Here is a 230,686-nt window from a genome sequence, read left to right on the forward strand (position 1 = left end):
CGATGATATTGGTCGTCGTCAGACTTTCAATACCGCTATCGCGGCAGTAATGGAGTTAATGAATAAATTAACCCGTGCGCCATTAGACAGCGAACAAGATCGTGCGGTTATGGCAGAAGCATTAAGCGCAGTCGTGCGTATGCTTTACCCAATCACACCACATATCTGCTTTGAATTATGGAAAGCTTTAGGCAACGAAAACAACATCGACCATGCAGAATGGGTGAAAGCTGACGAAGCAGCGATGGTCGAAGATGAAAAACTTATCGTGGTACAAGTCAACGGTAAAGTACGTGGTAAAGTGACCGTTGCAGCTGATGCGGATGAAGAAACCGTGAAAATGGTTGCATTTGCAGATGAAAATGTGAAGAAATTTACTGACAATACACAAATCGTAAAAGTGATTTATGTACCAGGTAAATTGTTAAATGTGGTAGTTAAACCGCAATAATCCATAAAATAACCGCATTTTATTCTAAGTGTTGCATAAACAGCTCTTAAACAAAATAAAGTGCGGTGAATTTTACAGGTAATTTTTATGATGAAATCAATCAAAACGAGCTGCTTAGTTGGGGCAACTGCCTTTTTAACTGCTTGTGGTTGGCACTTCGATAATGGTGCGGCTGTTCCTGCAGAATTAAAAACAATGGCTCTTGAAAGTAGCGACCCATACAGTGAAATGTCTATGGCTATGCGTAAGCAACTGCTTAGCAACAACGTAAACCTTGTGCCTGCAAAACAAGGGGTGCCAGTGTTGCGTTTAAATAAACAGACTTCAAGCGATAAAGTGGCGTCTGTCTTTAAACAAGGTCGTGAAGCAGAAAAAGTACTGACCCTTGATGTTGAGGCTAGCGTGCGTTTAGCAAATGGGGAAACCTATACAATCTCCGCAAAAATCAACCGCACTTTCTTTGATAACTCACGTGCTGCATTAGCAAAATCAGCTGAGCGCGATGTGATTTGGAATGATATGCGCGAACAAGCGGCTCGCCAATTAATTAATAAAATGGCCGCCTTGCAACATCAAGTTCAAGGAAAATAATGAACCGCATTTTTCCTGAGCAACTGGCCTCTAACCTGAACAGCCATTTAGCGAAAGTCTATTTTTTGGTTGGGACAGATCCCCTGTTGCTCAGTGAAAGTGAAGACCTCATTCATCAAGCCGCCCTTCTTCAAGGTTTTGATGAAAAAAATCAAATCACTATAGATACTAATACTGACTGGCCTGCATTAATCGAGGCCAGCCAGTCTGTGGGACTCTTCTTTAATAAGCAAATTTTCATTCTCAATTTGCCCGAAAATTTGACCGCACTTTTACAGAAAAACCTTCAGCAATTTATCAGTGGATTAAATGAAGATAGCTTACTTGTCCTCACCTTGCCTAAATTGTCTAAAGCAGCCGAAAAACAAGAGTGGTTTATTCAGGTAAATCAACTTGAGCCACAAGCCGTTATTGTTAACTGCCAAACACCGAATTCAGAACAGCTTTCTCGTTGGGTGAAACATCGTACAAAAAACATGGGATTATTAGCTGATGAGGAAGCCATTCAACTACTTTGTTACAGCTATGAAAATAATCTGCTAGCATTGAAACAAGCGTTACAGCTTTTAGATTTGCTTTATCCTGATCACAAACTTACGTATAACCGCGTTAAATCCGTCGTAGAGCAATCTTCTGTCTTTACCCCTTTCCAATGGATTGATGCATTGTTATCAGGCAAAGCAAACCGCTCAAAGCGAATTTTGCGAGGTTTACAAGCTGAAGATGTGCAACCTGTCATTTTATTGCGTACTTTACAACGTGAACTGCTCACATTGTTAGAATTAACAAAACCACAGCTGCGTAATCCCTCTCTTAACACGAGTTTGCCAACACAGACACTCAAATCGGATTTTGACCGTCTCAAAATTTGGCAGAATCGTCGTCCTCTTTATACGGCAGCGATACAACGATTTACCTATCAAAAGCTCTTTGAAATATTGCAAGAATTAGCAGATATTGAGCGCATCACCAAACAAGAATATGGACAAGATGTGTGGGTAAAATTGGCCGACTTATCGGTTAAAATTTGTTTATAAAAAAATCTCGGCGTTAACCGAGATTTTTTATTATTGCGCAATTTTTAAATCTTGATACAGATAATTTCGATAGCTATTCACTAAATCCACATCCTCTACATCTTCGAGCTTACCTTGGCTTAGCTGACGCATAGCGATATTCGCTCGCATAAAGTCATCTTTCGGTGATAAACCTGCCACATCAAGTAATATGCCACCAACAAAGGCTAAATCTAAGAAATCTTGCTGTTGAACAAAGTCAGTCTTACGATTAGTTCTAACGACAAATTGAGTCACATAATCCGGGTTCGCAAAGTTACCTTTTTTCGGTGGAAGCTGATTATCAAAAGCGACTTGGTGATCACCAAAATAACCGAATACATAAGGCGTTTCACGTGATTTTAAATAATCATTTAAACCTTCGATTGCCTCATTGAGGCTAGCAATGCGATCAATATAATCATTTAGGCAGGAAATCGCTTTTCCCCCTAAACGCTTACTCGCCAAATTAAAATGGTTTGGCATATTTGTGTTGTAAGGGCCGTGCTCTTTCATCGTGAGCACATAGACAAACATAGGCTGTTTCACATTTTCCAATGATGGATGCTGTTTCTGCAGAATCAGTTTGGTGTAATACATCATCTCTTCACTGCTAATATGCCAAAGATTTTTGCTAATTGATGCCGGATAGCCTAAATCTTGTGGTTGTAACATCAAGTCAAAACCAAAGTGGTCATAGGCAGGTTTTGCGTTGTAGTTACCTTTCGTAAAAGGCGATAATGCCACACAAAAATAGCCTTGCTCACGAAGATTTTTAATAAAACCCGTCTGTAAGTGTGGCACAACCGAATAAAACACCCCACTTGCTAAAGCACCAAAATCCGTTGAAGGCACCCCTGCAAGGAAAGCAAATTCAGATTTCCACGTTGCGCCACCCAGCGTATGTACACGCAATGGACTTACAAATGCGGTATCTTCCTGCTTATTAAACATTGAAAATGGCGGAATGGTTTCTGCATCAAAATCAAATTGATGGGGATTCAAGGTTGATTCTTGTAGACACACCACTATGTCTGGTTTTTCTGCGTCTGGCTTTTCTGCACTTTCAGTTTTACTCTCAGCCTTTTCATTTAAAAGTGCGGTCATCTTTTCTTTAAATTTTTGACTATTACCTTCAAATTCTGGCACTTTAAAGAATACGCCACGACAAGACATAGGCAGGTTTAAGAAAACATCTCGACCATCATCTGGCAATGAATCCAGCCAGACTTTTGTCGCATCCGGATCTTTAGAATAATGCCACATTAAACCAAAGCTCGTTGCAGCGAGTATTGCTGCAAATACTCGGAATCCAGTAGAGGCAGTTTCAACATCTGACCAACCAAAGATAGCATAACCCAACAGACCTAATAGCCCCAACACGCCGAAAATAGCGCCTTTATAATGTAAAAGGGTTTCCCAATTTCGCCAGTCTGTCACAAGCCAAAAATCTGAAATGAGTAAAGGTTGTTTGTAGTAATGAATTTTCATTCGATGGAATAGCATCAATACAACAAAAAGTACGGACGCAAAATTCAATCCGCGTTGCCATTGACCAGTTATCGCAAACATCAAGCTAAACAATAAGACGAATAATGCAATCGCAAAAAAATATGTCCAACGATAGTGCGAATTGACGATAAAAATCACCGTCGCAATAAAAAATAAACTCAGAAAAATGCTTGGAATCATAATAAATAAATTTGATTAAATGTTATTTGACACTTTCAGCCTCTAAACGCTGAATCAGCTTTAAATTGGCTGGTGGGAATTGCCCTGCATCAAGCTCCCCTTGTTCAAGCCAGAAGCCTTCCTGGCCTTCGCGTCCAAAAGGCTCGCCGATCCATTCAGTGACCAAGTAAAAACTAAAATCTAAAATTTTGGTTGGATATTCAAATTGAAAACGTTCGTACAGTTCAGCATTTAAAATATGAATGCCAATCTCTTCTTCCAATTCTCTTTTTAAGGCTTCTTCAGGGGTTTCACCCGCATCAACTTTACCGCCTGGAAATTCTAATGCCTGTGCAAAATCTTGCCCTTCTAAACGCTGGGTCAAATATAGCTGCCCAAATTCATTACGAATAATCCCTGCCGCAACTTGAATAATAGGCTTACTCATCGTTTTTCCTTATCTCAAAAGTAGAAAGAGCGGTCATTTTTAGCGGTGTTTTAAAACACGCAAAAATTTAACCGCTCTTTACCTTAACTAAGCATATCGGGCTTTACTGCCGTGACAATGCTTGTATTTTTTACCTGACCCACAAGGACAAGGTTCATTACGTCCAATATGGCGATCTGAATAGTCCTCGCTTTGAGCTTGCTCTGTGTTTTCACCTACAGGATGATGCGTTTGAGCTTCACGCTCAGCCATTGCTTGACGTGCACGTTCTGCTTCTTCCATCTCTTCCTGCGTACGTACTTTCACACGAGTGAGTGTCGTAATCACATGATGTTTTAAAGAATCTAACATTTCAGTAAACATACGGAAAGATTCTTTTTTGTACTCTTGTTTTGGATCTTTTTGTGCATAACCGCGTAAATGGATACCTTGACGTAAATAATCCATTGCAGCCAAATGCTCTTTCCAAAGCTCATCAAGGGTTTGTAACATCACGCCTTTTTCGAAATGACGCATGGTTTCTTCACCTGCAAGCGCTTCTTTCGCTTTGTATTCATCTTCCGCTTCTTGAATAATGCGCTCACGCAAGTTTTCTTCGTGAAGATTATTATTTTCTTCTAACCAACGTTCAATTGGTAACTCAAGTCCAAACTCTTGGGCTAAACGTTCTTCTAAGCCTTTAATATCCCATTGCTCTTCCAACGATTGTGGTGGAATATATTGGTCAATCACATCATTAAATACATCGCTGCGAATTGCTTTGATAGTCTCTGAAATATCATCGTTATCGAGCAAGTAATTACGTTGTTCGTAAATTGCATGACGTTGGTCATTAGCCACATCATCATATTCAAGCAAGTTTTTACGACCATCAAAGTGGAAGGCCTCCACTTTCGCTTGCGCTGATGCAATCACTTTAGCGAGAAGTTTAGACTCCATCGCTTCACCTGGTTGGGTGAAGGCTTTACGCATCATATTTAATTTACCTTCATTCAGATAAATGCGCATTAAGCCGTCTTCCAAAGAAAGGTAGAAACGTGAAGAACCTGGGTCACCTTGACGACCTGAACGACCACGCAACTGGTTATCAATACGACGGGATTCATGACGCTCTGTCCCGATAATATGTAAACCACCGGCTTGCATCACGATCTCGTGATTTTTCTCCCATTCAGCTTTGATTGCCTCAATTTGCTCTGGTGTTGGATTATCCAATTTTGCTACTTGAGCTTTCCAGTTGCCACCTAGGATAATATCGGTACCACGACCTGCCATATTGGTTGCAATGGTTACTGCACCTGGTGCCCCCGCTTCAGCAACGATTTCCGCTTCTTGCGCGTGGAATTTTGCATTCAACACATTGTGTTTGATGCCCGCTTTATCTAACGCTTGAGAAAGCATTTCTGATTTTTCAACTGATACGGTACCCACAAGAACCGGTTGATTACGAGCGACGCAGTCTTTGATATCTTCAATAATCGCATTGAATTTGTATTCTTCATTCTCAAACATGACGTCCGTACGGTCATCACGAATCATTGGGCGGTTTGTTGGAATGACGACAGTTTCCAAACCATAAATTTGTTGGAATTCAAAGGCTTCGGTATCTGCTGTACCTGTCATACCCGCTAATTTGTCATAAAGACGGAAGTAGTTCTGGTAAGAAATAGAAGCAACAGTTTGGTTTTCGCTCTTAATTTCTACCCCTTCTTTCGCTTCGATCGCTTGGTGTAAACCATCAGACCAACGACGACCCGCCATGGTACGACCAGTGTGTTCATCCACAATCACGATCTCGCCATCTTTCACGATATAGTCTACATCGCGTTCAAACAAGGTGTTCGCACGTAATGCCGCCATGACGTGGTGTAACAATACAATACGCGCAGGTGAATAAAGTGAATCACCTTCTGGCATTAAACCTTGTGCGATTAACCACTCTTCTACTTTTTCTTGACCGCGTTCAGTTAAATACGCTTGTTTGGTTTTAAGATCTAAGGTGTAATCGCCTTCACCGGTATATTCTTCCGTATCTTCTTTTTCTTGCTTAATTAAATTCGGAATTAATTTATTTACCGCAATATAAAGCTCTGAACTGTCTTCCGCTTGACCTGAAATAATCAACGGCGTACGTGCTTCGTCGATTAAGATAGAGTCCACTTCATCCACTAAAGCATAGCCTAAATGACGTTGGAAACGCTCTTCTTTAGAATGCGCTAAGTTATCACGAAGGTAATCGAAACCTAATTCGCTGTTTGTCGCGTATGTAATATCAGCCGCATACGCTTCACGTTTTGCTTCAGGCGGTAAGCCAGGGATATTCACCCCAACAGTCATACCTAAGAATTCAAATAATGGACGATTGGTATCCGCGTCACGACGTGCCAAGTAATCATTCACTGTCACAACATGTACGCCTTTACCCTCCAACGCCATCAAATAGCAAGGTAAGGTTGCGGTTAAGGTTTTACCTTCACCCGTACGCATCTCAGCGATACAACGGTTTGTTAGCACCATACCACCAATTAATTGCACATCGAAATGACGCATACCGAGTACACGTTTACCCGCTTCACGCACGGTAGCAAACGCTTCAGGTAAAAGTTGTTGTAAGGTTTCACCGTTAGCTAAACGGCTACGGAATTCTTCTGTTTTTGCTCTTAATTCATCATCACTCAATGCTTCAAAAGCCGGCTCCATTTTGTTGATTTTCGCAACTTGTTTTCTTAATTTACGTAAAATACGATCGTTACGGCTGCCAAAAATTTTTGTTAAAAAACTCATAATTTCTCTTTCAAATAAAAAATAAAAAGGATCATCCGATTAAAAAATCGGTTCGTTCAAAGATAAAAGAAAATTAAATGATGGCTGGGCCGGCACGAATAGGGGCAAAAACAGGGAATTCTGCCGCAATAAAGTGCGGTTGAATTTTTTCGTGTTTTTGATTGGAATGGGTTTTATGATTTGTTGGCTGAGGTTGAACCTGCAATGCTTGACGAATTTCACGCACCGCAATCAACATATGTTGTTCAGATGATGTTTGGTAATTTTCGCCACTCATATTTGATGAAGGCTGAGCCTCCAATCCCTGAGCAACAGGCAAAGCAAAAATCGCAATCATGCTTAACAGCAACTGCGACCAGAAATTTGTTTTACCTTTGTTTGATTTCATCATCTTATTGTCTCTGACAAAATTTGTGTGTATTGTATCGGAAATTCAACGTAAAGTCATTATTGGGGTATTTTTGTGGAAAACAAGCATGAGCGTTATCAAAAAGCCATGAATATTATTGATGTGCTAGAAGAATCACAATTTGCCAAAATCATGCAGAAAGGGTTAATGTTGAATGAACTGAACCAAAACATCAGTCGCCTTTTCCCTCAAGAATTTAAAGGGCTCTTCCGTTTAGGCTCTATCAAGGATGGAAAACTCTTTGTTGAAGTCAAAAGTGCGGTCGTTCGCCAAGGAATTTTATTTCGACAAAGCGAATTACTCACTGCAATTCAACCGACTTATCCCGAAGTAAAAGGCTTTGAGATTAAAATCAACCCAGAATTAACCTGCTAAACTAACCTTTAAAGATAGCGATTAATTCTTTTACTTTAACTCGTTTTTCTGAAGATTGGCTAATCGAGCGCTGTACTTTAACACGCTTAAACTTTGCCCCTTTGTAAATCTCACGTGTAAATTTCGTATCGTGGTTAGAAATCACGACGGAAATTTGCTTTTCTTTTTGTGCTTTTTTTGCACATTCTGCTAAATTCTTTTGATGCTCAAGACCAAAAGCATTCCCCGCATATCCAGTAAAATTAGTATCTTGCGGAAGCGGTGCATAAGGCGGATCACAATAGATCACGCTGTGTTTATCCGCTAATTCAAATGTCTGTTGAAAATCAGCACATAAAAAGACCGCACTTTGTGCCTTATGAGCAAAATAGCGCAATTCATCTTCAGGGAAATAATGGGTTTTATAAGCGCCAAAGGGCACATTGAACTCATTTTTACTGTTATAACGGCACAAGCCATTAAACCCAAAGCGGTTCAAATAAAGGAATAACACCGAACGCACGAAAGGATCAGTGGATTGATTAAAAGCTTCACGTTGTGCGTAATAATAGTCGGCTGTATTGGCATTCTCTGCAAAGAAAATTGGCTTACAAGCCTCAATATAGGCATCCACATTTTCTTTGACGATATTAAACAAGTTAATCAAATCGGGATTAATATCTGCCAAAATATAACGTTCAAAATGAGAATTTAAAAAAACGGCACCCGCCCCCACAAAAGGTTCAATTAAACACTGTTTTCTTTTTGGAAAGACTCGGTTGAGATCATCCGTTAAACGAAATTTACCGCCCGCCCATTTCAAAAACGGGCGGTGTTTAATTCGAGGTTTCGTTTTGTTATTTTTCGGACGCAACATGAGAGCAATGACAGTTAGTCATGTTGTGTGCAACGCTCAATGGCGTTTAGCACAAGAGATTTGTCAGTATCAGTCGCCACGTAGGCTTGACCAAGGGCTTTTAGTAACACAAGACGCAACTTGCCTGCCAGCACTTTTTTATCTCGCATCATATGCGGTAAATAATCGTCTGATTGCATGGTATCAGGCGAAACGGTAGGCAAATTAGCTCGTGCTAAAAGCTTTTCTAAACGTGCAACATCTTCAAAAGAAAGATCGCCTAATTGTTCAGATAACACCGCAGCCATCATAGTTCCAGCTGCAACAGCTTCACCATGTAACCAGTTTCCGTAACCTAAATGTGTTTCGATCGCATGTCCAAAAGTATGGCCGAGATTTAATAATGCACGATCGCCTTTTTCGGTTTCATCGCGCGCAACAACATCAGCTTTGATTTGGCAACAACGCGCAATGCAATATTGAAGTGAATGTTGATTTAACCCAACTAATTCATCAATATGCGCTTCAAGCCATTCAAAAAAGGCATAATCTAAAATCGCCCCATATTTAATGACTTCCGCAAGCCCTGCATTTACTTCACGTTTTGGCAAGGTATTGAGTGTAAGGGTGTCAATGATCACCGTAGAAGGTTGATAAAACGCCCCGATCATATTTTTGCCTAATTCATGATTAACAGCTGTTTTGCCGCCAACAGAAGAATCCACTTGAGCTAATAATGTGGTAGGAATTTGAATAAAACGCACGCCACGCTGATAGCTTGCTGAGGCAAAACCTGCCACATCACCAATCACGCCACCACCTAATGCAATAATGGTGGTATCTCGCCCATGATTATGCTTTAAAAGTGCGGTAAAAATGAGGTTTAAAGAATCGAGCGTTTTGTATTTTTCGCCATCAGGCAATAATACCGATTCAACCTGACAGCCGATTTTTTCTAGCGTTTGTGTAACGGTTTCAAGATAATATTGTGCGACGGTTGGATTAGTCACGATCATCACTTTATCCCCTTTTTTCAGCGGATAGCAGGTTTCATCTTTTAATAAACCTTCGCCGATATAAATGGGATAACGACGTTCTTTTAATTCAACATTTACGCACAACATTTTTAATCCTTAGAGTGAACCGTTTAAGCCGTTTAGATTATCAATTAAATCAACAATTTGATTAACCATTACTTTGGCATTTTGCTCATCTGTTGGCAAAGTAATATCCGCAATTTCTTCATATAACGGATTACGCACTTTAGCTAAATCTTCAAGCACTTGGCGTGGGTCATCAGCCCCTTGTAATAATGGGCGCTTTTTATCACGTTGTGTACGTTGATATTGCTTATCTACCGTGGTTTCTAAATAAATGACAATGCCACGAGCAGAAAGATAATTGCGATTCTCTTTTGACATCACTGCTCCACCACCAGTGGAAAGCACGACGCCCTGTAATTGAGTTAATTCATTGATAATACGTTCTTCACGCTTACGAAAGCCTTCTTCGCCTTCTAAATCAAAAATCCAGCTAATGTCTGCTCCCGCTCGTTCCTCAATTACTGCATCTGAATCGACAAAATCCATATTCAATTGTTGCGCAAGCTGACGGCCAATGGTGCTTTTACCCGCGCCCATTGGACCTACTAAAAAAATATTACGTTTTTCAGCCATTGTTATTCTTCTAACTTAAATAATGTTCAAATTAATCTTTCCTAATAAAAACTGGCCACCTGAAAAAATGGCAGCCCGAAAGATCACCCAAAAAATAATGAAGATTATCGCAATAAATCCCCCTATGTTTCAACCTTTAGCGGGAATTTATTTTAAGAAGCGCAAAAGTGCGGTCAGTTTTTGAGGGATTTTTATGAATGATAAAGTCAAATAGAGCATCGAGATAAAACACTCTAAAATTTAACTGCACTTTACAAACAAAAAAGGCCATTCAAACGAATAGCCTTTTCTTTTATCAGTAAGTTAATTATAGATAACCAAACAAGCTTGTGAAAATGTAACCAAAGATACATGAAGTGATTACACCGATTAAGCCCGGTAAAATAAAGCTGTGGTTAATTACAAACTTACCAATGTGAGTTGTGCCTGAACGGTCGAATTGGATCGCTGCAAGGTCACTTGGGTAAGTTGGTAAAATGTAGTAACCGTAACAAGCTGAAGCAAAGGCTAAGATAACAGCTGGATCAACACCGATACCTAAAGCAAGTGGAACGAAGGCAACTAATGCTGCCGCTTGTGAGTTTACGAATTTAGAGATTAATAACAACATTACTGCGTAAGTCCAAGGATGTGCTTTTACCACATCACCAAGTGCTGCTTTCATCATCGGTGTGTGAACGGTAAACATGGTTTCCGCCATCCAAGAAATCCCGAATACAGCCACTAATGCAATCATACCTGAACGGAAAATTTCATTTTTACTGATTTTACCTGCATCAGTTTTGGTAAAGATAACAATTAATGCACCCGCTAATAACATGAAGATTTGAATAACGTGAACCATACTTAAATTCACTTTTTTCTTCGCCGTATCTTTTAATACGATTGCAGCATTATCGATAGTTTCGGTTTTATCTCCCGCTGTGATCACAACTCTGTTATCTTGAGCGGTAATTGTTTGAGCAACTTCACCTTTATCGTTATAAATCGCGACGTTGTTATAGGCTGTTTTTGCTTTTGCTTTACTGTCTTTAACATCAAGCACTAATGTACCGTCTTTTGCTAACGCAACGATTTTACCGTCTTTAACATTAAAGGTTTTCACAGCTTTATCAGCAGAAACGATTTCAACCACTTGAGCTGGTGCTGATTTTTCAAAGGCTGGGCGTAAATCTTTAAAGTAACCTAATAGCGCTACCACTAAAATCGCACCAAAGAAGATCCACATCGCATTCCAGCTAGATTGTGGCAATTTTTTGTCTAACAATGATGTGCTATCACCATAAACATATTTTTTGAATTCGGGATCTTTTAATTTCTCTTGGAATTCTGGGTCTTTATCTAAATCTTTACCACGGAACCAACTGAAAATACCGATAGCTAATACACCACAAAGGGTTGAAGGCACAGTAATTTTTAATAAATCTAAATAGCCATCAAAACCTGCTAATGGGGTTTTAGCATTCACTAAGAATGTGGTTAAAGTCACTACTGCTACAGAAACTGGTGACGCAATGATACCCATTTGAGAAGCTATTGAACTTGCCGCCATTGGACGTTCAGGACGAATATCATTTTTGATCGCGATATCATAGATGATTGGCAACATGGTATAAACCACGTGACCTGTACCACATAAAATGGTTAAGAAACAGGTTACAAACGGCGCCAAAATACTGACATATTTCGGGTTACGACGAAGCATTTTCTCCGCGATTTGTAACATGACATCTAAACCACCACTGGCTTGTAATGTTGCCGATGTCACCACCACCGCAAGGATGGTTAACATAACATCGATAGCTGGCTTACCTGGTTCAATACCAAAGCCGAAAACAAGAACAATTAAGCCTACTCCACCGAGCATACCCAGTGCGATACCACCTTTTTTTGCCCCGTAAAATAAACAGATAAGAACAATAGCAAGCTGAATCGCAAACTGGCTACCTTCACCTAGGTTCATTAGAAAATCCATAAGATACTCCGAATCATTTTATGGTTAATTAGAAAAAAATTTGGATCAAATATTAGCACCAAAATTAACTCATAATAAGTATTTTTAGGGTAAATTTTGTTTTAAATCAAAAAATAGGGGAACCAAACAATAAAAGCAAATCTGAGAAAGATTAAATAAAGGAAAGTGCGGTCAGAAATTTAAGAGATTTAGAAGTATCTTGTTTTATTTGAAGATAACGAATTTAGAAAAGAAATTTAAAGAAAAAAAATTAGGCGACCTAAAAGATCGCCCAACTTAAAAATTACTGATTGTTTTGAACGTAGTCAATCGCAGATTGAACAGTTGTGATTTTTTCAGCTTCTTCATCAGGAATTTCGATATCGAATTCTTCTTCTAAAGCCATTACTAATTCAACTGTATCTAAAGAATCCGCACCTAAATCTTCAACGAAAGAAGCTTCTGGTTTTACGTCTTCTTCTTTAACACCTAATTGTTCAACGATGATTTTTTTCACGCGTTCTTCAATACTCATTTGTTTTTCCTATTGTTGTTTTAGCTCATTTAAGAGCGGTTAGTGTATGCATTTTTGATAAAGTTGCAACTATTTCTTAGGTGGTCGCACCACAAAAAACAGGCAATGTAAAAACACATACAGAGAAAAAGTTACATTGCGATTGGGATTTTATCATTAACTAAACTGCTTTGCTATATTTTATAGACAAAATCCCAGATATATATCCCCTAAAGGGTTAGCTCATATATAAGCCGCCATTCACATGTAATGTGGTACCGGTAATATAAGCCGCATCGTCAGAAGCTAAAAACGCCACCGCTTTTGCGATATCTTTTGGCTCACCTAAACGACCAGCTGGGACATTACCAAGAATACCCGCTTTTTGTTCTTCAGTAAGCACTTCTGTCATATCTGTTGCGATAAAGCCGGGTGCTACAACGTTTACAGTAATGCCACGTGATGCCACTTCTTTCGCTAAGCCTTTAGAAAAACCAATTAAGCCGGCTTTTGCGGCACAGTAGTTAGATTGACCAGGGTTACCCATTGAGCCCACCACTGAACCGATAGTAATGATACGACCGAAACGTTTTTTCATCATGGAGCGCAACATTGCTTTAGAAAGATGGAATACAGAGGTTAAGTTGGTTTGCATAATATCGAACCATTCTTCATCTTTCATACGCATTAATAAGTTATCACGAGTGATACCTGCGTTATTCACGAGAATATCAATATCACCAAATTGTTCTTTAATTTGCTCTAATACGGCATCAATACTTTCTTTGTCTGCCACATTTAATACTAAACCTTTACCTTTATCGCCAAGGTAAGCAGAAATTGTATCTGCACCTTTTTCAGAGGTTGCGGTACCAATTACAAATGCACCTTTTGATGCTAATTCTTCTGCAATTGCACGGCCAATACCACGTGTTGCACCTGTCACTAATGCGATTTTATTTTGCATTTTTAATCCCCTTTTATGCTAATAATGCTTCAACAGCATTTAATGATGCCACATCGTTTACTGATGTTGCTTGTAATTCTGCCACGATACGTTTTGTTAAACCGTTTAATACTTTACCTGGGCCGATTTCAACTAAAACTTCTACGCCATCTTGCGCCATTTTCTCAACGGTTTCAGTCCAACGAACTGGGCTATATAACTGACGAATAAGTGCGGTACGAATTTCTGCACTTTCTGTTTCCGCTTTGACATCCACGTTGTTTAATACTGGTGTTGCTGGCGCATTAAGCGTAATGCCTTCAAGTGTTACGGCTAATTGTTCTGCTGCCGGTTTCATTAATGCGCAATGTGAAGGAACACTTACCGCTAATGGTAAAGCACGTTTTGCGCCCGCTTCTTTACATAAAGTAGCCGCACGTTCTACCGCTTCTTTAGCTCCAGCAATGACTACTTGACCTGGTGAGTTAAAGTTTACCGCAGATACCACTTCGCCTTGTTCGGCTTGTTTACATGCATTGATAATCGCTTCATTATCTAAGCCAATAATCGCATACATTGCACCAGTACCTTCTGGTACTGCTTGTTGCATTAATTTACCGCGTAATTCCACTAATTTAATCGCATCTTTAAAATCAATGACACCTGCACAAACTAATGCTGAATATTCACCTAAACTGTGACCAGCCATCACGCTTGGTTGTAATTGTGGGTATTTTTCTTGCCATACACGGAAGATCGCAACGGATGCCGCTAATAATGCCGGCTGAGTTTGCCAAGTTTTATTTAATTCTTCTGCTGGACCTTGTTGAACCAAGTTCCATAAATCATAGCCAAGCGCTTCAGATGCTTGTTTAAAAGTCTCTGTGACTACCGGATATTCGTTAGCAAGATCAGCTAACATGCCAACAGCTTGAGAACCTTGTCCTGGAAAAACCATTGCGAATTTTTTCATGTTTTCTTCCTATTTCTTCATCGTTTAAATGTTGAAAGTGCGGTCAAATTTAACCGCACTTTTAAAATTCTGTCGAGATTCTAACAAATTAATTAGAATCGCACCAATGCTGAACCCCAAGTCCAACCACCGCCAAAAGCTTCGAGTAAAAGCAATTGACCGCGTTGAATTCGACCATCTCGCACTGCTTCATCTAAAGCGGTTGGTACAGTCGCCGCACTGGTATTCGCTGTACGATCAAGCGTTACCACGACTTGCGACATATCCATCTCTAATTTTTTCGCTGTCGCCGTAATAATACGTAAATTCGCTTGATGTGGCACAAGCCAGTCGATATCTGTTTTTTGGAGATTATTGACTGAAAGGGTTTCTTCCACCACATTAGAAAGCTCACGTACCGCTAATTTAAAGGTTTCATTACCTTGCATTTCAATATAGCCAGATTTCTCCACGCCACGCTCAGCTTGTGGAAGTAGTAATGCCGCATTGTTATCTGGCGATGCATGTAAATGTGTTGAAATAATGCCTTCTTGCTCTGATGCTTCTAAGATCACCGCACCTGCACCATCACCAAATAACACGACAGTGCTACGATCGGTTTCATCTAATTTACGCGAGTTAAGATCTGCACCAATCACAAGGGCTTTTTTCACGCTGCCTGAACGAATAAATTTATCCGCTACGCCTAAAGCATAAACAAAACCGGTACAAGCCGCCGCTAAGTCAAAAGAAATTGCGTCTTCGATGCCTAATAAACCTTGAACTTGGCAAGCTGAACTTGGATAAGCGTGAGAACCACTGGTTGTCGCAACGATGATCAACTCAATTTCTTGAGGATCAAGATTGGCCATTTCAAGCGCTTTTTTGGCTGCTTCACATCCCATTGTTGCGACAGTTTCATCTGCTGCTGCAATACGACGTTCACGAATGCCAGAACGTGTCACGATCCATTCATCTGAAGTATCAACCATTTTTTCCAAATCCGCATTGGTGCGAATATGGCTCGGCAAATAGCTACCGGTGGATAAAATTCTACTATTCATCATATCAAAACTTATTAATTAATAACGTTGTAAACCCGCCAAGATTTTTTGTGGAATTTGCAAACGCGCTTGCAAAGCTGCATCCGCAATTGCACGAGCAAATGCATCCACATTTGCGCTGCCATGGCTTTTCACCACAACAGCTGTTAATCCGAGTAAAGATGCTCCATTATATTCATCTGGGTTAATGCGTTTCAAGCGATGATAAGCATCCTTAAAGAAAAAACGCAGAATAAATTTAGCAAATGATTTAAAAATAGGCTGTTTTTCTTTTCCTTTCAGAAGAGATAACAGATTCTTAGCGGCCCCTTCAAGGGTTTTTAATGCAATATTTCCCGAAAACCCATCACTCACGATCACATCAGCCACACCATTTAATAAAAAGTTACCTTCAATAAAGCCGGTATAATTAAGTGCGGTTGATTTTTCTAATAAATTCGCAGCTTCACGGATGGATTGATTCCCTTTAATTTCTTCCACACCGATATTGAGTAAGGCAATGCGTGGATAAACTAAGTTCAATCGGTTTTCGGCAAAAATCGAGCCCATGATAGCAAATTCATAAAGATTTTGAGCAGAACATTCTACGTTTGCGCCTAAATCTAACATCACGGTTTTATCTCCCGTCATCGACGGTAATAAGGATACCAACGCCGGGCGTTGAATTCCCTCTAAAGGCTGTAAGAGAACCTTTGACAATCCCATCAATGCCCCTGTATTTCCTGCGCTGACACAACCTTGCGCCTCACCTTTCTGAACCATTTCAATAGCTAAACGCATAGAGGTGCCTTTGCTATGACGCAATGCATGAGAAATACCTTGATTGTTATCAATAGTCTTCGTGCAATGATGAATTTGAATACGTTCTAAAAGGGAAGAAGGGGCATTTTCCAGTAAGGGGGAAATTTGTTGGCTATCGCCAAACAGCACTAAAGAGAGCATTGGATCTGCTTCCAACGCTGAAAGAGATGCGGGGATAGTAATACGGGGACCAATGTCCCCGCCCATCACATCTAACGCTAAGGTTAGACGGTTCAAGTGAATACCTTATAAGTAAAATTACTTATTGATCACTTTGCGACCACGATAGTAACCATCAGCAGTTACATGGTGGCGTAAGTGGGTTTCACCGCTTGCTTTATCCACTGATACTGCAGCAGTAGTTAATGCATCGTGTGAACGACGCATATCACGACGTGAACGAGATTTTTTGTTTTGTTGAACAGCCATTGGCTATACTCCTAAATTTAATTTACTTTTGCTTTAAATTAGCTAATACAGCGAACGGGTTCGGTTTTTTTGCCAATTCTTCAGGCAATTCGCCAAAAACCTGTTCGTGCGCGGACACTTCACAGTGTTCAGATGAATGCATTGGGACAAGCGGTAGAGCTAAAATAAGTTCGTCTTCCACTGCACCAAGTAAATCTATTTCGCCAAACTCATTAAATTCGATTGGCTCATAAATTTCCGGCAAGTCATCAGCCTGATCCCAATTAGCCACTGGACTATACATAAAATGACATTCCAATGTTTGTTTGAATGGCTCGCCACAACGTTGACAGTCTGACTCGACATCAACTTGTACTTGCCCTTTCATTACCACTAATTTTTGTGGATCAATATAAAACGATAATGTTACCTGTGCATCGCTGAGCACTTTCCCCGTAGATTCAGCTAAACGCACTAACTGACTAGCGGTATAATAACCATCATAATCAATTCTTTGTTGAGCGTCTTTAACCGGATCAACGGTTAGGGGTAGTTTTACCTTTTGCATAGGGTGCGAATATTACCTGTTGTCAATAAAATAGTCAAAGGAAATTCGCACTAATTATAAGAAAAGTTCAATCTCTATCTAAACTCTCTCAAGATTTACACCTTTGCAAAGTGCGGTCATTTTTTCCTGTGTTTTACTCGGCATGCTCACTCAAGAAGCCACCACTTTGGTGTTTCCAAAGGCGAGCATAAAGCCCATTTTGTTCAAGCAACTCTGCGTGAGTCCCTTGCTCAACAATTTGTCCTTTATCTAACACGATTAAACGATCCATTGCTGCAATAGTGGATAAACGGTGAGCAATGGCAATAACCGTTTTATTTTCCATCATTTTGTCGAGGCTTTCTTGGATCGCCACTTCCACTTCGGAGTCTAGCGCACTGGTCGCTTCATCCAAGAGTAAAATTGGCGCATCTTTTAACATGACACGCGCAATGGCAATACGTTGGCGTTGCCCTCCAGACAGTTTCACCCCGCGTTCACCAACATGAGCATCATAGCCTTTTCTGCCTTGCGCATCGCTGAGATAAGGGATGAAATCGGCTGCTTCCGCACGTCTAGCCGCATTGATCATTTCTTCGTCCGTTGCAGTTGGGCGACCATAAATGATGTTATCGCGGACAGAACGGTGTAAAAGTGAAGTATCTTGTGTCACTAAACCAATTTGACTACGAAGGCTTTCTTGGCTTACATCTAAAATATTTTGACCATCAATAGTAATTGAGCCTTCTTGTGCTTCGTAGAAACGTAGAAGTAAATTCACAATGGTTGATTTACCCGCACCAGAACGACCAATTAAGCCTACTTTTTCGCCTGGTTTGATGGTGAGATTAAAATGGTTAAGCAATGGTTTATTCGGATCATAAGCAAACGAAATATCATTAAATTTGATCTCGCCTTGTTTCACTTCTAGTGGAACACAATCAGGTTTATCAACAATAGTATGCGGTTTAGTCAACGTTGCCATACCATCATTCACTGTCCCAATATTTTCAAACAAGCGTGCCGATTCCCACATAATCCAACGGGAAAGTCCATTTACACGTAACGCCATCGCGGTTGCAGTCGCCACGGCTCCCACGCCCACTTGGCCGTTTTGCCATAACACCACACCTAAAATCGCAGTGCTTAACGTTAAGAAGATATTGGTTGCGTAAGTTAAAGTATCTAATGAACTCGCCAAACGCATCTGTGCATGCACAGTGACCATAAATTCTTCCATGGAACGTTTTGCATAATTCGCTTCTCTCGCATCATGTGAAAATAGTTTCACCGTTGCAATATTTGAGTAAGCATCCGTAATACGCCCCGTCATGAGAGATCGCGCATCTGCTTGTCGTTGTGCTGTTTTCGCTAAACGTGGAATAAGCAAACGTAAAATAGTCACAAATGCCACAATCCATAAGAAAAACGGCACTAAAAACCAGGTATCTAAAGCCGCAAGTACTAAGCCTGAAGTAATAAAATAGACGGCAACATACACCAACATATCCCCAATGGTCATGACGGTATCACGCACCGCAAGGGCAGTTTGCATTACTTTCGCCGATACACGACCTGCAAATTCATCTTGGTAGAAGCTTAAGCTTTGTCCTAGCATCAAACGGTGGAAATTCCAACGCAAACGCATTGGAAACACCCCTTGTAACGTTTGTAAGCGTACATTCACGCCCACGAATGACCATACAATACTGAAAATGAGCAAGGCAGCCATACCTGCGAGCAAATGCCCTTTTTCTTGCCAAAGCGTGCTTGGTGTATAAGCGCCTAGCCAGTCCACCAACAATCCCATAAATTGGAAAAGTAAGGCTTCCATCACCCCAGTACCGACTGTCAATACCGCGAGTAAAAAGATCCAGCCCTTCATGCCATCAATGCTTGACCAAATAAAACGGAACAGGCCTTTTTCAGGGGTCGTTGGATTGCTTTCCGGATAAGGATTTAAACGGTTTTCAAACCATGAAAATATTTTATTAAACATAACAATACCTTAAAAAATTAAAGGCGACAGAGCCGCCTAAAGTGCGGTCATTATAGCGTAAGTTTTGAACGATGGGCTAGGTTTTGCGAAATTGACTCGGTGAAAGCCCATAAATCGCTTTAAACGCCTTACTAAAATGCGCTTCTGATTGATACCCTATTTCAAGGGCAATAGCTAAAATGGTCTTTTGCGTATTTTTCAATAAAACAGCCGCCATTTCTAACCGCACTTGTGTGAGAAATTTTCCTGGAGGCATCCCAAGTTGTTGTTGAAAGATACGCATAAAGGTCGCACGAGACATGGAGGCCAACTCTGCTAATTGCTCAATATTCCAATCTAATTGAGGTGAAAACAGGATCTTTTCAAGGACTTGATTCAGTCTTTTATCCTGCAACGCGGCTAATAAGCCTTGATTGAGCAAACCTATTTGTTGAGCATGACGCAAAATATAAATAAACAACACGTTTGATAATGCATCAATCACCGATTTTGTACCTTGCTCCGGTTTCTCGGCTTCTTGTAAAAAAAGTGAAACCAAAGGCTGCACAGGTGTATTTTGCAGCGAAAGATGCAAATAATCTGGTAACGAATCAATTAATAATGACGGTTTTTGATAATAAAATGTCCCACAAAACATCTTCAGATCGGGCGTACCTGCTCCTATTTGATGAACATTAAAAAGTGCATTTGATTGCTCTCTCTGTAGGCTATTCTCTCTTTTTTGTTGAGAACTGCCCAAAAAGTGCGGTCGATTTTGAGGGAGAAAAAAGAGATCGCCTTTCTTCAAATGAAACTGTTTTCCCGCAAAGGTTACCCAACACTCACCTTGCTCGATTAAATGAAATAAACCTTGATATTCCGCCGCATCTGGCTGATGTTCAACTTGCCAATCCCCTTGAAACAAGCAGCGAATATTAATTTCCCCTCGCACTTGCGCCAGCTGTGTTAATTTATCTAAATAATCCATCGTGAGATTTTCCGTCTAAAAGTTAAGACAATTTGACAAGTATCATACGCTAATCTGCTTATAATTCCTCTTGAAATTTGTACTTAATTTAAGGAGAAGAAATATGTTTGCAGATTGGAAAAATGATGTAGCACACGTTAAAAAATCATTCGGTGCATTAGGTAAAAAATACCCTAAAATGTTACAAGCTTATGGCGCACTAGGTGCGGCGGCGGCAGAAGGTAACGTATTAGATGCCAAAACCCGTGAATTAATTGCATTAGCGGTTGCCGTAACAACACGTTGTGAAAGCTGCATTGGCGTGCACGCTGATGAAGCGGTGAAAGCAGGTGCAACTGAAGAAGAAGTGGCAGCAGCATTAGCGATGTCTATCGCATTAAATGCAGGTGCGGCTTACACTTACTCTCTTCGTGCATTAGAAGCTTACAACGCACAAAAAGGCGAATAATTCGCAAGGAACTTTATGATTCTTTTAGCCCTCATTTGAGGGCTTTTTTGTATTTAAAATTGACCGCACTTTAAAACAAATTCAAGGCTCTCATCTGAGCCACCACTTGTTCCACCTGAATTTCAGCCATTAAATTTTTACCTTTTAATTTGGTCGCCCAAGGCAATTCGCTTGAAGGTTTTCCTTGTTCTTTTTGCACATTTTCTTCATATACCGACACCACATTATCCAGATTATGATAAGGTGCAGTGCGCAATGGGTTGTGGTAAGCATATAATCCAATCACTGGCGTACCTTGCGTGGTCGCAATATGAGCCGGACCTGAATCGGGCGAAATCACCAAATTTGCTTGATGAATTAATGCAGCAAGTTGTTTTAAACTGGTTTTTCCAGAAGCATCAACTGGTTTAAAATCACAAAGTGCGGTAATTTTTTTCACCATGTCTAATTCGCGTTTTGCCGGCGAGCTACAAAAAATCACATTCACATGGTGTTGATGAGCAATATTTGCCACTTCCGCATAACGCTCCACCAACCAATCTTTCTCGGCTTTACTGGAGCAAGGAGAAATAATCAGATTTTTACGCATTGGATCAATAAACTGTTTGGCGTATTCCCGATCTGAATCAGAGATTGCCAATTGCCAAGAAAGTTTCTCTGCCGGTGGCACACCAAGATAATCCGAAAAAGCCATGAAACCGTCTAGCACATGGGGCGTTTCAGGATCTTGAACTCGACAGTTTACAAACAACCACTGCCCTTCTCGAGAACGTTTTTTGCCAAACCCAATTTTATATTTCGCTTGAATACCAAGAGAGATAATCGAAGCACGAAATGCCGTCTGCATATTCAAAAGCGCATCAAATTGATTGTTTTTCAAAAACATCCATAAATTCCACACGCCTTTCCAACCGCTCTTTTTATCGTAAGGAACAAGTTCCACACCTTCAATACCAGAAAGCAAGCCCATTTCTGTTTTACCCACAATCCACGTTAATTTGGTTTGCGGCCAATACCGTTGAATATGCTGCACCACAGCAAGTGCATGACAAACATCACCCACCGCAGACAAACGCAAAATACAAAGTGATTTAGGAGGTGAAGTAAAAAGTGGAGAATGGGACATTTGAATTCCTCGCGCATTTAATTTCCGTCTATTAACCCAAAATAATTTAATGAAAACAAAGGGCGAATTTATTTAATTCGCCCTTTTATTTATCTAGCTTGCTACTTTTTAGGACCTAATCCTTCCGCAACAATATGCCCTTTCACATAGTGCTTAGTAAAGATAACGTTACCATCTTTATCAAAATATTTCCACATTCCTTGCTCTACGCCATTTTTTAATTCGCCTTGCGAGATAAGTGTTCCTGATTCATCATAATATTTAGTCGTTTTGACGCCATTTATTTCAACCACCTCCGATTTTATATTACCGTTAGGATGAAAAGTCTGATTCTCTATTGTTGAACGAATATACGCCGTAGCAGAACCAATACAAAAAAGTGCTAAAACCGTAAATAGAGGTTTTTTCATAGCTAATTTCCTCATATTAAATAGAGAGTCATCAAAATAATTTCTGGAAAAAGTGTAACCTAACAAAATAAATATGTAAAATAGTGCTTTTCACTTCTATTCATTTTATAACATAAAATCACACTGCAAGCGGTAAAATTCTGCGAAAATTTTACGAATTAACAAAATACAGATATCTCACTACTTATGTGATCTGCTTCACAACTTTGACATAAAATAAGATGAAAAGCTTGTAATGCTAGAAAATCAGCGTATTTAAAGTAGAATGAGGGCATTTTCTATAATTCGGTTCAACTAAAATGCTTGAATTCCAACAAGATAATCAATTCTTTCTTTTCAATCTCACAGAAAAACCAACAGAGCCCGCTTCATTTTTTGAATCGGCTTTTTGGGAAAAACAACAACGTATTACCGGTTCAGCCAAAGGACGTGGCACAACCTACTTCCTGAATACAAAAGATCTGTTTGGGGTAAACACTGCCCTTCGTCACTATTATCGCGGCGGTTTATGGGGAAAATTCAACAAAGATCGCTATCGTTTTCAATCATTGAGTGAAACTCGCAGCATGGCTGAATTTCAGCTTTTAACTCAACTCCATCAAGCAGGCGTTGCCGTACCTAAACCGATTGCTGCTCGTGTTAAAAAAGGCAAATTAGGGATTTGTTACCAAGCGGATATCTTGATAGAAAAGATCGAAAATGCCCAAGATCTGACCGCACTTTTACAAATTCAACAACTACCGAATGACATCTGGCAAGCCATTGGTAAATTAATTCGTCAGTTGCATGATTTGCAAATTTGCCATACGGATCTCAATGCTCATAATATTCTCGTTCAACAACTCGAAAATGAACAAAAATGTTGGCTCATTGATTTCGATAAGTGCGGTCAAAAATCAGGAGATTCTTGGAAACAAGACAACTTGGAAAGATTACACCGCTCTTTTGTCAAAGAAGTCGGCAGAATGAATATTCAATTCAATGAAGAAAATTGGACTGAATTATTGAAAGGATATAACGCCTAAAACGCGTTAGAGAAAGGCAATAAAAAAGACCGCCTAATGCGATCTCTGAGAATGGTCCCCCTTGCCGGACTTGAACCAGCGACCAAGCGATTATGAGTCGCCTGCTCTAACCGACTGAGCTAAAGGGGGAAAGTGCGGTTGATTATAGAGAAATAATCATTTGAAGTCTATATACAAAAGGATAGTCGTTGGAAAATTGACCATCCTTTTTTAGATTCATTATTGCAATAGCGAAATATCCGCTACTTGTAGGAACAAGCCTTGCAACGTGTTTAAAATCGCTAAACGGTTTTGGCGTAATGCTGGATCTTCAGCATTTACCATTACGTTATCAAAGAAACTGTCTACCGGTGCGCGTAAGTTCGCTAATTTATCTAATACTGCGGTGTAATCGCCTTTTGCAATAAGCGGTTGTACTTCAGTGCGTAATGCAAGTACCGCTTCAGAAAGGGCTTTTTCTGCTGGCTCTACACAAGCGGTCAAATTAATCTCGCCAATTGCAGCATCCGCTTTCGCTAAAATATTGCTTACACGTTTATTTGCTGCTGCTAACGCTTCCGCTGAATCTAAAGTACGGAAGTGTGATACCGCACGCACACGCGCATCAAAGTCAGCTGGACGAGTTGGACGACGCGCCAATACCGCTTGAATCACATCCACCGCAATACCTTCATCTTGATACCATGCACGGAAACGACCGAGCATGAAGTCCACCACATCGGCAACCACATTTTGATTTGTGAGTTTATCACCGAAAAGTGCGGCTGATTTTTTCACTAAATCTTCTAAATCAAGTGGTAAGTTTTTCTCAACGATAATACGTAACGCACCTAATGCCGCACGACGTAATGCAAATGGGTCTGCGCTGCCTTTTGGTGCTTGGCCGATGCCGAAGATCCCCGTTAAGGTGTCAAATTTATCGGCTAAAGCGACCGCACTTGCAACGAGTGATTTAGGTAATTCATCCCCCGCAAAGCGTGGCATATATTGTTCGTTTAATGCGACTGCCACTTCTTCGTCTTCACCATCATGACGAGCATAGTGCATACCCATTACGCCTTGCGTATCGGTAAATTCAAACACCATGTTGGTCATTAAGTCACATTTTGACAGTAAGCCTGCACGTTTTGCTTTTGCTTCGTCTGCACCGATTTGTTTTGCAATTTCGCCTGCCAGTTGCTCAATGCGGTCAGTTTTGTCTTTTAATGTACCAAGTTGTTGTTGGAACAACACGGTTTCTAAACGTGGTAAACGATCAACCAGTTTTTGTTTTAAGTCAGTTTTAAAGAAGAATTCCGCATCGGTTAAACGTGGGCGAACCACTTTTTCGTTACCTTCTATAATCGCGGTTGGATCTTCAGGGTTGATGTTCGATACAAAAATAAAGTGTGGTAATAATTTGCCGTCTTTGTCATAAATCGGGAAATATTTTTGGTCGCCTTTCATGGTGTAAACCAAGGCTTCCGCAGGCACCGCTAAGAAACGTTCTTCAAATTTTGCTGCTAACACATTTGGATATTCCACCAATGAGGTCACTTCTTCAAGCAAGCTTTCTTCAATATCAGCAACGCCGCCAAGTGCGGTCGCTTTTGCTTGAGATTTTGCAAGAATTTCTGCTTTACGCTCGTTGAAGTCGGCTACCACAGAACCTTTTTCACGCAATAATTGTGGATATTGGTCAGCATGTTGAATTTCAAATTCTTTCTCACCTAAGAAACGGTGACCGCGAATGGTGCGAGCACTTGCCACACCTAAAATTTCGCCTTCGATTAACTCATCACCTAACAACATAGTCACAGTATGAACCGGACGAATAAATTGCACGGTTTTATCTGCCCAACGCATTGGTTTTGGAATTGGCAATTTCGCCAACGCATTTGCAACGATGCCGTTAAGTAAGTTTTTGGTCGGTTGACCTTCAATTTTCGCACGGTGAACTAACCATTCACCTTTATCAGTTGCAATGCGCTCTGCCTGATCAACGGTAATACCACAACCGCGTGCCCAGCCTTCTGCCGCTTTGGTCGGTTTGCCTTCCGCATCAAAAGCGGCTGACACTGCCGGCCCGCGTTTTTCAATTTCTTTGCTTGGTTGCTGTGTGGCTAAGTTCAACACTTTCACCGCCAAACGACGTGGTGCTGCAAACCATTCGATTTTGTCGAAAGTTAAACCTGCTTGGTTTAATTCCGCTTCAACGTTATCCGCAAAAGAGGTTGCTAATGTTTTGAGAGCTTTTGGTGGCAGCTCTTCTGTGCCGATTTCTACTAGGAAGTTTTGGGTTGTCATTTTGTTTTCTCTGGTAAGGTGCGATTTGGCACCATTTTATTTTAATTTAATCTTTTTCAATAATGGCTTCACATTTCACCGGAAAATTAAGTGAATTTGCGATAAAACATGCCTGATGCGCATTTTCATGTAATGCCAATGCCTTAACGGCATCCGACTCACTTGAAATTCTCACACGAGGATTTAATGTTGCCGAAATGAAGCGTCCTGCATGCTCAGAACTGCCTTCATCCATAATCGCTATTGCTTCATCACGGTATTCTTGCACAATAATGTTATTAACAGCACAAAAATGTAAATACCATAATTTATGGCAAGCAGAAATAGAGGCTAATAACATATCTTCTGGATTCCAACGTGTTTTATCACCACGAAAAGCTGGATCAGAAGAACCTAAAATATTAGGTTTATTCAATGCCGAAGCAATAAAATCCCGCTCATACGCAGTATAAGAAGAAGTGCCCCGCCCTAAATTTCCAACCCACTCTACGGTAGTTTGATAAATATGTTGCTTCATTATATTTTCCGTTATCTCTTATAGCGTATGTAAATTAAGAAATTCATGTCCTATTTGATTATTTTCTTCGTTTTCACTTCTGCCAAATCTCCCCTACCCCTCTTTGCTAAAGAGGGGATTGGATCTTTGCAGAGTTAAATATCTATGTTTTACTTTAACGTTTTTTGAAAGCAGATAATTTAATCTCTATTGAAATTAAAATGTAAATGAGCGAGTTACTATCAATTTACTCAAGAATTCCCCCTCTTTAGCAAAGAGGGGTAGGGGAGATTTGGCAGAGCGACTTAACGCTCATACTCAATCAGCCCTTACATTCTCTAAAAACAAATAAATCTGCTCTACTACACTTTCAATTTCTCGCATTACTTCATCATTGCTAAATCGCATCACCGTAAAACCAAGTGAATTTAATTCTACATCTCGCAATGCGTCTTTTTCCTGATAATCAGGTTCATAGTGCTGACTACCATCTAATTCGATAATCAGCTTTGCTTTCGCACAATAAAAATCAACGATATAACTTAAAAGTGGCTTTTGTCGATTAAATCGAAATCCTAATAATTGATCTCGATTGATACGTTGCCATAATTTTCTTTCTGCATCCGTCTGCTCCACTCGCAATTTCTGCGAATTCTCTTTTAAGTATTTTTCATAGGATTGCATGAAAGTTACTTCTTACCGTTTTCAATACTCTCCATCAACACCTGCTGAAAACGCTCGTAATCACAAAAGCCATTTTCATCTTTTTCACAGCCTTTGAGGGTTAATGCTGTTTGGTTTGGTGGTGTCGCTAAACTTAATGGCGTAATGTTAATCAGCTGTTCAGTGGTTTGATAAACATAATCCAACTTAAATTTGAGCTTACCACTTGGTTTGTGCTTCCACACTTCAAATAGCAACTTGCCACCGATTGGGATATTTTCTAATGAATCATCCAACTCATAAGGCTCAACACCTAATGCTGCAAGCAGAGCGACGATATTAGAATCGTGTCCAACCAACAAGCTAATTTTGTTTTCACTGTTTAGCTGTTGCTGAATAAATGCCAATAACGGATATGAGGCATTTTGTGCCAATGCTTCGTTATTTTTAAATAACGTGCGGTAATATTCGTTTTTAATTTCATTAATTGCACGCCATTTTTCTTGGCTATCCACGCGGCCGTTTGCGATTTCTGAATCAGGCTTGCCCACATAATGGGCGAGCAATAATGCGCTGACAATTTTCTTCCCTGTGCTAATAGCGCCGGTAATTTTAACCGATTTGCCGTCTTTAATACTGTACTCACCGACTTTTCCACCTAAATCACATTCGCCTTTTTGCAAGCAGTTTGGTGAGTTTTTGTAATCGATAATTTCACTCAATAGCGCATAATTTGGCGCTAATTTTTGCTGTAAAGCGGTTAAATCAACGTTATTTTTTGCAGATTCAATCAAGGCTTGGCTTGGATTGTGTGCTTGTGTATTAAAAATTGGATCTTTTTCTGAACCAATTTCACCACGATGTTGTAATTGCACATTACATCCGGCAAAAGCACCTGCCACAATGGCTTGCCCCGTTGCAACTGTGCGTTGCACACCATTTGCATAAGCAAAAATGCCTTCGCCCGATACACAAAGTTCTGTTGTTAGTAACCCTTTATCTGCAAGCCATTGACCTAAATATTGTCCGAAATAGGTTTCTAGCACCGTCCCTTTTGCCGTGAGATATCCTGATGGCACATTCCATTTTGCCCATTCATAAGGGGAATATTTCGCCATTTCTTGCGGATCTTTTTCCACTGGTGAACGCAATCCATGTCGGCTAAAAATCAATACTTTCTCTAATTCATAATCAGAACTTGAGGAAGTTTGACCATTTTCTGTTGCAAATACACTACTTGCTAAAGCTGAGCCGAGCAAAAGTGCGGTGAATTTTAGGGTTATTTTTTTCATATTCGAGACCTAATCATTTAATGTTGAAATTGAGCTATAAAAATTCAAGGCATATTTGGCGCCATAAACTAACACCATAAATACCGCCACAATATTGACTACCGCAAAAAAGATTAGTTGTTTACTGTTGCTCTCCACCCAGAGCATTTTAAATAATGCGAGCGTACCAATATTTTCATCAAGTTCGCTCTCTCCGCTTAGTGTTCTTAAGGTTTTCAGCATCTTGCGTACAAAAGCGACAGTATTTATTGCCATGACGCTGAGTGCAATAAATCCTGAAGCCAAACTTAAAAACAGCACTAGCACATTACTCCACGCCCAATGTGCCCAATTCAGCTCAGAATACATAAATAATGCGAGTGATAAAAACAACACAGCGGGTGTTAAATTTCGCAAAAACATTAAATAGTCATCACCAATTCTAAATAAAAATTGCAAAAAACTGACTTTCTTCATTACTTTAAAAAATCTCTTTTAATTTGGATTCATCTAAAATAACACGGTCGTCATCTAACAATAATGCTGGAAAGCCTGCATAGCCTTGCGCTTTGGCATCATCAAATGCGGCGTGACGATCACGCAAACGCAACCATTGTTTCAAGTTTGGAATGGAAGATAATACTTCCACAGCCTCATAATCCACGCCTAAGCGTTTTAACTCTGCAACAAATGGCTCTGTATCTGGGCAATCTGCCGCATAATAAAGAATAGGTTTCATTATTCATCCTCTTTTTCTGCTGCCGCAGTTGGATTCAATTTCGGTTCACCAATTTTAGTTAAGCGGTTACGATCGCGATGTTCAAATGGTGCATCATAATTCGGGATAATCATGGTTGTGATTTGATCGTATGACCAAGTGCCATCATCATGGAATTTCACCGTCATCTCAAAACTTTCTGTGGTAAATGAACGTTCTAAAAACGGATTCGAAATGATGCCGTTTGTCAATGAACCGCGTACTGCTTTTACGGTGAATTCTTTCGCATCAGCTGGTGCATTACCTACCGCAATAAACGTTTGGCCGCGTGGAATGCTACCTGTTAATAAAATATTACCTGTTTCAGGTTCCCATAACCAATAACCCACTTGGTCGTGGAAGGTTTCTACTTCGCCCGGTTGTACAATATGAGCGTGATAACGTAATCCATAATAGAGTTGCGGACCATTGGTTTGACCATCTGTCGGATGGGCTTCATAATGTTCGATATAAGGATCTTTTTCTGGCCCTTCAGCTTTCGGGTTGATATCCACACCACGCTTACCTTCCCAAACACCCGCTAATCTTGCCAATGGACCTAAATTTGCGAGCGTATTAGGATCGGTTTCAGCTTCAGTATAAATATCGTCTGGGTATTGAAAATCTTTCATCATTTTCTCCTTATATCGTTGTGTTAATGCTTAAAGTGCGGTTGTTTTTTGCCTATTTTTTACAGCCTGGGAAACCTAAGGCTTCACGGCTCGCATAGTACGCTTCAGCCACGCCTTTGGTTAATGCGCGAATGCGTAAAATATAGCGTTGACGTTCTGTGACCGAAATTGCTTTACGTGCATCTAACAAGTTGAAGCTGTGTGCGGCTTTTAAAATACGCTCGTAAGCAGGTAATGGTAATGGACGTTCTAATTCTAATAAGCTTTTCGCTTCTTTTTCGTATTGATCGAAACAGTAAAATAAGAAATCGGTATCCGCATATTCAAAGTTATAAGTTGATTGCTCCACTTCGTTTTGATGGAACACATCGCCGTAAGTAGTTTTGCCAAGTGGGCCATCAGACCAAACTAAGTCATACACAGAATCCACGCCTTGAATGTACATGGCTAAACGCTCTAAACCGTAGGTTACTTCACCTGTTACGGGTTTACATTCTAAGCCACCCACTTGTTGGAAATAGGTAAATTGGGTCACCTCCATACCGTTTAGCCACACTTCCCAGCCTAATCCCCACGCACCCAAGGTTGGGTTTTCCCAGTTATCTTCCACGAAACGGATGTCGTTTTGTGTTGGATCAAAACCAAGCATTTCAAGAGAACCTAAATAGAGTTCTTGAATATTATCTGGGGACGGTTTAATCACCACTTGGAATTGGTAGTAATGTTGTAAACGGTTTGGGTTTTCGCCATAACGACCATCGGTCGGACGACGTGAAGGTTGCACATAAGCAAATGCCATCGGCTCTGGGCCTAACGCGCGTAATGCAGTCATTGGGTGAGAAGTCCCTGCGCCCACTTCCATATCAAAAGGTTGCACAACAGTACAGCCTTGATTTGCCCAATATTCTTGCAAGGCTAAAATCATGCCTTGGAATGTTTTTACGTTGAATTTTGTACTCATAATTTTTTTAATAACAATGTGATGAAAAATACAGGCATTATACTTGAAACTATAAGGCGGATAAAGGCGAAAAAGTGCGGTCAGAAAAATCCTTAAATTTTTTATTTCTCTTAAATTTCATTCATTTTCATGATGAGTTATTTTCATCATGATAGGTTTGCTTGCCAAGCCTCAAATGTGTAAACTGCTGGCGCTTTTATACAGACTTTTATCCTAGGGATTTTAAAATGAAAAAAAATGTGATTACTTCAGCGATTTTATTAGCGATTCCGGCATTAGCGGTGGCTGAGGAAAAAGAAATTCAACTTGAACCAATTCATGTTTATTCAGCTTACGCCACCCCAGTAAACCAAGATCAAACCGCTTCATCTGTTACCGTTTTAACTGAGAAAGATTTTTCAGAACGTAATGCAACTTATGTAAGTGATGTATTGAAAACTGTTCCTGGTGTGGCTATGGGAGCAACTGGTGGTCGTGGTGCTGTAACCAGTTTATTCTTACGCGGAGCTGAGTCTAATCATACCGTTGTTGTGATTGATGGTGTAAAAATGAATCCTGTTAATGATGGTTTTGATTTTGGTGGATTAACATTAAGCAATATTGAGCGTATTGAAGTACTTCAAGGTGAACAATCTGCACTTTGGGGAAGTGATGCGATTGGTGGTGTAGTTTACATCACAACCAAAAGCGGTCTATATAAAGACAAACCTTTCAATATTGATTTTGATTTAGGATTGGGATCTCACCGCACACGTGATGCATCGGCTACTATTTCAGGATATCAAAGCGGCTTCTATTATGCTCTCCATGGAGATAGCCATCGTACAACTGGAATTTCTGTATTGAGCAAAGATAAATTCAATTATAGAGCACTGGACGGTACGTCAATTCAAACAGGTGGAGCAATTGAGCGTGATGGATTCCATCGCGACAATGGTTCATTACGCTTAGGCTATGATGATAATAATAAAGGCGTAGAGGTCTTAGCATCACACTCTTCACAAACGACCAAGAATGATACGTCATTATTTAGTGAAGCGACGGATAAAGACTTTTTCCGTACACGTGAAACCACCTTAAAATTAAGTGGTTATGTCGGTAATAATCAAGAGCTATTTAAGCATAAAGCTAGTGTTAGCCATATCAAAAATGATTATGATTATGTAAGTACATCCCCATACACTCGTGATTGGAAAAAACTTAATGCAAATTATCAACTTGATATTAACTTTGATCGTGAAGGTTATTTAAAACAAGGTGTAAGTGTATTAAGTGAATATCAAAAATCACATTATGAAGCCCAATCTTCTTATTCAATATTCAAAGAACAAAAATTAATTGAAAAAAGTATTGCCACAGAATACCGCTTATTTACAGAAGATGATCATAGTTTTTCTTTAAGTGGGCGTTTTACAGACAGTGATAATTTTAAAAACACTTTCACTAGCCGTATCGCAGGTGCTTACCGTTTATCTGAAAACGTAAAACTCCATGCAAGTTTTGGTACCGCTGTCCATAATCCAAATTTTGTGGAACTTTACGGTTACGGTACATCAACGTCTTCGTACACTCCTGCAATTACTTGGGTTGGAAATCCAGATTTAAAACCTGAAAAAAGCCGTGGTGGAGAAGTTGGTTTCTTATTAGAAACAACTAATAAAAATCATAGTTTAGATGTAACTTACTTCGCTCGTATTGTGAATAACTTTATCGGTAGCGAACCAGTGGCGACAAATGTAACCCGTGCGATTAACGTTAAAGGCAAAACGAAAGTAAGAGGCGTTGAAGTTGCTTATAAAGGTAAAATCACTGATGCGTTGACTGGTTATGTAAATTATACCTATACACAAATCAAAAATGGGGAATCTAGATTAGGTGCTGAAGGGGATGCTTTAATTCGACGCCCGAAAAATACAGCAAATGCAGGCTTAGCATATCAAATTACTGAAAAATTAGGTTCAGATATCAATGTCTCTTATGTTGGCAAACGTTTTGATACCTATTTCCAAAGCGTTTATCCATACGCACAAAAACGCGTAAAAATGCCATCTTACACCTTGGTAAACTTAGGCGTGAATTATAAAGTAGCGGATAGCTTGACGATTTATGCAAATCTTAACAACGTATTCAATAAAAAATATGAAAACGTACTTGGCTATGGTCAAGAAGGACGTAATGTTTACGTTGGGTTGAAAGGATCGTTCTAATTATTACCCACTAATAAGGGCGTGCTTAGCACGCCTTTTTACATTCTTAATGGCGTAGCGTATCATTATCTATATGCAAAAAACTCGCTTAATTTTAACCGCACTTTTCCTTCCGTTTACCGCTCAGGCTTCGGAACAATTTGTCTCGCTTACGCTTTGCAGTGACAGACTACTTATCGAACTGGCTGAGCCTTCACAGATTGCTGCACAGTCACCTTATTCAAAAAATCCGTTGATGATGTTAGACAAAATCAATACCGATAAACCTGTGCTGGAACCGCAATTAACGGAATTATTGCCCTATTTGGATAAAACGATTCTGATTAACGAAACCTTTTATCCCCAATTAGTTGCAGAGCTGAAAAAACTCGGTGTGAAGATTATCCCGATTAACGACAGCCCGCAAACGCCAGATGAATTATTTACGCTGATTCTAGAATTAGGCAAACAACTAGGTAATGAGCAAAAGGCGGCTGATTTAATAACAAAACTCAAATCGCAAAACTTTCACTTAAATCGACCGCTTACCGACACACTAATTTTGTCGGAAACAGGTGTGGTAGAGAGTTATTATCCGCAATATCCTGTACTGTTAAATTTGCTTGGATTAACACCGTTAAAAACACCACTTACCGTACAAAATTTCTCGTTAGAAAAAGTGATTTTAAGCCAACCAAATGTACTGATTTCTCTGACCGACAAACAAGGTTACAATGCACAAGCCGAATTGCTGCAACACCCTATGTTGCAAGATTTCTTCAAAAACCAACCGCTTGTCAGCATCCCGATGAAATATACCTATTGCTTCGATCACGGTGTGTGGCAAGGGGCGGAGAAGATTTATCAACAGTTAAAATAATGTAGCTGACAAATCTCTCCTAACCCCTCTTTGCTAAAGAGGGGAATTATTATGGGAGTAATTTATAATTTTGATATCTATTTTAATTATTCATACATAAAAATTGTAACTACGTCACCCTAGGTTAATTTAATAATGAAATCCCCCTCTTTAGCAAAGAGGGGTTAGGGGAGATTTAACAAACTCAAATTAACAAATGATATTTGGATTACATAGGAAATTGATCATTGACCAAAACACTCAAATTAAATACCGCACTTTTCTTCGCATTGCTGTTGATTAGCGGATTTGCAGTTTATCATCAACTTGGCGATTTCGCGTATCTTAAAAATGCTGATGGCGTGCTCACGGATATGCGCTCGATGGTGCTGTGGGATATTCGTTTTCCGCGCATTGGTTTAGCTTTATTGACGGGCGCTAGCCTAGCGATAGCGGGCAATGCGATGCAAGGTATTTTCCAAAATCCATTAGCGAGTCCAGGCTTACTCGGCAGTAGCGCTGGAGCAACAGCGGCTAGTGTATTTATCCTATATTATTTTGCCGTGCCATTTTCACTGCTCTTAGCCGGTGGTGTGATTGGTGCGCTTTTAAGTTTTTTAATCGTGTATTTGATCGCCAAAAACTACGGTACCACGATGATGATTCTAAGCGGCTTAGCGGTCAATATGTTGCTTGGGTCAGCAATTGCATTACTGCTCTCCAACGCTGAAAGCCCATGGGCATTAGCCGAACTTTATCGATGGCTACAAGGCTCATTGATGTGGGCGAAATTAGATACACTGCTCATTTCACTCCCGATTGTTCTGGCGGGAATTTTTTGTTTATACCACACTCGCCGATACTTAGATTTACTCACCTTTGGTGAAGAAACAGCGAGTACCATGGGCGTGGATCCGAAACGTAGCTTTTTCATCAGCACCTTTGGTGTGGCTTTATTAGTTGGGGCGACCATTCCTCAAACCGGTACCATTGGTTTTATCGGCTTAATCGCACCACACTTCGCCCGTATTTTATTAAAAGCTCGCCCATCACAGCTTTATCTCACCAGTGCATTAATTGGGGCATTATTGCTATTACTAGCCGATTTAGCGATTTTATATATCCCACTGTTCTCCCATATTTACATCGGCACCTTGACCGCACTTATCGGTGCCCCTTGCTTGATTTGGATGTTATTAACGCAACAGAGAAAAATCTATGATTAGAATTGAAAAACTCACCCAAACCTATTGCTTAAATAACATCAACTGTACGCTTCCATCAGGTAAATTGATTGGCATTATGGGCGCCAATGGTGCGGGAAAATCTACCTTATTAAAAACGATTGCGGGTATCTTGCCCCTAAAACAAGGTGAAATTTGGTTTGATGATCAACCATTAAGCAAAATGAATGCTCCCGAAAAAAGCCAATACATTGCTTATCTTGCACAAAATACGCAAATTCATTGGGATTTATCCGTTTATGATGTGATAGCCCTAGGCTTAGCTACGCCCTTACCAAAAGAAAAAGAGCGGTCAAAAATTCAAGCGTTTTCAGAAAAATTTGCGGTAACTCATTTGCTCAATAAGCCATTTCAACAACTTTCAGGTGGCGAAAAAGCGCGTGTACAGCTCGCTCGCTGCTGCATTAAGGAATCCCCTGTTTTATTGGTAGATGAGCCGATTGCGCCACTCGACCCTTATTATCAAATTGATATGATGGAACAGCTTCAATCACTCACACCGCAACACACATGTGTTGTTGCCATTCATCACCTGTCGTTGGCTTATCAATTTTGTGATGAAATTGTTCTATTAGATAAAGGAAAATTGCTGGCAGTCGGTGAAACGAAAGCTGTATTAAATGCGGAGAATTTGGCGAAAGCCTTTCATATTCGTGCTGAGATTGATCCACTGAAAAAGACTATCTCAAAAATTGAAAAGCAATAAAATAAAAGCACTTAGCGATTCACTAAGTGCTTTTTTATAGAAATGAATTATGGCTGGATTTCTGAATCTACGAAGAAATAAGCAATTTCTCGTTTTGCGCTTTCAACGCTATCGGAACCATGAACAGAATTTTCACGCTGACTTAACGCGAAGTCTTTACGGATAGTGCCTTCTGCCGCCTCAGCCGGATTCGTTGCACCAATCAAAGTGCGGTAATCTTTCACAGCATTTTCTTTTTCCAATACAGAAACCACTATCGGGCCAGAGAGCATATACTCCACCAACGGCTCAAAAAACGGTTTACCTTGGTGTTCTGCATAGAAACCTTCCGCTTGATCCTTGGTTAATTGCACCATTTTAAGGGCAACAACACGGAATCCTTGTGATTCAAAACGCCCTAAAATAGCACCAATTAAATTACGCTTTACTGCATCGGGTTTGATAATTGAAAAAGTACGTTCTGTCATAAAATCCTACTTAACTTGCTTTCGTTACTAATAAATTTGCTAAAGTTTTCACACCGATTCCGGTTGCACCAACCGCCCATAAATCACTACCTGATTTACGATAAGTGGCCGAACAATCAATATGCAACCAACGTTGTTGATAGTTCTTCACAAAATACGATAAAAATGCTGTTGCAGTACTTGCGCCCGCGACAACTGGCGCTGTGCCTGTATTTGCAATATCCGCAAAAGAAGACGTGATTTGGCTACGATGGAAATCCTCAAAAGGCAAACGCCAGAACGGTTCATTTTCTTCTTTCGCCACTTGGAATAAGCTATTTACCAACGCATCATCCATAGAAAGCACACTGTGGTAATCATTACCCACTGCTACTTTCGCCGCACCAGTTAAAGTTGCACAATCGACAATAAATTGTGGGTTTTGACTATCGGCTTCAATTAAACCGTCCGCCAATACTAAACGGCCTTCTGCATCAGTATTTAGAATTTCAGCGGTTACACCATTTTTATATGTGATGATATCACCCAATTTGAATGCATTACCGCTCACCAAGTTTTCTGCACAGCATAGATAGAGTTTTACACGTTGATTTAAACCGTGCGCAATCGCAAATCCTAATGCCCCCGTTAATAACGCAGCGCCGCCCATATCAGTACGCATGGTGCTCATGCCATCACTTGGTTTGATGCTATAACCACCACTGTCAAAAGTAATTCCTTTACCGACCAAGCATGCTAATACCGGCGCATTTGGATCATTAGTTGGGTTAAAATCTAATTGCAACATAGCTGCTGGATTAATAGAACCACGACCCACAGTAAAAATCCCGTGGTAACCTTGCTCTTTTAACGCTTCGCCAGAAATGATTTGAAAATTGACCGCACTTTTATCGGCATAATTTTCGGCTTGTTTAGAAATAAACTCAGCCGCGCGTTCGGCTAATTTAACCGGAGTCAGGGTTTGTGCCGGTTCATTAATAATGCCACGAACAAAATCACCACATTCAATACGAGCTAATAATTCATCTTGTGGCTCATCATCTAAATGAGGAAATTCAATCGAATAATCTTGCTTCGCCGAGTAAAAACCTTGATAAAATGCCCAGCAATTTTCTAATTCCCATGCATCCCCCACAAGCTCAACGTCTTTAATGCCTTGTCCACGTAACTTACGCGCCGCTTTTTGCACTAAAATAAGGTTCGATTTTTCATCATCTTTAAGGTGAATAACGGCTTGATCTTGATTAAAACTTAAAATGGCATTTTTTCCCCAACTCTCCGAAGCTGGAGTTGTTGATAATGTAATTTGCATATGGTTGCTCTCCTTTATTTATCTATTATTCTCTAGGTACCATTTTACCGTCTGACGAAGTCCTTGTTCAAAGGTTATTTGCGATTGCCAACCTAATTCTGCATGAATTTTAGAACAATCCAATGAATATCGCACATCGTGACCTGGTCGGTCTTTTACAAAGGTAATTAAATCTCCGTAATGCTTAATGTGATTAGGCTTATTTGGTGCAAGTTCTTCGAGTAATTGGCAAATTGTTTTAATCACTTCAAGGTTTGTTTTTTCACAATTTCCACCGATATTATAGTTTTCCCCGACTCGACCTTTTGTTAAAACTAAATATAAGGCTTGAACATGATCTTCCACAAATAACCAATCACGAATTTGCAGCCCATCACCATAAATTGGCAAAGGCTTTCCCATCACAGCATTTGAAATCATTAAAGGGATAAGCTTTTCAGCATGTTGATAAGCCCCATAGTTATTGGAACTGTTTGTGATAATCACCGGCAAACCATAAGTGCGATGCCAAGCCTGTACCAAATGATCACTCGCCGCTTTTGAGGCTGAATAAGGACTACTCGGATGATAAGGGGACTGTTCGGTAAAGGCAGGCTCAGAAAGGGATAAATCCCCATACACTTCATCTGTAGAAATATGGTGGAATCGAAAAGCAGATTTTTTAGCTTCGTCTAAGGTATGCCAATAATTCTTAGCAACCTCTAACAATGCATAAGTCCCCACAATATTAGTTTGAATAAAATCAGCCGCTCCTGTAATAGAACGGTCAACATGACTTTCTGCTGCCAAATGCATCACCGCATCCGGCTGATATTTTTCAAAAACGCTTTCTATCGCCTTAAGATCACAAATATCAACTTGCTCAAAAGTATAACGAGGATTATTTTCTACCTCTTCCAAAGCTGATTGATTTGCCGCATAGGTCAGTTTATCAATATTGATAACAGAATCTTGAGTCTGATTAATGATATATCGAATAAGGGCGGAACCGATGAAACCGAAACCGCCGGTGATGAGGATTCTTTTACTCATAAGTAAGAAGCTCTATTTATTCAGATGTAGTGGTACTTTCATTAACCATGAAAGCATAAAATAAAAATAGAACAAAGAAGTAAAAGATATTTCCTGAATTATGCGCAAGAAATGACTGACTCATACAATAAATAATCATTGATAGTACATGGACAATACCTAATATCGAAATAAATTTTATTCTTTTATTCAACTGTCCAACTGCGTTTCTGTAGAACAGGTATAGAGGAATAATAAAAACACTCAATATGGCAATGCCTCCTACTATCCCTTTCTTTACTAATTCATCTATAAATTGATTATGTAAATGTGAAAACGAAATTGACGCCTTAGTTACAACATCTTTATCAGCTAAATCTTTTTTATAATAATCTAATTCTTTTAAACTCCACCCAGAAACTGGGTGTTCTAAAAAAGCTTTTGAACCAATCTTCCACATATCTAAACGTTCACCGACAGAGCTTACTTTATTATAACCAGATAAATAGACATCTAATTGATATTTTGCATCAGAAATTCTCCCAGTAAATTGATTATTCATCATCAATAATGCTCCACCAAAACACAAAATCAGCGAAAGTCCTATTAATACCTTTCTTGATAATAAATATCTATATAAAAAAAGAAGGGTTATCACTATGAATGGAGCACTAATCCATCCTCCACGAGCAAATGAAAGGATGCTAGCCAAAACGCCGAATATACCACAACCAACTGAAAATAAAGCCAACTTACTTTTCTTTACGTCTAAAGAATAAAAAGCAATACTAAAACTAAATAAGCCTAATGACATCGACATATCCCCAGACTGGATCTTCATTTGGTTATAAAAAGCACTTTCTAAGTTTAAAATATAATACTGATAGAGCGCTACAACACCTGAAATAAAGGAACCTAAAGGAATACTATAGAGCAATATATCAAATTTAGCTGAACTATAAACTATAAAAATAATTACAGAAAGAAATAAAAATGCTCTTAATGGATTATCTATTAGATTAATTTTCTCCCCATGAAAGAAAATAAAGAAAAGTGAAACTAAAAAATAAAAAGTGATCACCGCAAAAATAGCTTTATTCTGCTTCACTATTGCTAAAAAACTTACTCTCTTATAGAGTAAATAACACAAAAATAATACACTTAAAACTAATAAGGCCGTCGAACCGTAGTTATATCCTTTAGGGAACATCAAAAGTAAAGTAAAAAATAAAAATATAGATGCATTAATAAATAACTTAGGGAAAATTCCTATATTATGCATAAATCTCAATCCTTATATAATACATCTACAATTTCTGTAGTCGGCTTAAAGCCTGTAGGAGCATTTAGCAATGTTTGACGAATAGCCATATAATTGGCATCTCTGCAAGAATTCTCTAATTCAGACAACACTTCAGATAATTGTTCAAATGGTAAATAAACCTCTTCAGCTGTCATAATACGGGGATGGGTTGTTTTACGAACGTTATCTCCGCCAATTAACAACTCTTCATACAACTTCTCTCCTGGTCGCAACCCAGTATAAGTAATTTCAATATCACCTTTCGGGTTGTTTTCATCCTTAACTGAGAGTCCTGATAATTGAATTAAGTTTTTAGCTAAATCCACTATTTTAACTGGCTCTCCCATATCTAAAATGAAAACATCACCACCCTTTGCCATTGCTCCAGCCTGAATAACAAGCTGAGCTGCTTCAGGAATAGTCATAAAATAGCGAATAATATCAGGATGTGTAATCGTAATAGGACCACCTTTTAGAATTTGCTTTCTAAACAATGGAATAACTGACCCTGATGACCCCAATACGTTACCAAAACGAACCATGCTGAAACAAGTTTGGTAGTCTTTTAATTGCTCTGATAATGCCTGCAAGCAGAGTTCAGCCATACGCTTGCTCGCCCCCATTACATTTGTTGGGCGAACAGCCTTATCTGTTGAAATGAGAACAAAAGACTTAACTCCATGTTCTGCTGCACATCTTGCAACATTATATGTACCAAACACATTATTTTGCACACCTTCAATCATATTATACTCAACCAAAGGAACATGCTTATATGCTGCCGCATGATAAATAGTATCGACACTAAAATGAGATAAAACACGATCTAATCGTTCAATATCTTGTACATTTCCTAAAACAGGATAAATCTTAGTATTTACAACATTATTTTTCTTGGCAATCTCTAATAACTCTTGATGAATGGAATAAAGAGAAAACTCTGAAACTTCAAATAAAATTAAAATATTTGGCTCATTTAAAATTATTTGACGACATAATTCAGAGCCAATTGAACCACCAGCTCCTGTTACCATTACTACTTTATGAAGAATATTCTTTTGCAACAAATCTTTATTTGGTAATACTGGTTCACGTCCTAATAAATCTTCAATATTAACCTCTCGCAATTCATCAATTTTTGCATTTCCTTGCAAAATTTCTTCCATATCCGGAATGGTCTGAACCTTAATTTTTAGAGGAATTAAACTATCAATTATTGTCTTACGCTCGCTACGTGATGCACTAGGAATCGCTAACAAAATAACTTTAATATTATATTTTTGAACAAGTTTTGGAATATCATTTGGCGAAAATATTTTATTCCCTAAAAGATAACTTCCATGTAGCTTAGCATTATCATCAATAAATCCGCGAATGCGATAGCGATAAGCATGTTTAAGTAACACTGCTAGTTGACGCCCTGTTGTACCAGCACCGTAAATCAAGACAGATTCATTATCTTTATCTAAAATTAAACTAACATAATAGCGAACCAACATTCTTGCACTACCACATAGCAAGAACACATAGGAAAAATAAATAATAGGTACAGTTCTAGGTATATCCGAACCGATAAAGAAAGAAAAGAAAATAAGGCTAACAGCTGAAACGAAAGCGCCTCCAGCTACCATTGCTAAAGCCTTAAAAGAAATGTAACGCAAGACTGCACGATAAAGCCCTAATTTAATAAACGTAAAAAGAGTTATCGCAATGGTGCATAATAAAGTTGTCCAAATTTCTGTATCATCAAATGCAACTATTCCACCTAATCGAGTCCAATAAGCTAGAAAAAACGCAGATATTAATAAGACAACATCAATAAAAAGACTAATTACTCTCTTTTTAGTTCTCGAAATTCCAAATACTAGAGAATAAATCATACAAATATCCTTAAGTTAGTAAAATTGGTTAAACAATCTACCTAACAATCTTCAACAATGTTAGAAAGATTATTTTAAAGTATTCTGATACATTTTTATTCTGAATATACTTCATATTATATTTAATCTTCTCAGGCATGATCTCTTCAATATAAGTCTTTTCAGGATCATTAGACTTCCCTAAAATTTCATTTTCATCCATATACTCAATAGAAGCATAATCAGTAATCCCTGGCTTTACAGAAAGTACTTTTTGTTGTTCATCAGTATAAAGTTCAACATATTTTCTTACTTCTGGACGAGGACCAACTAAACTCATATCACCAAGTAGTACATTAATCAGCTGCGGTAACTCGTCAAGTTTATATTTACGAATAAAATAACCTGAACGGGTAATTCTAGGGTCTCGACCACCTACCGTAATTAAGCCCTTTTTATCAGCATCAACCACCATCGAGCGAAACTTGAATAAACCAAAATCGATACCATTCTGTCCAACTCGAACTTGCTTATAAAAGACAGGACCTTTTGAATCAATCTTAATCCAAATGGCTAATACAATGAAAATAGGGGCTAGAACAACTAGCCCAACTAAACTTAGAATAAAATCAAAAAAACGAATCACTTTACTTAACCTTATTATAGGCATTAACAACAGTATCAATTACAAATTTCACCTGCTCATCTGTTAATTGAGGATAGATAGGAAGAGAAATCTCACACTTATAGTTATTATATGCTTGCGGGTAATCTTCAATTTTATACCCCAAGTTCTTAAATAAAGTCAGCATTGGCATTGGGATAAAGTGAACATTTACAGCCACTTCACTCTTAGCAATTTCATCAATCATTGCATCTCGCTGTGCTTCAGTAAAACCTTTAATACGTAAAGCATACAAATGATATGAAGTCTCTTTTTCACCTTGTTTTGATGGTGGTAAAATTGCCCAATCATATTGTTTAAATGCTTCGCCATAAGTATCAAAAACACGTTTACGTTCTTTCAATAAATCTTCGTAAATACGAATTTGTGCTAAGCCAATCGCTGCATTCACATCTGCCATATTAATTTTCATACCTAGGCCAGTAATATCGTATCGCCAACCACCGGCTTTACTCTTAGAGAAAGCATCTTTAGTTTGACAGTTTAATGCCATTTGGCGAAGCTCTCCGTAGAGTTTAGCGTTATCAAAAGGTGCTGGTAAGTTAATACAAATTGCACCACCTTCAGCTGTAGTCACATTTTTTACGGCATGCAATGAGAAAATAGCAATGTCGGTTTCACTTCCTGTTCTCATGCCCTTTTTGTACCAAGCACCTAAAGAGTGTGCTGCATCATTCAATACTAAAATACGGCCTAGTTTTTCTTGATTCTCGCTTTCAGCCTTAAAGAGCGGTCGAATTTCTGAAGATTTTACCAAATCCATAATTTCATCATAATCGCAAGGGAATCCAGCAATATCAACAGGCATAATAGCTTTCGTTCTTGGTGTAATTGCTTTTTTAATCGCATCCAAAGAAATATTAAAATCTTCTGAAGTATCTACCATTACTGGTTTAGCTCCCGCATGCAATACCGCTAAAGCTGTTGCGCTATAAGTATAAGCAGGCACAATTACCTCATCGCCTTCTTTTACGCCGAACCAGCGAAGCATCATAATCGCTGCAGAAGTCCAAGAGTTTACACAAAGCACTTCTTTGGCCCCTGAGAATTGTTTAATTTCCTCTTCTAAAGCTTTAACTTTAGGCCCTGTGGTAATCCAGCCTGAACGTAAAGAATCTACAACTTCATTGATTACATCTTCATTAACATATGGAGGAGAAAATGGAATTTTCATGTTTTTATCCTTTCTATCTAAATAATTTATATAATAATTTTTTCACAAAACTTGGAGAAATAGACATCAAAAAATAAGTAATTGCGTAGATATCAGCTTTAATACCATAATTTAAATCTCTATTTATATGAAATAGGCGGAATTTTAGTAGCCCAATTGTTTTTTTCCAATTTGCCCTGCGCTTATAAAAGTCGGAACTGCGTCTGAATTTCAATCCAATATAATCAACATTTGCCAATCTGCAGTTATTTAAGAATGCTTGATACCACAATAAAGTATCTTCCGCTAAAGCAACTTCTTTACTATACCTTCCTGCTTTATCAAAAAAAGCCTTCCTGAACATAGCTGTTGGATGAGCTATCGGATCTCGTTTTTCAAAAAATTGATATAACTCGTCATGAAGAAGAGGATATTCTACTTTATCATTGATAACACTATCATTTTCATCAATTTCACAAATCCAGCAACCAACCGCATCAACATCTACATGCTGTTGTAAGAACTCAAGCTGTACTTTAAAACGGTCTCTTTCAGCTATATCATCCGTATCCATTCTAGCAATAAAATTCCCCTTAGCAACCTTCAACCCTTCATTTAATGCTAAAGCAAGCCCCATATTTTTAGGTAATGGAACAGATACTAACTTAGTTCCTATTTTTTCTTTCCAGTAATTAATTGCTAAATACAAATGATCTGATAAGACACCATCTTCAACCAAAATAATTTCATCGGGTCTTAAAGTTTGGTTAGTCCATATACTTTCCATGGTTTTATGGAAATATTCTGCCTTCTCTTTATGATAAATAGACATCAAAACTGAAAGATTCATATTACACCCTATGTCGATTTATACAACTTAACTAAAATACTTAATAAAAGACTAGATAATCGAAACCCCATATATGTTAAACAAAAGTAAATAATTCTTTTCTTTATATTCCTCGTATTCTTAGAATACTTAGAAAGCCATTTATATTTACTTAACATACGTTTAATATTAGGATTTTTTAAAAATGGCATCACATAAGGAATAACTTCCAAATAATAATGCGATAAATACAAATAATCAGCATCCCTGATCTTCTTTGAACCTGAAAGCACATTTTCTATATTTAAAAATAGATCTTCCAAATTTTTCATTTTCAGCTTATAACTAATACTTCCTTCCCTATTTTGTCTATACATATAAACTCCTTTATTATAAATATAATAAGAGGCTATATGCTGTGAAAGCTCAAAACACCACTTCACATCTTCTGATGTCATATTTAAGGGAAATGAAATATTATTAATAGCTACAATATCCCTTCTTATACATTTATTACATGCAGATGGATACCATATCCCATTATCAATCAACAAATATAAGTCATCAGAAAATTTATTTGAACTGGAAGATACTTCAGATAAGTCAAACTCATACTCCTTAATTCTATCCTTGCCATAATAATAAGAGTAAGGGAAAATTATCGTATCTGGTGAATTAGTTTCAATTATACAATTAAGATTTTCCAAGAAATCATCATCTCTCCAAAAATCATCACCATCTAAAAATAATAAGTAATCACCTTCTGCTTTGTTTATACCTGCATTTCTTGCACTAGACAGTCCACCATTTTCCTTATTAACTAATTTTATACATCCATTTTTTTTACTCAGTTCTTCGCAATGCTCAAATGTTGCATCGGTAGAACCATCATTCACCAAGATAATCTCATAATCTCTAAAAGATTGCGTTAAAATACTATCTATACAACTAACGATATAATCCTGCACATTATAAGCAGGGACAATTACAGAAAATCTCATAAGTTATACTCAATTTAGAATACTAATATATGGTGAAATTCTTTTATTAGCATGATTTCCAAAACTATCATAAATATCTTTTGAAAATAAAATAAAAGAAAACAAAAAATAAACCAAAACAATTAACTTCCTAACTTTAATCTTAGAAAGGTATATAAGCTCAACAGATAATAAAAGAGAAATACTCAGAGCTGACAACACTCTATTAAAGATATAAAACTTCATAGAGACAGCGAATGCAATACAAACAAGAGCATTAGAAAAAAATACAAAATTATATTTATCACTATCAAAAAGCTTATTTCTAAAGAACAATATAGGAAATATTATAAAATATTGGAATATAACCCCTATTCCACTACCGAAATCTGCCTCTTTAGCATACTCATCTATAAAAAAATATGCTTCATATTTTGTACCAGAAAAATAATCAGGACTAATCAACAAACCTAACAAATCAAACCTTAACACGACAAGGAATGTTAAGATAAATAACAACATAAAAGTCTTGTTCAAATGAAAATTTCGCACAAAAAATAATGGAGCAAAAATTAATGAAACATTATGAAAAAAAGAGGCTAGCCCAATTAAAAAAAAGAATTTAATAGTTAATTTATCATATAGGAGCAGTATACAAGAATATAAAACTATAGACATAGCGACACTCTGCCTAACTATATTTAGACTATCTAAATAGAAAATAAGAATATAAAAAGTCAAAAATAAAGAAGGTTTTCTTACCTTTATAAGGGAAAGATATAAAAATAAACACTGAATAAATGCCATAGTCAAAAAAATAAACTGCACATGCAGATCTAAAGAACTATATAATTTATTCAAATAGTAAAAACCGATCTCCAAAGGCCACTGTGAATGGTAATAATCTAGGTTTTTATATATATATACATAATTCTCATAGTCTGCACCTGTATTTTCTCTTAATCCAGAAATTAAAAACAAAGGAATAAGAGAAAATAATACCAATATGTGTTTAGCAATTCTATTGCTGCAGTTCTCAGAGGCGAAAATAAATATAACACTACTGGCAAACATTAAATAGTATATAAAAAATGTTTCTAACATAGATTAGCCAAACCTATAATTTCTCAACTAGAATATCAAACTTTCTCATCAATTCCGATTCTTTTTCAAATCCTTCTACCTGAATAGATACTGGATGAATTCTATTTTCACCCAATATATTTATAATCGCTGAACTATATATAGTATATACATATATCTCTTTATAATTATTTAATTCATTACAGATGATATCTTCAAAAATTAAATCTGAATTATAATACTTCACTCCATCGACAACAAAGCTCTCTTTGGGGTGGGGGAGGTAATAATCAATATTATATTTATCTATTATTTTTTTAAACAAATCTACATTTTTAGTATCATCATCATACAATCTTTGCCCTAAACATATTTTTAATACACCGTTAAGAGCATTACCAACACTATTATTAAATTTAAATATAGAGATTCTTTTGGTATTTTTTATGATATTATCCATATCATATATAGTATAATGTAAAGACGATATATCTTTTAATGTATTAATATCATGATCGATCATAAAGATAAACTTAATAAACTTAAGCTTCCAGCTTTCATTATTTTGATAAAGCATACTGTTTTTCAAAATATTAGCAGTTCCATCATCAAATGTTATTAGCTCATTAAACTTGAGAGATGAAATAATTGATTGAATCAATATATTTTCTATATTTGCAACAAAGATCTTATCAAATTTTTTATTAAAGAATCTAATCTTGTAATACAAAATAAGGCATACTAACTTTATTGAACTTTTACAATAAATCTTATTTAAAATATTACATAAAACACCAAATAAATTAAAATATCTATCTACTTTCTCGGAAAAATGATTAGAAAATAATATTCCGTAAAATTTCTCATCTTCATAGTTTTTAACTATCTCTTTTGCTAAAAGAGTTTGTAAAGGGGTTGTGCATATAATTAAATTCATATTTTATTTAACTCTCGATGTCATGACATATAAAAAAGGAAGTATAATACCTGCTCCTAATATGCTAGCAAAGGGGACATATTCAACCCCAAATTGCATAAAGATCGACAACCCTCCTAAATACAGTATTGTAGAAAGGATTGAGCATAATGATATCCATTTATTCTTTCCGTAAAAGAAAAGGTAATTTACTAAAATTAGATAAGGTACCGAGAACATTGTGGCAATAAGGAACATAATAATATAGTACTTTGTTCCCCAGAACTGTTCCCCTAAAACAAAAATCACAAATTCCTCTGGAATTGCCCACATAATAATAGAAGGAATAGGAATTAAAAGTAATGAAAGCAATGTTAGTTGGTGTACTTTCTGTAAAGTAATCTTCTTTTGTTTTAATGCTTCATAAAAATAAGGTATTGCAGCCTTATTTATTGCTTGAATAATGACTGCAAGCACCAACGCAATTTGAGCCCCCATAGCATAAAGACCTAATTCAGATTCAGTAAATTTATTATAAATAAATACTCGATCTAATTGACCTTTTATAAACATGCTGATCTGATGAAAAGCTAACGGAATACCAAATCCTAGAAAATATAGAAAACCTTTTTGATACTCTGCTATATTAAAAGACTTTCTTCTATGCTCCCTAAAATAGGAAAAATAAACCAATATAAATATTATTAAGTTACCTAAGAATAGTGCAAGAAATCGCTTGCCAACAAGATCACTATGAGAGAACTCCAAAAATAATACCGTTAATAATGTTGTCAACAATGCACTTCCAATTTGAATTAAAGTATACGAGATTGCCTTTTTCTGACACTGTTTTATACATAATTGAACTGTTAAGAAAGTTTGGAAAATTGAGATCAAAATTAAGTATGCTAAAATTTCAGAATGAAAAAAATAGCAAAATAACAATCCTACGGAACCTATCAGTAAGGCGTAAGCATATCCTGAAAATAAGATCAAATTTATCGAGCGCTTTCCATAAAAATAAAAGTACCTTGTAACAGCACCTTCTTGACTGAAACTAATAATAATAATAAGTAAAGATAATATTGTTTGATAATAGGATAATTCCCCAAAGCCGTTTACACCTAATTTTCTAGACAAATAAGGTAACAGTAAAAATGGGAAAATTTTAGCAACTATCTCACCTATTAAGTAAATAACACTATCTTTTAAGATCATAAATTATCATTTATAAATGAAAGTATTAAAACCAACAACCGTTGTGCCATCAGGAACATCTTTTGTAACTACAGCATTAGCGCCTATTATGCAATTTTTACCAATAGTAATATCACCTAAAACCTTTGCCCCACATCCTATAATAGTATCTTGACCAACAATTTGCTGACATGGTATACCTCTTTTTTCTTTCTCATCAAACCTTAATGCACCGAAAGTAACATTCTGATGGATAATAACTCCATCAGCTAGCACTGCTCCACCACCAATGACAATTCCTGTAGGATGGCGAAAAACAACATTACCTAATTTACAACTAGGCGTAATATCACAAGCAAACTTACGAAATATCCTTTTATGCAATAAAAAGACCAATAGACTATTAATTTTACGAAGAAATTTACTGTCTTTATATCTTTCTATATTTTGATTAAAACGTTGCATCAATCTTATTAAAAAGATCAACTCCTCACTTAATGACCTTAAAAAAAATCTATACAATTTCATTACTTATTCTCTAAATCATAAAACCGCTTCGGTTTATTTTCATTCTCACCAGCTAAAAATGCTTTAATCAGCCCATAAGCCTTTTCCGATGAACTATCTTGATAATATGGATTTACCATTGTAGGCAAGCGTTTTTGGAAATCATCAGATAATAAATGTTGAATCCCTTGTTCAATAGATTGTCGATTACTTTCTACATCAATAACTGATTCGCCACGAACGCGTCCTTCTTGCCTTTTCCCAATATTTACTGTTCCTACTTGTAAAGAAGGCGCTTCTAACAAACCTGATGAACTATTACCTATTAACCCTTTTGAATACTTAATTAAAGCTAAATATTCCTCCGGTTTTACCGATGTGAAAAATGCAAATCGATTTTCATCTGCATAACTTTTTACTTTGGCAAATATGACATCGGAATGCGTGTCAGAATTAGATCCAATAAACACAAATTGATAATCTGACTTAAAGGAATCTAATGCTAAAAGAAGCTGATCAACTTGCTCTTCTACAGATTGCCCAGTAATAGTTTCAGGATGAAATGCAACCATAAAATACGGTTTATTTTGCAAATTTAACTTAAAAAACAACCGCTCTTTTGATGGCAATGCTAAACTTAGTCCATTTTCAGCCCCAAGAGAGCCAATGTTATGCACACTTTCAGGAAGTTCGCCAAGCTGAATCACTCGTTTACGATATACTTCTGTCGCTGTGAGATGCAGTTTTGCCATTTTTGTAATACAGTGGCGAATAAACTCATCATAATTGCCTAATGTTTGCTCGCCACCATGCAAATGAATTAATGGAATGTTATGTATTGCAGCAGCCGTTGCTACAGAAAGTATTTCATAACGATCACCTAATACCATTACTGCATCATAATGATTTTTCTGGAAATGTTTACCAAAGAGATCGAGGGTTTCAGCCATTGAAGTTAAAATTGTTTGGTTATTTTGGCTATCAAGTTTTACTGCTATTCTCTCAGCAATATTAAACCCATCTTGCTCAATCACATTTACGGTATTTCCATATTGAGGAGCAAGGTGCATAGCGGTTACAATCAATGAAAAATCCAACTCATTGTCTTCTTGTAATCGTCTTAGTAAGCGCTTAACAATACCGTATTCAGCACGTGAGCCTGTTACATAGGCAATTCTCTTTTTCATCATAGCTCTGATTTGATGATCTCTTCCAATAACTGATAGCCTTGTTCATTCAAATGTAAGCCATCATTAGTGTAATCTAAGTTTAATTTGCCATAGTGATCACTAAATCTGCTATCTAGAGCAATCCATCTTGCAGATTTAAGATTTTCTTTTAGAAATGCGTTAAGTTCTCTAATCACTGCATTATTACGATCAATCCTTAAGGCCACAGGGGTAATTTCTAAGAAATAAAGCTGAATGTTATTATTGATTGCTTTTAGTTTTTCAATAACTTTCTGAATGTCTGATAAAATTTGCTCTTTTGTCCAATCAGCATACACGATATCATTAGTTCCAAACATCAAAATAGCTTTATTACCTAAAGATTTAATCAATCCTTGATCTAGAATCAAATCAATATATTGTTTAGTAGTAATCCCCGCAATAGCTAAATTATTAACGGCTTGGTTGTTAACTTCTTCAATACTCCAATAATCTAAAATTGAGTGACCAATTAAGCTAATTTCTTTTGTTTGATTAAAATTATCTTTCTTAGCGGATATTGTTTTTTTGATTGTTTCTAATAGGATTTTATCTTTATTACGTTGCTGAAGAATAAAATAGAAATATTCGAAATCAAGACGATCATCAATATCAACTGAAACTTCTTTAGTCATAAAATACGCAACACACTTCTCTCCATAGAAGTGTTTTTGCTCTAAATAAGCCTGAGGTTTTGCAGAAAAAATTGCCCCATTTGGTGAATACTCTGGATGATATTGCTGGCGAGCATAATTAGAATAATCTAATTTAAAGTTTTTTAAACTCTCATCCTCATCAATTGGACGGGTTAATGTTGTTGGTTTATGCGCATCAGATACAGAAACTAAAAAATCAAATTTATCAAAATGTGCTTCAAATTTTTTATTCGCTTCTTGAATATGTTGAGCAGTTCTTAATGGTGAAGTCGGTTGCAGCAATACAAAATAATCATAATCAACATGACTATATCGATTCAATACATCTTCAATTACGACAAAAGAACTTGCTTTATCTGAGGATAGCTCGGCAGAACGTTTTATAAATTCAATCGGATAATGAGAAAGTAAATCAATATATTCTTGAGAATCTGTACTTACGATAATCTTTTCAAACTCTTCACTTTCTAATGCAGCCTCAATACTATAAGCCATTAGAGGTTTACCATTTGCAAATAAAACATTTTTATTAGGTAACCCCTTTGAGCCTGATCTCGCTGTAATAATTGCAATTTTCTTCATAATTTTAACCGCTCTTATTCTTGATTTGAGAAACGACTATCTTGAATTAATTGATCTTCTTCAAAATCCATTTCCGCATCTTTACCTAAAATATCATACCAACGCATCGGACTAATACCATTTCCTGGACGTTTAGTGGTCAAATTCTCAGTCGTATAGGTTTCGCCTTTTTTAATTGGGCGAGCTGCAATAATGGATTTGCGGGCCACAATTTTGTTTTTAGCTTCAGAAACAGTAACAATTTTCTCAGAAGAACCTAATGATTTTTCGACAGCTCGAATTCCTTCGCAAAGCAATTTCAATTCCTCTGGTGTCACAGATGCTTTATGATCTGGACCTTCAAAATTTTTGTCTAAAGTAAAATGTTTTTCAATGAAAGTAATACCATACGGGACAGCTGCAAGCCCTGCAAAATAACCTACCGAATGATCTGAAAAACCCAAATTATAATCAGAGAATAATGTTTTTAACTGATAAAACGCATTTAAATTTACATCTTCATAAGGGGTTGGGTATTCGGTATTGCAGTGAAGAATAGTAATCTCTTCTTTCTTCATACCATTTTTTTCTAATACAGATAAGGCATCTTTGATCTCTTCAATAGTCGCCATTCCTGTTGAAATTACCACGCTTTTTCCTTCAATCGGCAAACTAGCAATTTTCTCTAAGTAAGGTAAGTTAGTTAGTTCGCCAGATGGAATCTTCCATACTTTTTGCTTTTCACTAGCAAGAAAATCAATGGACTCCATATCAAATGGCGTAGAAAACACTTCTAATTCTAAAGAACGCGCATAAGCTTCTAATTTACGAAACTCATTATAAGAAAGCTCTAGTTTACGAGTCATTTCAAGCTGACTATCTGTAGTACCTGTAGTTACTTTTTGGTATTCCGCTTTCGGAGCATATTTTGAAATCAGTTTATCTGCTTTAAATGTTTGAAATTTAACTGCATCAACACCACATTCCTTTGCAACATCTATCATTTTCTTTGCTAACTCAGGATTTCCATTATGATTACAACCAATTTCTGCAACAATAAATACTTGACTCATTTTTATTCTACTTCCTTAATAAATTTTGCTGGAACACCAGCAACAATAGTACGAGGTTTTACGTTACGAATTACAACTGCACCTGCACCAACTACAGCACTTTCCCCAATTCTCAATTGACCAGTGATCACCGATGAGCTTCCAATAAAACAATAATCTTCAATTATAACATCACCATTTAATGTACTATTTGTAGAAATATTACTGTGATCACCAATACAACAACCATGCTCAATTAATGACTTAGTATTGATAATAACATTATCTCCAATAGTAACACCGCTATTCACTATGGCCATTTTCCCTACAAAAACCCCTCTACCTAGAGAAGAGTTGTTAGATACGACCGCTGTTTTATCAATGATGTTAATAACGTCACATTGATATTTCATAAGCTTTAAATATTTATCTAGGCGATAAGTGTTATTTCCGATACTTATAAAAAAACTGTAATGTTCCCTTTCTTGGAAATCATCAATCGTTTTAGCAAGAATTGGATAACCTAAATGACTCGTTCCTTCTGGTTTAAAATTATCAATGAACCCACAAAATTCATATCTTGATAAATCTAAAGAATCTAGTACAGATTTCGCATAGCCACCTGCGCCAATAAAAACTACTTTCTTTTTCATTATTAACGTTTTTTAGTACTTTGAATCAATGAACTCAACAAAATAATAAAACTAGAAATCATCAAACCAATAATAAACCCAATTACAATAATTAATCCTTTTTGGGGCTTATCTTTAATCACCGGATAGTCTGGCTCACTTAAATAATAATATCCTCTGACAGCCCCCTCTTTCTCTACTTTTTTCTCTAATACATTTAATAAGTTAGCTTGTTTTTCAATATTATAATAATTTAGCGGATAGACTAAAGGTGCATTTTTTAAGGTATCAACCTGAGCTTGCAAGTACTTTTCTCCCAACATAAATAAATATGAGCCATCACTGAGTTTTGAATCACTAAATGGTACCTTTGCATCACCTAACAATACTTCTGGTACGCTTACATTACCACTTAAAGATTTTGAATAATCTTTAATCCCAGCTGATTTTGCGATATCTAATGCCGTTGTAAGGTTTTCTAACTGAATTTGACGCACAGTTTCCGTATCTCGTTCAATCTTGTTTTTCTGAACTTCTAATCCACTAAGTACCGAATTAATATTCGCTAGAAAGTCTTTTTTATTTTCAGCAAGCACCCATTGGTTTACAAATTGGATATAGTCCAATAATACATTCTTTGCATCTTTTGGAATCTCAGCAGCAAAACTAACATTCACACCAATTGAATTTGGATCTTTTTTAGGATCTGGTATGGTAACAATCAGATTTTTATCGACCAAATTAGATAACAGCTTTTGTTTAGCTTCTTCGGAATTAGCATTTTTGGCTGCATAAGTGTTAAACCAGGCAGATTGAGAAAAGAATGCCTCTTTCAAGCTACGTGAAAATAAAGCCGTTTTAAAGTCATTAAATACCTTTTCTGAAACTTTATCTTGAGAAAAATCTTTGATATCTAGAATAGATGCATATTCGCTACGAAATGATAAATAATCGCCTAAGTTGGCCGCCTTAGGCGCAATTACTACTGATTTAGATGTCCATTGCTCTTTAGCTGTAAAAGCATAGCCTGCCGCAATGGCGGTACAAACGAAGGCTGATAAAATAATCCATAGTTTTTTCTTCCACAGATTTTTAACTAATTCAACCAAATCAATCTCATCCGACTCATTTAGTTTTTGATAACGGCTATCACTCATTATTAATCCTTTCAGGTCAATTGAATATACTATAAACTTACTGCATTCTACCTGAGTTCCCCCATGCTAACAAGGGAATTAAAATGATCTTAATGAAAAATAACTAATCGTAATAACAAAATAAGTTATTGATATAAATAAAAAAGGAATCACTTGGCAAGTAATTCCTTTTATACATTAAAATCAATTAATTATATATCAATTAAGCATAATACATCTCAAACTCAACTGGATGTGGTGTCATATTTAAACGTTCCACGTCTTTACGTTTAACGCTAATAAATGCTTCGATAAAGTCTTTAGCAAATACGCCACCTTGAGTTAAGAACTCATAGTCTTTTTCTAATGAATTCAATGCTTCTTCTAGTGAGCTTGCTACCGCTGGAATATCTTTTAATTCTTCTGGTGGAAGATCGTAAAGATTTTTATCCATTGCATCGCCTGGGTGGATTTTATTTACTACGCCATCAAGGCCTGCCATCAATAATGCAGCGAATGCAAGATATGGGTTTGCCAATGGATCTGGGAAACGCGCTTCAATACGGATTGCTTTCGGGTTAGTTACTGCCGGGATACGGATTGAAGCAGAACGGTTACTTGCAGAGTAAGCCAACAATACTGGCGCTTCAAAACCTGGCACTAAACGTTTATATGAGTTCGTACTTGGGTTAGTGAATGCATTTAATGCTTTAGCATGCTTAATGATACCGCCGATGTAATAAAGTGCGGTTTCAGAAAGACCTGCATATTTATCACCTTGGAAAATGTTTTTACCGTCTTTACTTAATGACATATTACAGTGCATGCCCGAACCATTATCACCTGTGATTGGTTTTGGCATAAAGCAAGCGGTTTTACCATGTTCTAACGCAACGTTTTGCACCACATATTTATAGATTTGTGTTTCATCTGCTTTTAAAGTTAAGCTGTTGAATTTCGTTGCAATTTCATTTTGGCCCGCAGTCGCCACTTCATGGTGGTGTGCTTCTACCACTAAGCCCATTTCTTCTAAAATCAAACACATTTCAGAGCGAATATCGTGTGCCGTATCAATTGGAGCAACCGCACAGTAACCGCCTTTTTTCAATGGACGATAAGCGTTGTTACCACCTTCGTATTTTTTGTTGGTGTTCCAAGCTGCTTCAATGTCATCAATAGCAAAAGAAGCGCGGTTCATTGATACATCAAAACGTACATCATCAAATAAGAAGAACTCTGGTTCTGGACCAAAGAATGCTTGATCAGCAATACCGATTGAACGCATATAGTTTTCGGCACGAATGGCAATTGAACGCGGGTCACGATCATAGCTTTGCATGGTTGTTGGTTCATAAATACTACAACGAATAGACAGGGTTGGGATCTGCGCAAATGGATCGACTACCGCAGTCTCAGCGATTGGCATTAAAAGCATATCGGCTTTGTTAATGGTTTTCCAACCTTCAACAGAAGAACCATCGAACATTTTGCCATCTTCAAACATATCTTCATCAACAAGGCTAACTGGGATAGAAACGCCGTGTTCTTTACCTTTAATGTCGGTGAAACGAAGTAGCGCGAACTTAATATCGTTCTCTTCGATCAGTTTGAATACGTTGGCAATTGCATTTGCATTTGGCATAAGGAGTCCTCTATTTTGCTATGTATATAATCTTTATAAAAATTAAAAGAGCATTATAACGCAACCGCTTACTTTTTTCATGGGATTTATTTTAAACACCAGCATAGCAGAGTAACGAAATATCGTGTATAATTTTTGCCCTTTCGAGATTCTCGTAGGGTGAGTTTAACTCACCAATTTAAACTACTTGGACTATTCGGTGGCATAAAAATTCCACCCTACAAAACTTAAACTTTAAGAACGTAATAAATGAAAAACGACATTGATATTAATAAATTGCGCAATATCGCAATTATCGCCCACGTTGACCATGGTAAAACCACCCTCGTTGACAAACTCCTTCAACAATCCGGTACATTTGAATCAACTCGTGGTGATGTTGATGAACGCGTGATGGACTCAAACGATCTTGAAAAAGAACGTGGCATTACCATTCTTGCAAAAAATACTGCAATTAACTGGAATGGCTATCGCATTAACATCGTAGATACTCCAGGGCATGCCGACTTCGGTGGTGAAGTTGAACGTGTGCTTTCTATGGTGGACTCTGTACTTTTAGTGGTAGATGCTTTTGATGGCCCAATGCCACAAACACGCTTCGTGACCCAAAAAGCCTTTGCTCATGGTTTAAAACCAATCGTAGTTATCAACAAAGTTGACCGTCCAGGCGCACGTCCTGATTGGGTTGTGGATCAAGTATTCGATTTATTCGTTAACCTTGGTGCAACCGATGAGCAATTAGACTTCCCAATTATCTATGCTTCAGCATTAAATGGTGTCGCAGGGCTTGAACACGAAGAATTAGCGGAAGACATGACCCCATTATTTGAAGCGATTGTTCAACACGTTGAACCACCAAAAGTAGAACTTGATGCGCCATTCCAAATGCAAATTTCCCAATTAGACTATAACAGCTATGTGGGTGTTATCGGTATCGGTCGTATCAAACGTGGCTCAATCAAACCAAATCAACCTGTAACGATCATTGATGGTGAAGGTAAAACTCGCCAAGGTCGTGTGGGTCAAGTATTAGGTCACCTTGGTTTACAACGTTATGAAGAAGATGTTGCTTACGCAGGTGACATCATCGCGATTACTGGTTTAGGTGAATTAAATATCTCGGATACCATTTGTGATATCAACGCGGTTGAAGCCTTACCTTCATTAACCGTTGATGAACCAACCGTAACCATGTTCTTCTGTGTAAATACTTCACCGTTTGCGGGTCAAGAAGGTAAATATGTGACTTCTCGTCAAATTCTTGAACGTTTAAACAAAGAGTTAGTTCACAACGTGGCATTACGCGTAGAAGAAACACCAAACCCAGATGAATTCCGTGTTTCTGGCCGTGGTGAATTACACCTTTCTGTATTAATTGAAAATATGCGTCGTGAAGGTTATGAGCTTGCGGTTTCTCGTCCTAAAGTAATCTACCGTGAAATCAACGGCAAAAAACAAGAGCCTTACGAGCAAGTGACTATCGACGTGGAAGAACAACACCAAGGTTCTGTCATGGAAGCCTTAGGTATTCGTAAAGGTGAAGTTCGCGATATGATGCCGGATGGTAAAGGTCGTGTGCGTTTAGAATACATCATCCCAAGCCGTGGCTTGATCGGTTTCCGTGGTGAATTCATGACTATGACGTCAGGTACCGGTTTACTTTACTCTAGTTTCGATCACTACGATGACATCAAACCAGGTGAAATCGGCCAACGTAAAAACGGTGTATTAATTTCTAACGCAACCGGTAAAGCACTCGCTTATGCGCTATTTGGTTTACAAGAGCGTGGTAAATTAATGATCGAAGCTAACGTAGAAGTTTACGAAGGTCAAATCATCGGTATTCACAGCCGTACAAACGACTTAACTGTTAACTGTTTACAAGGTAAAAAACTCACCAATATGCGTGCATCAGGTAAAGATGATGCTATCGTCTTAACTACGCCGGTGAAATTTACACTTGAACAAGCTATCGAGTTTATCGATGACGACGAGTTAGTCGAAGTCACACCTGAATCGATCCGTATCCGTAAAAAACTCTTAACGGAAAACGATCGTAAACGTGCAAACCGTACCACAACCAGTACGAGCACACACTAATTAAAAACGTGCGGAAATTTGACCGCACTTTTAAACAAAAAAAGGCGAACATAATGTTCGCCTTTTTATTTTATGATAAAACTAGCCTAATCTGACTTTCTCACCACCAAATTCATCGAGTAAATTTTCGGTCAGTTTAGATAAAATACCTGTCATTAATACAAAATCAGCATCAAAGCGTTGCGCATAATCTTCTTTTAAAATATCCGCATTTTTCTCACGCACCGCATCAGCAAATTTTAAACGTTTGAGCGTGCAATCTTCATTAAATACAAACGTCAGCGTATCTTCCCACTCCAATGCGAGCTTGCTCACCACTTTTTTGCCATCTTGTAAAAGTGCGAGAATCTCTTCATTTTCTAAAGGCTGTTTCTTACAACGGATCACGCTGTCTTCTTGGCTTCCTCGCAGTTCAGCCTCTTCTAATGCCACCAACCAATGCGGGATTTTTTCCTGCACAATCCAATCCGTTAAAATGGTCGAAGGTTCATTCGCAAAAGCCAACGGTACAACGGGTAACGAACCAAGTGATTTACGCAATAACGCCAAAGCATCTTCTGATCGTTTACTGGATGCCGCATCGACATGCACAAGATTGTTCTCCGTATCAATCCACACTGAAGTTTGCTGATTTTTAGTGAATGCGCGTGGCAATAAATTCATCACCACATCATCTTTTAACGTTTGTTTTTCCGTTTTCTTCAATTTACGGTTTTCTTTTTGCTCAAGGCTTTCAATGCGTTCATCTAATTCACGTTTCACTACATTCGCCGGCAACATTTTCTCTTCTTTTTTCGCAACTAACAAAATGTGTTTACCGACAGAAAAATGCAATAATTCACTGCCTTTCAAGGGATTAGTCCAACCAAATTTACTTTGATCTTGTGAGCCACAAGGATAAAATTCACAATCTGACAACTGGCGTTGCAATTCATTAAGATCCCAATCTAAGGGCTTAGTCAGCCTATATGACATTAAATTTTTAAACCACATCGTAACACTTCCTTCATAATAGGGTAAAATACGCGACATTGTAGCCCATAAACTCACGGGAAAAAATGATGCAACAGAAATTAATTGCCTTCATCGGCGGTGGTAATATGGCACAAGCGATTGTGTTAGGCCTATTAAAACAAGGGTACCCTGCCAATAAAATTATCGTTAATGATCCTAATGAAGAGAAACGTGCTTTTTTTGCACAATATGGCGTCGTAGTTTCTACGGATAACGAGCAATCCATCACACAATCTCAAGTTGTGTTATTTGCCATTAAGCCACAAGTGCTAGCCGATGTTTGCAAGCCATTAAGTGCGGTTGATTTATCTGATAAATTAATTATTTCTATTGCAGCAGGAATTTTGACTGCCCGATTAGCTGAACTCCTTCCAACAGCAAAATCCATTGTTCGCGTGATGCCAAACACACCTGCATTAGTGGGTGAAGGCATGGCAGGCTTATTTGCGGACAAAAACACACCTGAAATTGACCGCTCTTTTGCGGAAGATTTACTTTCAGCTGTAGGGAAAACCACTTGGGTGACAAATGAAGATCAAATGCATGCAGTCACTGCTGCGTCTGGCAGTAGCCCAGCTTACTTCTTCCAATTTTTAGAAGCCATGCAACAAGGCCTAATGGAAATGGGATTAGATGAAAACCAATCTCGTGAGTTGGTACAACAAGCTATGTTAGGTTCAGCGAAGTTGGTGATTGAAAATCCTCAAACAGCCCTTTCGACTTTACGAGAAAATGTCACCTCAAAAGGCGGCACCACCGCAGCCGCATTAAATGTGTTCAATCAACATCAATTTAACAACATCATTAAACAAGCGATGCAAGCCTGTGTAGCACGCTCACAAGAAATGGAAAAATTATTCTAATGCAAGTTCGTCCTTTTACTTGGCTCGCCTTGAGCTTTTTTGGCTACTACTGTGCCTACGGTGTGTTTCTTCCACTTTTCCCGGCATGGTTGAAAACGCAATCTTATAGCGAAGAAAGTATCGGCTTATTGCTTGCCTGTGCCTACATTTTCCGTTTCAGCGGCGGTATTTTATTTTCCGGCTTAATCAAACGCGTTTCCCTCTTAGTAAATGGCTTACGTTATTTAGGTGTGGCCAGTGCCATTACAATGGCCTTAATTGGACTGATGTCGCACAATTTCTGGCTATTGTTTATTGGACTTGCGTTGTATTCCATGGTGAATGCGGCCGGTATGCCGATTGGTGATAGCCTTGCCAGTACATGGCAACAACAAATTCATTTAGATTATGGCAAAGCGCGCTTAATTGGTTCCTTTGCGTTTGTTGTTGGTGTGATGGTATTCGGGTATTTTGTTGGACTCGTGGGTGAGCAATATATTACTTGGATGATCACAGGCATACTCGTTTTTTACTGTATTGTGCAATTACTTCATCCGAACCCAATGCCGCAGGACGAACCTCAAAGTGCGGTCGAAAATTCCGTTGGATTTTTAGACTTACTGAAAAATAAAACGACCCTTCGTTTGTTTATTGCGATTTCACTCATTCAAGGATCGCATGCAGCTTATTACTCATATAGCACTATTTTTTGGACAAATCATGGCCACTCCGTTTCCGATGCGGGTTTATTTTGGGGAATCAGTGTATTAGCTGAAATCGTGGTCTTTTTCTTCTCCACTCGATTATTCAAAAACTGGACCATTACAGCCCTTTTCTATCTCACCGGTATTGCGGCTATCGTGCGTTGGCTCGCTTTCGGTTATGCCGATACCTTTGTTGAGATTATCTTACTACAATGTTTTCACAGTCTTACTTATGTCGTCGGCCATTACGCGACCGTGCGTTATATCACCACTCAACCACAAACCCATATTGCGAAATTACAAGGCTTATACAATGCCTTGGCGGGATGTGCAGCCATTGCGATTTTCACTGCACTTTCTGGCGTACTTTATCCAATTTCGCCAGTTTATGCCTTTAGTTTAATGGCCGCCTTTGCTTTCATTGGATTATTTATCACTCCACGTGGCGTGAAAGCTTTTTTGATACATAGAGTATAAACATGAATAATCTCACGCTAGTCGATTTATTCTTGAATGAATATTGGATCGAAAAAGGATTGTCTGAAAACACCGTGCAGTCCTATCGTCTCGATTTGACCGCACTTTGTGATTGGCTGGATAAACAAAATTTATCTCTCGAAACCCTCGAACCCTTAGATCTGCAACAATTTTTAGGCAGCCGTTTAGAGCAAGGTTACAAAGCTACCAGTACTGCACGAATGCTAAGTGCGATGCGGAAATTATTCCAATATTTGTATCGTGAAAAGTATCGTACGGATGATCCGAGTGCCGTACTGAGCTCACCTAAATTGCCAAGCCGCTTACCTAAATATTTAACCGAGCAACAAGTCACGGATTTATTAAATACACCTGATGTCGAAATTCCGCTCGAGTTACGCGATAAAGCCATGTTGGAATTGTTGTATGCCACGGGATTACGTGTCACGGAATTGGTCACGCTCACTATTGAGAATATGAATCTGCAACAAGGTGTCGTGCGTGTGATTGGCAAAGGCAACAAGGAACGCATTGTACCAATGGGGGAAGAAGCCGCGTTTTGGGTGCGACAATTTGTGCTTTATGGTCGCCCAATTTTGCTCAATGGACAAAGCTCTGATGTGGTCTTTCCAAGTCAACGAGCTCAGCAAATGACTCGCCAAACCTTTTGGCATCGTATAAAGCATTATGCTATCTTAGCTGGAATCGATACGGATGCCCTTTCACCGCACGTTCTTCGTCATGCCTTTGCGACACATTTAGTGAATCACGGTGCGGATCTCCGCGTTGTACAAATGCTCCTCGGACACAGCGATCTCTCCACCACGCAAATTTATACTCACGTGGCTAAAGAACGCTTGAAACACCTTCATGAAAGATTTCATCCGAGGGGATAAATAAAACATAAATTATTCTTGCAAAAGGAATTTATATTAACTTTATATAAACTAAGGAAAAAATATGGAAATTAATAGCATTAAAGATCTTATTGATGCATTAGAAGGATTAGGAGAACCAGAAGAGGGACATACAAGATTCTTTAGGGGGCACTCTAATGCTAGAGAATATAAATTAGAACCAAGCATATATCGGGAAGATAACAAATATTATTATAATGAAGATAATATAATTAGAGATGCGATTGTTAACAATCCTAGTGAATTTTCAGATAAAGATACTCTGTTTAATACATTAGTTAAATTGCAACATTATGGCTATCCAACAAGATTATTAGATCTTACTACTAATGCCTTAGTTTCTATTTATTTTTCAGTAAAAAATAATGATAAATATGATGGAGAAATAATTATATTTGATATTCCAAATGAAGATATAAAATATTTTGACAGTGATACTGTTTCTGTATTATCAGCATTATCTTTAAGAAAACATAATTTTTCAACAAATACTCATATAATAACTTTAAAAGCAAAAGTTTTATGTGAAAAAGCTAATTTCCTATATAAAATAAATAAAAATTTCAATTTAACCAACGACTGTCTAGATTTAAAAAATGAAATTGAAAAACACTTTAAATCAGAGCTAGATTTACCATATGATGAAGAATTAATTGAAAAATTTGAACGTGAAATTCAAGATGCTGATCTTGGCACAAGTGATGATTTAGTAGAAGAAGTATACCAAAATAGATTAAAAGAAATAGAAGAAATTTCATATATACAAGCATTCAACAATACTCCTGAAATATCTAAACTATTACATGATATCCGTAAGGATAAGCCAAGTTTCAGATCCTTAATAAATCATAATGACCTAGAAAAAGTAATATGTGTAAAACCACAATTAAACAATAATAGAATTATTAGACAACAGGGTTGCTTCTTATTATTCGGCATTGATAAAATAAAAGAAAAAAAAGCTATATTAAACAATAATTGGATAAAAAAAGACAATAATGGGAGTAAGTTTATCATTCCCAAAAAAAGTAAGGAAAATATTTTATCTGAACTAAAAACTTTCGGAATTAGTCAAAAGACTTTATTCCCAGAATTAGAATCTCAAGCTAAAGAAATATTAGAAAAATACAAAAAATAGAATCAAAAGAGCGGTCATAATTCATTACGTTTTACGACCTCTCTTTAAAATTTATATACACTCCTCAAATCAATAAAACACACCGAAAATGAGCGTAGAAACGAGCGTCATAATCACACCAATCGCACTTTCATAAGGAATCAGTTTTAAGCGTTCTTTCATATTCATATTCACACTGCCACCAGTCGCATGGAAAAAAGAACCGTGCGGCATATTATCGAATACGATGGCTCCTGCGTGGATCATGGCAGCAGCCGCAAGGCTGCTTACACCAAGTTCTAATAATGTTGAACTAAATACATTGGATGCGACCGCTGTGCCTGCCGTTGTTGATGCCGTCGCAAGAGACATCAAAACACCAGAAATTGGCGCGAGAATATAGGGAGGCAAACCAGAATGTTTTAAGCCTTCAATGAGCACATCTTTCATGCCTGAGTTGCCAATAATGCCCGCTAAAGCACCCGTACCGAGCAACATAATCGCCACCGGTGCCATTTTGCCTAAGCCACTAATCGCATAGCTATTCGCATGGCGAAGTTTTCCCATGCATAACGCACCAATTAAACCACCTAGTGGCAACGCAATGAGAGGATCAACTTTAATGTCTGCCAATGGACGTAACGCAAGTAATAAGATAGCCACCAATGGCGCAGCAAGTGCGGTCAAAAATGAAGGTAAATGTTGAGAATCAACGGCGACACTCTCTTGTTCTGATACAAAAGAGCCTTTGTCTTTTAAGCGCTTTGCTAAAAAATAGGTTAAGACTAATCCAAAGATCCCGGGAATAATCCCCGCTACCATTACCGACGTTAAAGGCAGATGAAAGGTATCGGCTGCAGCAATGGCATTGGGATTAGGTGACATCAAGTTTCCTGCTTTACCTCCCCCAATCATCGCTAATAAAACGGCTGATTTTGATAAATTGGTGCGACGAGCTAACGCGAGTGCAATCGGCGAAACCGTAATAACGGCCACATCAATAAACACGCCCACTGCGGTTAAAATCAGTGTTGCTAAAGCTAAGGCCAATAACGCTCTTGCTTCGCCAAGTTTATGTGTAATAGTTTCGGCAATCGTGCTGGCCGCCCCTGATTCAATGAGTACCCCCGCCAGTACGCCCGCCGCTAAAATTCGCATGACCGCTGTTGTAATCCCTTGTGCCCCACCGATCATTAAGTTCACCGTTTCTGATAAATCAGCGCCTCCAACTAGCCCGCCTATCAAAGCCCCCGTCAACATGCCATAGACTGGCGAGACTTTTTTCAAAATGAGAAAAATGGCCACAATAAGCGCGACTAATGCACCGAAAGACGAAACTGTTGTCATAAATACCTACTTATATCCAATACCGCTGAGGTATATAAATGTTTGTGTACATTATACAAAAACGGCTTATGTAAAACACATAAGCCGAAATTTTTACTTAAAATTGACCGCACTTTAGAAAAATAAAATACTTCCCCAAACAACGGCAACGATGCAAAGCGCAATAAATACCGCTGCTGAGCCTTGGTCTTTAGCTCGCCCTGAAAGCTCGTGGCGTTCTGTACCAATACGATCCACTACCGCTTCAACTGCACTATTTAATAGCTCTACTGCCATCACGAGTAAAACTGATGAAATCATCAGTGCGATCTCAATTTTAGTGTCACCAAGCCAAAATGCGAGCGGAATCAGAATGCACGCAAGAAAGCATTCGTGGCGAAATGCAGTTTCATTTTTGAATGCACTCTTTAAACCTTGCAAGGAATATTTTGTGGAGTTAATTAAATGGGTTAATCCCGTGGTTTTATACATAAAAGTTCCTATGTTGTAATCTATAAACGTTTTGCTTCGATAACGTCGTCTAACTTCGCTAATCTGGCCAGTATTTTACTTAAACTTTCCACATTTTTCAGTTCAATTTCCATATCCATCGTTGCTACTTGTTTTTTGGTGTCCGCACGGCTTGAAACACCTAGTACACTGACTTTTTCATTCGCCAGCACAGTCGTAATATCGCGTAATAAACCATTACGATCACTCGCCACGATGCGAATATTAATATGGAAACCAGCCGCGTAATTATCCCCCCAAAGGGCTTCCACCACGCGTTCAGGATGGGCAGCTTGTAATTCAATAAACTGTTCACAATCGCAACGATGAATTGAAATACCTCGTCCCATAGTAATGTAGCCTGCAATGGCATCGCCTGGAATCGGTTGGCAACAACGCGCCATATGGTGCATTAAATTACCGACCCCTTCAACGATCACATAACCTTTATTCTGTTGTTGCTCGGCTTTCTGTTGCGCCTTTTGCTGTGCAGTATTCGCACTTTTACTCGCCACATGGCGGAGAATTTCTTGATCTGCTTCTTCAGCCGTCACTTTGATCAATCGGCTTTGCAAGAAATTCATCAACTGATTTAAGCGAATATCTCCGCTACCAATGCCCGCATATAAATCTTCGAGGTTTCTTAAGTTATAACGTGGCAAGGCAAGCTGCTCAACCTGTTTCAAACTGATATTCAAACGCGCAAGTTCATTATCTAACTGCTCTTTACCCGCTGGAACGTTTTTATCACGATCTTGTTTCTTAAACCACGCTTGGATTTTGGCTCGCGCTTTTGAGGTATGAGTAAACCCTAGGTTTGGATTGACCCAATCTCGGCTTGGATTTGGATTTTTCTGCGTGATAATATCCACTTGCTCACCCATTTGCAGGTGATAAGTGAATGGCACAATACGTCCCCCAACTTTCGCTCCGATACAACGGTGGCCAATTTCACTGTGGATCGCATAAGCAAAATCGAGAGGAGTTGATCCCGCGGGTAAATCAACCACTTCACCTTTCGGCGTAAACACATATACGCGGTCATCAAAGACTTGGCTACGTAATTCAGCCATCACTTCGCCAGAATCCGTAATATCATCTTGCCATGCAAGTAATTTACGCAACCAAGTGATTTTTTCTTCGTAAGCGGAAAGGCTACCTGTCGTGCCCTCTTTGTATTTCCAGTGGGCGGCTACACCAAGCTCCGCATCATCATGCATTTGCTGAGTACGAATTTGCACTTCAATTGGCTTGCCGCCTTTACCTAACACCACAGTATGAATGGATTGATAGCCATTCGGTTTCGGATTGGCGACATAATCATCAAATTCTTTTGGCAAGTGTTTGAAATGTGTGTGGACGATACCGAGCGCCGTATAACAATCTTGCAATTTCTGTACAATCACTCTAACCGCTCTGACATCATATAAGCCACTGAACTCCAAATGTTTCTTTTGCATTTTTCGCCAAATGCTATAAATATGTTTTGGACGTCCGTAAACCTCAACTTGGTCAATATTTTCTTTTAAATAACCGGTTAATTCTGTGACGAAATCCGCAATATACTGCTCACGATCTAAGCGGCGCTCATGTAATAATTTGGCAATATTTCGATATTGTTCTGGATGCAAATAGCGGAAGCAGTAATCTTCAAGCTCCCATTTTAATTGACCGATACCTAAACGGTTCGCCAATGGGGCATAAATATTGGAACATTCTTTGGCAGCCAATACTTTTTCTTCTTCACAAAAGTGATTTTCCGCATTACGAAGAAACGTAATACGTTCAGCAAGTTTGATGATCACACAACGGAAATCGTCCACCATTGCAAGGAGCATACGGCGTACATTATCCACTTGAGACGCATTGGCAGAATGGCTGGCGTTGAGCTGACGGATATTATCCATCTCCTCCACACCTTTAAGCAGTTTGGTGATTTTAGGACCAAAATGTTCCTGAATTTGCTCCCAATCAACAATTTTATTTGCTACTAAGGGGAATAGCATAGCGGTGAGTAAGCTTTCGCTGTCCATATTCATTTCATGCAGAATCTCCACCATTTCCACACCAGATTGCAATGTGAGGATTGCATTCTCCATTTGATCGGCATGTTCAGCTATTTTGGCTTGGGCATAATACCATGCATCAATCAGAGACTTTTCTGCGGGGGCAGCAAGTTTAAGGCTCGAACACCATTGTTCGATCTCAAAATCATGTGGATTTGATAAGTGAGAACCACGAACTGCAACCATAATACCCCCTTGTTGATGAATATGGCTCGGCAACATCCTGTCAGCCGAGTTGTCTTTTTAAGACAACAAAAAAGTCTGGCTATTCTATCAGAATTTACACCTTATTTGATAAATAATGTCACCGACTCCAAATGACTGGTATTCGGGAACATATCAATCATGGCGGTTTTGATAATGCGATACCCGAAAGAACGGAGAATTTCTGCATCTCGTACTAAGGTTGCAGGGTTACAAGATACATAAAGAATGCTTTCTGCACCCAGCTCACATAACGCATTCAGTGCAAAAGCCGCACCGCTACGAGGCGGGTCGAGAAGAATTTTATTGAAATGTTGTTTTGACCAAGGTTGTTCTGAAAAAGATTGGTCTAAATCAGCTTGATAAAATTCAACATTCTCAATGTGGTTAAACTGTGCATTCGCTTGGGCTTTTTTCACCATATCCAAAACACCTTCAATTCCAACCGCACTTTTCACACGTTTGGCTAAAGGCAGAGTAAAATTACCCATCCCACAGAATAAATCTAAAACATGATCGTCCTGATTCAAATCAAGCCAATCTAAAGCCGTCTCAACCATTTGCTGATTTAAGCGAGTATTCACTTGAATAAAATCGCGGATATCAAAAGATAAACGAATATCGTCTAATGCATAATAGGGCATTTCACCATGCACAAGTTGGATGTTTTGATCATCTTGCAGAAACAAATTCACGGCATTTACGCGTGCAAACTCGAGCAATAAAGTGCGGTCAGTTTCAGCTAAATTTCCCTTATAGCGTAACAACATGGCTACGCCATTCTCTGCTGAAACTAATTCAATATGCCCTAATTGTTTCGGGGCTGAATATTGCGCCAAAAGTGAGGTCAATTTGGGAATCAAATCATTGATTGCTTGCTCTGCCACTAAGCATTGCTGAATGCTGACTAACTGATTGGAGTTTTTCTGACGAAATCCCATTTCAACGGTTTTGCTTTTAGCATTCCACAGTAAACTTAATCGTACTCGACGACGATAAGCCCATTGTTCGCCACAAATCATTGGCATTAATTGAATAGGCTCTGCTTGCAGTTTACTTAAACGAGAAAAAAGGGCTTTCTCTTTCGCTTTACGCTGCATTTCTACAGGAATATGCTGGCCTTGGCAGCCACCACAACGCCCATAATAACGACATTGCGGCTCAACACGCTGACTACTCTCTTGTAGCCACTTTTGTGCAGTGGCTAATCCATATTGACGTTTTTCATCGGTCACCACCGCTTCCACTTTCTCCGTTGGCAAAGCATTTTCAATGAACCAAGTTTTACCTTGAATTTTGGCGACACCTAATCCTTGATAATCTAAATCCTGAATTTCAGCGACGATTTTTTGCGTGGTTTTCTGTTTTTTTTGTGGAGCGTAAAGTAAAGCCATGATGGTGTTTTAATCTATTTGTATCAAAGAAAGGGATTATTTTAAATAAAGTACGTTTTGCGTAAATAATTCTCGGCTTTTCAGCGGTTTATCACCTAAATAAGGTTTAAGCGCGATGCGAGTAAAGCGCTTTGCCGCTTGTAAGACCGCCTCATCGGTGAATTCTAAACGGTCAAAGGCGAGTAAATCTCGACCATAAAAGGTCAAGTTATCTTTTACTAACGAGGCGATAAAACCCTTTTCCGCTCGGTATTGGTAAGTCATTGATTCATCCACTGGCAAACCTGATCCAGCACAATGCAGAAAATCAATGCCATAACCTAAAATTTTAAGTAAATGAAATTCAAATAAACGTAATGTAGGCTCAACCTGCGGTTGAGTAGCTAAGCCTGTTAAGCATTGTAGATAATGCTGAAAAAGTTGTGGATTAGCCGTTTCGGGCTCGATCACTCGAGTAATCAGCTCATTTACATAAAACCCGCTGTATAAAGCCGTTTGCTGTAAAGGCAGCGTAATTGCCGCCGGCTCTGCTTTCGTGAGTGTTTTTAATGCGCCTTTTCCTGACCAACGAAGAAGTAATGGCGTAAAAGGCTGTAAGACAGATTTCCATGCCGAACGTTTTGCACGTGCACCTTTTGCAATAACCGTCAAACGTCCCGTTTCTTCAGTGAATAAATCCACCAAAAGGCTAGTTTCACTATAAGGACGACGATGTAACACAAAGCCGCGTTGGAGATCCATAAAAGAATTATTTGCCTGATTTTAATTCACTTAGTTGTTTCACACAGCGTTCTGCGAGCACTTCACCTACGCTAGTTTGTAATTGACTGAAGTCATCACGCTCCTGCCAATACCAACGAATATTCGCATAATTTCTCCCACGCTCAGAAATCACTCGTGTCAATTTTTCTGTTACATCATTAAAAGTAACGGTCACCTGACTGAGTGTTTTTTTACTTTTCTGTTTTTGCTTGGTATGAACCACACTCACTTCTTTATTGCCTTTACACAAATAAACCGTCGCTGACCCCTTTTGGGATTTTTTATCAACGGTTTGCACTTTCATTTTCTGTGGTGCTGGTTTGCTTAATTCAACATTTTGTGAACAAGCAGAAAGACAAAGTGCGGTCAAAATTACGCTTAATTTTTTTAACATGAATTCTATTTCCATCAAGGGTTGTTTATGATTGCTCACTTTTCGAAATGAGCAAGGATAAACAATCTTATCTAGAAAAATGGGCGATTACTCGCCCACTAAAAATTATTTTTTATACTGATATGAACCATCGGCTTGACGAATGAACTTACCGCCATTTGATAAACGAAGCTCACTCACTCGGCCTTGACTGTTCACTGAAACCTGTACTTTGTCACCAGGCTTGAAGCTACTTAATGCATTACCTGCACCGCTTGCTTTTGTCATGGCATTCACATCTGAAATATTCAATTTATTATCACGGAATACTTGCATCAGTGAAACACCTTGAGGCACAGTTAATGTTTTTGTTGCACCTGTTGAAGCTGTTTGTGCTGCTGGTTCAGCTGCTTTCATCGCATTGTGGGTTGCTGATTTCGCTTCCACAATTTGAACTTTAGTTTCTTTAGTCGCAACCGGTTTAGCTTCTTGAATTTTGCTTTGCTCTTTTTTCACGGTTTGAGTCGGCTGAGCTGTCGCTTTTTCAGTTGCTGGTTTAGGTTGTTTTTTCTCTTGAACCACTGGTGTATGTTCACGATGAGGTTCTGCTTTATGCTCAACCGTTGCAGTATGTTTTTCTACAGCTGGTTGTGCAGTTTTCACTGGATCTTTAGCTGCTGTCGGAGCAACAGTTGGTTGAGCTGGAGCTTGTGTTGCAGGTTGTTGAGCAACAGTTTGTTGTGCAGGCTCTGCAGGTTGTGATTTCGCCGCATCTGCTTTATCACCTACATACTCCATGGCTGGAGGTGCATCTGATTTAGCGCCATTTGCTGTTTGTTCTGTTGTTGCAGGAGCCGTAGTATTATTGTTATCTAATACGGTGGTTTCAACCGGTTGAGACTGATCTAATGATTGGAATTGAACCGGAATTTCATTGCTGTTTTGCTGTTCAAAAGACTCCACCGTATCTGAGTTTGGTTTTAGAGTGAAGAAAATAATCAGTAAGACCACTAAACCCAAAATCGCAATAAATAAACGACGATGTTTTTCTGGTAACATTTGTAGAACCTTCCATTTTTCAGGTGATTTCAAGCTTGCTGCCGCAGCGGCTGCCGGTGCAACTGTTTCGGCTTGAGTTGTCACTTCTTCTACAATCTCTTCTGCTGGAGAATTTTCAAAAATCACTTTTTCTTCCGCTACGCTTTCTACTTGAACATTTTCAACAGGCTCTTGATATCCGAAAGCACTTGATGATGCTGACTGTTCAGTATTTTCACTTTGGAATGCTTGAGAAGGCGAAAAAGGTTGGCTTGCTGCCGCACCAAAAGTTGGTTCGCGACGAACATGGAATTGCGTATCTGGCTGTTCTTTTTTACCAAATAAACCTTTGGCTTTATCAAAAATTGAGCCACTTTGTTGAACCGGTTTTCTTGGGGTCACAGAGTCTGAATGATTAAATCCTAAATCTAATTCATTTTGAGATGAATTGTCGTTAGGTTGATTTTTATTATCCACGGGATTACCTCGATTTGCTAAACTAAAGATCGCACAAAAAGTGCGGTGAAAAATTGGATCGTATTTTATCGGATCTTACGCTGTGTATAAAGTCTTATTTGGCTCTCCACCGATTTCTCGAGCTAATTTGGGTACTAAATAGCCAGAAGTGAGCGCCTGTAATTCTTTATAAATTTGTAACGCTTTCTCATCTGAAATATAGAAATGGCTCGCACCTTGCACTTTATCCAACAAATGTAAGTAATAAGGCAGAATGCCCGCTTGAAACAACTTATCGCTTAATACTTTTAATGTATGTGGGTTATCATTCACATCCTTTAAAAGGACTGATTGATTGAGTAACGTGACCTTAGCGCCTACCAGTTTTTGCATAGCCAAAGCGAGTTCTTCATCAATTTCATTTGGATGATTGATATGCGTCACAAACACTGTTTGTAATGGGCTTTTTAGCAATAAATCACAAAATTCATCCGTAATGCGCTCTGGAATCACGACCGGCAAACGAGAGTGAATACGTAAACGCTGTAAGTGCGGTATCTTTTCAAGGCGTTCTAATAGCCACGCCCATTCACTATCCTTCGCCATCATCGGATCGCCCCCCGAAAAAATCACTTCTTCGATTTCAGGATGTGCGGCAATATAGTCTATTGCTTGTTGCCAACTGGTTTTATTGCCTGGGTTTTGATCATAAGGAAAATGACGACGAAAGCAATAACGACAATTGACTGCACAGCCCCCTTTTGCCATAAATAACAAGCGATTTTGGTATTTATGTAGAATATTAGGCACCGCATTTTTTTGCTGCTCATCTAAAGGATCTTGGCTAAACCCTTCGGCCTCAATAAATTCTTGTTGAGCCGTCATCACTTGTAAAAAAAGTGGATCTTTAGGATTCCCTTTTTCCATTTTTTCAACAAAAGGTAAAGGCACTCGCATAGCAAAAAGTTTACGAGCGGCGATGTCCTCGGCAAAATCTTCAACTGGCAAATTTAGGGTTTTTAATAAGATTTTCGGATCAGAAATCGCATTTTTTAGGGTTTCTAACCAATTTTGTTCTTCTCTAATCGCAATATTTCGGGTTAAAATACGCACTTTCAAACAATCTCTATTTTTTAGGATATTTTTAATATGGCTACATATACTACCAGTGATTTCAAACCAGGTCTAAAATTTATGCAAGACGGTGAGCCTTGTGTGATCGTTGAAAACGAATTCGTTAAACCAGGTAAAGGCCAAGCTTTTACTCGTACTCGTATTCGTAAATTAATTTCAGGCAAAGTATTAGATGTAAACTTCAAATCTGGTACTTCGGTTGAAGCTGCTGATGTTATGGATCTTAACCTGACTTATTCATACAAAGATGATGCATTCTGGTACTTCATGCACCCAGAAACATTTGAACAATACTCTGCTGATGCAAAAGCAGTGGGTGATGCAGAAAAATGGTTATTAGACCAAGCAGATTGTATCGTGACTTTATGGAACGGTGCGCCAATTACTGTCACTCCACCAAACTTCGTAGAATTAGAAATCATCGATACTGACCCTGGTCTTAAAGGTGATACTGCGGGTACAGGCGGTAAACCAGCAACATTAAGTACTGGTGCTGTGGTGAAAGTACCTCTTTTCGTTCAAATCGGCGAAGTAATCAAAGTTGATACTCGTTCAGGCGAATACGTTTCTCGTGTGAAATAATCTTTCATGGTGAGATAAAAAGCGCGGTCAATATTTGATAATATTGACCGTTTTTTATTGCCTGCTCATTAGTTTGATAGAGATAAAAAATGCGGTTATTTCTAACCGCACTTTAATTGATTATTTCGCTTTTGAGCCTTCTAAATCTAAAGAAGGTTTTCTATCTGAGTTCACACAAATGATTTGCGCAGCCGCATAGAGCGTTGTATTAGGCTTCAAGCTGATTGTATATTTATCTTGTTTTTTCGGTGCCGCACGTAAACCTTCGCCCCAGAAATCATCATAAAAATCGGTACGAACTTGGGTTAAATGGTAGTTCTTACAGTTTAAGATTTTATATTGGCGAACAGAACGTGCATAACGTCTAGTTTCGTTTGGATACACATATAAGCCTTTATCCAAATTCACTACCGCATCAAAATGCACTTGGTTTAAATCTTGGTTATCGACCCAAATAGAATCAGCATCAATGTAGTAATTTTTATCTTTTACCAATCGAACATAACCCACTCTATCTTTAGAAGGTGGGCTTAGTTTCACCTCTTCTTGAGGAAGTGGCGGTTGAACAGCTGAACAGCCTGCTAAAAGGGCTACACCTAAAAACGTTAATGCTAATTTTTTCATTTTTCTCTCCTTAAAGCTTACTGAAGCTTGCTGTTTACCGTTTGACACTATCGCCTAGTATTTTACGGTATGTCCGTATCCCTCTAAGATATTTTTGATATGCTCAAGCGACTCTTTTGTCGGAGGCAATACATCTTCGAGTTCATAGTCAAACCCAAGGGTTTTCCATTTGTGGGCGCCTAATCGATGATAAGGAAGAAGTTCGACTTTTTCAATATTGGTCATGCCTTCAATAAATTGCCCTAATAAATGAATATCATGGTCGCTATCTGTGTAACCGGGTACCACGACATAACGAATCCATGTACGTTGATTTCGTTTTTGCAGATATTTTGCAAATTCCAGCGTACGTTTGTTTGGCACGCCAATCAGATTTTGGTGCACTTGATCGTTCAGCTCTTTTAAATCAAGCAACACAAGATCCGTTACATCGAGCAATTCATCAATAATATGATCGTAATGACGCACAAAACCATTGGTGTCTAAACAGGTATTAATGCCTTCTGCTTTACAAGCTCGGAACCAATCGCGCACAAATTCTGCTTGAAGAACCGCTTCACCACCAGATGCCGTCACACCACCACCGGTCGCATTCATAAAATGGCGATAACTCACCACTTCTTTCATAAGCTCTTCGACACTAATTTCGCGACCACCTTCAAGATCCCAAGTATCACGGTTGTGGCAATATTTGCAACGCATTAAACAGCCTTGCATAAATAAAATAAAGCGAATACCCGGGCCATCTACGGTGCCACAGGATTCAAAAGAATGAATTCTTCCTAAAACAGACATACATAAATTTCCAAAAATGAATATAGCTAAATTTTACCAAAAATATCGTCTATAAAAAATGAGCCTGACTTAAATCAGGCTCATAATTTTTATGTTCCCGCTAAAGTGCGGTTAAATTTTATCGTGTTTTAGAACGATTCTGTGAATGTACGAGTGACGACGTCTTGTTGTTGCTCTTTAGTTAAAGAGTTGAAACGTACTGCGTAACCAGATACACGAATGGTTAATTGCGGATATTTATCCGGATTTTCCATTGCATCTAATAACATTTCACGGTTTAACACGTTCACGTTTAAGTGTTGACCGCCCTCTACTGTTGCTTCATGGTGGAAGTAACCATCCATTAAGCCAGCAAGGTTGCGACGTTGTGCTTCTGCATCTTTACCTAACGCATTTGGTACGATTGAGAAGGTGTAAGAAATACCATCTTTCGCGTAAGCAAATGGAAGTTTAGCCACAGAAGTTAATGACGCTACCGCACCTTTTTGGTCACGACCGTGCATTGGGTTCGCACCTGGTCCGAATGGCGCACCTGAGCGACGACCATCTGGGGTGTTACCTGTTTTCTTACCATAAACTACGTTAGAAGTAATGGTTAATACAGATTGTGTAGGCACAGCGTTGCGGTAAGTTTTAAGTTTTTGAATTTTCTTCATGAAACGTTCAACTAAGTCACAAGCGATGTCATCAACACGGTTGTCGTTGTTACCATATTGTGGATATTCACCTTCGATTTCGAAGTCGATTGCTACGTTGCTTGCTACAACATTGCCATCTTTATCTTTGATGTCGCCACGAACAGGTTTAACTTTCGCATATTTAATTGCTGAAAGTGAGTCTGCTGCAACAGAAAGACCTGCGATACCACAAGCCATAGTACGGTATACATCACGATCATGTAACGCCATTAATGCAGCTTCGTATGAATATTTATCGTGCATATAGTGGATGATGTTTAAGGCAGTCACATATTGTTTTGCCAACCAATCCATAAAGCTGTCCATACGAGTCATGACTGTGTCGAAATCTAACACTTCATCAGTGATTGGTGCAGTTTTCGGACCAACTTGCATACCTAATTTTTCATCAATACCGCCGTTGATTGCGTATAACAATGTTTTCGCTAAGTTTGCACGCGCACCGAAGAATTGCATTTGTTTACCCACAACCATTGGTGATACACAACATGCGATTGCGTAGTCATCATTGTTGAAGTCTGGACGCATTAAATCATCATTTTCGTATTGAACTGATGATGTATCAATCGATACTTTCGCACAGAAACGTTTGAAGTTTTCAGGTAATTGTTCAGACCAAAGAATTGTTAAGTTTGGTTCTGGAGAAGTACCCATGTTGTAAAGGGTGTGTAAAATACGGAAGGTATTTTTGGTTACTAATGTACGGCCGTCTAACCCCATACCTGCGATGGTTTCAGTTGCCCACATTGGGTCACCAGAGAATAATTGATCGTATTCTGGTGTACGTAAGAAACGAACCATACGAAGTTTCATGACTAAGTGGTCAACTAATTCTTGCGCTTCAGTTTCAGTAATTTTACCCGCTTTTAAATCACGTTCGATATAGATATCGATGAAGGTTGCAGTACGACCGAATGACATCGCTGCACCGTTTTGTGATTTGATTGCAGCTAAGTAAGCAAAGTACATCCATTGAATGGCTTCTTTAGCATTGGTTGCTGGGTTAGAAATATCGTAACCGTAGCTTGCTGCCATTTGTTTCATTTGGCCTAATGCACGGTGTTGTTCTGCGATTTCTTCACGTAAACGGATAGTTGCTTCAAGATTTACGCCATCTTCTAAGTCTTTTTGTAAAGAAGAGAATTGTGCGTATTTATCTTTCATTAAGAAGTCTACACCGTAAAGTGCTACACGACGGTAGTCACCGATGATACGGCCACGACCGTAAGCATCAGGGAGACCAGTTAATACACCTGATTTACGGCAACGTAAAATGTCTGGCGTATAAACATCGAATACACCTTGGTTATGTGTTTTACGGTATTCAGTGAAGATTTTTTTCACTTCAGGATTTAATTCACGACCGTAAACTTTACATGAACCATCCACCATTTTAATACCACCAAATGGCATAATGGCACGTTTTAATGGAGCATCAGTTTGAAGACCTACGATTTTCTCCAAGTCTTTATTGATGTAGCCTGGAGCGTGAGAAATAATCGTTGAAGGCGTATGTTCGTCAAAGTCTAATGGCGCGTGAGTGCGGTTTTCAACTTTGATCCCTTCCATTACGGTTTCCCAAAGTTTTGTTGTCGCTTCGGTTGGACCTGCTAAGAAAGAATCATCACCTTCATACGGGGTGTAGTTCTTCTGAATAAAATCACGCACGTTGACATTTTCTTGCCAGTCACCGGCAACAAACCCTGTCCACGCAACTTTTTGTGCTTCATTAAGTTCTGACATAGTCATTTCCTTTTTTAATTGATAAAAAATAAGTCTGTTAGTTCGTTAGTACATTAGTGAGCTTTAGTTAAATAACGTTGGAATAAGCCGATACAAACTGCGCCGCCCACAATGTTGCCCAACGTTACGGGAATTAAATTCTTCACAATGAAATGATAAAGATCTAAGTCTGCATATTTCATTGGATCCACACCTATTTGTTGCCAAAATTCTGGTGTACTAAAATGTGCTGTAATAATGCCAAGCGGAATCATAAACATATTTGCCACACAGTGCTCAAAACCTGATGCCACAAATAAGCCAATCGGCATAATCATAATAAATGCTTTGTCTGTAACAGTTTTACCAGAATAAGACATCCATACTGCTACACACACCATAATGTTACATAAAATACCAAGGTTAAATGCTTCAAACCAAGTATGATGAATTTTATGTTGCGCGGTTGCCAAAATGGTTAAACCCCATTGACCACTCGCTGCCATGGTTTGTCCCCCAAACCAAATCACCGCAGCAATAAATAAACCGCCTACAAAGTTGCCTAAATATACCACAATCCAATTTCGAATCATTTGTGTTGTGGTTATTTTTCCGCCTACGCGGGCAACTAAGGTTAAAGTAGAAGAGGTGAATAATTCAGATCCTAAAATTACCACCATAATTACGCCTAAAGAGAAGACTAACCCACCGACTAACTTGGTTAATCCCCAAGGCGCTCCTGCGCTTGCTGTTTGTGTCGTCGTATAGAATACAAAGGCTAAAGCAATACAAGCCCCAGCACTAATACCAGACAGAAATGATAAAAATGGGCGTTTTTGCGCTTTATACGCAGCGACGCTTTCAGCATAATCCGTTGCTTCAACTGGTGTGAGAGCAACAGAAGATTGATTTAAATTTTCTGATGCCATATCTAACTCCAAATAGTTGGTTTATTATTTCTTATACTACAACATAGGTATTCCTATACCCATTTGGTATTCTACTCTCTTATGAAACCATTGCAAGAAATCCCCGACTTATTCCAAAAAAATTTGATATATTGCAAGTTTTGGTAAATTTTGTCTTCAAATACAAAAAAAGCGAGATATCACTATCCCGCTTTTTATGTATAAATAACCTAGATTAAAACGCAATACGATCGCGATTTTTCTCTAAGGTTGCTTTACCAATACCTTGTACTTCAAGCAATTGTTCTGCCATAGTGAAATTACCGTGCTTTTCACGATACTGCACAATGGCTTCCGCCTTTTTCGCACCAATACCAATTAGCGCTTTTTGAATTTCTGATGCACTGGCGGTATTGATATTTAATTTATCACTCACTGCTTGTTGTGTAGTTTGTGATGCGGTTTGTTGCTGAACTTGCACTTGAGGTTGAGCCTGTTCAGCCACCTTATCTTCTGCAAACACTTGCGAGCTCAACATTGTGGTTGCAACAAATAATGAACTAAATAAATGTTTCATCAATTTCATAAAAATGCCCTTTATTAACAAAAAGTACCGTTGATTCATATCAACAGCGACATTTTTAAGAAACACCAAAAACACGCAAGAAATTGACCGCACTTTTGCGATCCTGATCGCAAAAATTACATTTAAGCAAATGAAAAAACGACCTTAGCGCACCACCACTGCCGTGCCACTTGCTATCACCATAAACATGCTTTTCGTGCCTACCGTTGTGTAGTTAACTTCTACGCCAACAATAGCATTAGCACCCAAGGCATGTGCTTTATCTTCCAGCTCTTTCAACGCATCTTGACGCGCACGACTAATACGACGCTCATAAACACTAGAACGCCCACCAATCACATCTGTGATACCAGCAAAAAAATCACGCATGAAGTTTGCACCAGCAATCACTTCGCCAAAGACGACTTGTTTGTATTCTACGATTTGTTTTCCTTCAACATTAGGGGTTGTTGTCACAATCATTTTGTATCCTTAAATTCTCGTTAAAAATTAACCGCACTTTAGGCGCTTAATTTTGATTTTAATACGGCCAATGCCTTCGCACGATGAGAGATTTTCTTTTTCTCTACGGTTTCTAATTCGGCAAAAGTACAGCCTTTTTCTGGGCTAAAAAAGAGTGAATCGTAACCGAAGCCATTTTCACCTTTTTCTTCATAAATAATCTGCCCGTCACATTCACCTTGAGCAATGATAGGAGAAGGATCACTTGGGTGTTGTAATAACACAATCGTACTCACAAATTTTGCTTGGCGACATTCAGTCGGTACATCAGCTAATTCTGCCAATAATTTTTCTCGGTTTTTCGCATCAGCTTCGTCACCATCCACACCTGCATAACGAGCAGAATACAATCCAGGCGCACCATTTAACGCATCCACCACAAGACCGGAATCATCTGCAATGGCCGGTAAACCTGATTTTTCAGATGCATAACGCGCTTTCAAAATCGCATTTTCGACAAACGTTAAGCCTGTTTCCTCTGGGCTTTCGATGCCTAAATCGGTCTGAGCAATCACTTCAAAACCGAAATCGGCTAATACGTCTGCCATTTCTTTTACTTTGCCTTTATTGCCAGTGGCAAGCACAATTTTTTGCTTCATGATTCTGTCCCTCATATCAAATATTGTCTTATTTTAGCACCTCACCAAAAATTTTCGGAATAAATATTGACTTTAACCTTAGGTCAAGGTTTATGATTCGTGCTCATTCAGTTATCACATAGGAGAAAAACATGAAAAAACTTATGACTTTTATCACACTTAGCGTTGCTGCAGTTTCAATTTATGCCCAAGCTAATGAACAACCGCATCAAGCACACATGAATATGCCAATGTCGACAGATTCTGCAATGCAACAAGAATTAATGCAAGGTATGAGTCAAATGCATCAAGACATGATGGCAGCTGCGCAATATAAAGATCCTGATGTTGCTTTTGCAGCAGGTATGTTGCCACACCATATTGGCGCAGTAAAAATGGCGGAAGTTGAATTAAAATACGGAAAAGATCCTGAGATGCGTAAGCTTGCTGAGAATATTATTAACGCTCAACAGGCAGAAATTGAACAAATGCAGAAATGGCTTAAAGTGCACAATAAAAAATAAAATAACACAAAAAAAGTGCGGTAAATTAACCGCACTTTTTTAATAGAATTAGTTTACTTCTTTTATTCGTAGTTCTTTTGGCACTTCAAAGAACATATTTTCTTCTAAACCTTGAAGCTCTTCGATACTATCCGCACCAAATTCTTTTAATCGAGCAATCACGGATTGCACCAACTCTTCTGGTGCTGAAGCGCCTGCTGTTACGCCAATTGTTTCAACACCTTCAAACCAATCTGCCGCCACATCATTTGGATCATCAATCAATTTTGATTTCACGCCCATACGCGATGCCAACTCAGCTAAACGATTAGAATTCGATGAGTTTTTAGAGCCGACAACCACCACTAAATCACACTGTTTTGCCAATTCACGCACGGCTTCTTGGCGATTGGTTGTCGCATAGCAAATATCATTTTTATGAGGCCCTTGAATTGCAGGATATTTGCTTTTCAATGCACTGATAGTCTCTGCTGTATCATCAAGAGAAAGCGTGGTTTGTGTCATAAAGGTTAAATCATCATTTTCTTGAACCGGCAAACGAGCAATATCTTCTACGCTTTCAATTAAGAAAATACCACCTTCGGTATTATTATACTGCCCCATTGTGCCTTCCACTTCTGGATGCCCTTTGTGTCCGATCAAAATCGCTTTCGTTCCTTTACGGCTCGCACGTGCGACTTGCATATGCACTTTGGTTACCAACGGACAAGTTGCATCAAACACTTTTAACTGACGATCTTTTGCTTCTTGACGAACGGCTTGTGACACACCATGGGCGGAGAAAATCACAATGGCGCCATCTGGCACTTCACTTAGTTCTTCCACAAAAATCGCCCCACGCTCACGTAAACCATTCACCACAAAACGGTTATGCACCACTTCGTGACGGACATAGATCGGTGCACCATGAATTTCAAGCGCTAATTCAACAATGCTAATGGCTCGATCAACACCCGCGCAAAATCCGCGAGGATTAGCTAAAATTATCTTCATTTTTGACCGCTCTTTTTATCACCTTTAAAGGCATCTAATGCTAATAAACCCGCACCAATACAAATGGCAATATCTGCCACATTAAATACCGGATAATGATGAATATCCCAATAAAAATCTAAGAAATCCACTACAAAACCGTTATACGCTCGGTCCACCATATTGGCTAACGCGCCACCAATAATCAGCGCATAGGCTGAGTTTTGTAATTTTTGCTCTGCAGAATTCTTTTTCATAAAGTAAGTCAGCATCAAAGAAATCCCAATCGCAAGCACAATAAAGAAATATTTCTGCCAACCATCATGTTCAGCAAGGAAGCTAAACGCTGCGCCATAGTTACGCACATAGGTTAAATTAAAAACGGGCAATATGTTCACACTTTCATAGAGATCAAAGCGTTGCACTACGATATATTTGGTCAGTAAATCGAGGATAAATGCGACCGCACTTAACCAAAGGAATGAAAGTCCTGTTTTATTTTTTGTCATAGGAAATTATCTGTCTTTATAAATGGACGATGATTTTAGCAACTCGAACAACCTTTATAAAGTAAAAGGCATCAAATTATAAAAGGCGAACACATTGGTTCGCCTTTCAATGTTAATTACTTTTTCTTCACCGGTCTTTGCCAACCTTGAATATGACGTTGTGGCACACGAGTGATCACAAGCTCATCTTTTTCAACGTTTTTCGTAATGGTTGAACCCGCACCGATAGTTGCACCATCGGCCACAGTAACTGGTGCAACTAATTGTGTATCAGAACCTATGAATACATCGTTACCAATGATCGTTTTAAATTTATTCGCACCGTCATAGTTACAAGTAATGACACCTGCACCAATGTTACAGTTTTCACCGATTTCAGTATCACCCACATAAGTAAGGTGGTTGACTTTAGAACCTTTACCTACTGTGGATTTTTTAATTTCCACGAAGTTGCCCACATGGGTTTCTGCCGCTAATTCAGCACCTGGACGTAAACGAGAGAATGGACCAATCGCCGCTTTCTCACCAATTGTGGCATCTTCTAAAACAGAATAAGGCTTGATCTCAACATCATCACCAATGGTCACGTTTTTCAATACACAACCTGCACCGATTTTTACTCGATTACCTAAACGTACATTGCCTTCCACAATCACGTTCACATCAATTTCAACATCTTTACCGTGTTCTAATGTCCCACGTAAATCAAAACGCTCTGGGTCAATTAACATCACACCAGCAAGTAAAAGTTTTTCTGCTTGTTTGCGTTGATAATAGCGTTCCATTTTGGCTAATTGCAGGCGGTTATTCACCCCTTCAACTTCCATAAAATCAGTTGCTTGAACAGCTACAATCGGACAACCATCTTGATGAGCTAAGCCAATTACATCAGTAATATAAAACTCGCCTTGTGCATTATTATTATCTAAACGCGCTAACCATTTTTTGAAACTTGCACCATCTGAAACTAACACACCCGTATTAATCTCTTGAATTTTGAGTTGCTCAGGCGTTGCATCTTTTTGTTCAACAATCCCTACAACTTTGCCATTTTCACGTACGATTCGACCATAACCTGTTGGGTTATCTAATACAACGGTTAACACTGCGATACCATTTTCAGGTTTCGCATCGATTAATTTTTGCAATGTTTCCGGTGTAATCATTGGGCCATCGCCATACACCATTAAAACATTTTCATCATCACGGAAAAAAGGCATCGCTTGTTGCATAGCATGTCCAGTGCCCAATTGTTCCGCTTGGAATACCCAGTTCACGCTTTCATTTACCAAACGCTCACGCATTAATTCGCCACCGTGACCATAAATTAAATGCACGTTTTCTGCACCTAATTGATTCGCTGTATCGATCACATGTTTTACCATCGGTTTACCTGCTACTTTGTGCAAGACTTTTGGTAAATCAGAATACATACGAGTGCCTTTACCGGCCGCTAAAATTACCACGCTTAATGCTTTATTTGTCATAAATTCTTCTCTTCTTTGTAAAAAAATTTGGGCGTATTCTATCGTAGAATAGAGAATATGATAAGCCATTTAATTTTCATGCATTCCTGACAAGACAAGATTGTATAAAAATCTCAAATCCTGTAAACTATCCTCCCGTCTTGATAGCTAATCATCTTTTTCTTTTGTTTTTGACCGCACTTTTCAGCATTCTGCACAAATTTGCATAAAAGATGATTGGCTATAATCATTTTTATCCCAACATTTTTAGGTCTCTCACTATGGCTACAAATTATATTTTCGTCACAGGCGGTGTGGTTTCATCGTTAGGTAAAGGTATTGCTGCAGCATCATTGGCAGCAATTTTAGAAGCACGTGGCTTAAACGTGACTATTATGAAATTAGACCCTTACATCAACGTGGACCCAGGTACAATGAGCCCAACCCAACACGGCGAAGTGTTCGTGACACAAGACGGGGCGGAAACCGATTTAGACTTAGGTCACTACGAGCGTTTTATTCGTACCAAAATGACAAAACGCAATAACTTCACGACAGGTAAAATTTACTCAGAAGTATTACGCAAAGAGCGTCGTGGTGATTATTTAGGTGCGACAATTCAAGTTATCCCACACATCACCAATGAAATCAAAGATCGCGTGATTGCCGGTGCGCAAGGCCATGATGTGGTTATCGTGGAAGTAGGCGGAACAGTGGGTGATATTGAATCACTTCCATTCTTAGAAGCACTGCGCCAACTTGCCGTACAAGTGGGCCGTGAGCATACTATTTTTATGCACTTAACTTTAGTGCCATACATCCCAACGGCGGGCGAAGTAAAAACCAAGCCAACCCAACATTCTGTAAAAGAATTACTTTCGATTGGTATTCAACCGGATGTGCTTATCTGCCGTTCAGATCGCATGATTCCACCAAATGAGCGTGCAAAAATCGCCTTATTCTGTAACGTACCAGAACGTGCCGTCATCTCATTAAAAGATGTGAATTCGATCTACCAAATTCCGGCATTATTGAAATCACAAGGTTTAGATGAATTCATCTGCCAACGTTTCCACTTAGACTGTCCTGAAGCCGATCTTTCAGAATGGGAACAAGTGCTTTATCAAGAAGCCAACCCAGTGGGCGATGTGACCATCGGTATGGTAGGTAAATATACTGAATTACCAGATGCTTATAAATCAGTGAATGAAGCCTTAAAACACGCAGGTTTGAAAAACCGTTTAAGTGTGCATATCAAATACATTGATTCACAAGATGTCGAAACCAAAGGCACTGAAGTATTGAAAGGCGTCGATGGTATTTTAGTACCGGGCGGCTTTGGCTATCGTGGTGTAGAAGGCAAAATTTTGACCGCAAAATATGCACGTGAAAACAATGTGCCTTACCTCGGTATTTGTTTAGGGATGCAAATTGCGTTAATCGAATATGCGCGCAACGTGGCTGGCCTTGAAAAAGCGAACTCATCTGAATTTGATCGTCACTGTGAGCAACCTGTTGTGGGTTTGATTACAGAATGGCAAGATGCGGAAGGTCACATTGAAACCCGTGATGATAATTCTGATCTCGGTGGTACGATGCGTTTAGGTGCACAACAATGTCATTTAATTGAAGGCTCAAAAGCGCGTGCATTATATGGCAAAGAAACCATCGAAGAACGTCACCGTCACCGCTATGAAGTGAACAACAACCTGCTCCCACAAATTGAAAAAGCAGGTCTTAAAGTGACGGGCTTATCTGCGGATCGTAAATTAGTGGAAATCATTGAAGTACCAAACCACCCATGGTTTGTAGCATGTCAATTCCACCCAGAATTTACGTCAACGCCACGTGATGGTCACCCATTATTCGAAGGTTTTGTCAAAGCAGCCAGAGAAAATCAGTTAAAAACTGAAAAGTAATTTACTGATAATTCCATAAACAAGTGCGGTCAAAAATTCTTGTGTTTTTGACCGCACTTTGCATTTTTAAGCATTTTAATTTGATTGATTCGATTACCGTTTCACCAAACGATAAGGCAAGATCTGCATTTTACATTTATCAGAAATATCATCTGAATCGAAATTATTAATAAAATGCCAATGTGCGGTATCTTTTGTTAAATCAGTAAGATAAATTTGAGTGTTACCTACTTTATAACGACACTCACCAATAACAAAATTCCTTTCACTACTTGCTTCATCCATATAATCACCGTGAACAACTTGGATAAGCTTCGCATGATTGGTTAAATCAGTGTAATACCACCAAATATCAAATTTATCTTTATCATTAGCTAACTGAACTTGCAAACTTGGCTCTATAAAGTTCGCATTATAACTATGAGCTTGCATTATTTGTGAACTGATTAACTCATTATGTTTCCAAAGGTAATCATAATTGAGCTGGCGATTTTCATAAAATGCAACTTTACTCTTTAAACGAATCGTCGGTAGAATAACTTCACCTTCAGGTATTTCACAACTGGCTAAGGTAAAATCAGAATAAGGCATCGAAGGCCCCTTACCTTTTATTCGTACAAAAACAAAACTTCCTCTACTCAAACAAGACTGTCCATTAATAGAAATGGTTTCTGGCATGCCTAAGTCAGTATCAGGTTGTTCACCCAATCTAACCAAATCATTGATGCTAACTACATTACTATTTAATGAAAGTTTATTTAAACGAAAATCGCCCCACTTAAAATACGTATTATCGAGCGTAATAACATAATCTGGCGCATCTTCTCCAGTTGTTGCAAAAACAAATGCATTCGGAGATAAATCATCAATACCTGCTAAATACGGTTTATCTTGTAACTGAACGCCTCTAAGCCCCCAATCTTGTGGAGCTGAAGAGAACAAAACATAAAATACAAAATAACTCAAAATAAATAATAACGTGACAACTCCAAACAATATACCAATTGTCCACAAACATATTTCTAATGGTGTCTCTAAACGCTGCATATTTCCTAATATCTCTCTTAATCAATATATTTGTGTATTATGCTTTTCTTATCAATACAGAAAAATACTACTTTCCGGAATACTTTCATCATTTTCTTACCCTATAAAAAAGCAAATTTATTTAACTACACTTCAAAAAACATTTGAATTAGTATAACATTTTAGTCAACTATTTATATAACTTAAACAAGCGGTTATTTTTCAGCGTTTTTTTGCAAAACATTTATTAAATCCGACCGCTTGTGATAAAAGGAACGACTATGCATAAATTTTTACTGACTGCCCTTCTCGCCAGCCTTTCTACCTCTGCTTTCGCACTTTTCCCTGTGCAAACTGATTGGCAAGCAAATCACTTACAAGGCAAAGTGAAATCCGTTATTTCACATTCGGAAGATAATCCTGATGCAGTAGAAGGAGAAGTGGTCACGAACGATGTTCGTCAATTTTATAACGAACAAGGCTTTTTAATTAAGACTGAAGAAATTACCCAAGAATCTGAATTTTCCGATAAAACGACGGCGAATTATCGATATGATCAAAACAATCGATTAGAAGAAATTCGTTCCGATATCTATAAAGAGACTCATGGAAGACTCTACCACTATCAAGAAAACCGCGATGGTTCAGGCGTCATTTTAGAAATCACCTATGTAGGCAAAAAGCCGAAAAAACCGAATTTTCAAGAAGATTACATCAAAAGAGTTTACGACAAAGATGGCAAACTCATCTCTGAAGCCGTTTATTATGCAAAGATGATTGACGGCCATGCGAAAAAATTCCATTACAAGGACGATAAACTCATCAAAGCTTGTGACTTTGATGACAATGGAAAAGAAAGCAATTGCGAAACTTATCGTTATCTAGAAAATGGTAACTTTGTAAATAACACGTCTTTTAATAATGGACGAGCAGATTTTACTTATGACAAAAACCACAATGAATTAAAACGCGAAATTTTTGACCTACATGGGAAATTAGAAGAGACGCTCACAACACGTCATAAATTTGATCAACACGGTAATGTGATTGAAAGCATTATGTATGATGAAAAAGGTATATGGTTAAATAAAACCACAAAGAAATATGAATATTATCAATAAACCACTTTTAAACGACGTATTCTAACTAGGCTGCATATGATGTTTTTTAAATCTAAACCACGCGCTGAAAAATTAGACAAAACATTAACCACCAAACTGGACAAAATCTTTCAATATTTTAAGGCGAAAGAAGAACCATCTGAGTGGTTGTTTGCCAGAAATCACAAGGTTGCGCCAATGGCAATCGCAACCTATTGGCATTATGGTCAAGCCAATTTAGATGAATCGGAATTGCTAGAAAATACGGGGTTATCTGATTTGTACCAACCTCTAGAGTTGCTTCTGACAAAAACAATGAAACTGCCTTGCATTACTCGCAGAGAATTTGAAGAGGAAAATTGGGCTCAATTATTTCTTTCTATTGATTTTAAATTAAACCCAACAGATAGCTCACTTTTTAGAGTTTTTGTTTTTCCTGATCAGGATAGCTTCGTTTTCGCCGAAACAGATCAAGCGGATAATCTTTTTCAGAATATGATGCAGGCAAAGCCATTTAATCAACATAGTCCACATTATGAGCAATTTTTATCCTCAGTTGATGCGGTTTTAAACGCTATTGAAAAGCCTGAAGATTTCACATTATTAGACCAAAAACTCGCCAAAATTGAGCATTATCTTAAAAATCAACCTGATGGCGATTTACTTGTCAAAAACAATGTCTTTGAAACAGATATTTACGCCTATCAATTTTACTATTCTGATAATTGGGACGATTACTCAAAAGAAAAATTTAATGAATTAGATTTTGGCGGTGATATGTATGATTTACAAAGCCAATTTTGTAATCCAATGGGATTCGTACCTGCTTCTCGAGAAGAATTTTTTAATGGTTCTGGCTATTCTTTTTTAAATATTGGGTTCGGCATAAAACCGCATAAGGAATATGAACATATTATTAAAGAAACTGAATTTGAATTTCCGCAAAGAATTGAGCTATTTGCTGGACAACCTATTCGTGATGCTGCATATTCGTTACAACATACTGATAAGCTTTTTATTTTGGATTTAATGGCAGCGATTTATTATGCCAAACCGCTTGATGAACAACATTACAAGTTTGATTTGTTAAAACAAGCCGTTGATTTGATTTGCGATAGCATTGACAGACGTGAAACTGAAATCAATCAAGATGCCTTATTTGATGAGTTAATTACGTTGCTTGAAACGAAAAAATACATCAAAGCAAAATATATTAAGCAAGTTAAAAGCCTCTATAAATGGCTAAATAAAGACCTAGAAAAATGTCGAGAGAAAATGATCGCATTTGGTGATATCTATGAGGACGAAGATTTCGATGAAGAATACGCTAAATTGGAGCTTATCAGAAGTTATCTACATTGCTACCAAGATGACTGGAAAATTGATTATGACTCACTCAATCATTTTCTTTCAGAAGCGCTTGAACAACCTTTCGAAATCACTTTCGAAGAGGCAAAGCATGAGTTTGCACGTATTAAGGCTAAAGTAGAAGCGATAAGTGATTATACTTTACTTTATGTTGATACGGGTTCCGACAATTTCTATTGCTTAGTTTGCCCAAAATCAGCCGCGCCTCGCATAATAGAAATTGCAGACATCTTAAATTTACCTATCAACTATTAAATTTTAGATAAGAAAACTGCCTAGCGGTAATAAAGAGCGGTCAGTTTTTGTTGCATTTTTGCAAAATATCTCAGTAATTAAATAGCGGAATTTGTAATGTGAGTGAAAGGTAATAAAGCCCCCGCTCTATAAAAATATTTTAGATAACTAACAAAGTTAAACTTCTGACTATCGCCGCGATCGTAATTTAAATAGAATACGCTTTTATCTACACGGAAATGAAAAAATGAAACTTGCTGTTATTTTACCCGCATACAATGCAGAAAATTTTATTGCTGAATGTTTAGAGTCATTATTGAATCAGACATTTAGTGATTTTTGTATTCTTGCGGTTAATGATGCTTCTACCGATAACACAGGCAAGATTCTCGAAACTTATGCAGCAAAAGATGCTCGCTTACGTGTTTACCATTTACCACAAAACCAAGGTGAACCTGCTGTCATGCAATTTGCCATGGATATGCTTAACTATATGAATGTTGAATATGTTGCGCGTATGGATGCCGATGATATTTGTGTACCACACCGTTTTGAAAAACAAGTTCAATATTTAGACGAGCATCCCGAAATTGATATTTTAGGAAGTAATGCTCTGCTCTTTAATGATGGGCAAACTGATAAAACGACTAAAATAAGTACACTTCCTCTTTTAGATAAAGATATAAAAGCACATTTTTCTTTAGCTCGTGACCATATCATTAATCCCTCTTCAATGTGGCGACATTCTAGTATCAAAGCACTCAACATCAATTATGCACAAACAGCCACTGCGCCCGATTTTCATATGTGGATACAATGTGCATTGCACAAAAAGAAATTTGCTAATTTACCGGAGCCCTTGTTGCTTTATCGACTACATCCAGGGCAAGAAAGTAAAAAACATGACAAAATTAGTGAGTCTGTTCAATACTCTATGGAGCTCTGGATCAGTCATTTATTTCCAGAATTAACACCTAAAGAAGTCAGCCTATTAAGTCTTATACTGCACGGGAAAACCATTAAATTACGCACTGAAGAGTTTGAAATCGCTTTTTCTGCTTATGACAAGGTTCGTTCCAATAATGGGGATTCGAAATTCGGAGAAGATCGAGAAACCATGTTTAGTATTTTAGACAGACATACGCAAGCTTTAAAAAAGGCATTCTATAAACACATATCTTAATATTTAAAGCGGTCATTTTTAGCTAATTTTTACAAAAAACGCTGTGAAACATCACAGCGTTTTAAATTTATGATTACTTATCAAAAATAGCTTTTGTATATATTCGATTATAGTAATAACCGCTTTCTGGTCTAAATCTCACTTCAAGCTCACTTAAATAAATCGTAAAGCTTGGTCCATCAATTTTTAATAAATCTTGACTAAGTGATTCAAGCTCAGTTTTAGAAATCCTTTTCATCGGGTCTAGCTGATGTTCTTTGAATACTTTGTGAATATGTTCATCCATATTGGTACAATATCTATCGTGATCTTCAATAAAACAAACCTCTTGTTTCTCTTCTTGTTTATCCTCGCTTTCATCAGATTTCATATAAGCCCGAGGCTCTAGACGATAGAATGAATATGTCGGCACTCGAATCCATTTTTTATACGAAGTCACATCAATCGATTCCCATTCAAACGTGACTTTAGTAATAAAATTATTTTCAGGGGTGCTAATACTTTCATCATTGAGGCGAATCTCATCACCATAAATGTAGAATGTAAAAAGTTCTTCGGATTTTTTACCATATTTCTGCTTAAATGCCTCTTTTCTTTCTTCGAAAGGAGGTTCTCCATAAGATTTAATCTCCATTCGATAAAGCAAATAATCTGATACTTTATCTAGTTCATCCCAATCTTTAAGATCGCTTTTCGGCATATTTTCTAAACGTTCGATAAAATCTACATCATCACGAATTTTGCCTGAACTATCGGATAAATTTAGTTTTGTTAATAACTGTTCGAAACGTTCCGTTTGGCTTTGGTAAGCAATTTCTTTTGGCTTAACTACCCAAGTCATGGAGAAAATTGCCACCATGACAACCCCAGAAATCAGGCGGTATTGACGTGCTTTTGGCACAATCAGAATCGCATAAGCAATCGTAATCGCCGTAGCCAAGGCCACTAAATAAATACGTTGTTCCGTCCAAGCATAGGCACTAATACGGCGATCAATCGCCAACCATAGCAACACGATTGGCACAATAGCAAGATATGGATAGAACTTAAAGAAAGTTTCCCAGCGGGCTTTAGCGCAAATAGAACGTAGTGCATATACACCTAAACCGCCAAGCAGGTAAGGCAAAGTAATATTCGCCAGCATCCCTTTTGGTAATACGCCTTCAAAAATAATTTGCACAACATAAGCATAAAGCAACACAGTGAAAATCATCAATGCGGGCGCTAATACAAAATTAACTAAAATTTCAAAAATGCGATTTAACGTCATTTCCGATTTAGCTTGGCGCTGTTGGAATACTAAGAAAAACAGTGGCTGAGTAAAAATGCCTAAAGAAGTATAAAAATGACTGTAGAAACTATCAGAAAACTCGACATTAAAGAGCGTTGTAATCGTAAATAGAATAGCCGCGACTAATCCAAACACCAACAACCATACCGCCGTCGCTAAGCCAATATGGAATAGATTGGTAAAATTACGGTAGGTAAACCCTTGATTATTTTTTTCAAATGGGAAGCCTAATAACACCAGTAACGCAATAAAATTTGCGCCCCAGAATTTTGGACTCGTGAGATAAAACTCTGCACTATCATTAGTCATGCCAATAATGGCCAGCGCCACCAATGGCACAATCCATGAAAAACGATACCAAGAATATGGGCGAGAGAGATAAACAAAGATAAACAACATTGGCTCAAATACCCAATAAGCCAAATGATCATTTCCTTGACGAGGCTCTAATTCCATAAACCAAATTCCAATTGCAAATGCACTAATTAGAAAAATTGCAATCGGATGTGCAGACACTGCATTTTTTATCTGCGCTTTAGTCTTTTCGAAAAATGTTGAAACAGACATAATCATTCCTTTTTTATTCTATAAAGTCTTAATTAACACTTAATAATTCATACTAAAACAGTATGGAATTTACAGGCACTTTAACGAACTTTTATGAATAAATCCACTAAAATTAGATAGATATTAGATAAAAATAGACAAAATCTCACCGCACTTGATTGAAAAATAAGATACAGATCAAAGTGCGGTCATTTTTCCAAGACAAATTTCTAAATTTGCTTTATTATATTCCCGTTTTAGGTTCGCCTAACTAATTTTAATTAACTTTAAACAGAGGAAAACAAAATGGCAAAAATCGTTAAAGTCATTGGTCGTGAAATCATCGACTCTCGTGGTAACCCAACTGTAGAAGCTGAAGTTCATCTTGAAGGTGGTTTCGTTGGTTTAGCAGCTGCTCCATCAGGTGCATCTACTGGTTCTCGTGAAGCATTAGAATTACGTGACGGCGACAAATCTCGTTTCTTAGGTAAAGGTGTATTAAAAGCGGTTGCGGCTGTAAACGGTCCTATCGCAAATGCATTAGTGGGTAAAGAAGCGTCTAACCAAGCTGAAATCGACCAAATCATGATCGATTTAGACGGTACTGAAAACAAATCTAACTTCGGTGCAAACGCAATCTTAGCGGTATCTTTAGCAAACGCAAAAGCAGCAGCTGCGTCTAAAGGTTTACCTCTTTACGCTTACATCGCAGAACTTAACGGCACGCCAGGCGTTTACTCTATGCCATTACCAATGATGAACATCATCAACGGTGGTGAGCACGCAGATAACAACGTTGATATCCAAGAATTCATGATTCAACCAGTTGGTGCAAAAACATTACGCGAAGCACTTCGTATTGGTGCTGAAGTATTCCATAACCTTGCGAAAGTATTAAAATCTAAAGGCATGAGCACTGCTGTAGGTGATGAAGGTGGTTTCGCACCTAACTTAGCATCTAACGCTGACGCTTTAGCATGTATCAAAGAAGCAGTTGAAAAAGCAGGCTATGTATTAGGTAAAGACGTGACTTTAGCAATGGACTGTGCATCTTCTGAGTTCTACAACAAAGAAACCGGCAAATACGAAATGAAAGGCGAAGGCCGTTCATTTACTTCTCAAGAGTTCACTCACTATCTTGAAGAATTAACTAAACAATACCCAATCGTGTCTATCGAAGATGGTCAAGATGAATCTGACTGGGATGGTTTCGCATACCAAACTAAAGTGTTAGGCGACCGCGTTCAATTAGTGGGCGACGACTTATTCGTCACTAACACCAAAATCTTAAAAGAAGGTATCGAAAAAGGTATCGCAAACTCTATCTTAATCAAATTCAACCAAATCGGTTCTTTAACTGAAACTTTAGCAGCAATCAAAATGGCTAAAGATGCAGGTTACACTGCGGTTATCTCTCACCGTTCAGGTGAAACCGAAGATGCGACTATCGCTGATTTAGCGGTTGGTACAGCAGCAGGTCAAATCAAAACTGGTTCTATGAGCCGTTCTGACCGTATTGCGAAATACAACCAATTAATCCGTATCGAAGAAGCATTAGAACGTGCTGGCACACCAGCTCCGTTCTTAGGTTTAAAAGCGGTTAAAGGTCAAGCGTAATTCACGCTGAATTTACTATAAAATATCACCGCACTTTGCACAAAAGTGCGGTGTTTTTTTAAGGTGTTTTTATGAAGACACAATCTGATTCACTGCTTACTGAACCTTGGTTATCTTGGGCTATCGAAATTCAAAGCATTGCACAAAACGGGCTAACTTATTGCAAAAATATCTATGATATTGAACGCTATGAACGCTTGCGGGATTTGTCTGCTGAAATGCTCGCTTATAAAACAGCAATCCCAAAAGAAACCGTTAGATCACTTTTCTGCAATGAGGCTGGTTATCAAACCCCTAAAATCGACTCGCGGGCAGCTATTTTCAAAGATGATAAAATTTTATTAGTACAAGAAAATGATGGACGTTGGTCACTGCCTGGCGGCTGGATAGATGTGCTAGAAACCATTCATAGTAATACGATTAAAGAAGTACGCGAAGAAGCAGGGCTTAATGTAAAACCTACTTTCATTATTGCTATTCACGAACAACATAAACGCAATTTTCCGCCTTTTGTACATCCTGTACTCAAAACCTTCGTCATGTGCGAACCATTAAGTGGTGAATTTCAACCAAATAGTGAAACCGTCCAATCTGCCTATTTTGCGTTGAATGAACTGCCACCTATGAATGAAGAAAAAAATACGCCTGCACAGGTTGAACTTTGCTTTCAAGCACACCATAGTAGTCACTGGACTACACAATTTGATTAGGAAATACCATGTTACATTTAACCCTAGAAGACCAACTTTTTCTCGGTCAACCAAAACAAGTCGGTACACACTCGACTGTGCACGATCATCTGGCGGTGATGTTTGAAGATGATGGCGAAACGGGCTATTTTTATGCGTTAGATATGCGTCAAAATGCGCAGCCTGTTGTCGATTGCTTACATGTTTATAATGTGGATAACACACGCAATCACCATGAAGCACGTAAATTAGAAATCTGCTGGGATGAAAGCGGTTATTTAGCCTTATTGCTTATTAACGGCTATCCACATGCCGTATTTGATTTTGCCCATTTGATCGGCTATAACACCAACAAGCATCCTCAGCCTAACTTAATGAGCATGTGGACACACGAAGAAATCACCAATGAACGTGCAACAGCATGGCTTGGTGTCAATACCATTAAATAGGATTAACTATGCGATTTTACCGCGGTCTTCAGCCTTTCAAGGTCATGAGTTTTGATCTTGATGACACCCTTTACGATAACAATGACGTCATTCGTTTAGCCGAAGAACGCTTTCTTCAATGTGTGCAAGAACACGCACAACTGAGTGAGCTTACCTCAGAATATTGGCGAGGATGGAAATGGCAACTGGCGGAGAAAGATCCCTTGATTGCTGAAGATGTGATTGCCTGGCGTGTCGAAACGTTACGGCACTTACTGGCACATCATGGCAAGAGTGCGGTTGAAATTGACCGCACTTTAGTGCTTGCCATGGAAGAGTTTATTAAATGGCGACATAAAATTGATGTACCCGCAGAAAGTATTGAAGTGCTGAATCAACTGAAAGATCGATACCCGCTTAGCGTGATTACCAATGGTAATGTGATTGCAAAACGTATTGGGTTTGAACACTTTCAGCTGAGTTTACGTGGTGGAGAACAAGGCAGAGCGAAACCTCATCAAGATTTATTCCACCAAACCGCCCATTATTTTGGCGTAAAACCGAGTGAAATTTTACATATCGGTGACAACTTAACCACGGATGTTCAAGGCGCTATTCAAGCCGGCTGCCAAGCTGTATGGATTAATTTATCAGGCAAAAACCTCAATTCATTTACTGAAGCAAGTGTTTTGCCTACATTAGAAATCAATCATTTAACTGAATTATTAACACTTTAACCCTATGATGAAAAAGAAAAATCAAGTTCTCGTCAGCCTTTCTATTGTGGCTTTATTGGGCGGTTGCTCAGAAGAGCAAGTTCAACGAGATGTTTATAATAGCCTTGAGGATTGTTTAGCCGATTGGCAAAAAATTGAATTATGCGAAGCTGACCAATCTAATGAAAATAACAGCAGCACAACTGCACATGCTGGAGCTGGCTCCTCTCTCTCGGGCAATTTAAATACACGTCCAAGCAATAATAGTGAATGGTCAGAAGACAATCAGACCGTTAAACAAACCTTAAATCCTGATGGTGCAACTCACTCTAGCAATTCAAACGGTTCAGAAGGAGCAAGCCACACGAGTTCTGCAACAGGAGAAGGACACGGTAGTATGGGCAGTGCGATTGCAGGTGCCGCAATGGGCTATATGATCGCGCGTACGATGGGCTCATTTTTAGGCCCTAGTTACAATCCAAGTAACCGTGCCGTTTCAACACCAACGGGGCAAGTTATCCAACCGCAAACTAATCGTTCTGTCGGTAAGCCTGTATTAGTTAAAGGCAATGCAGGCAGCACTTACAGCAAACCGGTTTCACGCGGTGGCTTTAAAAGCTCAAATTCAAGCAGTAACCGTAGCTCAGGCGGTTAAATATGAAACGAATCACAGGCTTTCCTACTCGCCCTAATATGGTGCAACAATTATTAGATGTGGGCTTTGATTACTATAATCTGCCTTCCTCTGATGGATCGCATTATTGGTCGGACAATGTGGCGTATGAATTTACCCTAGCGGAAATCGATCATATTGAAGACGCCACCAACGAATTGCACGCGATGTGTATGGACTTTGTTGCCGATGAAGTGAAACAAGGTGATTATGCCCATTATCGCTTCACCGATTTACAGAAAAATCTGATTGAACAAACATGGGCTAAAGACGTACCGCACTTATATGGCCGTTTTGATTTTGGTTATGACGGTGAAAACCTCAAAATGTTTGAATACAATGCCGATACGCCTACTTCCCTGCTTGAAGCTGCCGTGGTGCAATGGCAATGGTTAGAGCAAATTGAAGGCTTAGCGCATCGTGACCAATTCAATTGGATTCACGAAGAATTGCTTAATCGCTTTCAGTTTATTCAACAGCAAACTGGATTAAAAGATTTCCATTTTAGTGCCATGCAAGAAGCAGGCCGTGAAGATTGGGGCAATATTGATTACTTAGCGGATGTGGCTTACAACGCAGGTTGGCATATTCATCAACTTGCCATTGAAGATGTGGGCTACGATAAAGACAGTCAGCAATTCCTCGATCTGAATAATCAACCTATTGATTGTTTATTTAAGCTCTATCCGCTCGAATGGATGACCACCACAGAATATGCGCCACACATGCTTAATTCATCCACCACTTTTATTGAACCAGCGTGGAAATTACTATTAAGCAATAAAGTGCTATTAGCGAAATTGTGGCAAAAACATCCAAACCACCCTTTATTACTACCCGCTTACTTTAGTAAACATGATATTACCGATCGTCAATCAATATGGGTGAAAAAACCGACGTTGGGCCGTGAGGGTGCCAATGTTTCTTACTATGAAAAACGTAATGGTCTAGAATTTGCTGCCAAAGGTAGCGAACATTCTACCTTTTACGATCAAGCAGGTTACATCTATCAACAAAAATTTGAACTGCCAAATTTTGATGGTATGTACCCTATGATTGGCTCTTGGGTAGTGGGTGATGTGGCTTGTGGCATTGGATTAAGAGAAGATTTTACCCCAGTTACCGGCAATGATAGCCACTTCATTCCGCACTATTTTGTGGAATAAAAACAACGCAAAAAATGACCGCACTTAACAGATAATAAGGAGATAAATATGTATCCATTTAGTTTTCAAAACCCTACTCGCATTGAATTTGGTCTCGATAAAGAAAAAGAGATGGGTAAATATATGCATGAATACGGTGCAAAAAAGGCCTTAATTATCTATGGTAGTGAACGTGTCAAACAATCCGGTTTATTTGAAGATGTGGCGAAAAGCTTACGTGAACATGGCATTGAATACATTGAATGTGGTGGCGTAAAAAGCAACCCGACAATCAGTAAAGTTCGTGAAGCCGTTGCAATGGCGAAAGCCTTTGGTGCAGATAGCGTGTTGAGTATCGGTGGCGGCTCTTGCCTTGATAGTGCGAAAGCGATCGCGGCAGGTGCGTGCTATGAGGGTGATACTTGGGACTTCTTTAAAGGCACACCGGTACAAAAAGCATTAATGATTTTCGATGTGATCACCCTTGCGGCAACAGGCAGCGAAATGAACTGGGGCTCAGTCATTACCAATGAAGAAACACAGCAAAAATATTCGATTCACAACAATCATTTATTCCCAAAAGTATCAGTCATTAATCCGAAATTACAAGCGACCGTCAGTCGTGATTACTTAGTGTATTCTGCTGCAGATATTATTGCTCATTCGATTGAAGCCTATTTCACGGCGGAATATCGCCCTGAAATTGTTGATTTCTTAGTAGAAAGCAATATTAAAACCGTTATTCGCACCACGGAAATCCTGCTCAATGATCCACAAGATCTCAATGCTCGTGGTGAATTTGCCTGGGCGGCTACACTGGCGTTAAATGGTTTAACGCATTTAGGTATCTCACCTTACGGTTTCCCAAATCATATGATTGAGCATTCCATGAGTGCGATTTCAGATGTGCCACATGGTGCTGGCCTTTCCGTGATTATGCCTGCGTGGATGCAATGGTATCAATTTCAAAGGCCTGCTCAATTCAAACGCTTTGCTAAAGAAATATTTGGCTTAGACAAGGCTGAAGACGGTATCCTAGCCTTAAAAGCTTGGTTTGATAAAATCGGCACACCAACGAGTCTTGAACAACTTGGTATTGATGATGAAACCTTAGCTGAAATTATTGAAAATGCGGCTCAAACTGCAATCAGAGCTAAAGTGGAAAAAACGTATACTAAAGAAGCTATTGAAGCCATTTTCGCTTTAGCGAAGTAATCTCTCATAAGAAAGAGCGGTCAAATTCAAAATATAATGAAATTTGAGCGCTCTTTTTATATTCTCAACATTTCACTTATTGAAAAGCATGTAAAAAATAACCGCACTTTAGTTACCCAAAGTGCGGTTAATTTGAATTAAGTTTTAACGCTTAATTATAGTGAAGCTTGATCAACAGCCACACCAGCCCCCATAGTTGTAGAGATGCTTACTTTCTTGATAAAGATACCTTTTGCAGTAGTTGGTTTTGCTTTGTTTAAAGCAGCCAATAATGCTTGAAGGTTTTCTTTTAATTGAACTTCAGAGAAGTTTGCTTTACCAATTGTTGTGTGGATGATACCGTTTTTATCGTTACGATAACGGATCTGACCAGATTTAGCATTTTTAACTGCTTCAGCAACGTTTGGTGTTACGGTACCAACTTTAGGGTTTGGCATTAAACCACGTGGGCCTAATACTTGACCTAATTGACCAACAACACGCATTGCATCAGGAGAAGCGATAACAACATCAAAGTTCATTTCGCCTTTTTTGATTTGCTCTGCTAAATCTTCCATACCGACTAAATCAGCGCCAGCTTCTTTAGCTGCATCTGCGTTAGCACCTTGGGTGAACACAGCTACACGTACTTCACGACCAGTACCGTGTGGTAATACAGTTGCACCACGAACGTTTTGGTCTGATTTACGAGGATCGATACCTAAGTTTACTGCAACGTCAACACTTTCAACGAATTTAGCCGTTGCGAATTGTTTTAATAACGCGATTGCTTCGTTGATTTCGTATGCTTTAGTAGAATCTACGCCAGCTTTGATTGCTTTCATTTTTTTAGTCAATTTAGCCATCGTATTATTCCTCCACCACTAAGCCCATTGAGCGAGCAGTACCAGCAATTGATTTCATTTTAGTTTCGATAGTCGCGCCAGTCATATCTGCTGCTTTAGTTTCAGCGATTTGACGAACTTGATCTAAAGTTACTTTACCCACTTTATCTTTGTTCGGTTTACCAGAACCAGATTTGATACCTGCAGCTTTTTTCAATAATACTGCTGCTGGTGGAGTTTTAGTAATGAAAGTGAATGAACGGTCTGCATATACAGTGATAACAACTGGAATTGGTAAACCTTTTTCTAAGCTCTCAGTACGAGCGTTGAATGCTTTACAGAATTCCATGATGTTCACACCTTGTTGACCTAATGCAGGACCAACTGGTGGTGATGGGTTTGCCATACCAGCTGCAACTTGCAACTTAACGTATGCTTGGACTTTTTTTGCCATTTTTTAGTTTCCTCTAAATGGGTGATAACGCCGAAATCGGCTCCCCTGTTAATGAAAGGCTGTATTTTAATTAATCAGCCTCAAAATTTCAAGCAGAAAAACTACTCGAAAAACAACCGCACTTTATTTTTTAAGTGCGGTCATTAAATTTCTTATTTTGGAAAAGGGAAATTAACGTGTTTTTTCCACTTGACCAAATTCAAGCTCAACTGGTGTTGCACGACCGAAGATAGAGACAGACACTTTTAAGCGCCCTTTTTCGTAATCCACTTCTTCAACCGTACCATTAAAGTCAGCAAATGGACCTTCTGTCACACGCACTTCTTCACCTGGTTGATATTCTTTACGATGACGTGGTTTTTCAGCACTTTGCTCTAAACGATTTAAAATTAAATCTGCTTCACGTTTAGAAATTGGTGCTGGTTTATCTGGTGTACCACCGATAAAGCCCATTACACGTGGTACGCTTTTTACTAAGTGCCATGTGTCATCATTCATTGCCATTTCAACTAATACATAGCCAGGGAAGAATTTACGTTCGCTTTTACGACGTTTACCTGCTACGTTTTCAACGACTTCTTCAGTCGGCACTAACACTTCACCAAACTGATCTTCCATTTGTTGTTGTTTGATATATTCACGCAATGTGATTGCTACACGACTCTCAAAGCCTGAGAATGCTTGCAATACATACCAACGTTTTTTGGATACGTTTTCAGTTTCGCTCATTTTAGAATCTCAAATCAGTTAAGAAGTTAATCAATGCAATGATAATTGAATCAATTGCCCAGAAGAATAAAGAGGTAAGCACGGTTACCCCAATAACGATTAAAGTGGTTTGACGTGTTTCTGCACGAGTTGGCCATACCACTTTACGACCTTCAACTTTTGCTTCGCTAAAGAATGTGCGAGCTTTTGTACCTTGGTTGGTAATTGCAGCTAAACCAAAAGCAATTAATAAAGCGACAACTACGCCAATTACACGCACAGGTAAAGAGAAGGCGTCTTTAAAATAAACGTTACCAATCGCTGCAGCAGTAAAAAATGCCACAGAAAGAATCCAAAGAAGCGTGTTTAAGCCTTTTGATTTTCCTTCTACGACTTGTTCTTGGTCATGTTTCTTTTTCTCAACAATTTCAGTTGCCATAAGTGAATCCGTATAAAATAAGGGATAAATAATTTTTAGATTAATTTCAGAGCGTGCGATTGTAGCATTTTCTTTCGGGATTGCCTATGAAAAATGTTAGAAAAAACAATCGCACTTTCTATTAGTTTTTATATTCGAGCTTTGGTGGTTTGTTATCAACGATGGTTTCTTCATCCACAATCACTTTTTGCAAGTTTTCGATTGAAGGTAAATCATACATCGTATCTAACAATACCGCCTCAACGATTGAGCGTAAACCACGTGCACCGGTTTTACGTTCAAGGGCTTTTTTCGCCATCGCTTTTAATGCTTCTGGCGTGAATTCAAGTTCCACATCTTCTAAGCCAAATAATGCTTGATATTGTTTGGTCAGTGCATTTTTCGGTTGAGTAAGGATCTGAATTAACGCTTCTTCATCTAATTCGCTTAATGGCGCAATCATTGGAAGACGACCAATAAATTCTGGAATCAAACCAAATTTCATTAAATCATCTGGCTCAACTTGACGGAATAATTCAGAAAGATTTTCTTTGTCTTCTTCTTTCTCTACTTTCGCATCAAAACCAATTCCAGTATCAGTTTGTGTACGCTTACCGATAATTTTATCTAAGCCGGCAAATGCCCCACCACAAATAAAGAGAATTTTCGAAGTATCCACTTTCAACATTTCTTGTTGTGGGTGTTTACGTCCACCTTGTGGAGGCACAGACGCAATAGTGCCTTCAATTAATTTTAATAAAGCTTGTTGCACACCTTCACCAGACACATCGCGAGTAATAGACGCCCCTTCTGATTTACGGCTGATTTTATCAATTTCATCAATATAGATAATGCCCTGCTCTGCTTTTTCCGTATCGTAATCGCAGTTTTGCAATAATTTCTGCAGAACATTTTCCACGTCTTCGCCCACATAACCAGCTTCAGTTAACGTCGTCGCATCGGCCATAGCAAAAGGCACATTTAAACGACGCGCCAAGGTTTGAGCTAATAAGGTTTTACCGCTACCTGTTGGACCAATTAACAAGATGTTACTTTTACCTAATTCCACATCATTGCTTTGGTGGTTCGTGCGTAAGCGTTTATAATGATTGTAAACGGCCACTGACAAGACTTTTTTCGCATAATCTTGCCCAATCACATAATCATCTAAGTGAGCACGAATTTCGTGCGGTGTTGGTAATTTTTCTTCAACTGCCAGTTCGCTAGGTGTTTCGATTTCTCCACTGTCTTCCAACATACTGTGGCAAAGCTCGATACACTCGTTACAAATATAACCATCTGTACCCGCAATTAATTTACCTACTTCACTTTTCTCTCTTCCGCAGAAAGAACAGTGAAGATCGTTATCATTTGTTGTCATGTTAAATCCTTAACGTTTAATCAACACATCGTCCACTAAGCCGTAAGCTTTTGCTTCTTCTGCCGACATAAAGTTGTCACGATCGGTGTCTTTTTCGATACGTTCGATGCTTTGACCAGTATGGAAAGCAAGACGCTCGTTTAAGGTTTGTTTAATTTTTAAAATTTCTTGTGCGTGGATCTGAATATCTGATGCTTGTCCACGGAAACCACCTAACGGTTGGTGAATCATCACGCGTGCATTTGGTAATGCAGCACGTTTTCCTGCAGTACCTCCTGCAAGTAAAAATGCGCCCATTGAGCAAGCTTGACCAATGCAAAGGGTACGCACATCCGGTTTAATAAATTGCATGGTATCGTAAATTGCCATACCCGCAGTCACTGAACCGCCCGGTGAGTTAATATAAATATTGATATCTTTTTTCGGATCTTCTGATTCTAAGAAAAGTAGCTGTGCCACGATCAAATTTGCCATACGATCTTCTACTTCACCACTCAAGAAGATCACGCGCTCTTTTAATAGGCGGGAATAAATGTCGTACGAACGTTCACCACGAGAGGTTTGTTCGACAACCATAGGAATTACACTCATTTTTGCCCCTAAATATGTGCTAAAAAATCGGGCAATATTCTACCCGAAAATCAGTAAAAACAAAAATGCGGTCGCTTTTCATTGAAAAAAACAACCGCACTTTCGATGATATACCTGTGAATTTAATTCACATTCTATCAATTATTATGCTTGTGGATTCATGATCTCATCAAATGAAGACGCTTTTTCAGTCACTTGAGCTTTAGCAAGAACGGCATCAACGGCTTGTTCTTCTAATACTACATTGCGAATGTTGTTCATTAATTCTTCATTTTTGCTGTAATATTCAACTACTTCAGCTGGTTGTTCGTAAGCAGAAGCGATATCCGCGATCATTGCTTTCGCACGTTCTTCATCTGGTTTCAATTCGTTTGATTTGATCACTTCAGAGAATAATAAACCGACTTGAACACGACGTTTTGCATCTGCTTCAAATAATTCACGTGGTAATTGTGCCGCTTGTTGTGCATTGCCACCGAAACGTTGTGCTGCTTGGTTACGTAACACATTGATTTCTTCTTCTACTGCAGAAGCTGGAACATCAATTGGGTTTTGTTCGATTAAACCATTGATGACTTGTTGTTTAACGCGAGAAACTAATGCGTTTTTCAATTCACGTTCCATGTTTTTACGGATTTCTGCACGTAAATCTGCCACAGTTTTGGTGTTTGGACCAAATTTAGCAACGAATTCATCTGTTAATTCTGGTAATTCCATTTCTTCTACTTTTTTCAAGGTGATCGCAAATTTTGCATCTTTACCTTTTAAGTTTTCAGAATGGTACTCCGCTGGGAAAGTCACATTGATATCGAATTGTTCGCCTGCTTTGTGACCTACGATGCCCTCTTCAAAACCAGGGATCATACGACCTTGGCCCATGAATAGAACGAAATCAGTTGCTTTACCGCCTTCGAATTCTTCGCCATCTACAGAACCAACGAAGTCGATGGTTACGCGAGAATCTGCTTTCGCTGCGGCTTTGCTTTCAACCCAAGTGGCTTGTTGTTTACGTAATACCTCAATCATTTTATCGATATCAGCTTCAGTGATTTCAACAGTTGGTTTCTCAACTTTGATATTTTCTAAGCCTTTTAATTCAACTTCTGGGTATACTTCGAAAGTTGCTGTGAATGATAAATCTTTACCTGGTTCGAACGTTTCGATAGCGAAAGTTGGACGACCTGCGATGTTGATTTTCTCAGCGATGACTGCATCAAAGAAATGACGTGGTAATAGATCGTTTAATACATCTTGACGGATTGATGCGCCAAAACGTTGTTCAATGATGTGAGCTGGCACGTGACCTTTACGGAAACCATCAACACGTACATTTTTTGCTGCACGTTTGAATTCTTCACGAGTTGCTTTTTCTACAGCTTCAGCTGGAACGGTGATCGTCACACGACGCTCTAAACCTTGAGTTGTTTCAATATTTAATGACATTTGTAACCTCAATTAATGTTGCACTCGGTAAAAACCACACCGAACACGTTATTGTTTGTAAAAATAAAAAACCGCCAAATTATAGCGAAAGAAAATCAAACAGTCGATAGAAACCAGAAAATTCAATAGAAAACTAGCTAAAATTGCACAATTTATCAACAATTTTTGATAAAGAAAAAAGTGCGGTCAAAAATAACCGCACTTTTTATCGAATTATAAACCTTTCGGTAAACGAATTTTTTGACCTGGGAAAATCTTATCCGCGTCTTTAATCACTTCTTTGTTTGCTTCAACGATAGCGGTGTATTTCGCACCGTTTCCATAAGCTTTCTCTGCGATTTTCCACAAGGTGTCACCTTTTTGGATTACATAGAATGTTTCATCACTGCCTAAGGTTTCACCGTTATTGATGCTTGCATCGCTCGTTACTGAATGGATACCTTGAATGTTACCCGCCATTAATACTGCTTTTTCTAATGCTGCTGCAGTTGATGCCACACCTTGGATATTTGCTACACCATTTTCCACGGTAACCGATAAGTTTTCCACGCCTGGATTGTCTTCTGCGATGTGTTGAGTCACTGCTTTAGACGCATCTTCTTCTTTAGAGAAAACTTTCTTACCAATGTCACTGACAAAATCAAATAAACCCATTTTAAAGTTCCTTTTGTATGTTTGTTTAAGGGATTATTACGATACTGAAATTCCCTTAAGAAGTCTATAAATCAGAGTGTAAAGCTATGTAAATATTTCAAGAAAACTGATCTAAAATTGACCGCACTTTGATAGAATACGCCGATTTTTAATTTACTCACTCAGAAAGGACAAATTATGCGTTGGGAAGGTCGTAGAGAAAGCTCAAATATTGAAGATAGACGTGGTTCTGGCGGTAACTTCGGTGGCGGAAAAGGCACCGGTGTGCTCGGTATTATCATTCTTTTAGTCGGCGCTTATTATGGTGTGGATCTTTCAGGCTTAGTGGGTACGCCTGATTTTTCAGGACAAAGCGCTCAACGATTAGAAACCCAAGAAGAACAGCAGCTTGCGAGTCTTTCTAAAGTTGTATTAGCGGATACTGAAACCGTTTGGGGACAATATTTTAGACAAATGGGGAAAACCTATAGTGAGCCAACCATGGTGCTTTACAATGGAGTGACCCCAACGGCTTGTGGTACCGGTCAATCTGCAATGGGCCCGTTCTACTGCCCGAGTGATCGCAAAGTTTACCTTGATTTATCATTCTATAATGAAATGAAAAATAAACTGGGTGCAGCAGGCGATTCGGCCTTTGCTTATGTAATTGCACACGAAGTCGGTCACCACGTGCAAAATATGCTTGGTATTCTGCCACAAGTAAATCGTGCACAACAAAGTAGCGATCGTAAAACGGCAAATCAACTTTCTGTTCAATTAGAACTTCAAGCTGACTGTTTCGCCGGTGTTTGGGCGAGCCAAGCGGTAAAAAGTGGTTTATTTGAACGCGGTGATGAAGAAAAAGCGTTTAATGCAGCAGAAGCTGTAGGTGATGACCGTTTACAAAAACGCAGCCAAGGTTATGTGGTGCCTGATAGTTTCACTCACGGTACATCAGCACAGCGTCTAGAATGGTTCAGAAAAGGCTTACAAAGCGCCAACCCTTCTGTATGTAATACTTTTAACCAATAAAATCTTTAAGGCTGATTCATATCAGCCTTTTTATTTCTGTTCATTTCAGCATAAAAAAAGTGCGGTCAATTTCGACCGCACTTTTTCTTTATGATGTTAAGCTTACGCGAACTGACGTACTTCGCCGTTACCTGCTACGTTTTCCACACAACGTGGACAAAGTGTAGGATGTTCAGGATTCGCGCCGATTTTGTCAGAATAATGCCAGCAACGTGGACATTTTTCACCGTTAGAACGTGCTACGCTTACCGCAATTCCCTCTAACTCACCCGCAGCCACATCCGCTGGTTTCTCTGCTAATGCTTTCACTTCTGCTTTTGAGGTAATTAACACGAAACGTAATTCATTGCCTAATTGTTCTAACAATGCACGGTATTCATCGTTAGCATAAACTGTTACTTCAGCTTCTAAACCACCACCGATCACTTTATCGTTACGCGCGATTTCCAGTACACGGTTCACTTCAGAACGAACTTTAATGAGTTGTTGCCAGTAAGCATCATCTAATTTTTCATTCTCGCCTAAGCCAAATAAGCCTTCGTAGAATTCTTCAGTAAAGACGAATTCTGCACGTGGCGTCGCGGTTTGTGGTAAGTAGCCCCAAATTTCATCTGCCGTGAATGACAGGATTGGTGCCATCCAACGTACTAAAGCTTCCGCAATGTGCCATAACGCTGTTTGGCAGCTACGACGCGCAAGACTATCCGCTTTGGTGGTGTATTGACGGTCTTTGATAATATCAAGGTAGAACGAGCCCATTTCCACAGAACAGAAACGCATTAAACGTTGTACCACTGTGTGGAATTGATAGTTATCGTACGCCTCTTTAATTTCTTTTTGTGCATCTAACGCACAAGCTACCGCCCAACGATCCAAGCTAATCATTTCTTCCGGTTTAACCGCATCACGTTGCGGATCAAAACCATTCAAGTTCGCTAATAAGAAACGTGCGGTGTTACGAATACGACGATAGCTATCCGCGGCTCGTTTTAAGATCTCATCAGAAACGGTCATTTCACCCGTATAGTCGGTAGAAGCCACCCATAAACGTAAAATGTCACCACCAAATTTATCCATCACTTCTTGTGGGGTCACGATGTTACCGATAGATTTTGACATCTTACGGCCTTGACCATCTACAGTGAAACCATGGGTTAACACTTGTTTGTATGGTGCTTTATTATCTGTTGCAGTAGAAAGCATTAAAGAAGACATAAACCAACCACGGTGTTGGTCAGAACCTTCTAAATACATATCGATATCTTGACCATTAAATTCTGGACGATTCGCGACAACAGAAGAATAGGTTGATCCTGAGTCAAACCACACGTCAAGGGTATCAGGCACTTTGCGATAGGTTTCTGCATCAGCCCCTAATAATTCTTTTTCGTCTAAATCCCACCATGCTTGAATACCCGCTTTCTCAACACGTTTCGCTACTTCTTCAAGTAACTCTAAGGTACGCGGATGAAGCTCTTCGGTTTCTTTGTGCACGAATAAGGTCATCGGTACGCCCCAAGTACGTTGACGAGAAATACACCAGTCTGGGCGGTTTTCAACCATTTTCTCGATACGTGCTTGACCCCAATCAGGAATCCAACGTACGCCTTTGATTTCGCCTAATGCTTGTTGGCGTAAACCCTGTGTTTCCATACCGATAAACCATTGTGGTGTCGCACGGAAAATAATCGGAGTTTTGTGACGCCAACAGTGTGGGTAACTGTGTTTGATTTTCTCAACTTTTAATAAGTTGCCCACTTCTTGTAATTTTTCAACAACCAATGGATTAGCTTCAAATACACCTTTGCCTGCGAAGAATTCAGTCGTTGAAATAAATTTACCGTCATTCGATACAAGGCCCGCCATTGGTAAATTATATTTTTGTCCAACAATAAAGTCGTCTAAACCGTGGTCTGGCGCGGTATGAACTAAACCTGTACCGCCATCAGTGGTCACGTGATCACCTAAAATCACTGGTACAGTGAAATCATAGAACGGATGATTAAAGCGTACTAACTCAAGCGCTTGACCTTTTACTGAACCTAACACTTCAACTTGTTCTACACCCACCGCTTTCGCCACAGATTCCACTAATTCAGCAGCTAAAATCACACGCTCATCGCCAAGTTGTACTAAGTTGTATTCTAAGTCTGCATTTACTGCAATCGCACGGTTAGACGGCATAGTCCAAGGTGTGGTAGTCCAAATCACTGCTGATAATTTGCCATGGCCTTTGCCTACTGCGTTAAATTTCTCTTCAATTTCAACCGCACTTACAGCAGGGAAACGCACGTAGATAGACGGAGAAACTTTGTCTTCGTATTCCACTTCTGCTTCTGCTAAAGAAGAGCCACAATCCAAACACCAGTGCACCGGTTTTGAACCTTTGTATAAGTGACCATTCGCAATCACTTTACCGAGTGTACGGATGATGTTTGCTTCGGTGTTGAAGTTCATCGTTAAATAAGGATTATCCCAATCGCCTAACACGCCTAAACGGATAAAATCTTTTTTCTGACCTTCTACTTGCTCTGCCGCATATTCACGACATTTTTGACGGAATTCAGCAGCGGTCACTTTCTCATTTGGTTTACCCACCAAACCTTCTACTTTTAATTCAATTGGCAAACCGTGACAGTCCCAACCCGGGATATAAGGCGAATCAAAACCTAACGCCGTTTTAGATTTAACAATAATATCTTTCAGAATTTTATTAACGGCGTGACCGATATGGATGTTACCGTTCGCATATGGAGGGCCATCATGCAAAATAAAGGATTTTTTACCTTTTGTCGCTTGACGAATTTTTTGATACAACTGTTTGTCATACCAATTTTTTAACATTACAGGTTCGCGTTTAGCTAAATCGCCACGCATTGGGAAACCTGTTTCAGGTAAATTTAACGTGTTTTTGTAATCAACTGTCATGTTATTTTCCAATTTTATATTTCAATATAATTCTATTTTGCAAAAAATGCTTTCGCTGTTTTTACGTCTTGTTCAATTTGAGCTTTCAACGCCTCAAAAGACGGAAACTTTATCTCATCTCGAATCTTATGGCAGAATTCTACCTCTATCATTTGTCCATAAATATTCTGAGAAAAATCAAATAAATGGACTTCTAATAATTGTATCGTACCGTTAATGGTTGGGCGTTTTCCCATGTTGGCGACGCCATTAAAAATCTCGCCTGATTTCAACCGCGCTTTCACCGCATAAACGCCTTTAACTGGGTTCACTTGACGATGTAAGCGAACATTCGCGGTAGGAAAACCAATGGTTCGGCCTAATTTATTGCCGTGGATAACTCGTCCAAAAATACGATAAGGCTTGCCGAGTAAATTTTGCGCATGCTGTAAATCATCTTTAGCCAACGCTTCACGAATAGCGGTGCTACTAATACGCAACTCATCTAAACAGAAGGTGCGGCTGTCTTCTACTTCAAAACCAAACTGCTTTCCGGCTTGCTGCAACATCGCAAAATTGCCTAAACGTTTCGCACCAAATTTGAAATCGTCACCAATGCTGAGAAACTTCACATTTAATTTACGTACAAGCCAATCTTCAATAAATTGTTCTGCCGGAAGATCAGCAAAAGTGCGGTCAAATTTCGCGACGATGACCACATCCACACCCGCCTGAGCCAAATAATGCAACTTATCTCTTAATCGCATTAAACGCGCGGGGGCTTTGTCGCCCATAAAATATTCGCGCGGTTGTGGTTCGAAAAGCATCACTGCCATAGGTAAATTCAGCGCATTCGCTTTCTGACGAAGATGACGCAAAATCGCCTGATGCCCCAAATGCACCCCATCAAAATTGCCAATGGTTAATGCGCACCCTGACAAATATGGCTGTGAATTATGAAGCCCACGAATTAATTGCATTACATCTTATCCAAAAAAACAAAAAATAATCGGTGCATTATAGCGGTAACTTAATGTTTTGTCAGTAAATGGTGTTTACGAACACCTAATAGCACCAATACGCCTAAATAAACGACCGCAGCCAACCCAATTAACCAAACCAACCAATAGATACGCATTAAAAATGTCATGGCTGCCCATTCTTGAATCGGTGGGCAGTTATACCAAACCAAACCGCCCATAGCTAAGGCTGCCCCTAAAACTTTCAGAAAAAAGACCGCACTTTTACGTGAAAAATGGTATACATCCTCTTTAGCTAAACCACGATAAAGCAAATAAGCATTTAAGGTTGCTGACATGGCAGAAGCAATCGCTAAGCCCACATAACTAAATGGAATCGCCAATACATTAAAGCCCATATTGCTCACCATGGCGATGATCCCGATTTTCACGGGCGTTTTAGTGTCTTGGCGTGCGTAATAGCCATTAGCTAGGATCTTAATCAGCATAAAGCTAAGCAAACCAGCATTGAATGCCCATAAAGAATAAGAGGCTGCGTACACATCTGTTAAGGTAAAACTGCCACGCATAAACAATACCAGTAACATCGGCTGGGCTAACACGGCAATCCCAATCGCGGCAGGCACACCGAGTAATAAAATCATTCGCACGCCCCAGTCCATGGTATCGCGAAAATCAACCGCACTTTGGGAAGAATTGTCTTCTCGATTCACGTGATGGCGAGCAAGTGTCGGTAAAATCACGGTGGAAATGGCGATACCAAATAGACCAAGTGGAAACTCTAATAGACGATCAGAATAATAAAGCCAACTAATAGATCCCGTCATTAAGAAACTGGCAATGACCGTATCAAGTAGCAAGTTGATTTGACTTACGGAAACCCCGAACAAGGCAGGAATCATCAATCGACGAATTTTGGCTACCCCTTCATCATGCCATGCCCATTTTGGTTTTACGAGCAAGCCGGCTTTTTTCAAGAAAGGGATTTGGAATAAAAATTGTAATAAACCACCTAAGAAGATCCCGATAGCAAGGGCAAGATCAGGATTGTCTAATCTTGGCGCGAGGAAAAGTGCAGTTGCAATCATGGCGATATTGAGTAAAACAGGCGAAAACGACATCACGCCAAATTTGCCTATCGTATTTAAAATCGCGCCGGAAAGTGCCACAAAGGTGACGAACCATAAATAAGGAAAGGTGATTTTCAAGAGTAAAGACGCTTGTTCAAATTTGTGCGCATCAGGTCCGTCATTTAGCCAATCGGTAAACCAGCCCATTCCAAAGATCGCCGCCACAACAGGTGAACCTACCATAGCAAGTAAAGTGACAATACTGACTAATCCGCCTAGTGTACCCGATACTTTCCCGATAAATTCTCGGGTTTTAGAAAGATCGCCCGATTTTTGATATTCGGCTAATACGGGTACGAAAGCCTGAGAAAATGCCCCTTCCGCAAATAAACGACGTAAAAAGTTTGGGATACGGTTAGCGAATAGAAACACGTCTGCCGCCGCGCCTGCACCGATTAAATGGGCTATTACCACATCGCGGACTAAACCTAACACACGGGACACTAGTGTCATCCCACTCACGATAATGCCGGATTTTAAAAGTCGTTTACTCAAAATAGGGGTCTCTTCAAAAAAATTTGCCTTAATTGTATAGAATTTTTGTTTTTACGCTATATTCCAACGAAAAAAACTGATAAAATCCTGCCCACATCGTTTGTGTGAGCCAATAGAAAGCGCTTTTTTTAAATAACGATGCTTACTTTCGGTTGTGTCTCACCGAAATCAACACAAATTATTCATTGACAAAAGTATAAAAAATCGGCATATTCTACGCCCTTATTTTGTCATAATCATCTAACAGAAATTTTAGGAGTTTGACCTTGGCTAATATCAAGTCAGCAAAAAAACGTGCGGTTCAATCTGAAAAACGCCGCCAACACAACGCAAGCCAACGCTCTATGATGCGTACTTACATCAAAAAAGTATATGCTCAAGTAGCAGCAGGTGAAAAAGCAGCAGCTGAAGCAGCATTCGTTGAAATGCAAAAAGTTGTTGACCGTATGGCTTCTAAAGGCTTAATCCACGCTAACAAAGCAGCAAACCACAAAGCTAAATTAGCTGCTCAAATCAAAAAATTAGCGTAATTAAAGCATTAAAACAGCTTAAAAATAAAACCGCACTTTGGTGCGGTTTTTGTTTGTCTTAAACCGTCCTGCCACAAACGTCTGATAACAAGCTTGCATTCCCCCCTTTAACCTGTAAACTACCCCACAACTTAAAAATTAATCATAAAACAAACAATAAATGACCAAAAAATCTTTTAAAAAAGCAGATCCGAACTATCAAAAAGAATTAGCCAAATATGGTAATCCGATCCCAAGCAGAGACTACATTCTGCAAATCATCCGTGAAAATAATGCCCCGATGAGTCGGGAGGAAATACTGACCGCACTTTCAATTAAAAGTGACGAACAACAAGAAGCCATGCGTCGTCGCTTGCGTGCCATGGAGAATGATGGACAGTTAGTTTTTACTAAACGTAAACGCTATGCCTTGCCTGAAAAATTAGATTTATTCAAAGGCATGGTCATCGGCCATCGCGAAGGCTATGGCTTTTTACAAGTCGAAGGTAAAAAAGAGGATCTCTTTATTCCTAATCACCAAATGCAACGTGTAATGCATGGTGATTTTGTATTAGCGCAACCTGCAGGCTTAGATCGCCGAGGTCGTCGCGAAGTCCGTATTGTTCGCGTGCTTGAAAGTCGTAAAAAACAAATTGTCGGCCGTTTCTTCTTAGAAAATGGCTTTAGCTATGTGGTGCCTGATGACAGTCGTATCGGACGAGATATTTTAGTCCCTAATGAACACCGAAATGGCGCCAGAATGGGGCAAGTTGTCGTGGTCGAATTGCAAGAACGATCCGCCTCCTTTACTCAACCTATTGGTATCATTAGCGAAATTCTGGGTGACAATATGGCAAAAGGGATGGAAGTGGAGATCGCCCTTCGTAATCATGACATCCCTCACCAATTCCCAAGTGCGGTCGAAAAATACGTTAAAAAATTCACGGAAGAAGTGCCTGAAGAAGCAAAAAAAGGCCGTGTGGATTTACGCAATCTGCCACTGGTTACCATTGATGGCGAAGATGCGCGCGATTTTGATGATGCTGTATATTGCGAAAAAAGCGGTAAAGGCTGGAAACTTTGGGTGGCGATTGCCGATGTCAGCTATTATGTGCGTTTACGTTCTGCATTAGACACTGAAGCTTATAACCGAGGTAACTCCGTTTACTTCCCAAATCGTGTTGTACCAATGTTGCCTGAGATTTTATCGAACGGATTGTGTTCACTGAATCCACAAGTTGATCGCTTGTGTATGGTGTGTGAAATGCACATTTCTGCCAAAGGTAAACTCACGGACTATCGTTTTTATGAAGCGGTAATGAATTCTCATGCACGTTTAACCTATACGAAAGTCGCGGCAATTTTAGACGGCGATGATGAACTTCGCACGCGCTATCAAGGGCTAGTACCACATTTAGAAGAACTGCATCATCTCTATCAAGCATTGCTAAATGCACGCAAACAACGTGGTGCCATCGATTTTGAAACCATCGAAACCAAATTTATTTTCAATGCCATGGGACGAATTGATCGCATTGAACCTGTTGTGCGAAATGATGCGCACAAAATCATTGAAGAATGCATGATTCTTGCAAATATTGCAGCAGCAAACTTTATGGAAAAGCATAAAGAGCCTGCACTCTATCGTATTCATGCCACTCCGAGTGAAGAAAAACTGACGTCTTTCCGTGCGTTTTTAAGTGAATGTGGTTTAAGCCTTGAAGGTGGCATGAAACCGACCACAAAAGATTATGCGAAATTGTTAGAGCAAGTGAAAGATCGTCCGGATCACGAACTCATTCAAACCATGTTGCTCCGTTCATTAAGCCAAGCGGTTTATCATGCGGATAATATCGGCCACTTTGGTTTGGCGTTAGAAGAATATGCACACTTCACTTCCCCGATTCGTCGTTATCCAGATTTAACCCTACATCGTGGGATTAAGTATTTGTTAGCGAAAGAAAAAGGCGCCAAACGTAAAACGACGGATACTGGTGGCTATCACTATTCCTTTGATGAAATGGATTTATTAGGCGATCACTGCTCGATGACAGAACGCCGTGCCGATGATGCCACTCGCGAAGTAGCAGATTGGCTGAAATGTGAATATATGCAAGATCACGTGGGTGCTGAATTTAGCGGAGTGATCTCATCTGTAACGGGCTTTGGCTTATTCGTTCGTTTGGATGATTTATTCATTGACGGCTTAGTCCATATTTCTACTTTAGATAACGACTACTATCAATTTGATGCGGCAAAACAACGTTTAATCGGTGAAAATAGTGGTATGATTTATCGCCTTGGCGATAAAGTCAAAATTCGCGTGCTCGCCGTTCATTTAGAACAAAAAATGGTGGATTTCAGTTTAGTCGAAAGTGCCAGAAAACCTCGTCGCTTGGGCAAAACAGCGAAACAAAAAGCGAAAAAAGTCTTTAAGGAACTGCCACCTAAAGCGTCAAAAAAACGCAAAAGTGCGGTTAAAAATAAAGATGTTTCTAAGAAACCGACTAGAAAACGGAAGAAATAATATTTTTACTGAATATCCACTTCCCCCTCTTTGCTAAAGAGGGAGGATAATGACAAAAAATAATAAACAAGAGAACCCTATGTCAGAAAATATCTATGGTATCCATGCTGTAAACAGCATTTTAGCAAATAGCCCTGAACGTTTAATTGAAGTTTTTGTGCTGAAAGGCCGTGAAGATAAACGCCTGCAACCGTTACTCAATGAGCTCTATGCTTTAGGCATTGCGGTGCAATTTGTAAACCGTCAAACATTAGATAAAAAATCCAATGGTGAAGTGCATCAAGGTGTGATTGCTCGAGTGCAAGAAGCCAAAGAACTGAATGAACATGATTTAGATGAACTTCTTACTCGTAAACAAAATCCTCTTTTATTGGTGCTTGATGGTGTGACAGATCCCCATAACCTAGGAGCCTGTTTACGTACTGCGGATGCAGCTGGTGTGAGTGCAGTTATCGTACCAAAAGATAAATCCGCTCAACTCACTTCTATTGCACGTAAAGTGGCTTGCGGTGCTGCGGAGACCGTACCATTAATTCGTGTTACTAACTTAGCGCGCACTTTGCGAGATCTACAACAAAATCATAATATTTGGGTAGTAGGTACAGCTGGCGAAGCAACAGAAACCATTTACCAAAGCAAACTCACGGGTTCTCTTGCCTTAGTGATGGGGGCGGAAGGTGAAGGCATGCGTCGCCTTACGCGTGAGCACTGCGATCAGCTGATTAGTATTCCAATGGCGGGCTCTGTTTCATCCCTCAACGTTTCAGTTGCGACTGGCGTATGTTTATTTGAAATTGTGAGACAACGTCTAGCCGCCTAAAAACGCGTGAAAAAACGACCGCACTTGATATAAAAAATGCCGACAAATCATTGTCGGCATTTTTGTTATTTTGAAATCGTTTTCCCAAATATCATGGAAAGCACTAAAGTACATAATGCGGGTACAAGCCACGCAAGCCCTTGTGAATAGAGCGGGAAATGAGTCATGATTTGATGTAAACCTTCCGGCAACATATCCAAGTTTTTCAAGCTATCAATTAAACTAAAACAAACTGTCACAAAAATAGTGGTGTAATAGCTCAATCGAATAGAAGGCAATTTATTACGCACAAGCTGTAAAACCACTAACATGATCGCCATTGGGTAAATCAACAATAAGGCTGGAATTGTCACTCGGAGTAATTTTGTTAAGCCATATTGTGAAATAATTGTAGTCATGGCGGTGAAGAAGACGATCCAAAATGGATAGGAAAAACGTGTCGAAAACTTGGAGAAATAATCACCACAAGCACTGGTTACGCCCACTAACGTGGTTAAACTTGCTAAAGTAATAATCCCTGCCATGATCCAGGTTCCCGCCGTGCCGAATAAACTGTTCACATAACGAGAGAAAATTTGGCCGCCATTTGTTGCACCTTGTGCCACAGCATCAGAAGTCGCCCCTAAATAGAATAAGGCAAAATATAAACAACCTAATAAAATGACAGAAACAAAGCCCGCTGAAATCGTATATTGAACAATCTTTTGTGGATTAGTCACATTTTTTGCAGACAACGCCCGTGCAACAATGCCACCAAAGGCAATCGCAGCCAGTACATCCATCGTTTGATAACCACTAATTAATCCTGTAGTTAGTGCTGAATTCTCAGCATAAGCCTGGGAAGGCGCAACAATGTCAGAAAGAGGTGAAACAAAAACCGTGATCCCAACAACGAGTAATAATACCAACAATGCCGGCGTCATCACTTCACCCAGCGTTGAAATAATGGTACTTGGGCGAATCATGAATCCCATCGCGATAATATTAAAGATCACAGAGAAAATCAAACGTGTCGTCGCACTATCTTCAACGAGCCCCAATGGCAACCATGCCATTTCATAAGCGACATTGGTAATTCGAGGCATTGCAAAGGTTGAACCGATGACTAAATAAAGAATGGTTAAAAAGGATACGCCTGCCCACTTGGGTAAGTCCTTAGTCAGTTCTTCGCCACGTCCTAATACTGACACCACAACCAATGTAATAAATGGCATGAGTACGCCTGTTATCACAAACCCTAGCGAAGCCGTTGCCCAATGGTTGCCTGCGGAGTACCCCTCCATCGGTGGGAAAATAATATTTCCCGCGCCTAAAAATAAAGCAAAAATCATCATACCTAGTACGATGATGTCTTTTTTTGAAAACATAAGTATTCTCGAATAAATAAATTTTAAGAATTTTACTATTAAATTGTTTTTTATTCCAAAAATGAAAATAAATTTTGTGAAATAGATCACGAAATCTATCACATTCCGATTAAATCACACATTATCCAATGCCTAGTTTCCCAAAATCAGTAAATTTGTGATAATATCCAGCCTTTATTATTTTTTATTACTTTTTTAGGAGAGAATGAATGAATAAACTGAGTTTGATTCAACAAATTCAGCGTTTTTTCAAATTGGAATCAGCTGGCGGAATTTTATTACTTTTTTCAGCGGTAGTCGCAATGCTATTAGCCAATTCACCGCTCAATCAAAACTATAACGACTTTTTAAACTTACCAGTCAGTATTCAAGTGGGGACTTTTTCTATCGATAAAACCTTAATTCACTGGATCAACGATGGTTTTATGGCGGTATTCTTTGTTTTAGTTGGAATGGAAGTCAAAAGAGAATTATTCGAAGGCTCCCTTTCAAGTTATCAACAAGCAGTTTTTCCTGCGATTGCTGCCGTTGGCGGAATGGTTATTCCTGCCTTGATTTATATTTTTATTGCACAACAAGATCCTACTTTAGCCGATGGCTGGGCTATTCCAATGGCAACAGATATCGCCTTTGCACTCGGGATCATGTCGTTATTAAGTAAACAAGTGCCACTCCCACTAAAGATCTTTTTACTTGCTTTAGCCATTATTGATGACTTAGGTGCCATCGTTGTTATTGCTCTGTTTTTCTCGCACGGTTTAAGTGTACAAGCACTCATCTTTGCTGCAGTTGCTATTATTGTACTTATCGCATTAAACCGCTTTAAAGTGACCGCACTTTGTGCCTATATGGTAGTGGGTACAATCTTATGGGCTTCTGTATTAAAGTCAGGTGTGCACGCTACCCTTGCAGGGGTTATCATCGGATTTTGTATTCCATTGAAAGGCAAAAATGGCGAAACACCATTACACGACTTTGAGCACATTCTTGCCCCTTGGTCATCCTTTGTTATCCTGCCATTATTTGCGTTTGCTAATGCGGGGGTAAGCTTCGATGGCATTGATCTCAACATGCTGACATCACCATTATTGCTCGCGATTTCTCTTGGCTTAATTATCGGAAAACCACTTGGTGTATTTGGTTTCAGCTATCTTTCCGTTAAACTAGGCATAGCAAAACTTCCACAAGGCATCAACTTCAAACAAATTTTTGCCGTGGCGATTTTATGTGGTATCGGTTTCACCATGTCAATGTTCTTAGCCAGCCTTGCCTTCAATGCCGATGCAGGTGAAAGCATTAACGCCCTTTCTCGCTTAGGGATCTTATTAGGTTCTACTGTTTCTGCGATTGTGGGGTATATCGCGTTAAAAGCGACTACAAAACTACCTAGCTAATCACTTCTTACAAAAAAATCCTTTGCTAATTTAACAAAGGATTTTCTTTTTTATTTACAGTAACTATAACAAAACCCCACTCTCAGCTTTGGTAACGTTCATTATAAACAAGCTCTTATAGATATTCCCCAGTCAGGATGAGTCGGGTAGATTAATCCGATATTGAAGGTAGCCTCTGAACTATGTACTTTTTTACGCTAAAGTGCGGTCATTCTTGAAATAATTCTAATTCACGTTCATAATGAACAAACATTCATATTTTATAGACTGAAGCCTTTTTGCTTCATCATTTTCCGATAAGGCTCGCATTATGTCCGATCAACAAACAGACACACAAAACTCTTCAAATAATAAATCTCAACAACGTAAAAAAGGGCTTTCTATTTTTATTCTTTTGCTTCTTCTGATTTCGGTCGGCTCTGTGGCTTATTGGTATTTCTTTATTAAAGGCTTTGAAGAAACGGAAGATGCCTATGTGAGCGGCAATCAGGTGATGATTTCGGCACAAGTAGCAGGAAATATTTCGAAAATTAATGTCGATAATATGGATCCCGTACAAGCGGGCGATGTGTTATTAGAGCTGGATGACACCAACGCCAAATTGAGTTTTGAGCAAGCTAAAAGCAATTTAGCCAATGCGGTTCGCCAAGTTTCGCAACTGAATTACACCGTAAAACAATTAAAATCTGCCGTTCGTGCGAATGAAATTACCCTTGCTCAAGCGCAAGGAAACTTGAACCGTCGAGTACAATTAGTCAAAGATGGCGCAATTGATAAAGAGTCTTTCCAACACGCCAAAGAGGCCGTTGAACTGGCAAAAGCGAACTTAACGACCTCACAAAACCAACTTGAAGCCAATCAAGCCTTATTGTTAGACGGTCCTTTAAGTGAACAACCGCAAATTCAAAGTGCGGTCAGTAATTTGAAACAAGCCTGGTTGAATTTAGAGCGTACGAAAATCCGCAGCCCAATTAAAGGCTATGTGGCTCGTCGCAATGCGCAAGTAGGACAAGCCGTTTCTGTTGGTGGCGCATTAATGGCAGTGGTCACTACCGATCAAATGTGGTTAGACGCCAACTTCAAAGAAACACAATTAACCCATATGCGAATTGGTCAGCCGGTTGAAATTCATTTCGACCTTTACGGCAAAGATAAAACCTTTAATGGAAAAGTCGTGGGAATTGAAATGGGTACGGGTAGTGCATTCTCATTATTACCAACCCAAAATGCAACCGGTAACTGGATCAAAGTGGTGCAACGCGTGCCAGTGCGTATTCAATTAGATCCGCAACAGCTAGCTGAAAATCCATTACGTATCGGTCTTTCTGCGACTGTGAAAGTGAATGTGACCGATAGCCAAGGTGAAACCTTGCGTGACCAAGCGCCAGCTACAACGCTTTATTCCACGAATGTGCTGCAATATGATGAAAGTGCGGTCAATAATTTGATCGAATCTATTATTCGCGACAATAGCTATTAGGTTTCGTTATGCCGCAATCTCATTTCAAGCCGCTACAAGGCGGTGCGTTAGCGATGCTCACATTGGTGCTTTCATTAGCCACCTTTATGCTCGTGTTAGACTCCACCATCGCCAACGTAGCCATTCCAACTATTGCTGGTGATTTGGGGGCATCGTCGAGTCAAGGAACCTGGGTGATCACCTCGTTTGGTGTGGCAAATGCTATTTCAATTCCGATTACAGGCTGGCTAGCAAAACGTTTTGGTGAAGTGCGGTTATTTTTAATCTCAACCTTATTATTCGTGTTGGCCTCTTGGCTTTGTGGCATTTCACACAGTTTGGAAATGTTGATCGTTTTTCGTGTCCTTCAAGGTGCAGTAGCGGGTCCCATCATTCCCCTTTCTCAAAGTTTATTATTAAATAACTACCCGCCAGAAAAACGCGGAATGGCATTAGCTTTTTGGTCAATGACGATCGTGGTCGCCCCGATTTGTGGGCCTATTTTAGGCGGTTGGATCAGCGATAATATTCACTGGGGTTGGATTTTCTTTATTAACGTTCCGATTGGGCTTGCCGTTGTCTTAATCAGTTGGAAAATTTTAGAAGGCCGAGAAAGCAGAATTTCTCATCAACCTGTTAACACTGTCGGACTGATTTTGTTAGCGCTCGGTGTGGGTGCATTGCAATTAATGCTGGATCAAGGTCGTGAGCTAGATTGGTTTAATTCCACTGAAATTATGGTGCTTACCATTATCGCGGCGGTAGGTTTAATCGCCCTCATTATTTGGGAACTCACAGACGATAATCCGGTTGTGGATGTCTCCTTATTCAAATCTCGAAATTTCACCGTAGGTTGTGTTTCAACCAGCCTTGCTTTCTTGGTGTATTCAGGGACGGTCGTGCTTATCCCGCTTCTACTCCAACAGGTTTACAACTATACAGCAACATGGGCGGGGCTTGCGGCTGCGCCAGTTGGATTATTGCCGATTCTACTTGCGCCGATTATCGGGAAATTCGGCAATAAAATTGATATGCGGATTTTAATTACCGTCAGTTTTATGGTTTATGCGCTGACCTTTTATTGGCGAGCCGTGACCTTTGAACCAGAAATGACCTTTATGGATGTGGCATTACCGCAATTTGTGCAAGGGTTAGCGGTCGCCTGTTTCTTTATGCCGCTGACAACCATTACCCTTTCAGGTTTACCACCCGAAAAAATGGCTTCGGCATCGAGCTTATTTAATTTTCTCCGAACTCTTGCCGGCTCAATAGGCACATCACTTACTACTTTTATTTGGTATAACCGCGAAGCCGTGCATCACACGCAACTCACGGAAGTCATTAATCCATATAATCCGATTTCCCAACAATTCTTCCAAACTATGGGAAGTTTTGGTTTAAGCGAAGAACAAACGGCATCATATCTTGCCAGACAAATCACCGCCCAAGGATTTATCATCGGTGCCAATGAAATCTTCTTAGTCTCTGCGATAACATTTATTTCCTTGGTTGTTCTCATTTGGTTTGCTAAACCACCTTTCAGCAGCAAACATTAAAACACCCGAAAAAATAACCGCACGTTGATGATATTCAAAAGTGCGGTTAGTTTTTCTAGCCTTTTGCCAAGATGTCTTTTAGGAATCTCGCAGTATGCGAACCTTTAACTTTGGCGACTTCTTCCGGTGTACCTGTCGCGATGATTTTACCACCACCGCTACCTCCTTCTGGGCCGAGATCCACAATCCAGTCTGCGGTTTTAATCACATCTAAGTTGTGTTCGATCACCACGATGGTATTGCCTTGATCGCGTAAACGATGTAACACCTCGAGAAGTTGTTTAATATCGGCAAAATGCAGACCAGTTGTCGGTTCATCCAAAATATAAAGGGTTTTACCGGTATCGCGTTTTGAAAGCTCTGTTGCCAACTTAACGCGTTGTGCCTCACCACCTGAAAGTGTGGTAGAAGACTGACCTAAACGAATATAGGACAAGCCAACATCCATCAAGGTTTGTAGTTTACGCGCAATCATTGGGATCGCATCAAAAAACTCACGGGCTTCTTCAACCGTCATATCCAACACTTGGTGAATGGTTTTACCTTTGTATCGGATCTCCAAAGTTTCACGGTTATAGCGTTTACCTTTACATTGATCACAAGGTACATACACATCCGGCAAGAAGTGCATTTCAACTTTAAGCACACCGTCACCTTGGCATGCTTCACAACGACCACCACGCACGTTAAAGCTAAAACGTCCTGGGTTATAACCACGTGCGCGCGCTTCTGGTACGCCCGCAAATAACTCACGAATTGGCGTGAATAAGCCCGTATAAGTCGCTGGGTTAGAGCGCGGTGTACGGCCGATCGGGCTTTGGTTAATATCGATCACTTTATCGAAATACTCCAAGCCTTCAATGGATTTATAAGGCGCAAAATCCGTTTTTTCCGCACGATTTAAAGCATTTTGAGCCAGTGGGAATAAGGTATCATTGATTAGCGTTGATTTGCCTGAACCTGATACCCCCGTGATACAAGTAAATAAGCCCACTGGAATTTCTAAATTCACGCCTTTCAGGTTATTCCCTGTCGCGCCTTTTAATTTTAAAAGTTTGCTTTTATCAAGTGCGGTTCGTTTTTTCGGAATTTCGATTTTTTCTTCACCCGATAAGAACTTACCTGTAATTGAATTTGGGTTTGCCATAATCTCTTTGGCTGTGCCTTGTGCGATCACTTGGCCACCGTGTACACCTGCCCCCGGGCCAATATCAATAATATGATCGGCTTCTCGAATGGCGTCTTCATCATGTTCCACCACGATCACGGTGTTACCCAAATTGCGCAAGTGAATCAGCGTATTTAACAGACGTTCATTATCGCGTTGATGCAAACCGATAGAAGGCTCATCCAACACATACATGACGCCCACTAATCCCGCACCAATTTGGCTAGCTAGTCGAATACGTTGCGCTTCACCACCCGAAAGGGTTTCGGCAGAACGAGAAAGGGAAAGATAATTCAAGCCCACATTCACTAAAAATTCTAACCGCTCTCTGATCTCTTTCAGGATTTTTTCTGCAATTTGTGCTTTTTGACCGGTTAAAGTAAGCCCTTGGAAAAATTCAAGGCTTTCACCAATGCTTTTCTCTGAAATTTGTGGCAAGTTAATATTACCGATATATACGTTACGAGCTTCTGGACGAAGACGCGAGCCACCACAATCTGCACAAGGGCGATTGCTGATATTTTTCGCCAATTCTTCGCGCACAGACATGGATTCCGTTTCTTTGTAACGGCGCGCCATATTATTCAAAATCCCTTCAAAAGGATGTTTGCGGATCACCACATCGCCACGGTCGTTCATGTATTGGAATTCAATTTCTTCCTTGCCTGAACCGTGCATCACAATATCTTTAATTTTTTGTGACAAATCTTCGTATGGCGTTTCAATATCAAATTTATAATGCTTCGCCAACGAGGTAAGCATTTGATAGTAATAGAAATTGCGACGATCCCAACCTTTCACCGCACCACCTGCGAGGGAAATGCTTTCATTTTGCACCACACGGCTTTCATCAAAGAACTGCTGAACACCTAAGCCATCACAAGTCGGACACGCCCCTGCCGGGTTATTAAATGAGAATAAGCGAGGCTCTAATTCGGGCACGGAATAACCACAATGCGGACAAGCAAAGTTTGCCGAGAAAACTAATTCTTCAGCCTTAGGATTATCCATATCAGCCACCACAGCCGTACCACCAGAAAGCTCCAAAGCCGTTTCAAAAGATTCTGCTAAACGTGTGGCTAAATCTGACCGCACTTTAAAACGGTCCACCACCACTTCAATGGTATGTTTTTTCTGTAAAGCAAGTTCTGGCGGATCAGATAAATCACAGATTTCACCATCAATTCTTGCACGAATATAACCTTGTGCCGCCAAGCTATCTAACAGCTTAACATGCTCACCTTTACGATTTTTCACCACCGGCGCAAGCAACATCATTTTGCTTTCTTCAGGCAAGCTTAGGACTTTATCCACCATTTGGCTGATGGTTTGTGCCGTTAATGGCACATCATGTTCCGGACAGCGTGGTTCCCCTACGCGAGCAAACAGCAAACGCAAGTAATCATAAATTTCGGTGATAGTCCCCACGGTTGAACGCGGGTTATGAGAAGTGGATTTTTGCTCAATAGAAATCGCCGGCGACAAACCCTCAATTGAATCTACATCCGGTTTTTCCATCAAAGAAAGGAACTGACGCGCATAAGCAGAGAGCGATTCCACATAACGGCGCTGCCCTTCCGCATAAAGCGTATCAAATGCTAAAGAAGATTTGCCCGAACCGGACAAACCTGTAATCACAATTAATTTATCGCGCGGAATGGTTAAATTGATGTTTTTGAGGTTGTGAGTTCTAGCCCCACGAATGTCGATAGTATCCATAAAAAAAGCGATTGCCTTAAGAAAATAAATTCAAAAATTGCGACCATTATCGCATATTTCAATATCTGTGCAAATATCCAGTTAATTTTTATGGATCTTTTGTTTCTTTTAAGGCAAAATAACCAAAATTTTTCACCTTATTTCTAAAATATAGAGGATTCTATGGCAGGTATTAATAAAGTAATCATCGTGGGTAATTTAGGTAATGATCCTGAAATCCGCACGATGCCAAATGGCGAAGCGGTAGCAAATATCAGTGTGGCAACAAGTGAAAGCTGGACAGATAAAAACACAGGCGAACGCCGTGAAGTGACCGAATGGCACCGTATCGTGTTATATCGTCGTTTAGCAGAAATTGCAGGTCAATACTTACGCAAAGGTTCACAAGTTTATGTTGAAGGTCGTTTAAAAACCCGTAAATGGCAAGATAACAATGGCCAAGATCGTTACACCACTGAAATCCAAGGTGATAACTTACAAATGTTAGGTGGTCGCAATCAAGATATGGGCGGCTTTGCACCTGCACAATCAGCACCACAACCAAGCTATCAATCTCGTCCAGCACAATCTGCGCCAGCTCCACAAGCTGAGCCACCAATGGACGCATTTGATGATAACATTCCATTCTAAATTGTATTAATACAAGATTATCAATACGAAGAGAGACCTTTCATTGAAAGGTCTCTTTTTTATCTCTCATTTTGACATCAATTATTCGTGCGCCTTATCTCGCTCAAGCACTAAAACACAATAAATACTCAATTTATTGCACAGCATCCGAATCTAATATATCTTTATTTGAATACTGGAAAATAGTATAAATATCAAGGAGAACATATCTTAGATAAGCAACATTACTAGAAACAGAAAAAAGAACACGATGTATCTTTGCTTTATTTCCTTTGAACATCTTCAGGAGTAAGAATATATGGAAAATTTTAAACAAATTCTTTCGAAATTATCTGTTATTTTTTTATTGTTCTATTCGAAAAATATATTTTCCATGACACAAACAGAAATCCAATTGGAAAAAGCCTATTTAGCAGAAATGATTGATATTGCATCTGAAATTATGGAGAAAAAACAATCTATTGATCCTGATTCATTGCAATATAAACGTAGGAATATCAAGGTTCTTACTCATACAAACATGAAAAATGGTTATACAAGCTACACTTTGGAAAAATCAAAGGTTCATTTGGTTGTACCTAAAGAGTTAAAACAGAATACGAAACTTAATCTCTATTGGGATGAAAGCAAAGGCTCAATAAATATCCTATTTGACAAAGATGAATTGACAAACTACTTTCATCTGAACCTTAAAAAAAGTGAGGAAAAATCAGAAACATTGAGAACAGTTTTTGATGAAACCACATATTTTTTCACTTCCTATGAATTTTCTATCGATAAATACCCTAACGTTACCGTTGAGTTTCGTCTCTACCATTCACCCAGTACGACATTCAGATTGGACTACCCGACTGAATTTACGCGGATTTTGATTTATAGAAAAATGTAACAGACGATGTTTCCTTATACCGTTTCTAACTTGGGCGACATTGTTCCACTACCGACCGCTCTTTGCCCCTCAAAAAAGAACCTAGACACCTAATTTTAGGTTCGGATTATTATTCAATTTTGTTATAACTAAAAATCAGTACATATATTTAACAATTCTTTCGGTTTTGCTATGCGGTTTGCTACATTTTTACCGTCTTATTTTCACTAGAGGTACAATTATGCAGCATCGCGATCTTTATCCCCACGAAATCTTACAAGATGTTATTGATAAAAGTTATGCTAAGTCGGAAGGACACCTAAAAACACTGGCTATTTTAAGTTTTTTAGGTGGCGGTTATGTGAGTTTTGGTTATATGGCCTATTTAAAAGTCGTGAGCGGTATTCCTCCAGAGTGGAGTGGCCTATCAACATTACTTGGTGCGGCCGTGTTTCCTATTTGTTTGATTTGTATTCTAATCGGTGGTGGTGAATTAGCCACGGGAAATATGATGATGATGGCATTAGGCCGTTTAACAAAAAGAGTAAGCCTTAAAAAATTATTTCGTAACTGGATTGTAGTGAGTTTGGGCAATCTGCTCGGTGCGCTGTTTATGGCATATTTCTTAGGGCATTATGTCGGTTTATCAGAAGGGGCCGCCTCAGCTAAAACCATTGCTATCGCCGAAGCTAAAGTGCAAATGGATTTTGGTCGCGCCTTTATTTCTGCTATTGCCTGTAACTGGATGGTCTGCATGGGTATTTGGTTCTATTTTGGTGCCAAACAAACCTCCGGTCGTATCCTAGCCATATGGTTCCCAGTGATGATTTTTGTGCTTATCGGATTACAACACTTTGTCGCTAATATGTTTATTATTCCTGCCGGGATTTTTGCTGGTGCTAATGTAACTTGGAGCCAATTCTTCTTCAATATGATTCCTGTCTTTTTAGGCAATGTCACGGGTGGTGCAGCATTTGTCGGCGCATCTTATCTTTATGCCTATCGTCACTTATTAAAAGAAGATTATTGTATTTAGTAAACGAAAATCTGCCCGCACTTTATAATAAAAATCCCCTAAATTCTGAATCTAGGGGATTTTTGCTTTAAATAATATGTTATCTATTTCAAACCTTTTTTAACCAAATCTTCATAACCGCCATGGTTGGTTACATTGGTATAGCCTGCATTTTTCAGCTCAGTGAGTGCAGCTTCGGCACGGCGACCACTACGACAGTAAAGGTTGATCGGTGCATCTTTATCTGAGCCAATCGCTTTAACACCTTCAATGATTTTATCATGTGGAATATTCACCGCATCTTGTAAATGACCTGCGTTAAATTCCTCGGCTGAACGCACATCAATCCAAACACCTTTTGCTTTTTCCGGTTGTACTGCACTTTGTTCTGTTTGTGGCGCAGTATTCGCAGAAGCAAAAAAAGGTACAGCAATGGCTGCCGCAGAAAGTACCGCTGTGAATAATTTTTTCATTATTCAATCTCCTATTAAATAGAAATAATATATTTACCTAAATAAATTTAGGGGGTATGTAAAACTAATTGCCATCATACGCCTAAATATAAAGATAATAAACTGTAAATAAAGTAAAAATTAAGTAAAATTTTCGTAAAATTTAACCGCGCTTTGTAATATTTACCTTAGTTAACACATCAATCTCTCTAAACCTTATTATTCATTATTTCTGATTAGTAAAAGATGTTGTTCATAAAGTAGTATTTTTCACACAAAGATTTAACCGTACAATCTGCCCCATCAAATAACGAGGAGAAAATTATGAAAAAAATGCCTGTATTGTTTGTTGGGCATGGTAGCCCGATGAACGTGTTAGATAAAGAAAATCCGTTCAATCAGAATTTCAGCCTAATTACACAAAACTTTCCAAAACCAAAAGCCATTTTGATGATTTCAGCGCATTGGTACAGCAGCCGTTTGCAGGTGACATCAGGTGAATACCCTGAAATGATTTACGATTTCTACGGTTTTCCTGATGAACTCAGCCAAGTGCAATATCCTGCGCCCGGTTCGCCTGAGTTAGCAAAGCAAGTGCAGTCATTATTACAGCCAGAAAATGTTGAGCTAAATCCAACGCGTGGTTTTGATCATGGTGCATGGGCGGTGTTGAAATATCTCTATCCCAATGCCGATATTCCTGTGGTGCAACTTAGCCTTAACCGTTTGCAATCGGCAGAATGGCATTTCAATTTGGCGAAAAAATTATCTGCTTTGCGCGAACAAGGTGTGTTGATTATTGGCAGTGGCAATATTGTGCATAATCTAAGAGCGATAAGCTGGGAACATATTGATCAAATCGGCGCGGGTTATGACTGGGCGTTTGCTTTCCGTGAAACAGCCAATCAGGCGATTGCGACACAAGATGATGAAACTTTGGTGCATTATGACCAGTTAGGTGAAAAAGCCGAGCTTTCTGTGCCTACGCCAGATCATTACTTGCCATTGCTGTACATCATGGCATTACGCGAACCGCAAGACGATATTACGTTTTTCAACGATAACCTGATTGCAGGATCGCTCAGCATGACGTCGGTTTTAGTGGGGGAAAATTAGAAGATAAAGATTCTGTTGTGTAGCTGTTCTCTTGTCAATGTGCGGTTTATTTTAGATTTTTATTCTAACGGATAGGTTACATTCCCCTAATGCCTGTTAGATTTAAGATAAATTGATAAAAGTACAAAAAAAGCACAAGAGATTGATTACAAGAATGGCTATTTCCACTCTCCGTAACATACAAAAATTCACATATTCCGAATTTTTTATTGCAATCTAAAATCTAATGAATTAGAATTCTCTCGTTGTGTATTTTCTGATAGTCATCAGTGAAGTATATAGATTCATTTGAATCGGGAGAAATCCTAACAATCTTAGGGGCTATGCGCATATTTGAGTTTGTTCATTAGTTCAAATAAATAGTATCAGTCCTATAGCTTGCCCGATGACGAGGCAAGCTGTTCAAGGTTAGGGGTTGAGAATGCTAAAGCAGGCTTGTTATTTAGATGACACTACCGAGTTTAAAGCATTGGGCTTTAGAGGGAGTAGGAATAACAAGAGGAATATTTATGAAATATTACCAACAACACAACCTTTTGCATTCGTTAATCAAAAAACAACGCCGAAACAATACATCAAAGAAAAAGAAAACAAAACAAAAGAAAAATTTTCTTCAATGTCTGTTACTTTTACTTGAGTATATTACTAAGATTGCCAACTTAATTGATAAATTGTTGGATCTTTTTTGGAATTTTTTTTGATTTGAAAACCCCTAAATTTTAAAGAGCAATGTTATGTTACCCAAAGCACTTAAACTAATTAGGCAATATAATAAAATCAAACAGAAAGATATGGCTTTTTTGCTTGATATTTCACCATCTCATTTATCTGAAATTGAATCTGGTAAAAATACAATTTCAATAGAAATCTTAGATAAGTACTCATCAATATTTGAAATTAAAACATCTCAAATTCTACTTTTTTCTGAACAGTTAGAAAATGAAAAACCATTTAGCAAGGCTATCCGTGCATTTGTTGCTGATAAGATACTTAGAATAATGGAATGGAAAGTTTCACAAGATGAAAAAAAAGTTTAAGAAGCTACATATTACCCAGACCAAAGAATATGAACTGACACAAAGTCCTTTTTTTAAACTATATTCTGTTGATAAATTATTGAATATACTAAAAGTTGAACGAGAAATTTTAGAGGATATTCTTAATTTTCCTGGTAATTATTACACGTTTAAAACCTCCAATGGAAGAAATATTCAAACCCCAAGCAAAGACCTATCGTTATATTTAATCCACAATTGTATAGCAAATCATCTTCGAGCAATTATAACGCCAGATTATCTTTTTTCAGATAAGAAAAATTGTACAGTATATGATAATGCAAGTGTACATTTAGGATGCGATATATTATTAAATATCGATATATCTAAATTCTTCCCATCTACCACTTATATAAAAGTATTTAAATTTTTTCGATATAGACTACTTTGTTCTACTGAAATAGCTGACATATTAGCTCATCTTTGCACCATAAACGACCATATCCCTACAGGAAGCCAAATTAGTATGAGGTTGGCTTTCTTAGTAAATCAGGGGCTATTTAATGATTTATATAATCTTGCAATTTCAAAAAATATAAAAATGAGTTTATGGGTTGATGATATATCATTCTCAGGGGCTGAAGTTACTCCAACCTTTAAATATAAAGTTTATAAAATCATTGAAGAATATGGTTTTAAAGTGAGTGAACATAAAACAAAATTGAGTTATAAAGGGCAACCAAAGTCTGTGACAGGTATTTTTATTGATGGAGATAAATCTATTGGAGCTAATGAACATTACAAGAAACGAAGAGTATTATTCAAAAAATGGAAAGATGCTTGTAAGAAAAAGACTTTCAATAAAAAACAATTCCAACGAATAAAAGCACTAAGAATACAAATTTTAGGATTATTAAATTATCTAAATCATTTTGAACCATCTTCAAAAAATTATATCAATATTATTGAAAATGACTTTAAAAAAATTAAAAATAAATTTTTATATAAAATATAAATTGAAAATAATGAAAAATACCTTAAAACAAACACTATTCTAATGCCTTATTAATCTAACTCCGGCATAAAAAAGACAATCTTTTAGATTGTTTTTTTCATTCAATTATTTCTTCGCAGGCTCTACCTCACCCACAGCTTTTTGAGATTTCTCATCCATTTCCACTTTAATATTGTGGTCCACCACCACATTCATATTAATGGTGATGCCTTCCTTTGGTGTGTCCAATTGAATGGTTGGTGTGCAAGCTGTAAGTGTAAACATTGCCGCAAAAATAAAAAAGTGCGGTTGAAATTTAAGGTGTTTTATCATTTGTCTTTGTCTAATTTCTTATAAAGTTTATATTGCAGATTTTGTTCAAATTGCGAGCCGTAGTCAATCATATTCCACAATTCAAACATATTTTCTTGGTGCGTATAATTTAACGTTATCGGATTATTGGTTCGCTTGGTTGGATTAAATCCACTAATGCTCGCACGCAACGTCATTTGCCCTTTAGGATCGAGCGTCACAGCTGCATGGGAATTTTGCAGTTCCATTTCTTTTAATAAATCCACCAGAATATTTTCTGTCCAACCGCCTTTTTTCAGCCCTTTCACCATTTCATCGGTTAATTTGATGGATACATTCCCCACTTGTTCCAATGTGCCATTACAAATCAAACATTCCTTATGTCCCAGCCAAAATGGCATTACTGCATTGGCACGGCCGGTTAAGCTTACTTGATTATATTGTGCTAAAGCTAATACTTGGGCTAAATCAATATTGGTAAAAGAAAGCGTCGCCATTTTGCTTTGAGGGAAACTGAGCTGAGGCACCGTCAAAACACCATCAAATAAGGAAAGTTTCACATTTCTCAAGGTAAGCGGATTTTTCATGGTATTCGGATAACGCCCAAACAAATCCAATTCTCCATTTGCGACGGAAAGCGCACCATAGCGAATATTGTGAGTCGAAATATGGATTGGTTTGCTCGAAGCCACTTGCAATGCCTCGTTTTCATAATTCATTGGGAAACGAATATTCAAGCCATAAATCTCACCATCTGGCATGGTGATTTTACCGTTTTTCAGGTTCAGCTCCCCCTTCATCTTCACGCCATTGCCATTGATTGCGAATTCACTTTGTCCTTTAATGCTGCCCTCATGAATTATCCAATTCCATTGTTGAGGGAAAAGTGATTGGAATACTTTTGCAGATTGTTCTTTCCAGCTAATTTTGCCTGAAAGTGCAGTATTCTGATACACGGCTGATACATCCAACGGACCAAGTTCACCCGCTTTTAAATCCCCTGCCAGATTGAAATGATTGATGCTTTTCCCTTCAATACCTAAACCGAAAATCGGTGAAACAAAACGACCGCCATAAGCCAATTCAACCCAATCCGTTTTTGCTTGTAACAAACCACGAATATGCTCTTTTTCATAATCCCAGCGAAGTCGGTCTTTGAGTTCCAACGAAAGCGGTGCCATTTTCACCTCTTTCATTTTTACTTCATTAGAACGTGCAGAAAGCTGATTTAATTCAATGTGATCCGCTTCCCAAAAGCCTTTTCCTTCCATTTTGACTGGCGTATTTAAGGATTTCCAGTTTGCACTGCCATTGATTGTCCAATCCCAACGGTTTGTCGCTTGTTTTTCCACAGACTGTAACTTATGTTCTTCATCTCGGAAGTCAAACACGGTTTTAATACCGGCAATAAACTCGTGGGCGTTTCCGTCTAATTTTAAATTGAGATTTTCAAACTGCGGGGTTGTGCCATTCAACGTTGCTTGCAAACGCCCTTCTAAGCCGTAACGACCGATAATAATGTCATCTAACGGTAAACGAACATGCAATTTGGTATCGGGTTGCACAGTATCCATTTTAAAGACCGACCCCGGATAAAAATACACCACGGGATGCGTAAAAATCCCGCCAAAATGATAAGTTAAATTGGTGAGTGCCACAGTCGAGTTATAACGCAAATCCCCGCGAGTTTTCAGCTCAAAATCCAATTCATTATTGTCATCACCCCCACCGATTTCACCATTTTTTCCTGAAATCACGATCTCCCCTTTGCCCATTTCACCAAAGGTTTGCAAGATCACGTTCATATCAATGCTTAATGGCAACAAGCCTTCTGCCGCACGGTGAATAGATAAGCCAAGGAAGCCTTTAATCGGTTGATAGCTGTCAAAGGTCCAATAAAATTTCCCCCATGAAATATCCAAACCGTCTTTGGTGAAGACGAAAGGCACATCCAACAACGGCGAATTTGCCGTTAAATCTTGAACATTTAACTGACCATCCGCACCTTGCCACGACACTTTTGCCTCGCCTTTTGTGACGGCTAGTTCTGGGTTATTCCAATTGAATAAAACATTTCCTTGTTGAGGAAGTTGAGAAAGATCGGGCTCAAAATTTGCAGTGAAATGAAGATCGTAGTTTTTATCGCCCGCTTGTTTAATATCGGTATTGCCCGTCCATTGGAAGATCCCATCTCTCAGCGTAACAGTGGATTGATGATGCAGCTCAAGCCCATCATTATTCGCTTGGGCTTCGAGTGCTAATTGGTTGCCGTTATAGTTTGCGTCTAACGCCCAATCAGCTGATAAGAAAGGTTTTAAAGCCCCTTGTGTCAAGGCTTCGGCATCCGTTAATTGAAAGTGTTTAACGTTAACGTGGGAAATCGGTAATGCCGCCCAAAGTGCGGTCAAATTTGGTGGTGTTTTTTCAGCATTATCACTGGGTAAATGGGTTAAACAATCATAATTCAAGCTAGCCTTTTCAACATCAAGACTATGCGTATTCCACCAAGTCACCTGAGTATTATTCAGGTTTACAAGCGTACATTGATCTGTTTTCACTTTTAACTCTGGCAGCGTTAAACCTGTTGTTTCCCATTGCCAATCATCGGCTAATTCAATGTGATAATGCGGCGCTAAAAAATGATTAGTTAGTTGCGCTACACGTTTTGGGGTCGCAAAAACGCGTACTAAGCCAACGCTTACTACAATTAACAGCAACAAAATAATCAACGCCCACAGGCAACGCTTTCGCATAGTTTCCCCAATTACGCGATAAATAAATGAACAGAGGCGTATTCTATCCTATCTCGCCCCAAATAGCTCAACCAACTTATCTCCAAAGAAATAAAACACCAATCCAAAGGCAACAATGATTAATCCGATGAGTTTCGTGATATTTACTTCTCGGATCGGCATACCAATAAGACCAAAATGATCGATAGTTGTTGCCGTAATTAATTGTCCAACGATGATAAAAAATAACATCGCAGTAATCCCCAATTTAGGTGCAAGCAAAACGGTTGTGAACACAACAACTGCGCCGAGTACCCCTCCAATTAATTTCCACCAAGGTTGTGATGGGATCGTGGATAGATTGCCCCATAAATCAGTTTTAGCCAATGCGATAAAAAAGAGAAAAATCGTGCCTACCGCAAAAGAAATAAAGGTGGCAATCACCGCTTCGCCACTCATGGCTTTCGCTAATTGCGTATTAATCGCTGATTGCGTGGCGAGTGCTACGCCCGCCGCTAAAGCGACGATGAGATAAACAAAAAACATCGAAACTCCCAACATAAAATTTGGTTTATTTTAACCTTTTCTAATTTGCCGTGAAATGCTTTCTATTCGGCAAAAATCATCCCAAAATCAACCGCACTTTGTACTTAATTCACAAATACCTCAAAAGTTGTAAGTCATCTTACCTGTTTATTTGATCTTGATCACTATTTGACTATTCTTTATTTGACGCTAATCTTCAAATCCATACACTAAGCTCCATTCGGAGCAATCGTTTGCGTAATGCGTATTGAAAGCAAAATAGACTGATTTTATCAACTCAATGGGAGGAATATCCATGACCCACATTATCGTTGCAACGCACGGTAAGTTTTCTGAAGAAATCGTCAATTCCGCCGCTATGGTGTATGGCGAAGATGAAAACTGCCATGTCGTGACTTTCTTACCGGGTGAAGGCGGTGAGCATTTAATCGAGAAATACAATGCGATTATTGCCACGCTGCCTGAAAATGAACCGGTGCTCTTTTTGGTCGATTTATTTGGTGGTAGCCCTTATAACGCGGCAAGCCGAGTCGCCAGTGAAAGAGATAATACCGATATCGTCACCGGCATTAATCTACCGATGTTGCTAGAAGTGCTTGATGCTAAAGATGGCGCTAGCTTAGATGAATTGATAGAAACCGCGAAAGAAGTCGGGGTCGCTGCTGTGAAATCCTTCCGTCAACCTAAAGAAAGCAAGCCTGCTCCAACGCCAGCTGCTAAACCAGCTGAAGCACCAAAAACCGCTCCAAATCCAACCGCACTTTCTGGCAATATGAACATTTCCTTATTGCGTATTGATAGCCGTTTAATCCACGGTCAAGTGGCAACCTCTTGGGCGAAAGCAGTGAAATGCGAAGCCATTTTTGCGATAAATGATGATGTGGCGAACGATGCGCTTCGTCGTGATTTATTACTTCAAATCGCGCCTGAACATTTAAAAGCTTATGTGATTCCTGTGGAAAAAGCCATTAAAGTGTATCACAACCCGAAATATGCGGGAAAAAACATTCTTTGGTTAGTGACTAATCCAACAGATATCGTGCGCTTAATCGAAGGCGGTGTGAAAATTGATAAAGTCAACGTGGGCGGTATGACGTTCCGTGAAGGCGACAAAATGCTTTCCCAAGCAGTTGCTGTCAATCCAACTGATGTGGCGGCATTTAAACAGCTTTTAGATAAAGGCGTGGAATTAAGCTTACAACAAGTGGCGAGCAGCCCGAAATCAATGCTCACACACAAAGAGCTTGATGCGATTCAATTTTAATTACGAGGACAATTCATTATGACAACAATGGAAATTATTTTAGTCACGCTCGTTGCCGCCATTTGCGGTATGGGGAGTGTATTGGACGAACGTCAAACCCATCGTCCTTTAGTTGCTTGTACCCTAATCGGCTTAGTATTAGGTGATTTAGAAACCGGTATTATTGTCGGTGGTACCCTTGAATTAGTGGCATTAGGCTGGATGAACGTGGGTGCAGCAATGGCACCAGATGCGGCATTAGCCAGTGTGATTGCAACGATTCTCGTCATCAAAGGCGGCCAAGATAAAGGGAGCGCATTAGCGATTGCAATTCCGGTAGCGGCAGCAGGTCAAGTATTAACCATCTTCGTTCGTACTTTAACTATCTTCCTTCAACATAAAGCCGATGATTTTGCCGCAAAAGCGAACTTCCGTGGCATTGAATTCTGTCACTTTAGCGGTCTTGCGTTACAAGCGTTACGTGTGGCAATTCCAACCTTCTTCGTTGCATTAGTGGCAGGTACGGATACGGTGACCGAAGCATTGAACGCGATTCCTGAAGTAGTCACTCGCGGTTTACAAATCGCCGGTGGCTTTATCGTGGTCGTCGGTTATGCGATGGTAATCAATATGATGCGTGCAGGCGCATTAATGCCATTCTTCTTCTTAGGCTTCGTGATCGCCTCTTTCACCAATTACAACCTTGTAGGTCTCGGTATTTTAGGCACATGCTTAGCGATGATTTATATTCAATTAAACCCACGTTTCCATCAATCTACTGCACCACAAGCAGTTGCAAAACGTGAATTAGCTGACGATGAACTTGAAGGACTATAAGGAAGAAATTATGACTGAACAAACTAAAAAATCATTAACAAAAGGCGATATTCGTAGCACTTACTGGCGTTCAACTTTCTTGCTAGGTTCCTTCAACTTTGAACGTATGCAAGCAATGGGTTTCTGTGTATCGATGATCCCAGCCATTAAACGTCTTTACAGCAAAAAAGAAGATCAAGCAGCGGCATTAAAACGCCACTTAGAATTCTTCAACACCCAACCTTGGGTAGCATCATCTATCATTGGTGTTACTGCGGCGATGGAACAAGAACGTGCGAACGGTAACGATATTGATGACTCAGCAATCAGCGGGGTGAAAGTCGGTTTAATGGGCCCATTAGCCGGTGTGGGTGACCCAATTTTCTGGGGAACATTACGTCCTGTATTGGCCGCACTTGGTGCAGGTTTAGCCATTACCGGTAGCCTTTTAGGGCCATTACTTTTCTTCATCGGTATCAACCTTTGCCGCGGCTTAACCCGTTGGTATGGCTTTAAATATGGCTATGAAAAAGGCACCACCATCGTTAACGATATGGGCGGCGGTCGCTTACAAAAATTGACGCAGGGGGCATCTATCCTCGGTCTCTTTGTCATGGGCTCACTGGTATCGAAATGGACAAGTATTAATATTCCATTAGAACTTTCCCGCTATAAAAACCAAATGGGCGAAGAAGTGGTGACCACCGTACAAAGCGTGTTAAACGATCTTCTCCCTGGCCTTGCAGCGTTAGGTTTAACCTTCTTATGTATGTATTTATTACGTAAAAAAATCAACGCCATGTACATCATCTTCGCCTTATTCGGCGTAGGTATTTTAGGCTATCATTTTGGTGTGTTAGCGTAATATATTATGATATTGCCTTCCCTCTTTCGCTTGAGGGAAGGCAAATTTTTTAGCATGACATATAAATCCTATGAACTGGAAAGATCTCATCAAGCCACCACCGGCTGAAGGCTATATTAAAAATTCATCCAATTTAGTGACCGCACTTTTTGTTCTGGCGGGCATTCTTTATTACCCCACTAATGGCTATGGCGCCGTCATCGCTTTAATTGCCGCATTAATTGTATTAATCGGACAAAAAATGCTGATTGCTCAAACCAATAAAGATTTCACTGAAATGCAATTAGCCGAGAAGCAATTCCAAGAAACCCAAAACAGTGATTACCTTCGCTTTATTGAAGCTCGTGCCACCCAAATGTTGCGCGACAACAAAGTCCTTTCCGAAAAAGGCAAAAAAGAGTTAGAGAGATTACTGTCTGTCGTCAAAACACATTTAAAGGTATAATGCTGCCAAATTTATATTTGGAAAATATCCTTTAAAGATGAGACATACAAAGAAACTCATTACTCTTGCGGGAATTGCCGCATTTGTCAGCTATTGGTTTTATCTGCCAACTTATCCGGTATATCCGAAGAGTGATCATTATGATCCTGATACACAAACTTTCTATAATGCAGAACCTCAACGCGCACCAATAAATGTTGCAAGTGCGCTTTGGGAAATGACATTTCATGAAAAAGATTTTCACCCGAAAAAACCATTACCAACGGTCAAACCAAATTGGACCGAGTTATTAGCGCCAGCTGAACAGAGTCGCTTTATGTGGTTTGGACATTCAACGCTACTTATGCGTATTGGCAATCAAACCATCATTACCGATCCACTTTTTGGAAATAGTGCGTCTCCAGTGCCAATAATGATGCACCGTTTTCAACCACCTGTGGCAGAAATTGAAGAATTACCGCCTATAGATGTCGTGCTGCTTTCACATAGTCATTACGATCACTTAGAACAAGAAAGCATCGAGAAATTAATGAAAACACAAAGTCATTTTGTGGTTTCTTTAGGAATGGGCGTAATTTTACAAAAATGGGGAATAGATGCGGCTAGAATTACTGAATTAGACTGGTGGCAAAGTACTGAACGCAATGGCGTAAAATATACTGCATTACCTGCAAGACATGATTCTAGCCGTGGCTTGTTTGATCATAACAAAGCATTATGGTCTGGTTTTTTAATAGAGCATAAGCGCGGTCAAAATGAAGAACGTTTTTACTTCCATGGTGATTCCGCCCAAGGCAAACATTTTGATGAAATTGCCAGCCGTGTTGGCAAAATTGATATTGCGTTTATCGAGAACGGACAATATGACGAAAGATGGCCTAATAACCATCTTTTCCCTGAGCAAACCGCACAACTTGCGGCAAAACTACAACCAACAAGATTTATGCCCATTCACTGGGGCGCTTATCCCCTTGCCTTGCATACGTGGAATGAGCCTGTGCTTAAAAGCGTACCAATGGCAAAAACACTGGGAGTGAATACACTTACGCCATTGTTAGGACAAGTATTTGACGTAAATACAAAAACAGAAGATTGGTTTACCCAAGAATAATCATAACTTTTAGCTATATGAAATAAGCTTTTCTTCTTTTTCTTATTTAAATGAGAAAGGTATTATCAAGCGGAAATTTATGATTTATCCCTTAGGAGTAGTTTATGTCTCAATTTAAAATTCACACCATTGAATCAGCACCTGAAGCGGCACAAGAAGCTTTGAAAGCCGTACAAAATGCCAATGGGTTTATTCCAAATTTAATTGGTGTTCTCGCGAATGCCCCTACTGCACTTGAAACTTATCGCACGGTAGGCGGTATTAATGGTCGTAACAGCTTAACGGCAACAGAACGCGAAGTGGTGCAAATTACCGCTGCCGTAGTCAATGGATGTGGTTTCTGTGTAGCTGGCCACACGAAGATCGCTTTAAAAGTATTAAAACTTGAAGAAGAGCTTGTAAACCAAATTCGTGCAACTGCTCGTATTGAAAGTGATAAAAAACTCGATACTTTAGCGCGTTTCACCCTTGCCGTTATTTTGCAAAAAGCAAAATTAACTGAAGCACAGCTTAAAGCATTCTTTGATGCAGGTTATACTCAAGAAAATGCCATTGATGTGATTTTAGGTGTCAGCCTCGCCACATTATGTAACTATGTGAATAATATCGCTGAAACCCCAATCAATCCTGAATTACAGGCATTTGCATAATCAAGCCAATAATAAAAGTGCGGTCAAAAATGACCGCACTTTTTTATTCCTTCACAAATTGTTTAATTTGATCTGAATTCAAATGACCTGGCTGGACTTTGATAAGATTTAAATCCTTATCCAATAGTAAATTAAACGGATAGCCTAACACATTGGCACGTTTAATAATTTCCCCCTTTTCATCCAATAATACCGTGATATTTTTATAGTCCAAGCCTTTATACCAATTGATAAATTTTTGGCTATTTTGTTCGTTCTTTTGTCCTGGTGAGGCAATCGTAACCACATTAAAATCAAGATTCTTTTCAGCACTGAGATCGTCAATTTCCGCTAAACCTGCCAAGCAAATTGGACACCAAGATGCCCACATTTTGATATAAAGCGGTTTGCCTTGATATTGTGATAAAGAGACAGTTTGATTATCCAACGTCTTCAACGGAACATCAGCCAAAGACACATTCTCTTGCGCAAAACTCAATGGACTCAAAAACAATAAAAGTGCGGTCAATATTTTTCTCATTTTTTCCTCTTATTTCACAAAGGGAATCAAATCACCATAGCCTTGTTTTTCCATTTCATCTAATGGAATAAACTTAATCGATGCGCTGTTGATGCAATAACGTAAACCACCTTTATCGCGAGGACCATCATCAAATACATGGCCTAAATGGGCATGACCACTGCGACTTAACACCTCAATGCGAGTCATATTAAAGCTATTGTCTCTTTGATACTCCGCCACTTCAGCGGCAATCGGTTTAGTAAAGCTTGGCCAGCCGCAACCCGATTCAAATTTATCTTTAGAAGAAAATAACGGTTCTCCCGTGGTGATATCTACATAAATACCCGGCGCGAAATTATCCCAATATTCGTTACTAAAAGAGCGTTCGGTATGTTTGCCTTGTGTCACGTCATATTGAAGTGCGGTCAATTTTTGCTTTAATTCTGCATCACTTGGTTTTGGATATTTTTTATCATCAATTAATGGCTCATCGGCTTTTTTGATGTCGATATGGCAATAGCCATTCGGGTTTTTCTTGAGATAATCCTGATGATACTCTTCCGCCTCCACATAATTTTTCAGCGGTTCCACTTCAATTTGGATCGGTTCTTGATATTTACTTTGTAAGGTTTTTAATGCTGCCTCAATAACCGCTTTATCTTGCTCATTTTGATAATAAATGCCGGTGCGATATTGTCTGCCACGATCATTACCTTGCTTGTTAATACTGGTTGGATCGATCACGCGAAAATAATATTGCAGCAATTTATCTAGCGAAATTTTATTTGGATCGTAAGTGACTTTCACCGTTTCCGCATGATCTGTCGCATGCAATAATTGGTAGTTAGTGGTATCACCTTTTCCATTAGCATAGCCCGAAACAGCATCGGTCACGCCTTGAATACGTTCCATATAAGCTTCTAATCCCCAAAAGCAGCCACCAGCAAGATAAATAATTTGTTGTTCTTGTTTACTTTCCATTGTCATTTTTTGCTCCTTTGATGATTCTGTGTGATCAGCATACGTTAAACTACTTTGCAAACCGCCAAAAAGTGCGGTCAATATGAGAAATGTTTTTGTATATTTCATTTTCTTTCCTTATTATAGAAAATATCTTAAGATTACATTTCATTAGACGAAGACAAGCCCATTTTCTTACAAAATAAGGCAATTTTTTACCGCACTTTGTGCAAGGAACCCTTATGCCAAACATACATCTCCGCAATAATTATCAAAAAGCTGTTGTTTATATGGTGTTAGCTTACATCAGCATTGCCTTAATGGGTGTCTTTGTAAAATACGCCTCTGATGAATTACCGTCCAGTGAAATTTTATTTTCCCGCTTCTTTATTGGTTTTGTGTTTCTCTTACCCTTTTTAATTAAAGATGGAGATTTCAAAGTCGATATGTCCCAATGGAAGTTTCTCGTTTTGCGTAACCTCGCCGGCATAGCCAGTATGTTATTAACCTTCTACGCTATTAAATATTTACCGATTTCCATTGCGGTTTTATTGATGAATACGTCCACACTTTTTGTGCCTTTATTGCTGTTTTTCTTTAAAGTCAGAACACCATTAAAAGTATTAGCTTGCAGTTTTATGGGTTTTATTGGTGTATCCATCATTATGCTGACCAACGGCTCAATGAATATCAATCCTCTCCATGTAGGCTATGCTTTGGGTGCGGCAGTCTTCGCTGCGATGGCATTTATCAGCTTACAAGAGCTCAATAAACACAATTCGCCTAAAAATATCGTGTTTTACTTCCACTTATTAGGTTCTATTTTATTGCCACTCTTTTTCATCGCGCAGTGGAAAATGCCAACATTACATGGATTTACATTACTGCTTTTGGTGGGCGGATTCGGTCTTATTTTCCAATTATTACTCACTCGCGCCTTTAAATACGCGCCTGCAAATGTCATCACGCCTTTTTCCTTTACCGGTGTCATTTTCTCCAGCATCTGTGACTGGCTCTTCTGGGATAACGTACCAAGCCTAAATTTCTGGATTGGTTCATTAGTCATTATTGTTGCAGTCAGTTTGCTTGCCAGAATGCGGGCAAAATAGAGAAATCCGACCAAATAGCTAAAATACAACTATTCTCAATAACATTGTTTGAGTGTATAATCCAAATGCTTTTTATTATTGAGGACATAACATGAAAAAATTATTCAAAACCACTTTAGCTTCTGCATTATTAATGGTATCCGCATTTGCTAGTGCAGTGACGGTTAAAGATGCAAAAGGTGAATTTACCCTTGATAAAACCCCAAGCCGTGTTGTGGCATTGGAATATTCTTTTGTGGATGCTTTAGCCCAAGTCGGTGTAAGCCCAGTAGGTGTGGCTGACGATAACAAAATCGATCGTATTCTGCCGCAAGTGCGCGAAAAAATTGCTGCATGGCAATCTGTTGGCACGCGTTCTCAACCGAGTCTTGAAGTGATTGCTTCTCTCAAACCCGATTTAATTATTGCCGATCCTTCCCGTCACACAGCGGTGTTTGAAGAATTGAAAAAAATCGCACCAACGGTGATGTTTGATTCCCGTCATGAAAGCTACCAAGAAAATCTTGAAACCGCGCAGAAAATTGGTGATTTAGTCGGTAAAAGTAGCGAAATGAAAGCAAAAATCAATGAACATAATGATTACATTGCCAACATCGCAAAAAATTTAGGTGTACAAGGCAAAAAAGCCTCATTTGGTACTTCCCGAGAAGATAAATTTAATATCCAAAATGACAATGGCTATGTGGGTAGTTTCTTAACGACATTAGGTTTTGCGCCAACTAAACTCAATAGCGATCAGGCTTTCGTGGAAATCAACCTTGAACAATTAGTAATGGAAAAACCGGAATACTTGTTCATTGCCCATTATCGTGATGAAAGTATTGCGCGCAAATGGGAAGCTGAGCCACTTTGGAAAGCCATTCCTGCGGTAAAAGCGAACCATGTTTACAGTGTTGACTCCGACATGTGGGCGCGTGGTCGCGGCTTAGAAGCAAGCAAAATTATGGCAAAACAAATTGAAGGTTTCGTGAAACAAAAATAATGATGAAGTCCACTTTCCGTTGGGGACTTCCCCTTATCATTCTGGCTTTCCTATTATGGGGAAGCCTGTTTTTGTATTATCCCATCGAAATTCGACCGCTTGCAGCGTTACAAGCGTTCCTCCCCGATGGCGATGAAATTGCCAAAATTACCGTAACCGATTTACGCCTGCCGCGCGCATTAGTTGGCATGATTTTAGGTGCCAATCTTGCGGTGGCGGGGGCGTTGTTACAAACCATTACGCGCAACCCGCTTGCTTCACCTACGCTACTCAGCGTGAACTCGGGAGCCAGTCTTGCCATGGTAACCGCCAGTGCTTTTAGCCCTTTGATTCTTTCTGGTTATAGCATTGCTTTAGTGGCTAGTATCGGCGGCGGTCTGAGTTGGCTTGTGGTAATGCTGATCAGCAATGGTTGGAAAGACAACAGTGGGGATCGTAGCCGAGTGATTTTAGCAGGGATTGCCGTATCACTACTGTGTGCAGCGCTCACGAAATTGGTGCTCATTATCGCGGAAGATCATGCCTTCGGTATTATGAGTTGGCTAGCTGGCGGCATTGCACATGCTCGTTGGAATGAATTATTGACGTTATTTCCGTTCTTTATTTTGACCGCACTTTTCTGTCTATTCTTTGCTAGTCGTTTGAATTTACTCAATTTAAGCGATGAATCTGCGCGTTCGTTAGGCATCAATCTCTTCCGTTTACGCTGGTACGCTAACATCATGGCATTATTGATTGTGGGTTCAAGCGTGAGTGTTGCTGGCCCAGTAGCCTTTATCGGCTTACTAGTGCCCCATCTGGCACGCTATTGGATTGGTTATGACTTGCGAAAATCGCTCCCTATGGCGATGTTACTCGGCGCAATTTTAATGCTCGCTGCAGATACCATTGCCCGCGCGGTCAACTTTCCTAGCGAAGTGCCTGCTGGTGCGGTGCTTGCCTTAATCGGAGCACCAGTCTTTGTATTATTTGCCAGAGGAAGACACTAATGCGAGCTTCTCATGTATCTTTTCGCGCTATCGGCTTTTATGTCATTACGCTTAGTCTGATGGTACTACTCTTTGGGTTGAGTATTCGTCTCGGCACTTATACGCTTTCCTTTGAAGAAATTTGGGCAGCCTTTCAGCCTGACGATAAAAACTATTTTACCTTGATGGAATATCGCCTACCCCGTGCAGTATTAGCGATTTTATTAGGCGGAGCCTTAGCAATTTCTGGTGTGTTAGTGCAAAGCGTAGTGCGTAATCCGCTTGCTTCTCCCGATATTTTAGGGATTAACAATGCGGCTGGGTTAGTTGCTGTTTCGGTATTGATGTTCTTACCAAACTTAGCATTTTACTGGATGCCAATTTTTGCCTTTTTAGGTGGTGTGCTCTCTTTTGTCATTTTATGGGTCGTGTGCGGTTTTAACTTCCGCCCTATCAAAATGGCAATCATTGGGGTCGCACTTTCCGCATTATGGGCTGCTATTAGTCATTATCTAATGCTTACCAATCCAGTCGAGATCAATACGGCGATGTTATGGCTCACAGGAAGCCTGTGGGGGCGTAGCTGGTCTTATTTAAATGTGGTATTACCATGGTTAGTGATATTGCTGCCCTTGCCATTTATTTTCTGTCGCGATCTCGACACCCTTGGTTTAGGTGAAAACAAAGCCTCTACCTTGGGCGTGACCGTAAATAAAGTACAAATCAGCGTTTTAGTGCTAGCGGTGGCCCTTTCCACTACAGCCGTGGCAATTTGTGGTCCGATTGCCTTTTTAGGCTTAGTTGCGCCGCATCTTGCCCGTCGTTTAGTCGGCGGCAGACATCGTACCCTATTACCGGCAGCCTTGATTATTGGCGCCCTCTTATTACAACTTTCGGATATTTTGGCGCGGGTGATTGACCCTCCAACTGAACTACCCGCGGGTATTCTGACCGCGATTATCGGTGCGCCATATTTCTTCTATTTATTGATGAGAACTAAATAATGAGCATTGAAATCAATAATTTATCTTTAGGTTATCAAGATAAACTCGTGGTTAAAAATCTGTCGTTAAAATTCCCGAAAAATAAAGTGATTGCATTAATCGGCCCAAATGGTTGCTGTAAGTCCACCACATTAAAAGCGGTGGCGCGCTTGCTTAAGCCAAAGCAAGGCTTAATCACCCATAAAGGTCAGGATATTTGGCAAAAAAGCCCTAAAGAATATGCCCAAGAATTGGCTTTTCTCCCGCAGCAACACTTAGTTCCCGAAGGCATTAAAGTACGCGAATTGATCGCTTACGGGCGTTCGCCTTACTTAAATCTATGGGGTAAACTCAGCCAAAAAGATGAAGAATTGGTCACTTGGGCGATGGATCAAACACAAACTGTCGAACTCGCCGAACAGTTGGTTTCCGATTTATCTGGTGGTCAGCAACAACGCGTCTTCTTAGCCATGACACTTGCGCAAGATGCTGAATTAGTGCTACTTGATGAGCCGACTACTTATCTGGATTTAAACCGCCAAGCAGAACTCATGGGCATGATACGACAAATGCAACAAAACGGCAAAACCGTGATTACGGTGTTGCATGATCTCAACCAAGCCTGCCGCTATTGCGATCACTTAATCGTCATGAAAAAAGGTGCAGTGATGGCACAAGGTACACCTGATGAAGTGATGACCGAAGAGTTGCTGAAGAATGTGTTTGATTTGGATGTCATCATTCATCGTGATCCTATCAGTAACACACCGATGTTTATTTTGAAATAACTTTCAATCACTTCTCTAAATATCAAATAGGCGTTTTATTTTACTAAAATGCCTATTTTTTCACCTAAAACACTTGATGTTATACATAGCTAATGCTTTTTATGGCTCAACTTGAGGTCGGACCACTTTACGAAACTTATACTTTCTTTACATTGTCATAAATATGGAGTCCACAATAAATAATTATAATTAAACATCGTAGAAGTTAATATGAAGTCTCTATCCCATGTCTTTAAGGCAGTGCTATTAGTAGGTATCAGCACCTCAGTAGTATAGGTTGCCTATGCCCAAAATTCCTCTATTGATACCGAACGAGAAAATATCATCATTTTCTCTCGTCAAGGAGAAACCCAATTAAATCAAGCCATTTCAAAACTTGAGGCCTTATTTAAGAGGACAAACGATATTAAAGTGCGCGATGATTTAATTACACTCTATCTGAGGACGAATCAATCCGCTAAAGCACTTTCACTTTGCGACAGCTGCGCACCAGCGCAATTTTCTCAAAATGAACTGGAAAATTTAGGCAAAGCCGCTCGAAATGAAAAACAATACGACCGTGCCGTTGCATTCTATTCCCAATTGCAAAAGCAATTCCCTGATAATCCAAATGGATGGCTTGGTGGCGCATTAGCCTCCACTGAAACCAAAAACTACACTGCTGCAAAAAATGCACTGAATGTTTAAAAGAAAACCGCACTTTGATTTAAAAAACCAAAGTGCGGTTATTTTTAGAGCTGTTTAATTAGATACTGTTTATCTAATTAAGCTTTTGGGCCTGCTGCGATAAGTGCTTTACCTTCTGCATTAGTCGCATATTTTTCGAAGTTTTTCACGAAACGACCTGCAAGATCTTCAGCTTTAGCTTGCCATTGTGCTTTGTCAGCGTAAGTATCACGTGGGTCTAAGATCGCTGGATCTACACCTGGTAACGCTTTTGGAATCGCTAAGTTAAAGATTGGTAGCTCACTCATTTCAGCTTTTTCGATAGAATCATCTAAGATTGCATCGATGATACCGCGAGTATCTTTGATTGAGATACGTTTACCCGTACCGTTCCAACCTGTGTTCACTAAGTATGCTTCTGCACCAGCAGCTTGCATACGTTTAACTAACACTTCAGCATATTGTGTTGGGTGAAGAGTTAAGAACGCCGCACCGAAACATGCTGAGAAGGTTGGAGTTGGCTCAGTAATACCACGCTCTGTACCAGCTAATTTAGCGGTGAAACCAGATAAGAAGTAGTATTTGGTTTGCTCTGGTGTCAATTTAGACACAGGAGGTAATACACCGAATGCGTCTGCAGTTAAGAAAATCACTTTCGTTGCGTGACCAGCACGAGATACTGGTTTAACAATATTATCAATGTGATAAATTGGGTAAGAGACACGAGTGTTTTCAGTTTTAGAACCATCATCGAAATCAACTGAACCATCTGCACGAACCACGACGTTTTCTAATAACGCATCACGACGGATTGCACGATAAATATCTGGTTCATTTTCTTCAGAAAGATGGATAGTTTTCGCGTAGCAACCACCTTCAAAGTTGAAGATACCTACATCATCCCAACCGTGCTCATCGTCACCAATTAATTCACGTTTTGGATCGGTAGAAAGTGTGGTTTTACCTGTACCTGATAAACCGAAGAAGATTGCTACATCACCGTCTTTACCTACGTTAGCAGAACAGTGCATTGCACCTACACCTTTAAGTGGTAGGAAGTAGTTCATCATTGAGAACATACCTTTCTTCATTTCGCCGCCGTACCAAGTACCACCGATTAATTGAATACGCTCAGTTAAGTTAAATGCAACGAAGTTTTCAGAGTTCAAACCTTGTTCTTTCCAGTTCGGGTTGGTGCATTTAGAACCATTCATTACCACGAAATCAGGTTTAAAGGTTTTTAATTGTTCTTCTGTAGGACGAATGAACATATTTTTCACAAAGTGTGCTTGCCATGCTACTTCAGTCACAATACGTACTGCGATACGGTCTTGTTCACTTGCGCCACAGAAACCATCAACCACGAATAAACGTTTACCAGAAAGTTGTTTAGTCACAAGACCTTTCAAGCTTGACCAAGTTTCTTGAGTCATTGGTTTGTTATCGTTTTTCGCCACATCAGAAGTCCACCACACAGTATCTTTTGTGGTATCATCTAAAACGATGTATTTATCTTTCGGCGAACGACCGGTAAAGATCCCTGTATCAACAGCCACAGCTCCAGTTGTGGTAAGTGTCCCTTTTTCAAAGCCTTCTAAACCTGGTTTGGTTTCTTCTTCAAAAAGTTGTTCATAACTTGGGTTATAAACCACTTCTTTTACATCATGAATACCAATGGCTTCAAGTTCTTTAATTACATTTTTAATGTCAGTCATAGTTCACCTCTTGATTAAAGTTTAAAAATTTTTCCTGTGGTTATTGTAGGGGAATTGCCAGAAAAAAAATGTTAACTAGATCAAATTTTTGAACATTTATTGGAAATTTCTACCTATTTTTAGGGTGTTTTTGGGAGCTAAGATAAAGTGCGGTTGATTTCACCTTTACTTTTCCTATATAGTGATAACCATTCTCAAATTAAGACTAGATAATCATGTTCTCATTTCTGCGTTTACCCTTTTTATTTTTCCTGCTTATGTTTACGCAAAGCACGCAAGCAGAACCCGACTTTAAGATTCCTCCTATTCAAGAAAGCATGAAAAAAATGTATCAAATTCAAGAAAAAGATTTTACCTTTGAAGACAAACATTACCGTTTGTTTATTGCGGTTCCACCAAAAACATCGCAAAAACTGACCGCACTTTACACGTTGGATGGCAATGCACAATTTCCAATAGCAGTGAATGCTGTCAATCCGCATAAACCGCTCCCCCTTATTATCGGCATCGGTTATATATCTGATAAAGCTTACGCTATTGAGGAACGAATGAGAGACTACACGTTTCCAGCTGAAGGCGCTGAATTTGCCAAAGGAGGAAAAGCCGCCGATTTTCTACGTTTTATTCAACAAGACGTAAAACCTTACATTGAGCAGCATTTCGATATCAATAAAGAAAAACAATATTTCTTCGGCCATTCTTTTGGTGGGTTGTTTGGATTATATGTACTCTTCCATCAACCGGATTTATTTCAACATTACACCTTGGCAAGCCCTTCCCTTTGGTGGGGAAATGGCTCATTTTTGCCTCAAAATGAACCTTGGATTAGCCAAAAACCATCACATATTTTGATTACATTAGGCTCTTACGAAGAACATCCTGAACAGGATCCGAATATCACTGAGGAACAATTACAGCGTATCAATCAACGGAAACAAATGCGAACAATCAATGCTCATCAACTGGCGGAAACATTGGAAAAACAAGGTAATCCTGTGGCGTTTATTTCCATTCCCAATAAAAATCATGGGGGCTCAATTCCTGACGCAATTAAACATTGCTTGGAACAAGTGCAACAATAAAACGTCCATAAAAAAATCCCCGTTATCATGATGGTCTGCCCCCAAAAAATTTGACCGCTTATTTTCTCTTCATTTTCCGTGGTTCGAAACCTTCCCACGGTTAGTCAATATTTGACTAGAAAACAAAATGAAGGATGTTTATACAACAAAATAAAAAAGCCCTTGTGATTTTTTCAGGCGGCCAAGACTCTACAACTTGCCTATTTCAGGTCATCGCAGAATTCGGCAAAGAAAATGTCGAAGTAGTGACCTTTCAATACGGACAACGTCATGCAATTGAGCTAGAAAAAGGGTTTAACGAATACTTAGCAGAAAAAGGACTAGCAAATGTTTAAAATTGCAAAAGAATTCAGTTTTGATACGGCACATATGCTTAATGGGCATGATGACAAAATGAATTTATTAGAAACTATCACTCAATTAGGTCAATTAAATCTTCGTGCTAATAAACTTAAATGGCAGTTAAGCCTCCAAACTCATAAGATTATTGGTATCGAGTAATATCTTATTAACATCTTTCTGAGAAGAATCAGGCGATTCTTCTCAGATTTGCTTTTCTATTTTCTTCAAAAACTAAAAAATATCGCTATTTATTCAGTATTTTCGTGAATTTTGCATTATTTTCACACAATTCTGTGAAGTGATTCACAAATTCGAGAAAAAAGCATTTACTTTTCCCTCTGTTGATTTTATGTTCATTAACAATCTTGTAACAAAGTAACAAGGGGTGATTACTATGTCCTTCCAACTTTCTAAAACCTACCGTCCTGAACGCCAACTCATCACCGAAAACTATCGCTTAGATGAGAAAACGGCAGTAGATAACTTGCTTAAAACCTTAGATTTTACCCAAGAACAAGAAAAACGCATTACTGACAATGCGATCAAACTTATTAACAAACTTCGCCATCTTAAACAAAAACAATATGGCGCCGATGCCTTAATGCAAGAATTCTCATTAAGCAGTGAAGAAGGTGTCGCACTAATGTGCTTAGCTGAAGCGCTGTTACGTATTCCTGATGCAGAAACCCGCGATGATTTGATTTATGAAAAATTACGTGATGGTAACTGGAAATCTCACATTGGTAACGCTAACTCATTTTTTATCAACGCAGCTAGTTATGGCTTAGTTTTCGGTAAAAAAATTAGTGAAAATTTAGACGAAAAAAGCCTCGCAAATGCGTTAAGCCGTAGCTTTGCTCGCTTCTCTGCCCCGATTATGCGTACGCTCATTGTCAAATCCATGCAAATCTTAGGGAAACAATTCGTAACTGGCGTTACCATGCAAGAAGCGCTAACGAACATTAAACCTCGTTATGAAAAAGGCTTTACCTTCTCTTTTGATATGCTTGGTGAAGCAGCCATGACCCAAGCGGATGCAGATCGTTATTTTAATGATTATCTCCATGCCATTGAAAGTGTGGGGAAAGATGCTGCAGGTCGCACTATCTACAATGGTAACAGTGTTTCCGTTAAACTTTCTGCTATCCATCCAAAATATTGGCGTGCGAAATATGATCGTGTTATCGACGAGCTTTATCCGCGCGTAAAAGAACTTTTCTTACTCGCCAAAAAATATAACATCAGCGTAAACATTGATGCAGAAGAAGCTAGCCGCTTAGAGCTATCTCTGGATTTAGTAGAAAAATTACTAGATGAGCCAGAACTCAAAGGCTACAAAGGTATTGGCTATGTTGTTCAAGCCTACTCTAAACGTTGCCCATTTGTATTGGATTACTTAATCAATCTTGCCCGAGAAAAAGACGGTTACTTAATGATTCGCCTTGTAAAAGGAGCTTATTGGGATAGCGAAGTAAAATGGGCGCAAGCGGATGGCTTAGATGGTTTCCCTCTTTATACTCGCAAAAATCACACCGATATCTCTTATATTGCCTGTGCGAAAAAATTACTTGCTGCTCAAGATGTGATCTATCCACAATTTGCGACGCATAACGTACAAACTATGTGTACGATCCACGAATTAGGTCAAGGCAAACAATTTGAATTCCAATGCTTACATGGCATGGGTGAAAGCTTATACGACAACATTGTTGGCAAAGAGAATTTTAATCGCCAAGTCCGTGTTTACGCCCCCGTAGGCACGCACGAGACCTTATTAGCTTACTTAGTTCGCCGTTTATTAGAAAACGGTGCAAACTCATCATTTGTTCATCAATTGGTCGATGAAAATATTCCGGTAGAACAATTAGTGATTCCACCTTGGAAACTCTATGAGAAATCTAATGGTGAACCGAATAAATTAGTGCGCAATCCACTTGAGCTATTTAGTGATCGTAGAAACTCTGCAGGTTTTGATTTAAGCAACGAATTTGAGTTAGCTAAATTAGAACAAGCATTAAACGAAGCACCTATCGAAAATGCGCAATCACTCACGGTGCTGGCTCATGCAGAAAACTTAGCTGCGCATACCGTGGTCAATCCAGCTAATCTGAAAGAGAACTTAGCAGAAGTTGCTTTCTTAAACCCAACTGAAGCACAAGCTGTGTTTAACGCGGCAAATAATGAGACATGGGCAGCACAAAGCGCAACTGAACGAGCAAATGTATTACGAAAAGCCGCCGATTTATATGAAGAAAACTTCGGCTTATTGATGAAACTTGCCATTGTTGAAGCTGGTAAAACATTACCAAATGCCATTGCAGAACTACGAGAAGCGGTCGATTTTCTCAGATATTATGCAAATCAGCTTGAATATTTCGCAAAAGATCAACACTTGGGTGCACCACGCGGAAAAGTTCTCTGTATTTCGCCTTGGAACTTCCCTTTAGCTATCTTTACTGGACAAGTTGCTGCAAGCCTTGCAGCAGGAAATGCGGTAATTGCCAAACCTGCAGAACAAACTTCTCTTATTGCATATGCAGCAGTAAAACTTTTACACCAAGCAGGCGTACCAAAAGAGGCATTACAATTGGTGCTTGGGGCAGGCGATTTAGGGGCGGCATTAGTACAACAAGCTTTTGATGGCGTTGTGTTCACTGGCTCAACTGAAGTTGCAAAATTGATTGAAAAACGAATTGCACAAGCGGATAACGATCCTGTTTTAATTGCTGAAACTGGTGGACAAAACGTATTAGTATCTGACTCCTCTGCATTACCAGAACAGGTTGTTGCAGACGTTTTAAGCTCTGCATTTGACTCTGCTGGTCAGCGCTGTTCTGCGCTACGTATCTTGTTATTACAAGAAGATGTTGCAGATCATTACTATAAAATAATTACAGAAGCGATTAACGAATTTAGCCTTGGCGACCCTCGTTTACTCTCAACAGACATTGGCCCTGTAATTGATCAAGAAGCGAAACAAAATCTAGAAAATCATAAAGCGAATATGCGGAAAGTCGCTCGTGCTTATGTCGAATTAGAGGCACCAACCAATGGTCATTTTGTCGCACCAGCAGTCTATCTTTTAGATAATCTTAACCAATTACAACGTGAAGTGTTTGGCCCTATCTTACACATCGTGCGTTATAAAAAAGAGAACTTGGTTAACGTACTCAATGAAGTTAATGCGAAAGGTTATGCCCTCACTGGCGGTTGTCATAGCCGTATCCGTAAACAAATGGATTTAGTTGAAAAACACCTCCACTGCGGCAACTTCTACATTAACCGTAATATTGTTGGTGCTGTTGTGGGCGTACAACCATTTGGTGGTCATGGTTTATCTGGTACAGGCCCGAAAGCTGGTGGCGAATTCTATTTGCAACGTTTAACAAAAACAGACCGCTACTACAGCCAATTCGGCGACGAAAACACTCTGGGTAATGCACAACCTGTTTTAGACAGTATTACTGGTGAACGCAACTCATTAGCTTACTTACCTTCTGAAGTAGCGATTTTAAATGGCGATTTAGCTGCATCAGAAAAAGCAGCAAATAAACTATTGGCAAAAGGCTTTACGATTTTAGTCGAGCCAAGTCATCCATTAGCTAAATCTGGTAAAGCGGGCGTACGAGTTGATACGAAATTAGGACACTGCCAAAAAGGTATCTACTTAGCGGAATTAAGTAAAGAACGACGCCAATGGTTAGCTGAAAACAGCTCAGCTATTTTTAAATGCTATGATTGGCAAACTACCCAAGATATTTTACCGTTATACGATGAGTTCTCTCGCAGTTACAACACCACAGCTGCTGGCGGAAACACCTCGTTAATGTCTTCTGAAGAACATTAAAAAGGAGTGATTTATGCAAATCTACATTACCTTTGGGCTCTATTTGCTCGTTATTTTAGGCATTGGATTATATGCCTACCGTTCCACGCAGAATTTTGACGACTATATTCTAGGTGGTCGCAAAATGGGCAGTTTTGTTACTGCCATGTCTGCTGGTGCATCAGATATGTCCGGCTGGTTATTAATGGGATTACCTGGAGCAATTTTTCTCTCTGGTTTATCCGAAGCTTGGATTGTTGTTGGGTTAACTATTGGGGCTTATTTGAACTATCGTGTTGTTGCTGGCCGCTTGCGTATTTTTACTGAAAAATATAGCAACGCCTTAACGTTACCGGAGTTCTTTGCACAACGTTTTCCACGTCAGAAAAAAGCACTGAAAATCATCTCTTCAGGTATTATCTTGTTCTTCTTTACCATCTATTGTGCCTCTGGAGTAGTGGCTGGTGCGAAATTATTCCAAAGCCTATTAGGCATGGATTACACTACCGCGCTTTGGTTTGGTGCGATTGCGACCATTAGCTACACTTTTATTGGTGGGTACTTAGCAGTTTCTTGGAGTGATACCATTCAGGCTTCATTGATGATTTTTGCTCTAATTCTTGCTCCAGTGATGGTTATTCTCACGATCAGTTGGGATGATCTCAAAATGGCACTTGAAGCAAAATCTGCTGTAACAGGTATTCCTTATAGTAACTGGTTGCACAACGTTTCTGGTATTGGTGTAGTGTCTGCCTTGGCATGGGGTTTAGGCTACTTCGGTCAACCACATATTTTGGCTCGCTTTATGGCTGCAGACTCTGTTGCTTCTTTAAATAAAGCACGCCAAATCGGTATTACTTGGATGATCCTTTGCTTAGGTGGTGCAGTTGCTGTCGGTTATTTTGGACTAGCTTATTTCACTGAAAGAAACATTGACCTTGCGAATGCAGAATCTGTATTCATTGAATTATCCAAAATCATGTTTAACCCTTGGATTGTCGGCATCATATTATCTGCAATTCTTGCCGCAATTATGAGTACCTTATCTGCGCAATTATTGATGTGTTCTGCGGCTATTACAGAAGATTTCTATAAAGGTTTCTTCCGTAAAAATGCCTCTAGCACAGAATTAGTTTGGGTTGGTCGCTTAATGGTGTTACTCATCTCTGTCATTGCTATCGTTATCGCACATGACCCTAACTCAAAAGTGATGGGATTAGTTTCGTACGCTTGGGCTGGCTTTGGTGCTGCATTTGGACCAGTTGTGATTCTTTCTCTCTTTAACCGTAACATTAGCTCAAAAGCTGCATTATGGGGAATGCTATCTGGCGCTATCACCGTCGTTGCATGGAGCCCACTCATGCGCTATCTAGGCTGGGACGATTTATCCAAACTTTATGAGATTATTCCCGGTTTCTTAGTTTGCTCATTTATTACTTTAACATCATCTGTCTTTGCACCTGTTCATCCGAAAGTGCAACAACAATTTGATGAAGCCCTAGCAGAATTTGAAACAAGATGCTAACTTTATTTAACAAAAAACCTAAACAAAATGATCTGACCCCAAAAAGTTAGACTGTTATTTAAAGGACTGCTTTCGATATTGTATCGGACTCAGTCCTTTTAATTTTAATTGGATTCGTTCTTCATTGCAGTACTGGACATAATCATTGATAACCTTTTCAAGTTCATCAATGCCAGTAAACGATTTTCCGTGAAAACACTCCGTTTTCACTCGCCCCAAAAAGCTTCCCATTGCTGCATTATCCAAACAATTTCCTTTTCGTGACATACTTTGAGAAATCCAATATCTAACGGTTTTTGCCGCTAAGTTGAAATGCTTTAATGTTAAAGCAAGATTTTCGTGATGTTCGAAATAGAAATTCACGACTTGTTATTTAAAAAGTTGATTATATTTAGTCATAAAAAATCTGCACCTTAATCAGTTAAAAGTTTAGTCTAACTTTTGGGGTGCAGATCATGAACGGGAATTTTTCTTATTGTGCTTGTTTGAGTTTATTGATGGCTTCTTTATTGAAGAAGTAATGTGTGCCACAACATTCACACTGCATATCAATACTGCCTTTATGCTCTTCTAAGATTTCATCAATTTCAGCTTCTGGAATCAGCAACAATGCTGCACCAGAACGTTCAGGTGAGCAACCGCAGAAGAAAGAAACAGTTTGCGGTTCAAAAACTTCCACTACTTCTTCATGATATAAACGATAAAGCAATTCTTCTGCGGGTAATCCAAATAACTCCTCATCTTTGACTGTTGCAGCTAAAGTCGTTAAATGTTCAAAATCCTCTGGCGTACCTTGGCCATCTGGCATAATTTGTAACAACATCCCTGCCGCCACTGGTTTGCCTTCATATTCACCGGTACGAATAATAAGTTGGGTTTGTAATTGTTCTGAACGCACAAAATAGTCTTCTAAACATTCCGTAATGGTTGGTTTATCTAAACCGATAACGCCTTGATAACGCTCACCTTCGGTTGGAGCAATCGTAATCACTAATACGCCTTTGCCGATCATATCATGTAGGGTCATACCGTCTTGAATATCACCTTGTACACGGGCTAATGCACGGATCTGTTGTTGATCATTGCCATTAACTAAGGCTAATTTTAATGGGCCATCACCTTGAATTTGAACCGTAATATTGCCATTAAATTTTAATGTGGCGGTCAACAAATTCGTCGCCACCATCATCTCACCCAATAAGTTCTGTACCGCTTTTGGATAATGGTGGGTATTCAATGTATCAGTAAAGGTTTGGTTTAATCGTACCCATTCACCACGCACGGCACGGTTTTGAAAAAGGTAACGATAAAGTTTGTCATTATCTTGAATGTAATTCATTATTTGTTCCTATTTATTCTTTGAATGAAAAATGCGGTCAATTTTACGCATAAATTGTGAGTGGTTTATCTGATTTTTCGTCTCTAGTGTTGAAGTCAATATTCAAAACGGCGTTTTTTTGTTATCGCACTTTTAGCCTGTGCTGTATTATGGGGATGAAAATCAAAATTACAAGCAAAAAGAAAAGCGGATAGCTTTCACTATCCGCTCGTTTTATAAGATTAAACTGATAAATTACCAGTATGCACGTAAACCGATAACCGTTTTGAAGTCACGGCTACGATCTACAGCGCTGTTTTCGTATTTAGTACGAGTTGCTTGCCATTCTAAGAATGGTTTCACTTTTAAAGAACCTTGGTTAAACACATAGTATTCAGTACCTACCATAAATTGGCGAGTTCTGTCTGTATTATTGCTGTGTTTATCTGTTTTATATGCATACATCGCATAAACGTTCCAATCTTCGTTTAAACCTTGACGAATAACGGCACGTACTTCATTTTTAATGCGTTTGTCACCTTGGTTTTTGGTTACTTGACGCTCTAAATCTACACCATAAGTCGTGTGAACGAAGTTATATGCTAAACCTAAGCCATAAGCATTACGGAATAATGACGTGTTGTTTGCATTTTCAGAAATTTCACGAGTGAAACCTGCTGCAACAGTTACATTTTGGATACTGTCAATTGCATGATTGAAGATAAGACCTGTACCCCAAGCATTTTTACGTTTGTTCACTAAATCAAGATTTTTCATGTTACGTTTGCTTGAACCGCCGTAGTACGCACCAAATTTCACTTTATTTGATCCGTAGTTACCGTTGTATGTATATTGTGCTACGCGGCGAGCAGAGCCATCTAATAAACCATCAGATAAGCTGTAAGTATTTGCTAAGTCGGTTTGTTTTACTTCATCAGTGATAGTAGGCATGTTACCGTAAGTTAACTCACCGAATTGTTTGTGGCCAATACCTGCGTAAAGGAAGTGTGTATAAACATGGTCAAAATCATGTTGTGAAGGTGCTTCACCACGCATACGCCACTCAGCACGGCCTAATGCGTAGAAATCACCGCCTAAACTTTGTTTTAATTTAATACCAAAACGTGAACCATTGTTATCTACTGCATGATTGATGTGTTCTTTGCTTTCGCCACCCGCCACATAGTTAGTTTTGTTAGAGGTGCTTTCCCATTTAACACGTAAAGAACCGTAAAAATCAACATCCGTACCAGTTTGGTCAACATGGAAGTTATAAGCTTGTGCAGAACCTGCTGCTAATGCAGCTACAGATAAAGCAAGAAGTGTTTTTTTCATAACGCTTTCCTTATGATTTAATGAAGTTAATAAAAAATTGAACTTTTTTCAGTTTATACACTACAACTCGAACGTGTCAATATTAAATTTTCCCAACTATCAGAAAATAGACAATATTTTGACTAAAATTAATTTAGATCAATACATTTCCAATTATTCTACAAACTATTTAATTAATGTATTTAGGCTAGAAAAGACCTGCTCTGAGGTAATTTTCTCCATCGAATTGGCAATTAAATAATGCTGATTTCTACCATAACAACCAATTAAGGTCGGATCAGTTGCGCCATAAAGCGTAATATTGGGTTTATCCAGTGCTGCCGTTAAATGCGCAAGCCCAGTATCCACAGACACCGCGGCTTTTGCATTAGCTATTTGGTAAGCCAATTCATTTAATGAAAGTTTAGGCAAAACGACCACATGAGATAAACCTACTGCTAATCGCTCTGCTCTCGCCTTTTCTTTTACATTTCCCCAAGGTAAACGAACTTGAACAGAAAGTGCGGTCAGTTTTTCAATTAAATTTCGCCATTCATGTTCTGACCAATGCTTTTCATCTCTTGTCGTAGAATGAAAAAAGATCACATAAGGTTCGATAGAGTCTGCGGAAATAAAATGACGCGCAATGTCATAATCCCCTTTCTCTTTCGGTAATGGATAAGATAATGCTTGTGCAAAAAGTTGACGAATGCGTTCTACCGCATGTTGTTGATAAGAAATCGCGTATTTTTTATCGTAAAACAAGGAAGCTATCGGCTCACGGATACTCTTGCGATCATAGCCATGTTTGACGCCATTAGCTAAGCGTGTCGCAAAAAAAGCGCTCTTAAAAAGCCCTTGCGCGTCAATTACGGCATCATATTGATTGGCTTGTAATAAAGTGCGGTAAGATTTCCATTCGTTCTTTGTTTGAGCCGAAAAAGGCGATTTTCGCCAGCGTCTTAAGGCAATTGGAATGATTTGATTCACTGCCGAATGCCAACGTGGAATTTCTGCAAAATTCTCTTCCACCACCCAATCAATAGAGAGATTAGGAATAGCACGCTGTGCATCAGTCAATGCCGGCAAAGTATGAATCACATCCCCCATAGAGGAAGTCTTAATCACACATACTTTCATTTAATTAACCTTCTTCCCCAGTGCATAATTCCAAGCCCAGATACGGCTAAAATTCCTCCTATAATTAAGGAGGAATCCACCTGTTCATTCAACCAAACGGCTGAAAATAAAATGCCTAAAATTGGCACAAGAATAATATAAGCTGAGGCATTGCCTGCCCCTAAGTGTTTCACACCATCAAAATACCATGCATAGGCTAATACCGTTGCACCAAATGCAAGACCAAGTAAACTTATCCACTCACCTTGTGATAAATTCAGTACTGTCAGCCAATCGCCCGAGCTTTCCACGCATAAAGCACTAATAAACAACAATAAAAAACCAAAAATGGAAGATAATGTGGTTGCGGTGAGAGAATCAATACCCGCGAGTACTTTTCTCGCCAATAAGGTGTAAACAACCCAACAAATTAGTGCACCTATTAATAATATTTGCCCAAATCCAAAGGAATCCATCATTTGTAAAAAATTCCCTTTTGTGAGAGCCAATAATGTTCCGCTCATGGCAATAACCATTCCAAGTATTACCCAACGATTCCATTTTTCTTTAAATAAAAAAATCGCCAAAAGCGTGGTAAATACAGGGTTTGTTGCCACAATAACAGCCGCTTGTCCCGCTGGAAGATATTTCAGCCCCCAGATAAAAAATGTGGAATAAGCGAAAACACCGAAAAAGGCGGTTACAAACAACCCCATCCACTGATTAGCGTTTAGTTGTTTAGCATATTTGAAGCGATTCGCCGCATATAGCCAAATAATGAGTGGAATAATGGCGAAAAAAAAGCGCAGGCTTGAAGCAACAAATGTCGGCATAGCTTGGGCAACTACTCGTCCCCAAGGCCAAGAGGCGCCCCATAAAATCACCATTCCAATTAATTGTAAATGTATGCGGAGAGGGTTCATATCATTAACATATCCTGTTAGACCTTTTCTATTTACTTAAAGGCTCTGCTTGGTAAGCTTTTATTTTTTCTCGTAAAGCGGCTTCAAATGCTTCTCGATGAGCATCATCTTGAAAGGCTGAATGAGGAATAGATAAAAATTGTCCGGTACCAATTCGAATTGTTAAGTAACCATAATGATTTTCAATATGATGAATGTTGCGATAATTATGTAAGACTTGGCAGAAATCTATTTTCGTGCATAAGCCATCTTCTTCGATTCGTATGGTCGTACTTTTATTAGCACCCTCAAATACTTGGCTTTGAAAAGCTTTGGTATTTAAATAAGGTCGCAGACAAACAGCATAAAAAAAAGAACATAGTGAGATAATTAATAATATATGCCCTGCATAATTGGCTAAGATATTTTCATAGCAATCATACAAATACTCTCCCCAATCCATCAGTTCAAAAGCAAGAAAAATACTTGGCAGCAAGAAGAATAAATATAATAAGAAATCGCCAATACTCATCATCTTGCGAAATTTATTATGTTTATAAATATCACGACTGATTTTACGGGCTACTTTAGCTTCATTTTTATCTAATACGGGTTGATATGTCACTTCCATTTTATATTCTCTCTTTCTTAAATCTCTAAAAGTGCGGTCAGTTTTTCTACCACTTTTTCAGGTGTAATATCAATCAAACTTTGATGATACCCTTCCGAGCTATCTGTACTTTTACGCACCTTAATTAAATCGCCTTCAATTAAACGAATAATCACGGCCTTATCCGATAATGGTGGCGTATAAGTTGGGCTCGTTGGGCCGTAAAGTGCAACCAATGGACGATCTGTCGCAGCGGCAATATGCATTAAGCCGCTGTCATTGCTCACCACTGCTGTGCAGTTAGCAATTAAATCTACCGCTTGATTAAGATTCGTTTGCCCTGCCAAATTCAAACAGAACGGTTGTAGCTCGGCTGGCAACGCATTGCGAATTTGCTCCCCAGCTTCCACATCTTTTGATGAACCAAATAATTCTACTGCATAGCCTTTTTCAATCAGCATTTCTGCTAACTTAGCATAATGGTAGTGAGGCCAGCGTTTAGCTGGACCAAATTCAGCACCAGGGCAGAAACCGATAATCGGACGTTCGCCTAAAAGTGCGGTCTGTTTTTCAAAGTTTTTTAAGGTTTCCGCCTGTTGAGTTGGATCAACGGTTAAATAAGGTTTTAGAATAGGAATATCAGCCGCTTTTGGCACCGAATTTTGCTCAAAAGCTAACGCGACATAACGTTGCACCATCATTGGGTAATCACGTTTGTTATTGCGTAAATCGTTAAGCAAGAAATAACGGCTTTCCCCTTTCCAGCCACGACGCACAGCAATTTTTGCAAAGGCGGGAATAAAAGCTGACTTCAAGGAGTTTGGTAATACGATTGCCATATCATATTGATTGCGTAATGCCTTACCTAAACGATAACGTTCACACAAGGCAAACTTGCCATGTCCGAGCGGCATTTCAATAGCATGACGCACTTCTGGCATACGGGCTAAAAGCGGTTTACACCAATTGGGTGCCATTACATCAATTTGGCAATGGGGATATTGCAGTTTGAGTTGTTGATACAAACTGTGCGACATCATCATATCGCCGACCCAAGACGGGCCGATAATTAAAATATTCATGTTTGACCTTATAACAAAAAAAGTGCAGCTAAAAATAAGACCAATTTTAACCGCACTTTATCCATTTTCTAGTATTGAACGACATTATTTGTTCAATATTTTTATTTATTTAACCACGCCATGTACTCAGCCACACCTTCCGCTACGGTTTTAAATGGTTTGTCATAGCCAGTTGCGCGCAGTTTCTCAAGATTAGCTTGAGTATATTCTTGATAGCGAGATTTCAAATGCTCTGGGAATGGAATGGTTTCCACTGCACCTTTGCCATGGAATTTGATTACCGCTTTCGCCACTTCTGCGAAAGACTCTGCATTGCCGGTACCACAGTTAAAGATACCCGAAATGCCATTTTGCCAGCACCAAATGTTGACTTGTGCCACATCGCCTACATAAACGAAATCACGGCGGAAGTGTTCACTGCCTGCAAATAATTTTGGGTTTTCGCCTTTAAGGATTTGGTTATTTAAGTGGAATGCCACACTCGCCATTGAACCTTTATGGCCTTCACGTGGACCATATACGTTGAAATAACGGAAACCACATACCGGTGATTGCGCTTCAGGTAAAATCGCACGCACATATTGGTCAAATAAGAATTTAGAATAACCGTACACATTCAATGGACCTTCAAATTCACGCTCTTCACGGAATTCAGTTTTGTCACCATAAGTCGCCGCACTTGATGCATACAAGAACGGAATTTGACGATCTAAGCAGTAATGCAATAACTCTTTTGAATATTCGTAGTTATTGTGCATGATGTATTTACCGTCCCATTCAGTGGTCGCCGAGCAAGCCCCTTCATGGAATACTGCATCGATCTCACCTAAATCATCACCTGCAATAATTGACGCAATGAAGTCTTCTTTATCACAGTAATCTGCGATATCAAGATCCACTAAGTTAATGAATTTAGTCCCGTCTTTTAAGTTATCTACCACTAAAATATCTTTGCGTCCCATATCGTTTAATGCTTTAACGATATTACTGCCGATAAAACCGGCGCCACCTGTTACGATAATCATAATTCTGTCCTCTTTAGAATAAGTCTGTGTATTGTAATAGATTTTGTGCCGCTTAGCCAAAAAACTCGGTGAAAAACAACCGCACTTTTAAGCCCCAGTAACTCGTCCAGCCCGTTGTGGCCAAATCCATTTTTCCTTTATTTAAAATAATAATGGTTGGTGTCACATTCACCTGCCATTGATCCGCAATCTTGCCTTGAGGATCATTCACCGTTGTAAACTGATAGTGATGTGTTTGTAAATAATCCTCCACATCCTTATTTGTCCCCGAACGTAGCGCGACAGAGACTACCGGATAGCCTTCTTCTGAAAGTGAATTAATCGCTGGAGAAGTATAACGACAATAACCGCACCAACTTCCCCAGAAATAAATGATTGTCGGCTTAGCTTGATCTAATTGGGGTAAAAAGAAGGCATTTCCCTGCAAATCATAAAGTGCCGTTGCATTGATTTCAGGTGGAATATTAGGTTTACGAATAAAATCGAGAATACTGCTTACGACAATCAACGTCAGCAGGAGCGAAATCGCATTTTTAAATAAGGTTTTAAGTTTCACAATAAAATTTCATGAGCTAGGATAAATGGATTGTAATCGATCAGAAAAGTGCGGTCAAAATTGCAGATATTTTGCTATGATAACCCCATCATTTAATAAGGAGAAAAATATGGATAGTAAACAATTAGCACAATATATTGACCACACTGCCCTGACTGCTGAAAAAACAGAACAGGATATTCTTAAACTCTGTGATGAAGCCATTCAATACGGCTTTTATTCAGTCTGCATTAATTCAGGCTATATTCCTTTAGCCAAAGAAAAACTCGCTGGCTCAAACGTCAAAATTTGCACCGTTGTTGGTTTCCCACTTGGTGCCAACTTATCCTCAGTCAAAGCGTTTGAAACCCAAGAAGCCATCAAAGCTGGGGCGGGTGAAATCGATATGGTAATTAATGTTGGCTTGATTAAATCAAATAAATGGGATGCCGTAAAAGACGATATTCAAGCGGTATTAACCGCTTGTCATGGCGTGCCACTTAAAGTGATTTTGGAAACCTGCTTACTCACCAAAGAAGAAATTGTGAAAGCCTGTGAAATCTGTAAAGCGTTGGGTGTGGCATTCGTTAAAACCTCAACCGGTTTCAATAAAGGCGGCGCAACCGTAGAAGATGTGGCATTAATGAAGAAAACGGTAGGTAACATTGGCGTGAAAGCCTCTGGCGGTATTCGTGATACTCAAACCGCACTAGCGATGATTAAAGCGGGAGCTACTCGAATTGGCGCAAGCGCAGGCATTGCGATTGTAACGGGTGTTTCTGCTAATACCTCAAGCAATTACTAATCGATAATAAAAAAGGAGATTGAAGTGTATGCTTCAATCTCCTTTTTTAATCATCAATTAAAGAATCTCTAATAACTTCGTAAAGTCATCAAACACCCAATCAGGATTTGATTCCGCAATTGGAATGTTGTAGTTGTAACCGTAAGTTAAACCCACAGCTGGACAACCTGCTGAATGAGCAGCGAGAATGTCATTTCGAGAGTCACCTACAAACAATACTTGGCGGGGTTCTACGCCAAATTTACCACATAAATAATACAATGGGCCTGGATGTGGTTTAATCGCAGGTAATGACTGTCCACCAAGCATTTCACTGAATAAATGATCGATGCCAAATGCCGCTAATACTGGCTGAACGTGACGAGTTGGTTTATTTGTTACTACGGCCAAGGTATAACCACGAGCCTTTAAGGTTTCCAATGTTTCTTTTACATTTGGATACAAGCGGCTCACATTGCAAAGGTTCTCCGCGTAATACACGTTAAAACGCTCTTTCACTTGCTCCATTTCTGCATCTGAAAAGTCTTTACCTGTTTGTACTTTTACCCATTCTAAAGCACGAGCAATCAATACAGGTGCCCCATTACCAATCCAAGTTAACACTAACTCTTCTGGTGCTTGAGGTAATCCAAAGTCTGCTAAAGCAGAATTCACAGACAACGCTAAATCTGGCAAACTATTCACAAGCGTACCGTCTAAATCAAAACCGATAACTTTAAATTGAGTCTTCATTCTTACTACCATCTATTTAACTGAAGCTAACTGCGCGCGCATTTGATCAATGATTTGTTTATAATCTGGTTTACCAAAAATCGCTGAGCCTGCCACAAACATATCTGCACCGGCTGCGGCGATTTCTGCAATATTATCCTCTTTTACCCCACCATCAACTTCTAAACGGATATCTAAACCGCTTTCATCAATTAGACGACGTGCCTGTTGTAATTTTCTCAATGTTGAAGGTAAAAAAGATTGTCCACCAAATCCTGGATTCACGGACATTAACAAAATCACATCCACCTTATCTAATACATAATCCAAATAACTTAATGGTGTGGCAGGATTAAACACTAAACCCGCTTTACAGCCATGATCTCGAATGAGCTGTAAAGAACGGTCAATATGTTCACTGGCTTCAGGATGAAACGTAATGTAATCTGCACCCGCTTTGGCAAAATCAGGAATGATACGATCGACTGGTTTCACCATCAAATGTACGTCAATAGGTGCTTTAATACCATAATCACGCAAAGCTTTACACACGGCTGGGCCAAAGGTTAAATTCGGCACATAGTGATTATCCATTACATCAAAATGAATCACATCCGCACCGGCATTCAACACGTTTTGCACATCATCACCAAGACGAGCAAGATCTGCAGAAAGGATAGAAGGGGCGATTAAATAAGGTTTCATTTGTCATCTCCTAAAGGATAAAAGTGCTTGTAGTTTACTACGTTAGGCTTAGTTTTACCTTGATTATTTACAAGTTTTAGCTGAAAACAAAGAAAAAAATAACCGCACTTGATTCGATTGCCTCAAAGTGCGGTTGGTTTTTTATCGTATTTTAAAAGGATCGATTAGTTTAATCCAATGATTTCCCAACGGTTGTGAGATAGACCATCGATTTTGCCATTTTTCACATTCGTGATGTAATCGATCATCATATTTTGGATCGTGCCTTTTTCACGGCCCATAGCCACTTTAGATTCCCAAAGTACAGGAATTTGTTGTCCTTCCCAAATACCACCTTTACCGTTTAATTGAGCGAAACGATATGAGTTCATGCCCACTTTTAATTTCATATCATCAGTTACCGGTTTACCGTCAGCAAGGGTTAAATCAACGATTTTGCTACCTTGTGGATTACGTAAGTCAATTTTGTAATTTACGCCACCGAAAATGTCGTAAGTCACATATTTTGATTTTTTACGTTCCGCATTATAACGATATTCGGTGTCACCTGGTTGGATGGTATCGAAGTAGTTAGCCGACCATTCCATATATTCTTTTAATTGTTTACCGGTCAGTTCATAAACGGTGACATCACCACCTGCATAACGATAGTTAAAGATGATGTCTTTTTTCTTGATATCGCCTTTGTTCATACGTGCTTTTTGGTGGTCGAAAGAGAAAGTCACCACATCTGCACCACTGTAATGTTGTTCAACATCATTAATGAATGAAGATAAACCAGTATCTTTTGAGAATGCCGCTGATACACCGTGTTTGGTCTCTTGTGGCACCATTTCGTTTTCGGTTTGACCAATCACCACATTGTTTAATTCACGTAATTTCTCGTGATAAGGTTTATAGATTTCGGCAATTTTCTTATCCGCTTCAAGTTCTTTAACTGGAACGGTTTTGGATTCTTTCTTCACCAATTTCACTTCTTTTTTATCGTTGATATCAAAAGTGAGATCCACTTCAGATACCACGGTACCGTAACGGTGTGGTTCAGTGATAAGGGTATTTTTAATGGTTTCACTTGGTACATCTTTGTGCATGTGGCCTGCGATTACCACATCAATGCCGTCTACTGCATTGATGACATCACGCATACCGGTGTCTGGAATCTTGTTTTCATTGTCGATACCCATGTGAGCGATCACGATAATTGCATCAACACCTTTCGCTTTTAACTTCTCAACTTGTGTACGTGCTTCTTCCGTTGGTGAAGTAAATTTCATGTCTTTTAAGTTGCCCGTGTCTTCTTCAAATTTTGCTGACATTGGGGTACTTAAACCGATAATCCCGAGTTTTACGCCATCTTTTTCAATGATGGTTGTCGCATCAATATAACGTTTATCGTTTTTCTTATAATAGAAGTTTGCGGTTAATTTTTTCGCTTTGATGTCTTTTAAGATTTCATCTAATGCTTTCATCCCAAAGTTAAACTCGTGGTTACCAAGTACGAAAATATCATATTTCATTTCGTTTAATACTTTTGGAATTGGGTGATCTTTGTAATATTTTTTATCTTTTGCGAACACATCGACTTGGTTATCTTGGATCGCATCGCCCACATCCACTAACACCACGTTTTTGTTATTTTTACGCACATCTTTCACATAAGTTGCGATTTGCGCATAAGAACCAGATTTATCTTCTACGTCTGCGCCATAGCTCCAAGGTACAACGCGACCATGAATATCAGAGGTACCCAATATTTTAATATTTACTTCTTGTGCCATTGCTGTGCTAACAGCAGAAAGCGCAAATAATGAGCAAAGTAATTTTTTCATAGAATTTCCTTTAAAGTTGCACAAAGTGCGGTTAAAAATGCTGGAGAATTATAGCGATGAATCGATTGCCAACATAATTTTATTTTGAAGAAAAATAAAATTTGTGAGCACGTTCACATTTCATTTGGAGGATTAATGTCCTGTTTGAGAAAACAAGTTAATCACTAAAACACCGCTAATAATCAATGCCATACCAATCAGCCCAGCGGTATCGATTTTCTGACCAAAAGCGAAATATGCCACAATGGCCGTCAAAACAATACCGACACCCGACCAAATGGCGTAAACCAAGCCCACGGAAAGCGTGCGGAATACAAGAGAGACAAAATAAAATGAAATGGCATATAAGGTTAATGAGCCTATTGTAGGTAAAAGTTTGGTAAAGCCATCGCTGACTTTTAACAAATTCGTTGCCACAATTTCAAGGCAAATCGAAATAGCGAGTAATGTCCAAGGATTCATATCAATCAAAACGTAAAATAGAAAGTCGCTATTCTACCTTAAGCGGCTGATGGATGTAACCGAATTTGGCGAGCCATCGCTTGCATATAAGGCGCCGTTTGTTCAAAGAAATAACGGTAAGAGGCACATAAATAATTATGTGGATTGGGTTCATTTTCGAGAGAAACAAAACGATGTTTCGGGCAACCGCCATAACAGAGTTTACGAAACTCACAATGACGGCAAAGTGCGGTCAATTTTTGTGATTTTTCTAAACCGAATTGCTGTTGTTTATTGGAAAGCACAATCTCTGTTAAAGGTTGTTGAGTTAAATTGCCGACCTTGTATTCGGGATACACAAAATGATCGCAAGTATACACATCACCATTGGCTTCCGTGACAAGAGATTGACCGCAAGTGGGTTGATGAACGCAAGTTGTGGAAGGATAACCGAGCCATTGCCCTAGTAAATTATCAAACTGCGACACATAAATTTTTCCCACATCATGAGCATACCATTCATGAAAGACATCCACGAGAAATTGTCCATAACCTTCTGATGGTACTGAAAAATCAGTGACAGATTGTGTTTGTGCATGACGTTCGACAATAGGAATAAACTGCATATAAGTCGAGCCAAGCTGTTTGAGTGCTAAATAAGTTTCTCTTCCTTTTTGCCAGTTTTGATCATTAATGACGGTCAGGGTGTTAAATTCCACGCCATATTCTTGAAGCAGATTTAACGCTTTCACGACTTTTTCAAAGGTGGGGTTGCCGTTACCTGAAATACGATAACGATTATGTACGACACTTAAACCGTCAATAGAAAGCCCAATGAGAAAATGATGCTGTTTGAAAAATGCGGCCCATTGCTGGTTAAGAGCAATACCATTGGTTTGAAAGGCATTTGTGATCTGTTTCCCTTGGGCAAATTCCTGCTGATATTCAACGGCTTGTCGATAAAAATCTAAGCCTAAAAGAGTGGGTTCCCCACCTTGCCAAGCAAATTCAACCACATTGCCGGCGTGAGATTGGATATAGTTTTTGACGTAATGTTTTAAGGTGTCTTTCGACATAAAAGGCGCATGTTGCCCAAACTGTTCTGATTTCTCCAAATAGAAGCAATATTCACACTGAATGTTACAGTGAAAACTGCTTGGTTTCGCCATTAAGTGAAAATGAGCTTGTGGTGGAAAAACAGACATCAACCATCCTTTGTTACAACATTATTTATGACCTGATATTCGATCAAATGCCCCGTTTTGTTTGAGTTCTTTCGCAATGCGAATGGCGGTTTCGGTTTCACAGCCAGCATATTCCGCAATTTCGCGATACGTCCAATTATAATCAGGAAAGTTTTGTTTGAGGAAATATAAACTATCCATCACACGATCTAAAGTGCGTAAATAGGCACTTTTTGCTAAACGCTCTTCAGCTTCGCGTAGTTCATCTGCCAAGATCTGCAATAAACATTGGCTCATCACCGTATTATGCGTAAAAAACTCGCTCACTACATTGGGCTTGATGCGAGTAATTTCTGCATCAATTAAAACTTTCGCATTGCAATGATAGTGTTTATCCGTCATGGAAAATAAGGTTCGGAAACCAAAATAATCGCCTTTGGAATATAACCGCACCAAGCTTTCCTTACCATTTTCAAGGGTATGAAATAAGCCAATCAAGCCTGCTTGAACATAATAAAACTCATGTGCTGCTTCACCTTGTTGATACAAGAAGGAGCCTTTCGGCAAGTGATGTAACTCGGTGAGCTGACAATGTGATAACTCAGTAGGCTTGATTGAGCAATTTTCCATAAACATCCTTAAAAGTGCGGTCAGTTTTTTCTTTGTTTTTTATACTTCGTGAATAATTCGATATACCCAGTTTTCTAGCGGATCATTTAAACGTTTCATTTCTTGACGCATTTCTTCTAGCATCTCTTTTTTGACTGCTTCATATTCTGGCTTATAGAACAAATTATGCATTTCAGCCGGATCATTTTTCACATCATAAAGCTCGCAAATGTCCGAAGCATTAAACACTAATTTATAGTCTTTACGGTGCCACATGCGTTGTTCAAAATAAACGAAATGCCCTGCTAACTGTGCCAATATCCCTTTGCGTTGATTATCTTGATGTTGACGAACAATCGGCAAAATACTTTCCCCTTCAAAGGCAGAAGGAATCGGCTGATTAGCCAAATCATAAACAGTAGAGGTTAAATCATGCAAATAGACGAGGTTATCATCTTGTTGATTAACACGATTTGAATTCGGGTCTTTGATAATCATCGGAATGTTGTAAGTGGTATCAAACATGAACTCCCCTTTCTCAATCATTCGATGAGCGCCCATCGCATCCCCATGGTCAGCGGTTGCCACAATAAAAGTGCGGTCATAAATACCGTTGTTTTCTAAAAAAGTAAACAACTCGCCAATTGCATCATCAATCAAGGTGATATAACCCCAGAATTTTGTGATCACTTCTTTCCAATGATCTTCACTCGCTTCCCACATCCCCCACATTTTAGAGATGGTACGATAATGTCCTGGTTTTCCTTCTAGCGGTTTGAAGAAACTTTCATCTAGTACCACATCTTCTTTTCGATACATGGAATAATAAGGTTCTGGCACAATACAAGGCGTATGCGGCCCCCAGAAATTAATCCATGTGAAGAACGGTTTGTTTTCAGCAAGTGATTCACTAATATAGCTTTTCGCTTCATCAATAATGAAATACGGGATGGTTTGTTCTTTTGTGCCAGAAAGCAAACCACAAAGCTCTTGTACACGCAAATGTGGGTTATCCCCAAAATAAGCACGACTCACTTCTGGAATCTCATAACCTTTTTCATCTAACCATTCTTTATAACGATTGGAATGTGTCGGCGGTTGGTTGAACACTAAATTTTTATACACGCCACTGCCCGGATAACCATAGCCGTCAAAGTTATGCCCTTTGATACCATAATCTTCCGGTACGGATTTTGTACCCACGTGCCATTTCCCCACAACATAGGTGTTATAGCCGTCTAGTTTACCGATATTCGGTGCAGCTTCGCTCACTTCACCTGTACCGCCTTTTTCACCATTACGAATGATGCCATGGGTAGATGGCATTAAACCGGTAAAGAGTGAAGTCCGTGCGGGCCCACAAACGGAAGCGGGCGTAAAAGCATTATTAAAACGTACGCCATCTTTCGCTAGACGGTCAATATTCGGGGTTTTAACGATCTGGTGACCATAAGCCCCCAACATATCTTTACGCACTTGGTCGAGTAAAATATAGATAATGTTCATACACAATCCTTATCTATTTTAAGGGCGTACGTGATGTACGCCCGACTGCTTAATGTTGGTTAGAAAGATGTAATTGATGTTCTGTTTTTTCATTTTTTGGTCTAAAGACAATCAACACAATGAGTTGTAACACCGCATACACTTCCAACACTAACATTGGATTGCCATCTGGAGAAGCAAGACCAACAGGTGATAAGAAAGTATAAAGCGCGATTAAACCAAGAATCAATGAAACAGACGTCACTTTAATGTATTTCCAATTGGTTAAGTCTACATCGCCTTTATTGATGGTATTTTCCACATAAGGCTCACGTTTTAAGAATTGACCTAAAATCAACATCAAGACAACATCAAATACGAATAATCCGCCCATGACATACACGAAATTGATTTTCACCTTGAACACCCAAACAATACTGAAATAAAGTACCACGTGTACAAGTAAGGCTATACGTGCAGCCAAGCCAGAAACTGTTTTATTAAATAAACCCACAGCAAATAACGCCACGATTGGAATATTCACAAAACCAGCAAAGCGTTTAGTGATTAAGAAAATACCATCTGTACCGAACATCAAAAGTGGGCCAATAATCATGGTCACAATCGCCATAATGGTAGAGACTTTTTTCGCATAGACGATCAATTCTTGATCGGTACGTTGTTTTTTACTGATAGATGGTAGTAAGTCTTTACAATAAATCGTCGCTGCAGAGTTTAAGAATGAGTTAAAGGTACTTAAAATTGCGCCGAAAAGTGCAGCAATAAAGAAGCCTTGTAATGCAGTCGGCATCACTTTATTAACCAACAATGGATAAGAGGTATCAATTGGATTTAAGCCTTCGCCTAGAATATGGAAACTCAATAAACCCGGTAAATTAAGAATAATCGGTAATGTGAGTAAGAAAAGCGCTGCAATTAAAATCCCTTTTTGACCCGATGCTAAATCCTTCGCTCCTAAACAACGTTGTACGATAGCCTGGTTCGTTGTCCAATAGAAGAAGTGAACAACCATAATACCGGTAAAAATTGTTGGCCAAGGGGTAGAGTCGGTTGAACTACCAATAGCGTTCCATTTTTCAACGTGGGTGGTAGTGATGATATTCAACCCTTCTGAAATACTGCCATTACCTAAATAAAGTAACGCAAATACAGGTACAAGCAAAGCACCAATCACTAAGATCACGGCATTGATGGTATCGGAAACCGCTACCGCTTTTAACCCGCCAAAAATCGCATAAATCGCACCGACTACACCGATAGCAATCACGGTATAAACAATTGCTTGAGCGTAGCTTAATCCAAAGATCGTTTCTAGATTGAAGATTTTGTTAAAGGCAATTGCCCCAGTATAAAGTGCGGTCGGAATAACGATTAAAAGATAGAAGACTAAGAATAACCCTGACATAATCAAACGAGTTTGACGGTCAAAGCGATTTTCAAAGAATTCAGGAATGGTGGTATAACCGTTACGCAAATATTTCGGCAACATATAAAGCGCCAAGAAACAAAGCGGAATCACCGTTGGCACTGTCCACGCAATAATAGAAAAGTTGTTTTGATAAGAATTGGCATTCACCCCAATCAATTGCTCAGTAGAAAGTGAAGTTAACACCATTGAGCAACCAATCACAATACCGCTTAATCCTCGTCCCGCTAAGAAATAACCTTTCGAGGTGGTTAAATCATCGTTTTTAGTACGTAGCCATGAAATATAGGCCACTAAAGCCGTTACGATGAGGAAACTCAAAACCGTTAATAGCATACGCTCCTCCTTGTAGAAGCCAATATTAAATTCCATTTATAGACTACTGCTCAGTTTGTAAAGAGCATATGATAATTGTCATAGTGATTGTGTGAGAGGGATCACAAATTTAAAATAAAGTCTGTTTTTATAGATAATTATGAGCAAGATCATAAATTATTTATTTATCCAAAAGAATAATAATGCCGTACTCCCACACAAAAGGAGTTTGAAATGAGCTTAGAGTTAATTCTTATTTTGATTTTATGTGGTGTCATGACGAATATCATGTCGGCCATTTTTGGTATTGGTGGCGGTGTATTGATGGTGCCTATTCTCTACACTTTATTCCCACAATTTCCTTTACAAATGATTGCTGCAACATCGTTGACGATTGTCATGGGATCATCCTTTATTAACTTGATTTATTTCTACAAACAAAAAGTATCAATTAATTACAAAGCGATGCTCATTTGGTCTGTGGGTATGATTATTGGTGTGCAGCTAGGATTTGAATTAAGTTTTTACGTGCCAGATATTGCCATTATCAGCGTGTTTGTTATCACACTTTCACTATTAGCGATTCGTACTATTTTTAGTAAAGAAAGTGCAACGAGCCAGCAAACGACAACAGATGAAACCATAAAAGGAATGGGCCTTTCAACTTTTGGAGGATTTATTGCCGGTATGACGGGTATTGGAGGAGGCTCTATCATGGCGCCTTTAATTGGTCAGCTAAAATCCGTTAAAGCCCATCAAATTGCTCCTTATACCAATGCAATGATGTTTATTGGTGGGTTAGGCAGTCTTTATGGCTATCTTTCAAAAAACTCACCTCATCACTTTGGTTGGCAAATCGGTTACGTAAATTTTTCGATCGTGATTATTGTCGTACTCAGTGCTTTTGTGACCGGATTTTTATCGATGAAAATTCGAGGTAAATTATCACCGCAATTAGTCAAAAAACTATTAGGCATTATTTTATTGATGATCAGTGCCTATATGTTACTTATCCATGCTATAAAATAAAAAATGGCAGAGAAAACGCCCTCTGCCATTTGAATTATCTTTCTTCTCTTTTCACTTCATCCCACAAGATATCCATTTCAATTAAAGAAAGATCTTTAACTGATGAACCTCGCTCCTGTGCTTTTTCTTCTACTTTACGAAAACGTTGTTCAAATTTATTATTCGCCTTACGCAAAGCCTCTTCTGCATTGCATTTGAGATGACGAGACAAATTGACTGTTGCAAAAAATAAATCCCCGATTTCCTCTTCTATTTTTTCTTGATTACGAGGAGTTTGATTGATTTCATCCCTAACCTCTTGCAATTCTTCTTCAACTTTTGCTAATACAGGTTCAACGTCATCCCAATCAAACCCAATCTTTGAACATTGTTTTTGCATTTTTTGTGCTCTTAACAATGCAGGAAAAGCATTCGGAATATCATCTAAAATAGAACGTTTTTCTTGAACTGATTTCTCTTGGGCTTTAATACTATTCCAACTGGCTAATGCCTCTTCTTCATTTCCAGCTGTTGCATCACCAAATACATGAGGATGACGACGCACAATCTTTTTAGAAATATCATTAAGAACATCATCAAATGTGAAATAACCATCTTCAGAAGCAAGCTGACTGAAAAATACAACCTGTAATAAAAGATCGCCAAGCTCTTCTCTTAAATTAACAATATCTTTCTTTTGGATAGCATCAATGACTTCATAAGTTTCTTCGGTTAAACAAGGAATCATTGATTCATAATTTTGTTTAAGATCCCAAGGACAACCGCCGTTAGGATTACGTAATTGTGCAATTAATTGGATAAAATCTTGAATGGAGTAATGCATAAGAATATCTCTGAAATACTAAAAGTACGATTAGTATAAAACGAATAGTAAAATAGACAATATTCTTAAAAAAATTAAAGATAATTTGATATGAAATGATGGCAGGGGCGGAGAGGCTCGAACTCCCAACACCCGGTTTTGGAGTTATGCAAACTGTGAATAGTTGGCAGCCATTAAGAAAATAAATAACAAAAAATTCAATCAGTTATCCAATCAATCAAAATTTAATCACTTCCTAAATATTGGCACAAAGTTTATAGTCTTTGTCACAGCTAAGACACAATTTGGCACATCATTTTTATTGATATTTAAAGATCAAATTTTCGCGGTTTTCTGCGTTGTTTTGCGTTGAAAGATCTGATTAAAAGGATCTAAAAGGTGGTAGATCTGAAAAGACTTTATAAAGGATCTAAATTTGCGTTGAAACACACACATTTACTGCGCAGGCGTGGCGAGGGTTTGACTGCGATTTTTCGTGCGTGCATTTGGGCGAAAGATCGGGTTGAAACAGGGCTTTAAAGTTTGTTTTATTGATTGATTTGATATAATAAATTGGGGAAATACTAATAATATACAAGACAAAAACTGTTACTTGCGCAATAAAAAACCCGCATTTCTGCGGGCTGTTAATTTTGAAAGGATCTATTGCAGCAATTTGTATTCGGAGAACGTAATCACTTCTTCCCCTACCCAACTATTAATCTCTTTCAAGCGTTCTTGCAGTGGGATAATCTCATTGATAAAAAATACTCGCGTTGCTTTCTCTACATCACCAAAACCGCCTGTGTTATTAGGCACAATTCCCATTAGTTGCGGTGGTACACGGTGGGCCGCTAATACATCATCACGACTTGCATTTTTAATATTTAAGAAGTCATCTTTTGCCACTGCATCAGACAATGGGATAACTTGCATCCCGTCTTTCTTCCCGTTTGGGATATAAACAAACAAATTCTTAAAGTTTCCTGTGCCTTTTGTTTGGCGGATTTGTGTTTTGATTGATTCGATGTCGTCTTTGTTTTGTGTTGGGTCAGTCATGTAAATAATCGACCCCGCATGCGCACCGTTCAAATAATATTTGCGACGGAATAATGTCGCGCTTTCATTTAAGAAAGCCGATTGTAAAGCGGCTAAATATTCCGGCACGCCGTAAATCTCTTGGTTCACATCAGGATTGATCAGATTAAACACTGCATCTTTCAGGAATTCGTATTCATCAAATCCATTCACAATCTGATAAAAAATACCTTTCTTCACGCCAACGCGCATATATTTTGCAAGGGGCGATTTCAACGCAATCACTTTGCCGAATGTGTTTTCAACTTTTTCAAGGTAAGCATTACCAAACACCAAATAATCTTGCACCAGTTTTTCTAACTGTGTGCGTGGTAAAAGTGCGGTCGTTTTACAGGTAGAAAGCAAGATGTTTTTCTTCACGGTGATCGCACTGTTATGATGTGCCGATGCATTTAAGGCTTTGGCAAGATAACTTAAATTAATCGGCGGGTTGTAATATTTCTCATACATCAACACGCTTTCGAAATAATTCAAGACTTCTGTACGGTCAAGCACGGGAATAGGTTCACCAAAGCTAAACGCCTGTGCTTGATTCCCCGTAGAAAGTGCGGTTGATTTTTTTGATTTTTTACTCATTTGGTAATCCTATTCAAAAGTGAAAATAGTTGATCGGTTACTTGACACATCGCCGTTTAAACCATAAGGCACATTTAAAATGCAGTTCATAATTGCCCATGATAAGTCGCCGTGGCTTGCATCTTCTGAACGGTCAGAAACATAAGTAATCTTCCCTGTTCCGGTAATACGTTTTTTGACTGTCATAAAACTGGTGATGATTTCGTTACCATCAAATTTAAGGCGGCGTTTCTGAATTAAATTTTGTGTTTTTAATACCATCTCATTTTTTAAATCGGCGTTGTAATCAAGACCGATTGCCATTGGATAGAATTTTTTCACTTCTTGGAATACGCCAGAACCCATCCCCGTTTTATCAATCACAATGCGGGTGACATTGTAATCATCACAGAAACTTTTAATTCTGCTCGCTTGTGCTTCATAATCCATGCCGTGAAATGTTTGCCAATGCAAAACACGATAATCACCGCCTTCTACTTTAGGCGGGGCAATAATCGCCAACGCTGCACGGTCGCCAGTAAAGGCGGGGTCATAACCTAACCACACTTCACGATTACCAAATGGTCGTTGATAAAATGGCTTGTAATCGTGCCATTCTTCCAAGCTGTCCACTTGGCAAAGTTGCAAGTCGGCAAATTTAAAGGCGGAACTGTTATCATCAGCAAACTGGCATAAAAACAACTGTTCAAATTCTTCTTTGCTGTTTTCTGCGATCAGGTCGTCAATGTTAAATAGATTGCACCCGCCTTCCATTGCATCATAAATGCTAACAATCTGCTTCCATTGGCGGTCGGCACAAAGTTTCCCGCTTTTTAAATTCTCGTGCGAAATGTCAATTTCAACTTTGTCCGCCTTGGCCCGATTTTTATTAAATGCTTTCCCAGAGAAAAACGCATAAGCGGGATGTGCAATCGTGGTCGGCGTTGAAAAATACGTTTGGCGATACATCTTTTGCGCTGCCATACCTGATGCCACTTTCCGCATCACATCAAATTTAGGCACCCAAAACACTTCATCAAAATATAAATTGCCGTGATAAGATTGTGCCGTGGCAGAGTTCGTACCAAGAAAAATCAATTCTGCCCCATTTGGCAATTTGATAGTTTCGCCTTTTAAATCCACATCCGCGGTTTGCTTGGCATAGTTCACAATATAAGATCGGAACTGCAAAGCCTGTTTTTTACTGGCAGACAAAAAGATTTGATTGTGTCCAGTCGTCAATGCGTCAATAAAGGCTTCATGGGCGAAATAGTAAGTCGCCCCGATTTGTCGGCTTTTTAAAATATTTCTGATGCGGTTTTCTTTTGCTTTATGCCAAACACGCTGATAATTAAACATCCCATCAAGAAAGCCATTGATCAGTAATTCTTCTTGTTCCTGATCAATGGCGTTTTGTTCTGCTTTCTTCCGTTCGCCTTTGTTTCGATTAGCAAGTTTCGGATTTAAATCCACTTCATTGCCATCACCGAAAGAATATTTTTTCACTCTCGCCATGCGTTCCATTTGACGACCAAGCAAATCAATTTCTTTATAATCTGCCCCGCTTTTTTCTTCTTTGGCAATCAGCAAATTCAATCTTGTTTCAAGGGCTAATTCAACACGCCCAACGGGGGCGACATCATCCCATTTTTCGCGATCTTTCCAACTGGAAATCGTGGACGCAGCAATATCAAGCTGACGAGCAATTTCAGCGATTTTATAACCGCTAAAATACATCTGTTGTGCTTTTCTTTTTATTTCCGCCGTTACATCGGGCGAAGCTTGATTAATAACTTGTTCGTCCATTCATCATCCTTTCAATTTACAACCGCATAATAGAAAGGGGCTTGCCGTTAGTCTTTACAGCTCACCTGTGAACAGAAAAGCAACAAAAACAACCCATAGACCGCAAAAATTAAACCTTTCAGAATAATGGCAATCTTTGAGCCAAACCAACCACAGAAAGGACAACCAATGGCAAAAAAATCTAAATGGGTCGTTGTCGCAACCGAAGGTGCAACAACTGACGGTCGCACAATTCAGCGCAACTGGATTGAAGAAATGGCCGAAAGTTACGATCCAAAAAACACCTACGGCGCACGCATCAACCTTGACCACATCAAATTTTCTGTCTATATCCCTGAACTTGCCAATGCTCACTGCTTTGGTGACGTCTTAGCCGTGAAAGCAGAAGAACGTGAAGATGGCAAATTACAGCTTTTAGCCGAACTTCAACCAACTGATGCACTCATTGCCTTAAACCAAAAAGGACAAAAAGTTTACACGTCAGTGGAAATTGACACCAATTTTGCAGACACAGGCAAGGCATACTTAGTCGGTTTAGCCGTTACGGATAATCCGGCAAGCTTAGGCACAGAAATGTTAAGTTTCTCGCACAATGGCTTAAATGCACGCAAGTTAAAAGCAGATAACATCTTCTCAGCCGCCATTGAAACCGAATTAGATTTCGAAGGTTGGGATGGTTTAGACCATCCATCAGTATTCACAAAAATCAAAGCGTTATTTGCGAAAAAAGAAAAATCGGATGATGAACGCTTTTCAGACCAATCCAGTGCAATTGAGCTTTTAGCCGCACAACAAAAAGAAATCTTAGAAAAATTGACCGCACTTCAAGGCGATTTTGCAAATCAACAAGCCGAAATTGAAGAAATGAAAGCGAGCAATGAAGAAATCCATGCCACGTTTGAAGAACTCAAACAAAAGCCGGCACAAGCCGAAAACCCCCGCCCATTAGTTTATGGTGAAGAACCTGAAACTGACGGCCGCTTCTTTTAATTTATCTTAGGAAAAAACCAAATGAATAAATTTACTCAACAAAAATTCCAAGCTTACATTGCAGGCGTTGCACAAGATAACGGCGAAGATGTGGCATTCGTTGCGAATGGCGGACAATTTACCGTTACTCCTACAATGCAACAAAAACTAGAAAACGCAGTGCTTGAAAGTTCCGATTTCTTGAAACGCATCAATGTGGTGCCAGTTACTGAAATGAAAGGTTCTGCATTGCGTTTGGGCGTGCTTTCACCAGTTGCAAGTCGCACAGATACCAATACCAAAGCACGTGAAACAACGGACATCCACAACTTACAAGAAAACTTATATTCATGCGAACAAACCAACTTTGACACGCATTTAAACTATGCAACGTTAGACAGTTGGGCTAAATTCCCTGACTTTGCGACACGCATTGGCAAACTTAAAGCAGACCGCATTGCATTAGACCGTATTATGATCGGTTGGAACGGCACAAGCGTGGCTGCAACAACCAACCGTGTAACAAATCCATTGTTGCAAGACGTGAACAAAGGTTGGTTAGTTCAAATCAAAGAAAAAGCCACGCCACGTGTGATGAAGGAAGCGAAAAGCGGCACAGGCAAAATCGAAATCGGTGAAGGTAAAGAATACAAAAATCTTGATGCATTAGTTTTTGCATTAAAAGAAGATTTCATTCCTGACCAATACCGTGACGACACAAAACTTGTGGCGATTATGGGTAGCGACTTGTTAGCGGACAAATACTTCCCGCTTATCAACCAATCAAAACCTAGCGAACAAGCAGCAGGCGATGCTGTAATCAGTCAAAAACGTGTTGGCGGTTTACAAGCCGTAACCGTGCCATTCTTCCCTAAAGGCACTGTATTGGTGACATCACTCGACAACTTGTCAATCTATGTGCAAGAAGATCGCATGCGTCGTCACTTAAAAGACGTGCCGGAACGCAACCGTGTGGAAGATTACTTGTCATCCAATGAAGCTTATGTAGTTGAGAACTACGAAGCCGTGGCGATGGCGGAAAACATCACCGTTCTTGATGCACCAACTCACGCGTAATCATAATGCGACCAACTAAACGTCACTTTCTTGAAGTTTCTGCCGCTATCGCTAATGCGGCAGAAACCGAAGATCTAAGCGACTTCACGGAATACGAAAAAATGTGCCGTATTCTTGCGAGACATCGAAAGGATTTGAAAAACATCCAATCGACAGAACGCAAAGCCGCATTTAAAAAGCAAATTTTGCCTGACTATCTGCCATGGATTACAGGAGCGTTATCTGCCGGAACAGGCAAACAAGATAATGTCTTGATGACATGGTGCGTGTGGGCGATTGACTGCGGGGAATATCACCTTGCCTTGCAGATTGCTGATTATGCCGTATTCCATGATTTGCGTTTACCTGAACCGTTCACCAGAACACTTGGCACATTATTGGCGGAAGAATTTGCCGACCAAGCAAAAACCGCACAAGCCGCCAATCAGCCATTCGAAGTGTCGTACTTAGAGCAAGTACAACGTATCACCGCTGAATGTGACATGCCAGATGAAAGCCGTGCGCGATTGTTACGTGAATTAGGCTTGTTATTGGTTGAAAAGAACCCTGAACAAGCCTTGCAATATCTCGAACGTGCTTTAGGGTTAGATCAGAAAGTTGGCGTGAAAGGCGACATTAAAAAATTACGCAAAAAATTAAGCAAAGCCGATGAATAATCGGATTTGATAACGAGCAAACCACGCCACGCGGGGCGGATAAAAGCGCGGTCAGGTTTCTTTACCTCTTTTCCTGATTGTTGCTCTTTATCCTCACCCCGCTTTTTTATAGGTAGATTTTATGTCAGACGGTGCAATCTCAATCAAACTCGCCCCCGATTATGAAATGGGCGCAGTGCAAAAACAACTGGAAGATTACGGAACAGGCGAAGATATTATTCGAAACGATGATTTTTTTCCTGATATTTCTCTTTCTGATTTTCGCAATCAATATCGTGCAGACGGCACAGTCACCGAACAACGCTTGCAAGATGCATTGATTGAAGCCATCGCCAGTGTAAATGATGAATTATCTACATTCAAAGCACAAAGCGAACATCACTTCCTTGAACAAATCCCCGCACCATCAGTCAACGGCGAAAGCGTGTTGATTTATCGCTATAAACGCGCGGTGAACTGTTTGGCACTGGCTAACCTTTACGAGCGTTACGCAAGCTATGACAGCACCAATGATGGCGAAAAGAAAATGGATTTACTCAAAGACAGCATCAACGAATTAAGACGAGATGCACGCTTTGCCATTAGCGACATTATCGGCAAAAGACGGGTCGATGCGGAGTTAATTTGATGGAAGTTTACGCACAACAAAATGACAACTTGGACGCCATTCTTTATCGCTATTTTGGCCGCAGTGAAGGACTTTTAGAAATTGCGTGTGAATTAAATCCGCATTTAATGGATAAACCAGTCATTCCAATCAGGACACCAGTAATATTGCCAGAAACTGACACAGAAAAGATCAGCGTGGCAAGTGACACTATACAACTTTGGAGCTGATATGCACGACACACCATCAAAAGCGTCTTACACATCAGGATTATTTGCCTTCTTCATAGGACGCATTGCGGATATGTTTTCAAATGTAAATTGGGCAGACGTTGCATCAGTAACAGGTATTGTGATCGGCGTCGCAACATTCCTTGTAAATTGGTATTACAAGAAAAAAGATTTTGAATTAAAAGAAAAAGAATTAAACCAACGGAGCCGGAGCCATCACCATGATTAAACGAACAGCGAAATATGCATGCAGTGTTGTGGCGATTGTAGGATTGGCACTCTCTTTACACGGGCATGAAATTAGAACATCAGAAAAAGGCTTGCTATTGACTGGCAATGCAGAAGGATGTCAAAGAGTGCCATATAACTGCCCTGCAGATGTATTAACATTTGGGCTAGGAACCACTGATGCAGTCGAAAAAGTCATTCCACATAAAGTCTATACAGATGAAGAAATTGCAAATGCCTTTACAAAGGGAATTAAACAAGCCGAAAAATGTGTAAATACGTATGCAAACGGTCAAGCAATGCCGCAAGGTGCATTTGATGCCTTAGTGTCAATTACCTTTAATGCAGGATGCGGGAACTTAAAAAACAGCACGCTTTTTAAAATGGCAAGGAAAGGATATAGCAAAGCCATGTGCGGTCAATTTGAACGATGGATTTATGCAAACGGCGTTCCACTGAAAGGCTTAATTGAAAGACGACAAAAGGAGAAAGCATTATGTTTGGGTTCTTAACGAAAAAAGAAAAATACATTTTATTGGTTGGCCCGCTCATGCTTGTGGCAATTATCCTGTTTCAAGGGTGGCAAGCTAACCACTGGCGAGCTGAAGCCGCCAAAGAAGAACAATTAAAACAACAATGGGAAGCGTCTTACATTGCCTTAAATGAAAGCGTGGATAAATTCAATGAGCAACAAAAAGCACTCACGGAAGCCGTTAATCAATTAAAAATCTCTCAAACCAAGCAAACACAGGATTTAAAAAATGCACTTAAAAAACACCAAGATTGGGCTGACACTTTTATCCCTGATGATGTTAGCGGCGTGTTCAACTACACCGAAAATCATTAAACAGCCAATTCTATGCCCGCAAGTCGCAGAATGTACACCATTTGCCGCCACAATTAAAACAAACGGGGATTTGGCTAACGCTTATCTACAAAGCCAACAAAAGCTAAGTGTATGCATTGTTGAGAATCAAGCATTAAAGAAATGCATTGATGAATTTAATAAACAGGAAAAACAATGACCGATCAATTTGACCGTGCGCAAGAACTCGAACAAATGACACGTGATATTGCGTTACAAAAACACCGCACTTTTAAAGCAATCAGTGCGTTTTATTGCGAAGATTGTGACATCCCCATTCCTGAAAAACGTCGCAAATTAATTCAAGGCGTAACCCGTTGCGTGGATTGTCAGCAAAAATACGAAATGCAACAACGGAATTTCAGAAAATGAAAAAGCCAAACCAACTGCGCAAAATCCTTGAGCAAAGTCACCAAGACTTTGTGAAAAATCCCGACCGCTTACAGCTTTATGTTGACGGCGGTCAAGTTGTTGCAACTGGCAGCACATCACTGAGCTTTGAGTATCGTTACACACTCAACATCATCATCACCGATTTTTCCTTTGATATTGCAAGCCTCATTGTGCCGATTAATGCGTACTTACGGAAAAACCAACCTGAACTATTCGAAAATCCGCAACGCCGTGAAAACGCCTTTAAATTCCAAATGGATTACAACAATAACAACACAGCGGACGTATCTTTTGAAATCCAACTTACCGAACGAGTTGTGGCAAAACAAGTGGGCGAAAATGTGCAGATGACATACGCCACAGAGCCAACCGCACCTGAATGGGAACAGTTAGGAAAAGTGAAAGTGTATCTAGGCGAAATTACGGATGAAAATTTAATTTTTAAAGGCGGTGAATAATGGCAACGGTGGAGGAAATCCAAGCTAAACTGACCGCACTCATTAATAATCTCTCACCGCAAGCCCGTCGCCAGTTGGCCCGCAACATTGGGCAAGCTTTAAGAAAAAATCAACAAGCCCGCATCGCACGTCAAGAAAACCCAGACGGCACAGCATTTGAGCAAAGAAAACCAAGAAAAGAATTTGGCAAAAAGAAAGGCAGAATTAAACGAAAAGCCATGTTTGCAAAGTTGAGAACGGCAAGATATTTCAAAATTCAGAGTAATGCCAATGAAGTGTCGGTCGGTTTTAATGGGTCAAGCGCAATGATCGCAAAAGTGCATCAATACGGATTAATGAGCAGTCCATCAAAAACAAAAGATTTTAAAGTGCCATATGCACAGCGTGAATTGTTAGGCTTTAGCCAAAGCGATTTAGACATCATCGAAGATTTAGTCATTGAACAATTAAGTATTTAAACATAAACAGCGAGCTTTTATGAACAATTTGCAATTATCAGTCTTACTCAATGCCATTGATAAAATGTCTGCACCGTTGAAAAGCGCAAGCAAAAGCGTGTCTGAACTTTCAAAGAAATTGAAAGAAAATAAAAACGTGCGCGCACAATTAAGCAAAGCCGAGCGAGAAAACGAAGCGGCTATCAAAAAATATGCTGCAACGATCAACCCATTAAAAAACAAATTAAGCGCACTCAATAATGAAGTGGCAAAAGCTAAACAAAAAGCCGACTTATACACCAATCAATTAAACAGTGCGAAAAATCCAACCGAGCAATTCAAAAATAAAGTATTGGCTGCACAACAAGCCGTCAAAAAATTAACTGCCGAGCAAATAGCGACAGCCAATAAATTAAAGCAAACTCGCCAAGAACTCAATGCGGCGGGGCTATCATCAAAAACACTTGCACAACGTCAAAGTGAATTAAAAAGCAAGATGAGCGCGGCAAATCAGCAGATTAACAACCAATCCGCCGCATTGAGCAAGTTAAATGCTAAACAGGCGGCTTACAATCGCTATCGTGGAAAAGTCGATAATCTCAAAGATATTAACAGCAAAGTACAAATTGTCGGAGCGCAAGCACTTGCAGCAGGCGCGACCATAACCGCACCTTTGGTTGGTTCCGTGCGTGATTTTATGAGCTTTGAAGATGCCATGGTTGGCGTGGCAAGACAAGTACAAGGCTTGAAAGATGACGCGGGAAATTTCACGTCTGAATTTGAACAGTGGAAATTAAATATTCAGGATCTATCAAAAGAATTGCCACTCACAACCGTGCAAATCGCAAACATGATTGAAAGTGCAGCAAGAATGGACGTGCCAAAAGAACAACTTGCAGAATTTGTGCGTTTAAATACTCAAATGGCAACAGCATTTGATGCGGCTAATCCGGATGAACTTGTCGAACAATACGGGAAAGTAACAAAAAACTTTAAACTATCCGCACAAGCATCACGCGAACTGGCTGATGCCATTAACTATCTTGATGATAATGCCATTTCTAAAGGCACGGAAATCATCGGATTTATGAACCGAGTTTCAGGGATTTCTGGCATCGCAAATATTAGTGAAAAGAACATGGCGGCTTTAGGTTCAACCTTGCAAACTGCAGGGGCGGCAGAAGAACAGTCCGCGACAGCCGTCAATGCTATCTTCACCCGCTTATCACAAGCAAGTAAGAAAAAGCCCGTTAAAAATGGCTTGGCCGCGTTAGGTTTAAGTGCAAATGCCGTTGAATTAGGCATGGTTAAAGATGCACAAGGCACTATTTTTAAAATCGTGGACGCACTCAAAAAACTGCCTGAATCAAAACGACTTGGAACCATTGCCGATTTAGTTGGCACGGAACACACAAAAACGCTCGCATTGTTAGTATCAAATACGGAAGAATGGCGCAGACAAATTGAACTAGCCAATAGTGAAGCGGCAAAAGGCTCAATGGGGCGTGAATTTGACACGAGAATGAAAGCGTTGTCGTCTAAATGGGGCATTTTTAAAAACAGACTTTTCAATATCAATTCAGTTATTGGGGGAACCCTTGCGCCAACGCTTGAACGATTAATGGATAAAATCGGCGGCGTAATTGATCGTATTAAAAATTGGATTATTGAAAATCCAAAACTCACATCAAACATTGTGATGATTGCGGGAGCAATCGGCGGAGCATTGACGATTTTCGGGGCATTAAGCACGGTTTTAAGCTTTGTCTTATACCCTATTGCACGTTTAGGCTTGGCATTGGCAAATTTAGGCGTGCTATTGCCAAGAATTGGCGGTGCAATCGTTCGTGGATTGTTATCACCACTTAAATTTGTGGGGCTTGCATTATCCCCTATCGGCGCCGCTATCATTGCGGCAGGCATTGCAATTTTCAAATACTGGCAACCAATCAGCTCATTCTTTAGTGGTTTTTTAAGCGGATTGCAATCAGGATTACAACCTGTCATCGACAAATTCAAACCGCTTGTCGGTTGGATTGAAAGTGCTTTTAACTGGTTCACTAACCTACTTGCACCAGTGCAAAGCACAAAAGAAGATTTAGATGCCGCCGCGAATGCCGGTAAAAAGTTCGGAGAATGGCTTGCCGCAGGCATTGATTTGGTGACAAAACCTTTGCAATGGCTGATGGATAGCATTAAGTGGGTGCTTAACAATCTGCCAACGCTTGAAGGGATTGGAAAAACAATCGACACAGCAAAACAGAAAGTATCAAATGCCACTGCAAATGCGATGAATAATAGTGCGGCTGGGAGCTATTTCATGACTGGTGCAGGATTAGATGCGCCAAATGTGAATAGATGGTCAGGCGGTTATGCGGGAAATGGCGGGAAATATGAGCCTAAAGGCATTTTCCACGGTGGTGAATACATCATGACAAAAGAAGCAACAAGCCGCCTTGGCGTTGCAACGCTGAACGCCTTAAATTACGGAAAACAAGCCTTAATTGCGGGCGGTTTAGGTATAGGACTTGCCACAGCCGCACCAATTCAGGTGGATAACAGACCGCCAATTTCAGCCCGTCCAAGCATCAGCCAAACTATGCAACCAATGGCGGTGAATATCACCATTAATGCACAAGCTGGGCAAAATGAACGACAAATCGCCCAACTTGTCGCCGCAGAGCTTGAACGAATCAACCGACAACAACAAGCAAGAATGCGAAGTCGAATGACAGATCGGGCATAAAATAAAAGGGCGAAAGCCCTTTTTTGTTACCCTGTTTTTCACACTCCTACACACTCGCAAAATCAAACAAACTCACCAAAAATAGGGGCAATTATTACAAGTAGAAATCCGCCCATGTCAGCCGATAACAACCGCAGAATTGAAAGCATTATCCGCTTTGGCTTAATTGCCGAAGTCGATTACGCACAAGCAAAAGCACGGGTAAAGTGCGGTGAAATATTGACGGATTTTTTACCATTTATCACTTTGCGTTCCGGAACGACAAAAACATGGTCGCCGCCAACACAAGGCGAACAATGTGTCATCTTAGCGGCAAGTGGCGAACTGACAACAGCGTGCATCATCACAGGGCTTTACACTCAAAACAGCCCAAGCCATTCAGCCGATGAACACGTGATCGAATTTGCCGATGGCGCAAAAATCACCTACAACCAAGCAAACAGCGATTTGGTTGTGACAGGAATAAAAACCGCCACTATCACCGCCGCCAATCAAATCAATATTGACTGCCCCACTGTCAATATTAAAGGCGATGTGAATATTGACGGGGATTTATCTACAACAGGCACAACCACAAGCAAGGGCGCAATTAGCACACAAGGGGCAATTTCAGCAAAAGGCGACATTAAAGGCGGAAATATTAGCTTACAAAGCCACGTTCACGTTGCACAAGGTGAAAAAGTACGAACAAGCAAGGCAACAGCATAATGAATAGATTTACAGGCGAGAAAATAACAAGCGAAACGGAACATATCAAGCAGTCAATCGCAGACATTTTATTGACGCCAATCGGATCACGCTTACAACGCCGAGATTATGGCAGCCGTATTCCAGAACTGATTGACAGACCAATGAACCACGCTTTGTTGCTCCAACTTGCCGCAAGTGCGGTGATGGCATTGCACAAATGGGAACCCCGCGTGACGATTAGCCAATTTAAACCACAACTTACAGAAAACGGCATCACTTGCTCAATCGTGGGCAGAACAAGAAATCAAAACAATATCATCAATTATGATGATGTATGGCTAGGCGGTAAGAATGAGCGAATTAGTTGATCTATCAAAACTGGACGCACCAAAAGTTTTAGAAGATTTAGATTTTGAAACCTTACTTGCGGAAAGAAAACAAGAATTCATCAAATTATTTGACGAATCAGAACGTGCATTCTGGCAGTCTCGCTTAAGCCTTGAAAGCGAACCCATTACAAAACTCTTACAAGAAGTTGTCTATTTGCAACTGCTTGAACGCACACGCATCAATCAAGCCGCACAGGCAACCATGCTTGCTTATGCAACAGGGAGCGATTTAGACGTTATCGCCGCCAACTACAACGTAAAACGCTTACTTATTCAAGCGGAAGATAACTCAACGACACCACCAAAGCCCGCAATCTACGAAAGCGATGCGGAACTTCGAATTCGAACACAACTAGCCTTTGAAGGAATGTCAGTCGCAGGGCCAAGAAACGCTTATGTGTTTCACGCCTTATCCGCTCACGCCGATGTGGCTGACGTGTCAGTTGTATCACCTGAACCCGCCAATGTTACCGTCACTATTTTAAGCCGAACTGGGCAAGGCGTAGCAAGTGAACAAGTGTTGAAAGCCGTCCGAGAAAAATTGAATGAAGAAACCATTCGACCAATCGGGGATCGTGTAACAGTGCAAAGTGCCACAATCCAAACATACGAAATCCGAGCAAAATTGCATTTATATCGTGGGCCTGAATATGAAGCAATAAAAGCTGAAGCGATGAAAAAACTCACTGCATACACCGCAGAAAAACGCAGATTAGGTCGAGATATTAGCTTATCGGGAATTTATGCTGCACTACACCTTGAAGGCGTTCAACGAGTGGAATTACTCGCACCAACAGCCGATATTGTTTTGCCTAGCTCAAAATCAGGCTATTGCACAAATATTAATATTGAGATTGTAGTAAGTGATGATTACTAGTCACCTATTGCCAACTGGTTCAACAAAACTGGAGAAACGAGCCGCAGAAATTTTAAAAAGTGCGGTTGAAAATCCAGTCATTATTGCTGACTTGATCAACCCTGACAAATGCCCATCGGAGCTTCTTTCCTATTTGGCGTGGGCATTTTCGGTGGACAAGTGGGATGAAGATTGGAGCGAAGAAGTTAAACGCATTGCCATTAAACAATCTTTTTTCGTGCATAAACACAAAGGCACCATTGCCGCCGTAAAACGAGTGATCGAACCAATAGGCTATCTTGTCGAATTAAAAGAATGGTTCAATCAAAAACCGCAAGGCAAAGCCGGCACATTTAGTGTTACCGTAGAAGTACCGGAAACAGGACTGAATGAGCAAACTTACAACGAATTAGTGCGATTAATTAATGATGTAAAACCTGTTTCACGCCATTTATCACAGCTCGCCATCGCCATTTCTCCAACTGGCACAATGAATACATTCTTTGGGCAACAAACAGGCGAAATCATCAGCGTTTACCCTATTTAAGGATTTATATGACAGCACAATATTTCACAGTATTAACAGACTACGGCACACAAGCTTTTGCTAACGCCATCGCAACCAATCAACCAATTCAATTTTCAAGCTTTGCAGTGGGTGACGGTAACGGACAAGCCGTCACCCCAACGGCAGACCGCACAGCATTGGTGAAAGAGACACACCGTGGGAATGTCAGTGCCGTATCACTCGATCCACGCAACAACAAGCAAATCATCATTGAATTGACCATTCCGGAAGATGTGGGCGGGTTTTATATCCGAGAAATGGGCGTTTTCGATAGCACAAACAAATTAGTGGCGTATGCAAATACGCCTGAAAGTTTTAAGCCAACGCTTGAAAGCGGAAGCGGCAAGGTGCAAGTGTTGCGGATGATTTTAAAAGTCAGCAATTCCCAAGCTGTCACATTGAGTATAGATAATTCGGTGATTTTTGTTACCCGTCAGCAATTAAACCCGAAAAAAATCACATCGCAAACCGCAAATGGATTTGATGATAGCGGGCATACACACGAAATCGAAACCGCCGACACAACAAAAGCAGGTATTGTGCAACTTACCGATGACACGGGGCTTGATAGTGACAAGTTGGGCTTGTCTGCAAGAGCCGGTAAAAAACTTGCACAGCTCATCAGCAAGGTTCAACTCGCCCTTGGCAATTACATTCCAAACAACAAAAAATCAAATTCAGTCACAAGCAACAGTAATGAAGATGTGGCGACATCGTCAGCCGTCAAAACGGCTTATGATAAAGGTGTGGAAGCAAAAACTGCTGCAGATAATGCAAACCAAAATGCTGACGGTCGTGTATCTAAATCAGGCGATACGATGACAGGCGATATGTCATTTAAGCAAGGTGATTACAGTGGTATTAATTTATATAACAATGATGGATACTACTTGAGGCTCGAAGGCAATAATCACGCTAACGGCTCTATGCTTACTGCGGTATATCGTAAGCCAAACGGTGAAAACGTGGCAGTGGTATCTTTTCCAAAAAGAGATGGTACGATCGCTTATGTTAATGACGTCGTCGCAAAAAGTGGCGACAGCATGAAGGGCACACTCACATTTACCGGCGCAACTGAAAACTATTATATTGGAAATTACTCATGGCGTATGCCGATTAAGTTTTCGGGTGATACGTTTATTGGTAACGAAGTCACCGGAATTGGATTTAACAACAATGGCTCATTAAATCTCGGCGGTCGAAAAAATAGCTCTGAATTTATCGCAACGATTGACAGTGAGGGGATTTATACCGGTGGTGTTGTGCGTGCTACCGGACATACCGCGAAAGCATATGGACAGGGCGGATTTGCCAATCAATGGACCGACAAAAATGCACCGTATGCAGTACATAACCCAAATGCCAACGGGAAAAATATCTATTATCCCTTTATCAAGGGGTTTAACACCAATGGCAATCAATATGGCACGGCATTTAGTTTTGGGTATATGACCCCCGGGACAATTGATCAATTTGGCAGCGGCGCCATCCATTTACTTACGGATAGCGGCAACGGCAAAATATGGTGGTTTGGACACGATGGGGTATTACGGGGAGATGATTTTGTCACGACTGACGGTAAACGCCTCTCAGACTTACCGAGAGAACGCCTTATTTGGCAAGGGTCAACGGATAACCCAATCACAGTTAATGCGCAAGTTAGCAAAGGCGCGTTATTTATATTGATGGATACTCCCAATGGACCAAACGCGAATCGCCCAATTTGGTTCAGCGCGCCCATCGAACAATGCCACGACACACGCATCGGCGAATACGATACAGGCGGAACCGCTGGTGACTATAACTATGTCACTCTCGCGTTGTTGCATCGTAATGGTAACAATATCACTATCACCCCACAAAGTGACGGGCGCAAACCAAGAATTAAAAAAGTCGTCGTATTTGGTTAACTTAACTAAGGATAAAAAATGAAAGTGTATTTTTCAAAAAAAGATATTGGCCAATATGTTATCTATCCTGCCCCCGAAGATGAATCATTGTATTTTGTGTTGGACGTTGAATCTGACGATGAGTTAGCGCAAAAAACACCGGTATTACATCAAGACAAATTAGTGTTAGTGGACAAACAACCTACTAAAGATCACGAGTGGAACGGTAAAAGTTGGGTTATCCCTAAAGAAAAGCAAACAGCGCTTTTAATTAAGCGAAAAAATAATTTAATGCAAATTATTGCCAATAAAACCGATAATTTTAAATCTCAATATCTTGCAGGCTATTCGCAAGCCGAAATCGACAGTTTTTACCGACAAGAACGTGAGGCGCGAAACGAATTGCCGTTGATGTTACTTACTGAAATTTTTGAAGGGCGCGATGACTTAAAATCAGTAGATGAGCTGAAAAAGAAAGTAATTGAAAAAGCGGATTTGTTTGCAATCATAATGGGAAAATTGTTTGCCATTAAGCAAGGGTTTGAAGCCCACATTGAAAAGGCTCAAACAATGGAAGATCTAGATAAAATTGAAGAGGATATTAACAAATGGCAAAAAATTTAAAAACATGGGGCTATCACGTTTTAATCGCTGCAGATCAGTTTTTTAATGCTCTTACTGGCGGTGCGGCAGATGAAACATTATCAAGTCGCACCTATCGCGGAGCGATATTAGCCGAGCAACCGAAAAAACGGTGGCGTGTACTCTACCGTTTCATCAATGGATTATTTAGAGATAAAAACCATTGCAAGACCGCATATGAAAGCGAAATAAACGGCAAGCAACAAGACGAGCGTTTTCCATCACGAATAAACAAATAAAAGGGCGAAAGCCCTTTTTGTTACCCCGTTTTTCACACTTCCAACCGCTCGCACTGCTCCATTCTCTCGATCACAATAAAGACATTATTTAACCAATAGAAACCATAGGGCTAAAATATGTCTGATGAATATCTCCATGGGGTCAAGGTAACGGAAATTGCCGAAGCCTTGCGAACACTCACCACATCATCCACTGCCGTGATCGGTTTAGTGGCAACGGCAGCAGATGCAGATGCAACTGTTTTCCCACTCAATAAACCCACTCTTTTAACAGGTATCACCGCCGAAGTCCAAGCGAAAGCCGGCAAACAAGGCACATTATCCCGTGCATTAGATGGCATTGCTGACATCGTGAATTGTAAAGTGGTCGTCATTCGAGTGGAAGAAAACGACGATGAAAGCACCATGAAAGCAAACGTCATCGGTACAGTGGACAGCGAAGGAAATTACACTGGCTTGAAAGCGTTCTTGGTATCTGCTGCCGTTTGTGGCGTGAAACCGCGTATTTTCTGCGTGCCGAAGTATGACAGCCAAGATGTTACCACCGAGCTTTTAAGCGTGGCGAAAAAACTGAATGGCTTTGTGTATGCATCGTGCGGATCAGCAAAAACCAAAGAAGAAGCGGTCACTTATCGCCGTAATTTCTCACAGCGTGAATTAATGCTGATTTTCGGTGACTTCTTGTCATTCAACCCGAACACCAAAGCAACCGAAGTGGATTATGCAGTTGTCCGCGCGGCGGCAATGCGAGCGTATCAAGATAAAGAATACGGCTGGCACACTTGCATTTCAAACAAAGGTTTGACTGGCGTGACTGGCGTAACTAAACCGCTTTCATTCGACATCAACGACAGTGCGACCGATGTCAACTATCTGAACGAACAAGGCATCACTTGTTGTGTGAATCACAATGGCTTCAAACTATGGGGCTTGCGCACCTGTTCAGCCGACAAGTTATTCATCTACGAAAACTACACTCGCACCGCACAAGTGTTGAAAGACACTATCGCACAATCATTTGATTGGGCAGTAGATAAAAACATCAGTGTGATGTTGGTGAAAGAAATCGTGGAAGCGATCAATGCGAAATGGCGTGAATATGTGGCGAAAGGTTACTTAGTCGGCGGTAAAGCATTTATCAATTCATCACTGAACACTGCCGCCACATTAAAAGATGCAAAATTGCTTGTGTCTTATGATTACTGCCCTGTTCCGCCATTAGAACAATTAGGCTTTAACCAATACATCAGCGATGAATACCTTGTGGAATTCGCCGCAGAGATTGCCAAAGTAGGAGCATAACAAATGGCTTTACCACGTAAATTAAAACTCATGAACTTCTTGGCAGACGGTAATTCTTACCGTGGCCAAGTCACCGAAATCACACAACCTAAATTAGCAATGAAACTGGAAGAATACCGTGCAGGCGGCATGATTGGTCCAGTGAAAGTGAATTTAGGCGTGGAAGGCTTGGAAGCGCAATTCAAAATGGGCGGGTATATGACCGAACTCATCAAAGAATTTGGCGGCAAAATTGACGGTTCAGCATTACGTTTTGCGGGTGCATATCAACAAGACGACACAGAAGAAGTCACCGCTATTGAATTGATTATGCGTGGTCGTTTCAGCGAAATTGACAACGGCACAAGCAAATCAGGCGATGACACCGAACAAAGCTATACCGTGCCATTAACCTATTACAAAATCATCGAAAACGGCAAAGATTTGGTCGAGATTGATTTACTCAACTCAATCTTTATTGTCGGCGGCACTGACCGCTTGGCAGAACACCGTTCAGCGATTGGCATCTAATCACCACCTAGCCCCGCAAGGGGCTTTTATTAAATCACCCACCCACGCTTAAGCGTGGCATTTTTAAAGGTATAAAAAATGAAAAACGAAAACAGCAAAGTGATCACATTAACCAATCCACTTGTGCGTGGCGAAACTAAAATCACCGAAATCACCGTCAACAAACCAACCGTGCCGGCATTAAAAGGCTTGAAAATGTTTGACGTGTTGCAAATGGACGTGGACGCATTGCAAGTGTTGCTCACTCGCGTGACAAATCCTGTATTGCACAAATCCGACTTTTCCACAATGGAAGTGGCAGACTTCACCGAGCTTGCGGCGGTGGCTGTCGGTTTTTTAGGGAAGAATTCGGAAGCGGAAGCGACCGAATAATGATTGCCGCCACGGTAGAAGATGCCATGGCGGACATTGCATTAATTTTCCATTGGCAACCACAAGCCTTTGAGCAAATGACATTTGCCGAATTAATGACATGGCGAGAAAAAGCAAGGGAACGAAATGAAACAGAAAATGATTGATTATGTATTAAATATGCCACGGCATATTGTATGGCGTGGAATCTTTATTCTTTCCATTGCCTTTTGGTTGCTTGTGATTTTCGGCATTGCCTTTCTCTTTCGCTAACTCACCAAGTGCGGTCAGAAATCACGGGATTTTTTGACCGCATTTTCTTTAGGAAGTAAACCATGAAATCAATTCTAATATTCTTTTTCTATTTTTTATCAATTATTGCTGTCACAGGGTACGCCACGTTTTTGATGTATCACAACATTGACGGGTGGGGATGGGTTATTTTTATTGATGTTTTATTGATGTTAATGACAGTCAAAGTTGAGGACGATAAATAATGTTTCAAAACTTTGCTTTAGCCGCACTTGGTATGTTCGTTTTTACACGGCAAACCGTGCCTTTCCAAAGCTTAGACCGCACATCAACGTGGCGACATCCAACCAATGCGATTGTGGGGGCGATGCCGAAATCACAATTCACCGGTAAGGAAAGCGAAACCGTGACAATCGGCGGGCGACTTATTCCAGAAATAACGGGCGGCAGATTTTCCATTAAAGCGTTGGAATTAATGGCAGACAGTGGCGGTGCCTTTCCACTGATTGACGGTGCAACCTTTGAAATCATCGGCTTTTTTGTGATCGAAAACATCCAAGAAACCCGCACCGAATTCTTTGGCGATGGCGCACCCCGTGCCATTGACTTCACCATGAACCTTAAACGCACTGACGATCCGATGTTGATTGCCATTGCAGACAGTTTAATGAGTAATCTTTAATGTTAGGCTTAGATTTTAACGATAATCACCGCACCCCAGCTTTTAAAGTGGTGATCACCACGAAAGACAAAAAACAGCAAGACATCACGCAAGTGGTATCAAGCCGTCTGATCAATTTGTCCTTAACCGATAATCGCGGATTGGAAGCGGACACGCTAGACTTAGAATTATCCGACCATGACGGCAAACTGGCTTTGCCGCCACGCAATGCCATAATCAGCCTTGCACTGGGTTGGAAAGGAAAACCGCTTATTGAGAAAGGCAAATATTCCGTGGATGAAGTGCAGTTTTCTGGCGGAGCAAATTCAGCCGACAGGCTAACCATTCGCGCAAGAGCAGCCGATTTAAAAGGCACATTAACAGAACAAAAAGAACGGTCATTCCATAAAATCCATTTAGATGATTTAGTCGAACAAATCGCCAATGAACACGGGTTAGATTGTTTTGTGGCAGTTGGGCTGCATAATCCATTAATCGACCACATAGACCAAACTAATGAAAGCGACATCAATCTATTGACACGCCTTGCCGAGCAATATGATGCGATGGTGACAGTCAAGAATGAAGTTTTGTTATTTATGGATTTAGGCGCAGGGAAAAGCGCAAGCGGAAAGCCTTTGCCATCCTATAAAATCACAAAAAAACAAGGCGACAACTACAATTTTTCCATTGCTGAAAGTGAAAACTACAAAGCCGTGCGGGCGTATTGGCACGATACGGACAGTGGAAAGCGTGGCGAAGTAACAGTTGATGAAAACACCAAGATTGTGAAAAAACAGCGAATGACGAAAGGCAGAACGCTGAAAAACGGCACAGTGAAAGGAAACCGATTAAGCAAACGCAAATACAACGAAATTGAGCAACAAGAACCCATTACAAGTGACAGTTCTCAAATAAAATCACTGCGACACACCTATCCAAGCGAAAAAACCGCTATCACCGCCGCCAAGTCCGCTTTTGATAAGTTAAAACGTGGCGTGGCAACATTTAGCCTTAATCTAGCATTTGGGGATCCAATGTTAATGCCAGAAAGCATTGTCGAGCTGTCAGGATTTAAAGCAGAAATTGACGCAGCAAGTTGGATAATCACTAGAGTCACGCACAATCTTTCAGATAGCGGATTTACCAGTCAAATTGAATGCGAATTGAAAGTGGAAGATGAAGAAGTGGACGTGAAGAAGGTGAAAAAATAAAGCGGTCGATTGACCGCTTTATCTGTTTTAACGAATCTTATCTAATATATCATCAATATCTCCACTTAATTTATCACGCAATGATGTTATTTGCGGATAACCAGATTCGTTAGTGTATTCATGAACATACACTCTATCATAGCCGGCCAAGGTTTGGCGGACATTTGCTGGCATAACTCTAGAGTTTTTAATTTTTCTATAGTTATCAGATAATGTGTTCGCTTTTCCTTGTAAATTAGCTTGAATTGCGTGATCTCTTCCATCGCAATAATAACCCGCGCCATCAATATCAAATAACTTCCTATTTTGCTGATGAGCTTTGTTTATTTCATCATCTATTGCATCTTTTAGATCATCTAAATTATCTAATAAGTCAGCAAATATACGGAGATCATCCGCAATCGTATTTAGTTTTGCCATTTGGTAATTTCCCCTGTTTCTATCATGTTTATAAACTGGCTTTCATTTAACAATATCGCTCCAACATTCATTGCAGCATCAATTTTTGACGGCCCCGCGTTATATCCTGTCACTAAAAAATCCAAATTGTGCGTCACTGTTTTTCGCACTTTAAAATCATGAACCTTTGCAAGAATTTCCAAATGTTCCTTATCGGCTTTTGAAAAGCCTGTAAAACAAATTTCGAGCGGGCTTGATTTTGCTTTTTTAGTCTGAAGTTTTGGTTGGTATTTGACCGTGTCAATTCCTTGTCTTTCTAACCATTCTTCAACAGGATAATATTCACCTTCTTGTTCGATTAATCCATCAATGCGATCAAGACGGAATGTTCTTGTGTCATTTGCAGTATAGCAATACCCCTCAATATAAACATCATCAACATGAACCACACGCACTTTGCGATGTTTTGTTATGCCATCTGCATTAGTGTATGTGAATTCAATGACATCTTTATTTTTAAGTGGCATTGAAACTGCTTCATATTCTTTTTTGATAGACTGCTTTTGTTTTTTCTTTTTCGACCTAATGTAAAAAAAGACTATCGGCGCAACAATACAAAAGAAAAATCCACCTGCAGTATTACCGAAATATTCAGAAATCATTCCAGTAATGACTAAGAGCAGAAACGCCAACAATAAGCAAATAATCACTAAAGGGTCCTACCACTTCCGCCACTTCATCGGCATGCTGAATATTACCCTGCCGTGGATAAATACATCGTCATCTTGCGTGAATGTCCATTCTTTGTATGTTGGATTGTCGGAAATGACGAGCATTTCTTTTCCCACTTTTTGCAAGCGTTTGATGAATGTTTGGCCGTCAAAGGTGAAAACATAAAGACCGTCGGCGGCAAAGTAATTTTCGGAAATATCCACGTAAAGCAAATCACCGCTTTCAAGGGTTGGCGCCATGCTATCCCCTTTCACTGTGATCAACTTCAAATATTTTGCATCAGCACGTCCGAATTGTTGACGGAAGAACGTTAAATCAAATTCTTGTGAAAGCAAGCCTTGTTCGGTTGGGCTTAAATATGCCCCGTTTCCGGCACTCGCTTCCACGTCCAAAATATCAATCCGCACTGTGTTTGGGTTTTGCGGTTCGCTCACTTCTACAATGCGATAAGACGGATCAGGGTCGCCTTCCCCTGTTTTTAACCAATGCGGGTCCACATTAAGTGCGGCCGCAATTTCTAAAATATTTTTAGGGTTTAATGTTTCGCCATTTGCAATCTTTGCGATTGCTGGTTGAGAAACTCCAATCATCTTTGCAAAAGCATTCATTGAAAGATGTTTTTCGTAAAGTAAAGTTTTAAAGCGTGTAGATAAATCAGGCATTTTTTCTCCTTTAGTGTGATAGTTTAAAACCTAAGTTATAAAATATCATCAAAAAAGTTATTGCAATATTAAAACTTTCAGATTAATATGTTTCAAACTTTAGTTTTATAGGTAATTTTATGAAAGGAATTAAACAAGCAGTTGCACTTTGCAACGGGCAATCTTCCCTTGCTAGAGCTTGCGGAGTGAGCCAAACAGCAGTGCTTAAGTGGCTTTGCGGTGGAAAAATGGATGTGAAATATATTCCCGCCATTATCAAAGCAACAGAAGGCAAAGTAAGAGCCGAAGATTTACGCCCTGATGTAGATTGGGCAGTGATTCGGAATAGTTAAACAATGTGAACAAACACCGGAAGACGATGGCAATACTAGCCAGTTTTTTGTTTTAACAGTGGCGGCAACGCCACAATGCCGATGGCATAAAACATGGCTTTTAACGAGGCGTATTGCTTAATGGCTTGTTGCGGAACTTCGCTGAAATTAAAGCCAAATTGTTGTAGTTCCGCTTGGCTGAAACTACCGAGTGCAAAGACAAAAATGCAAACGCCACATAAGTAGGAATGTTGTCCTTGAATGTGCAAGTGTTTGGTGTACGGAATCGTTTTTTTATATACCCAATAAATCACGAATGACATCAACAGCAATATAACAAGTTGAATATCGGCATTGATTTCCGGCACAAGTGCAAAGCGAGTGTAGACATAAACTAACCCGAATGTCGCCCAATAAGCCACGGTATCAATGATGATGCCTTTCGCAAAAATCAGGTGTTTTTTTATTTTTTCGAACATAGGAGTGCCTTATGGCTAAAAAAGTGGATGAACAATTATGGGTTCGCGTATTGGAACTTGAACAAGCCTTGAAAGACCAGGAAAAACAAACCAAGCAAAGAATAGACGAACTGGGACAGCAATACCATGATCACCATAACCATTTACCAGCTTTATGTTTTATCTGCGCTGTAATAGGAACGTTCTGTGCATTCCAATTTTTTAGATAGCAAAAGTATAACAAAGTAAACAAAAACAACAAGGAAAAGGGTGTGGCGAAAACAGAAAAAAAACGCGAACTAAAATCTGAAATTATTGCATTTCGTGTGACGGCAAGTTTTAAAGAAAAGTTACAAGAAATGGCTCAAGCGGATAAACGGGAATTGAATGATTTTATCCGTTTGAAATTGGAAGAATGTATTAATTAATGGGTCAGTGATTCGGAATAGTTAAACAATAAAAGGTGATAAATAGTGAACGTAGATCATAAATGCGCAAATTGCGGAAGTAATAACATCCGTGTGCGAACTTCCGAAAAAATCGGTTTGTTGTCAATCGACGTGTTGGCTTACTGCAACAACTGCGGCACAGAATTAAGAGTGCAAAGCCAAATTACAAGAGTAAGAACGCCAATCTATAACGACCGCCCAGAAGCATTAAGTGCGAATAAGCCGTTAAATCAGATTGACGAGCGTCAGCAAGAAATCGACATCTAGTCTTTAATTTCCATCAAGATTTTTAAACACCGTCGTTTGAAGAAATTCATTCGACAGGATTTTTGCATCCAAAATTTAGGGAGAACCAAAAAATGAGCAACAAAAAAATACACCTACGACAACGGCAGAACACGCAAAGACCGTGTGAATGTATGGCAGTTAGAAAAACGTGTGAAAAAGTTGGAAGCGCAAATTCAAATCATCAACCGTCACATTAATCATCAAGCAGGATTAAACCAACAACAAGTGCTATTGAATGAAAGCCTTCACGACCGTGTGGCACTGCTTGAAAAAGCAAGTTGGAGCAAGCAAGGGATGTTTGGTCGTTGGTTAAGTTGGGTTCAAGGGAAATAAGCAAGGGGGCGTGTGATGTACGTTTCAGGCAAAGAAAGTGCGGCGGCAAAATTCTGCAAAGAAAATCAAATTGCGGTTGAGCCTGTGCAAAGTTGGGGCGATTGCCGCCATGTGATCGGTAAAAGTCGCTATCGCGTGGAATACGCTTTCAGCAACCTTTCACAAGGCGAAAGAGAAATCCTGTTGGCAATGGCAGAACTCGACATCAATGATTTAGTTAGCACCACATTTTCAGGCGAGAAACTACACCACTACACCGAAAACGGACAACGCAAAATCGCCAAAGCGTTTCGCAAAGTGAGGTTGATTTCGGGGATGTTTCCGAAAGGCATTACCGAACGCGAATTCACATTGATTGATAAAGCATTGAATTAGGGGGAAGTATGGCAACCGTTATTTTAAGTCGTGGCGCATTGAGCATTGTGGCAAAGGAATATTATCAAAAACTCAATAAGGCGCAGGAAAAACTCTTCGCTTACATCTATCACTTAGACAAAGGCGATGAAGAACAAGCAAGACAAGCATTTAACGAATTTATTGAAAACGGTGATTTAGCGACAAAAGCACGCCAAATCTTTTTGCAAAAATACAGCGATTGGGAGCAATGGCAAGCCAATCCACGGAGAAAATCAGCATGAGAACAAAATTCATCGCCTTTAAAACGGCAATCGAAACCGCCGCAGAAGCAGAACGCGAAAAACAATATTTAAAAGCCGCACAGTTTTGGCGCAAAGCCTATCAGTTAGCACCAACACCGGAAGAAGATTGGTGCTTTGCACGTGCAGATCGTTGTTTTAAAGCCGCCATTGATACAGGCGCAATCAAGGTAAGAAAAAGCAGACAGTTAGATTTCAAGGATTTTTGGGAGAAAGGCAATGAGTGATTTTTTCATTGGATTAGCGGTGGTGATGTTGGGCTGTTTTATGGCTGCCGCCTTATTAGATGCCGCCTTGTGTTGGTTGGCAAGTTGGATAAGCAAGCACTTTTAAGGATAAAACAAAATGAGTACCGATATTTACATCAATTTAGATTGCGGAGCCGAATTACAAATCACCAAGATTGGCGACCGCTTTCAAGTGTTAGAGATTGTCGCAGATAGTGACGGTTGGCGAAAACAAAAAGCAAGAGTGATTGGGCGATTACATAACACCATCATTGGCGCAGTGAATGAAGTCCGCAACTTTGCCTTAGCACAATATGAAGTGCTTTCACTCACTGAAATGGAAAGTGCGATCAACTCAACCAATCAAGCCATTAAAGATTACTTTGATCAGCACAATGAATATTTAGCCAACTTACAAAGAGCATAGAAATAAAATGATGAACTGGGAGCAACAACGAGACAATAACATCGCTAAACGTGATTTGGCGATGGAAGAAGCTCGTTTGGCAAGAATGGAAAGTGCGGCTAAAACTAACCGCACTTTAGACTTGCCGCAAGCAACTGCCGCACAAATTGAGCTGTTTGCGGTTGCTCCTAATCATTTTGATTATGTTGAAAAACTGCTTTCAGATTTACCACGCAAACGCCAACGTGAACACTTCCGCAATGTGTGGTTGCGTGCTTATCGCAGTGTGAAAGATGATGGGTCAATTAGTTTTAGCTTAGGCAATAAACAAGCCCGCATTGCCAACACCACCTTGCGTGATGTTTTAACCAATCGTTTGGAAGCCGTTTTTGAGCAATATCGCATATCTGTTTCGTGGTTGCTTGAACGCAAACACTATTCCGCCAACTTGGCTATGCAAAAGCCTGTGGATAGTAAAGGCTTGCATTTTTATCTATTAGGCGAACGCCAATTAAAAGAGATCGCCTACAAACTCGCCTTGCACTTCAACGGATTGCAAAGCGATTTTGTGGAAGATTGTGCCAATCAAAAAGCCATTGGGCTATTAAGTGCGGTCGATTTTTCACGTTTAAGCAGTGATCTGCACCGCCTTTGTGCTGATGTTTGCAAGAACATTGGCTTTCCACTTAAAAGCCAACACCGCCTAGAAGAAGGGAAACGCCTTTCTGTGCAACAGCAAGAAGGCGAATTGTTGCGTGTGGTATGCGAAAAATACTGGTTTCGCACATTACGCAACACGCAAAAACGCCTTATCGAGCATTTGGCGATTGGTTGCGGTGAAGTATCGGCAAAAGTTAGCCCTTACATTTCAACAGGTACATTGAGCGATTACCGCAATCAACAAAAAGCCAACCTGGAATATTTAAAACAGATGATTATTGAAAACATTGACGATCCATCCGACCAGGTGGAATTGATGGCAATGTGGCAAAAATCTTCCGGTAATCCTGCCATCCGTTTCAACGAGATGATGAACCGCTTGCGTGGCGTGGACGAATGGGCCACTGAAAAAGGCTATGTGTCATTGTTCTTAACCATGACCGCCCCTTCATCGTTCCATGCGACACACAACAACGGCACAAATAACAAGAAATGGAAAGGTGCAGACCCACGCACAACCCACGCTTATTTAAGTAAGAATTGGGCGCAGTTGCGTGCATTGTTTGCTAAGCGTGGCATAGGATTTTTTGGTATGCGTGGCGTTGAGCCACACCATGACGCCACACCACACTGGCACTTGCTTGTGTATGTGAAAGCGGAAGATAAAGAAGAAGTGATCCGTTTATTTAAATCAAAAGCTTTAGAGTTAGACGGCGATGAATTCGGGGCGAAAAAACACCGTTGCCGTGTTGATGAAATTGACCCTGCAAAAGGTTCTGCCGTTTCTTATATTGCGAAATACATTGCCAAAAACATTTATGCAGGCAATCAGAAAGATGAAACATCAGACGAAGTGGAAGGATTGAAACTAGACGAAAACGTGCAACGTGTGCGTGCGTGGGCGAACCTTTGGGGCATTCGTCAATTCCAGTTTTACGGCAATCCGCCCATTTCTGTGTGGCGTGAATTACGCAAATTAGAAAAATGGCAATTAGATGATGTCGATGACAAGACCATTGCAGACGCGCAAGCCGTTTGTGATGTGGCTTGTTTTGCAAGCTATTTAGAGTTGCAAGGGGGCGCAATGGCTAAACGTGAAGATCAGCCATTATGCGTGGAATATGAAGAAAGCGAGCCGAACCAATACGGCGAAAGAAGAAAGAAAATTGTGGGGGTGAAAAACCGTTTCAGTTTAGCAAGTGTAAGAACAAAACTTAAAAATTGGATTATCAAAAAAGGCACAGTGGCAGATGTTGCAACTGATGCCAATGCGGAGACCACCGAAACAAACAAGGAGCGGAGCGACGCTTGGACTTGTGTCAGTAACTGTAACCGTTCAGAAATTGAACAAAAGGTAAAAAATGCACTTTTACCTGTCGGTTTTATGATTAATCGTTCACAAATTGATCTATTAATCAAACATAAACGGTTACGGCTTAATGACTTTCAGTGGATTTGTTATGAAAACGACAACGTTTTCATTAAAGAAGAAAAAATACCGCTCTTTTCTGTGAAAAAATTTAGTCAGAAAGTGACTGGATTTTGGGAAAGATTGGGGAAAATGTAGGTTAATTATGAAAAAAGTAAAAAAAAACAATAAAAATAAAACCGTCAGTGGAACGGATATCTAATGGCGTAAATTCGCCAGTAAGAAAAATTGTGCAAATTGCTATGTCAAATACTTTGTGCAATGAAGGTTATATGGAATCAATGATTGCTTTGTGTAACGATGGTTCTTTGTGGCAAAGAAACATCGGGATTACCGAACGCAAAAGCAACGGTGGTGAATGGTTTAGACTTAATGATATTCCGCAGGATTAAGGAGAAAATAGCATGTCAGATTTAAAACAACTTATTAAAAATATCGAAAATTGGGCAGAAGCTCGCAATTTGATTGAAGGTTCTACACCAAAAAAACAATTCATTAAATTAATGGAAGAATTCGGGGAGTTATGCAGTGGCGTATCTAAAAATAAAATAGACGTGGTGAAAGATAGCATCGGGGATTGCTTTGTGGTGATGGTGATTTTGGCGAGACAGTTCAACCAAAATGATTTGCTTGATGATATGGGATATATCTATGAGCATCCTAATTTCAATGACGATGGAAAATTAGAAAGAAGTTTGATTGATACAGCAGACTCATTTCTTTCATTTTTCTTTGAAAGCGAAAACCGCGAATTATTTAAGGCGAAAATATCGTTTGGATTTTGTATTTTAGGATTAAAAGAAGCGGCAGATTATTTTGAACTTGATTTTGACGAATGCGTTAAAGCAGCATGGGATGAAATCAAAGACCGCAAAGGGCGTATGATTGACGGCGTGTTTGTGAAAGAAGGTGATTTGTGATTACAGAAGAAAACACAACAAAATCCGAGCGCACTTTAACAATCAAGGAGGTCGCCGACCTCCTGAATTTAAGTTATAGCACCGTTTTTTCACACCGTTTTAAATGGGGCTTTTTCCAAATGGAAGGTTCAAAAGCTTGGCGAGTTTTTAGGGAAGATCTTGACCGTTGTAGAAAAAGAAAAAATAATGTCATCCGATTGATTGGATTGACTGATATAAAAAATGGAGGGAAAAATAAATGTCAATCTACAAGAGAGGAAACACATATTGGCTCGATATCACAACACCGAGTGGCGAACGAGTTAGACGAAGCACTGGGACTGAAGTAAAGAAAAAGGCTCAAGAATTACACGATAAGATCAAAGCAGAATTATGGGATATGGCGCACCTTAACAAGAAACCGCCTAAACTGTTTGAAGAAGCCTTGTTGTTATTTGTGGAAGATGCCAAGTTGAAAAAGGATTTTGATACTAACCGCAGACACGCCATTTATTGGCGTTCTGTTTTTAGTGGTTGGAAGTTGAGCGATATTACAGGCGAAAACATTATGGATAATTTGCCTACATACTCAACAACACACAAAAAAGCATTATCGCCATCAACTAAAAATAGATACAGAACATCTATTCTAAGAGTGCTTTCACTAGCTTATAAAAATGGCTGGATTGATAGAATCCCTTATGTGAAAAAATTCGTTGAACCAAAAGTCCGTGTGCGTTGGATTACTAAGGAACAAGCCACAACACTGATTTCAAATTTGAATTTAGCGTGGATGAAAAATGTGTGTTCTTTCGCGCTGTTCACAGGGGCGAGAATGACTGAAATTTTGTCAATGACGTGGGATAAGGTGGACTTTGACCGCAGCATTGCGATTGTTTCAAATGACGTGGCAAAATCGGGAAAGGCACGTGCATTACCGTTGAATAACACAGCTTTGGATTTGTTGCAAAAATTATACCAAAACCGCCGCAATGAATTTGTTTTTCATCGTGGTACTGATAAACAAATCGGGCGTATTGATTGGCATGATTTTCATCAAGCATTAGAGAAAAGTAATATTCAAAACTTCCGCTTTCACGATTTGCGCCATACGTGGGCGAGTTGGCATGTTCAGGCAGGCACGCCGCTTTATACGTTAAAGGAAATGGGCGGTTGGGAAACGTTAGAAATGGTAAAAAAATATGCACATTTAAATGCAGATCACATGATTGAGTTTGCGAATAATGTCACATTCACGCCACACGAAGATGACGATTTCTCACAGGAGAACTTTTATAATGTAGTAAATTATTGAAAAACAAGGGTTTAAAATGGCAGGGGCGGAGAGGCTCGAACTCCCAACACCCGGTTTTGGAGACCGGTGCTCTACCAATTGAACTACGCCCCTATTGGTATTAAGAATTGGCGGAATGGACGGGACTCGAACCCGCGACCCCCTGCGTGACAGGCAGGTATTCTAACCAGCTGAACTACCACTCCGCTAAATGAGGTATAATTGGCAGTGACCTACTCTCACATGGGGAAGCCCCACACTACCATCGGCGTAACAATGTTTCACTTCTGAGTTCGATATGGATTCAGGTGGGTCCATTGCACTGTTGCTGCCAAAATTTTTATTTTGTTAATTTACTCTAAAAATAAACTAACAAAATAAAAAGTACCTGGCGGTGTCCTACTCTCACATGGGGAAGCCCCACACTACCATCGGCGCATCGGCGTTTCACTTCTGAGTTCGGTATGGGGTCAGGTGGGACCACCGCTCTATCGCCGCCAGGATTATTCCTTTAATAACTTCTTCTATCTCTTTCTGCTCTCACTATCTCTAGTGCTCACAACCAAACAAGCTGATTTAACTTCAAAACTTTCTCTTTCTTCTCTGAGTTTGTTTCGTCTTCTCAACACCCAAAACCCTTGAGCGTTGTATAGTTAAGCCTCTCGGGCAATTAGTATCTGTTAGCTCAACGGCTCGCACCGCTTACACACCAGACCTATCTACGTCTTAGTCTTAAACAACCCTTACTGTCTTAAAGACAGGGAGAACTCATCTCTTGGCAAGTTTCGTGCTTAGATGCTTTCAGCACTTATCTCTTCCGCACTTAGCTACCCGGCAATGCGTCTGGCGACACAACCGGAACACCAGTGGTGCGTCCACTCCGGTCCTCTCGTACTAGGAGCAGCCCCAATCAATTCTCCAACGCCCACGGCAGATAGGGACCGAACTGTCTCACGACGTTCTAAACCCAGCTCGCGTACCACTTTAAATGGCGAACAGCCATACCCTTGGGACCTACTTCAGCCCCAGGATGTGATGAGCCGACATCGAGGTGCCAAACACCGCCGTCGATATGAACTCTTGGGCGGTATCAGCCTGTTATCCCCGGAGTACCTTTTATCCGTTGAGCGATGGCCCTTCCATTCAGAACCACCGGATCACTATGACCTACTTTCGTACCTGCTCGACTTGTCTGTCTCGCAGTTAAGCTTGCTTATACCATTGCACTAACCTGACGATGTCCGACCGTCATTAGCAAACCTTCGTGCTCCTCCGTTACTCTTTGGGAGGAGACCGCCCCAGTCAAACTACCCACCAGACACTGTCCGAGACCACGTTTCGTAATCTTCGTTAGAACATCAAACGTTAAAGGGTGGTATTTCAAGGACGACTCCAACAATACTGGCGTATCATCTTCATAGTCTCCCACCTATCCTACACATCAAAATTCAATGTTCAGTGTCAAGCTATAGTAAAGGTTCACGGGGTCTTTCCGTCTAGCCGCGGGTACACCGCATCTTCACGGCGATTTCAATTTCACTGAGTCTCGGGTGGAGACAGCCTGGCCATCATTATGCCATTCGTGCAGGTCGGAACTTACCCGACAAGGAATTTCGCTACCTTAGGACCGTTATAGTTACGGCCGCCGTTTACTGGGGCTTCGATCAGGAGCTTCTCTTTCGATTACACCATCAATTAACCTTCCAGCACCGGGCAGGCATCACACCCTATACGTCCACTTTCGTGTTTGCAGAGTGCTGTGTTTTTAATAAACAGTTGCAGCCAGCTGGTATCTTCGACCGGTTCAACCTTCGCCCGCAAGGGACTACAATCTACGCCGGCGCACCTTCTCCCGAAGTTACGGTGCTATTTTGCCTAGTTCCTTCACCCGAGTTCTCTCAAGCGCCTGAGTATTCTCTACCTGACCACCTGTGTCGGTTTTCAGTACGGTTTAGATAAACCTGAAGCTTAGTGGCTTTTCCTGGAAGTGTGGTATCGGTTACTTCAGCTCCGTAGAGCCTCGTCATCATCTCTCAGTGTTAAAGAAGTCCGGATTTGCCTAAACTTCACACCTACAAACTTAAACGCACATATCCAACAGTGCGATAACCTAACCTGCTCCGTCCCCACATCGCAGTTTATCCAAGTACGGGAATATTAACCCGTTTCCCATCGACTACGCTTTTCAGCCTCGCCTTAGGGGCCGACTCACCCTGCCCCGATTAACGTTGGACAGGAACCCTTGGTCTTCCGGCGAACGGGTTTTTCACCCGTTTTATCGTTACTTATGTCAGCATTCGCACTTCTGATACGTCCAGCAGCCCTCTCGAGCCACCTTCATCCGCTTACAGAACGCTCCCCTACCCAACAGACTTTCGTCTGATGCCGCAGCTTCGGTGCTATATTTGAGCCCCGTTACATCTTCCGCGCAGGCCGACTCGACTAGTGAGCTATTACGCTTTCTTTAAATGATGGCTGCTTCTAAGCCAACATCCTAGCTGTCTAAGCCTTCCCACTTCGTTTCCCACTTAATATAGACTTTGGGACCTTAGCTGGCGGTCTGGGTTGTTTCCCTCTCCACGACGGACGTTAGCACCCGCCGTGTGTCTCCTGAGTATCACTCTTCGGTATTCGTAGTTTGCATCGGGTTGGTAATCCGGGATGGACCCCTAGCCGAAACAGTGCTCTACCCCCGAAGGTGTCCGCTCAAGGCTCTACCTAAATAGATTTCGGGGAGAACCAGCTATCTCCCGGTTTGATTGGCCTTTCACCCCCAGCCACAAGTCATCCGCTAATTTTTCAACATTAGTCGGTTCGGTCCTCCAGTTAGTGTTACCCAACCTTCAACCTGCCCATGGCTAGATCACCGGGTTTCGGGTCTATACCTTGCAACTAGACGCCCAGTTAAGACTCGGTTTCCCTTCGGCTCCCCTATTCGGTTAACCTCGCTACAAAATATAAGTCGCTGACCCATTATACAAAAGGTACGCAGTCACCCTTAAAGGGCTCCCACTGCTTGTACGTACAAGGTTTCAGGTTCTATTTCACTCCCCTCACCGGGGTTCTTTTCGCCTTTCCTTCACAGTACTGGTTCACTATCGGTCAATCAGGAGTATTTAGCCTTGGAGGATGGTCCCCCCATCTTCAAACAGGATATCACGTGTCCCGCCCTACTTATCGTTAGCTTAGTACCATGACCTGGACTTCGAGTACGGGGCTATCACCCTGTATCGCCAAGCTTCCCAGCTTGTTCCTCTGTCTCTGTCATTATCACTAACAGGCTCCTTCGCGTTCGCTCGCCGCTACTAACGAAATCTCGGTTGATTTCTTTTCCTCGGGGTACTTAGATGTTTCAGTTCTCCCGGTTTGCCTCACTTACCTATGGATTCAGTAAGTGATAGTAGATTCTTCATCTACTGGGTTTCCCCATTCGGACATCTTGGATTAAACGCCTCTTATCGACTCATCCAAGCTTTTCGCAGATTAGCACGTCCTTCGTCGCCTCTGATTGCCAAGGCATCCACCTTGTACGCTTAGTCACTTAACTATACAACCTCAAAAATTCTTGATGTTGTGTTTTCAACTAAACACTTGATTGCTTTTGTTCAATCAAGATTTTCTTCTTACTCAGACTTTTTCTTATCCTTTAAAGGACTTGAAAGTCTCTTCAGTTTTTCAGCTTGTTTCCTGGTTGTTAAAGAACAGAAATAACATTTTCAGTTATCATCGTTAAATAAACTCACTAAGTATAAAAACTCAATTTACTTAACGATGATAAGTGGTGGAGATAAGCGGGATCGAACCGCTGACCTCCTGCGTGCAAGGCAGGCGCTCTCCCAGCTGAGCTATATCCCCATGTCATCGTTTATTTATTACCTTATTCACCTTCATCACTCACTCAGTTTGAGTGGTGGGTCTGAGTGGACTTGAACCACCGACCTCACCCTTATCAGGGGTGCGCTCTAACCACCTGAGCTACAGACCCAAGGGAATAACGGCTTTCTGCTCGATATTGCCTACAATACATCAATCAATCTGTGTGGACACTTATTGTCTCTCGTTTTTGGTAAGGAGGTGATCCAACCGCAGGTTCCCCTACGGTTACCTTGTTACGACTTCACCCCAGTCATGAATCATACCGTGGTAAACGCCCTCCCGAAGGTTAAGCTATCTACTTCTGGTACAACCCACTCCCATGGTGTGACGGGCGGTGTGTACAAGGCCCGGGAACGTATTCACCGCAACATTCTGATTTGCGATTACTAGCGATTCCGACTTCATGGAGTCGAGTTGCAGACTCCAATCCGGACTTAGACGTACTTTGTGAGATTCGCTCCAGCTCGCACTATCGCTTCCCTCTGTATACGCCATTGTAGCACGTGTGTAGCCCTACTCGTAAGGGCCATGATGACTTGACGTCATCCCCACCTTCCTCCGGTTTATCACCGGCAGTCTCCTTTGAGTTCCCGACCTAATCGCTGGCAACAAAGGATAAGGGTTGCGCTCGTTGCGGGACTTAACCCAACATTTCACAACACGAGCTGACGACAGCCATGCAGCACCTGTCTCAGAGTTCCCGAAGGCACCAATCCATCTCTGGAAAGTTCTCTGGATGTCAAGAGTAGGTAAGGTTCTTCGCGTTGCATCGAATTAAACCACATGCTCCACCGCTTGTGCGGGCCCCCGTCAATTCATTTGAGTTTTAACCTTGCGGCCGTACTCCCCAGGCGGTCGATTTATCACGTTAGCTACGGGCGCCAAACTTAAAGCTCAACCCCCAAATCGACATCGTTTACAGCGTGGACTACCAGGGTATCTAATCCTGTTTGCTCCCCACGCTTTCGCACATGAGCGTCAGTACATTCCCAAGGGGCTGCCTTCGCCTTCGGTATTCCTCCACATCTCTACGCATTTCACCGCTACACGTGGAATTCTACCCCTCCCTAAAGTACTCTAGCGACCCAGTATGAAATGCAATTCCCAGGTTAAGCCCGGGGCTTTCACACCTCACTTAAGTCACCGCCTGCGTGCCCTTTACGCCCAGTTATTCCGATTAACGCTCGCACCCTCCGTATTACCGCGGCTGCTGGCACGGAGTTAGCCGGTGCTTCTTCTGTAGTTAACGTCAATCACCTAGTCTATTAAACTAAATGCCTTCCTCGCTACCGAAAGAACTTTACAACCCGAAGGCCTTCTTCATTCACGCGGCATGGCTGCGTCAGGGTTGCCCCCATTGCGCAATATTCCCCACTGCTGCCTCCCGTAGGAGTCTGGGCCGTGTCTCAGTCCCAGTGTGGCTGGTCATCCTCTCAGACCAGCTAGAGATCGTCGGCTTGGTGAGCCTTTACCTCACCAACTACCTAATCCCACTTGGGCTCATCCTATGGCATGTGGCCCGAAGGTCCCACACTTTAATCTTTCGATATTACGCGGTATTAGCTACAGTTTCCCGTAGTTATCCCCCTCCATAAGCTAGATTCCCAAGCATTACTCACCCGTCCGCCACTCGTCATCAAAGAAGCAAGCTTCTTTATGTTACCGTTCGACTTGCATGTGTTAAGCCTGCCGCCAGCGTTCAATCTGAGCCATGATCAAACTCTTCAATTCAAGTTCAATCGCTCAATACTGCTGACATAAAATGTCACTACTTAAAAAGTATAATGAATTTCTAGTTAGCACCTATTAAGACTTCAAAATTAAAAAATATTTTTAAAACAAGTCAATCAACAAGTGCCCACACAGATTGTCTGATATATTGTTAAAGAGCAAAAAACAACGACGCACTGGTTTTATTAAAGATTCACAACAGCGCGTCGTTGTGTGGGGCGTATTATAGGCATTTCAGATGCCTTTGCAAGATCTTTTTGTAAAAAAATGTAAATTTTTTATTAGTTGAAGATCTTTTAATCAAATAGTCTAAAAAACACTATTTTTATGGTGTTTTATTCTACGAATTCAGGCTTTCTGCAAATGTCTTTACTTTTCCCCAATCGGTATATTCAATTTCTTTGGTTGTATCCGTTTCACCACCTGTAATTTTCATAATCAATTGGATCATGACTCGATCAATCCATTTATAGCGTGGATATAGCAATGCACCTGCAAACACGCCAACTTTTGCCGGAGTCCATTTTATGCGTTGAAGGAACTTACGAACATAGACATTTCCCTCTGGCGTATCTTTTCCTTCTTTTCTCGCTGTCAAATTTACGCCAAAAAAGACCGCTCTTTTTGCATTCAGTAATTCATGATGGCGTTCCACAAAATGGTATAACTGTTTATTAAAATGACCATAGCGAATGGATGCCCCAATAATAACCCGATCAAAAAATGGAAGATCCGGTTCCTCCGTTAACGGTGAAACCACTACTTCTCCTTCAAGATACTGAGCCATAAATTCAGCAATCTTTTTAGTTTGTCCATCACGGCTTGAATATAAAATTAATGTTTTCATTATGCCTTCCAAAACGCTGGTGTGAAGAGCGCCAATAATGTGAAAATTTCTAAACGACCGCATACCATCGCAATGGTGAGTACCCATTTAGCACTATCTGGCATCGCCGTCATATTGCTGCTTACTGAACCTAATCCTGGTCCAAGGTTATTAATACTTGCCAATACCGCATTAAAGGCATCAAAAGGTTCGACACCACAGGCAATCACACTTAATAAACAAATAGTAAATACCAATAGATATGCAGAGAAAAAGGCCCAAATACTCCCAATCACACGTTCATCAAGGACATTTTGCCCCCACTTAATTGGATACACTAAATTTGGGTGAACAAATCGTTTTAGCTCTCTCGCACCTTGAAGATATAGCACTAAAATCCGCGCAACACGCAAACCACCACCAACTGAGCCTGCACAACCCCCAATAAAAGAAGCAATAATTAATAACATCGGTACAAAGGAAGGCCATTCAGCAAAATTTGATGTAGTGTAGCCTGTTGTTGTTGAAATCGATACGGCTTGGAATACGACTTGCTCAAAATCTTGCCACGAGGAATCAAAATATTGATGGCTTATCATCACTAATGTACAAACCACGATAAGTAAAATTTGAATACTCATAAAGAATCGGAATTCTGGATCTTTTGTATAAATCTTCAAAATATTTTCTCGTCCTAAAGTCGAAAATGCTCTGAAGTGCAATGCGAAGTTACAAGCTGAAATCCACAAGAAAATGATCGTGATAAAATTAATCGCCGAACTATTAAAGTAGCCGATACTGGCATCATGCGTAGAAAAACCACCAATGGATACCGTCGAGAAACTATGTGTAATCGCATCGAACGGTGTCATGCCTGCTAACCAATAAGCCAAAGCACAAGACATGGTTAAAAAGAAATAAACAAACCACAACGCCTTTGCCGTTTCAGCTATCCGTGGCTGAATTTTCTGATCTTTCATTGGGCCTGACATTTCCGCACGGTATAACTGCATTCCGCCAATACCTAATAAAGGAATAATTGCAATCGCGAGTACGATGATCCCCATCCCGCCTAACCATTGTAGGAATTGACGATAAAACAGAATGGCTTTCGGTAAATTATCTAATCCTGTCATGACGGTGGCACCCGTGGTTGTTAACCCGGAAAACGCCTCAAATACGGCGGAAGCCACTGTTAAATGAGGTGAATCAAATAATAGCAATGGCAAGGTTGCTAGACCGCCCAGAACGAACCAAAATGCCACCACAATTAAGAAACCATCTCGAGATCGCAGTTCTTGTTTATGGTGATGACAAGGCCACCAAAGCAACATGCCCACGGTTAAGCTTAATGCAAAAGCTTGCATAAACGCTTTACCGCCGCCATCGCCATAAATAAGCGCCACGAAGGCTGGAATCAGCATCGTGCCGGAAAAACACATGATCAAAATGCCGATAATCCGAATAATGGATAAAATATGCACAATATCTCGCTTAATTCATTTCTTCTAATTTCAACGTTCCTGCAGAACGCTCAATTAATGCTTGTTCAAAAGGTTTAATTTGATCTTCACTAATGCCTAACTGCAATGTAATCTGCACTTGAAAATCTTGCTGATAAATTTCAATTTGATGCTGTTCACATAAAATTTGGATCCAATTTAATTGTGCATAATCACAATGAACTTGGAATAACTGACGTTCTACTTTTCGTTCAGTTTCTAATAATTTTAAAGCTTGCTGCACACCATTTCCATAAGCACGAACTAAACCGCCAGTGCCTAATAAAATGCCACCATAATAACGAACAACTACGGCACTAATCTCACCGATTTGGCTACCTTGCAAAGCCGATAGCATCGGTTTCCCTGCCGTGCCAGCTGGTTCACCGTCATCGGAAAAGCCTAATTGTTGAGAATCCGTTGGCTTGCCTGCTACAGCTGCCCAACAATGATGGCGTGCATTAGGGTGCTGTGCTTTAACTTCTGCCCAAAAAGCTTTGGCTTGTTCAAGTCCTTCCGTATGTTGCAAATACGTGATAAATCGACTTTTCTTAATTTCTTCTTCAAAAACGACCGCACTTTTGGGGATAAGGTATTCAGCCATGGAATCATTGTTCAAGTAAATTTTTTGCGTAGTTTATCATTGATAGCGGATTTATCGAAATTTCCCCATAATTATTGTATGATGTAGCTCAATTTCAATAAAACTAATGAATAACTATGACTGAAATTACTGTCGATAAAACCCTTGATACCGTTGGTTTACGTTGTCCTGAACCCGTGATGCTCGTGAGAAAAAACATTCGCCACATGAATGAAGGTGAAGTATTGCTTATTTTAGCGGACGATCCTGCCACGACTCGCGATATTCCCAGCTTCTGCCAATTTATGGAACATACGCTTTTAGCGAGTGAAACCCAAGACACCCCTTTTAAATACTGGGTGAAAAAAGGCCAATAAAAATGCGGCCATTATTGACCGCACGTTGATTACCCTTTTACTGGTGCTGTATATCCTAAATCATAATACTTCTGTTTTACAAAATCTGACGTTAATAAATTTTCACGTTGTAGCCAAACCCACGGTATCACCAAATCTTGCTCGCCCGCGGCATACGAAGCAATTTCATACTCATGATAAATAAAATGAATACCATCGTGTGCAAGATAGAAATTCTCAGAAACATCAAAATCTGTTTTTTTCGTAAACGCCTCTTCATCTTTTATACGACCATAATCCGTATAAAAACTCCACAATAATTCTTTAACCTCAGGGAGCTTTTTCTGATCAATAATATCAGGAAGCGTCAGTACTTTATGTGTAGTCATATCTACAGTTAAATATACGTTCCCCTCAACACCATGTAGCCCCCCAGTATAGCTATAATACCCCATAGCAAAAGTCGCTAATTTTTCTTTTTGACCAACAAATGACATCCAAGCATTACGAGAGAAACCTAGCTCAGGTTCTTTTTCTAAAGATGCTTTTACATCATTCAAAATTGTTTGATATTCACTTCGCACCTGATCTCGTGTTTTAGGTGCATTTTCTCCGAATTCCTTTTTAACCAATTCAGACCATAACAGCTCATCTAACCAATCTATATTCGTTTTTAATCCTAAGAGACTAATATCGATTTCTACCTCATCACGCTCAAACCAACGTTCTTGCGATGGGGTATATTTAATTTTTTCTACTTTTTCAAAAATAACGTCTTTTTCCGCAAAAATAGCAGGAATAATCTTCTCCGCCTTTTCTTTTTCAGCTTTTAATTGCGTATTTTCTGCCGTCAGTTGTGCAATTGTCTGTGTTTGTTGCGCAATGGTTGCTTTCGCTTCTTTATCTTCACAACCTGTTGCCGTAAAAAGTGCGGTTAAAATTAGGGCTGAAATAAGTGTTTTTTTCATATGTTATCCTATAAATCAAATGTCTCTTTATCACGTAGAATGTGATCATTGCCTTTACGGCGTAAAAAGCCGGTACGGTCAAAATATTCCATTAATTGCACTGTCAGTTTTCTGACCAAAGTTCAGTTTATCACGTAATTCATTTACGGCAACTTTACCTTCTTCGCCTGCCATTTCCTTAATTAAGCGAGCATAAGCATAAATGCTTTCAGTCAGGAAAAAACGGTCTTTTACGATTGGCGTAAGATAGCCCAATTTACCCGCTTTATACATAAAGTTACGCATAGCACTTTCATCTTTCGCCAAGGCTGTTGCCATATCACGCACCCAAATGGCTTGACCATGCGCTTTCTCAAATTCAGATACGCTTTTAGCGAGTGAAACCCAAGACACACCTTTCAAATACTGGGTGAAAAAAGGTCAATAAAAATGCGGTCAATACTGACCGCACTTTGTTATTCTGTCGAATTACTCGAAACAGGGTAATACTGTTTCTGAATAAATTCAGGCTTCAATAACGCAGGGGCATTCCACCACTCAATCACAAGCTCCTGTGGCCCTTCTGCGTAAGACGCAATTTCATACACGTTATACACAAAGTGAATCCCATCATGATCTAAATAGAAATTATCGGTCACCTCAAAAGCATCTTTTGATGTAAATGCTTCCTCATCTTTTACTTCGCCATATCGAGTGTAACGTTCCCAAAGCAGCTCTTTTAATTTAGCTTGCTGATTTGGTTTAAACACATCATCAAATGAAAGTAGTTTTTTCGTTTCTAAATCAATATTAAGATAATGATCACCGCCAACTCCATGAACGCCACCACCATAGCTGTAATAGTTTATTAAAAATACAGCAAGCTTACCTCTTTGGTGATTAAATGCTAAATCTAAGGTTTCATCAACACCAATTATCGGAGATTCCAACATCTCTTTTTTAGCTTCATCATATGCTTTTTGGTAATCCTCAATAAGCTGCTCGCGGCTTCTTGGTTTACCATCAGCATTTTTTGAAATTTGCTCTAAAAGTAGTTTATCTAGCCACTCAATATTCGTTTTTAGTGTAGAAATACTGCAATGAAGTTTACCTTCAGTAGGGACATATTCATCTTCTTTGGCCGATTTAGGATATTTGATGGTTTCCTCTTTATCAAAAATCACATCATCTTGAGCAATAATTGCCGGAATAACCTTCTCCGCCTTTTCTTTTTCAGCTTTTAATTGCGTATTTTCTGCTGTTAGTTGTGCAATTGTCTGCGTTTGTTGCGCAATGATTGCTTTCGCTTCTTTATCTTCACAACCTGTTACAGTAAAAAGTGCGGTTAAAATTAAGGCTGAAATGAATGTCTTTTTCATGTTTTATCCTATAAATCAAATGTCTCTTTATCACGTAGAATATGATCATTGCCTTTGCGGCGTAAAAAGCCGGTACGGTCAAAATATTCCATTAATTGCACTGTCAGTTTTCGACCAAAATTAAGCTTATCACGTAATTCATTTACGGCAATTTTACCTTCTTCACCCGCCATTTCCTTAATTAAGCGAGCATAAGCATAAATGCTCTCAGTCAGGAAAAAACGGTCTTTTACGATTGGCGTAAGATAGCCTAGCTTACCCGCTTTATACATAAAATTACGCATCGTACTTTCATCTTGTGCCAAAGCTGTTGCCATATCTCGCACCCAAATAGCTTGACCATGTGCTTTCTCAAATTCAGTCAACACCGCTTGCCATAAGCATTGCTCTTCGGTTGAAAATTGAATTTTGTGTGAAGGCAAATGTAGCCAACCTCGGGTTTGCTGCAATTGGCCTTCATCAAGCATTTCTTCAATGAAATGATAAATCAGGTTTTCTGGTTGGTTTAAAGTCGCAATACGGTATAAACGGGCTTTACTTAAACCAAGCTGATCATTATGTTGTTCATGATAGGTAGCAAGTGCGGTCAAAATTTGCTGCGTTTTTTCACGTTGATAATCACGATTAAAACACCAATTTTGGAAACGAATATCACCGTTTTCAGCCAACGCTTCTGCCAGTTGATTTTCAGTTAGCTGCTCACTCCACATTAGCGCTTGAGCTGAAACCGCCTCTTTTTGTAAGGTTAATCCGATGCGTTGTGTGGCGCTTTGAGCCTGATTAAGTTTAGCTAAGAACGCTAGACGAGCCTCTGTACGCTTATAACGTTTTGGTGAATAAATTTCGAGTACCTTCGCTCCACCAATTAATACTTTTGCATCGCCACTACGTAAAATTAATTTATCCCCAAAGGCCAAAAATAATGGCTGCTCTAAAATGACTTCCGCCAAAGTGCGGTCATTTTTCATTGCATTTTTGCTTTCAAGCAAGGTAAGCTTACCTGTTGTACGGCTTGCTGCATGATAAATGTGCACAGGCTGACTATCTTTCAAATTCACTTCAGGCGTAATTTCAATGGTAATACGATCAGTTGGATCAAGTGGTTCTGAGGCTAACAACCAATCGCCACGCTGCATTGGAAGACGATCTAAATCGACATTTAAATTGAGCGCTAAGCGTTGACCAGCCAAGCCTTTCTCACTCGGTGTATTTTGAGCATGGATATTTTTAACACGAACCTTTTGTCCCGTAGAAAGGAAGAGTTCATCATCAATGGATACAGTACCCGCAAATGCTGTGCCTGTCACTACTGTCCCCGCCCCTTTCACGCTAAAGACACGGTCGATAGCATAACGAAACGGTTTATTTATTTCGGCTAATTCCGGTAAATTGGCTAAATAATCACGTAACGCATCAATTCCTAAGCCTGTTTGTGCCGATGTAATAAAATAATGAGATTCAGCTAAGAATGGATAATCTGTCTGAATTTGTGTTTTTAGTGCCTCGATTTGCTCATTTGTTGCTCGGTCAGCCTTGGTAATCACCACCATGATTTCAGTAAATTGAAGCTGACGTAAAATCGCTAAGTGTTCTTTAGTTTGTGCGGCAATCCCTTCATCGGCTGCAACAATAAGCATGGCATAATGCACACCACCAAGCCCGGCCAACATGTTGGCGAGAAACTTTTCATGGCCAGGTACATCAATAAACCCAAGTACTTTCTCTTTTAAAGGTAAATAGGCATAACCCAAATCAATGGTCATGCCACGTTTTTTTTCTTCCGGCAAATGGGCGGTATTTGTGCCTGTTAGTGCCTTCAAGAGGGCTGTTTTACCATGATCGACATGCCCTGATGTTACTATGATCATAATTTTTCCACCGTATCTAATAATGCCTTAAAGTCAGCCACGCTACGTAAATCTAACCAAATCTTTCCTTTCTCAACACGACCGATTATTGGTTGTTCTAACGCTTTGAATATTGCTAAAAGTGCGGTCAATTTTGCCTCTGTTTTTTCGGCAATCGTCACTGCAAAAGAAGGGATCGTCGCCATTGGTTGGGAACCACTCCCAATCTGAGCAAAACTTTCTTCAATCTCTACATGATAATCTTTTAAACGATTTGCTAAACAAGCTTTAAATTGTTCCGCTTTTTCTTGTAATATATCCATTGACTGGGTAAGCAAATGCAAAGTTGGCAACGTTTCAGTAAGCTTTTCGGGCTGAAGATAAAGGCGTAATGTTGCCTCAAGTCCGGCTAAAATCACTTTATCACAACGCAACACGCGCTTTAATGGATGAGCTTGTAACTGAGCAATCCACTCTTTTTTACCAACAATAATGCCAGCTTGTGTTCCGCCCAATAATTTATCTCCTGAAAATGACACTAAGTTTACGCCTTGTGCAACTTTTTCTTGCACCGTCGGCTCATTCGGTAAATGATATTGGCCCAGATCAATCAATGCACCACTGCCCAGATCCGTAATCACAGGAATATCAAATTCTCGTCCTAGATCAACCAACTCTTGTTCTGAAACTGAAGCAGTAAATCCACTAATATGATAGTTACTGCAATGTACTTTCATTAAGAAAGCGGTATTTTCGTTGATTGCTTGACGATAATCTTTCAAATGTGTGCGGTTTGTTGTACCCACTTCAACAAGTTTACAGCCCGCTTGAGCCATAATGTCTGGGATACGAAATGCGCCACCGATTTCAATTAACTCACCACGAGAAATAATGACTTCTTTATCCTTTGCAAAGGTGGCCAACATCAAGAGCACAGCAGCTGCATTGTTGTTAACGATACAAGCAGCTTCTGCACCTGTGAGTTGTGCAAGTAGCTCACTAATATAATTATCCCGATGACTACGTTTGCCTTCTTCCAAATCATATTCCAGTGCAACATTACCTTTCATCGCATGAAGTGCCGCTTGTTGTGCACTTTCAGCCCATAATGCTCGCCCTAAATTTGTATGTAATACCGTGCCCGTTAAATTATGAACTGATTTAATTTGTACATGATTTTGTTGAGTCAATCGTTCTTGTAAATAATGCAATGTACTTAGGTGATCGGCAAAAAAGTGCGGTAAATTTTGATGCTGTTTAATAAACTCGCGCCCTTCAGACAATAATTGGCGCAATTCACGCACGACAGCTGAATGACCAAATTCAGTTAAAAGCATTTCACCTTCTGGTGTTTTTAAAAATTTATCTACCGAAGGAAGTTGTTGAAAAAGTGCGGTCATTTTTAATTCCTATTTCAAAATGGCGTTGAATTGCGAACTAATTTACGCTAAAGTAACCGCAATTTCAATAACGGAAGGTCGTCATCTCCGGTGAGGTGGCAGGACTTCAAATCCTGTTGGGGACGCCAGCGTTCCCGGGTGGGTTCAACTCCCATGACCTTCCGCCACTCTTTTCTTCCAAAGAATATTTCTCTCACCCTAACATTCACATGTTTAATTTGAACTTTCATTATAATTTCACTGAATTTTAGGCAAACAAAAAGGCATATCTTTCGATACGCCTTCTTAATCTAACTTGTTACAGTTAATACATCAATTATTTGATGATTTTCGCAACAACGCCTGCACCTACTGTACGGCCACCTTCACGGATTGCGAAACGTAAACCTTGGTCCATCGCGATTGGGTGGATTAAGCTTACTGTCATTTTGATGTTATCACCAGGCATTACCATTTCCACGCCTTCTGGTAACTCGATTGTACCAGTTACGTCAGTTGTACGGAAATAGAACTGTGGACGGTAACCTTTGAAGAATGGAGTGTGACGACCACCTTCATCTTTTGATAATACGTAAACTTCTGATTCGAAATCAGTGTGTGGAGTGATTGAACCTGGTTTCGCTAATACTTGACCACGTTCGATTTCTTCACGTTTGGTACCACGTAATAATGCACCGATGTTTTCACCTGCACGACCTTCGTCAAGTAATTTACGGAACATTTCAACACCAGTTACTGTTGTTTTCGCTGTTGGTTTGATACCAACGATTTCAACTTCATCACCAGTACGAATGATACCACGCTCAACACGACCTGTTACTACTGTACCACGACCTGAAATTGAGAACACGTCTTCGATTGGAAGAAGGAACGGTTGGTCAATTGCACGCTCTGGCTCTGGAATGTAAGTATCTAAGTGGTTTGCTAACTCAAGGATTTTTTCTTCCCATTCTGCAACGCCGTTTAATGCTTGTAATGCAGAACCACGTACGATTGGAGTATCGTCACCTGGGAAGTCATATTGAGAAAGAAGTTCACGAACTTCCATTTCTACTAATTCTAATAACTCTTCGTCATCTACCATGTCGCATTTGTTTAAGAATACGATGATGTAAGGTACACCTACTTGGCGACCTAATAAGATGTGCTCACGAGTTTGTGGCATTGGACCATCTGTCGCTGCTACTACTAAGATAGCACCGTCCATTTGCGCCGCACCGGTAATCATGTTTTTAACATAGTCCGCGTGTCCTGGGCAGTCAACGTGTGCATAGTGACGAGTTGGAGTATCGTATTCAACGTGTGAAGTGTTGATGGTGATACCACGCGCTTTTTCTTCTGGCGCGTTATCGATTTGGTCGAATGCACGAGCTGCACCACCGTAGTGTTTTGCTAATACGGTTGTGATTGCTGCTGTTAAAGTTGTTTTACCGTGGTCAACGTGGCCGATTGTACCCACGTTTACGTGCGGTTTTGTACGTTCAAATTTTTCTTTAGACATTTGTTTAGTTTCCTAGAAAATGCTCTATAAGCCATTCGACTTATAGAGCGGATTGTTACAAAAAATTATTTTTTACGCGCTTCAATTACTGCAGCAGCAACACTTGTTGGCGCTTCAGCATATTTTAACGGTTCCATTGAGTATGATGCACGACCTTGAGTTTGTGAACGTAAGTCTGTTGCATAACCGAACATTTCAGAAAGTGGAACTTCTGCATCGATTTTAACAACGAATTCGTTCGCTTCTTGACCGTTAACCATAGCACGACGACGGCTTAAGTCACCGATTACATCACCCACATACTCAGGTGGAGTTTCTACTTCAACTTTCATGATTGGCTCAAGTAGAACTGGGTTTGCTTTAGCGAACGCTGCTTTAAATGCTAAAGAGGCCGCTAATTTAAACGCTAATTCTGATGAGTCAACATCATGGTATGAACCGAAGTGTAAACGTACACCAATATCTACTACCGGATAACCCGCTAATGGACCAGATTTAAGCTGTTCTTGGATACCTTTATCAACTGCAGGAATGTATTCACCAGGGATTACACCACCTTTGATTTCGTTTACAAATTCGTAACCAGGACCTTCTGGATCTAATGGGTATAAGTCAATAACAACGTGACCATATTGACCGCGACCACCAGATTGTTTTGCGTGTTTACCTTCCACATCGTTAACACGAGTGCGGATAGTTTCACGGTAAGATACTTGTGGTTTACCGATGTTAGCTTCCACTTTAAACTCACGTTTCATACGGTCAACGATGATGTCTAAGTGTAACTCACCCATACCAGAAATAATGGTTTCGCCAGATTCTTCATCAGTGTGTACACGGAATGAAGGGTCTTCTTGAGCAAGACGACCTAATGCAAGACCCATTTTTTCTTGGTCAGCTTTAGTTTTAGGTTCTACTGCTACAGAGATTACTGGCTCTGGGAATTCCATACGCTCAAGGATGATTGGTGCGTCGATAGCACATAATGTATCACCCGTTGTTACATCTTTTAAGCCGATTGCTGCAGCGATATCGCCCGCACGAACTTCTTTGATTTCTTCACGTTTGTTAGCGTGCATCTGTACGATACGACCAAAACGTTCACGTTTTTGACGTACAGAGTTTAATACTGTATCACCAGAGTTAATTACACCTGAGTACACACGGAAGAAGGTTAAGTTACCTACGAATGGGTCAGTTGCAATTTTGAATGCTAATGAAGAGAACGGCTCATCATCGCTTGCGTGACGTTCACCTTCAGTTTCATCTGGGTTGATACCTTTGATTGCTGGAATATCAGTTGGTGCTGGTAAGTACTCAACAACTGCATCAAGCATTGCTTGAACACCTTTGTTTTTGAATGCAGAACCACAAGTTACCAAGATGATTTCGTTTGCTAATACGCGTTGACGAAGACCTGCTTTGATTTCTTCTTCGCTTAACTCTTCACCACCAAGATATTTTTCCATTAATTCTTCAGTTGCTTCAGCTGCTGCATCAACAAGGTTTTGACGCCATTCTTCACACGCTGCTTGCATATCTGCTGGAATATCTTCATAAGTGAAGGTCATACCTTGGTCAGCTTCGTTCCAGTTGATCGCTTTCATTTTGATCAAATCAACAACACCGGTGAAGCTTTCTTCTGCACCAATTGGAAGTTGAAGAGGAACAGCGTTAGCACCTAAACGAGTTTTAAGTTGTTCAACAACACGTAAGAAGTTAGCACCAGTACGGTCCATTTTGTTTACGAACGCGATACGTGGAACTTGATATTTGTTAGCTTGACGCCATACAGTTTCAGACTGAGGTTGAACACCACCAACCGCACAGTAAACCATTACCGCACCATCAAGAACACGCATAGAACGTTCTACTTCAACAGTAAAGTCTACGTGTCCTGGGGTATCGATAACGTTGATACGGTGTTGTGGGAACTGTTGTGACATACCAGACCAGAATGCGGTAGTTGCCGCAGAGGTAATGGTAATACCACGCTCTTGTTCTTGTTCCATCCAGTCCATTGTTGCTGCACCATCGTGTACTTCACCAATTTTGTGACTTACACCAGTGTAGAATAAGATACGTTCAGTGGTAGTAGTTTTACCAGCATCAATGTGCGCACTAATACCGATATTACGATATCTTTCAATAGGGGTTGTACGAGCCATTATTATAACCTTGTTAAGTTTAATATCTGTTTATATAAGGGTAAGGCTTCATCGAGGATGAAGCCCTTAAATTTTAAAAGCGTATTACCAACGGAAGTGAGCAAATGCTTTGTTAGCTTCAGCCATGCGGTGAACGTCTTCACGTTTTTTCACAGCTGCGCCTTTGTTATCTGATGCATCAGATAATTCATTTGCAAGACGTAAAGCCATTGATTTATCACCGCGTTTACGTGCAGCTTCAACGATCCAACGCATACCTAATGCATTACGACGAACTGGACGTACTTCAACTGGCACTTGGTAAGTAGAACCACCAACACGACGAGATTTAACCTCAACAGTTGGGCGAACGTTTTCAAGTGCAATTTCAAATGCTTCTAAAGGTTCTTTACCTGTGCGTTCTGCAAGTTTGTCTAACGCACCGTAAACGATGGTTTCAGCAACGGATTTTTTACCGTCTACCATTAATACATTAATAAATTTTGCAAGTAACTCTGAACCGAACTTCGGATCTGGAAGAATCTTGCGTGGTTCAACACTACGACGACGTGGCATTGCGAATTTCTCCGTATATTTAATCTTCAGGATATCCAAAACTCTATAAAAATTAACCGCACTTTAAAGTGAGCTAATGTGATACTGGAGTTTCTGATTTAAATTTTTACTAATTTAGACGTTTGGCCTTACTTAACGGAGTTCCATTAAGCTTTAGGACGTTTAACGCCGTATTTAGAACGACCTTGTTTACGATCTTTAACGCCTGCACAGTCTAATGCGCCGCGTACAGTGTGGTAACGAACACCTGGTAAGTCTTTAACACGACCACCACGGATAAGCACAACACTGTGCTCTTGAAGGTTGTGACCTTCGCCGCCGATGTAAGAAGTTACTTCAAAGCCATTAGTTAAACGAATACGACATACTTTACGTAATGCTGAGTTCGGTTTTTTAGGTGTAGTTGTGTATACACGAGTGCACACACCACGTTTCTGCGGGCAAGCCTCTAATGCAGGAACGTTACTTTTTACAACCTTTTTCACACGCGGTTTGCGTACTAGCTGGTTGATAGTTGCCATTAAAAAAGCTCCAGTTTAAATGTTATTCATAATAGAATGTTTGTTACAAAATCTATCTCTCCATCCAATAGACGGAAGAAATAGACGCTGAATTTTAAAGAGTTCATGGAAAAATGTCAAGCATCGCATTCTTTGCGCTTAACAGCCTCCTTCATTAGATATCGTTAAGGCTTGAGGATTAAAAATTAATCCACTTGCTTTTGCTTAGAGTCTGTTATTTTATTAAAGTACTTCCATAGTTGTTCCGCATTCGTACTAATTTTTTCAAAGCCTGCTGGTAGTTCATAAGTTTGAGTTTGTGGATTAAATAAAATTACTACCTTACCTTTCTTGTTACCTATGCTCTTTATATCCCATTCTTCTGATCCATTTTTAGCCTTATCATTAAGCTTATATTTCACAAGCTTATAATTCAATTCGATCGGATAAAATGCCTCTGTTGGCTTTAGGCTTGAATTAATTTTAGGCTCGCATTCAATGCCGAGAGGTCCAAAACGCCACTCTTCATAATGACACCCAGCCACCATTTTCATTTTATTATCTACTAGATAAACCCAACTAATATCACCTTTCTCACCACCACTCCCACCATCACGGCTGTTTAATTGAAAACCCAGTGTATCCTTTCCTAGCTTAACGACCGCAGCCTTACCAAGAAACTCTATATTTTTATTTTTAAATAATGGTTGTTGATCAAAGTTTTCTGAATTCATATATTCCTGATTTTCTAAAACCCATTCATCTAATGACTTTTTGAAAATGTATAAATAAAGTTCCTCATTATACCCTGCAGTTCCATAATTCAGCGCAACATAACGCTTTTCTCCTTCACTGGTTTGAATATCTTTTAAATCATAATCAATAAAAAAACTATCATCTTCCCAAGATTTACTCCATTTATCGTATACAGCTCTCGGATAAACTTTTTTGAGAATATGTTTGCCAAATTCTTCATTACTTAAATTAGTAGAAATTTGATTAAATTGACTACTCGAACTGGTGGAATTTGCTATAGATGCTTGTACTTCAGTACAAGTTAGGAAACAGCTAAACATAGAGATAAATAGTATTTTTTTCATAATAGAATCCTTATAATTATTGATCTAAGTGTAGTGCATTCTGACTTAGCTTAAGAGATCTTCTACAATTATATGATTTTAAAATAATTTATTCCATCCCATCTTTACATTTCATACATTATCTTCAAGATATTTAATTCATTTAGTTTTACCTCTCTTTTCCAAATCAATTGCCTGCCTGAAACTAGGGTTTTATAATTTCAAGCAGAATTATTTTGTTGGCAATCATTATGTTACGTTCATTCATTTTTCATTTACGTTATTTCTATCACAAAAAACTTCGACAAACGCATCGTATCTCTCATAAAACACTCGAATTCGTATGTTTACTGATTGGTGCGACATTTGTTGCTCTCTTTTCCTTTGGATTTGCCAAGCTAGCCGATATCGGACTTGAATTTAATGCCTATTGGTCTGCCAAATACCCTCTCGCCGTTTGGATTGTTTTACCGCTTGGTCTTGCTTTTCTCACCTGGTTTACCGCCAAATACACACCTTATGTTGGCGGCAGCGGTATTCCACAAGTGATTGCCTCCATTAATCTTCCTTACAATGGCTATAAAACAAAACTGGTTAAATTTCGCCAAACTATTTGGAAAATTCCACTTACTTTCTTTGCAATGGTTATCGGTGCATCTGTTGGACGTGAAGGCCCATCTGTTCAAGTGGGTGCGGCAGTCATGCTCGCTTGGGGAAATTTCTGTCGTAAATATAACTTTGCTTTTCGTGGTTTGAGTACAAATGAACTTATCGCAACCGGTGCAGCAGGTGGTCTTGCAGCTGCCTTTAATGCGCCTTTAGCTGGCGTAATTTTTGCCATTGAAGAACTTGGTCGCGGCGTGATGTTACGCTGGGAACGCCGCGTATTACTTGGTGTATTAGCAGCCGGTTTTATTTTAGTAGCGATTCAAGGCAATAGCCCTTACTTTCCAGCCTATAAAGGTGCAACAGCTATTCCCTATTTATATCTTTGGCTTGCTATTTGTGGCGTAGTTTGTGGCGTACTGGGCGGTATATTTGGGCGACTCCTTGCAAAAGGATTAGCAGGACTCTCTCCACTCAAATGGCGTGATTGGATCCGCAAACACCCCATTTACGTTGCCTTATTACTCGGTTTAGTACTTGCAGCGATGGGAACCTACAGCGAAGGGCAAACTTATGGAACTGGTTATAATGTGGTCGCAAGAGCATTGGAAGGACAACTTGTTTCGCCTGAAGTGGGGATACTAAAACTCTTCGCAACAGTTACGACGTATTGGAATGGTATCGCGGGCGGAATTTTTACGCCATCTCTCACTACTGGCGCGGGTATCGGCACCATGTTATGGGAAATCAGCAACGGCATGGTCGATCAACGTTTCTTAGTCATTTTATGTATGGCAGCCTTTTTAGCAGGTGGCACACAATCGCCCGTGACAGCCAGCGTAGTGGTAATGGAAATGACAGGTGCTCAACCTGTGCTGATTTGGCTCTTGATTTCCAGTATCATTGCCTCCATAATTTCGCGCCAATTTAGTCCGAAACCTTTTTACCACTTTGCGGCTGGACGTTTCCGTCAACGAATGCAGGAACAACAAGCAGAAGATCTGCGCCGTAACGAGATTCAAGAGAAATAAAAAATGTCAGAAAACCAACCGCACTTTTATCGTGGCCGCTTTTCCGTTGCGCCAATGCTAGATTGGACGACACGCCATTGTCGCTATTTTCATCGTCAATTTAGTAAAAATGCGTTGCTTTATACTGAAATGGTCACAGCTCCCGCCATTATTCATGCGAAATACGATCATTTAGATTTTGATTTGCAAGAAAACCCGGTTGCCTTACAACTTGGCGGAAGCGACCCCGCACAGCTAAAACATTGTGCAAAATTAGCCGAAGAAAGAGGCTATCATGAAATTAATCTGAATGTGGGCTGTCCTTCCGATCGCGTGCAAAATGGCATGTTTGGTGCGTGTTTGATGGCAAAAGCAGATTTAGTAGCTGAATGTATTGCAGAAATGCAACGTGTCGTGAATATTCCTGTGACCGTGAAAACGCGTATCGGCATTGATGATTTGGATAGCTATGAATTTCTCTGCGATTTTATCGAAAAAGTTCATCATGATGGCTGCCAAGAATTTATTGTTCATGCACGAAAAGCCTGGCTTTCAGGATTAAGTCCAAAAGAGAATCGCGAGATTCCCCCTTTGGATTATGATCGTGTTTATCAATTAAAGAAAGATTTTCCACAGTTAACCATTGCTATTAATGGCGGCATTAAAACCATCGAAGAAATGAAATATCATTTACAATTTGTGGATGGCGTGATGGTTGGGCGTGAGGCTTATCAAAATCCATCGTTGTTGGGCTATATTGATCAAATGCTTTTTGATGCCAATGCGGATATCGTCACACCAAAACAAGCGGTGGAAGCCATGTTCCCTTATATTGAAAAACAACTGAGCCAAGGCGTTTATTTAAATCATATCGTTCGACATATGCTCGGTGCATTTCAAAACTGCAAAGGGGCAAGACAATGGCGACGCTATCTAAGTGAAAATGCCTTTAAACAAGGCGCGGGCATTGAAGTGGTTGAAACGGCATTAAGCTTTGTGGAAACCAATTAAATCTATAAAATGTAAAGTGCGGTCAGAATTTAACAGATTTTCTGACCGCACTTTTGTTTTCTGAGAATTTAATTAGCAATGATGTTTTTGACGATATGCCACTAAGTCTTCAATTGTTAATACCACATAACCAAATTTTTTCGCAAATTCGATAATTTCTGGTGCGCGAGCCATAGTGCCATCATCATTCGTAATTTCACAAATCACACCCGCTGGTTTAAAGCCACTTAAACGTGCTAAATCAACTGAGGCTTCAGTATGACCGCGACGAGTTAAAACACCACCTTCTGCCGCACGTAATGGGAAAACATGTCCTGGACGGTGAAGATCTGTCGGTTTCGCCTGATCTGCAATTGCCGCTTTGATTGTGGTAACACGATCTTGTGCCGATACACCTGTTGACACACCTTCTGCCGCTTCAATCGTCACAGTAAACGCGGTTTTATTCACGCTATTGTTATGCTCAACCATCGGTGGCAAATCAAGCTGTTTGCATTGTTCATCGGTGATACATAAACACACGATACCACTACCATAACGAATAAGTTTTGCCATTTGTTCTGGCGTAATCGTTTCTGCAGGGAAAATTAAATCGCCTTCATTTTCGCGATCTTCATCATCCAATACTAATACGCCATTACCTTGTTTGAATGCGTTCAATGCGTTAATCACCCGTTCTTCACCGGTCGCACCAAATGCAGATAAAATTGACTGATTCATCGTAATTTCCTTTGTTGTTACGTTAAAATTAACCAGAATCAGGGCTGAGAAATGCAAATAAATAGAACGGAATTGGGAACCCAATCCGTTTTATTCTCTTTCATCCAGACTATACTGTCGGCTTTGGAATTTCACCAAATCTGCTAACCTTAAAAGGACAAAGCGAAACAATTTTGTAAAACACAATCAAAATTGACCGCACTTTTAAGTGCTCGTGGGCTGTTACCACCGGTAGGGAATTTCACCCTGCCCTGAGAATGCAGGCTGTAGTATAACGCAAAATGTCACGGTAAAAAATCATTCAATGAAAAATGTTTTTATTTGCACAAAGATTGCATAAAATAGGACTATTCAGCCACCTCGCAGTGGTCATTTAGCGAAGGATACATTATGTCGAACAAACACGATAAAAAAGTGGGTGTGATTTTTGGGAAATTCTACCCTGTTCACACCGGCCATATTAATATGATTTATGAAGCATTCAGTAAAGTGGATGAACTTCACGTGATTGTCTGTAGCGATACCGAACGCGATTTAAAGCTGTTCTATGATAGTAAAATGAAACGTATGCCGACAGTACAAGATCGCCTTCGCTGGATGCAACAAATCTTTAAATATCAAAAAAATCAAATTTTCATTCATCACTTAATTGAAGATGGCATTCCAAGTTATCCAAATGGCTGGCAAGCTTGGAGTGACGCGGTAAAAAATCTATTTGAAGAAAAACAATTTACCCCGACAATGGTATTTAGTAGTGAGCCACAAGATAAAGCGCCATATGAAAAATACTTAGGACTCGAAGTTTCTTTAGTGGATCCTGACCGCTCTTTCTTTAATGTATCCGCAACGAAAATTCGTACTACACCTTTCCAATATTGGAAATTCATTCCGAAAGAAGTCCGTCCGTTCTTTGCAAAAACTATCGCCATTTTGGGTGGTGAAAGCAGCGGTAAAAGTGTGTTAGTTAGCAAACTGGCTGCCGTATTTAATACTACTTCTGCATGGGAATATGGTCGGGAATATGTCTTCGAAAAATTAGGTGGCGATGAGCAAGCCATGCAATATTCTGACTATCCACAAATGGCATTAGGTCATCAACGCTATATTGATTATGCAGTACGTCACGCCCATAAGGTAGCAATTATTGATACTGACTTCATTACCACGCAAGCTTTTTGTATTCAATACGAAGGCAAAGCCCATCCATTCTTGGATTCTATGATCAAAGAATACCCATTTGATGTGACTATTTTATTGAAAAACAATACAAAATGGGTGGATGATGGCTTACGTAGTCTAGGCAGCCAAAAACAACGTCAACAATTCCAACAGTTATTGAAGAAATTGTTAGATAAATACAAAGTGCCTTACATTGAAATTGAATCACCAAGTTATCTAGACCGTTATAACCAAGTGAAATCTGTTGTGGAAAAAGTGTTAAATGATGAAGAACTTGAAGGTTTACAGCATACTAAACGCACATTGACCACCGAGAGATAACATGATTTTATTCGCAGGCGATCCGCACGGAAGTTATGAACATCTTTATCCTTTCGTGCAAGAAAATGACAACGTTGCTCTCATTATTTTGGGCGACTTGCAGCTTTCTTCGCCTGATGAATTAGATAAACTCGCACAATATTGTGATATTTGGTTTATTCACGGCAACCATGATAGCAAAACCGTCGCCGCATTTGAGGCGATTTGGGGGACACATTGGAAATCGCGTAACTTGCATAATCGTGTTGTTGAAATTCAAGGACAACGCATTGCCGGCTTAGGTGGTGTATTCCGTGGACAAATCTGGATGCCACCAAATAAGCCAATGTACTTTGATCCTATCCACTATTGCCAATATAGCCCGCAAGAAAAAATTTGGCGTGGCGGTGTACCATTGCGTCATCGCACGTCTATTTTCCCCTCTGATATCGAAGCCATTGAAAACGAGCAAGCTGATATTTTAATTTGCCATGAAGCGCCAAAGCCTCATCCAATGGGATTTCGTGTGATTAATCAACTTGCTGAAAAATTAGGGGTAAGACACGTTTTCCATGGTCATCACCACGATAACGTCGAATACAAGACAAATTTCCCTTATAAAATCACGAATGTTGGTTTTAGAAGTATCACAGACATACAAGGAAATTATTTATTAAAAACCATTGATGATCGAGAAAAATAACTAAATAAAGCGTTAACTGTTTTTGATAAAAAGAAAAGTTTGAAGAGAGAAGATGGCGCACCCGAAAGGATTCGAACCTTTGACCGCTCGGTTCGTAGCCGAGTACTCTATCCAGCTGAGCTACGGGTGCGTAGTGATGTTTTATTCTTCGTGACCATTTTAACTGATAGAGTCGATTCAAAATGGCGCACCCGAGAGGATTCGAACCTCTGACCGCTCGGTTCGTAGCCGAGTACTCTATCCAGCTGAGCTACGGGTGCAGAATAATAAAACTAAAAACAAATGGCGGTGAGAGAGGGATTCGAACCCTCGATGGAGTTTTTGACCCCATACTCCCTTAGCAGGGGAGCGCCTTCAGCCTACTCGGCCATCTCACCACAATCGGTTTGTGGGCGGTATAATACGTTTTTTTGAAAATAAGTCAAATCATTTTTTGTAAAAGCCGTTTTGGTTGCTTGATTTATCTACATTTTGCATAAATAAAGTGCGGTTGAAAAAACAAATAAATTTCCCACCGCACTTTAATTTTAATCATCTCTAGCCTTTTAAAATTGCCCGCAGACGATCAAGCTGACTCGATGTTTGTTGTTGCTTCTGCTCTACCGTCAATTTTGGCTTATCTTTTTCCCATTGCACATCATCTTGTGGTAATTCAGCCAAGAAACGACTCGGCTCTGGGCGAATTAACTCGCCAAACTGACGTCTTTCACGACAAAGAGAAAAAGTCAGCGTTTGTTGTGCTCGAGTAATGCCCACATAGGCTAGACGGCGCTCTTCCTCTACATTATCTTCATCGATACTAGTCTGATGAGGCAAAATCCCCTCTTCCATACCAATTAAATACACATGGGGAAACTCTAAGCCTTTGGAGGCGTGCAATGTCATTAATTGAACTTGATCACTCTCGTCATCGTCTTCACCACGTTCCATCATGTCGCGTAAGGTTAAACGGGTAACCACTTGATTTAAATTCATTGGCTCATTCACTTCATCGCCTTTGAGCATATCCTCTACCCAGCTAAATAAGGTTGCCACGTTTTTACTTTGCATTTCGGCAGCTTTCGGGCTGGTGGCATATTCATACAAATATTCTTCGTAATGCAAGGAAGAAAGTAAAGAACGCACAGCGGTTTCAGGATCGGAACGTAAACTTTGATCGTTCAACTCCACAATCCAACGACCAAATTTTTGCAACGCATCATAGGCTTTTGGCGTGACTCGTTGCATCAGTTCAAACTCAA

At 39.7% G+C, this 230,686-nt stretch carries 227 protein-coding genes, 9 tRNA genes, 4 rRNA genes, 5 pseudogenes and 1 riboswitch (2 of these 246 only partly in view); of the genes and pseudogenes, 107 read left to right on the forward strand and 138 right to left on the reverse strand.

The features are described 5' to 3' along the window. The 3 genes from leuS to holA form a co-directional block, all read left to right on the forward strand. A protein-coding gene (gene leuS, locus PARA_RS01150) for a leucine--tRNA ligase (RefSeq protein WP_014064164.1) crosses the window boundary here: on the forward strand, positions 1 to 451 show its 3' portion. Its footprint begins 2,138 nt before the window's first position; only the last 451 of its 2,589 coding nucleotides appear in the window; its start codon lies beyond the left edge, outside the window; the stop codon is at positions 449 to 451. Positions 452 to 538: 87 nt separating this feature from the next. After that, positions 539 to 1,042 (forward strand): LPS assembly lipoprotein LptE, encoded by a 504-nt coding sequence (gene lptE / locus PARA_RS01155; protein WP_014064165.1) that lies wholly within the window; start codon positions 539 to 541, stop codon positions 1,040 to 1,042. Then, a complete protein-coding gene (holA, locus tag PARA_RS01160; protein ID WP_014064166.1) occupies positions 1,042 to 2,079 on the forward strand; it encodes a DNA polymerase III subunit delta in 1,038 nt (345 codons plus the stop codon). Before lptE ends, holA begins: the two co-directional genes overlap by 1 nt. A gap of 30 nt (positions 2,080 to 2,109) precedes the next feature. Here the strand turns inward: holA and PARA_RS01165 are convergent, their stop codons facing one another. The 4 genes from PARA_RS01165 to secM all read right to left on the reverse strand — a co-directional run bounded on the left by PARA_RS01165 (position 2,110) and on the right by secM (position 7,391). Next, positions 2,110 to 3,789 (reverse strand): sulfatase-like hydrolase/transferase, encoded by a 1,680-nt coding sequence (locus PARA_RS01165; protein WP_014064167.1) that lies wholly within the window; start codon positions 3,787 to 3,789, stop codon positions 2,110 to 2,112. 22 nt (positions 3,790 to 3,811) lie between these two features. Continuing rightward, the gene (gene mutT / locus PARA_RS01170) at positions 3,812 to 4,216 is read right to left on the reverse strand and encodes an 8-oxo-dGTP diphosphatase MutT (RefSeq protein ID WP_014064168.1); all 405 of its coding nucleotides are present in this window, start codon (positions 4,214 to 4,216) and stop codon (positions 3,812 to 3,814) included. 87 nt (positions 4,217 to 4,303) lie between these two features. Further along, the gene (secA, locus tag PARA_RS01175) at positions 4,304 to 7,000 is read right to left on the reverse strand and encodes a preprotein translocase subunit SecA (RefSeq protein ID WP_014064169.1); all 2,697 of its coding nucleotides are present in this window, start codon (positions 6,998 to 7,000) and stop codon (positions 4,304 to 4,306) included. A 73-nt stretch (positions 7,001 to 7,073) separates the two neighbouring features. Next, positions 7,074 to 7,391, reverse strand: coding sequence for a secA translation cis-regulator SecM (gene secM / locus PARA_RS01180; RefSeq protein ID WP_014064170.1), 318 nt, complete (start codon positions 7,389 to 7,391; stop codon positions 7,074 to 7,076). A gap of 72 nt (positions 7,392 to 7,463) precedes the next feature. On the opposite strand from secM, the gene PARA_RS01185 reads away from it, so the two are divergent. Continuing rightward, positions 7,464 to 7,784 carry a DciA family protein gene (locus PARA_RS01185; RefSeq protein WP_014064171.1) on the forward strand — a complete coding sequence of 107 codons (321 nt, stop codon included), beginning with the start codon at positions 7,464 to 7,466 and terminating at the stop codon, positions 7,782 to 7,784. A 1-nt stretch (position 7,785) separates the two neighbouring features. Here PARA_RS01185 and PARA_RS01190 read toward each other — a convergent pair whose 3' ends face one another. The 13 genes from PARA_RS01190 to PARA_RS01250 form a co-directional block, all read right to left on the reverse strand. Beyond that, positions 7,786 to 8,640, reverse strand: coding sequence for a Dam family site-specific DNA-(adenine-N6)-methyltransferase (locus PARA_RS01190; protein ID WP_014064172.1), 855 nt, complete (start codon positions 8,638 to 8,640; stop codon positions 7,786 to 7,788). A 14-nt stretch (positions 8,641 to 8,654) separates the two neighbouring features. Beyond that, complete coding sequence (gene aroB / locus PARA_RS01195) at positions 8,655 to 9,743, reverse strand: 3-dehydroquinate synthase (protein WP_014064173.1); 1,089 nt, start codon at positions 9,741 to 9,743, stop codon at positions 8,655 to 8,657. A 9-nt stretch (positions 9,744 to 9,752) separates the two neighbouring features. Beyond that, complete coding sequence (gene aroK, locus PARA_RS01200) at positions 9,753 to 10,295, reverse strand: shikimate kinase AroK (RefSeq protein WP_014064174.1); 543 nt, start codon at positions 10,293 to 10,295, stop codon at positions 9,753 to 9,755. A 307-nt stretch (positions 10,296 to 10,602) separates the two neighbouring features. Beyond that, positions 10,603 to 12,270, reverse strand: coding sequence for an anaerobic C4-dicarboxylate transporter (locus tag PARA_RS01205; RefSeq protein ID WP_005698043.1), 1,668 nt, complete (start codon positions 12,268 to 12,270; stop codon positions 10,603 to 10,605). Between the two features lie 283 nt (positions 12,271 to 12,553). Then, positions 12,554 to 12,784 (reverse strand): acyl carrier protein, encoded by a 231-nt coding sequence (gene acpP / locus PARA_RS01210; protein ID WP_005544465.1) that lies wholly within the window; start codon positions 12,782 to 12,784, stop codon positions 12,554 to 12,556. Between the two features lie 217 nt (positions 12,785 to 13,001). Further along, positions 13,002 to 13,730 (reverse strand): 3-oxoacyl-ACP reductase FabG, encoded by a 729-nt coding sequence (gene fabG / locus PARA_RS01215; RefSeq protein ID WP_005695317.1) that lies wholly within the window; start codon positions 13,728 to 13,730, stop codon positions 13,002 to 13,004. Positions 13,731 to 13,743: 13 nt separating this feature from the next. Next, a complete protein-coding gene (gene fabD, locus PARA_RS01220; protein WP_014064175.1) occupies positions 13,744 to 14,682 on the reverse strand; it encodes an ACP S-malonyltransferase in 939 nt (312 codons plus the stop codon). A gap of 92 nt (positions 14,683 to 14,774) precedes the next feature. Beyond that, positions 14,775 to 15,725, reverse strand: a complete 951-nt coding sequence (locus PARA_RS01225) for a beta-ketoacyl-ACP synthase III (protein ID WP_041918298.1) — start codon at positions 15,723 to 15,725, stop codon at positions 14,775 to 14,777. Positions 15,726 to 15,743: 18 nt separating this feature from the next. Next, on the reverse strand, positions 15,744 to 16,763 hold the full coding sequence (gene plsX / locus PARA_RS01230) for a phosphate acyltransferase PlsX (protein WP_014064177.1): 1,020 nt from the start codon (positions 16,761 to 16,763) through the stop codon (positions 15,744 to 15,746). Between the two features lie 21 nt (positions 16,764 to 16,784). Continuing rightward, positions 16,785 to 16,955 (reverse strand): 50S ribosomal protein L32, encoded by a 171-nt coding sequence (gene rpmF, locus PARA_RS01235; RefSeq protein ID WP_005544470.1) that lies wholly within the window; start codon positions 16,953 to 16,955, stop codon positions 16,785 to 16,787. 22 nt (positions 16,956 to 16,977) lie between these two features. Continuing rightward, a complete protein-coding gene (yceD, locus tag PARA_RS01240) occupies positions 16,978 to 17,502 on the reverse strand; it encodes a 23S rRNA accumulation protein YceD (protein WP_014064178.1) in 525 nt (174 codons plus the stop codon). A gap of 133 nt (positions 17,503 to 17,635) precedes the next feature. Continuing rightward, entirely contained in the window at positions 17,636 to 19,480 is a 1,845-nt protein-coding gene (locus PARA_RS01245) for an ABC transporter ATP-binding protein (protein WP_014064179.1), read from the reverse strand. Between the two features lie 76 nt (positions 19,481 to 19,556). After that, positions 19,557 to 20,447: a cupin domain-containing protein gene (locus tag PARA_RS01250; RefSeq protein WP_014064180.1), complete on the reverse strand. Its 891-nt coding sequence runs from the start codon at positions 20,445 to 20,447 to the stop codon at positions 19,557 to 19,559. A 103-nt stretch (positions 20,448 to 20,550) separates the two neighbouring features. Here PARA_RS01250 and PARA_RS01255 point away from each other — a divergent pair, with 103 nt between their 5' ends. Continuing rightward, positions 20,551 to 20,895, forward strand: coding sequence for a carboxymuconolactone decarboxylase family protein (locus PARA_RS01255; RefSeq protein WP_005698020.1), 345 nt, complete (start codon positions 20,551 to 20,553; stop codon positions 20,893 to 20,895). Positions 20,896 to 20,965: 70 nt separating this feature from the next. Here PARA_RS01255 and PARA_RS01260 read toward each other — a convergent pair whose 3' ends face one another. Together PARA_RS01260 and PARA_RS01265 are read right to left on the reverse strand one after the other, a co-directional pair. Beyond that, positions 20,966 to 22,021 (reverse strand): glycosyltransferase family 9 protein, encoded by a 1,056-nt coding sequence (locus PARA_RS01260; RefSeq protein ID WP_014064181.1) that lies wholly within the window; start codon positions 22,019 to 22,021, stop codon positions 20,966 to 20,968. Positions 22,022 to 22,122: 101 nt separating this feature from the next. Then, on the reverse strand, positions 22,123 to 22,431 hold the full coding sequence (locus PARA_RS01265) for a toxin-antitoxin system YwqK family antitoxin (protein WP_014064182.1): 309 nt from the start codon (positions 22,429 to 22,431) through the stop codon (positions 22,123 to 22,125). 299 nt (positions 22,432 to 22,730) lie between these two features. Between PARA_RS01265 and PARA_RS01270 the strand changes: the two genes are divergently transcribed. After that, positions 22,731 to 23,456, forward strand: a complete 726-nt coding sequence (locus PARA_RS01270; protein ID WP_014064183.1) for a 3-deoxy-D-manno-octulosonic acid kinase — start codon at positions 22,731 to 22,733, stop codon at positions 23,454 to 23,456. A 52-nt stretch (positions 23,457 to 23,508) separates the two neighbouring features. Here the strand turns inward: PARA_RS01270 and PARA_RS01275 are convergent. The 9 genes from PARA_RS01275 to glyQ all read right to left on the reverse strand — a co-directional run bounded on the left by PARA_RS01275 (position 23,509) and on the right by glyQ (position 30,522). After that, positions 23,509 to 23,585 (reverse strand) — tRNA-Ile (locus PARA_RS01275). A 90-nt stretch (positions 23,586 to 23,675) separates the two neighbouring features. After that, positions 23,676 to 25,742, reverse strand: a complete 2,067-nt coding sequence (glyS, locus tag PARA_RS01280; RefSeq protein ID WP_014064184.1) for a glycine--tRNA ligase subunit beta — start codon at positions 25,740 to 25,742, stop codon at positions 23,676 to 23,678. Between the two features lie 46 nt (positions 25,743 to 25,788). Continuing rightward, positions 25,789 to 26,259, reverse strand: a complete 471-nt coding sequence (locus PARA_RS01285) for an OsmC family protein (protein ID WP_014064185.1) — start codon at positions 26,257 to 26,259, stop codon at positions 25,789 to 25,791. A 297-nt stretch (positions 26,260 to 26,556) separates the two neighbouring features. Next, entirely contained in the window at positions 26,557 to 26,922 is a 366-nt protein-coding gene (locus PARA_RS01290; RefSeq protein ID WP_014064186.1) for an endonuclease domain-containing protein, read from the reverse strand. Positions 26,923 to 26,927: 5 nt separating this feature from the next. Continuing rightward, positions 26,928 to 28,193, reverse strand: a complete 1,266-nt coding sequence (locus PARA_RS01295) for a histidine-type phosphatase (protein WP_014064187.1) — start codon at positions 28,191 to 28,193, stop codon at positions 26,928 to 26,930. A 9-nt stretch (positions 28,194 to 28,202) separates the two neighbouring features. Next, entirely contained in the window at positions 28,203 to 28,649 is a 447-nt protein-coding gene (locus tag PARA_RS01300; protein WP_014064188.1) for a hypothetical protein, read from the reverse strand. Between the two features lie 4 nt (positions 28,650 to 28,653). Continuing rightward, a complete protein-coding gene (locus PARA_RS01305; RefSeq protein WP_014064189.1) occupies positions 28,654 to 28,911 on the reverse strand; it encodes a hypothetical protein in 258 nt (85 codons plus the stop codon). After that, on the reverse strand, positions 28,911 to 29,561 hold the full coding sequence (locus PARA_RS01310; protein WP_014064190.1) for an FABP family protein: 651 nt from the start codon (positions 29,559 to 29,561) through the stop codon (positions 28,911 to 28,913). The genes PARA_RS01305 and PARA_RS01310 overlap by 1 nt, the downstream gene beginning before the upstream one ends. Positions 29,562 to 29,613: 52 nt before the next feature. After that, a complete protein-coding gene (gene glyQ, locus PARA_RS01315) occupies positions 29,614 to 30,522 on the reverse strand; it encodes a glycine--tRNA ligase subunit alpha (RefSeq protein ID WP_005695296.1) in 909 nt (302 codons plus the stop codon). A 227-nt stretch (positions 30,523 to 30,749) separates the two neighbouring features. On the opposite strand from glyQ, the gene PARA_RS01320 reads away from it, so the two are divergent. The 4 genes from PARA_RS01320 to PARA_RS01335 all read left to right on the forward strand — a co-directional run bounded on the left by PARA_RS01320 (position 30,750) and on the right by PARA_RS01335 (position 35,517). After that, positions 30,750 to 32,729, forward strand: coding sequence for a TonB-dependent receptor plug domain-containing protein (locus tag PARA_RS01320; protein ID WP_014064191.1), 1,980 nt, complete (start codon positions 30,750 to 30,752; stop codon positions 32,727 to 32,729). Positions 32,730 to 32,802: 73 nt separating this feature from the next. Next, on the forward strand, positions 32,803 to 33,588 hold the full coding sequence (locus PARA_RS01325; RefSeq protein WP_014064192.1) for a helical backbone metal receptor: 786 nt from the start codon (positions 32,803 to 32,805) through the stop codon (positions 33,586 to 33,588). A gap of 227 nt (positions 33,589 to 33,815) precedes the next feature. Beyond that, positions 33,816 to 34,793, forward strand: a complete 978-nt coding sequence (locus PARA_RS01330; RefSeq protein ID WP_014064193.1) for a FecCD family ABC transporter permease — start codon at positions 33,816 to 33,818, stop codon at positions 34,791 to 34,793. Then, the gene (locus PARA_RS01335) at positions 34,786 to 35,517 is read left to right on the forward strand and encodes an ABC transporter ATP-binding protein (RefSeq protein ID WP_014064194.1); all 732 of its coding nucleotides are present in this window, start codon (positions 34,786 to 34,788) and stop codon (positions 35,515 to 35,517) included. Before PARA_RS01330 ends, PARA_RS01335 begins: the two co-directional genes overlap by 8 nt. A gap of 47 nt (positions 35,518 to 35,564) precedes the next feature. Here PARA_RS01335 and ndk read toward each other — a convergent pair whose 3' ends face one another. The 19 genes from ndk to glnA all read right to left on the reverse strand — a co-directional run bounded on the left by ndk (position 35,565) and on the right by glnA (position 55,706). Continuing rightward, entirely contained in the window at positions 35,565 to 35,984 is a 420-nt protein-coding gene (ndk, locus tag PARA_RS01340) for a nucleoside-diphosphate kinase (protein WP_014064195.1), read from the reverse strand. A gap of 10 nt (positions 35,985 to 35,994) precedes the next feature. Then, positions 35,995 to 37,296: an aminopeptidase PepB gene (pepB, locus tag PARA_RS01345; protein ID WP_014064196.1), complete on the reverse strand. Its 1,302-nt coding sequence runs from the start codon at positions 37,294 to 37,296 to the stop codon at positions 35,995 to 35,997. An 18-nt stretch (positions 37,297 to 37,314) separates the two neighbouring features. Beyond that, on the reverse strand, positions 37,315 to 38,328 hold the full coding sequence (gene rfbB, locus PARA_RS01350; protein ID WP_014064197.1) for a dTDP-glucose 4,6-dehydratase: 1,014 nt from the start codon (positions 38,326 to 38,328) through the stop codon (positions 37,315 to 37,317). 16 nt (positions 38,329 to 38,344) lie between these two features. Continuing rightward, positions 38,345 to 39,589 carry an O-antigen ligase family protein gene (locus tag PARA_RS01355; protein ID WP_014064198.1) on the reverse strand — a complete coding sequence of 415 codons (1,245 nt, stop codon included), beginning with the start codon at positions 39,587 to 39,589 and terminating at the stop codon, positions 38,345 to 38,347. Between the two features lie 5 nt (positions 39,590 to 39,594). After that, positions 39,595 to 41,490, reverse strand: coding sequence for a nucleoside-diphosphate sugar epimerase/dehydratase (locus tag PARA_RS01360; protein ID WP_014064199.1), 1,896 nt, complete (start codon positions 41,488 to 41,490; stop codon positions 39,595 to 39,597). 37 nt (positions 41,491 to 41,527) lie between these two features. Continuing rightward, positions 41,528 to 42,115: a sugar transferase gene (locus PARA_RS01365; protein ID WP_041918299.1), complete on the reverse strand. Its 588-nt coding sequence runs from the start codon at positions 42,113 to 42,115 to the stop codon at positions 41,528 to 41,530. 1 nt (position 42,116) lies between these two features. Next, on the reverse strand, positions 42,117 to 43,328 hold the full coding sequence (locus tag PARA_RS01370; RefSeq protein ID WP_014064201.1) for a DegT/DnrJ/EryC1/StrS family aminotransferase: 1,212 nt from the start codon (positions 43,326 to 43,328) through the stop codon (positions 42,117 to 42,119). A 13-nt stretch (positions 43,329 to 43,341) separates the two neighbouring features. Next, entirely contained in the window at positions 43,342 to 44,157 is an 816-nt protein-coding gene (locus tag PARA_RS01375; RefSeq protein WP_014064202.1) for a glycosyltransferase, read from the reverse strand. An 8-nt stretch (positions 44,158 to 44,165) separates the two neighbouring features. Continuing rightward, positions 44,166 to 45,137 carry a glycosyltransferase family 2 protein gene (locus PARA_RS01380; RefSeq protein WP_014064203.1) on the reverse strand — a complete coding sequence of 324 codons (972 nt, stop codon included), beginning with the start codon at positions 45,135 to 45,137 and terminating at the stop codon, positions 44,166 to 44,168. Positions 45,138 to 45,146: 9 nt separating this feature from the next. Continuing rightward, positions 45,147 to 46,220 (reverse strand): EpsG family protein, encoded by a 1,074-nt coding sequence (locus PARA_RS01385; protein ID WP_014064204.1) that lies wholly within the window; start codon positions 46,218 to 46,220, stop codon positions 45,147 to 45,149. Between the two features lie 13 nt (positions 46,221 to 46,233). Further along, the gene (locus tag PARA_RS01390) at positions 46,234 to 47,136 is read right to left on the reverse strand and encodes a glycosyltransferase family 52 (RefSeq protein WP_014064205.1); all 903 of its coding nucleotides are present in this window, start codon (positions 47,134 to 47,136) and stop codon (positions 46,234 to 46,236) included. A 3-nt stretch (positions 47,137 to 47,139) separates the two neighbouring features. Further along, positions 47,140 to 48,333 carry an oligosaccharide flippase family protein gene (locus PARA_RS01395; RefSeq protein ID WP_014064206.1) on the reverse strand — a complete coding sequence of 398 codons (1,194 nt, stop codon included), beginning with the start codon at positions 48,331 to 48,333 and terminating at the stop codon, positions 47,140 to 47,142. Between the two features lie 6 nt (positions 48,334 to 48,339). Next, a complete protein-coding gene (locus PARA_RS10480; protein ID WP_269446108.1) occupies positions 48,340 to 48,777 on the reverse strand; it encodes a serine O-acetyltransferase in 438 nt (145 codons plus the stop codon). A 62-nt stretch (positions 48,778 to 48,839) separates the two neighbouring features. Next, on the reverse strand, positions 48,840 to 50,009 hold the full coding sequence (gene neuC / locus PARA_RS01405) for a UDP-N-acetylglucosamine 2-epimerase (protein ID WP_014064208.1): 1,170 nt from the start codon (positions 50,007 to 50,009) through the stop codon (positions 48,840 to 48,842). Continuing rightward, positions 50,006 to 51,265: a cytidylyltransferase domain-containing protein gene (locus PARA_RS01410; RefSeq protein WP_014064209.1), complete on the reverse strand. Its 1,260-nt coding sequence runs from the start codon at positions 51,263 to 51,265 to the stop codon at positions 50,006 to 50,008. Before PARA_RS01410 ends, neuC begins: the two co-directional genes overlap by 4 nt. 14 nt (positions 51,266 to 51,279) lie before the next feature. After that, complete coding sequence (gene neuB / locus PARA_RS01415) at positions 51,280 to 52,317, reverse strand: N-acetylneuraminate synthase (protein ID WP_014064210.1); 1,038 nt, start codon at positions 52,315 to 52,317, stop codon at positions 51,280 to 51,282. A gap of 2 nt (positions 52,318 to 52,319) precedes the next feature. Then, on the reverse strand, positions 52,320 to 52,949 hold the full coding sequence (locus tag PARA_RS01420) for an acetyltransferase (protein WP_014064211.1): 630 nt from the start codon (positions 52,947 to 52,949) through the stop codon (positions 52,320 to 52,322). Between the two features lie 2 nt (positions 52,950 to 52,951). Further along, complete coding sequence (locus tag PARA_RS01425; protein ID WP_014064212.1) at positions 52,952 to 54,085, reverse strand: LPS O-antigen chain length determinant protein WzzB; 1,134 nt, start codon at positions 54,083 to 54,085, stop codon at positions 52,952 to 52,954. A gap of 202 nt (positions 54,086 to 54,287) precedes the next feature. Further along, complete coding sequence (glnA, locus tag PARA_RS01430; RefSeq protein ID WP_014064213.1) at positions 54,288 to 55,706, reverse strand: type I glutamate--ammonia ligase; 1,419 nt, start codon at positions 55,704 to 55,706, stop codon at positions 54,288 to 54,290. 249 nt (positions 55,707 to 55,955) lie between these two features. Between glnA and typA the strand changes: the two genes are divergently transcribed. Continuing rightward, entirely contained in the window at positions 55,956 to 57,806 is a 1,851-nt protein-coding gene (typA, locus tag PARA_RS01435; protein WP_014064214.1) for a translational GTPase TypA, read from the forward strand. An 81-nt stretch (positions 57,807 to 57,887) separates the two neighbouring features. Here typA and rdgC read toward each other — a convergent pair whose 3' ends face one another. Then, on the reverse strand, positions 57,888 to 58,799 hold the full coding sequence (gene rdgC / locus PARA_RS01440; protein WP_014064215.1) for a recombination-associated protein RdgC: 912 nt from the start codon (positions 58,797 to 58,799) through the stop codon (positions 57,888 to 57,890). 68 nt (positions 58,800 to 58,867) lie between these two features. On the opposite strand from rdgC, the gene proC reads away from it, so the two are divergent. From proC to PARA_RS01460, 4 genes are all read left to right on the forward strand, one after another. Next, positions 58,868 to 59,683 (forward strand): pyrroline-5-carboxylate reductase, encoded by an 816-nt coding sequence (proC, locus tag PARA_RS01445; RefSeq protein WP_014064216.1) that lies wholly within the window; start codon positions 58,868 to 58,870, stop codon positions 59,681 to 59,683. Continuing rightward, positions 59,683 to 60,843, forward strand: coding sequence for a 3-phenylpropionate MFS transporter (locus PARA_RS01450; protein ID WP_014064217.1), 1,161 nt, complete (start codon positions 59,683 to 59,685; stop codon positions 60,841 to 60,843). Before proC ends, PARA_RS01450 begins: the two co-directional genes overlap by 1 nt. A gap of 2 nt (positions 60,844 to 60,845) precedes the next feature. Further along, positions 60,846 to 61,739, forward strand: a complete 894-nt coding sequence (gene xerD, locus PARA_RS01455; protein ID WP_014064218.1) for a site-specific tyrosine recombinase XerD — start codon at positions 60,846 to 60,848, stop codon at positions 61,737 to 61,739. 64 nt (positions 61,740 to 61,803) lie between these two features. Beyond that, the gene (locus PARA_RS01460) at positions 61,804 to 62,898 is read left to right on the forward strand and encodes an FRG domain-containing protein (RefSeq protein ID WP_014064219.1); all 1,095 of its coding nucleotides are present in this window, start codon (positions 61,804 to 61,806) and stop codon (positions 62,896 to 62,898) included. Positions 62,899 to 62,967: 69 nt separating this feature from the next. On the opposite strand, the gene PARA_RS01465 is transcribed toward PARA_RS01460, so the two are convergent. The 8 genes from PARA_RS01465 to epmB all read right to left on the reverse strand — a co-directional run bounded on the left by PARA_RS01465 (position 62,968) and on the right by epmB (position 72,119). Beyond that, positions 62,968 to 64,224, reverse strand: coding sequence for a GntP family permease (locus PARA_RS01465; protein ID WP_014064220.1), 1,257 nt, complete (start codon positions 64,222 to 64,224; stop codon positions 62,968 to 62,970). Between the two features lie 114 nt (positions 64,225 to 64,338). Beyond that, the gene (locus PARA_RS01470; protein WP_005695266.1) at positions 64,339 to 64,695 is read right to left on the reverse strand and encodes a diacylglycerol kinase; all 357 of its coding nucleotides are present in this window, start codon (positions 64,693 to 64,695) and stop codon (positions 64,339 to 64,341) included. A gap of 20 nt (positions 64,696 to 64,715) precedes the next feature. After that, positions 64,716 to 66,965, reverse strand: a complete 2,250-nt coding sequence (relA, locus tag PARA_RS01475; protein WP_041918193.1) for a GTP diphosphokinase — start codon at positions 66,963 to 66,965, stop codon at positions 64,716 to 64,718. Between the two features lie 101 nt (positions 66,966 to 67,066). Continuing rightward, positions 67,067 to 68,377 (reverse strand): 23S rRNA (uracil(1939)-C(5))-methyltransferase RlmD, encoded by a 1,311-nt coding sequence (gene rlmD, locus PARA_RS01480; RefSeq protein ID WP_014064222.1) that lies wholly within the window; start codon positions 68,375 to 68,377, stop codon positions 67,067 to 67,069. A 36-nt stretch (positions 68,378 to 68,413) separates the two neighbouring features. Continuing rightward, positions 68,414 to 69,118, reverse strand: a complete 705-nt coding sequence (gene recO, locus PARA_RS01485; protein WP_014064223.1) for a DNA repair protein RecO — start codon at positions 69,116 to 69,118, stop codon at positions 68,414 to 68,416. 7 nt (positions 69,119 to 69,125) lie between these two features. Beyond that, the gene (locus PARA_RS01490) at positions 69,126 to 69,533 is read right to left on the reverse strand and encodes an MliC family protein (protein WP_014064224.1); all 408 of its coding nucleotides are present in this window, start codon (positions 69,531 to 69,533) and stop codon (positions 69,126 to 69,128) included. Between the two features lie 105 nt (positions 69,534 to 69,638). Next, entirely contained in the window at positions 69,639 to 71,027 is a 1,389-nt protein-coding gene (gene oapA / locus PARA_RS01495) for an opacity-associated protein OapA (RefSeq protein WP_014064225.1), read from the reverse strand. Between the two features lie 75 nt (positions 71,028 to 71,102). Beyond that, on the reverse strand, positions 71,103 to 72,119 hold the full coding sequence (gene epmB / locus PARA_RS01500; protein ID WP_041918300.1) for an EF-P beta-lysylation protein EpmB: 1,017 nt from the start codon (positions 72,117 to 72,119) through the stop codon (positions 71,103 to 71,105). 36 nt (positions 72,120 to 72,155) lie between these two features. On the opposite strand from epmB, the gene efp reads away from it, so the two are divergent. Then, positions 72,156 to 72,722, forward strand: a complete 567-nt coding sequence (gene efp, locus PARA_RS01505) for an elongation factor P (protein ID WP_005695259.1) — start codon at positions 72,156 to 72,158, stop codon at positions 72,720 to 72,722. Positions 72,723 to 72,842: 120 nt separating this feature from the next. On the opposite strand, the gene PARA_RS01510 is transcribed toward efp, so the two are convergent. From PARA_RS01510 to rdgB, 7 genes are all read right to left on the reverse strand, one after another. Then, complete coding sequence (locus PARA_RS01510; RefSeq protein WP_014064227.1) at positions 72,843 to 73,346, reverse strand: surface-adhesin E family protein; 504 nt, start codon at positions 73,344 to 73,346, stop codon at positions 72,843 to 72,845. A gap of 54 nt (positions 73,347 to 73,400) precedes the next feature. After that, positions 73,401 to 74,141 (reverse strand): pyruvate formate lyase 1-activating protein, encoded by a 741-nt coding sequence (gene pflA / locus PARA_RS01515; protein ID WP_014064228.1) that lies wholly within the window; start codon positions 74,139 to 74,141, stop codon positions 73,401 to 73,403. Positions 74,142 to 74,269: 128 nt separating this feature from the next. Further along, positions 74,270 to 76,582 (reverse strand): formate C-acetyltransferase, encoded by a 2,313-nt coding sequence (pflB, locus tag PARA_RS01520; protein ID WP_014064229.1) that lies wholly within the window; start codon positions 76,580 to 76,582, stop codon positions 74,270 to 74,272. Between the two features lie 53 nt (positions 76,583 to 76,635). Beyond that, positions 76,636 to 77,490, reverse strand: coding sequence for a formate transporter FocA (focA, locus tag PARA_RS01525; RefSeq protein ID WP_014064230.1), 855 nt, complete (start codon positions 77,488 to 77,490; stop codon positions 76,636 to 76,638). Between the two features lie 214 nt (positions 77,491 to 77,704). Beyond that, the gene (locus PARA_RS01530; RefSeq protein WP_014064231.1) at positions 77,705 to 78,055 is read right to left on the reverse strand and encodes a helix-hairpin-helix domain-containing protein; all 351 of its coding nucleotides are present in this window, start codon (positions 78,053 to 78,055) and stop codon (positions 77,705 to 77,707) included. Positions 78,056 to 78,199: 144 nt separating this feature from the next. After that, positions 78,200 to 78,517: a heavy metal-binding domain-containing protein gene (locus tag PARA_RS01535; protein WP_014064232.1), complete on the reverse strand. Its 318-nt coding sequence runs from the start codon at positions 78,515 to 78,517 to the stop codon at positions 78,200 to 78,202. A 38-nt stretch (positions 78,518 to 78,555) separates the two neighbouring features. Continuing rightward, positions 78,556 to 79,155 (reverse strand): RdgB/HAM1 family non-canonical purine NTP pyrophosphatase, encoded by a 600-nt coding sequence (gene rdgB / locus PARA_RS01540; protein WP_014064233.1) that lies wholly within the window; start codon positions 79,153 to 79,155, stop codon positions 78,556 to 78,558. Between the two features lie 131 nt (positions 79,156 to 79,286). On the opposite strand from rdgB, the gene PARA_RS01545 reads away from it, so the two are divergent. Next, positions 79,287 to 79,658, forward strand: a complete 372-nt coding sequence (locus PARA_RS01545; protein WP_014064234.1) for a DUF305 domain-containing protein — start codon at positions 79,287 to 79,289, stop codon at positions 79,656 to 79,658. Between the two features lie 48 nt (positions 79,659 to 79,706). Here the strand turns inward: PARA_RS01545 and ispH are convergent, their stop codons facing one another. The 3 genes from ispH to glmU form a co-directional block, all read right to left on the reverse strand. After that, entirely contained in the window at positions 79,707 to 80,651 is a 945-nt protein-coding gene (gene ispH / locus PARA_RS01550; protein WP_014064235.1) for a 4-hydroxy-3-methylbut-2-enyl diphosphate reductase, read from the reverse strand. Next, entirely contained in the window at positions 80,648 to 81,139 is a 492-nt protein-coding gene (gene lspA / locus PARA_RS01555; protein WP_014064236.1) for a signal peptidase II, read from the reverse strand. The genes ispH and lspA overlap by 4 nt, the downstream gene beginning before the upstream one ends. A 116-nt stretch (positions 81,140 to 81,255) precedes the next feature. Then, complete coding sequence (glmU, locus tag PARA_RS01560) at positions 81,256 to 82,626, reverse strand: bifunctional UDP-N-acetylglucosamine diphosphorylase/glucosamine-1-phosphate N-acetyltransferase GlmU (RefSeq protein WP_014064237.1); 1,371 nt, start codon at positions 82,624 to 82,626, stop codon at positions 81,256 to 81,258. 260 nt (positions 82,627 to 82,886) lie between these two features. Between glmU and pyrG the strand changes: the two genes are divergently transcribed. Beyond that, positions 82,887 to 84,524 carry a glutamine hydrolyzing CTP synthase gene (pyrG, locus tag PARA_RS01565; protein WP_014064238.1) on the forward strand — a complete coding sequence of 546 codons (1,638 nt, stop codon included), beginning with the start codon at positions 82,887 to 82,889 and terminating at the stop codon, positions 84,522 to 84,524. Positions 84,525 to 84,617: 93 nt separating this feature from the next. On the opposite strand, the gene PARA_RS01570 is transcribed toward pyrG, so the two are convergent. Next, on the reverse strand, positions 84,618 to 85,571 hold the full coding sequence (locus PARA_RS01570) for a hypothetical protein (RefSeq protein ID WP_014064239.1): 954 nt from the start codon (positions 85,569 to 85,571) through the stop codon (positions 84,618 to 84,620). Between the two features lie 260 nt (positions 85,572 to 85,831). On the opposite strand from PARA_RS01570, the gene PARA_RS01575 reads away from it, so the two are divergent. The 3 genes from PARA_RS01575 (at position 85,832) to PARA_RS01585 (ending at position 89,435) form a co-directional block, all read left to right on the forward strand. Beyond that, complete coding sequence (locus tag PARA_RS01575) at positions 85,832 to 86,671, forward strand: hypothetical protein (RefSeq protein ID WP_014064240.1); 840 nt, start codon at positions 85,832 to 85,834, stop codon at positions 86,669 to 86,671. A 36-nt stretch (positions 86,672 to 86,707) separates the two neighbouring features. Further along, the gene (locus PARA_RS01580) at positions 86,708 to 88,273 is read left to right on the forward strand and encodes a DUF6630 family protein (RefSeq protein WP_014064241.1); all 1,566 of its coding nucleotides are present in this window, start codon (positions 86,708 to 86,710) and stop codon (positions 88,271 to 88,273) included. Positions 88,274 to 88,499: 226 nt separating this feature from the next. Further along, complete coding sequence (locus PARA_RS01585; RefSeq protein WP_014064242.1) at positions 88,500 to 89,435, forward strand: glycosyltransferase family 2 protein; 936 nt, start codon at positions 88,500 to 88,502, stop codon at positions 89,433 to 89,435. Positions 89,436 to 89,508: 73 nt separating this feature from the next. Here PARA_RS01585 and PARA_RS01590 read toward each other — a convergent pair whose 3' ends face one another. Continuing rightward, positions 89,509 to 91,293, reverse strand: coding sequence for a DUF4153 domain-containing protein (locus PARA_RS01590; RefSeq protein ID WP_014064243.1), 1,785 nt, complete (start codon positions 91,291 to 91,293; stop codon positions 89,509 to 89,511). Between the two features lie 285 nt (positions 91,294 to 91,578). Here PARA_RS01590 and eno point away from each other — a divergent pair, with 285 nt between their 5' ends. The 7 genes from eno (at position 91,579) to PARA_RS01625 (ending at position 97,755) form a co-directional block, all read left to right on the forward strand. Next, positions 91,579 to 92,889 (forward strand): phosphopyruvate hydratase, encoded by a 1,311-nt coding sequence (eno, locus tag PARA_RS01595; protein WP_014064244.1) that lies wholly within the window; start codon positions 91,579 to 91,581, stop codon positions 92,887 to 92,889. A 71-nt stretch (positions 92,890 to 92,960) separates the two neighbouring features. Beyond that, a complete protein-coding gene (locus tag PARA_RS01600; RefSeq protein WP_014064245.1) occupies positions 92,961 to 93,599 on the forward strand; it encodes an NUDIX hydrolase N-terminal domain-containing protein in 639 nt (212 codons plus the stop codon). A gap of 8 nt (positions 93,600 to 93,607) precedes the next feature. Next, a complete protein-coding gene (locus PARA_RS01605) occupies positions 93,608 to 94,027 on the forward strand; it encodes a DUF2251 domain-containing protein (RefSeq protein ID WP_014064246.1) in 420 nt (139 codons plus the stop codon). An 8-nt stretch (positions 94,028 to 94,035) separates the two neighbouring features. Then, positions 94,036 to 94,743 carry an HAD-IA family hydrolase gene (locus tag PARA_RS01610; RefSeq protein ID WP_014064247.1) on the forward strand — a complete coding sequence of 236 codons (708 nt, stop codon included), beginning with the start codon at positions 94,036 to 94,038 and terminating at the stop codon, positions 94,741 to 94,743. A gap of 7 nt (positions 94,744 to 94,750) precedes the next feature. Further along, positions 94,751 to 95,377: a hypothetical protein gene (locus PARA_RS01615; RefSeq protein WP_041918195.1), complete on the forward strand. Its 627-nt coding sequence runs from the start codon at positions 94,751 to 94,753 to the stop codon at positions 95,375 to 95,377. 2 nt (positions 95,378 to 95,379) lie between these two features. Next, positions 95,380 to 96,561: a glutathionylspermidine synthase family protein gene (locus tag PARA_RS01620; protein ID WP_014064249.1), complete on the forward strand. Its 1,182-nt coding sequence runs from the start codon at positions 95,380 to 95,382 to the stop codon at positions 96,559 to 96,561. A gap of 48 nt (positions 96,562 to 96,609) precedes the next feature. Beyond that, positions 96,610 to 97,755, forward strand: coding sequence for an iron-containing alcohol dehydrogenase (locus PARA_RS01625; RefSeq protein ID WP_014064250.1), 1,146 nt, complete (start codon positions 96,610 to 96,612; stop codon positions 97,753 to 97,755). A 155-nt stretch (positions 97,756 to 97,910) separates the two neighbouring features. On the opposite strand, the gene rplA is transcribed toward PARA_RS01625, so the two are convergent. The 8 genes from rplA to lysM all read right to left on the reverse strand — a co-directional run bounded on the left by rplA (position 97,911) and on the right by lysM (position 104,228). Continuing rightward, positions 97,911 to 98,600, reverse strand: a complete 690-nt coding sequence (gene rplA, locus PARA_RS01630; protein ID WP_005695230.1) for a 50S ribosomal protein L1 — start codon at positions 98,598 to 98,600, stop codon at positions 97,911 to 97,913. A 4-nt stretch (positions 98,601 to 98,604) separates the two neighbouring features. Beyond that, the gene (rplK, locus tag PARA_RS01635) at positions 98,605 to 99,033 is read right to left on the reverse strand and encodes a 50S ribosomal protein L11 (protein ID WP_014064251.1); all 429 of its coding nucleotides are present in this window, start codon (positions 99,031 to 99,033) and stop codon (positions 98,605 to 98,607) included. Between the two features lie 171 nt (positions 99,034 to 99,204). Next, a complete protein-coding gene (nusG, locus tag PARA_RS01640; RefSeq protein WP_005695227.1) occupies positions 99,205 to 99,762 on the reverse strand; it encodes a transcription termination/antitermination protein NusG in 558 nt (185 codons plus the stop codon). Between the two features lies 1 nt (position 99,763). Continuing rightward, complete coding sequence (gene secE, locus PARA_RS01645) at positions 99,764 to 100,180, reverse strand: preprotein translocase subunit SecE (protein ID WP_014064252.1); 417 nt, start codon at positions 100,178 to 100,180, stop codon at positions 99,764 to 99,766. Positions 100,181 to 100,301: 121 nt separating this feature from the next. Then, positions 100,302 to 101,540 (reverse strand): ATP-dependent protease ATP-binding subunit ClpX, encoded by a 1,239-nt coding sequence (gene clpX / locus PARA_RS01650; RefSeq protein ID WP_014064253.1) that lies wholly within the window; start codon positions 101,538 to 101,540, stop codon positions 100,302 to 100,304. A gap of 9 nt (positions 101,541 to 101,549) precedes the next feature. Further along, positions 101,550 to 102,131: an ATP-dependent Clp endopeptidase proteolytic subunit ClpP gene (gene clpP, locus PARA_RS01655; protein WP_005695224.1), complete on the reverse strand. Its 582-nt coding sequence runs from the start codon at positions 102,129 to 102,131 to the stop codon at positions 101,550 to 101,552. Positions 102,132 to 102,275: 144 nt separating this feature from the next. Further along, complete coding sequence (tig, locus tag PARA_RS01660) at positions 102,276 to 103,574, reverse strand: trigger factor (protein WP_014064255.1); 1,299 nt, start codon at positions 103,572 to 103,574, stop codon at positions 102,276 to 102,278. Between the two features lie 213 nt (positions 103,575 to 103,787). Further along, on the reverse strand, positions 103,788 to 104,228 hold the full coding sequence (gene lysM, locus PARA_RS01665) for a peptidoglycan-binding protein LysM (RefSeq protein WP_014064256.1): 441 nt from the start codon (positions 104,226 to 104,228) through the stop codon (positions 103,788 to 103,790). 177 nt (positions 104,229 to 104,405) lie between these two features. Between lysM and PARA_RS01670 the strand changes: the two genes are divergently transcribed. Next, positions 104,406 to 105,239, forward strand: a complete 834-nt coding sequence (locus tag PARA_RS01670; RefSeq protein WP_014064257.1) for a neutral zinc metallopeptidase — start codon at positions 104,406 to 104,408, stop codon at positions 105,237 to 105,239. Between the two features lie 102 nt (positions 105,240 to 105,341). Here PARA_RS01670 and ileS read toward each other — a convergent pair whose 3' ends face one another. From ileS to murJ, 3 genes are read right to left on the reverse strand one after another with little or no spacing between them, the layout of a single operon-like run. Beyond that, positions 105,342 to 108,167 (reverse strand): isoleucine--tRNA ligase, encoded by a 2,826-nt coding sequence (ileS, locus tag PARA_RS01675; protein WP_014064258.1) that lies wholly within the window; start codon positions 108,165 to 108,167, stop codon positions 105,342 to 105,344. Between the two features lie 32 nt (positions 108,168 to 108,199). Further along, on the reverse strand, positions 108,200 to 109,126 hold the full coding sequence (ribF, locus tag PARA_RS01680) for a bifunctional riboflavin kinase/FAD synthetase (protein ID WP_014064259.1): 927 nt from the start codon (positions 109,124 to 109,126) through the stop codon (positions 108,200 to 108,202). A gap of 50 nt (positions 109,127 to 109,176) precedes the next feature. Next, on the reverse strand, positions 109,177 to 110,751 hold the full coding sequence (murJ, locus tag PARA_RS01685) for a murein biosynthesis integral membrane protein MurJ (protein WP_041918196.1): 1,575 nt from the start codon (positions 110,749 to 110,751) through the stop codon (positions 109,177 to 109,179). Between the two features lie 266 nt (positions 110,752 to 111,017). Here murJ and rpsT point away from each other — a divergent pair, with 266 nt between their 5' ends. The 3 genes from rpsT (at position 111,018) to rlmB (ending at position 114,607) form a co-directional block, all read left to right on the forward strand. After that, complete coding sequence (gene rpsT / locus PARA_RS01690) at positions 111,018 to 111,281, forward strand: 30S ribosomal protein S20 (protein WP_005695217.1); 264 nt, start codon at positions 111,018 to 111,020, stop codon at positions 111,279 to 111,281. Between the two features lie 160 nt (positions 111,282 to 111,441). Next, on the forward strand, positions 111,442 to 113,787 hold the full coding sequence (gene rnr, locus PARA_RS01695; protein ID WP_014064261.1) for a ribonuclease R: 2,346 nt from the start codon (positions 111,442 to 111,444) through the stop codon (positions 113,785 to 113,787). 79 nt (positions 113,788 to 113,866) lie between these two features. Further along, positions 113,867 to 114,607 carry a 23S rRNA (guanosine(2251)-2'-O)-methyltransferase RlmB gene (gene rlmB / locus PARA_RS01700; RefSeq protein ID WP_005698098.1) on the forward strand — a complete coding sequence of 247 codons (741 nt, stop codon included), beginning with the start codon at positions 113,867 to 113,869 and terminating at the stop codon, positions 114,605 to 114,607. Positions 114,608 to 114,672: 65 nt separating this feature from the next. On the opposite strand, the gene brnQ is transcribed toward rlmB, so the two are convergent. Further along, the gene (gene brnQ, locus PARA_RS01705; protein ID WP_014064263.1) at positions 114,673 to 115,974 is read right to left on the reverse strand and encodes a branched-chain amino acid transport system II carrier protein; all 1,302 of its coding nucleotides are present in this window, start codon (positions 115,972 to 115,974) and stop codon (positions 114,673 to 114,675) included. Positions 115,975 to 116,183: 209 nt separating this feature from the next. On the opposite strand from brnQ, the gene nhaA reads away from it, so the two are divergent. The 3 genes from nhaA to PARA_RS01720 all read left to right on the forward strand — a co-directional run bounded on the left by nhaA (position 116,184) and on the right by PARA_RS01720 (position 120,383). Further along, entirely contained in the window at positions 116,184 to 117,368 is a 1,185-nt protein-coding gene (gene nhaA / locus PARA_RS01710) for a Na+/H+ antiporter NhaA (RefSeq protein ID WP_014064264.1), read from the forward strand. Between the two features lie 310 nt (positions 117,369 to 117,678). Next, positions 117,679 to 118,848 carry an EmrA/EmrK family multidrug efflux transporter periplasmic adaptor subunit gene (locus tag PARA_RS01715; RefSeq protein WP_014064265.1) on the forward strand — a complete coding sequence of 390 codons (1,170 nt, stop codon included), beginning with the start codon at positions 117,679 to 117,681 and terminating at the stop codon, positions 118,846 to 118,848. An 8-nt stretch (positions 118,849 to 118,856) separates the two neighbouring features. Further along, positions 118,857 to 120,383 carry a DHA2 family efflux MFS transporter permease subunit gene (locus tag PARA_RS01720; RefSeq protein ID WP_014064266.1) on the forward strand — a complete coding sequence of 509 codons (1,527 nt, stop codon included), beginning with the start codon at positions 118,857 to 118,859 and terminating at the stop codon, positions 120,381 to 120,383. Between the two features lie 55 nt (positions 120,384 to 120,438). Here PARA_RS01720 and uvrA read toward each other — a convergent pair whose 3' ends face one another. Further along, positions 120,439 to 123,270: an excinuclease ABC subunit UvrA gene (uvrA, locus tag PARA_RS01725; RefSeq protein ID WP_014064267.1), complete on the reverse strand. Its 2,832-nt coding sequence runs from the start codon at positions 123,268 to 123,270 to the stop codon at positions 120,439 to 120,441. A gap of 162 nt (positions 123,271 to 123,432) precedes the next feature. Between uvrA and PARA_RS01730 the strand changes: the two genes are divergently transcribed. From PARA_RS01730 to PARA_RS01740, 3 genes are all read left to right on the forward strand, one after another. Next, complete coding sequence (locus PARA_RS01730) at positions 123,433 to 123,900, forward strand: single-stranded DNA-binding protein (RefSeq protein ID WP_014064268.1); 468 nt, start codon at positions 123,433 to 123,435, stop codon at positions 123,898 to 123,900. 298 nt (positions 123,901 to 124,198) lie between these two features. After that, positions 124,199 to 124,789: a hypothetical protein gene (locus PARA_RS01735; RefSeq protein ID WP_014064269.1), complete on the forward strand. Its 591-nt coding sequence runs from the start codon at positions 124,199 to 124,201 to the stop codon at positions 124,787 to 124,789. 220 nt (positions 124,790 to 125,009) lie between these two features. Further along, a complete protein-coding gene (locus tag PARA_RS01740) occupies positions 125,010 to 125,804 on the forward strand; it encodes a formate/nitrite transporter family protein (protein ID WP_014064270.1) in 795 nt (264 codons plus the stop codon). 83 nt (positions 125,805 to 125,887) lie between these two features. On the opposite strand, the gene PARA_RS01745 is transcribed toward PARA_RS01740, so the two are convergent. Beyond that, on the reverse strand, positions 125,888 to 126,256 hold the full coding sequence (locus PARA_RS01745) for a rhodanese-like domain-containing protein (RefSeq protein ID WP_014064271.1): 369 nt from the start codon (positions 126,254 to 126,256) through the stop codon (positions 125,888 to 125,890). Between the two features lie 303 nt (positions 126,257 to 126,559). Here PARA_RS01745 and ygiD point away from each other — a divergent pair, with 303 nt between their 5' ends. The 4 genes from ygiD (at position 126,560) to PARA_RS01765 (ending at position 129,361) form a co-directional block, all read left to right on the forward strand. After that, positions 126,560 to 127,351, forward strand: coding sequence for a 4,5-DOPA dioxygenase extradiol (ygiD, locus tag PARA_RS01750; protein ID WP_014064272.1), 792 nt, complete (start codon positions 126,560 to 126,562; stop codon positions 127,349 to 127,351). A 421-nt stretch (positions 127,352 to 127,772) separates the two neighbouring features. Beyond that, entirely contained in the window at positions 127,773 to 127,988 is a 216-nt protein-coding gene (locus tag PARA_RS10360; RefSeq protein ID WP_041918197.1) for a hypothetical protein, read from the forward strand. A gap of 97 nt (positions 127,989 to 128,085) precedes the next feature. Then, positions 128,086 to 128,388, forward strand: a complete 303-nt coding sequence (locus PARA_RS01760; RefSeq protein ID WP_014064274.1) for a helix-turn-helix domain-containing protein — start codon at positions 128,086 to 128,088, stop codon at positions 128,386 to 128,388. Continuing rightward, on the forward strand, positions 128,372 to 129,361 hold the full coding sequence (locus PARA_RS01765; protein WP_014064275.1) for a reverse transcriptase family protein: 990 nt from the start codon (positions 128,372 to 128,374) through the stop codon (positions 129,359 to 129,361). Before PARA_RS01760 ends, PARA_RS01765 begins: the two co-directional genes overlap by 17 nt. A 105-nt stretch (positions 129,362 to 129,466) precedes the next feature. On the opposite strand, the gene PARA_RS01770 is transcribed toward PARA_RS01765, so the two are convergent. Genes PARA_RS01770 through PARA_RS01780 form a run of 3 tightly spaced genes read right to left on the reverse strand, consistent with a single transcriptional unit; the run spans position 129,467 to position 132,930 of the window. Beyond that, positions 129,467 to 129,673, reverse strand: a complete 207-nt coding sequence (locus PARA_RS01770) for a YnbE family lipoprotein (protein WP_005695183.1) — start codon at positions 129,671 to 129,673, stop codon at positions 129,467 to 129,469. Further along, on the reverse strand, positions 129,670 to 132,405 hold the full coding sequence (locus tag PARA_RS01775; RefSeq protein WP_014064276.1) for a YdbH family protein: 2,736 nt from the start codon (positions 132,403 to 132,405) through the stop codon (positions 129,670 to 129,672). Before PARA_RS01775 ends, PARA_RS01770 begins: the two co-directional genes overlap by 4 nt. A 48-nt stretch (positions 132,406 to 132,453) precedes the next feature. Continuing rightward, positions 132,454 to 132,930: a DMT family transporter gene (locus PARA_RS01780; protein WP_014064277.1), complete on the reverse strand. Its 477-nt coding sequence runs from the start codon at positions 132,928 to 132,930 to the stop codon at positions 132,454 to 132,456. 295 nt (positions 132,931 to 133,225) lie between these two features. Between PARA_RS01780 and PARA_RS10225 the strand changes: the two genes are divergently transcribed. The 6 genes from PARA_RS10225 (at position 133,226) to PARA_RS01810 (ending at position 138,060) form a co-directional block, all read left to right on the forward strand. Continuing rightward, positions 133,226 to 134,194, forward strand: coding sequence for a mannose/fructose/sorbose PTS transporter subunit IIB (locus tag PARA_RS10225; RefSeq protein ID WP_014064278.1), 969 nt, complete (start codon positions 133,226 to 133,228; stop codon positions 134,192 to 134,194). An 18-nt stretch (positions 134,195 to 134,212) separates the two neighbouring features. After that, positions 134,213 to 135,010 carry a PTS mannose/fructose/sorbose transporter subunit IIC gene (locus tag PARA_RS01790; protein WP_005695178.1) on the forward strand — a complete coding sequence of 266 codons (798 nt, stop codon included), beginning with the start codon at positions 134,213 to 134,215 and terminating at the stop codon, positions 135,008 to 135,010. 10 nt (positions 135,011 to 135,020) lie between these two features. Beyond that, positions 135,021 to 135,854: a PTS mannose transporter subunit IID gene (manZ, locus tag PARA_RS01795; RefSeq protein ID WP_014064279.1), complete on the forward strand. Its 834-nt coding sequence runs from the start codon at positions 135,021 to 135,023 to the stop codon at positions 135,852 to 135,854. 70 nt (positions 135,855 to 135,924) lie between these two features. Next, complete coding sequence (locus PARA_RS01800) at positions 135,925 to 136,299, forward strand: hypothetical protein (RefSeq protein ID WP_014064280.1); 375 nt, start codon at positions 135,925 to 135,927, stop codon at positions 136,297 to 136,299. A gap of 37 nt (positions 136,300 to 136,336) precedes the next feature. Beyond that, positions 136,337 to 137,410, forward strand: coding sequence for an MBL fold metallo-hydrolase (locus tag PARA_RS01805; RefSeq protein ID WP_014064281.1), 1,074 nt, complete (start codon positions 136,337 to 136,339; stop codon positions 137,408 to 137,410). Between the two features lie 104 nt (positions 137,411 to 137,514). Then, positions 137,515 to 138,060 carry a carboxymuconolactone decarboxylase family protein gene (locus PARA_RS01810; RefSeq protein WP_005695174.1) on the forward strand — a complete coding sequence of 182 codons (546 nt, stop codon included), beginning with the start codon at positions 137,515 to 137,517 and terminating at the stop codon, positions 138,058 to 138,060. 43 nt (positions 138,061 to 138,103) lie between these two features. Here the strand turns inward: PARA_RS01810 and PARA_RS01815 are convergent, their stop codons facing one another. Both PARA_RS01815 and msrAB read right to left on the reverse strand, forming a co-directional pair. Continuing rightward, entirely contained in the window at positions 138,104 to 138,580 is a 477-nt protein-coding gene (locus tag PARA_RS01815; RefSeq protein WP_014064282.1) for a redoxin family protein, read from the reverse strand. Between the two features lie 9 nt (positions 138,581 to 138,589). Continuing rightward, positions 138,590 to 139,651, reverse strand: coding sequence for a bifunctional peptide-methionine (S)-S-oxide reductase MsrA/peptide-methionine (R)-S-oxide reductase MsrB (msrAB, locus tag PARA_RS01820; protein WP_014064283.1), 1,062 nt, complete (start codon positions 139,649 to 139,651; stop codon positions 138,590 to 138,592). A 113-nt stretch (positions 139,652 to 139,764) separates the two neighbouring features. Between msrAB and PARA_RS01825 the strand changes: the two genes are divergently transcribed. From PARA_RS01825 to PARA_RS10410, 6 genes and pseudogenes are all read left to right on the forward strand, one after another. After that, positions 139,765 to 140,631, forward strand: a complete 867-nt coding sequence (locus PARA_RS01825; RefSeq protein WP_014064284.1) for a DMT family transporter — start codon at positions 139,765 to 139,767, stop codon at positions 140,629 to 140,631. A gap of 91 nt (positions 140,632 to 140,722) precedes the next feature. Beyond that, positions 140,723 to 141,613 (forward strand): Fe(3+) dicitrate ABC transporter substrate-binding protein, encoded by an 891-nt coding sequence (locus PARA_RS01830; protein WP_014064285.1) that lies wholly within the window; start codon positions 140,723 to 140,725, stop codon positions 141,611 to 141,613. Then, positions 141,613 to 142,602, forward strand: a complete 990-nt coding sequence (fecC, locus tag PARA_RS01835; protein WP_014064286.1) for an iron-dicitrate ABC transporter permease FecC — start codon at positions 141,613 to 141,615, stop codon at positions 142,600 to 142,602. Before PARA_RS01830 ends, fecC begins: the two co-directional genes overlap by 1 nt. Beyond that, positions 142,602 to 143,585 (forward strand): Fe(3+) dicitrate ABC transporter permease subunit FecD, encoded by a 984-nt coding sequence (gene fecD / locus PARA_RS01840; RefSeq protein ID WP_014064287.1) that lies wholly within the window; start codon positions 142,602 to 142,604, stop codon positions 143,583 to 143,585. Before fecC ends, fecD begins: the two co-directional genes overlap by 1 nt. After that, a complete protein-coding gene (gene fecE, locus PARA_RS01845; RefSeq protein WP_014064288.1) occupies positions 143,585 to 144,352 on the forward strand; it encodes a Fe(3+) dicitrate ABC transporter ATP-binding protein FecE in 768 nt (255 codons plus the stop codon). The genes fecD and fecE overlap by 1 nt, the downstream gene beginning before the upstream one ends. Positions 144,353 to 144,652: 300 nt before the next feature. Then, positions 144,653 to 145,030 (forward strand): annotated as a pseudogene (locus PARA_RS10410) (poly-beta-1,6 N-acetyl-D-glucosamine export porin PgaA); the annotation flags it as partial. An 86-nt stretch (positions 145,031 to 145,116) separates the two neighbouring features. Here the strand turns inward: PARA_RS10410 and pckA are convergent. After that, positions 145,117 to 146,733 (reverse strand): phosphoenolpyruvate carboxykinase (ATP), encoded by a 1,617-nt coding sequence (pckA, locus tag PARA_RS01855; RefSeq protein WP_014064290.1) that lies wholly within the window; start codon positions 146,731 to 146,733, stop codon positions 145,117 to 145,119. Between the two features lie 257 nt (positions 146,734 to 146,990). Here pckA and PARA_RS01860 point away from each other — a divergent pair, with 257 nt between their 5' ends. The 5 genes and pseudogenes from PARA_RS01860 (at position 146,991) to putP (ending at position 153,508) form a co-directional block, all read left to right on the forward strand. Beyond that, complete coding sequence (locus PARA_RS01860; protein WP_014064291.1) at positions 146,991 to 147,815, forward strand: alpha/beta hydrolase; 825 nt, start codon at positions 146,991 to 146,993, stop codon at positions 147,813 to 147,815. Between the two features lie 134 nt (positions 147,816 to 147,949). Continuing rightward, positions 147,950 to 148,105: pseudogene (locus PARA_RS01865) on the forward strand (7-cyano-7-deazaguanine synthase); the annotation flags it as partial. Positions 148,106 to 148,199: 94 nt separating this feature from the next. After that, positions 148,200 to 148,316 (forward strand): annotated as a pseudogene (locus tag PARA_RS10235) (radical SAM protein); the annotation flags it as partial. Positions 148,317 to 148,551: 235 nt separating this feature from the next. Then, positions 148,552 to 152,004, forward strand: a complete 3,453-nt coding sequence (gene putA / locus PARA_RS01870; protein ID WP_014064294.1) for a bifunctional proline dehydrogenase/L-glutamate gamma-semialdehyde dehydrogenase PutA — start codon at positions 148,552 to 148,554, stop codon at positions 152,002 to 152,004. 13 nt (positions 152,005 to 152,017) lie between these two features. After that, the gene (putP, locus tag PARA_RS01875) at positions 152,018 to 153,508 is read left to right on the forward strand and encodes a sodium/proline symporter PutP (RefSeq protein ID WP_014064295.1); all 1,491 of its coding nucleotides are present in this window, start codon (positions 152,018 to 152,020) and stop codon (positions 153,506 to 153,508) included. A 54-nt stretch (positions 153,509 to 153,562) separates the two neighbouring features. Here the strand turns inward: putP and PARA_RS10380 are convergent. The 9 genes and pseudogenes from PARA_RS10380 to PARA_RS01920 form a co-directional block, all read right to left on the reverse strand. Continuing rightward, a pseudogene (locus PARA_RS10380) lies at positions 153,563 to 153,787 on the reverse strand (IS3 family transposase); the annotation flags it as partial. A 193-nt stretch (positions 153,788 to 153,980) separates the two neighbouring features. Next, entirely contained in the window at positions 153,981 to 154,847 is an 867-nt protein-coding gene (gene hslO / locus PARA_RS01885; protein WP_014064297.1) for an Hsp33 family molecular chaperone HslO, read from the reverse strand. A gap of 234 nt (positions 154,848 to 155,081) precedes the next feature. Next, complete coding sequence (locus PARA_RS01890) at positions 155,082 to 156,161, reverse strand: porin (protein WP_014064298.1); 1,080 nt, start codon at positions 156,159 to 156,161, stop codon at positions 155,082 to 155,084. A 165-nt stretch (positions 156,162 to 156,326) separates the two neighbouring features. After that, on the reverse strand, positions 156,327 to 157,280 hold the full coding sequence (rfaC, locus tag PARA_RS01895; protein ID WP_014064299.1) for a lipopolysaccharide heptosyltransferase RfaC: 954 nt from the start codon (positions 157,278 to 157,280) through the stop codon (positions 156,327 to 156,329). Continuing rightward, on the reverse strand, positions 157,277 to 158,182 hold the full coding sequence (locus PARA_RS01900; protein WP_041918198.1) for a DMT family transporter: 906 nt from the start codon (positions 158,180 to 158,182) through the stop codon (positions 157,277 to 157,279). Before PARA_RS01900 ends, rfaC begins: the two co-directional genes overlap by 4 nt. 28 nt (positions 158,183 to 158,210) lie before the next feature. Beyond that, positions 158,211 to 158,792 carry a YcxB family protein gene (locus PARA_RS01905; protein WP_014064301.1) on the reverse strand — a complete coding sequence of 194 codons (582 nt, stop codon included), beginning with the start codon at positions 158,790 to 158,792 and terminating at the stop codon, positions 158,211 to 158,213. A 17-nt stretch (positions 158,793 to 158,809) separates the two neighbouring features. Next, the gene (waaF, locus tag PARA_RS01910; protein ID WP_014064302.1) at positions 158,810 to 159,853 is read right to left on the reverse strand and encodes a lipopolysaccharide heptosyltransferase II; all 1,044 of its coding nucleotides are present in this window, start codon (positions 159,851 to 159,853) and stop codon (positions 158,810 to 158,812) included. Between the two features lie 101 nt (positions 159,854 to 159,954). Beyond that, positions 159,955 to 160,878: an ADP-glyceromanno-heptose 6-epimerase gene (gene rfaD / locus PARA_RS01915; RefSeq protein ID WP_014064303.1), complete on the reverse strand. Its 924-nt coding sequence runs from the start codon at positions 160,876 to 160,878 to the stop codon at positions 159,955 to 159,957. 52 nt (positions 160,879 to 160,930) lie between these two features. Beyond that, a complete protein-coding gene (locus tag PARA_RS01920) occupies positions 160,931 to 161,434 on the reverse strand; it encodes a protein disulfide oxidoreductase (RefSeq protein WP_014064304.1) in 504 nt (167 codons plus the stop codon). Positions 161,435 to 161,543: 109 nt separating this feature from the next. Between PARA_RS01920 and deoC the strand changes: the two genes are divergently transcribed. Further along, complete coding sequence (deoC, locus tag PARA_RS01925) at positions 161,544 to 162,218, forward strand: deoxyribose-phosphate aldolase (protein WP_014064305.1); 675 nt, start codon at positions 161,544 to 161,546, stop codon at positions 162,216 to 162,218. Between the two features lie 57 nt (positions 162,219 to 162,275). On the opposite strand, the gene PARA_RS01930 is transcribed toward deoC, so the two are convergent. The 8 genes from PARA_RS01930 to PARA_RS01965 form a co-directional block, all read right to left on the reverse strand. After that, the gene (locus PARA_RS01930) at positions 162,276 to 162,950 is read right to left on the reverse strand and encodes a phosphoglycolate phosphatase (protein ID WP_014064306.1); all 675 of its coding nucleotides are present in this window, start codon (positions 162,948 to 162,950) and stop codon (positions 162,276 to 162,278) included. Positions 162,951 to 162,962: 12 nt separating this feature from the next. After that, positions 162,963 to 163,634 (reverse strand): ribulose-phosphate 3-epimerase, encoded by a 672-nt coding sequence (gene rpe, locus PARA_RS01935; RefSeq protein ID WP_014064307.1) that lies wholly within the window; start codon positions 163,632 to 163,634, stop codon positions 162,963 to 162,965. Positions 163,635 to 163,798: 164 nt separating this feature from the next. Next, positions 163,799 to 165,463 carry a bifunctional metallophosphatase/5'-nucleotidase gene (locus PARA_RS01940; RefSeq protein ID WP_014064308.1) on the reverse strand — a complete coding sequence of 555 codons (1,665 nt, stop codon included), beginning with the start codon at positions 165,461 to 165,463 and terminating at the stop codon, positions 163,799 to 163,801. Positions 165,464 to 165,595: 132 nt separating this feature from the next. Then, a complete protein-coding gene (locus tag PARA_RS01945; RefSeq protein ID WP_014064309.1) occupies positions 165,596 to 165,925 on the reverse strand; it encodes a DMT family transporter in 330 nt (109 codons plus the stop codon). Between the two features lie 38 nt (positions 165,926 to 165,963). After that, on the reverse strand, positions 165,964 to 167,109 hold the full coding sequence (locus PARA_RS01950) for an anaerobic sulfatase maturase (RefSeq protein ID WP_014064310.1): 1,146 nt from the start codon (positions 167,107 to 167,109) through the stop codon (positions 165,964 to 165,966). 21 nt (positions 167,110 to 167,130) lie between these two features. Beyond that, the gene (locus tag PARA_RS01955; RefSeq protein WP_014064311.1) at positions 167,131 to 167,718 is read right to left on the reverse strand and encodes a Crp/Fnr family transcriptional regulator; all 588 of its coding nucleotides are present in this window, start codon (positions 167,716 to 167,718) and stop codon (positions 167,131 to 167,133) included. Between the two features lie 39 nt (positions 167,719 to 167,757). Beyond that, entirely contained in the window at positions 167,758 to 169,203 is a 1,446-nt protein-coding gene (locus tag PARA_RS01960) for a sulfatase-like hydrolase/transferase (RefSeq protein ID WP_014064312.1), read from the reverse strand. 49 nt (positions 169,204 to 169,252) lie between these two features. After that, positions 169,253 to 170,965 (reverse strand): solute:sodium symporter family transporter, encoded by a 1,713-nt coding sequence (locus PARA_RS01965; protein WP_014064313.1) that lies wholly within the window; start codon positions 170,963 to 170,965, stop codon positions 169,253 to 169,255. A 213-nt stretch (positions 170,966 to 171,178) separates the two neighbouring features. Between PARA_RS01965 and PARA_RS01970 the strand changes: the two genes are divergently transcribed. Further along, positions 171,179 to 171,973 (forward strand): sulfite exporter TauE/SafE family protein, encoded by a 795-nt coding sequence (locus tag PARA_RS01970; RefSeq protein ID WP_014064314.1) that lies wholly within the window; start codon positions 171,179 to 171,181, stop codon positions 171,971 to 171,973. 34 nt (positions 171,974 to 172,007) lie between these two features. Here the strand turns inward: PARA_RS01970 and mazG are convergent, their stop codons facing one another. The 3 genes from mazG to PARA_RS01985 all read right to left on the reverse strand — a co-directional run bounded on the left by mazG (position 172,008) and on the right by PARA_RS01985 (position 176,234). Next, the gene (gene mazG / locus PARA_RS01975; RefSeq protein WP_014064315.1) at positions 172,008 to 172,796 is read right to left on the reverse strand and encodes a nucleoside triphosphate pyrophosphohydrolase; all 789 of its coding nucleotides are present in this window, start codon (positions 172,794 to 172,796) and stop codon (positions 172,008 to 172,010) included. Between the two features lie 642 nt (positions 172,797 to 173,438). Further along, the gene (locus tag PARA_RS01980; protein ID WP_014064316.1) at positions 173,439 to 174,449 is read right to left on the reverse strand and encodes a phage portal protein; all 1,011 of its coding nucleotides are present in this window, start codon (positions 174,447 to 174,449) and stop codon (positions 173,439 to 173,441) included. 9 nt (positions 174,450 to 174,458) lie between these two features. Further along, on the reverse strand, positions 174,459 to 176,234 hold the full coding sequence (locus PARA_RS01985) for a terminase large subunit domain-containing protein (RefSeq protein WP_014064317.1): 1,776 nt from the start codon (positions 176,232 to 176,234) through the stop codon (positions 174,459 to 174,461). Between the two features lie 168 nt (positions 176,235 to 176,402). Between PARA_RS01985 and PARA_RS01990 the strand changes: the two genes are divergently transcribed. From PARA_RS01990 to PARA_RS02110, 27 genes are all read left to right on the forward strand, one after another. Beyond that, positions 176,403 to 177,224 carry a GPO family capsid scaffolding protein gene (locus tag PARA_RS01990; RefSeq protein ID WP_041918199.1) on the forward strand — a complete coding sequence of 274 codons (822 nt, stop codon included), beginning with the start codon at positions 176,403 to 176,405 and terminating at the stop codon, positions 177,222 to 177,224. Between the two features lie 21 nt (positions 177,225 to 177,245). Continuing rightward, entirely contained in the window at positions 177,246 to 178,280 is a 1,035-nt protein-coding gene (locus tag PARA_RS01995; protein WP_014064319.1) for a phage major capsid protein, P2 family, read from the forward strand. A gap of 5 nt (positions 178,281 to 178,285) precedes the next feature. Continuing rightward, positions 178,286 to 178,936, forward strand: a complete 651-nt coding sequence (gene gpM, locus PARA_RS02000) for a phage terminase small subunit (RefSeq protein ID WP_014064320.1) — start codon at positions 178,286 to 178,288, stop codon at positions 178,934 to 178,936. Between the two features lie 121 nt (positions 178,937 to 179,057). Continuing rightward, positions 179,058 to 179,564: a head completion/stabilization protein gene (locus PARA_RS02005; protein WP_014064321.1), complete on the forward strand. Its 507-nt coding sequence runs from the start codon at positions 179,058 to 179,060 to the stop codon at positions 179,562 to 179,564. After that, on the forward strand, positions 179,564 to 179,773 hold the full coding sequence (locus PARA_RS02010; protein WP_014064322.1) for a tail protein X: 210 nt from the start codon (positions 179,564 to 179,566) through the stop codon (positions 179,771 to 179,773). Before PARA_RS02005 ends, PARA_RS02010 begins: the two co-directional genes overlap by 1 nt. A 1-nt stretch (position 179,774) precedes the next feature. Beyond that, positions 179,775 to 180,002 carry a phage holin gene (locus PARA_RS02015; protein WP_014064323.1) on the forward strand — a complete coding sequence of 76 codons (228 nt, stop codon included), beginning with the start codon at positions 179,775 to 179,777 and terminating at the stop codon, positions 180,000 to 180,002. Beyond that, the gene (locus PARA_RS02020) at positions 179,995 to 180,513 is read left to right on the forward strand and encodes a lysozyme (protein WP_005700153.1); all 519 of its coding nucleotides are present in this window, start codon (positions 179,995 to 179,997) and stop codon (positions 180,511 to 180,513) included. Before PARA_RS02015 ends, PARA_RS02020 begins: the two co-directional genes overlap by 8 nt. After that, on the forward strand, positions 180,498 to 180,848 hold the full coding sequence (locus PARA_RS02025; RefSeq protein WP_014064324.1) for a chemotaxis protein: 351 nt from the start codon (positions 180,498 to 180,500) through the stop codon (positions 180,846 to 180,848). Before PARA_RS02020 ends, PARA_RS02025 begins: the two co-directional genes overlap by 16 nt. Then, positions 180,811 to 181,026 carry an Rz1-like lysis system protein LysC gene (gene lysC, locus PARA_RS10425; RefSeq protein ID WP_014064325.1) on the forward strand — a complete coding sequence of 72 codons (216 nt, stop codon included), beginning with the start codon at positions 180,811 to 180,813 and terminating at the stop codon, positions 181,024 to 181,026. The genes PARA_RS02025 and lysC overlap by 38 nt, the downstream gene beginning before the upstream one ends. Next, complete coding sequence (locus tag PARA_RS02030; protein ID WP_014064326.1) at positions 181,023 to 181,238, forward strand: TraR/DksA family transcriptional regulator; 216 nt, start codon at positions 181,023 to 181,025, stop codon at positions 181,236 to 181,238. Before lysC ends, PARA_RS02030 begins: the two co-directional genes overlap by 4 nt. Beyond that, positions 181,235 to 181,717, forward strand: a complete 483-nt coding sequence (locus tag PARA_RS02035) for a phage tail protein (RefSeq protein WP_014064327.1) — start codon at positions 181,235 to 181,237, stop codon at positions 181,715 to 181,717. Before PARA_RS02030 ends, PARA_RS02035 begins: the two co-directional genes overlap by 4 nt. Beyond that, the gene (locus PARA_RS02040) at positions 181,717 to 182,175 is read left to right on the forward strand and encodes a phage virion morphogenesis protein (RefSeq protein WP_014064328.1); all 459 of its coding nucleotides are present in this window, start codon (positions 181,717 to 181,719) and stop codon (positions 182,173 to 182,175) included. Before PARA_RS02035 ends, PARA_RS02040 begins: the two co-directional genes overlap by 1 nt. Positions 182,176 to 182,194: 19 nt before the next feature. Beyond that, the gene (locus PARA_RS02045; RefSeq protein WP_014064329.1) at positions 182,195 to 184,900 is read left to right on the forward strand and encodes a phage tail tape measure protein; all 2,706 of its coding nucleotides are present in this window, start codon (positions 182,195 to 182,197) and stop codon (positions 184,898 to 184,900) included. Between the two features lie 114 nt (positions 184,901 to 185,014). After that, on the forward strand, positions 185,015 to 185,608 hold the full coding sequence (locus PARA_RS02050) for a phage baseplate assembly protein V (RefSeq protein ID WP_014064330.1): 594 nt from the start codon (positions 185,015 to 185,017) through the stop codon (positions 185,606 to 185,608). Further along, positions 185,608 to 185,958, forward strand: a complete 351-nt coding sequence (locus PARA_RS02055; RefSeq protein ID WP_014064331.1) for a GPW/gp25 family protein — start codon at positions 185,608 to 185,610, stop codon at positions 185,956 to 185,958. Before PARA_RS02050 ends, PARA_RS02055 begins: the two co-directional genes overlap by 1 nt. After that, positions 185,942 to 186,856, forward strand: coding sequence for a baseplate assembly protein (locus PARA_RS02060; RefSeq protein WP_014064332.1), 915 nt, complete (start codon positions 185,942 to 185,944; stop codon positions 186,854 to 186,856). The genes PARA_RS02055 and PARA_RS02060 overlap by 17 nt, the downstream gene beginning before the upstream one ends. Beyond that, positions 186,846 to 187,382, forward strand: coding sequence for a phage tail protein I (locus tag PARA_RS02065; protein ID WP_014064333.1), 537 nt, complete (start codon positions 186,846 to 186,848; stop codon positions 187,380 to 187,382). The genes PARA_RS02060 and PARA_RS02065 overlap by 11 nt, the downstream gene beginning before the upstream one ends. Before the next feature lie 8 nt (positions 187,383 to 187,390). Further along, the gene (locus PARA_RS10245; RefSeq protein WP_014064334.1) at positions 187,391 to 189,313 is read left to right on the forward strand and encodes a phage tail protein; all 1,923 of its coding nucleotides are present in this window, start codon (positions 187,391 to 187,393) and stop codon (positions 189,311 to 189,313) included. An 18-nt stretch (positions 189,314 to 189,331) separates the two neighbouring features. Further along, positions 189,332 to 189,916: a hypothetical protein gene (locus PARA_RS02075; RefSeq protein WP_014064335.1), complete on the forward strand. Its 585-nt coding sequence runs from the start codon at positions 189,332 to 189,334 to the stop codon at positions 189,914 to 189,916. Then, the gene (locus PARA_RS02080; protein WP_014064336.1) at positions 189,901 to 190,173 is read left to right on the forward strand and encodes a hypothetical protein; all 273 of its coding nucleotides are present in this window, start codon (positions 189,901 to 189,903) and stop codon (positions 190,171 to 190,173) included. The genes PARA_RS02075 and PARA_RS02080 overlap by 16 nt, the downstream gene beginning before the upstream one ends. Positions 190,174 to 190,290: 117 nt before the next feature. Continuing rightward, a complete protein-coding gene (locus tag PARA_RS02085; RefSeq protein ID WP_014064337.1) occupies positions 190,291 to 191,475 on the forward strand; it encodes a phage tail sheath subtilisin-like domain-containing protein in 1,185 nt (394 codons plus the stop codon). A gap of 3 nt (positions 191,476 to 191,478) precedes the next feature. Next, positions 191,479 to 191,985: a phage major tail tube protein gene (locus PARA_RS02090; RefSeq protein WP_005700105.1), complete on the forward strand. Its 507-nt coding sequence runs from the start codon at positions 191,479 to 191,481 to the stop codon at positions 191,983 to 191,985. Between the two features lie 78 nt (positions 191,986 to 192,063). Further along, on the forward strand, positions 192,064 to 192,357 hold the full coding sequence (locus tag PARA_RS02095) for a phage tail assembly protein (protein ID WP_005700107.1): 294 nt from the start codon (positions 192,064 to 192,066) through the stop codon (positions 192,355 to 192,357). Further along, entirely contained in the window at positions 192,357 to 192,503 is a 147-nt protein-coding gene (locus tag PARA_RS02100; RefSeq protein WP_005700138.1) for a GpE family phage tail protein, read from the forward strand. The genes PARA_RS02095 and PARA_RS02100 overlap by 1 nt, the downstream gene beginning before the upstream one ends. Next, entirely contained in the window at positions 192,484 to 192,609 is a 126-nt protein-coding gene (locus PARA_RS10485) for a hypothetical protein (RefSeq protein ID WP_014064338.1), read from the forward strand. Before PARA_RS02100 ends, PARA_RS10485 begins: the two co-directional genes overlap by 20 nt. Positions 192,610 to 192,832: 223 nt before the next feature. Then, positions 192,833 to 193,270, forward strand: coding sequence for a phage tail protein (locus PARA_RS02105; RefSeq protein WP_005700061.1), 438 nt, complete (start codon positions 192,833 to 192,835; stop codon positions 193,268 to 193,270). Further along, positions 193,270 to 194,463 carry a phage late control D family protein gene (locus PARA_RS02110; RefSeq protein ID WP_014064339.1) on the forward strand — a complete coding sequence of 398 codons (1,194 nt, stop codon included), beginning with the start codon at positions 193,270 to 193,272 and terminating at the stop codon, positions 194,461 to 194,463. Before PARA_RS02105 ends, PARA_RS02110 begins: the two co-directional genes overlap by 1 nt. Before the next feature lie 27 nt (positions 194,464 to 194,490). On the opposite strand, the gene PARA_RS02115 is transcribed toward PARA_RS02110, so the two are convergent. From PARA_RS02115 to PARA_RS02125, 3 genes are read right to left on the reverse strand one after another with little or no spacing between them, the layout of a single operon-like run. Then, positions 194,491 to 194,883 (reverse strand): hypothetical protein, encoded by a 393-nt coding sequence (locus PARA_RS02115; RefSeq protein ID WP_014064340.1) that lies wholly within the window; start codon positions 194,881 to 194,883, stop codon positions 194,491 to 194,493. Beyond that, the gene (locus PARA_RS02120; protein ID WP_014064341.1) at positions 194,871 to 195,572 is read right to left on the reverse strand and encodes a WYL domain-containing protein; all 702 of its coding nucleotides are present in this window, start codon (positions 195,570 to 195,572) and stop codon (positions 194,871 to 194,873) included. The genes PARA_RS02115 and PARA_RS02120 overlap by 13 nt, the downstream gene beginning before the upstream one ends. 9 nt (positions 195,573 to 195,581) lie before the next feature. Then, positions 195,582 to 196,256, reverse strand: coding sequence for a LexA family transcriptional regulator (locus PARA_RS02125; RefSeq protein WP_014064342.1), 675 nt, complete (start codon positions 196,254 to 196,256; stop codon positions 195,582 to 195,584). A gap of 119 nt (positions 196,257 to 196,375) precedes the next feature. Between PARA_RS02125 and PARA_RS02130 the strand changes: the two genes are divergently transcribed. Next, on the forward strand, positions 196,376 to 196,588 hold the full coding sequence (locus PARA_RS02130; RefSeq protein ID WP_014064343.1) for a helix-turn-helix domain-containing protein: 213 nt from the start codon (positions 196,376 to 196,378) through the stop codon (positions 196,586 to 196,588). 35 nt (positions 196,589 to 196,623) lie between these two features. Here the strand turns inward: PARA_RS02130 and PARA_RS02135 are convergent, their stop codons facing one another. Next, on the reverse strand, positions 196,624 to 197,046 hold the full coding sequence (locus PARA_RS02135) for a hypothetical protein (protein ID WP_005700172.1): 423 nt from the start codon (positions 197,044 to 197,046) through the stop codon (positions 196,624 to 196,626). 11 nt (positions 197,047 to 197,057) lie between these two features. Between PARA_RS02135 and PARA_RS02140 the strand changes: the two genes are divergently transcribed. The 12 genes from PARA_RS02140 (at position 197,058) to PARA_RS02185 (ending at position 203,687) form a co-directional block, all read left to right on the forward strand. Next, a complete protein-coding gene (locus PARA_RS02140; protein WP_005700108.1) occupies positions 197,058 to 197,255 on the forward strand; it encodes a hypothetical protein in 198 nt (65 codons plus the stop codon). Between the two features lie 42 nt (positions 197,256 to 197,297). Continuing rightward, a complete protein-coding gene (locus PARA_RS10385; protein ID WP_005633752.1) occupies positions 197,298 to 197,453 on the forward strand; it encodes a hypothetical protein in 156 nt (51 codons plus the stop codon). Positions 197,454 to 197,498: 45 nt separating this feature from the next. Beyond that, the gene (locus PARA_RS10250; protein ID WP_080351297.1) at positions 197,499 to 197,741 is read left to right on the forward strand and encodes a hypothetical protein; all 243 of its coding nucleotides are present in this window, start codon (positions 197,499 to 197,501) and stop codon (positions 197,739 to 197,741) included. Between the two features lie 144 nt (positions 197,742 to 197,885). Further along, entirely contained in the window at positions 197,886 to 198,095 is a 210-nt protein-coding gene (locus PARA_RS02145; protein ID WP_014064344.1) for a hypothetical protein, read from the forward strand. Positions 198,096 to 198,110: 15 nt separating this feature from the next. Next, positions 198,111 to 198,470, forward strand: a complete 360-nt coding sequence (locus PARA_RS02150; protein WP_014064345.1) for a hypothetical protein — start codon at positions 198,111 to 198,113, stop codon at positions 198,468 to 198,470. Between the two features lie 8 nt (positions 198,471 to 198,478). Then, positions 198,479 to 198,733 carry a hypothetical protein gene (locus PARA_RS02155; protein ID WP_014064346.1) on the forward strand — a complete coding sequence of 85 codons (255 nt, stop codon included), beginning with the start codon at positions 198,479 to 198,481 and terminating at the stop codon, positions 198,731 to 198,733. Beyond that, positions 198,700 to 198,978 carry an ANR family transcriptional regulator gene (locus PARA_RS02160; RefSeq protein WP_231844652.1) on the forward strand — a complete coding sequence of 93 codons (279 nt, stop codon included), beginning with the start codon at positions 198,700 to 198,702 and terminating at the stop codon, positions 198,976 to 198,978. Before PARA_RS02155 ends, PARA_RS02160 begins: the two co-directional genes overlap by 34 nt. 118 nt (positions 198,979 to 199,096) lie before the next feature. Further along, on the forward strand, positions 199,097 to 199,405 hold the full coding sequence (locus tag PARA_RS02165; RefSeq protein ID WP_005700155.1) for a hypothetical protein: 309 nt from the start codon (positions 199,097 to 199,099) through the stop codon (positions 199,403 to 199,405). Positions 199,406 to 199,412: 7 nt separating this feature from the next. Beyond that, the gene (locus PARA_RS02170) at positions 199,413 to 201,611 is read left to right on the forward strand and encodes a replication endonuclease (RefSeq protein WP_014064349.1); all 2,199 of its coding nucleotides are present in this window, start codon (positions 199,413 to 199,415) and stop codon (positions 201,609 to 201,611) included. Between the two features lie 266 nt (positions 201,612 to 201,877). Then, positions 201,878 to 202,393 (forward strand): MazG-like family protein, encoded by a 516-nt coding sequence (locus PARA_RS02175; RefSeq protein WP_014064351.1) that lies wholly within the window; start codon positions 201,878 to 201,880, stop codon positions 202,391 to 202,393. Beyond that, a complete protein-coding gene (locus PARA_RS10390) occupies positions 202,390 to 202,722 on the forward strand; it encodes a helix-turn-helix domain-containing protein (protein ID WP_041918306.1) in 333 nt (110 codons plus the stop codon). Before PARA_RS02175 ends, PARA_RS10390 begins: the two co-directional genes overlap by 4 nt. Next, entirely contained in the window at positions 202,632 to 203,687 is a 1,056-nt protein-coding gene (locus tag PARA_RS02185; RefSeq protein WP_041918200.1) for a tyrosine-type recombinase/integrase, read from the forward strand. The genes PARA_RS10390 and PARA_RS02185 overlap by 91 nt, the downstream gene beginning before the upstream one ends. Before the next feature lie 17 nt (positions 203,688 to 203,704). Here PARA_RS02185 and PARA_RS02190 read toward each other — a convergent pair. The 11 genes from PARA_RS02190 to PARA_RS02240 form a co-directional block, all read right to left on the reverse strand. Then, positions 203,705 to 203,780, reverse strand: a tRNA-Trp gene (locus tag PARA_RS02190). 15 nt (positions 203,781 to 203,795) lie between these two features. Beyond that, positions 203,796 to 203,872: transfer RNA gene (locus PARA_RS02195), tRNA-Asp, on the reverse strand. A gap of 14 nt (positions 203,873 to 203,886) precedes the next feature. Continuing rightward, a 5S ribosomal RNA gene (rrf, locus tag PARA_RS02200) occupies positions 203,887 to 204,002 on the reverse strand. A 50-nt stretch (positions 204,003 to 204,052) separates the two neighbouring features. After that, positions 204,053 to 204,168, reverse strand: a 5S ribosomal RNA gene (gene rrf / locus PARA_RS02205). Positions 204,169 to 204,315: 147 nt separating this feature from the next. Next, positions 204,316 to 207,213, reverse strand: a 23S ribosomal RNA gene (locus PARA_RS02210). Between the two features lie 232 nt (positions 207,214 to 207,445). After that, a tRNA-Ala gene (locus PARA_RS02215) sits at positions 207,446 to 207,521 on the reverse strand. A gap of 53 nt (positions 207,522 to 207,574) precedes the next feature. After that, positions 207,575 to 207,651 (reverse strand) — tRNA-Ile (locus PARA_RS02220). 82 nt (positions 207,652 to 207,733) lie between these two features. Continuing rightward, a 16S ribosomal RNA gene (locus tag PARA_RS02225) occupies positions 207,734 to 209,273 on the reverse strand. The 16S, 23S and 5S rRNA genes sit together here with 4 tRNA genes alongside, the layout of an rRNA operon. Before the next feature lie 340 nt (positions 209,274 to 209,613). After that, a complete protein-coding gene (gene hemG, locus PARA_RS02230) occupies positions 209,614 to 210,120 on the reverse strand; it encodes a menaquinone-dependent protoporphyrinogen IX dehydrogenase (protein ID WP_014064354.1) in 507 nt (168 codons plus the stop codon). Continuing rightward, complete coding sequence (locus tag PARA_RS02235; protein ID WP_032822573.1) at positions 210,120 to 211,583, reverse strand: TrkH family potassium uptake protein; 1,464 nt, start codon at positions 211,581 to 211,583, stop codon at positions 210,120 to 210,122. The genes hemG and PARA_RS02235 overlap by 1 nt, the downstream gene beginning before the upstream one ends. Before the next feature lie 10 nt (positions 211,584 to 211,593). Continuing rightward, on the reverse strand, positions 211,594 to 212,205 hold the full coding sequence (locus tag PARA_RS02240) for a YigZ family protein (protein ID WP_014064355.1): 612 nt from the start codon (positions 212,203 to 212,205) through the stop codon (positions 211,594 to 211,596). 116 nt (positions 212,206 to 212,321) lie between these two features. On the opposite strand from PARA_RS02240, the gene tusA reads away from it, so the two are divergent. Next, positions 212,322 to 212,561 carry a sulfurtransferase TusA gene (gene tusA / locus PARA_RS02245; RefSeq protein ID WP_005697464.1) on the forward strand — a complete coding sequence of 80 codons (240 nt, stop codon included), beginning with the start codon at positions 212,322 to 212,324 and terminating at the stop codon, positions 212,559 to 212,561. Between the two features lie 29 nt (positions 212,562 to 212,590). On the opposite strand, the gene PARA_RS02250 is transcribed toward tusA, so the two are convergent. From PARA_RS02250 to selA, 5 genes and pseudogenes are all read right to left on the reverse strand, one after another. Beyond that, positions 212,591 to 213,508, reverse strand: coding sequence for an RsiV family protein (locus PARA_RS02250; RefSeq protein WP_014064356.1), 918 nt, complete (start codon positions 213,506 to 213,508; stop codon positions 212,591 to 212,593). Between the two features lie 8 nt (positions 213,509 to 213,516). Next, positions 213,517 to 213,874, reverse strand: a pseudogene (locus tag PARA_RS02255) (SelB C-terminal domain-containing protein); the annotation flags it as partial. 89 nt (positions 213,875 to 213,963) lie between these two features. Continuing rightward, entirely contained in the window at positions 213,964 to 214,866 is a 903-nt protein-coding gene (locus PARA_RS02260; protein WP_014064358.1) for an RsiV family protein, read from the reverse strand. 8 nt (positions 214,867 to 214,874) lie between these two features. Continuing rightward, a complete protein-coding gene (gene selB, locus PARA_RS02265) occupies positions 214,875 to 216,734 on the reverse strand; it encodes a selenocysteine-specific translation elongation factor (RefSeq protein ID WP_014064359.1) in 1,860 nt (619 codons plus the stop codon). Continuing rightward, entirely contained in the window at positions 216,731 to 218,113 is a 1,383-nt protein-coding gene (selA, locus tag PARA_RS02270; RefSeq protein ID WP_014064360.1) for an L-seryl-tRNA(Sec) selenium transferase, read from the reverse strand. Before selA ends, selB begins: the two co-directional genes overlap by 4 nt. Positions 218,114 to 218,185: 72 nt before the next feature. Between selA and PARA_RS02275 the strand changes: the two genes are divergently transcribed. After that, positions 218,186 to 218,280: transfer RNA gene (locus PARA_RS02275), tRNA-Sec, on the forward strand. 149 nt (positions 218,281 to 218,429) lie between these two features. On the opposite strand, the gene tuf is transcribed toward PARA_RS02275, so the two are convergent. The 5 genes from tuf to PARA_RS02300 all read right to left on the reverse strand — a co-directional run bounded on the left by tuf (position 218,430) and on the right by PARA_RS02300 (position 223,937). After that, entirely contained in the window at positions 218,430 to 219,614 is a 1,185-nt protein-coding gene (gene tuf / locus PARA_RS02280) for an elongation factor Tu (protein WP_005635637.1), read from the reverse strand. 65 nt (positions 219,615 to 219,679) lie between these two features. Then, on the reverse strand, positions 219,680 to 221,782 hold the full coding sequence (gene fusA / locus PARA_RS02285) for an elongation factor G (RefSeq protein ID WP_014064361.1): 2,103 nt from the start codon (positions 221,780 to 221,782) through the stop codon (positions 219,680 to 219,682). Between the two features lie 84 nt (positions 221,783 to 221,866). Further along, entirely contained in the window at positions 221,867 to 222,337 is a 471-nt protein-coding gene (rpsG, locus tag PARA_RS02290) for a 30S ribosomal protein S7 (protein WP_005699184.1), read from the reverse strand. 146 nt (positions 222,338 to 222,483) lie between these two features. Then, the gene (rpsL, locus tag PARA_RS02295; RefSeq protein WP_005543325.1) at positions 222,484 to 222,858 is read right to left on the reverse strand and encodes a 30S ribosomal protein S12; all 375 of its coding nucleotides are present in this window, start codon (positions 222,856 to 222,858) and stop codon (positions 222,484 to 222,486) included. A 185-nt stretch (positions 222,859 to 223,043) separates the two neighbouring features. Further along, positions 223,044 to 223,937 carry a hypothetical protein gene (locus PARA_RS02300; protein WP_014064362.1) on the reverse strand — a complete coding sequence of 298 codons (894 nt, stop codon included), beginning with the start codon at positions 223,935 to 223,937 and terminating at the stop codon, positions 223,044 to 223,046. A gap of 230 nt (positions 223,938 to 224,167) precedes the next feature. Between PARA_RS02300 and PARA_RS02305 the strand changes: the two genes are divergently transcribed. Continuing rightward, positions 224,168 to 225,553: a chloride channel protein gene (locus PARA_RS02305; protein ID WP_041918201.1), complete on the forward strand. Its 1,386-nt coding sequence runs from the start codon at positions 224,168 to 224,170 to the stop codon at positions 225,551 to 225,553. A gap of 3 nt (positions 225,554 to 225,556) precedes the next feature. Beyond that, positions 225,557 to 226,543 carry a tRNA dihydrouridine(20/20a) synthase DusA gene (gene dusA, locus PARA_RS02310; RefSeq protein WP_014064364.1) on the forward strand — a complete coding sequence of 329 codons (987 nt, stop codon included), beginning with the start codon at positions 225,557 to 225,559 and terminating at the stop codon, positions 226,541 to 226,543. A 72-nt stretch (positions 226,544 to 226,615) separates the two neighbouring features. Here the strand turns inward: dusA and ribB are convergent, their stop codons facing one another. Beyond that, positions 226,616 to 227,263 (reverse strand): 3,4-dihydroxy-2-butanone-4-phosphate synthase, encoded by a 648-nt coding sequence (gene ribB, locus PARA_RS02315; protein ID WP_014064365.1) that lies wholly within the window; start codon positions 227,261 to 227,263, stop codon positions 226,616 to 226,618. Positions 227,264 to 227,351: 88 nt separating this feature from the next. Then, positions 227,352 to 227,526, reverse strand: a riboswitch (FMN riboswitch). Positions 227,527 to 227,653: 127 nt separating this feature from the next. Here ribB and nadR point away from each other — a divergent pair. Both nadR and PARA_RS02325 read left to right on the forward strand, forming a co-directional pair. After that, positions 227,654 to 228,763: a multifunctional transcriptional regulator/nicotinamide-nucleotide adenylyltransferase/ribosylnicotinamide kinase NadR gene (gene nadR / locus PARA_RS02320; RefSeq protein ID WP_014064366.1), complete on the forward strand. Its 1,110-nt coding sequence runs from the start codon at positions 227,654 to 227,656 to the stop codon at positions 228,761 to 228,763. A 1-nt stretch (position 228,764) separates the two neighbouring features. Next, positions 228,765 to 229,445, forward strand: a complete 681-nt coding sequence (locus tag PARA_RS02325; protein WP_014064367.1) for a metallophosphoesterase family protein — start codon at positions 228,765 to 228,767, stop codon at positions 229,443 to 229,445. A gap of 53 nt (positions 229,446 to 229,498) precedes the next feature. Here the strand turns inward: PARA_RS02325 and PARA_RS02330 are convergent. The 4 genes from PARA_RS02330 to rep all read right to left on the reverse strand — a co-directional run. Then, positions 229,499 to 229,575 (reverse strand) — tRNA-Arg (locus PARA_RS02330). A 53-nt stretch (positions 229,576 to 229,628) separates the two neighbouring features. Further along, positions 229,629 to 229,705: transfer RNA gene (locus PARA_RS02335), tRNA-Arg, on the reverse strand. A 23-nt stretch (positions 229,706 to 229,728) separates the two neighbouring features. Next, a tRNA-Ser gene (locus PARA_RS02340) sits at positions 229,729 to 229,822 on the reverse strand. A 160-nt stretch (positions 229,823 to 229,982) separates the two neighbouring features. Further along, a protein-coding gene (rep, locus tag PARA_RS02345) for a DNA helicase Rep (RefSeq protein ID WP_014064369.1) crosses the window boundary here: on the reverse strand, positions 229,983 to 230,686 show its final stretch. 1,309 nt of this gene lie beyond the right edge of the window; only the last 704 of its 2,013 coding nucleotides appear in the window; its start codon lies beyond the right edge, outside the window; it ends in the stop codon at positions 229,983 to 229,985.

Origin of the sequence: Haemophilus parainfluenzae T3T1, from assembly GCF_000210895.1 — a bacterium.
In the GTDB taxonomy this organism is placed as follows: domain Bacteria; phylum Pseudomonadota; class Gammaproteobacteria; order Enterobacterales; family Pasteurellaceae; genus Haemophilus_D; species Haemophilus_D parainfluenzae_A.

Excerpts from the sequence above, each read along its gene's own strand:
- PARA_RS01940 (WP_014064308.1), bottom strand. The coding sequence starts at position 165,463 with ATGAAAAAATTACTTTGCTCATTATTTGCGCTTTCTGCTGTTAGCACA.
- waaF (WP_014064302.1), bottom strand. The coding sequence starts at position 159,853 with ATGAATATTTTAATTATCGGCCCGTCTTGGGTCGGCGATATGATGATG.
- PARA_RS10485 (WP_014064338.1), top strand. The coding sequence starts at position 192,484 with ATGAAACAGAAAATGATTGATTATGTATTAAATATGCCACGGCATATT.
- PARA_RS01310 (WP_014064190.1), bottom strand. The coding sequence starts at position 29,561 with ATGAAAGATTTTCAATACCCAGACGATATTTATACTGAAGCTGAAACC.
- hslO (WP_014064297.1), bottom strand. The coding sequence starts at position 154,847 with ATGAATTACATTCAAGATAATGACAAACTTTATCGTTACCTTTTTCAA.
- PARA_RS02095 (WP_005700107.1), top strand. The coding sequence starts at position 192,064 with ATGAAAAACGAAAACAGCAAAGTGATCACATTAACCAATCCACTTGTG.
- PARA_RS01370 (WP_014064201.1), bottom strand. The coding sequence starts at position 43,328 with ATGAAAATTCCATTTTCTCCTCCATATGTTAATGAAGATGTAATCAAT.
- PARA_RS02045 (WP_014064329.1), top strand. The coding sequence starts at position 182,195 with ATGAACAATTTGCAATTATCAGTCTTACTCAATGCCATTGATAAAATG.
- PARA_RS01245 (WP_014064179.1), bottom strand. The coding sequence starts at position 19,480 with ATGTTTAATAAAATATTTTCATGGTTTGAAAACCGTTTAAATCCTTAT.
- PARA_RS01945 (WP_014064309.1), bottom strand. The coding sequence starts at position 165,925 with ATGAATCCTTGGACATTACTCGCTATTTCGATTTGCCTTGAAATTGTG.
- putA (WP_014064294.1), top strand. The coding sequence starts at position 148,552 with ATGTCCTTCCAACTTTCTAAAACCTACCGTCCTGAACGCCAACTCATC.
- PARA_RS02185 (WP_041918200.1), top strand. The coding sequence starts at position 202,632 with ATGTCAATCTACAAGAGAGGAAACACATATTGGCTCGATATCACAACA.
- PARA_RS02240 (WP_014064355.1), bottom strand. The coding sequence starts at position 212,205 with ATGGCTGAATACCTTATCCCCAAAAGTGCGGTCGTTTTTGAAGAAGAA.
- rplA (WP_005695230.1), bottom strand. The coding sequence starts at position 98,600 with ATGGCTAAATTGACTAAAAAAATGAAAGCAATCAAAGCTGGCGTAGAT.
- PARA_RS02075 (WP_014064335.1), top strand. The coding sequence starts at position 189,332 with ATGAAAGTGTATTTTTCAAAAAAAGATATTGGCCAATATGTTATCTAT.
- PARA_RS01825 (WP_014064284.1), top strand. The coding sequence starts at position 139,765 with ATGCCAAACATACATCTCCGCAATAATTATCAAAAAGCTGTTGTTTAT.
- PARA_RS01770 (WP_005695183.1), bottom strand. The coding sequence starts at position 129,673 with ATGATAAAACACCTTAAATTTCAACCGCACTTTTTTATTTTTGCGGCA.
- PARA_RS02140 (WP_005700108.1), top strand. The coding sequence starts at position 197,058 with ATGGCTAAAAAAGTGGATGAACAATTATGGGTTCGCGTATTGGAACTT.
- pflA (WP_014064228.1), bottom strand. The coding sequence starts at position 74,141 with ATGTCTGTTTTAGGAAGAATTCATTCTTTTGAATCCTGTGGCACCGTA.
- proC (WP_014064216.1), top strand. The coding sequence starts at position 58,868 with ATGCAACAGAAATTAATTGCCTTCATCGGCGGTGGTAATATGGCACAA.
- lptE (WP_014064165.1), top strand. The coding sequence starts at position 539 with ATGATGAAATCAATCAAAACGAGCTGCTTAGTTGGGGCAACTGCCTTT.
- PARA_RS01460 (WP_014064219.1), top strand. The coding sequence starts at position 61,804 with ATGGAAATTAATAGCATTAAAGATCTTATTGATGCATTAGAAGGATTA.
- PARA_RS01420 (WP_014064211.1), bottom strand. The coding sequence starts at position 52,949 with ATGAAAAAGAAAGTAGTTTTTATTGGCGCAGGTGGCTATGCGAAATCT.
- PARA_RS01780 (WP_014064277.1), bottom strand. The coding sequence starts at position 132,930 with ATGTTTTTTGTTTATCTCATCGTCGCTTTAGCGGCGGGCGTAGCACTC.
- PARA_RS01490 (WP_014064224.1), bottom strand. The coding sequence starts at position 69,533 with ATGTTAAAAAAATTAAGCGTAATTTTGACCGCACTTTGTCTTTCTGCT.
- PARA_RS01355 (WP_014064198.1), bottom strand. The coding sequence starts at position 39,589 with ATGCATAATATAGGAATTTTCCCTAAGTTATTTATTAATGCATCTATA.
- rnr (WP_014064261.1), top strand. The coding sequence starts at position 111,442 with ATGACCAAAAAATCTTTTAAAAAAGCAGATCCGAACTATCAAAAAGAA.
- PARA_RS01385 (WP_014064204.1), bottom strand. The coding sequence starts at position 46,220 with ATGTTAGAAACATTTTTTATATACTATTTAATGTTTGCCAGTAGTGTT.
- PARA_RS01745 (WP_014064271.1), bottom strand. The coding sequence starts at position 126,256 with ATGAAAAAATTATTCACAGCGGTACTTTCTGCGGCAGCCATTGCTGTA.
- PARA_RS01990 (WP_041918199.1), top strand. The coding sequence starts at position 176,403 with ATGGCAAAAAAATCTAAATGGGTCGTTGTCGCAACCGAAGGTGCAACA.
- PARA_RS02155 (WP_014064346.1), top strand. The coding sequence starts at position 198,479 with ATGGCAACCGTTATTTTAAGTCGTGGCGCATTGAGCATTGTGGCAAAG.
- brnQ (WP_014064263.1), bottom strand. The coding sequence starts at position 115,974 with ATGTTTTCAAAAAAAGACATCATCGTACTAGGTATGATGATTTTTGCT.
- PARA_RS01305 (WP_014064189.1), bottom strand. The coding sequence starts at position 28,911 with ATGAAACCTATTCTTTATTATGCGGCAGATTGCCCAGATACAGAGCCA.
- ispH (WP_014064235.1), bottom strand. The coding sequence starts at position 80,651 with ATGAAGATAATTTTAGCTAATCCTCGCGGATTTTGCGCGGGTGTTGAT.
- PARA_RS02300 (WP_014064362.1), bottom strand. The coding sequence starts at position 223,937 with ATGAAAAAAATACTATTTATCTCTATGTTTAGCTGTTTCCTAACTTGT.
- PARA_RS01740 (WP_014064270.1), top strand. The coding sequence starts at position 125,010 with ATGCAGCATCGCGATCTTTATCCCCACGAAATCTTACAAGATGTTATT.
- PARA_RS01265 (WP_014064182.1), bottom strand. The coding sequence starts at position 22,431 with ATGAAAAAACCTCTATTTACGGTTTTAGCACTTTTTTGTATTGGTTCT.
- PARA_RS01985 (WP_014064317.1), bottom strand. The coding sequence starts at position 176,234 with ATGGACGAACAAGTTATTAATCAAGCTTCGCCCGATGTAACGGCGGAA.
- PARA_RS10245 (WP_014064334.1), top strand. The coding sequence starts at position 187,391 with ATGACAGCACAATATTTCACAGTATTAACAGACTACGGCACACAAGCT.
- PARA_RS01575 (WP_014064240.1), top strand. The coding sequence starts at position 85,832 with ATGCATAAATTTTTACTGACTGCCCTTCTCGCCAGCCTTTCTACCTCT.
- selA (WP_014064360.1), bottom strand. The coding sequence starts at position 218,113 with ATGACCGCACTTTTTCAACAACTTCCTTCGGTAGATAAATTTTTAAAA.
- holA (WP_014064166.1), top strand. The coding sequence starts at position 1,042 with ATGAACCGCATTTTTCCTGAGCAACTGGCCTCTAACCTGAACAGCCAT.
- glyS (WP_014064184.1), bottom strand. The coding sequence starts at position 25,742 with ATGACAACCCAAAACTTCCTAGTAGAAATCGGCACAGAAGAGCTGCCA.
- gpM (WP_014064320.1), top strand. The coding sequence starts at position 178,286 with ATGCGACCAACTAAACGTCACTTTCTTGAAGTTTCTGCCGCTATCGCT.
- PARA_RS01250 (WP_014064180.1), bottom strand. The coding sequence starts at position 20,447 with ATGGATTATTTAGATAAATTAACACAGCTGGCGCAAGTGCGAGGGGAA.
- xerD (WP_014064218.1), top strand. The coding sequence starts at position 60,846 with ATGAATAATCTCACGCTAGTCGATTTATTCTTGAATGAATATTGGATC.
- PARA_RS01605 (WP_014064246.1), top strand. The coding sequence starts at position 93,608 with ATGTTACATTTAACCCTAGAAGACCAACTTTTTCTCGGTCAACCAAAA.
- PARA_RS01190 (WP_014064172.1), bottom strand. The coding sequence starts at position 8,640 with ATGTTGCGTCCGAAAAATAACAAAACGAAACCTCGAATTAAACACCGC.
- yceD (WP_014064178.1), bottom strand. The coding sequence starts at position 17,502 with ATGCAAAAGGTAAAACTACCCCTAACCGTTGATCCGGTTAAAGACGCT.
- PARA_RS01510 (WP_014064227.1), bottom strand. The coding sequence starts at position 73,346 with ATGAAAAAATTAGCATTAACGTTTTTAGGTGTAGCCCTTTTAGCAGGC.
- PARA_RS01735 (WP_014064269.1), top strand. The coding sequence starts at position 124,199 with ATGGAAAATTTTAAACAAATTCTTTCGAAATTATCTGTTATTTTTTTA.
- rfbB (WP_014064197.1), bottom strand. The coding sequence starts at position 38,328 with ATGAGTAAAAGAATCCTCATCACCGGCGGTTTCGGTTTCATCGGTTCC.
- nusG (WP_005695227.1), bottom strand. The coding sequence starts at position 99,762 with ATGAGCGAAACTGAAAACGTATCCAAAAAACGTTGGTATGTATTGCAA.
- lysC (WP_014064325.1), top strand. The coding sequence starts at position 180,811 with ATGTTAGCGGCGTGTTCAACTACACCGAAAATCATTAAACAGCCAATT.
- secM (WP_014064170.1), bottom strand. The coding sequence starts at position 7,391 with ATGATGAAATCAAACAAAGGTAAAACAAATTTCTGGTCGCAGTTGCTG.
- fabD (WP_014064175.1), bottom strand. The coding sequence starts at position 14,682 with ATGAAAAAATTCGCAATGGTTTTTCCAGGACAAGGTTCTCAAGCTGTT.
- PARA_RS02160 (WP_231844652.1), top strand. The coding sequence starts at position 198,700 with ATGGCAAGCCAATCCACGGAGAAAATCAGCATGAGAACAAAATTCATC.
- PARA_RS01810 (WP_005695174.1), top strand. The coding sequence starts at position 137,515 with ATGTCTCAATTTAAAATTCACACCATTGAATCAGCACCTGAAGCGGCA.
- PARA_RS02260 (WP_014064358.1), bottom strand. The coding sequence starts at position 214,866 with ATGAAAAAGACATTCATTTCAGCCTTAATTTTAACCGCACTTTTTACT.
- PARA_RS01325 (WP_014064192.1), top strand. The coding sequence starts at position 32,803 with ATGCAAAAAACTCGCTTAATTTTAACCGCACTTTTCCTTCCGTTTACC.
- glmU (WP_014064237.1), bottom strand. The coding sequence starts at position 82,626 with ATGACAAATAAAGCATTAAGCGTGGTAATTTTAGCGGCCGGTAAAGGC.
- PARA_RS02085 (WP_014064337.1), top strand. The coding sequence starts at position 190,291 with ATGTCTGATGAATATCTCCATGGGGTCAAGGTAACGGAAATTGCCGAA.
- PARA_RS10225 (WP_014064278.1), top strand. The coding sequence starts at position 133,226 with ATGACCCACATTATCGTTGCAACGCACGGTAAGTTTTCTGAAGAAATC.
- PARA_RS01860 (WP_014064291.1), top strand. The coding sequence starts at position 146,991 with ATGTTTACGCAAAGCACGCAAGCAGAACCCGACTTTAAGATTCCTCCT.
- PARA_RS01530 (WP_014064231.1), bottom strand. The coding sequence starts at position 78,055 with ATGAAATTGATGAAACATTTATTTAGTTCATTATTTGTTGCAACCACA.
- deoC (WP_014064305.1), top strand. The coding sequence starts at position 161,544 with ATGGATAGTAAACAATTAGCACAATATATTGACCACACTGCCCTGACT.
- PARA_RS02125 (WP_014064342.1), bottom strand. The coding sequence starts at position 196,256 with ATGCCTGATTTATCTACACGCTTTAAAACTTTACTTTACGAAAAACAT.
- PARA_RS01570 (WP_014064239.1), bottom strand. The coding sequence starts at position 85,571 with ATGCAGCGTTTAGAGACACCATTAGAAATATGTTTGTGGACAATTGGT.
- PARA_RS02055 (WP_014064331.1), top strand. The coding sequence starts at position 185,608 with ATGAATAGATTTACAGGCGAGAAAATAACAAGCGAAACGGAACATATC.
- efp (WP_005695259.1), top strand. The coding sequence starts at position 72,156 with ATGGCTACATATACTACCAGTGATTTCAAACCAGGTCTAAAATTTATG.
- PARA_RS01815 (WP_014064282.1), bottom strand. The coding sequence starts at position 138,580 with ATGAGAAAAATATTGACCGCACTTTTATTGTTTTTGAGTCCATTGAGT.
- PARA_RS01300 (WP_014064188.1), bottom strand. The coding sequence starts at position 28,649 with ATGAAGAAAGTCAGTTTTTTGCAATTTTTATTTAGAATTGGTGATGAC.
- PARA_RS02025 (WP_014064324.1), top strand. The coding sequence starts at position 180,498 with ATGTTTGGGTTCTTAACGAAAAAAGAAAAATACATTTTATTGGTTGGC.
- PARA_RS02110 (WP_014064339.1), top strand. The coding sequence starts at position 193,270 with ATGTTAGGCTTAGATTTTAACGATAATCACCGCACCCCAGCTTTTAAA.
- aroB (WP_014064173.1), bottom strand. The coding sequence starts at position 9,743 with ATGTTGTGCGTAAATGTTGAATTAAAAGAACGTCGTTATCCCATTTAT.
- PARA_RS02035 (WP_014064327.1), top strand. The coding sequence starts at position 181,235 with ATGAAAAAGCCAAACCAACTGCGCAAAATCCTTGAGCAAAGTCACCAA.
- PARA_RS01535 (WP_014064232.1), bottom strand. The coding sequence starts at position 78,517 with ATGATTGTGACAACAACCCCTAATGTTGAAGGAAAACAAATCGTAGAA.
- manZ (WP_014064279.1), top strand. The coding sequence starts at position 135,021 with ATGACTGAACAAACTAAAAAATCATTAACAAAAGGCGATATTCGTAGC.
- clpP (WP_005695224.1), bottom strand. The coding sequence starts at position 102,131 with ATGAGTGTAATTCCTATGGTTGTCGAACAAACCTCTCGTGGTGAACGT.
- rdgC (WP_014064215.1), bottom strand. The coding sequence starts at position 58,799 with ATGTGGTTTAAAAATTTAATGTCATATAGGCTGACTAAGCCCTTAGAT.
- rpe (WP_014064307.1), bottom strand. The coding sequence starts at position 163,634 with ATGAAACCTTATTTAATCGCCCCTTCTATCCTTTCTGCAGATCTTGCT.
- acpP (WP_005544465.1), bottom strand. The coding sequence starts at position 12,784 with ATGAGTATTGAAGAACGCGTGAAAAAAATCATCGTTGAACAATTAGGT.
- PARA_RS01715 (WP_014064265.1), top strand. The coding sequence starts at position 117,679 with ATGTCCGATCAACAAACAGACACACAAAACTCTTCAAATAATAAATCT.
- PARA_RS01955 (WP_014064311.1), bottom strand. The coding sequence starts at position 167,718 with ATGGAAAATTGCTCAATCAAGCCTACTGAGTTATCACATTGTCAGCTC.
- PARA_RS01610 (WP_014064247.1), top strand. The coding sequence starts at position 94,036 with ATGCGATTTTACCGCGGTCTTCAGCCTTTCAAGGTCATGAGTTTTGAT.
- tusA (WP_005697464.1), top strand. The coding sequence starts at position 212,322 with ATGACTGAAATTACTGTCGATAAAACCCTTGATACCGTTGGTTTACGT.
- PARA_RS01775 (WP_014064276.1), bottom strand. The coding sequence starts at position 132,405 with ATGCGAAAGCGTTGCCTGTGGGCGTTGATTATTTTGTTGCTGTTAATT.
- PARA_RS01165 (WP_014064167.1), bottom strand. The coding sequence starts at position 3,789 with ATGATTCCAAGCATTTTTCTGAGTTTATTTTTTATTGCGACGGTGATT.
- PARA_RS01900 (WP_041918198.1), bottom strand. The coding sequence starts at position 158,182 with ATGAACCCTCTCCGCATACATTTACAATTAATTGGAATGGTGATTTTA.
- ileS (WP_014064258.1), bottom strand. The coding sequence starts at position 108,167 with ATGACAGTTGATTACAAAAACACGTTAAATTTACCTGAAACAGGTTTC.
- glyQ (WP_005695296.1), bottom strand. The coding sequence starts at position 30,522 with ATGAGTACAAAATTCAACGTAAAAACATTCCAAGGCATGATTTTAGCC.
- PARA_RS01830 (WP_014064285.1), top strand. The coding sequence starts at position 140,723 with ATGAAAAAATTATTCAAAACCACTTTAGCTTCTGCATTATTAATGGTA.
- typA (WP_014064214.1), top strand. The coding sequence starts at position 55,956 with ATGAAAAACGACATTGATATTAATAAATTGCGCAATATCGCAATTATC.
- PARA_RS01615 (WP_041918195.1), top strand. The coding sequence starts at position 94,751 with ATGAAAAAGAAAAATCAAGTTCTCGTCAGCCTTTCTATTGTGGCTTTA.
- fusA (WP_014064361.1), bottom strand. The coding sequence starts at position 221,782 with ATGGCTCGTACAACCCCTATTGAAAGATATCGTAATATCGGTATTAGT.
- PARA_RS02165 (WP_005700155.1), top strand. The coding sequence starts at position 199,097 with ATGAGTACCGATATTTACATCAATTTAGATTGCGGAGCCGAATTACAA.
- selB (WP_014064359.1), bottom strand. The coding sequence starts at position 216,734 with ATGATCATAGTAACATCAGGGCATGTCGATCATGGTAAAACAGCCCTC.
- fabG (WP_005695317.1), bottom strand. The coding sequence starts at position 13,730 with ATGCAAAATAAAATCGCATTAGTGACAGGTGCAACACGTGGTATTGGC.
- PARA_RS02065 (WP_014064333.1), top strand. The coding sequence starts at position 186,846 with ATGATTACTAGTCACCTATTGCCAACTGGTTCAACAAAACTGGAGAAA.
- recO (WP_014064223.1), bottom strand. The coding sequence starts at position 69,118 with ATGGATCTCCAACGCGGCTTTGTGTTACATCGTCGTCCTTATAGTGAA.
- putP (WP_014064295.1), top strand. The coding sequence starts at position 152,018 with ATGCAAATCTACATTACCTTTGGGCTCTATTTGCTCGTTATTTTAGGC.
- PARA_RS01425 (WP_014064212.1), bottom strand. The coding sequence starts at position 54,085 with ATGAGTGATAGCCGTTATCAAAAACTAAATGAGTCGGATGAGATTGAT.
- PARA_RS01590 (WP_014064243.1), bottom strand. The coding sequence starts at position 91,293 with ATGTCTGTTTCAACATTTTTCGAAAAGACTAAAGCGCAGATAAAAAAT.
- PARA_RS01965 (WP_014064313.1), bottom strand. The coding sequence starts at position 170,965 with ATGCTATTAACGGTTTTGAGTTTCCTCATCGTAACGGCTTTAGTGGCC.
- PARA_RS01765 (WP_014064275.1), top strand. The coding sequence starts at position 128,372 with ATGAAAAAAAAGTTTAAGAAGCTACATATTACCCAGACCAAAGAATAT.
- PARA_RS01450 (WP_014064217.1), top strand. The coding sequence starts at position 59,683 with ATGCAAGTTCGTCCTTTTACTTGGCTCGCCTTGAGCTTTTTTGGCTAC.
- PARA_RS01395 (WP_014064206.1), bottom strand. The coding sequence starts at position 48,333 with ATGATCTTAAAAGATAGTGTTATTTACTTAATAGGTGAGATAGTTGCT.
- PARA_RS01720 (WP_014064266.1), top strand. The coding sequence starts at position 118,857 with ATGCCGCAATCTCATTTCAAGCCGCTACAAGGCGGTGCGTTAGCGATG.
- PARA_RS01585 (WP_014064242.1), top strand. The coding sequence starts at position 88,500 with ATGAAACTTGCTGTTATTTTACCCGCATACAATGCAGAAAATTTTATT.
- fecE (WP_014064288.1), top strand. The coding sequence starts at position 143,585 with ATGAGCATTGAAATCAATAATTTATCTTTAGGTTATCAAGATAAACTC.
- PARA_RS01805 (WP_014064281.1), top strand. The coding sequence starts at position 136,337 with ATGAGACATACAAAGAAACTCATTACTCTTGCGGGAATTGCCGCATTT.
- relA (WP_041918193.1), bottom strand. The coding sequence starts at position 66,965 with ATGGTTGCAGTTCGTGGTTCTCACTTATCAAATCCACATGATTTTGAG.
- rlmD (WP_014064222.1), bottom strand. The coding sequence starts at position 68,377 with ATGGCTTTACTTTACGCTCCACAAAAAAAACAGAAAACCACGCAAAAA.
- focA (WP_014064230.1), bottom strand. The coding sequence starts at position 77,490 with ATGGCATCAGAAAATTTAAATCAATCTTCTGTTGCTCTCACACCAGTT.
- dusA (WP_014064364.1), top strand. The coding sequence starts at position 225,557 with ATGTCAGAAAACCAACCGCACTTTTATCGTGGCCGCTTTTCCGTTGCG.
- PARA_RS01225 (WP_041918298.1), bottom strand. The coding sequence starts at position 15,725 with ATGAATAGTAGAATTTTATCCACCGGTAGCTATTTGCCGAGCCATATT.
- lysM (WP_014064256.1), bottom strand. The coding sequence starts at position 104,228 with ATGGGTTTATTTGATTTTGTCAGTGACATTGGTAAGAAAGTTTTCTCT.
- ribB (WP_014064365.1), bottom strand. The coding sequence starts at position 227,263 with ATGAATCAGTCAATTTTATCTGCATTTGGTGCGACCGGTGAAGAACGG.
- PARA_RS01620 (WP_014064249.1), top strand. The coding sequence starts at position 95,380 with ATGAAACGAATCACAGGCTTTCCTACTCGCCCTAATATGGTGCAACAA.
- rpsG (WP_005699184.1), bottom strand. The coding sequence starts at position 222,337 with ATGCCACGTCGTCGTAGTGTTGAACCACGCAAGATTCTTCCAGATCCG.
- PARA_RS02050 (WP_014064330.1), top strand. The coding sequence starts at position 185,015 with ATGTCAGCCGATAACAACCGCAGAATTGAAAGCATTATCCGCTTTGGC.
- PARA_RS01545 (WP_014064234.1), top strand. The coding sequence starts at position 79,287 with ATGAAAAAACTTATGACTTTTATCACACTTAGCGTTGCTGCAGTTTCA.
- PARA_RS01600 (WP_014064245.1), top strand. The coding sequence starts at position 92,961 with ATGAAGACACAATCTGATTCACTGCTTACTGAACCTTGGTTATCTTGG.
- PARA_RS01285 (WP_014064185.1), bottom strand. The coding sequence starts at position 26,259 with ATGAAGCAACATATTTATCAAACTACCGTAGAGTGGGTTGGAAATTTA.
- rfaC (WP_014064299.1), bottom strand. The coding sequence starts at position 157,280 with ATGAAAGTATGTGTGATTAAGACTTCCTCTATGGGGGATGTGATTCAT.
- PARA_RS02010 (WP_014064322.1), top strand. The coding sequence starts at position 179,564 with ATGGAAGTTTACGCACAACAAAATGACAACTTGGACGCCATTCTTTAT.
- PARA_RS01260 (WP_014064181.1), bottom strand. The coding sequence starts at position 22,021 with ATGTCCCATTCTCCACTTTTTACTTCACCTCCTAAATCACTTTGTATT.
- pflB (WP_014064229.1), bottom strand. The coding sequence starts at position 76,582 with ATGTCAGAACTTAATGAAGCACAAAAAGTTGCGTGGACAGGGTTTGTT.
- neuB (WP_014064210.1), bottom strand. The coding sequence starts at position 52,317 with ATGAGTCAAGTATTTATTGTTGCAGAAATTGGTTGTAATCATAATGGA.
- fecC (WP_014064286.1), top strand. The coding sequence starts at position 141,613 with ATGATGAAGTCCACTTTCCGTTGGGGACTTCCCCTTATCATTCTGGCT.
- PARA_RS01980 (WP_014064316.1), bottom strand. The coding sequence starts at position 174,449 with ATGAGTAAAAAATCAAAAAAATCAACCGCACTTTCTACGGGGAATCAA.
- PARA_RS01930 (WP_014064306.1), bottom strand. The coding sequence starts at position 162,950 with ATGAAGACTCAATTTAAAGTTATCGGTTTTGATTTAGACGGTACGCTT.
- PARA_RS01360 (WP_014064199.1), bottom strand. The coding sequence starts at position 41,490 with ATGATTTATTCTCTAGTATTTGGAATTTCGAGAACTAAAAAGAGAGTA.
- aroK (WP_014064174.1), bottom strand. The coding sequence starts at position 10,295 with ATGGCTGAAAAACGTAATATTTTTTTAGTAGGTCCAATGGGCGCGGGT.
- PARA_RS02090 (WP_005700105.1), top strand. The coding sequence starts at position 191,479 with ATGGCTTTACCACGTAAATTAAAACTCATGAACTTCTTGGCAGACGGT.
- pyrG (WP_014064238.1), top strand. The coding sequence starts at position 82,887 with ATGGCTACAAATTATATTTTCGTCACAGGCGGTGTGGTTTCATCGTTA.
- mutT (WP_014064168.1), bottom strand. The coding sequence starts at position 4,216 with ATGAGTAAGCCTATTATTCAAGTTGCGGCAGGGATTATTCGTAATGAA.
- clpX (WP_014064253.1), bottom strand. The coding sequence starts at position 101,540 with ATGACAACAAATGATAACGATCTTCACTGTTCTTTCTGCGGAAGAGAG.
- PARA_RS01760 (WP_014064274.1), top strand. The coding sequence starts at position 128,086 with ATGTTACCCAAAGCACTTAAACTAATTAGGCAATATAATAAAATCAAA.
- PARA_RS02170 (WP_014064349.1), top strand. The coding sequence starts at position 199,413 with ATGATGAACTGGGAGCAACAACGAGACAATAACATCGCTAAACGTGAT.
- PARA_RS02060 (WP_014064332.1), top strand. The coding sequence starts at position 185,942 with ATGAGCGAATTAGTTGATCTATCAAAACTGGACGCACCAAAAGTTTTA.
- nhaA (WP_014064264.1), top strand. The coding sequence starts at position 116,184 with ATGAATAAACTGAGTTTGATTCAACAAATTCAGCGTTTTTTCAAATTG.
- PARA_RS01255 (WP_005698020.1), top strand. The coding sequence starts at position 20,551 with ATGTTTGCAGATTGGAAAAATGATGTAGCACACGTTAAAAAATCATTC.
- mazG (WP_014064315.1), bottom strand. The coding sequence starts at position 172,796 with ATGCATTACTCCATTCAAGATTTTATCCAATTAATTGCACAATTACGT.
- PARA_RS02325 (WP_014064367.1), top strand. The coding sequence starts at position 228,765 with ATGATTTTATTCGCAGGCGATCCGCACGGAAGTTATGAACATCTTTAT.
- fecD (WP_014064287.1), top strand. The coding sequence starts at position 142,602 with ATGCGAGCTTCTCATGTATCTTTTCGCGCTATCGGCTTTTATGTCATT.
- PARA_RS01410 (WP_014064209.1), bottom strand. The coding sequence starts at position 51,265 with ATGAAGAAAATTGCAATTATTACAGCGAGATCAGGCTCAAAGGGGTTA.
- PARA_RS01995 (WP_014064319.1), top strand. The coding sequence starts at position 177,246 with ATGAATAAATTTACTCAACAAAAATTCCAAGCTTACATTGCAGGCGTT.
- PARA_RS02015 (WP_014064323.1), top strand. The coding sequence starts at position 179,775 with ATGCACGACACACCATCAAAAGCGTCTTACACATCAGGATTATTTGCC.
- ribF (WP_014064259.1), bottom strand. The coding sequence starts at position 109,126 with ATGCAATTAATTCGTGGGCTTCATAATTCACAGCCATATTTGTCAGGG.
- neuC (WP_014064208.1), bottom strand. The coding sequence starts at position 50,009 with ATGATGAAAAAGAGAATTGCCTATGTAACAGGCTCACGTGCTGAATAC.
- PARA_RS01390 (WP_014064205.1), bottom strand. The coding sequence starts at position 47,136 with ATGAATTTAATTATATGCACAACCCCTTTACAAACTCTTTTAGCAAAA.
- PARA_RS02175 (WP_014064351.1), top strand. The coding sequence starts at position 201,878 with ATGTCAGATTTAAAACAACTTATTAAAAATATCGAAAATTGGGCAGAA.
- PARA_RS01470 (WP_005695266.1), bottom strand. The coding sequence starts at position 64,695 with ATGTATAAAACCACGGGATTAACCCATTTAATTAACTCCACAAAATAT.
- rfaD (WP_014064303.1), bottom strand. The coding sequence starts at position 160,878 with ATGATTATCGTAACAGGTGGCGCCGGTTTTATCGGCAGTAATATCGTT.
- PARA_RS01970 (WP_014064314.1), top strand. The coding sequence starts at position 171,179 with ATGAGCTTAGAGTTAATTCTTATTTTGATTTTATGTGGTGTCATGACG.
- PARA_RS02040 (WP_014064328.1), top strand. The coding sequence starts at position 181,717 with ATGGCAACGGTGGAGGAAATCCAAGCTAAACTGACCGCACTCATTAAT.
- PARA_RS02130 (WP_014064343.1), top strand. The coding sequence starts at position 196,376 with ATGAAAGGAATTAAACAAGCAGTTGCACTTTGCAACGGGCAATCTTCC.
- PARA_RS01295 (WP_014064187.1), bottom strand. The coding sequence starts at position 28,193 with ATGAAAAAAATAACCCTAAAATTCACCGCACTTTTGCTCGGCTCAGCT.
- PARA_RS01790 (WP_005695178.1), top strand. The coding sequence starts at position 134,213 with ATGACAACAATGGAAATTATTTTAGTCACGCTCGTTGCCGCCATTTGC.
- PARA_RS01730 (WP_014064268.1), top strand. The coding sequence starts at position 123,433 with ATGGCAGGTATTAATAAAGTAATCATCGTGGGTAATTTAGGTAATGAT.
- hemG (WP_014064354.1), bottom strand. The coding sequence starts at position 210,120 with ATGAAAACATTAATTTTATATTCAAGCCGTGATGGACAAACTAAAAAG.
- PARA_RS01950 (WP_014064310.1), bottom strand. The coding sequence starts at position 167,109 with ATGTCTGTTTTTCCACCACAAGCTCATTTTCACTTAATGGCGAAACCA.
- msrAB (WP_014064283.1), bottom strand. The coding sequence starts at position 139,651 with ATGAAATATACAAAAACATTTCTCATATTGACCGCACTTTTTGGCGGT.
- PARA_RS01270 (WP_014064183.1), top strand. The coding sequence starts at position 22,731 with ATGCTTGAATTCCAACAAGATAATCAATTCTTTCTTTTCAATCTCACA.
- PARA_RS02100 (WP_005700138.1), top strand. The coding sequence starts at position 192,357 with ATGATTGCCGCCACGGTAGAAGATGCCATGGCGGACATTGCATTAATT.
- PARA_RS01205 (WP_005698043.1), bottom strand. The coding sequence starts at position 12,270 with ATGGATTTTCTAATGAACCTAGGTGAAGGTAGCCAGTTTGCGATTCAG.
- PARA_RS02105 (WP_005700061.1), top strand. The coding sequence starts at position 192,833 with ATGTTTCAAAACTTTGCTTTAGCCGCACTTGGTATGTTCGTTTTTACA.
- PARA_RS01905 (WP_014064301.1), bottom strand. The coding sequence starts at position 158,792 with ATGGAAGTGACATATCAACCCGTATTAGATAAAAATGAAGCTAAAGTA.
- rplK (WP_014064251.1), bottom strand. The coding sequence starts at position 99,033 with ATGGCAAAAAAAGTCCAAGCATACGTTAAGTTGCAAGTTGCAGCTGGT.
- PARA_RS02305 (WP_041918201.1), top strand. The coding sequence starts at position 224,168 with ATGTTACGTTCATTCATTTTTCATTTACGTTATTTCTATCACAAAAAA.
- PARA_RS01320 (WP_014064191.1), top strand. The coding sequence starts at position 30,750 with ATGAAAAAAAATGTGATTACTTCAGCGATTTTATTAGCGATTCCGGCA.
- PARA_RS01800 (WP_014064280.1), top strand. The coding sequence starts at position 135,925 with ATGAACTGGAAAGATCTCATCAAGCCACCACCGGCTGAAGGCTATATT.
- secA (WP_014064169.1), bottom strand. The coding sequence starts at position 7,000 with ATGAGTTTTTTAACAAAAATTTTTGGCAGCCGTAACGATCGTATTTTA.
- PARA_RS01580 (WP_014064241.1), top strand. The coding sequence starts at position 86,708 with ATGATGTTTTTTAAATCTAAACCACGCGCTGAAAAATTAGACAAAACA.
- PARA_RS01625 (WP_014064250.1), top strand. The coding sequence starts at position 96,610 with ATGTATCCATTTAGTTTTCAAAACCCTACTCGCATTGAATTTGGTCTC.
- rpmF (WP_005544470.1), bottom strand. The coding sequence starts at position 16,955 with ATGGCTGTTCAACAAAACAAAAAATCTCGTTCACGTCGTGATATGCGT.
- lspA (WP_014064236.1), bottom strand. The coding sequence starts at position 81,139 with ATGACAAAAAATAAAACAGGACTTTCATTCCTTTGGTTAAGTGCGGTC.
- PARA_RS02030 (WP_014064326.1), top strand. The coding sequence starts at position 181,023 with ATGACCGATCAATTTGACCGTGCGCAAGAACTCGAACAAATGACACGT.
- PARA_RS02020 (WP_005700153.1), top strand. The coding sequence starts at position 179,995 with ATGATTAAACGAACAGCGAAATATGCATGCAGTGTTGTGGCGATTGTA.
- rdgB (WP_014064233.1), bottom strand. The coding sequence starts at position 79,155 with ATGAAGCAAAAAATTGTGCTTGCCACTGGCAATAAAGGCAAAGTAAAA.
- PARA_RS01335 (WP_014064194.1), top strand. The coding sequence starts at position 34,786 with ATGATTAGAATTGAAAAACTCACCCAAACCTATTGCTTAAATAACATC.
- PARA_RS02250 (WP_014064356.1), bottom strand. The coding sequence starts at position 213,508 with ATGAAAAAAACACTTATTTCAGCCCTAATTTTAACCGCACTTTTTACG.
- rlmB (WP_005698098.1), top strand. The coding sequence starts at position 113,867 with ATGTCAGAAAATATCTATGGTATCCATGCTGTAAACAGCATTTTAGCA.
- secE (WP_014064252.1), bottom strand. The coding sequence starts at position 100,180 with ATGGCAACTGAAATTGTTGAGAAAAAGAAACATGACCAAGAACAAGTC.
- PARA_RS01465 (WP_014064220.1), bottom strand. The coding sequence starts at position 64,224 with ATGACAACAGTTTCGTCTTTCGGTGCATTAGTCGCGCTTATTGTGGCC.
- PARA_RS02135 (WP_005700172.1), bottom strand. The coding sequence starts at position 197,046 with ATGTTCGAAAAAATAAAAAAACACCTGATTTTTGCGAAAGGCATCATC.
- eno (WP_014064244.1), top strand. The coding sequence starts at position 91,579 with ATGGCAAAAATCGTTAAAGTCATTGGTCGTGAAATCATCGACTCTCGT.
- rpsL (WP_005543325.1), bottom strand. The coding sequence starts at position 222,858 with ATGGCAACTATCAACCAGCTAGTACGCAAACCGCGTGTGAAAAAGGTT.
- PARA_RS02080 (WP_014064336.1), top strand. The coding sequence starts at position 189,901 with ATGGCAAAAAATTTAAAAACATGGGGCTATCACGTTTTAATCGCTGCA.
- PARA_RS01380 (WP_014064203.1), bottom strand. The coding sequence starts at position 45,137 with ATGAGATTTTCTGTAATTGTCCCTGCTTATAATGTGCAGGATTATATC.
- uvrA (WP_014064267.1), bottom strand. The coding sequence starts at position 123,270 with ATGGATACTATCGACATTCGTGGGGCTAGAACTCACAACCTCAAAAAC.
- nadR (WP_014064366.1), top strand. The coding sequence starts at position 227,654 with ATGTCGAACAAACACGATAAAAAAGTGGGTGTGATTTTTGGGAAATTC.
- ygiD (WP_014064272.1), top strand. The coding sequence starts at position 126,560 with ATGAAAAAAATGCCTGTATTGTTTGTTGGGCATGGTAGCCCGATGAAC.
- ndk (WP_014064195.1), bottom strand. The coding sequence starts at position 35,984 with ATGACAGAACGTACTTTTTCAATTATCAAACCCGATGCAGTAAAGCGT.
- pepB (WP_014064196.1), bottom strand. The coding sequence starts at position 37,296 with ATGCAAATTACATTATCAACAACTCCAGCTTCGGAGAGTTGGGGAAAA.
- tuf (WP_005635637.1), bottom strand. The coding sequence starts at position 219,614 with ATGTCTAAAGAAAAATTTGAACGTACAAAACCGCACGTAAACGTGGGT.
- pckA (WP_014064290.1), bottom strand. The coding sequence starts at position 146,733 with ATGACTGACATTAAAAATGTAATTAAAGAACTTGAAGCCATTGGTATT.
- PARA_RS10480 (WP_269446108.1), bottom strand. The coding sequence starts at position 48,777 with ATGCAACGTTTTAATCAAAATATAGAAAGATATAAAGACAGTAAATTT.
- PARA_RS01670 (WP_014064257.1), top strand. The coding sequence starts at position 104,406 with ATGCGTTGGGAAGGTCGTAGAGAAAGCTCAAATATTGAAGATAGACGT.
- PARA_RS02115 (WP_014064340.1), bottom strand. The coding sequence starts at position 194,883 with ATGGCAAAACTAAATACGATTGCGGATGATCTCCGTATATTTGCTGAC.
- tig (WP_014064255.1), bottom strand. The coding sequence starts at position 103,574 with ATGTCATTAAATATTGAAACAACTCAAGGTTTAGAGCGTCGTGTGACG.
- PARA_RS01960 (WP_014064312.1), bottom strand. The coding sequence starts at position 169,203 with ATGAACATTATCTATATTTTACTCGACCAAGTGCGTAAAGATATGTTG.
- PARA_RS02150 (WP_014064345.1), top strand. The coding sequence starts at position 198,111 with ATGTACGTTTCAGGCAAAGAAAGTGCGGCGGCAAAATTCTGCAAAGAA.
- glnA (WP_014064213.1), bottom strand. The coding sequence starts at position 55,706 with ATGCCAAATGCAAATGCAATTGCCAACGTATTCAAACTGATCGAAGAG.
- PARA_RS01375 (WP_014064202.1), bottom strand. The coding sequence starts at position 44,157 with ATGAATCTTTCAGTTTTGATGTCTATTTATCATAAAGAGAAGGCAGAA.
- PARA_RS01890 (WP_014064298.1), bottom strand. The coding sequence starts at position 156,161 with ATGAAAAAAACACTTCTTGCTTTATCTGTAGCTGCATTAGCAGCAGGT.
- PARA_RS02005 (WP_014064321.1), top strand. The coding sequence starts at position 179,058 with ATGTCAGACGGTGCAATCTCAATCAAACTCGCCCCCGATTATGAAATG.
- PARA_RS01290 (WP_014064186.1), bottom strand. The coding sequence starts at position 26,922 with ATGCAATCCTATGAAAAATACTTAAAAGAGAATTCGCAGAAATTGCGA.
- PARA_RS10360 (WP_041918197.1), top strand. The coding sequence starts at position 127,773 with ATGCTAAAGCAGGCTTGTTATTTAGATGACACTACCGAGTTTAAAGCA.